The sequence below is a fragment of the Reichenbachiella versicolor genome (assembly GCF_003171675.1).
In the GTDB taxonomy this organism is placed as follows: domain Bacteria; phylum Bacteroidota; class Bacteroidia; order Cytophagales; family Cyclobacteriaceae; genus Reichenbachiella; species Reichenbachiella versicolor.
In genome coordinates this window covers 1-187,655 of record NZ_QFZQ01000010.1, presented here as the reverse complement: position 1 = coordinate 187,655, position 187,655 = coordinate 1, and the positions used below count along the sequence as shown (strand labels likewise).

157 protein-coding genes, 1 tRNA gene, 1 rRNA gene and 2 riboswitches are annotated in these 187,655 nt (G+C 37.2%); of the genes, 94 read left to right on the top strand and 65 right to left on the bottom strand.

Annotated features, from left to right (window positions below; genetic code table 11):
* Window positions 1-483: 483 nt before the first annotated feature.
* Window positions 484-2,475: an LruC domain-containing protein gene (locus DKG80_RS18545; RefSeq protein ID WP_109832867.1), complete on the top strand. Its 1,992-nt coding sequence runs from the start codon at window positions 484-486 to the stop codon at window positions 2,473-2,475.
* Window positions 2,476-2,481: 6 nt separating this feature from the next.
* Here the strand turns inward: DKG80_RS18545 and panD are convergent, their stop codons facing one another.
* Both panD and DKG80_RS18535 read right to left on the bottom strand, forming a co-directional pair.
* Window positions 2,482-2,856, bottom strand: a complete 375-nt coding sequence (gene panD / locus DKG80_RS18540; RefSeq protein WP_109832866.1) for an aspartate 1-decarboxylase — start codon at window positions 2,854-2,856, stop codon at window positions 2,482-2,484.
* 228 nt (window positions 2,857-3,084) lie between these two features.
* Window positions 3,085-3,855: a hypothetical protein gene (locus tag DKG80_RS18535; protein ID WP_109832865.1), complete on the bottom strand. Its 771-nt coding sequence runs from the start codon at window positions 3,853-3,855 to the stop codon at window positions 3,085-3,087.
* Between the two features lie 343 nt (window positions 3,856-4,198).
* Between DKG80_RS18535 and DKG80_RS18530 the strand changes: the two genes are divergently transcribed.
* Window positions 4,199-5,755 (top strand): alpha-L-fucosidase, encoded by a 1,557-nt coding sequence (locus DKG80_RS18530; protein WP_109832864.1) that lies wholly within the window; start codon window positions 4,199-4,201, stop codon window positions 5,753-5,755.
* Between the two features lie 74 nt (window positions 5,756-5,829).
* Here the strand turns inward: DKG80_RS18530 and DKG80_RS18525 are convergent, their stop codons facing one another.
* Window positions 5,830-6,684 carry a fructosamine kinase family protein gene (locus DKG80_RS18525; protein ID WP_109832863.1) on the bottom strand — a complete coding sequence of 285 codons (855 nt, stop codon included), beginning with the start codon at window positions 6,682-6,684 and terminating at the stop codon, window positions 5,830-5,832.
* A complete protein-coding gene (locus DKG80_RS18520; protein WP_109832862.1) occupies window positions 6,681-7,136 on the bottom strand; it encodes a low molecular weight protein-tyrosine-phosphatase in 456 nt (151 codons plus the stop codon). The genes DKG80_RS18525 and DKG80_RS18520 overlap by 4 nt, the downstream gene beginning before the upstream one ends.
* A 107-nt stretch (window positions 7,137-7,243) precedes the next feature.
* Here DKG80_RS18520 and DKG80_RS18515 point away from each other — a divergent pair, with 107 nt between their 5' ends.
* Window positions 7,244-7,441 carry a hypothetical protein gene (locus DKG80_RS18515; protein WP_109832861.1) on the top strand — a complete coding sequence of 66 codons (198 nt, stop codon included), beginning with the start codon at window positions 7,244-7,246 and terminating at the stop codon, window positions 7,439-7,441.
* 159 nt (window positions 7,442-7,600) lie between these two features.
* Here the strand turns inward: DKG80_RS18515 and DKG80_RS18510 are convergent, their stop codons facing one another.
* Window positions 7,601-10,522 carry an FAD-binding and (Fe-S)-binding domain-containing protein gene (locus tag DKG80_RS18510; RefSeq protein ID WP_109832860.1) on the bottom strand — a complete coding sequence of 974 codons (2,922 nt, stop codon included), beginning with the start codon at window positions 10,520-10,522 and terminating at the stop codon, window positions 7,601-7,603.
* Window positions 10,523-10,635: 113 nt separating this feature from the next.
* Here DKG80_RS18510 and DKG80_RS18505 point away from each other — a divergent pair, with 113 nt between their 5' ends.
* The 5 genes from DKG80_RS18505 (at window position 10,636) to DKG80_RS18485 (ending at window position 15,469) form a co-directional block, all read left to right on the top strand.
* Complete coding sequence (locus DKG80_RS18505; RefSeq protein ID WP_109832859.1) at window positions 10,636-11,463, top strand: ion transporter; 828 nt, start codon at window positions 10,636-10,638, stop codon at window positions 11,461-11,463.
* Between the two features lie 374 nt (window positions 11,464-11,837).
* Window positions 11,838-13,481, top strand: coding sequence for a S41 family peptidase (locus tag DKG80_RS18500; RefSeq protein WP_109832879.1), 1,644 nt, complete (start codon window positions 11,838-11,840; stop codon window positions 13,479-13,481).
* Window positions 13,482-13,514: 33 nt separating this feature from the next.
* The gene (locus DKG80_RS18495) at window positions 13,515-14,420 is read left to right on the top strand and encodes a bile acid:sodium symporter family protein (RefSeq protein WP_109832858.1); all 906 of its coding nucleotides are present in this window, start codon (window positions 13,515-13,517) and stop codon (window positions 14,418-14,420) included.
* A gap of 68 nt (window positions 14,421-14,488) precedes the next feature.
* Window positions 14,489-14,707, top strand: a complete 219-nt coding sequence (locus tag DKG80_RS18490) for a hypothetical protein (RefSeq protein ID WP_109832857.1) — start codon at window positions 14,489-14,491, stop codon at window positions 14,705-14,707.
* Window positions 14,708-14,854: 147 nt separating this feature from the next.
* Complete coding sequence (locus DKG80_RS18485) at window positions 14,855-15,469, top strand: LysE family translocator (protein WP_109832856.1); 615 nt, start codon at window positions 14,855-14,857, stop codon at window positions 15,467-15,469.
* Between the two features lie 93 nt (window positions 15,470-15,562).
* Here DKG80_RS18485 and floA read toward each other — a convergent pair whose 3' ends face one another.
* From floA to proS, 3 genes are all read right to left on the bottom strand, one after another.
* Window positions 15,563-16,537 carry a flotillin-like protein FloA gene (floA, locus tag DKG80_RS18480; RefSeq protein WP_109832855.1) on the bottom strand — a complete coding sequence of 325 codons (975 nt, stop codon included), beginning with the start codon at window positions 16,535-16,537 and terminating at the stop codon, window positions 15,563-15,565.
* Window positions 16,538-16,547: 10 nt separating this feature from the next.
* A complete protein-coding gene (locus tag DKG80_RS18475; RefSeq protein WP_162555979.1) occupies window positions 16,548-17,018 on the bottom strand; it encodes an NfeD family protein in 471 nt (156 codons plus the stop codon).
* Window positions 17,019-17,094: 76 nt separating this feature from the next.
* Complete coding sequence (gene proS / locus DKG80_RS18470) at window positions 17,095-18,576, bottom strand: proline--tRNA ligase (RefSeq protein ID WP_109832853.1); 1,482 nt, start codon at window positions 18,574-18,576, stop codon at window positions 17,095-17,097.
* A 100-nt stretch (window positions 18,577-18,676) separates the two neighbouring features.
* Between proS and DKG80_RS18465 the strand changes: the two genes are divergently transcribed.
* Both DKG80_RS18465 and DKG80_RS18460 read left to right on the top strand, forming a co-directional pair.
* Window positions 18,677-20,089, top strand: coding sequence for a hypothetical protein (locus DKG80_RS18465; RefSeq protein ID WP_162555978.1), 1,413 nt, complete (start codon window positions 18,677-18,679; stop codon window positions 20,087-20,089).
* A gap of 104 nt (window positions 20,090-20,193) precedes the next feature.
* Window positions 20,194-21,810: an OmpP1/FadL family transporter gene (locus tag DKG80_RS18460; protein WP_109832851.1), complete on the top strand. Its 1,617-nt coding sequence runs from the start codon at window positions 20,194-20,196 to the stop codon at window positions 21,808-21,810.
* Here the strand turns inward: DKG80_RS18460 and DKG80_RS18455 are convergent.
* The 4 genes from DKG80_RS18455 to DKG80_RS18440 form a co-directional block, all read right to left on the bottom strand.
* Window positions 21,800-22,312 (bottom strand): shikimate kinase, encoded by a 513-nt coding sequence (locus DKG80_RS18455; protein WP_109832850.1) that lies wholly within the window; start codon window positions 22,310-22,312, stop codon window positions 21,800-21,802. The genes DKG80_RS18460 and DKG80_RS18455 overlap by 11 nt on opposite strands.
* A 5-nt stretch (window positions 22,313-22,317) precedes the next feature.
* Window positions 22,318-24,054, bottom strand: a complete 1,737-nt coding sequence (locus DKG80_RS18450) for an ABC transporter ATP-binding protein (protein WP_109832878.1) — start codon at window positions 24,052-24,054, stop codon at window positions 22,318-22,320.
* Window positions 24,055-24,250: 196 nt separating this feature from the next.
* A complete protein-coding gene (gene truA, locus DKG80_RS18445; RefSeq protein WP_109832849.1) occupies window positions 24,251-24,991 on the bottom strand; it encodes a tRNA pseudouridine(38-40) synthase TruA in 741 nt (246 codons plus the stop codon).
* A complete protein-coding gene (locus DKG80_RS18440; RefSeq protein ID WP_185140180.1) occupies window positions 24,988-25,239 on the bottom strand; it encodes a hypothetical protein in 252 nt (83 codons plus the stop codon). The genes truA and DKG80_RS18440 overlap by 4 nt, the downstream gene beginning before the upstream one ends.
* 218 nt (window positions 25,240-25,457) lie before the next feature.
* On the opposite strand from DKG80_RS18440, the gene DKG80_RS18435 reads away from it, so the two are divergent.
* The 6 genes from DKG80_RS18435 to DKG80_RS18410 all read left to right on the top strand — a co-directional run bounded on the left by DKG80_RS18435 (window position 25,458) and on the right by DKG80_RS18410 (window position 33,504).
* Complete coding sequence (locus DKG80_RS18435; RefSeq protein ID WP_109832848.1) at window positions 25,458-26,243, top strand: enoyl-CoA hydratase/isomerase family protein; 786 nt, start codon at window positions 25,458-25,460, stop codon at window positions 26,241-26,243.
* Window positions 26,244-26,269: 26 nt separating this feature from the next.
* On the top strand, window positions 26,270-27,784 hold the full coding sequence (locus DKG80_RS18430; protein ID WP_109832847.1) for a lipopolysaccharide biosynthesis protein: 1,515 nt from the start codon (window positions 26,270-26,272) through the stop codon (window positions 27,782-27,784).
* Between the two features lie 106 nt (window positions 27,785-27,890).
* Complete coding sequence (locus DKG80_RS18425) at window positions 27,891-29,660, top strand: tetratricopeptide repeat protein (RefSeq protein WP_162555977.1); 1,770 nt, start codon at window positions 27,891-27,893, stop codon at window positions 29,658-29,660.
* Entirely contained in the window at window positions 29,653-30,396 is a 744-nt protein-coding gene (locus tag DKG80_RS18420) for a DUF4292 domain-containing protein (protein ID WP_109832845.1), read from the top strand. Before DKG80_RS18425 ends, DKG80_RS18420 begins: the two co-directional genes overlap by 8 nt.
* A 6-nt stretch (window positions 30,397-30,402) precedes the next feature.
* Window positions 30,403-31,596, top strand: coding sequence for a murein hydrolase activator EnvC family protein (locus DKG80_RS18415; RefSeq protein ID WP_109832844.1), 1,194 nt, complete (start codon window positions 30,403-30,405; stop codon window positions 31,594-31,596).
* 120 nt (window positions 31,597-31,716) lie between these two features.
* Entirely contained in the window at window positions 31,717-33,504 is a 1,788-nt protein-coding gene (locus tag DKG80_RS18410; RefSeq protein ID WP_109832843.1) for a MutS-related protein, read from the top strand.
* A 56-nt stretch (window positions 33,505-33,560) separates the two neighbouring features.
* Here the strand turns inward: DKG80_RS18410 and ccsA (DKG80_RS18405) are convergent, their stop codons facing one another.
* The 5 genes from ccsA (DKG80_RS18405) to DKG80_RS18385 are packed head-to-tail and all read right to left on the bottom strand — an operon-like array spanning window position 33,561 to window position 38,162.
* Window positions 33,561-36,089: a cytochrome c biogenesis protein CcsA gene (ccsA, locus tag DKG80_RS18405; protein ID WP_109832842.1), complete on the bottom strand. Its 2,529-nt coding sequence runs from the start codon at window positions 36,087-36,089 to the stop codon at window positions 33,561-33,563.
* Between the two features lie 18 nt (window positions 36,090-36,107).
* On the bottom strand, window positions 36,108-36,521 hold the full coding sequence (locus DKG80_RS18400; RefSeq protein ID WP_109832841.1) for a cytochrome c maturation protein CcmE domain-containing protein: 414 nt from the start codon (window positions 36,519-36,521) through the stop codon (window positions 36,108-36,110).
* Between the two features lie 5 nt (window positions 36,522-36,526).
* On the bottom strand, window positions 36,527-36,775 hold the full coding sequence (locus tag DKG80_RS18395; protein ID WP_109832877.1) for a CcmD family protein: 249 nt from the start codon (window positions 36,773-36,775) through the stop codon (window positions 36,527-36,529).
* A 41-nt stretch (window positions 36,776-36,816) separates the two neighbouring features.
* Complete coding sequence (gene ccsA, locus DKG80_RS18390) at window positions 36,817-37,479, bottom strand: cytochrome c biogenesis protein CcsA (RefSeq protein WP_109832876.1); 663 nt, start codon at window positions 37,477-37,479, stop codon at window positions 36,817-36,819.
* Window positions 37,480-37,490: 11 nt separating this feature from the next.
* Window positions 37,491-38,162, bottom strand: a complete 672-nt coding sequence (locus tag DKG80_RS18385; RefSeq protein WP_109832875.1) for a heme exporter protein CcmB — start codon at window positions 38,160-38,162, stop codon at window positions 37,491-37,493.
* A 107-nt stretch (window positions 38,163-38,269) separates the two neighbouring features.
* On the opposite strand from DKG80_RS18385, the gene DKG80_RS18380 reads away from it, so the two are divergent.
* The 24 genes from DKG80_RS18380 to DKG80_RS18265 all read left to right on the top strand — a co-directional run bounded on the left by DKG80_RS18380 (window position 38,270) and on the right by DKG80_RS18265 (window position 63,684).
* Window positions 38,270-39,289 (top strand): NAD-dependent epimerase/dehydratase family protein, encoded by a 1,020-nt coding sequence (locus DKG80_RS18380; protein ID WP_109832840.1) that lies wholly within the window; start codon window positions 38,270-38,272, stop codon window positions 39,287-39,289.
* A 12-nt stretch (window positions 39,290-39,301) separates the two neighbouring features.
* Window positions 39,302-40,174, top strand: a complete 873-nt coding sequence (gene rfbA / locus DKG80_RS18375) for a glucose-1-phosphate thymidylyltransferase RfbA (protein ID WP_109832839.1) — start codon at window positions 39,302-39,304, stop codon at window positions 40,172-40,174.
* Entirely contained in the window at window positions 40,171-40,734 is a 564-nt protein-coding gene (rfbC, locus tag DKG80_RS18370) for a dTDP-4-dehydrorhamnose 3,5-epimerase (RefSeq protein WP_109832838.1), read from the top strand. The genes rfbA and rfbC overlap by 4 nt, the downstream gene beginning before the upstream one ends.
* Window positions 40,727-41,668, top strand: a complete 942-nt coding sequence (locus DKG80_RS18365; protein ID WP_109832837.1) for a UDP-glucuronic acid decarboxylase family protein — start codon at window positions 40,727-40,729, stop codon at window positions 41,666-41,668. The genes rfbC and DKG80_RS18365 overlap by 8 nt, the downstream gene beginning before the upstream one ends.
* Window positions 41,669-41,671: 3 nt before the next feature.
* Entirely contained in the window at window positions 41,672-42,925 is a 1,254-nt protein-coding gene (locus tag DKG80_RS18360) for a nucleotide sugar dehydrogenase (RefSeq protein WP_109832836.1), read from the top strand.
* Window positions 42,926-43,037: 112 nt separating this feature from the next.
* Entirely contained in the window at window positions 43,038-43,637 is a 600-nt protein-coding gene (gene cysC, locus DKG80_RS18355; RefSeq protein ID WP_109832874.1) for an adenylyl-sulfate kinase, read from the top strand.
* Window positions 43,630-44,535 carry a sulfate adenylyltransferase subunit CysD gene (cysD, locus tag DKG80_RS18350; RefSeq protein WP_109832835.1) on the top strand — a complete coding sequence of 302 codons (906 nt, stop codon included), beginning with the start codon at window positions 43,630-43,632 and terminating at the stop codon, window positions 44,533-44,535. The genes cysC and cysD overlap by 8 nt, the downstream gene beginning before the upstream one ends.
* 25 nt (window positions 44,536-44,560) lie before the next feature.
* Window positions 44,561-45,847 carry a sulfate adenylyltransferase subunit CysN gene (gene cysN / locus DKG80_RS18345; RefSeq protein WP_109832834.1) on the top strand — a complete coding sequence of 429 codons (1,287 nt, stop codon included), beginning with the start codon at window positions 44,561-44,563 and terminating at the stop codon, window positions 45,845-45,847.
* 22 nt (window positions 45,848-45,869) lie between these two features.
* Window positions 45,870-46,676 carry a 3'(2'),5'-bisphosphate nucleotidase CysQ gene (gene cysQ, locus DKG80_RS18340; RefSeq protein ID WP_317048738.1) on the top strand — a complete coding sequence of 269 codons (807 nt, stop codon included), beginning with the start codon at window positions 45,870-45,872 and terminating at the stop codon, window positions 46,674-46,676.
* Between the two features lie 101 nt (window positions 46,677-46,777).
* A complete protein-coding gene (locus tag DKG80_RS18335) occupies window positions 46,778-49,270 on the top strand; it encodes an SLBB domain-containing protein (protein WP_109832832.1) in 2,493 nt (830 codons plus the stop codon).
* Between the two features lie 8 nt (window positions 49,271-49,278).
* Window positions 49,279-50,352, top strand: coding sequence for a Wzz/FepE/Etk N-terminal domain-containing protein (locus tag DKG80_RS18330; RefSeq protein ID WP_109832831.1), 1,074 nt, complete (start codon window positions 49,279-49,281; stop codon window positions 50,350-50,352).
* 101 nt (window positions 50,353-50,453) lie between these two features.
* A complete protein-coding gene (locus tag DKG80_RS18325) occupies window positions 50,454-51,890 on the top strand; it encodes a lipopolysaccharide biosynthesis protein (RefSeq protein WP_162555976.1) in 1,437 nt (478 codons plus the stop codon).
* On the top strand, window positions 51,853-53,010 hold the full coding sequence (locus DKG80_RS18320; protein WP_109832829.1) for a glycosyltransferase family 61 protein: 1,158 nt from the start codon (window positions 51,853-51,855) through the stop codon (window positions 53,008-53,010). Before DKG80_RS18325 ends, DKG80_RS18320 begins: the two co-directional genes overlap by 38 nt.
* On the top strand, window positions 53,007-53,726 hold the full coding sequence (locus DKG80_RS18315) for a class I SAM-dependent methyltransferase (protein WP_109832828.1): 720 nt from the start codon (window positions 53,007-53,009) through the stop codon (window positions 53,724-53,726). Before DKG80_RS18320 ends, DKG80_RS18315 begins: the two co-directional genes overlap by 4 nt.
* A complete protein-coding gene (locus DKG80_RS18310) occupies window positions 53,723-54,526 on the top strand; it encodes a glycosyltransferase family 2 protein (protein ID WP_109832827.1) in 804 nt (267 codons plus the stop codon). The genes DKG80_RS18315 and DKG80_RS18310 overlap by 4 nt, the downstream gene beginning before the upstream one ends.
* 83 nt (window positions 54,527-54,609) lie before the next feature.
* The gene (locus DKG80_RS18305) at window positions 54,610-55,560 is read left to right on the top strand and encodes a glycosyltransferase family 2 protein (protein WP_109832826.1); all 951 of its coding nucleotides are present in this window, start codon (window positions 54,610-54,612) and stop codon (window positions 55,558-55,560) included.
* Window positions 55,557-56,279: a class I SAM-dependent methyltransferase gene (locus DKG80_RS18300; RefSeq protein WP_109832825.1), complete on the top strand. Its 723-nt coding sequence runs from the start codon at window positions 55,557-55,559 to the stop codon at window positions 56,277-56,279. Before DKG80_RS18305 ends, DKG80_RS18300 begins: the two co-directional genes overlap by 4 nt.
* Window positions 56,273-57,076, top strand: coding sequence for a glycosyltransferase family 2 protein (locus tag DKG80_RS18295; protein ID WP_109832824.1), 804 nt, complete (start codon window positions 56,273-56,275; stop codon window positions 57,074-57,076). Before DKG80_RS18300 ends, DKG80_RS18295 begins: the two co-directional genes overlap by 7 nt.
* A gap of 50 nt (window positions 57,077-57,126) precedes the next feature.
* Window positions 57,127-58,323 carry an O-antigen ligase family protein gene (locus DKG80_RS18290; protein WP_162555975.1) on the top strand — a complete coding sequence of 399 codons (1,197 nt, stop codon included), beginning with the start codon at window positions 57,127-57,129 and terminating at the stop codon, window positions 58,321-58,323.
* Window positions 58,301-59,395, top strand: a complete 1,095-nt coding sequence (locus DKG80_RS18285) for a glycosyltransferase family 4 protein (protein ID WP_109832822.1) — start codon at window positions 58,301-58,303, stop codon at window positions 59,393-59,395. The genes DKG80_RS18290 and DKG80_RS18285 overlap by 23 nt, the downstream gene beginning before the upstream one ends.
* Window positions 59,392-60,171, top strand: coding sequence for a glycosyltransferase family 2 protein (locus DKG80_RS18280; RefSeq protein ID WP_109832821.1), 780 nt, complete (start codon window positions 59,392-59,394; stop codon window positions 60,169-60,171). The genes DKG80_RS18285 and DKG80_RS18280 overlap by 4 nt, the downstream gene beginning before the upstream one ends.
* Before the next feature lie 55 nt (window positions 60,172-60,226).
* On the top strand, window positions 60,227-61,339 hold the full coding sequence (gmd, locus tag DKG80_RS18275) for a GDP-mannose 4,6-dehydratase (RefSeq protein WP_109832820.1): 1,113 nt from the start codon (window positions 60,227-60,229) through the stop codon (window positions 61,337-61,339).
* A gap of 1 nt (window position 61,340) precedes the next feature.
* Window positions 61,341-62,270, top strand: coding sequence for a GDP-L-fucose synthase (fcl, locus tag DKG80_RS18270; protein WP_109832819.1), 930 nt, complete (start codon window positions 61,341-61,343; stop codon window positions 62,268-62,270).
* A gap of 34 nt (window positions 62,271-62,304) precedes the next feature.
* Entirely contained in the window at window positions 62,305-63,684 is a 1,380-nt protein-coding gene (locus DKG80_RS18265) for an undecaprenyl-phosphate glucose phosphotransferase (RefSeq protein ID WP_109832818.1), read from the top strand.
* Here DKG80_RS18265 and DKG80_RS18260 read toward each other — a convergent pair whose 3' ends face one another.
* From DKG80_RS18260 to DKG80_RS18245, 4 genes are read right to left on the bottom strand one after another with little or no spacing between them, the layout of a single operon-like run.
* Complete coding sequence (locus DKG80_RS18260; protein ID WP_109832817.1) at window positions 63,685-65,160, bottom strand: DUF6029 family protein; 1,476 nt, start codon at window positions 65,158-65,160, stop codon at window positions 63,685-63,687. It lies immediately after the preceding gene.
* Window positions 65,161-65,166: 6 nt separating this feature from the next.
* Complete coding sequence (locus DKG80_RS18255) at window positions 65,167-65,649, bottom strand: TlpA family protein disulfide reductase (RefSeq protein WP_162555974.1); 483 nt, start codon at window positions 65,647-65,649, stop codon at window positions 65,167-65,169.
* A 1-nt stretch (window position 65,650) separates the two neighbouring features.
* Window positions 65,651-66,169 carry a peroxiredoxin family protein gene (locus DKG80_RS18250; protein ID WP_109832815.1) on the bottom strand — a complete coding sequence of 173 codons (519 nt, stop codon included), beginning with the start codon at window positions 66,167-66,169 and terminating at the stop codon, window positions 65,651-65,653.
* 7 nt (window positions 66,170-66,176) lie between these two features.
* A complete protein-coding gene (locus tag DKG80_RS18245; protein ID WP_162555973.1) occupies window positions 66,177-66,845 on the bottom strand; it encodes a peroxiredoxin family protein in 669 nt (222 codons plus the stop codon).
* Window positions 66,846-66,982: 137 nt separating this feature from the next.
* Between DKG80_RS18245 and DKG80_RS18240 the strand changes: the two genes are divergently transcribed.
* The 4 genes from DKG80_RS18240 (at window position 66,983) to DKG80_RS18225 (ending at window position 71,878) form a co-directional block, all read left to right on the top strand.
* On the top strand, window positions 66,983-68,191 hold the full coding sequence (locus tag DKG80_RS18240; RefSeq protein WP_109832813.1) for a BaiN/RdsA family NAD(P)/FAD-dependent oxidoreductase: 1,209 nt from the start codon (window positions 66,983-66,985) through the stop codon (window positions 68,189-68,191).
* Between the two features lie 262 nt (window positions 68,192-68,453).
* Window positions 68,454-69,476 (top strand): phenylalanine--tRNA ligase subunit alpha, encoded by a 1,023-nt coding sequence (gene pheS, locus DKG80_RS18235; protein WP_109832812.1) that lies wholly within the window; start codon window positions 68,454-68,456, stop codon window positions 69,474-69,476.
* Between the two features lie 103 nt (window positions 69,477-69,579).
* Complete coding sequence (locus tag DKG80_RS18230) at window positions 69,580-71,193, top strand: sensor histidine kinase (RefSeq protein WP_109832811.1); 1,614 nt, start codon at window positions 69,580-69,582, stop codon at window positions 71,191-71,193.
* On the top strand, window positions 71,180-71,878 hold the full coding sequence (locus tag DKG80_RS18225; protein WP_109832810.1) for a response regulator transcription factor: 699 nt from the start codon (window positions 71,180-71,182) through the stop codon (window positions 71,876-71,878). The genes DKG80_RS18230 and DKG80_RS18225 overlap by 14 nt, the downstream gene beginning before the upstream one ends.
* Before the next feature lies 1 nt (window position 71,879).
* Here DKG80_RS18225 and DKG80_RS18220 read toward each other — a convergent pair whose 3' ends face one another.
* The 4 genes from DKG80_RS18220 to DKG80_RS18205 all read right to left on the bottom strand — a co-directional run bounded on the left by DKG80_RS18220 (window position 71,880) and on the right by DKG80_RS18205 (window position 75,981).
* Window positions 71,880-72,575, bottom strand: a complete 696-nt coding sequence (locus DKG80_RS18220) for a 2-phosphosulfolactate phosphatase (protein WP_109832809.1) — start codon at window positions 72,573-72,575, stop codon at window positions 71,880-71,882.
* A gap of 25 nt (window positions 72,576-72,600) precedes the next feature.
* The gene (gene gcvT, locus DKG80_RS18215) at window positions 72,601-73,692 is read right to left on the bottom strand and encodes a glycine cleavage system aminomethyltransferase GcvT (protein ID WP_109832808.1); all 1,092 of its coding nucleotides are present in this window, start codon (window positions 73,690-73,692) and stop codon (window positions 72,601-72,603) included.
* 1 nt (window position 73,693) lies between these two features.
* Window positions 73,694-74,230, bottom strand: a complete 537-nt coding sequence (gene hslV / locus DKG80_RS18210; protein ID WP_109832873.1) for an ATP-dependent protease subunit HslV — start codon at window positions 74,228-74,230, stop codon at window positions 73,694-73,696.
* Between the two features lie 119 nt (window positions 74,231-74,349).
* A complete protein-coding gene (locus tag DKG80_RS18205; RefSeq protein ID WP_109832807.1) occupies window positions 74,350-75,981 on the bottom strand; it encodes a 2-oxo acid dehydrogenase subunit E2 in 1,632 nt (543 codons plus the stop codon).
* 151 nt (window positions 75,982-76,132) lie between these two features.
* Between DKG80_RS18205 and DKG80_RS18200 the strand changes: the two genes are divergently transcribed.
* The 12 genes from DKG80_RS18200 (at window position 76,133) to amaB (ending at window position 89,265) form a co-directional block, all read left to right on the top strand.
* Window positions 76,133-77,101: a YheT family hydrolase gene (locus DKG80_RS18200; protein ID WP_109832806.1), complete on the top strand. Its 969-nt coding sequence runs from the start codon at window positions 76,133-76,135 to the stop codon at window positions 77,099-77,101.
* Window positions 77,098-77,802, top strand: a complete 705-nt coding sequence (locus DKG80_RS18195; protein ID WP_109832805.1) for an SOS response-associated peptidase — start codon at window positions 77,098-77,100, stop codon at window positions 77,800-77,802. Before DKG80_RS18200 ends, DKG80_RS18195 begins: the two co-directional genes overlap by 4 nt.
* A 68-nt stretch (window positions 77,803-77,870) precedes the next feature.
* Window positions 77,871-79,814 (top strand): OmpA family protein, encoded by a 1,944-nt coding sequence (locus tag DKG80_RS18190; protein ID WP_109832804.1) that lies wholly within the window; start codon window positions 77,871-77,873, stop codon window positions 79,812-79,814.
* A gap of 19 nt (window positions 79,815-79,833) precedes the next feature.
* Window positions 79,834-80,844 carry a 3-oxoacyl-ACP synthase III family protein gene (locus tag DKG80_RS18185; RefSeq protein ID WP_109832803.1) on the top strand — a complete coding sequence of 337 codons (1,011 nt, stop codon included), beginning with the start codon at window positions 79,834-79,836 and terminating at the stop codon, window positions 80,842-80,844.
* A 133-nt stretch (window positions 80,845-80,977) separates the two neighbouring features.
* On the top strand, window positions 80,978-82,945 hold the full coding sequence (locus DKG80_RS18180; RefSeq protein ID WP_109832802.1) for an OmpA family protein: 1,968 nt from the start codon (window positions 80,978-80,980) through the stop codon (window positions 82,943-82,945).
* A gap of 249 nt (window positions 82,946-83,194) precedes the next feature.
* Complete coding sequence (nadC, locus tag DKG80_RS18175; RefSeq protein ID WP_109832801.1) at window positions 83,195-84,055, top strand: carboxylating nicotinate-nucleotide diphosphorylase; 861 nt, start codon at window positions 83,195-83,197, stop codon at window positions 84,053-84,055.
* Window position 84,056: 1 nt separating this feature from the next.
* A complete protein-coding gene (locus DKG80_RS18170; protein ID WP_109832800.1) occupies window positions 84,057-84,533 on the top strand; it encodes a YcxB family protein in 477 nt (158 codons plus the stop codon).
* A gap of 79 nt (window positions 84,534-84,612) precedes the next feature.
* Window positions 84,613-85,095: a regulatory protein RecX gene (locus DKG80_RS18165; RefSeq protein WP_109832872.1), complete on the top strand. Its 483-nt coding sequence runs from the start codon at window positions 84,613-84,615 to the stop codon at window positions 85,093-85,095.
* Window positions 85,096-85,161: 66 nt separating this feature from the next.
* On the top strand, window positions 85,162-85,707 hold the full coding sequence (locus tag DKG80_RS18160; protein ID WP_109832799.1) for a hypothetical protein: 546 nt from the start codon (window positions 85,162-85,164) through the stop codon (window positions 85,705-85,707).
* Window positions 85,708-85,881: 174 nt separating this feature from the next.
* On the top strand, window positions 85,882-87,387 hold the full coding sequence (gene atpD / locus DKG80_RS18155; protein WP_109832798.1) for a F0F1 ATP synthase subunit beta: 1,506 nt from the start codon (window positions 85,882-85,884) through the stop codon (window positions 87,385-87,387).
* A gap of 7 nt (window positions 87,388-87,394) precedes the next feature.
* On the top strand, window positions 87,395-87,652 hold the full coding sequence (locus tag DKG80_RS18150) for a FoF1 ATP synthase subunit delta/epsilon (RefSeq protein ID WP_109832797.1): 258 nt from the start codon (window positions 87,395-87,397) through the stop codon (window positions 87,650-87,652).
* Between the two features lie 80 nt (window positions 87,653-87,732).
* Window positions 87,733-89,265, top strand: a complete 1,533-nt coding sequence (amaB, locus tag DKG80_RS18145) for an L-piperidine-6-carboxylate dehydrogenase (protein WP_109832796.1) — start codon at window positions 87,733-87,735, stop codon at window positions 89,263-89,265.
* 43 nt (window positions 89,266-89,308) lie between these two features.
* Here amaB and DKG80_RS18140 read toward each other — a convergent pair whose 3' ends face one another.
* Window positions 89,309-89,839: a hypothetical protein gene (locus tag DKG80_RS18140; RefSeq protein ID WP_109832795.1), complete on the bottom strand. Its 531-nt coding sequence runs from the start codon at window positions 89,837-89,839 to the stop codon at window positions 89,309-89,311.
* Window positions 89,840-90,009: 170 nt separating this feature from the next.
* On the opposite strand from DKG80_RS18140, the gene DKG80_RS18135 reads away from it, so the two are divergent.
* The 4 genes from DKG80_RS18135 (at window position 90,010) to DKG80_RS18120 (ending at window position 92,728) form a co-directional block, all read left to right on the top strand.
* On the top strand, window positions 90,010-91,149 hold the full coding sequence (locus DKG80_RS18135; RefSeq protein WP_109832794.1) for a 5-(carboxyamino)imidazole ribonucleotide synthase: 1,140 nt from the start codon (window positions 90,010-90,012) through the stop codon (window positions 91,147-91,149).
* Window positions 91,146-91,628, top strand: coding sequence for a 5-(carboxyamino)imidazole ribonucleotide mutase (gene purE / locus DKG80_RS18130; RefSeq protein ID WP_109832793.1), 483 nt, complete (start codon window positions 91,146-91,148; stop codon window positions 91,626-91,628). The genes DKG80_RS18135 and purE overlap by 4 nt, the downstream gene beginning before the upstream one ends.
* 404 nt (window positions 91,629-92,032) lie before the next feature.
* Entirely contained in the window at window positions 92,033-92,416 is a 384-nt protein-coding gene (locus tag DKG80_RS18125; protein ID WP_109832792.1) for a DUF4783 domain-containing protein, read from the top strand.
* A gap of 27 nt (window positions 92,417-92,443) precedes the next feature.
* Window positions 92,444-92,728 carry a hypothetical protein gene (locus DKG80_RS18120; protein WP_109832791.1) on the top strand — a complete coding sequence of 95 codons (285 nt, stop codon included), beginning with the start codon at window positions 92,444-92,446 and terminating at the stop codon, window positions 92,726-92,728.
* A 32-nt stretch (window positions 92,729-92,760) separates the two neighbouring features.
* Here DKG80_RS18120 and DKG80_RS18115 read toward each other — a convergent pair whose 3' ends face one another.
* Genes DKG80_RS18115 through DKG80_RS18100 form a run of 4 tightly spaced genes read right to left on the bottom strand, consistent with a single transcriptional unit; the run spans window position 92,761 to window position 96,529 of the window.
* Window positions 92,761-93,750 carry a glycosyltransferase gene (locus DKG80_RS18115; protein ID WP_109832790.1) on the bottom strand — a complete coding sequence of 330 codons (990 nt, stop codon included), beginning with the start codon at window positions 93,748-93,750 and terminating at the stop codon, window positions 92,761-92,763.
* 10 nt (window positions 93,751-93,760) lie between these two features.
* A complete protein-coding gene (locus DKG80_RS18110) occupies window positions 93,761-94,618 on the bottom strand; it encodes a hypothetical protein (RefSeq protein WP_109832789.1) in 858 nt (285 codons plus the stop codon).
* Between the two features lie 14 nt (window positions 94,619-94,632).
* On the bottom strand, window positions 94,633-95,139 hold the full coding sequence (locus DKG80_RS18105; RefSeq protein ID WP_109832788.1) for a hypothetical protein: 507 nt from the start codon (window positions 95,137-95,139) through the stop codon (window positions 94,633-94,635).
* Between the two features lies 1 nt (window position 95,140).
* Complete coding sequence (locus DKG80_RS18100) at window positions 95,141-96,529, bottom strand: deoxyguanosinetriphosphate triphosphohydrolase (protein ID WP_245907037.1); 1,389 nt, start codon at window positions 96,527-96,529, stop codon at window positions 95,141-95,143.
* A 129-nt stretch (window positions 96,530-96,658) separates the two neighbouring features.
* Here DKG80_RS18100 and DKG80_RS18095 point away from each other — a divergent pair, with 129 nt between their 5' ends.
* The 9 genes from DKG80_RS18095 (at window position 96,659) to DKG80_RS18055 (ending at window position 107,157) form a co-directional block, all read left to right on the top strand.
* Window positions 96,659-98,116 carry a YfiR family protein gene (locus tag DKG80_RS18095; protein ID WP_162555972.1) on the top strand — a complete coding sequence of 486 codons (1,458 nt, stop codon included), beginning with the start codon at window positions 96,659-96,661 and terminating at the stop codon, window positions 98,114-98,116.
* Window positions 98,117-98,336: 220 nt separating this feature from the next.
* Window positions 98,337-98,807, top strand: coding sequence for a ribosome maturation factor RimP (locus tag DKG80_RS18090; RefSeq protein WP_162555971.1), 471 nt, complete (start codon window positions 98,337-98,339; stop codon window positions 98,805-98,807).
* 4 nt (window positions 98,808-98,811) lie between these two features.
* On the top strand, window positions 98,812-100,053 hold the full coding sequence (gene nusA / locus DKG80_RS18085; RefSeq protein ID WP_109832785.1) for a transcription termination factor NusA: 1,242 nt from the start codon (window positions 98,812-98,814) through the stop codon (window positions 100,051-100,053).
* Between the two features lie 37 nt (window positions 100,054-100,090).
* Complete coding sequence (gene infB, locus DKG80_RS18080; RefSeq protein WP_109832784.1) at window positions 100,091-103,033, top strand: translation initiation factor IF-2; 2,943 nt, start codon at window positions 100,091-100,093, stop codon at window positions 103,031-103,033.
* Between the two features lie 236 nt (window positions 103,034-103,269).
* Window positions 103,270-103,343 (top strand) — tRNA-Arg (locus DKG80_RS18075).
* 230 nt (window positions 103,344-103,573) lie between these two features.
* Window positions 103,574-104,746: a site-specific integrase gene (locus tag DKG80_RS18070; protein WP_109832783.1), complete on the top strand. Its 1,173-nt coding sequence runs from the start codon at window positions 103,574-103,576 to the stop codon at window positions 104,744-104,746.
* 30 nt (window positions 104,747-104,776) lie between these two features.
* Window positions 104,777-105,760: a hypothetical protein gene (locus tag DKG80_RS18065; RefSeq protein WP_109832782.1), complete on the top strand. Its 984-nt coding sequence runs from the start codon at window positions 104,777-104,779 to the stop codon at window positions 105,758-105,760.
* Window positions 105,761-105,845: 85 nt separating this feature from the next.
* Complete coding sequence (locus DKG80_RS18060) at window positions 105,846-106,157, top strand: hypothetical protein (RefSeq protein ID WP_109832781.1); 312 nt, start codon at window positions 105,846-105,848, stop codon at window positions 106,155-106,157.
* 310 nt (window positions 106,158-106,467) lie between these two features.
* Window positions 106,468-107,157, top strand: coding sequence for a recombinase family protein (locus DKG80_RS18055; RefSeq protein ID WP_185140179.1), 690 nt, complete (start codon window positions 106,468-106,470; stop codon window positions 107,155-107,157).
* Here the strand turns inward: DKG80_RS18055 and DKG80_RS18050 are convergent.
* A complete protein-coding gene (locus tag DKG80_RS18050) occupies window positions 107,124-107,567 on the bottom strand; it encodes a JAB domain-containing protein (protein WP_109832780.1) in 444 nt (147 codons plus the stop codon). The two genes, DKG80_RS18055 and DKG80_RS18050, sit on opposite strands and share 34 nt — an antisense overlap.
* 432 nt (window positions 107,568-107,999) lie before the next feature.
* Here DKG80_RS18050 and DKG80_RS18045 point away from each other — a divergent pair, with 432 nt between their 5' ends.
* The gene (locus DKG80_RS18045; protein WP_109832779.1) at window positions 108,000-109,682 is read left to right on the top strand and encodes a toxin-antitoxin system YwqK family antitoxin; all 1,683 of its coding nucleotides are present in this window, start codon (window positions 108,000-108,002) and stop codon (window positions 109,680-109,682) included.
* 220 nt (window positions 109,683-109,902) lie between these two features.
* Here the strand turns inward: DKG80_RS18045 and DKG80_RS18040 are convergent, their stop codons facing one another.
* Window positions 109,903-111,276 carry a hypothetical protein gene (locus DKG80_RS18040; RefSeq protein ID WP_109832778.1) on the bottom strand — a complete coding sequence of 458 codons (1,374 nt, stop codon included), beginning with the start codon at window positions 111,274-111,276 and terminating at the stop codon, window positions 109,903-109,905.
* 133 nt (window positions 111,277-111,409) lie between these two features.
* Entirely contained in the window at window positions 111,410-113,815 is a 2,406-nt protein-coding gene (locus tag DKG80_RS18035; RefSeq protein WP_109832777.1) for a VapE domain-containing protein, read from the bottom strand.
* A 498-nt stretch (window positions 113,816-114,313) separates the two neighbouring features.
* On the opposite strand from DKG80_RS18035, the gene DKG80_RS18030 reads away from it, so the two are divergent.
* Window positions 114,314-115,513: a hypothetical protein gene (locus DKG80_RS18030; protein WP_109832776.1), complete on the top strand. Its 1,200-nt coding sequence runs from the start codon at window positions 114,314-114,316 to the stop codon at window positions 115,511-115,513.
* Here DKG80_RS18030 and DKG80_RS18025 read toward each other — a convergent pair whose 3' ends face one another.
* Window positions 115,514-115,996, bottom strand: a complete 483-nt coding sequence (locus DKG80_RS18025) for a hypothetical protein (protein WP_109832775.1) — start codon at window positions 115,994-115,996, stop codon at window positions 115,514-115,516.
* A 91-nt stretch (window positions 115,997-116,087) separates the two neighbouring features.
* Between DKG80_RS18025 and DKG80_RS18020 the strand changes: the two genes are divergently transcribed.
* Window positions 116,088-116,846, top strand: coding sequence for a hypothetical protein (locus DKG80_RS18020; protein ID WP_109832774.1), 759 nt, complete (start codon window positions 116,088-116,090; stop codon window positions 116,844-116,846).
* 4 nt (window positions 116,847-116,850) lie between these two features.
* Here DKG80_RS18020 and DKG80_RS18015 read toward each other — a convergent pair whose 3' ends face one another.
* The 6 genes from DKG80_RS18015 to DKG80_RS17990 all read right to left on the bottom strand — a co-directional run bounded on the left by DKG80_RS18015 (window position 116,851) and on the right by DKG80_RS17990 (window position 123,422).
* Entirely contained in the window at window positions 116,851-117,513 is a 663-nt protein-coding gene (locus DKG80_RS18015; RefSeq protein ID WP_109832773.1) for a RipA family octameric membrane protein, read from the bottom strand.
* 16 nt (window positions 117,514-117,529) lie between these two features.
* The gene (locus DKG80_RS18010) at window positions 117,530-119,134 is read right to left on the bottom strand and encodes an N-6 DNA methylase (RefSeq protein ID WP_109832772.1); all 1,605 of its coding nucleotides are present in this window, start codon (window positions 119,132-119,134) and stop codon (window positions 117,530-117,532) included.
* Window positions 119,131-119,742 carry an HNH endonuclease gene (locus DKG80_RS18005; protein WP_109832771.1) on the bottom strand — a complete coding sequence of 204 codons (612 nt, stop codon included), beginning with the start codon at window positions 119,740-119,742 and terminating at the stop codon, window positions 119,131-119,133. The genes DKG80_RS18010 and DKG80_RS18005 overlap by 4 nt, the downstream gene beginning before the upstream one ends.
* Complete coding sequence (locus DKG80_RS18000; protein WP_109832770.1) at window positions 119,739-120,392, bottom strand: hypothetical protein; 654 nt, start codon at window positions 120,390-120,392, stop codon at window positions 119,739-119,741. Before DKG80_RS18000 ends, DKG80_RS18005 begins: the two co-directional genes overlap by 4 nt.
* Window positions 120,393-120,398: 6 nt before the next feature.
* Entirely contained in the window at window positions 120,399-122,723 is a 2,325-nt protein-coding gene (locus tag DKG80_RS17995; protein ID WP_109832769.1) for a sensor histidine kinase, read from the bottom strand.
* Between the two features lie 159 nt (window positions 122,724-122,882).
* On the bottom strand, window positions 122,883-123,422 hold the full coding sequence (locus DKG80_RS17990; protein ID WP_109832768.1) for a hypothetical protein: 540 nt from the start codon (window positions 123,420-123,422) through the stop codon (window positions 122,883-122,885).
* 200 nt (window positions 123,423-123,622) lie between these two features.
* Between DKG80_RS17990 and DKG80_RS17985 the strand changes: the two genes are divergently transcribed.
* Window positions 123,623-124,528: a hypothetical protein gene (locus DKG80_RS17985; RefSeq protein ID WP_109832767.1), complete on the top strand. Its 906-nt coding sequence runs from the start codon at window positions 123,623-123,625 to the stop codon at window positions 124,526-124,528.
* Between the two features lie 244 nt (window positions 124,529-124,772).
* On the opposite strand, the gene DKG80_RS17980 is transcribed toward DKG80_RS17985, so the two are convergent.
* The 3 genes from DKG80_RS17980 to DKG80_RS17970 all read right to left on the bottom strand — a co-directional run bounded on the left by DKG80_RS17980 (window position 124,773) and on the right by DKG80_RS17970 (window position 127,817).
* Window positions 124,773-125,060 carry a DUF1330 domain-containing protein gene (locus DKG80_RS17980; protein WP_109832766.1) on the bottom strand — a complete coding sequence of 96 codons (288 nt, stop codon included), beginning with the start codon at window positions 125,058-125,060 and terminating at the stop codon, window positions 124,773-124,775.
* Window positions 125,061-125,268: 208 nt separating this feature from the next.
* Window positions 125,269-127,041, bottom strand: coding sequence for a DUF7379 domain-containing protein (locus tag DKG80_RS17975; RefSeq protein ID WP_109832765.1), 1,773 nt, complete (start codon window positions 127,039-127,041; stop codon window positions 125,269-125,271).
* A gap of 155 nt (window positions 127,042-127,196) precedes the next feature.
* Complete coding sequence (locus DKG80_RS17970; RefSeq protein WP_109832764.1) at window positions 127,197-127,817, bottom strand: NAD(P)H-dependent oxidoreductase; 621 nt, start codon at window positions 127,815-127,817, stop codon at window positions 127,197-127,199.
* A gap of 81 nt (window positions 127,818-127,898) precedes the next feature.
* Between DKG80_RS17970 and DKG80_RS17965 the strand changes: the two genes are divergently transcribed.
* On the top strand, window positions 127,899-128,798 hold the full coding sequence (locus DKG80_RS17965) for a LysR family transcriptional regulator (protein ID WP_162555970.1): 900 nt from the start codon (window positions 127,899-127,901) through the stop codon (window positions 128,796-128,798).
* On the opposite strand, the gene DKG80_RS17960 is transcribed toward DKG80_RS17965, so the two are convergent.
* From DKG80_RS17960 to DKG80_RS21210, 7 genes are all read right to left on the bottom strand, one after another.
* The gene (locus DKG80_RS17960) at window positions 128,795-129,835 is read right to left on the bottom strand and encodes an ABC transporter ATP-binding protein (protein ID WP_109832762.1); all 1,041 of its coding nucleotides are present in this window, start codon (window positions 129,833-129,835) and stop codon (window positions 128,795-128,797) included. The two genes, DKG80_RS17965 and DKG80_RS17960, sit on opposite strands and share 4 nt — an antisense overlap.
* On the bottom strand, window positions 129,835-130,866 hold the full coding sequence (locus tag DKG80_RS17955) for an iron ABC transporter permease (protein WP_109832761.1): 1,032 nt from the start codon (window positions 130,864-130,866) through the stop codon (window positions 129,835-129,837). Before DKG80_RS17955 ends, DKG80_RS17960 begins: the two co-directional genes overlap by 1 nt.
* Entirely contained in the window at window positions 130,867-132,027 is a 1,161-nt protein-coding gene (locus tag DKG80_RS17950) for an ABC transporter substrate-binding protein (RefSeq protein WP_109832760.1), read from the bottom strand.
* Window positions 132,024-135,953, bottom strand: coding sequence for a cobaltochelatase subunit CobN (locus tag DKG80_RS17945; RefSeq protein WP_109832759.1), 3,930 nt, complete (start codon window positions 135,951-135,953; stop codon window positions 132,024-132,026). Before DKG80_RS17945 ends, DKG80_RS17950 begins: the two co-directional genes overlap by 4 nt.
* A 104-nt stretch (window positions 135,954-136,057) precedes the next feature.
* Window positions 136,058-136,402 carry a DUF2149 domain-containing protein gene (locus tag DKG80_RS17940; RefSeq protein WP_109832758.1) on the bottom strand — a complete coding sequence of 115 codons (345 nt, stop codon included), beginning with the start codon at window positions 136,400-136,402 and terminating at the stop codon, window positions 136,058-136,060.
* Window position 136,403: 1 nt separating this feature from the next.
* The gene (locus DKG80_RS17935; protein ID WP_109832757.1) at window positions 136,404-136,961 is read right to left on the bottom strand and encodes a MotA/TolQ/ExbB proton channel family protein; all 558 of its coding nucleotides are present in this window, start codon (window positions 136,959-136,961) and stop codon (window positions 136,404-136,406) included.
* Window positions 136,962-136,966: 5 nt separating this feature from the next.
* Entirely contained in the window at window positions 136,967-137,569 is a 603-nt protein-coding gene (locus DKG80_RS21210) for a hypothetical protein (RefSeq protein WP_162555969.1), read from the bottom strand.
* Between the two features lie 28 nt (window positions 137,570-137,597).
* Window positions 137,598-137,812: riboswitch (cobalamin riboswitch) on the bottom strand.
* A 67-nt stretch (window positions 137,813-137,879) separates the two neighbouring features.
* Window positions 137,880-138,166, top strand: a riboswitch (cobalamin riboswitch).
* Window positions 138,167-138,262: 96 nt separating this feature from the next.
* Between DKG80_RS21210 and DKG80_RS17930 the strand changes: the two genes are divergently transcribed.
* From DKG80_RS17930 to DKG80_RS17875, 12 genes are all read left to right on the top strand, one after another.
* Complete coding sequence (locus DKG80_RS17930) at window positions 138,263-140,125, top strand: TonB-dependent receptor plug domain-containing protein (RefSeq protein WP_109832756.1); 1,863 nt, start codon at window positions 138,263-138,265, stop codon at window positions 140,123-140,125.
* A gap of 87 nt (window positions 140,126-140,212) precedes the next feature.
* The gene (locus DKG80_RS17925; protein ID WP_109832755.1) at window positions 140,213-140,716 is read left to right on the top strand and encodes a bifunctional adenosylcobinamide kinase/adenosylcobinamide-phosphate guanylyltransferase; all 504 of its coding nucleotides are present in this window, start codon (window positions 140,213-140,215) and stop codon (window positions 140,714-140,716) included.
* On the top strand, window positions 140,716-142,176 hold the full coding sequence (locus tag DKG80_RS17920; RefSeq protein ID WP_221409157.1) for a cobyric acid synthase: 1,461 nt from the start codon (window positions 140,716-140,718) through the stop codon (window positions 142,174-142,176). The genes DKG80_RS17925 and DKG80_RS17920 overlap by 1 nt, the downstream gene beginning before the upstream one ends.
* On the top strand, window positions 142,169-143,176 hold the full coding sequence (locus DKG80_RS17915) for a pyridoxal phosphate-dependent aminotransferase (RefSeq protein WP_109832753.1): 1,008 nt from the start codon (window positions 142,169-142,171) through the stop codon (window positions 143,174-143,176). The genes DKG80_RS17920 and DKG80_RS17915 overlap by 8 nt, the downstream gene beginning before the upstream one ends.
* A complete protein-coding gene (gene cbiB / locus DKG80_RS17910; RefSeq protein ID WP_109832752.1) occupies window positions 143,173-144,102 on the top strand; it encodes an adenosylcobinamide-phosphate synthase CbiB in 930 nt (309 codons plus the stop codon). Before DKG80_RS17915 ends, cbiB begins: the two co-directional genes overlap by 4 nt.
* Window positions 144,099-144,626 carry an AAA family ATPase gene (locus DKG80_RS17905; RefSeq protein WP_162555968.1) on the top strand — a complete coding sequence of 176 codons (528 nt, stop codon included), beginning with the start codon at window positions 144,099-144,101 and terminating at the stop codon, window positions 144,624-144,626. Before cbiB ends, DKG80_RS17905 begins: the two co-directional genes overlap by 4 nt.
* Window positions 144,627-144,652: 26 nt before the next feature.
* The gene (locus DKG80_RS17900; protein ID WP_109832750.1) at window positions 144,653-145,978 is read left to right on the top strand and encodes a cobyrinate a,c-diamide synthase; all 1,326 of its coding nucleotides are present in this window, start codon (window positions 144,653-144,655) and stop codon (window positions 145,976-145,978) included.
* Between the two features lie 6 nt (window positions 145,979-145,984).
* A complete protein-coding gene (locus DKG80_RS17895; RefSeq protein ID WP_109832749.1) occupies window positions 145,985-146,569 on the top strand; it encodes a cob(I)yrinic acid a,c-diamide adenosyltransferase in 585 nt (194 codons plus the stop codon).
* A 315-nt stretch (window positions 146,570-146,884) separates the two neighbouring features.
* Window positions 146,885-147,142 (top strand): hypothetical protein, encoded by a 258-nt coding sequence (locus DKG80_RS17890; RefSeq protein ID WP_109832748.1) that lies wholly within the window; start codon window positions 146,885-146,887, stop codon window positions 147,140-147,142.
* A 444-nt stretch (window positions 147,143-147,586) separates the two neighbouring features.
* On the top strand, window positions 147,587-147,850 hold the full coding sequence (locus DKG80_RS17885; RefSeq protein WP_109832747.1) for an addiction module protein: 264 nt from the start codon (window positions 147,587-147,589) through the stop codon (window positions 147,848-147,850).
* A 2-nt stretch (window positions 147,851-147,852) separates the two neighbouring features.
* On the top strand, window positions 147,853-148,146 hold the full coding sequence (locus DKG80_RS17880) for a hypothetical protein (protein ID WP_109832746.1): 294 nt from the start codon (window positions 147,853-147,855) through the stop codon (window positions 148,144-148,146).
* Window positions 148,147-148,545: 399 nt separating this feature from the next.
* Window positions 148,546-148,836: a hypothetical protein gene (locus DKG80_RS17875; RefSeq protein WP_109832745.1), complete on the top strand. Its 291-nt coding sequence runs from the start codon at window positions 148,546-148,548 to the stop codon at window positions 148,834-148,836.
* Here DKG80_RS17875 and DKG80_RS17870 read toward each other — a convergent pair.
* Genes DKG80_RS17870 through DKG80_RS17860 form a run of 3 tightly spaced genes read right to left on the bottom strand, consistent with a single transcriptional unit; the run spans window position 148,833 to window position 152,584 of the window.
* Complete coding sequence (locus DKG80_RS17870; protein ID WP_109832744.1) at window positions 148,833-149,768, bottom strand: hydrogen peroxide-inducible genes activator; 936 nt, start codon at window positions 149,766-149,768, stop codon at window positions 148,833-148,835. The two genes, DKG80_RS17875 and DKG80_RS17870, sit on opposite strands and share 4 nt — an antisense overlap.
* Window positions 149,769-149,772: 4 nt before the next feature.
* The gene (locus DKG80_RS17865) at window positions 149,773-151,896 is read right to left on the bottom strand and encodes an OmpA family protein (protein ID WP_109832743.1); all 2,124 of its coding nucleotides are present in this window, start codon (window positions 151,894-151,896) and stop codon (window positions 149,773-149,775) included.
* A gap of 4 nt (window positions 151,897-151,900) precedes the next feature.
* Window positions 151,901-152,584 (bottom strand): OmpA family protein, encoded by a 684-nt coding sequence (locus tag DKG80_RS17860; protein WP_109832742.1) that lies wholly within the window; start codon window positions 152,582-152,584, stop codon window positions 151,901-151,903.
* A gap of 163 nt (window positions 152,585-152,747) precedes the next feature.
* On the opposite strand from DKG80_RS17860, the gene DKG80_RS17855 reads away from it, so the two are divergent.
* Window positions 152,748-153,983: a sensor histidine kinase gene (locus DKG80_RS17855; RefSeq protein WP_245907036.1), complete on the top strand. Its 1,236-nt coding sequence runs from the start codon at window positions 152,748-152,750 to the stop codon at window positions 153,981-153,983.
* Between the two features lie 159 nt (window positions 153,984-154,142).
* Here the strand turns inward: DKG80_RS17855 and DKG80_RS17850 are convergent, their stop codons facing one another.
* The 3 genes from DKG80_RS17850 to DKG80_RS17840 are packed head-to-tail and all read right to left on the bottom strand — an operon-like array spanning window position 154,143 to window position 160,968.
* The gene (locus DKG80_RS17850) at window positions 154,143-155,978 is read right to left on the bottom strand and encodes a hypothetical protein (protein WP_109832741.1); all 1,836 of its coding nucleotides are present in this window, start codon (window positions 155,976-155,978) and stop codon (window positions 154,143-154,145) included.
* 8 nt (window positions 155,979-155,986) lie between these two features.
* Window positions 155,987-157,813, bottom strand: coding sequence for a RagB/SusD family nutrient uptake outer membrane protein (locus DKG80_RS17845; protein ID WP_162555966.1), 1,827 nt, complete (start codon window positions 157,811-157,813; stop codon window positions 155,987-155,989).
* Between the two features lie 26 nt (window positions 157,814-157,839).
* Window positions 157,840-160,968: a SusC/RagA family TonB-linked outer membrane protein gene (locus DKG80_RS17840; RefSeq protein ID WP_162555965.1), complete on the bottom strand. Its 3,129-nt coding sequence runs from the start codon at window positions 160,966-160,968 to the stop codon at window positions 157,840-157,842.
* 315 nt (window positions 160,969-161,283) lie between these two features.
* Here DKG80_RS17840 and DKG80_RS17835 point away from each other — a divergent pair, with 315 nt between their 5' ends.
* From DKG80_RS17835 to DKG80_RS17825, 3 genes are all read left to right on the top strand, one after another.
* Window positions 161,284-165,411: a hybrid sensor histidine kinase/response regulator transcription factor gene (locus tag DKG80_RS17835; RefSeq protein WP_109832738.1), complete on the top strand. Its 4,128-nt coding sequence runs from the start codon at window positions 161,284-161,286 to the stop codon at window positions 165,409-165,411.
* Between the two features lie 145 nt (window positions 165,412-165,556).
* Window positions 165,557-167,107, top strand: a complete 1,551-nt coding sequence (locus tag DKG80_RS17830) for a sulfatase family protein (RefSeq protein WP_109832868.1) — start codon at window positions 165,557-165,559, stop codon at window positions 167,105-167,107.
* 478 nt (window positions 167,108-167,585) lie between these two features.
* Window positions 167,586-170,948 carry a VPS10 domain-containing protein gene (locus tag DKG80_RS17825; protein WP_109832737.1) on the top strand — a complete coding sequence of 1,121 codons (3,363 nt, stop codon included), beginning with the start codon at window positions 167,586-167,588 and terminating at the stop codon, window positions 170,946-170,948.
* A 173-nt stretch (window positions 170,949-171,121) separates the two neighbouring features.
* Here the strand turns inward: DKG80_RS17825 and DKG80_RS17820 are convergent, their stop codons facing one another.
* The 8 genes from DKG80_RS17820 to DKG80_RS17785 form a co-directional block, all read right to left on the bottom strand.
* Window positions 171,122-171,853 carry a hypothetical protein gene (locus tag DKG80_RS17820; protein ID WP_109832736.1) on the bottom strand — a complete coding sequence of 244 codons (732 nt, stop codon included), beginning with the start codon at window positions 171,851-171,853 and terminating at the stop codon, window positions 171,122-171,124.
* 910 nt (window positions 171,854-172,763) lie between these two features.
* Window positions 172,764-173,603, bottom strand: coding sequence for an RNA polymerase sigma factor (locus DKG80_RS17815; protein WP_109832735.1), 840 nt, complete (start codon window positions 173,601-173,603; stop codon window positions 172,764-172,766).
* A 50-nt stretch (window positions 173,604-173,653) separates the two neighbouring features.
* Window positions 173,654-174,127, bottom strand: coding sequence for a YybH family protein (locus DKG80_RS17810; RefSeq protein ID WP_109832734.1), 474 nt, complete (start codon window positions 174,125-174,127; stop codon window positions 173,654-173,656).
* Window positions 174,128-174,631: 504 nt separating this feature from the next.
* Complete coding sequence (locus DKG80_RS17805; protein ID WP_109832733.1) at window positions 174,632-175,009, bottom strand: helix-turn-helix domain-containing protein; 378 nt, start codon at window positions 175,007-175,009, stop codon at window positions 174,632-174,634.
* 172 nt (window positions 175,010-175,181) lie between these two features.
* Window positions 175,182-175,907 carry a hypothetical protein gene (locus DKG80_RS17800; protein ID WP_162555963.1) on the bottom strand — a complete coding sequence of 242 codons (726 nt, stop codon included), beginning with the start codon at window positions 175,905-175,907 and terminating at the stop codon, window positions 175,182-175,184.
* Between the two features lie 65 nt (window positions 175,908-175,972).
* Window positions 175,973-176,467: a hypothetical protein gene (locus DKG80_RS17795; protein ID WP_109832731.1), complete on the bottom strand. Its 495-nt coding sequence runs from the start codon at window positions 176,465-176,467 to the stop codon at window positions 175,973-175,975.
* A 145-nt stretch (window positions 176,468-176,612) separates the two neighbouring features.
* Window positions 176,613-177,341, bottom strand: a complete 729-nt coding sequence (locus DKG80_RS17790; RefSeq protein WP_109832730.1) for a DUF6261 family protein — start codon at window positions 177,339-177,341, stop codon at window positions 176,613-176,615.
* Between the two features lie 614 nt (window positions 177,342-177,955).
* Window positions 177,956-179,863 carry a T9SS type A sorting domain-containing protein gene (locus tag DKG80_RS17785; RefSeq protein WP_162555962.1) on the bottom strand — a complete coding sequence of 636 codons (1,908 nt, stop codon included), beginning with the start codon at window positions 179,861-179,863 and terminating at the stop codon, window positions 177,956-177,958.
* Between the two features lie 930 nt (window positions 179,864-180,793).
* On the opposite strand from DKG80_RS17785, the gene nadA reads away from it, so the two are divergent.
* Window positions 180,794-181,759 (top strand): quinolinate synthase NadA, encoded by a 966-nt coding sequence (gene nadA, locus DKG80_RS17780; RefSeq protein WP_109832728.1) that lies wholly within the window; start codon window positions 180,794-180,796, stop codon window positions 181,757-181,759.
* A gap of 148 nt (window positions 181,760-181,907) precedes the next feature.
* Window positions 181,908-183,461, top strand: a complete 1,554-nt coding sequence (gene nadB, locus DKG80_RS17775) for an L-aspartate oxidase (protein WP_109832727.1) — start codon at window positions 181,908-181,910, stop codon at window positions 183,459-183,461.
* Window positions 183,462-183,613: 152 nt separating this feature from the next.
* On the opposite strand, the gene recJ is transcribed toward nadB, so the two are convergent.
* Window positions 183,614-185,329: a single-stranded-DNA-specific exonuclease RecJ gene (gene recJ / locus DKG80_RS17770; protein ID WP_109832726.1), complete on the bottom strand. Its 1,716-nt coding sequence runs from the start codon at window positions 185,327-185,329 to the stop codon at window positions 183,614-183,616.
* Window positions 185,330-185,467: 138 nt separating this feature from the next.
* Between recJ and DKG80_RS17765 the strand changes: the two genes are divergently transcribed.
* Window positions 185,468-186,679: an MFS transporter gene (locus DKG80_RS17765; RefSeq protein ID WP_109832725.1), complete on the top strand. Its 1,212-nt coding sequence runs from the start codon at window positions 185,468-185,470 to the stop codon at window positions 186,677-186,679.
* A 679-nt stretch (window positions 186,680-187,358) separates the two neighbouring features.
* Window positions 187,359-187,655 (top strand): 16S ribosomal RNA (locus DKG80_RS17760); the annotation flags it as partial.

The following is a 187,655-nucleotide window of genomic DNA, read 5'->3' as shown; positions in this document are numbered from 1 at the left end:
ATGCGGGAGAGTAGGTCATCGCCAGATTTTATCAAAGGGGTTAGTGAGAATTCATTAACCCTTTTTTTATACCACTATATTTTTATAATCTCACCAAACCATCTCTGAATATTGATCAGGAAAGATACTGGTTATCGTAACGACCCGTTTTAAGAGAATTAATCAAACCTTATTTATTATAAACCCTTCTCTAAACACTAATGAACAGTATTTATTAAATACACAGAGCTTTACATAACAAATAAAGTAGCGGAAATACTTAGAAGAGTTATTAATAAAATGATTGTAAATAGACGCATAATAACGAAAGGTGTTTAGTTAATAGTCAACCAATCAAATAGTTACCCTCAAAAAGTTGTAAATTTATACTGGATCGTTTCAATACTAAATAACGTAGAAATACTACCTATCATCGAATTATTATTTAAAGTGATAGGATGCATTCTACTTTTGACATGTGTTTAATTAAAAATTTATTATGTAATGAAACGTGCTACCAGCTTTACCTTAATTTTTTTGATTCCTCTTATGATTACGAGTTGTATTGATAAGTTGGATCAAGTGACTCCAGAAAAATTAGAAGATGAATATTCTTTGGACTCTTTAACATCAATCAAATTTCCTGAGGGATATGATTTTGCTACTACAAGGAATGTTAAGTTTAACATTTCGGAAGATTGCAGTAGATGCATCTACAGAATATATTATGACGAATTTGGCAGTTACATATATATGGGTAGCTATGCTGATGGAGATATATCATTAACTCTTCCTTCTAGTTCATCTACTTTACTTATAGAAAAAGATGATGGTTTGTCTCGTGTTAGTAAAGAAGTTAATGTCCAATCTGTAAGTATGATTAGCTTTTCGAATAATAATGGGAGAGCCATAAACGGTATTACTAGTTCAACACAAGATGATGGAGCTTGTATTGACTATCTTCATGCGGTAAATAATAATGGAGATAATTTTACTATAGATCTTACTAATGATGAGTATTCTGATCTTGTTTTACCCAATTTGCAAGGAGGTGGTTCTATAGCCAATGCAATAGATCAAGAAAATGGTTTAATGTATTATAATATTGGTACTACTATGTATGCCTACGATATTAGTAGCTCGACCTTCTCAGTATTGCATCAAGGAAATCCGTTTAATGGAAGTTATCCAAGACTGGAATATAAAGACGGATTTTTCTACATGGGAAATAATGGGAGCAGAATGTATAAAGTTGATGCTGTTACTAATGAGGTTGTTTTAACTTATAATGTCACAGGATTTGTAAATAGTACTTCCGGAGGAGATTTGGCTTTTGATAGCAATGGAGATTTGTATTTAGCATGTTTTTCTGGGTTGTATAAATTTACCTCTATCAACGAAGAGACTGGTGATGCTACAATAACCAGAATTAGTGCTGAAAATTTTCCATTTCAGTTAACATCAATGGCTATAGACCGTCAGGACCGAATATTTGTAGGGACCAATGACTCTAATAGTAGATTGATTCAAATTAGCAAAGAGGATGGTTCTTACTCCATAGTACGAACTTTTGATAGGAAGATTAATGATTTAACTGCGTGGAAATGTGATGCTGATGATTTAGATCAAGCTGATTCTGATGGTGACGGTATTATAAATATTCTTGACGATTTTCCAGATGATCCGGAAGTTGCTTTTGAGACTTATACTCCTTCAGAATTAGGTAATGGAACTATAGCTTTCGAAGATTTATGGCCATATCAAGGCGACTATGATTTTAATGACTTAGTTATTGGGTACAGGTTTGTAATGGTTCAAAATGCCGAAAACCGAGTTGTAAGGATGAGAATGGAATTTAGTTTAAAGGCCATTGGGGCTAGCATTCATAGTGGATTTGGGCTGGGTTTAGATATAGATAAAAACAAGATAGAAAGTGTTCAGGGCTATAGTGATTTTGGTCAGCTTATTAGTAGAGATGCTAAAGGGTTGGAGTCCAATCAGTCAAAAGCAGTATTAGTAGTGTTCAATGATGCTTATGATTATTTTCAAGGTGTGGGAGAAAACTTTATTAATACAAATAAGGCAGAACCGGTATTTGATCCTGTAGATTTTGAGGTGTCAATTGAGTTTACCGAGCCTGTGTCTATTGAAGAGTTGGGTAATGTACCATTTGATCCATTTATATTTTCAAGTTATGACCGAGGTGTAGAGGTGCATTTGGCAAACAAGCCACCTACTGATTTAGCAAATACTAATACGTTAGGGACTGAAGATGATGCTTCGAACCCTTCTACAGGTAAGTATTATGTAAATGAAAATAATTTACCTTGGGGTATCCATGTAATACATACTTTTAGATATCCTATTGAAAAGAAAAGAATCAGCCAAGCTTACAACCGTTTTATAGACTGGGGTATGAGTGAAGGTTCTTTATATAGCGACTGGTATGGGGACAACTCAGGGTATAGAAACATGTCAAACATCTATACCCAATAAACAAGTTTATTGTATCTGATGATTCATTTCCACACTCTCCTCAAGGAATTCTACCAATTGATTATTTTCATTAACTAGAATTACTTGAGGAGAGATGTCTTCATTAGTTAGCTCGTAACCAATAATAATAATTTCTTCACCTTTTTTAATCAGATGAGAGGCAGCGCCATTCATGCAGATTTCGCCAGTTCCTCTATCACCTTCTATTACATATGTCTCAAGTCGTGCTCCAGAGGTATTACTTACGATTTGAACTTTTTCTCCTTTTTTAAGACCGACTAGCTCTATTAAATCTTTGTCAATGGTTATACTACCAACATAATTCAAATTAGCTTCAGTAACGGTAGCTTTATGAATTTTTGACCTCATTATCCATCTCATGATTTTCCTTTTTATCTAGTTGATCGCATATGTTTTCCACGCAAAAATAGCATTAATTATTGAAGAGCTAGATTTCATAAATGACGCATTCATGCAATACTCAGATAGTACGTATGAATTTTGGAGTCGTTGTATTGATCTTAATTTAGATTAATGGGATTGAAGAGAAATATTGCATGACTTGAAGGTCTCGAAAGGAGCACTTAGAGAGTGTAGAATAAGCATGTTTTATTTGTGAAACGTTTTATGCATTACTTTTTCGATATGCTTCCATTCATCACTTGAACAGGCTCCAGCTAAAAACTTATAGAAGTCTAAATATTCTTCCAATACTTCTTTATCAATATCTATAATATGATTGCTGAAATAGGTCAACTCCTTGCGTGAGGCATGATGATTATCTAAACGTGGATCTTCAAAGTATTTTACTTTGTCTAAAGAATCTAAAGATGTCATCACTAGTGATTTAAACTTGAACAATTCAATATTGATTTTATCTTTCTTTGTAGGATTTTCAATAGATTCATTTATTGCTGATTCGATAGTTGTAAAGTACAAATTTCGATTATCCTTTGAGGAATTAGCGGCCTGTTCATTTTCAGACTTAATCTTGTCGAGAGTCTTTGCAGATTCCATAATATCATAAAACTCATCAGACCCCATTTTTTTAGAAAGACTATACCTAGCGTCAATCCAATTATCGTTCTGTTTATGTTCTATTTCCACTATTTGATGTATTAAGCTATCTACGATGATAAATTGAGTATCTCGAGATTTAGAGGCTTTAATAAGATTGTGATACAAATGAGAACCTTCATGTTTGAGATGATGCATCTCTTTAATATGAGCTTTTGTAAGTTCAACGGCTTCTTTTTTCCAATCTTCTTCTACTACATGAGTTTCGATTATTTTAATTGGGTCATCATGTTCGAAAAAACCGTTCTTGTAATGGCCGTCACCAAGTGTGAATGACAGTAAGGCAAAAATTGCAGGAATCATAGATAATTATGTTTTAAAAAATTCAAAGCTAGGTATAATTCATGGACAGATACAACACTGGTCAGATAAGTAATTGGAGAATATTAATTCATTACAATTGACTTATGGGAATTGTACTATTAATAATGTTTTCTTTAAGAAGTTGATATGTCTATCTACTAGCTTACCTATCAAAATTTGACTGTTAAAATCCTTTCTAAACAGGTTGTTTAATAATTACACCCCTGTTAAAATGATAATAAATGAATCCACCCCCTTAGACGTCGCTGAGATATTACCCAAACGGCACATGATTATGAAGAAATTTGTTTCATAGAATTCATCAACATTTACAAAATTAATTATGAAGGTTAGAAACATATTGCTATCCCTTGCAGGAGGAATAGTAGTTTGGAGTTGCTCTCAGAGTGTAGCAGAAAAAGGAGAAGCTAAGGAGGCTAAACCAGTCAAATACGAAGCAAATTGGGAATCATTGGGGAAACATAAAAGGGTTCCAGAATGGTTTGCAGATTCAAAGTATGGTATTTATTTCCATTGGGGCGTCTATAGTGTACCAGCATTCGGATCCGAATGGTATCCTTACAGATTGTATAGAACAAAGCAGTTTCCTCAATATAAAGAGTATCACGAATCTAAATATGGACCAATAGAGGAGTTTCATTATCATGACTTTATTCCTCAATTCACTGCGGAAAATTATGATGCTAAGGATTGGGCAAATTTGTTCGATGCTGCGGGGGCGAAGTTTGCTGGACCAGTTGCACAGCATCATGACGGTTTTGCAATGTGGGATAGTAAGGTTAACCCTTGGAATTCTGCGGCTATGGGGCCCAAAAAAGACATTACTGGAGAATTGTTTTCAGAGCTGAGAAAAAAAGATATCAAAACGATTGCTACTTTTCATCATGCTCGATTGAGACAACGTCACGAGGGTGATCCAGATAGGTATAACACTTATAATAGTCATTATGCTTACCACCCAGATTATATTACTTCTACCGAAGATCCTGAACTGGCTAAGTTCTATGGGAATATGGCTCAAGAAGAATTTGATCAATATTGGTTAGATCAGGTCAATGAAGTGGTAGATAAGTATTCACCAGATATTATCTGGTATGATACATGGCTGAATTTTATTCCTGAAGAGAAAATCCAAGAAATGGCAGCTCATTATTTCAATGCTGCTAAGAAGAAAAATCAGGAAGTTTTGATTGCCTATAAGCAAAACGATATGCCTAAGAATATAGGTTTGTTGGATATTGAGCAAGGTGGTAAAAAAGACATAGCGGATGAACCTTGGATGACTGATATTACCATAAGTTATAAGGGGAGCTGGTGCTATACCGAAGGTCAAGTATATAAAAGTGCTGCTATGGTTCTTAGAAATATGATTGATGTATGGAGTAAGAACGGAGTGGTTCTTTTGAATGTATCTCCAATGGCTGACGGTACCATTAACCAGGAACAAAGAGATGTTTTGACGGATATGGGAGATTGGTTGAAAATATATGGAGAGTCAGTGTATGGAACTAAGCCTTATTATGTCAATGGTTTTGGTACGGCTAGTGCGGCCGATGGACATCATGGAGGACAGTCTGCTAAAGTAAAGTATACTGAGAAAGATGTTAGATTCACTTTTGCTAAGGACGAATCGGCTGTTTACGTGCACATTCTTGGTAAGCCAAAGGCAGGAAAGGTTGTGAAATTGAAGAGAATGGGCAAAGTAGGATATGCTCCTCTAGATCCAGTACAGAAAATAGTCAATCTAGGTGATGGTCAACAGATAGATTGGGTTCAGACGGATTATGGTTTTGAATTGACTATGCCTGAAACTGGTTTAAATGATCTTGCCAATGTTTTCAAGATGGAACTCTTAAAAAATGAAGTAGCGAAGAATTAATGTAGTAGGTTTTCCTACTCAATTGTGTGATAAACAAGAAAAGCTGCCTTTAATAGGTGGCTTTCTTTTTATAATTAGACGAAGTTTTGTAAGATTCTATTTACTTCCATTAAGTAACTCGACCCAAATAAATTGACATGAACTAAAAGAGGGTATAAATTGTATATATCGATCCTTTCTTGAAATTGTGGTCTCAAAGGAAAAGACTCTTGATAAGAAGCATAAAACGTTTTATCGAACCCTCCAAACAATGTTGTAAATGCTAATTCAGCTTCACGATGCCCGAAGAAAACTGCAGGGTCAAATATATAAGGAGAGCTTTCTTTTCCTGACATGATATTTCCAGACCACAGATCACCATGAAGTAAGGCAGGAGGTTCATCAGGGAAATAATTCTGTAGTTTGTTGAATAATATTTCAAACTTTTTTTGAGTAGTCTTATCCAAATATCTTTCAGCTATTTTTATCTGTGGAGTAAGTCTTCTGGTAATAAAGAATTCTATCCAACTACTCTTAGGTTTATTTGATTGAGGTAGTCTGCCGATATGGTTATCAAAAAATAGACCGAAAGATTCATTGGTGTTCTGATGCAAATTGGCTAGTCCATGACCCAGTAACTCCCAGTACCTTTTAGTTTCAATTCCTTTAGGTATATAAGATAAACATAGAAAGTCCGATTCAATACTTTTTCCTCGACCCAGTACCTCAGGAACTGCAAGGCTATTTACTTCTTTTAGGAGCTTTAGACCTAGCTCTTCTTTTTCAAAAAGGTCCTTTGCGTTATGGTTCCATTTTAAAAAGAACCGTTCCCCCTTCCATTCAAACCAACCTGTGTTATTGATACAACCTCCTCCAATTGAATTTAATCTCACATTGTCAGAACTTTCATCTCCGAAAATGTGTCTGATTACCTCCTGAAGAAGATTCATTTTTCTGAGTCTAAATGAGCTATCAAATTGTCAATACTTCTTGACATCATCTGAAAAATTAGATTGAAACCATCTATTCCTCCATAATATGGATCTGGGACATCTAAATCTCCATTGGCTTCTGGGTCAAAATCCCTCATGTAATAGAGGTTTTTGGGTTCATAGTTTACCAATGCTTTCATATTGCTATAGTTACTTCTATCCATAGCTATCACGAAATCAAAATCTTCAAAATCCTCTGCTTGAAACTGTCTAGCTCGGTGAGATATAGGAATTCCGTTCTCTTCGGCTACCTGAATAGATCTATGATCTGGCTGTTTTCCAATATGATAGGCGGCAGTTCCTGCAGAATCACAAGAATAATTTAGTCCTTGAGTTTTGTGAGAGAAAATGGCTTCAGCAAGTGGAGACCTACAAATATTCCCCAAACAGACAAATAGTATTTTTTTCATTAATCTGAGTTTACAATAATTTCATCGAATAGTATGCGGTCGTAATCTTAATACTTCCTAATTTTATCTAATTATATTTCAAACTACCACTTAACTACCACTTAATTATGTCCCATAAGACCAAGTCTGACCTGTCCTTCTTGCTAAAAGTTTTCACTCTTTTTGGATTGCTATTAGTAAGTAAGTACTACCAAACTAATGCAGATACTTCGCAAGAAGCAATTTTAGAAGTATCAGTAGAAAATAAAAGTATTGCAGAAACTTCGAAAGAAGTTAGGCTAGCAGATACCTTTATTGAGCTTTAATCTCCCTTTTTTAAATTTTCTGAAAAAAAGTTGATAACAAGTGGTTACCAAAATAGTGTTATCAGTATAAACCAGTACATAACACAAATTTTATTCATACACCTGTTTAACATTTTATCAGAATGAAAAGCCCCGGCACTTGTCGGGGCTTTTCGTTTTTTAGATTAATGCTTCCCAAAGAACTTCAACAGGGTGCTGTGCGACTTTACCAGTGCCGTCTTTAATTTGGTGACGACAGCTAGTACCCGGCGCTGAAATTATGGTGTCAGATGATGCTTCGCGAACAGCAGGAAGTAGCACTAACTCTCCTACTTTCATAGATACGTCATAGTGATCCTTTTCATAGCCGAAAGATCCTGCCATACCACAACAACCCGATGGGATTAATTCTACTTCGTAGTTGGCTGGAGCAGATAGAGTCTCTTTCAGTGTTTGGATATTTGATAGTGCTTTCTGATGGCAGTGACCGTGAACTTTTAAAGACCTCTTTTCACTAGTGAATTTACTAGCATCGATATTTCCTCTACGAGTTTCTCTCACGAAGAATTCTTCAAAAGTCAAAGAATAATCTGCTAGATGTTGGGCTTTTTCTTTTTTATCTGAATCACAAAGAACTGGGTATTCGTCCCTAAAAGACAAAATGGTCGAGGGTTCTATTCCAATAATAGGAGTCTCAGCACTTACTCTGTCAGCCAGTAGTTCAATATTGTTATTGGCCATTATTTTGGCTTTTTTGACCATTCCCTTAGAAAGTAATGCACGACCAGATTGAACACTTTCAGGAACATCTACCGAGTATCCTAAAGCATCTAGAAGTTTGATAGCCGTGATACCGATTTGAGAGTCAAGATAGTTTGTGAATTCGTCTATGAAGAAAAATACTTTCTTGTCTGAAGATTGATTGCTCAGCTTTGATTTATTCTTCTTGAACCAGCTTTCTAGGGTTTCTCCAGACAATAGAGGCATAGACCTGTCTTTGTGATATCCCATTATTGACTTGGCAATATTGCCCGTCAATTTATTACTAAAGACAAGGTTGTATGCCCATGGTACTTTAGAGGCCATTTTCATATTATCTGCGAACTCTCCAGTCATCCGAGTTCCGAAGGGCATTCCATGAACGTCGTAGTATTGCTGAGAAAACTCAGCCTTCAACTTTGCCATATCTACATTTGAAGGGCATTCAGATTTACATCCCTTACAAGATAGGCACAAGTCCATCACCTTTTTTACAGACTCACTGTCAAATTTGTTAAGCTTTTGTGAATGAGTTAGTGCTTCACGAAGAATGTTGGCGCGTGCTCGTGTAGTATCCTTTTCGCTACGAGTGGCCATGTAGCTAGGACACATTGTCCCTCCACTACCAGCAGATTTTCTACAGTCACCCGATCCATTACATTTTTCAGCGGCTCTTAGGACGCCATTGACTTTGCTCCAGTCGAAATATGTATCAATCTCTGGATCTGGATTCTCAGGAGTATATCTCAAGCACTCATCCATAGGAGGAGTTTCTGTAATTTTGCCTGGATTAAAGATGCCTTTTGGATCCCAACTTTTCTTTACTTCTTTGATCAATTCATAGTTCTTCTCACCGATTTGCTCTTTGATGAATTCTCCTCGAAGTCGTCCATCGCCATGTTCACCGCTAAGAGACCCTTTATATTTTTTGACAAGCTTAGAAATCTCTTCAGCAACAAGCCTAAACTCTTTAAGACCTTTTTCAGTTTTCGTGTCTAATACAGGGCGTAAATGTAGCTCTCCAGATCCTGCATGTGCATAATGTACACAGCTCAAGCCAAGTTTGTCCAGTGTTTCGTTGAACTCTCTAATGTACTCTGGAAGATCTTTCACATCGACAGCTGTGTCTTCTATCACTGGTTGAGCTTTGGCATCGCCTTCAAGATTGGCAAGTAGACCTAACCCAGCTTTTCGCAAAGTCCAAACCTTTTTGATATCAGCCCCTTTAACTACTGGATAGTCATAGCCAAGACTTTCCTTCTTTAATTCTGAGATTAAATCTTCACAGCTCTTGTCAAGTTCTTCCTCTGTCTCTGCGGCAAGCTCTACCACTAATATGGCTCCAGGATCACCATTGACAAAAAATCTATTTTTCTGTTGTTCTATATTTTCCTTGGTACACTGTAGTATGATATCATCCATCAGTTCGCTGGCGTGAGGATTATACTTTAGGCCTACAAGATTGGCAAGAAGTGATTCATTGATGGTTTCACAGTGAATACAGATCAATGCCTTATTCTTAGGAGGAGTAGGAAGAGTGTTTAACTTGATTTCGGTGATGAATAACAATGTACCTTCTGATCCTGCTATGAGTTTACAAAAGTTGAACTCATCCCCCTCAGTTTTGAAAGGTTTATTGATTGCCAAAAGATCTACGGCATATCCAGTATTTCTTCTTGGAATAGAAGGTTTTGGGAATTCTTTAGCAATCTCCTCGCGAACTTCTGTAGGAGAAAGTAAATCGACCAGTTCCCTGTAGATCTGACCTTCTAGATCTTGCTGGTCAAGTTTCTCCTGAAAACTATTGTCATCTAATGTGCCGAAAGTCACTTCACTACCATCAGATAAAAAGCCTGTTACTTCCAGTAAGTGTTCTCTAGCACTTCCATATACTACAGAATTAGAACCACAAGAATTGTTACCAACCATTCCGCCTATCATGGCCCTGTTGGCAGTAGATGTTTCTGGTCCATAGAATTTATCATATGGTTTGAGGTACCTATTCAAGTCATCACGAATTACACCTGGTTGCACGCGAACCCAGTTTTCGTCAGTATTGATGTCTAGTACATTATTGAAGTGTTTAGAGACATCTACTACAATGCCTTGACCTACTACTTGGCCTGCCAATGAAGTACCAGCTGTACGAGGAATGAGTGAAGTTCCATTTTCATTTGCAAAACGAATAAGGGTTTTGATATCGTTTTTAGATTTGGGAAGAGCTACAGCAAGTGGTAACTCTCTATAGGCCGATGCGTCGGTAGCATATAGCGTACGCATGGTCTCATCAAAATAAAACTCTCCCTCTAGCTGGCCAGCTAATTTTTTCAATGCATCGTTCATAGGCCGCAAAATTACGGAATTAGGTATATTTCTATTGAGGTGCGTTCAGACATTTTTGGCACTATGGTTTCAAATAGCGAGTTTAGGCGTTTAGAGTAAAGCATTTTGAAATCATGAATAAAGAAATAGACGGTCTAAAGAAGTGGCAGCAGAAGATACATGAAGTGATATTTGGGTATCACACTTTTGCTGGAAAGCTATTCGACCTGGTGCTTCTAGTTGGGATTTTGGCTAGTGTAGCTATAGTTATGCTAGAAAGCGTCCGAGAGATTGACGCCAATTTTTCGCAAGAGTTTCATTTTTTGGAATGGGTGTTCACGATTCTCTTTACATTAGAATACATAGCGAGGCTTTTGTCTTCCCCTAGACCTTTGAAGTATGCTTTGAGTTTTATGGGAATTGTGGACTTGCTTTCATTGATTCCCACCTATCTAGGAATTTTCATAGACGGTGCTCATGCATTATTAGTGATTCGATCCATCAGATTGATTAGGGTGTTTAGGATACTAAAGCTAACCCACTTCATGGGAGGAGCTCAGCAGTTGGCAGATGCATTATGGGCGAGTAGACATAAGGTGATTGTATTTCTTGGATCTGTCCTGTGCATTGTGGTGATCATAGGAACTTTAATGTTTATGATAGAAGGGCGATCACATGGTTTTTCAAGTATTCCGAAGAGTATCTACTGGGCTATTGTTACAATTACCACAGTGGGTTACGGAGATATTGCACCAGAAACGGTAGTAGGGCAAACGATAGCGTCAGCTTTGATGATTGTGGGTTATGCAATTTTAGCCGTTCCTACAGGGATAGTGACCCATGAGCTCATACATGCGGATAAAAAAAATAATTTGGGTTCATGTCCACGATGCGGACAGAAGAACCTCCCTAAAGAATCCAATTACTGTTTTAACTGTGGTGAAAAATTGAAAGAATTATAATCCAACACCTCAGTGTTTAAGTTCAAGTAGGCTGTGTTTACTATAGAGATGCCTGTGTTTGTCTGAGAGTATGCTGTGTTTGACTTCAACCCCATTATGTTTGGAGTCAAGAGGTCTATGTTTGTTGTAGAGTGCTCTATGTTTAATATCAAGATGTCTTTGTTTGAATTGTAGGGGCTTGTGTTTGTCATAAGATGATCTGTGTTTAGTGTAGAGATGGTTGTGTTTAGGTTTAACAGGTTAATGTTTGAAATTGCGATGTTGGTGAACTGTATCAAAATAAATGGGCGCAATAAACCGCTACAATGTATTTTTGCCATTTACGTTATTAGTTGACCACAACTTTTCTTCCTGATAGCGGTAAAATGAGGTATATGAAAAGAAAACATTTAATCATCTGGGCATTGATCCCGGGCATTTTCGGATTAGTAGCATTTACACAAAGTGATAAGTATTTCGATATCACTCGAAATCTTGACATCTTTTCTTCTCTTTATAAGGAGGTCAATAAATACTATGTCGATGAGGTCAACCCAAATAAAATGATTAAGACTGGTATCGATGCGATGCTAGAAGAGCTTGACCCATATACTGTTTATATTCCTGAGGATGATATTGAAGATTACCGAACCAATGCAACCGGTCAATATGGGGGAATAGGGATTCAATCTAATAAGATCAATGGTCGGCACCTAGTGCTTAACTTGTATAAGGAAAGCCCAGCAATGAAAGCTGGTATGAAGATAGGGGATGAGATTGTTGCAATTGACGAACAGTCTGTGGTTACCTTATCAGATGAAGAGGCAGGTAATCTACTCAAGGGACAGTCAGGTAGTAAAGTGAAAATTCAAGTTCTTCGCCAAGGAAAAGAGAAGTATGATTTTGAAATAGAACGACAGAAGATTAGCATACCTAACATTAGTTATCAAACTATGCTAGGGGACGATATTGGTTATTTCAAACTAAGTGAGTTCACTAGAAGTGCAGGTGATGATGTGATTGGTGCTGTCAATGAATTGAAAGAGAAAGGAGCTAAAAAGTTGATTATTGATTTACGGGGAAATCCTGGAGGGCTTTTGAATCAGGCTGTAAAAATCAGTAATCTTTTCGTACCAGAAGGTTCGCTTATTGTTCAAACCAAAGCAAAGACTAAAGCAAGTAGTTTTTCATATTCTGCCGAGAAAGAACCTATGGACCTAGATATACCAATAGCAGTACTGATCGATGGTAAGAGCGCATCTGCTTCTGAAATCGTTTCAGGAGTGATTCAAGATTATGATCGTGGTGTAATAGTCGGTCAAAATTCCTTTGGTAAAGGGCTAGTGCAAGTGGCTCGTCCATTGACTTTTAATTCTCAATTGAAAGTAACTACTGCTAAGTACTATATTCCTAGTGGAAGATGTATTCAAGAGTTAGACTATGTACATAAGAATGCAGACGGGTCTGCAAGTACTATAGCAGATTCACTGAGAAAGGAGTTTAAAACTCAAAATGGAAGGCCTGTTTTCGAAGGGAAAGGTATTAAGCCAGATGTAAACACGCCACTGTCTCGTAAGTCCTCTTACACCAAAAATCTTTTAGAAAGTGGGTTGCTTTTTGACTATGCGTCAGAGTACTATTATTCTCATCAAAAAATTGACTCTGCTTCTGAGTTTCAATTGAACGATGAGGATTATGCAGACTTTGTGAGTTGGATAGGCGATAAGTCTTGGAAGAATGATACCAGAGTAGAAAAAGCTGTTGACCTTCTCAAAAAGGCTGCCGCTGATGACAAAGCATATAAAGATCTAGTAAAGGAAATAGATCAAATCAATAATGCCATTGAAGAGGTAAAAGGAACAGGTCTGATGTCATTTAAAGAGGAAATCAAATCCGAGTTAGAGAAAGAAATTATAAAGAGATATTATTTCACTTCAGGAGTAATTGAGGCGACATTAAGCCATGACGTGGCAGTAGATTCTGCTATTTATGTACTGAATACACCGAGTAGATACAGAACGATTCTCGGAAACAAGTAATATCCTCTTAATTCACCTGCATGATCCACCTGTATGAATTCTTCATTAGACCAAGTTGTGCTCAATTTCGATAAGGGCTCTCTTCTACTACTCAATTTATGTATTGCCTTTATCATGTTTGGAGTTGCGCTAGAGTTGAAGCTAGCGCATTTTAGATTACTTTTTAGGACTCCAAAGCCAATTTTCGTGGGGCTATTTTCCCAGTTACTATTGCTACCATTAGCAACATTCGGACTGATTCATATTATCAATCCGATACCTAGTATTGCTCTCGGGATGATGCTAGTAGCTTCATGTCCTGGCGGAAATGTTTCTAATTTCTACGTGGCTATGAGCAAGGGAAATGTAGCCCTTTCGGTAAGTTTGACAGCCTTTTCTTCAGTAATGTCTGTATTGTTTACCCCGGTTAGTTTTACACTTTGGTCCAAAGCTTATGCACCCACCGCTGATATGCTGCATTCGATTGATATGGATGTTTGGGATATGGTCATTAAAATTATCTGGGTATTAGTTATCCCGTTGATTGTAGGAATGACTTTTGGAGAGAAACTACCAGAGTTGACTAAGAAAATTTCGAAGCCAATTAAGAAGCTCTCGATCTTAATTTTTACATCATTTGTAGTCTTGGCATTGAAAAAGAACTTTGATCATTTCTTAGCTCATATATCAGCTATTTTATTGTTAGTTTTTTTGCATAATGCGCTCGGGCTTATTTCAGGTTTTGGATTGAGTACTTTAGCCAGATTGTCTAGTCCAGACCGTAGGGCAGTGACGATAGAAACAGGAATTCAAAACGTGAGCGTAGCCTTGGTTATCATATTTGATTTTTTTGATGGACTAGGTGGGATGGCCTTTATAGCGGCATGGTGGGGTGTTTGGCATTTAATAGCAGGAGGTTTTCTATCGTATCTATGGTCTAAGAAAACCATAGTACCATAGTGTGATCTCCTGAAACTAAAGTATTTATTCTCTTGTTAGAGGAATATTAGATAGTTTTACTCGAGCATATGAGAACAGAGTTCATTTGGTACAATCCCGCTGAAAAAGAATATCAATTGGGTGATAAAGACACCTACTTAGACATTCTGAAAAACAGTAATCAATCGCAGAATTTTGTTATTCTAGATAGGTTCAATGATATCAGTGAAGCCTTCAGAGAAAAGCTAGAGGCCAAGTTGAGGTTTCTCAACAATGTACGTCGAACTGACATCATGGAGTTAATCTAACTTCCCTATCATCCATTACTCTATTACCTTCCTTTGATCATTTTTTATAGACTGCAATGGTTTGAAGATCAAAGGTCTACAAATTTCACTATATAGAATTGTACATTCCTGCTTCTGAGGTTGGCTAATTTTTACATCTTTGGCGCCATGGAACTATTTTTCAAAGGTTTTATTTTAGGTTTTTCTGTCGCAGCTCCGATAGGGCCTGTTGGAGTATTATGTATTAACCGCACACTGAATAAAGGCTATGATCACGGAATAGCTACAGGTATGGGAGCTGCATTGGTAGACTTGACTTATGGTTTAATATCAGCGTTTGGATTTGCAATGGTTTCATCAGTTTTATTGGAATATGAGATGGGACTTAAGTTATTTGGCGCATGTATTCTATTATGGTTAGCCATTCAAACGTTGAATAAGAAAGGTGTTGAAGTATCAAAACCAGTAATAGGGAACAAAACACTTCTTATGGATGGTGTTTCGATCTATGTGATGACGATAACAAATCCTACCCCGCTACTAATCTATTTTTCATTATTTGCAGGTATGGGTTTATCCATGGAAGGAACTGATTATCTGACTATTGGCCAATTCGTTTTTGCAGTTTTTCTAGGTTCTTTAATATGGTGGGTGATTTTGACGACCATTTCATATAGTTTTAAAAACCGACTCAATGATCGGGTTCTCAGGATTGTAGATGTGGTTTCAGGGTCTCTTCTCTTAGGATTTGGCCTATGGATGGTTTTTGATCTGATCTGGTGATATACTGAATTTTCATGAATCGGAAAGTCTAATAAAAATAAGGCTGCCTTTTAAATAAAAAGCAGCCTTAATATCTAATGTAATCAGTTCAGATTATTTCTTTTTTCCAGTACTACCTTTAGGTTTAGCAATGGATTCTCTCATTTCAGTATCAGCCTTGATATTATCCATCTTATAGTAGTCCATGATGCCAAGGTTTCCTTCACGGAATGCCTCTGCCATTGCTTTTGGCACTTCAGCTTCAGCTTCGATTACTTTAGCTCTAGCTTCTTGAGCTTTAGCTTTCATTTCTTGTTCAGCCGCTACTGCCATAGCTCTTCTTTCCTCAGCCTTAGCTTCAGCCACCTTTAGGTCGGCTGCAGCTTGGTCAGTTTGAAGATCAGCTCCGATGTTTTTCCCTACATCTACATCAGCAATATCAATAGAAAGGATTTCGAAAGCCGTACCTGCATCAAGACCTCTAGTCAATACAAGTTTAGAAATCTTATCAGGGTTCTCCAGCACCTCTTTGTGAGTATTAGCAGAACCGATAGACGTTACTATACCTTCTCCTACTCTAGCCAGAATCGTGTCTTCACCTGCACCACCGACTAATTGTTGGATATTGGCTCTTACAGTTACTCTTGCTACAGCGATCAACTGAATACCATCAGCAGCTACTGCTGCTACTCTTGGTGTAGTAATCACCTTTGGATTTACTGAAATCTGTACAGCTTCGAATACATCTCTACCCGCTAGGTCAATAGCTGCCGCTTGATTGAAATCAAGTTCTATATTGGCTTTTTCAGCAGAAATTAAGGCTTTGATTACAGAAGGAACATGACCTCCTGCCAGATAATGAGTTTCTAACTCTGAAGTTGTCAATTTAAGCCCCGCTTTAGTAGCAGTAATCAAAGAATTCACTACGATAGAAGGAGGTACCTTTCTGATTCGCATGAATACCAACTCAAACAATCCAACTTTTACACCAGAGAAGATTGCTGTGATCCAGAGGTTAACTGGAACGAAGTACATAAAGACGAAGAAGATAATTATCGCCGCAAATGCATATATAGCGTATATGACCATTTTTCTTAGTTTAAATAATAGGTTCTACAATGATTTTATTTCGTTCGATTTTGATGATTCGAACTGGAGTGTTTTCTTCGAGGTATTGACCAATTGTTGTTACTTCATATTCCTTGTTCCCAAATTCAGCTTTGCCTATTGGCTTAAGAGAGGACTTTGAGATACCTTCATCACTTATTGCTAAACTATCCGTTAAGTCTTCGTTGACTTTAGCTTTTATACTCTGATTATTTGCAAACTTCTTCCATGCGTTTGATTTGAAACTATAAACTATGGAAATAACTGCTATTGCTAAGGAAGCAGTTAAGGTGATGTGTCCAGCCTGTGCTCCGAAGAGTTCATAAACTCTATATATACCATAGCAACTCATCCCAAATCCAAAGAAGCCGACAACAGTAGTGCCCGGGACGAAGATGATCTCAAGAATAATCAGGCCGATACCACCGAGTATGAGAGTTGAAATAAGAATCCAGTCAGTCAATTGTATATTTTTTTGGGTTGACTAATATAGGGATTAGTCAATAAAAAAAGCGAGTATATCTACTCGCCTTTATTTTTTAGTATGCTTTCGCAAAAACTACGCGGCCCTTTGAAGGATTCCTAGAATAGATACAGACTCCATTTTCTTCTTTCTGGTCGATCGGAATACATCTGATCGTCGCTTTTGTTTCTTCTTTTATTTTTTCTTCAGTTTCTGAAGTGCCATCCCAGTGGGCGTATACGAATCCACCTTCTTCACTTGAAATGATCTTCTTGAATTCTTCGTAAGTGTCAACAGTATGAGAATTGTCTGCTCTATACTGAAGTGCTTTTTGGAAGATAGTGTTTTGGATGTTGTCCAAAAGATCTACAATCTGCTGTGCAAAACCATCACCGAGTGTCATCGAGTTTTTCTCCAATAAATCCCTTCTTGCTACTTCTACCGTTCCGTTTTCAAGATCTTTAGGTCCAATAGCAATTCTTACCGGTGTGCCCTTTAATTCGTACTCAGCAAATTTCCACCCAGGTTTATGAGTTGTTCTGTTGTCGAACTTCACAGTAATTCCTTTAGCTCTCAAATCAGCCATGATTTTTTCTGCAACTTCGGAGATCTGAGCGAGTTGTTCGTCGCCTTTAAAAATAGGAACGATCACCACTTGGAAAGGAGCCAGTTTTGGAGGGAGAACTAAACCAAAGTCATCAGAATGAGCCATAATTAATGCTCCCATTAATCTAGTACTCACACCCCATGAAGTACCCCATACTAGATCCATACCGCCTTCCTTAGTAGCAAATTTCACATCGAAAGCTTTGGCAAAGTTTTGTCCTAGAAAATGAGAAGTGCCTGCTTGAAGCGCTTTGCCATCCTGCATCAATGCCTCAATACAATACGTTTCTTCAGCTCCAGCGAATCTTTCGCTCTCCGTCTTAGTTCCCTTCAAGACAGGAACACCTAAATATTTTTCTGCAAAATCAGCATAGACATTCATCATTTGAACTGACTCATCAATCGCCTCTTGTTTAGTGGCATGTGCAGTGTGGCCCTCTTGCCATAAGAATTCTGCAGTTCTTAGGAATAAACGAGTTCTCATTTCCCACCTTACTACATTGGCCCATTGGTTACATAATATTGGAAGGTCTCTGTAGGATTGGATCCAGTTTTTATAAGAGTTCCAAATAATAGTCTCGGAAGTAGGTCTTACAATGAGTTCTTCCTCAAGCTTTGCATCTGGATCTACAACAACTCCATTACCATCAGGGTCGTTTTTCAATCGGTAGTGTGTAACTACAGCACATTCTTTTGCAAAACCTTCTACATGATCAGCTTCTTTACTTAGATATGATTTGGGTATAAATATTGGAAAGTATGCATTTACGTGACCCGTATCTTTGAACATCTGATCAAGAGTTTGTTGCATTTTTTCCCAAATGGCGAAACCATATGGTTTGATTACCATACATCCTCTTACGTCCGAATTCTCAGCCAAATCGGCTCTTTTTACTAACTCATTATACCATAGTGAATAGTCTTCACTTCTTTTTGGTAGCCCTTTACCCATATCTAATTTATGTTTGGTATGCTTATTGCACTTTGCTTTTTAAAGCGTCGCAAATATAGATGTTTTGAAATCAATGTCTCACCAAAACAAGGAGGTTGATATGAATCTAGACTACACACTAAAATCCTTTTTTCTAATTGCTTTAGGAGCTCTTTTGTCCCTAGATGTAATTGCTCAGGAATATGATGATATGTATTATTCATCAAGAGATCGAAAAAAGGAGAAGAAGATTAAATATCAAGTAAAGACGCCATCTTATACTAAAACGTATTACGATGATTCTTACAAACCGTCAGCATTGACAGAGGAGGAGTCGATTTCTAAAGAAGAAACGAATACTGATGCACAATACAGTCCTTCTTATATAAATGAATACATCAACAGAAATCAGTTAGATCAGACTGAAAATATAGTTGAGCAGTCAGAGCAAATTCCACAAAATCAATATTCAGGTACAGTCGCTACTAATACTGTCGATAATTATAATGCCAACTATTCTCAAGATGAGCCAGTAGTAGTAAATAACTATTATGGTAATATCTATGAAGGAAGAGATGAGTTTTATCCAGGGTCGCAGGCCAGTCTAGGAATGGGGTTCAACCCTTATGGTTGGTCATTTGGATTTGGTTATAGTTGGGGTTATGGTGTGTATAATCCGTACTATTGGGACCCTTTTTATAATCCATACTACTGTGCTCCTTACCCGACTTGGGGTTGGAGTTATCCTGTGGTTTATCGTGGTTATTACAGAGGATATAGAAGAGGTTATTATGATGGATACTACGGCTATTCATACAATGGATCTAGTCGATCTGTAAAAGTTTATAATCGAGGATCAAGACATACAAGATCTTCCAGTCCAGCTAGATATCGAGCTTACAACAATTCTGTGAGAGGTCGCTCAAGTAGAGTAGCTAGTACTACAAGAAGTAATGGACGAAGAAGTCCGGATGCACGTATTAGTAGAAATGGGGGTAATAGAGGAAGTTCTAATGCAACTAGAAGGGCTAATTATGAAGTAGTATCCAATGGAAACTCCAATGCTGTAAGGTCTAACGGAAGAACAAGTAATACGTCTAATTCTCCACGTACATATAGGTCTACAGATTCAAGATCGACATCAAATAGTTCAAGAACTTCTTCAAATACTAGATATTCTCGAACTACTTCCAATAATTCTAGAACATATTCGTCCAGCCCTTCTAGATCAACTAATGGTTCATCACGATCAAATACGAGCTATCAATCAAGTAATAGTAGAAGTAATTCTTATAACAATGGTTCTAATCGAAGTTCTAGTAGTAGGTCATCTAGTAGCTATTCATCATCAGGAGGTAGAAGTAGTAGATCCACGAGTAATTATTCTTCAGGTAGCAATAATAGATCTTCTAGTTACTCATCTGGGAGCCGTAGATCATCAAGTAGTTCTTCAAGATCTAGTGGATCGAGTCGTTCTTCGAGTGGCAGATCATCAGGCTCTAGTCGTTCGTCATCAGGAGGGAGAGGACGTTAATCAGATCTAAAATTTGGAAAACGATCTGTCGAAGGAATCAGGTTATAGACCGATACTGTTTGTTTTAATCGCTTTACTATGGCCATTGAAAAGAAAATCAGCGTATGAAAAAGACAATAGCAATTCTCGTTATCACTATACTGAGTCTCAAGGCTCTTTTTGGTCAAATTACAGATACTCCTTTATTTGATAAGGTTGGAGTAGCATATGGGTCATATGGTTACTATGATGTAACCAGAATGCTATCACAAACTTATGCTGCTGGGACGGCTCGTATGCAAGGAATCGGAGGAGCTCAAATATCCTTAGGAGGAGATTTAAGCGCTGCTCACTTCAATCCAGCGGGTTTAGGTTTGTACAATAGATCATCATTTACATTTACTCCTTCGCTGGATTTTCATTCCACTACGGCTGAATATGAAGGGCAGTTTACTGAAGATTACAAAGCGAATTTCAATTTTGCACATCTAGGAGCAGGTTTTCATCATGATGGTTATGGCGCATATAAAGGAGGAACATTTGCTATCACCCTGACTAGGATTAATGATTTTTATAATGACACATTTTATGGAGGGGTAACTGGAGCTGTGTCAGGAAAGTCTACATCAATTATTGACTCCTATCGTGAGCATGCTGTGGGTTTTTATAAGGATGATTTAGTCAATGCAGATAATGACGCTTATAATTCTCTTGGATTGGCTTATGGCCAATATTTAATTAATCCTGAATACGACCGAGAAGGGTTGCAGACAGGAAATTATTGGAATTTTATTGGAGGGGTCCCCGTACATGAGGAGAGGGTTATAACTCGTGGCAAGCAGTATCAATGGGATTTTTCTTATGGAGGAAATTATAATGACAGATTATATTTCGGAGTAGGGATAGGTATTAGCACGATGAATTACCGTGAAGAAAGAATATATGATGAATATGATTTTCAGGAGGAGTTATTTGATAATAGTGGTGAACCTACAGGACAATGGGTTTCGGAAGGAATATTGGATTATTTGAGTACAAGAAGTGTGATAGATATGCAAGGCGTAGGAGGGAATGCGACTTTTGGAGTCATTGCTAGGCCGGTTGATGCTCTTAGAATTGGGTTTAGCGCAAAGACTCCAACCTTTTTTAATATTGAAGAGACTTCTTCCTTGGACTTGATGACTCAGTATTTCAATTATCAATATGTGGATTCTTATTATCCTGAAGATGACGCAGAGTTAGATTATTTTTATGAAGAACTTGAACCAACCCTTACAAATATTAACCTACGTACACCATGGAAATTATCTACAGGGGTGTCAGTATTTCTAGGAAAGTCTGGTTTTTTGTCTGCTGATATTGACTATCTCAACTATAGTAACTCTAAACTAAAGGCTTATGACTTTAATGTCTCGGCTGATAATTCAACAATTAGGAATTTGTACGCGTCGACTTTTAACTATCGAATAGGAGGTGAGTTCAAAGCTGGTCCGATTCAATTAAGAGCGGGTTATGGTGTGATAGGTGACCCATACAAAAATGGAAGTATTGATAGAAGTATTCAGAGGATTTCAGGAGGTTTGGGATTCAGAAACCAAGACTTCTATCTTGATGCCTCAGTGGTTCACTCAAGGTTTGATTCTGAATTAGTTCCTTTTACATTTCCTGATGGCACAGGGCCGTCGGCTACAGTAGAAAATAAAAATACGAATGTATCAGTTACTGTTGGATTTAACTTCTGACAGTGTCTAGGAAGTGAAGAATGTCATCCATGTTCGAGTCGGAGGTGAAATCCGCTTTGCGGTAGTATCTTCTCCTCATTTCATACATGTTGGTGATTTCTTTGCGGAGGGCATCGGCAGGCATTTGATCTACTAGAGGTCTTACATCTTTCTTAGCTCCAACTCGATCAATTACAGTGTCTAATGGAGTGTCTAACCAGATAGTAGCCCCTGCTTTTTTCATTTCTTCCATATTATTAAAGAAACAAGGGGTTCCTCCACCAGTAGCAATTACAGAGGGCTCGCTTAGTTTGATTAACATCATCAACACTTTTTCTTCAGCCTCACGAAAGTAATCTTCACCTATTTCCAAGAAGATTTTATGAATAGACATGCCAAGCATGCGCTCAAGTTGTTCATCAATATCAAAGAATTGTCTGTCTAACTTTTGCGCTAGTTGTTTGCCGAATGTCGACTTACCCGAACCAGGCATTCCTATTAAGAATATCTTAGAAGCGATCATTCAAATTACGTTGTTAAGACCTCTTTATATTGCATTCTGTGAAGCTGCGCATAAAAACTGTCTTTCGCAAGTAATTCGTCATGAGTTCCGACTTCCTTGATCTCTCCTTTGTCCAAAACAATTATTTGATCTGCATGTTGTATAGTGGATAGTCTATGTGCAATTACAATAGAGGTCCTTCCAGTCATCATTTTAGATATTGCTTGTTGGATTAACTCCTCGGTTTCGGTATCAACACTAGAAGTTGCTTCATCTAGTACTATGATTTTAGGATCATAAACCATTGCTCTCACAAATGAAATTAGCTGGCGTTGGCCTACAGAAAGGGTGGAGCCTCTTTCCATTACATTGTAGTCAAATCCACTTGGAAGTTTTTTTATAAAATCCATGGCACCTACAAGCTCAGCAGCTTTCTGCACTTGTGCTCTAGAAATGTCATTGTTGCCCAAGGTGATATTCTTTTCTATGGAATCAGAAAATAAGAATACATCTTGTAATACTACTCCTATATTTTTCCTTAGAGCTGCTAATTCATATTCGGCGACGCTTCGATCGTCGAGTAAAATTTCGCCTTTTTTGATATCATAAAATCTGCTTAGCAGATTGATGACGGACGATTTACCAGCTCCAGTAGCTCCTACTAGGGCAATGGTCTGTCCAGATTTTACTTCAAAATTGATGTTTTTAAGCACATAGTCTTCATCATTGTATGCAAACCAAACATCTTTAAAAGTTACATTACCATCAATATGTTCTGGGGCATATTCCCCATCATTTGGAATATGATCTTTATTATCTAGTAAAGTGATGATACGGTTCGTACTCACTATACCCATTTGAAGTGTGTTAAATTTATCAGCTATCATACGGATAGGACGAAAGAACATCATTATGTACATGATAAATGCTATTATCACTCCAGGCTGATAGGTGGAGTCCATCATTTCTACCGCGCCATACCATACTAATAACCCAATTGCAATTGCTTGTATAACTTCAGCTACAGGAAAGTAGACAGAATAATAGAGGACAGATTTTATATTAGCTTTTTTATGTTCTTCGTTTATCTCCTTGAATTTTCGATATTCAACTTCTTCGCTATTGAAGATTTGAACAATACTCATTCCAGTAATATGTTCTTGCACAAAGCTATTGAGGTTAGCTACTGCCGTACGGACATGGTTAAATGATACTTTTATTTTTTCCTTAAATACATATGTAGCCCATATTAATATCGGAATAGAAGAAAGACTGACCAAGCTAAGTTTCCAGTCAGTGTAAAACATGAAGGACAAAATCACAACAAGTTGAAGTAAGTCACCTATCATCATAGCTATACCTTGACTGAAGACATTGGCTAGTGTTTCGATATCTGAGACATTTCTTGTTACCAATCTTCCTATTGGAGTTTTGTCAAAGAATTTAAGGTTTAACCTCTGGACATAGCTGAACAGATTCGTTCTGATATCCATGATTATTGTTTGTCCTACCCATGCAGATAGATAAGTGTGAGAATACTGAACGAAGCCCTGAATTATCAATATCCCAACTAATACATAGACCATATTTAATAGACCTTGATGATCTCCATTGGCAAGCTCGTTGTCTATGATGTGCTGAATTAGGTACGGTCGAATTGGTACCAGTAGTGCAAGTGAAATAGTCAGAAATATCAGCAAGTACATATACCCTGAATAGGGTTTAGCGAATTGAATTAGTCTTTTTAGGACTTTGAAGTCCATTATCTTCCCACTTACTTTTTCTTTTTCCACACCTCGAATTTAATTAATTGTTTAAGCAGTTGTGTTTTTTGTTATCTCGATATCAGGCGGGGGGTAAAAAGTAGTTTAATCTCATGTTCTAAAAGCTTGGATTTCTTTTATACTAACATTGTTTACCGTGTGACTTAAATACCGATATCCCAAAATCTGTTATTGGTTATAAGTAAATCTCTTCTGGGTATTCTACGGCAGATAAGTAAAGCCCATGAGCTGGTACTGACCTACCTGCTTTTTTTCTGTCTTTAGCTTCTAAAATTTTCTGAAAATCATCTACACTGATTTTTCTTTCACCGGCTAATATCATGGTACCAACCAAAGCTCGAACCATACCTCTCAAAAATCTATTGGCACTTACGTAAAACCTGTACCCTTCGTTATCCTCTTCCCATCTTGCATCAATAATTTTACAGTTGAAAGTATGTACATCCGTATGTACTTTACTGAAACTCTCAAAGTCGGTCCATTTTTTAATGACTGTGCAACAATCATTCATTGCTTTCAGGTCAAGTGATATTCTATAAAAATAGCTTAGTCCATCGGAGAAGGGATCTTTTTGCTTATTCATTTTATAGATATAGGATCTACTAGATGCTTCAAATCTAGCGCTAGCATCTTCTTTGACAGGCTTGCAAGAGTAGATTGCAATTCCTTTTGGTAGAAGACTATTGAGTTTGCCGATTAAATTTTCTGGCAGTTGTTGATCGTGATCAAAGTGTGCAATTTGTTTAGTCGCATGAACACCTGTATCGGTTCTGCCACTACCAATTGTCTCTATTTCTGATCGAAGTATGGTAGATAGAGCCTCATTGAGTACTTGTTGTATCGTGATGGCATTGGGTTGTACTTGCCATCCGTGATAAATTCCTCCATGGTAAGCCAACTCTAAGAAATACCTCATGATGGTTTCTTGAATTTTGGCTTAGCCGCTGTTTTTGGTTTAGCAGTAACTTTAGGTTCATCTATTAGCTGATATTTTCTTCTAATAGGGTTGATAATAAAAAGATTTTGCTGCGTAAAGTTGTTTGGGTGCATTTGCTCAAACTGCTCTTTTAATCCCTCGAACAATGTTTTTTCAGCGGCTTTCATTTGATTAGCGTCGATTTTTTTGCTAGTCAAATAATCTTCGAATGTAGGAGTATCTGCCATGGCAGCAAATATAATCTGTATACTCCATCTAAATTGAATATAGAATTGTTCCTAAAAAGTATTCATTTATATTTTTTTGGGAATAAACTGTTCTAAAAGCTTAGTTGATAAATTAGAGAACAGGACTTTAAGTTGGTTTTTGTTAGAAACTTTAGGCTTTCCAATTTTCGATTTCCACAGAAACTGTTCTACATTTGATTAGTTTCAATCAGATACTAATGAGCGACTATACTACACTTCTGCTTGATAATCATGAGGGAATACTTACGATTACAATAAACAGAGAAAAATCTCTCAATTCTCTTAACCAACAAACTTTACAGGATCTCAAGAATATCCTTCAGGAGATCGATGATGATGAATCTGTTAAAGGTATAATTCTTACTGGAGCAGGAGACAAAGCATTCGTAGCGGGAGCAGATATCAAAGAATTAGCAGAAGTTAATCAAGTAAATGCTCGTGGCTTGGCCGAAAGCGGTCAGGAAGTGTTCGATATTATTGAGCGTTTTTCTAAACCTGTAATTGCAGCAATTAACGGATATACTCTAGGAGGAGGATGCGAGTTAGCAATGGCATGTCACATCAGAGTAGCGACAGTAGCTTCGAAGTTTGGATTACCTGAAGTTAGTTTGGGGCTGATTCCTGGGTATGGGGGAACTCAACGCTTGACGCAATTGGTTGGAAAGGGTAAAGCTATGGAGATGATTCTTACGGGAGATATAGTGACTTCAGATCGAGCTCTTACGTTTGGTCTAGTCAATTATTTAGTGCCAGATCCCGTCGCACTAAGGCAAAAGTGCTTAGATATTATGAATAAAATTATTTCAAAAGCTCCTATGGCTATTTCATTAGCTATTGATTGTATCAATGCTGTACATACGAGTGGAGAAAATGGTTATCAGACTGAGGCTAATTCTTTTGGAAGGTTATGTGGTACTGATGATTTCAAGGAAGGTACTAAAGCTTTTATAGAAAAGAGAACACCAACTTTTACGGGTAAGTAGCTAGGCTCAAAAATTAACATCACTTAATGGCTTTAAAGAAGCTCGCAGGAGATACCGTCTGGTATGGAGGAAGTAGTATACTGACTCGAATGATTTCGTATTTCATGGTACCGCTTTATACTGCGGTATTTCAGATAGGAGAATATGGGATAGTCACCGAGTTCTATGCATATATTGCGTTTTTATATGTTATCTACACCTATGGAATAGAAACTACATATTTTCGGTTCGCGACTAAAGGAGAAGATGAGCATCAAGTATTCAACTTAGGCTTAAGCTCTATTTTAGTTTCAAGTTTGGTGTTTTCTGCTTTGCTCTGCTTTTTGGCTACTCCAATTGTGAACTTTTTAGAGTATAGAGGTCAAGAATCAGCAATTTATTATGTATCAAGTATTATTTTCATAGATGCAATAGTGGCTGTTCCGTACGCAAGGTTGAGACTAAAAGGAAAAGCTAGAAAATTTGCCTTTATAAAGTTGACTCAAGTCTCTACTACCTTGGGGCTGAATGTTTTTTTCCTTTTAATCTGTTATCCTATAGTGAAAGGAGAATTATTTAATCAATTTCAACCTTTCGTAAGTTTTTGGTTTGATGATGTATTTGTAGTCAAGTATGTATTTGTAGCTAACTTAATGGCAAATGCGTTGATATTGATTCTTTTAGGAAATGAGTTTAAGGGATTCAATTTTACTCTGAACATTTCTCAACTAAAACCAATTCTTAGTTATTCATTTCCGCTTTTGTTTATGGGGTTAGCAGGAGTCACTAATGAGATGCTTTCAAGAGCATTATTGAAAAATTGGTTACCGATTGGTTTTTACGCAGGTCTTAATAATCAAGAAGCATTAGGGATTTTTGGAGCGGTATATAAACTGTCTATTTTCATTCAGTTAGGTATTCAGGCATTTCGATATGCTGCTGAGCCATTTTTTTTCTCTAATGCTGCGGATAAGAATTCCCCGCAGCTCTTTGCAAAAGTGATGACTGCATTTGTTCAATTCAATGCCATTGTATTTCTTGGGATTTGTATGAATCTAGACTGGCTTGGTATGGTTATTCTTAGAAATCAAACTTATCAAACAGGACTGCATATCGTACCTTTTTTATTGATGGGATATATTTTTAGCGGAGTTTATTACAACTTGTCTGTTTGGTACAAGGTCTCCGATCAGACTAAGTATGGTGCTATTATTACATCTGTAGGTGCTGTTCTTACAGTTGTTTTGAACTTTCTTTTGATTCCAATGTTGGGCTATCTTGGCAGTGCGATTGTCACATTTTTAGTTTTCTTTAGTATGTCATTGATTAGCTATATACTTGGAAAAAGACACTTTTCGGTACCATATGAAGTAGGTAAAATATTTGAGGTATTGTTTCTTGCTAGTGGGATAGTTTATTTGATGGAAATAATAAGTTGGCCTAATTTCTGGTTAAGTCTAGCAATTCGAAATATGATAGTCCTATGTTTCGTTGTTTATATCTATCTAAGAGAACGAAAAGCTCTTGTTGGACGTAAAGTCTTTGGAGTTACGTTGCCATAATCGATAGAAGGTGTTAATTGTGGGTGATATGTCATTTAATACAGGGAGAAATGGAATTCAATGCCTTCTAATTTCCTTATTTTTGCTTTTAGACCTTTTCAAAAATATGAAGAGAAGTTATATACATAAGTCAGTTCTATTTTCTATTCTGTTGCTCTGTATGATGCTGATAGGAGGAGGATCAGCTTATTCTCAAAAAAAGAAAAAGAAAAAATCAGAAAAAGCTTCAGAAACTGTAGTCTTGTCGGAAGAGCAGGTGACGGAATTAGAACATTACTTCCTAGAAGGGGAGAAGTATTTTATACTAGGAGATCGTCAAAAGGCTTACTCATTCTTTGAAAAAGTTCTTGAATTAGATTCTGACAACGCTGCCGCCAATTACAAACTTGGACAGATCCTTTTAGAAAATCGTGAATTGAACAAAGCCTTACCATTTGCAAATAGATCAGTAGAGCTTTCTCCAAAGAATAAATTTTATTATTTGCAGTTGGCAAATATTCAAACAACGATTGGCCAATTAGAGGCTGCAGAGAAGACTTATTTCAGTCTAGTAGAAAATGTAGAAGGGACAGAAAATCATCTCTTTGAGCTGGCAGCCATTCAACTCTATCAAAAAAAGTATGATGATGCTATTGTTACGTACAATTTAGCAGAGACCAAGTTGGGTACTATGGAAGAGATATACCAACAACGTCAGCAGATATATTTAAAACAAAATAAGCTTGATTTAGCAATAGATGAAGGGAAGCGTCTTGTTGGTCTTTACCCAAATGAAAAAAGCCATGTCTTGAACCTTGGAAGGATAATGATATCTAACGATCGATTAACAGAGGCTAAAGAGTTTTTAGAGGAGTCTGTCAAGGTTAATCCGGATGAAGAAGAACTGTTCATCTTACTTGCGGAGGTTTATCGAAAAAATGGAGACCCTGAAAAAGCATTGCAATCATTGAAAGTACCTTTTGGAAGTTCTTCAGTTGATTTAAATGCTAAAATTAGGACGCTAGCTGGTTACTTGGGGATGCTTCCAAATGAAAAATTAAATGATCCTCTCATGGTTTTGGGAGAAATATTGGTGGGAACACATCCAGACTCTTATCAAGCTTTAGCTATGATCGGCGATCTGCATTACAATGTGCAAGAAAAAGAACAAGCTAGATCTTATTATCTAAAAGCAGTCAAAATAGATGGGTCAAATTTCAATATTTGGCAAAACATTCTTTCCCTTGATATGGACTTAAGAGATTATGATGGTGCTATCGATCATGCTAATCTTGCACTAGAAACATTTCCAAATCAAAGCTCTCTTTATTATTTCAGTGGAACAGCTTATTTGATTAAGAAAGATTACGAGAATGCCATTAAGACTTTCAATACAGGAAAAGCTTATACAGCTCGTGATAATAATATGAAGAGTTTGTTTCATGGTCAGTTAGGTGACGCCTACAACAGCATGGGAGATCATGAAAAATCAGACGCATCTTATGAGGCAGCGTTGAAAGCCAAACCAGATAATGATCATGTGTTGAATAACTATAGTTATTTCCTATCTCTACGTAAAAAAGATCTGGAGAAAGCTAAGTTGATGTCAGGCAAAATTGTGAAAGCGTATCCGGAGAACCCTACCTATTTAGATACTCATGCTTGGGTCTTGTACATGATGGAAGATTACGAAGGCGCAGCCAAATATCTAAAAATGGCTTTGGACTTCGACCCAAGTGCAGTAATTGTTGAACATTATGGTGATGCATTATTTCAGTTAGGCAGGATTGATGAGGCTCTAGTACAATGGAAAAGAGCACGTGAATTATCTTCCGACGATAGTACCAATTTAGAAACTCTAGATAAGAAAATAGCTAGTAGGCAACTTTATGAATAAATATTTCTGGTCTTTGGCCTTGTTGATAATAATGTCATCATGTGCCAAGAAATTATCTCTATTTAATCCCAATCCTGATAAATTCAATTTGAATAATTTAGAGTACGAATATATCGCTACAAAGTCTAAGGTGCGTTTTGAAGATAATGGGAAGAAACAAAAAGCAATTGCAAATATTCGATTGAAGAAAGACAGTATTCTCTGGTTTTCTGTTACGCCGGGCATGGGCATAGAAGCTGCTAGGGGTGTAGTGACTCAAGATGAGTTTATTATTATTGACAGGATACATCGTAGCTATGTAAGACGCCCTATCAGTGAGTTTTCTGATAAAGCTCATTTCGATTTGGATTTAAGTTTATTAGAGTCAATTCTGGTCGGGAATATGATATGGCCGGTTGAAAAGAAAGGCGAAATTTCCAAGGAAGATGACTTTTATATTGTATCAAAAGAGAAAGGAGATCTTCAAATTGAAAATTATATAGGAACTAATAGTATGAAACTGGAGAAAGTACATGCTATGAGTGATACTACGTCGAGTACATTAGACATTTTGTATAAAGACTTTCAGAAGTTTTCGGGACACGTGGTTCCTAGTAAGGTTGATGCCAAAATCAGTTATAAAGTACTTAATAGACAGAAAATGTCTAATATTACAATCGAACATACTAAGGTTGATATCGATCAGGGAACCTTGACTTTCCCATTTAGTATTCCACGAAAGTATAAAGCTAAATAGATAAGTGTGACACGCCTTCTGGTTTCTATTCTTCTTATTTTTTCTTTCTTTTCGCTAGCTGCTCAAAAGAGCAAAAACCAGTTAGAAAAAGAAAAACTGGAGAACCAGAAAAAAATTTCTGAGGCACAGAAGATCCTTAAGGAAACTGAAACTGAAAAAAGAGCAACTCTTGGTCAATTAAAAGCACTCAATCAGCAGATCAAAATCCGAAAAGATCTTATCTCTGCTATCAATGAAGAAATTCAATTAATGGATGGTGAGATCGGAGATTTGACAATAGTGACAGATGCTATGGAATCAGATCTACAAGCTCTCAAAGAAGAGTATGCTGAGATGATCTATGATGCATATAAATCTCAGAACTCATATGATCAATTGACTTTTCTTTTTTCATCAGAGACATTCAATCAGCTTTTTAGAAGGTTGAAATATCTAGAACAATATTCTAATGCTAGAGAGCGTCAAGTAGAACAAATAGAGATGGTTCGTGATGCATTGAACTTGCAAAAAGATGATCTGCTAATTAAGAAAGAGGAACAAGCAAAACTTCTTAGATCTAAGATCAAAGAGAATAAGAGTTTACTCACTTTAAAAAGCAAGCAAAGCCAAGTTGTACAAGAGTTGGGGCAGCGTGAAAAGGAACTCAAGAAGGAGTTAGCAAAAAGACAAGATGCGATCAAGCGGTTGGATAAACTACTCGCTGATATAGTTCGAAAAGAGATTGAAAAATCCAATAATGGCAAGGTCTCAGATGCCATAGTTTTATCGGTTGATGGAGCAAAGCTTTCAGCTTTATTTGAAAGTAGTAAAAACAAAATTACATGGCCAGTAGCGTCTGGCTTTGTTTCAGAGAAATTTGGAAAGCATCCACACCCTGTACTTAAAGGGATAATGGTAGAGAATCAAGGGGTAGATATTCAAACGGAGAAAGGAGCTAACGTAAAATCTGTATTTGAGGGCAAAGTAGCTAGAACGGCTTTTGTTCCTGGAATGAATAGTGTTGTAATCATACAACATGGAGACTACTATACGCTTTATGCTAAGTTGAAAGAAGTAAATGTAAAAAAGGGACAAGTTGTCAAAAAAAACCAAAGTGTCGGTACAGTCTACACTAATAGCGAAGGAATATCAGAGCTTCAGTTCCAAGTTTGGAAAAACATTGAACGACTTGATCCAGAAAAGTGGCTGTTGAATAAATAACTTCTATTATATAAAATTCGTTTGTGAAACCTATCAAAATCTATTGCAAAGCTGTTTAGACTTACTATTGCGTGTAATTATCTTATGGATTCTATATAAAACAAAGCGGGCAAAATTTATATGAGCACCCCATCATTAAAATCTTTCTTCAGAGAAAGAGAAACTCAATACCAATCAAACATAGAAAATCTCAAATCTAGATCAACTAGGATTGGTTGGTTAAGACTTATTTTATTCTTGGCTTACATCGCGTTCTGTATCTATTCGCTTAGTCTTTCAAAATTAGAATGGGTGCTCGGAGTTTCTGTAGTTTTTGCTCCGTTATTTGGATGGTTAGTCAGACTTCACAATAAAGCACGATTCGAAAGAGAACAATGCAAGCACCTCATTGAAATCAATGAAGATGAGATTAAAAGAATTTCGGGAGACCTCAAATCCATTTATGATGGTGGGTATGAAGCAGATTCATCTCACCCGTATGCTGTAGACATGGATGTTTTTGGTCGAAATTCACTATTTCAATTACTCAACCGATCTAGGTTAAAAGGATCCATGAATAAAATGGCTTCTTGGCTTCTTAATCACGAGAGCTCAAAAGAAGTTTTAAGTAGACAATCAGCAGTAAAAGAACTTTCAGAGAGCATTGATTTCCGTCAAGAACTTACGGCATATAGTTATCATCAAAAAGATGATGATTCTAAGGAGTTAACCGATCTTATATATTGGTTAAGGAATAATTTGAATGGGATTGATAAACCTATTTTCAAAGTGGCTAAGTTTTTTTTGCCAATACTTTCAGTTTCTATGATAATAGGTTGGTGGATGATAGGTCTGAGTTATCATTGGCTTTTACTTCCAGTATTTCTAAATACTCTCGTTTTACGCCCTGTATTTTTTCCTTTAATTGAGTTTGCAAAGGAGTTTGACCAAGTGCATCATCGCATTAGGTCATATGCATTGTCTATTGATTTGATCAATTCTCAAAAATTTGAATCAAAGAAATTAATTGAGATTCAAAATGAATTAAAAGACGCAGGTCCAGCTATTACCTCTCTTTCTAAAATTCTACATTTTCTTCAAGGTAGAGCAAACCTTTTTTATCAACCTGTGAATGCATTCTTTGTGTTGGATTTATATGGCTTTCAAGCAGCAGTAAACTGGAAAAAGAATTATGAACTAAGAATGGATGGATGGTTAAAAGCTATCGAAGAATTACATGTGTTATCAGATATTGGATCTTATGCTTTCGCTAATTCCGATAATACATATCCTACAGTTCATGATTCTATGTCTACGATAAAGGCTGTTGGAATAGGGCACCCATTACTGAAGTCACAAGGAAGAGTTTATAATGATTTTGAACATGAACCTTCACAAAAAGTCGGCTTGATTACCGGTTCTAATATGTCTGGAAAGAGTACCTTTTTAAGAACAGTAGGGGTAAACTTGATACTTGCTCAGATGGGAGCTCCAGTTTGTGCAAAGGAGTTTAACTGTCCTTCCATTCAGCTATTCAGTAGTATGCGAACTACGGATAACCTAGAGGAAAGTGTAAGTTCATTTTATGCAGAACTTAAGCGACTACAACAACTGCTCAAGTCACTCAAAAAAGGTGACCTGATCTATTTCATGTTAGATGAAATTCTTAAAGGAACTAACTCAGAAGACAGACACAAAGGTGCCATTTCTTTAATTAATCAGCTGATAGAGACAGATAGTATGGGATTGATTTCGACTCATGACATTGAGCTTAGTGAAATGTCAACAGAAGAAAATAGAGTAATTAACTATAGTTTCAATAGTATAATAGATGGGGATGAAATCATCTTTGACTATAAACTTACTGATGGAGTATGTCAAAGCTTTAATGCCTCAAAACTCATGCAAAATATGGGGATAATTAAATAATTTCGTCTTTTGTTGATAAGTGATTCGATTAAATAGGATAAAAGTAAGGAGTATTGTTACTCTTGCCCCTTTTTCTTCATTTTTACGAACTCTTGATATCTTCTATTTATTGCTATACCAAAGCCAATCATCATTACAATAGTCCCCAACCAAAGAATATTAATGAATGGCTTCTCTACTGCCTCTAGAATGACCCAATCTTTTTGAGTAGTATCTACTCCGATGGTAAAATTATTTGATTCAGGGCTTACATTCACGATGCTTAATTTAATACCTAAGTCTTGAATGGTGAAAGGCATCATACCTGCTTGCATGTCTTTAATAATGTAAAGAGGTTTCGCAGAATAGTTTTTCTCCTCTCCTTGCACAGTGAATGTAGCTTGTATAGCCACGTCTTTTTCTGATAGTTCTACACCATCTACGTCAAAAATTCTTTCAACTTTATCAAGGGTAGAAACATAGTCATTAGCGAAAAACTGTTGTCCTATTTTTACGTCTTGATCCTTTCTTCCTCTCCATTTAGACTCTTCATTTGGATCTGGAAAGGTTCTTACATGAGTATACATATCGAATCCAAAGTTCTTATCAATGTCAGGAGACATGACTGTCATATTCATTTTCTCGTTGATTTGAACAGTGGGGTATAATGTGAATGTATTACCTCCTTCTTTGATATAGTCAATTTTAAAATAGCTAGTTTCAGGGTTGAATAATTCTAGTGTATCACCTTTCTTAAAAATTACCTGATCGTCTTGTTTGATATCTTGAAGTGTATAAACATGAGTTTCGCTGAATTGAAATAGTTCGTTGGAGCTAATGTATCCATTGTAGCCCTGTATTCTCTTCTTAGTACCTCTATACAATAATGTGTAATCTCCCATTTTCACTGGTTCGTTTTGGAAGAGAAGTAAATTTTTTTGGTTGATTTCATCAGGTAAATCATTACTCCAAACCCTGCCGGTATAATTAAGGGAAATTATTTTTGAATAACCAGATGAAAATAAGATTCCAATCAACATCATTGCTATTCCGATATGCGTGATTGCTCCTCCTGACAGATTGATATTAGTTTTCCACCTGTCAATCAGAATTTTTGCATTAGCAATAATCGCATATAATCCTGAAATCAAAACAATGATATATATAGGATTTTGTATCCCCTTAGCTAAGATTATTATGGCTGCAACGACCATTGTAATGATCACAGGTCCAACCAATGCATCTTTGAGTTTCGATTGATCCATTTTATTCCACCAAAAGAACTGCCCAGTTCCCGATAGAATAGCGATCAAAACCCCACCCCAAATTTGAAACTTAGTATAAAACTCTACTTGATCCACAGGAGGTGCCATATTAGATTCAAACCCCAACCCCTCAACAATAGCATTCCAAACAGGTATAGAAGTAGGAATAATGACTTGGAAACCCATTAGACAAAGTACTGTCGCACCCATAAAAATCCAGAATTCACGAGAATAAGTTGAAACCTCTTTTTCATCTGAACCAAGATGCTTCCATGATTTTATGATTAAAACAGTCGTGCCAATCAAGAAGAAAAGTAAATAAACCAAGAGCTGACCAGAAAGTCCTAAATCGGTAAAAGAGTGAACAGAAGAGTCTCCAAGTATCCCACTTCTTGTCAGGAATGTTGAATATACAATCAATAAAAACGCAGACAAAGAAAGAACAATGGATGACTTTAATGCTGTCGTGCTTTTTTTGAAAGCGATCATAGTGTGTATGGCTCCAATCAATATCAACCAAGGTACATACACAGCATTTTCTACAGGATCCCAGTTCCAGTATCCTCCAAAGTTTAGCGTTTCATATGCCCAATACGCTCCCATTAATATTCCTACCCCGAGAGTTACACCTGAGAATAAACTCCAAGGTAATGCAGGGCGGATCCATTCTCTAAACCTTCCAATCCAAAGACCAGCAACACAATACGCGAAAGGAATCAAAGTTGTAGCAAAGCCCAAGAATAGCATGGGAGGATGAATCACCATCCAATAATTTTGTAATAATGGATTCAATCCAGAACCATCTTCTGGGATGAAATCTGGATTAGTGTCAAATATAGGAGCATCCATTACATCTTTTAGAAGCATGAACGGAGAGCTTCCAATTTTAATGCTACCGATTACCACTCCAAGGATCATTGACAGAAGGAAAGCTTGAACCAGAGCGAAAATTGCCATTACGGGGGCTTCCCAAAACTTATTAGTTTTGATTAAAATCAAGCCTAATACTACATTCCAAAATATCCAAAGTAAGAATGATCCTTCTTGACCTTCCCAGAAGGCTGATATTTGATAATAAACGGGTAGTATTGAAGAACTGTGACTATACGCATAATGATATTCAAAGTAGCCTTGGTTAATAATAAAGAACAACGTAATAACAGTTCCTACCGAACCGATAGAATGAGTTATAAAAGCTATTCTTGAAAACGATTGCCATTGTTGCTTTTCAGTTTCTGATTTAGAGGATACAGAAAAAGCATACCCTAAAGCTGAAACAATAGCAGTCACAAACGAGGCAATAACCAAGAAGTGTCCAAACGAACCAATAAATAAATGCATGTTAGATGTTTTTAAAGATCAGGCTTGGCCTACTTCAATTGTCTCTTCCTGATATTTTGAAGGACACTTCATTAAGATCTTAGAGGCTAGAAAAGATTCTCCGTGATAAGCTCCTACTACTACTACTTGTTCAGATCTAAGGAAATCTGTAGGCATCGGTTCATTGAAATATACTCGTTGTGTAATACCTTCATTATCTACTAGTAGAAAAGAGAAAGATAGTTTATCTGAAGAATCTTTAATTCCCATAATATCACCTGCTGGACTTTTTGCTAATGTACCCACGACATGGATTTTCTTATCATTGCCATTCTCAGCCAACTCTTTTGCTTTTCCAAAACCGACATAGGTACTCGCATCTCCTGCTGTTGAAATGATGACCATAATAGCAACTGCGATGACTACTATTCCTAGAATGTGTGATTTCTTCATGATTATTAGTTACCCAACTCCTCTTTTTCGAGTTTGGACATTTTTTGATCTAAACGGTATATGTAAGTTGTAATACCTACAAAAATGATTAATATGACTCCGACTACGACATATATTTTGCCGTTTTGTCGCATGATGTCAGCCATTTCTACCTTGTTGTTTTGGTAGTCGTCTTCGGTGATTTTGTATTTTTCATTCTGAGTGAAGGCTGAAATACTAATCATCATGAATATTATAAGTAAAATTTTTTTCATCATTCTGTTCTTTTGATATCCAACATATGTTGAGTCGAACATCATTTATTCTCTTTTCTTAATTTGTATTCCTCAAAACGAATTTTAATAGAAGCGATCCAAACACCATATAGCGTCCAACCAATTACAGCAGGGTAAAACACCATTCTCAGTTTGCTATCTAAGTCATAAAAATTGAACCCCGGGTTTCCTCCGCTTCCTGGATGAAGTGAGTCAGTCATTCTAGGAAGTATAAATAATAATGGGATCATAGCAAAAAACGCAAAAATGTTATATACACTTGAGATTCTAGCCCGCTGAATTTCGTCTTCAAAAGAGCTTCTTAATACGAAATAGGCTGCATAAATAAGGATAGAAATAGCAGCACCGTTTTGTTTAGGATCTCCACTCCAGTAATCTCCCCATGTATATCTAGCCCAAAGCATTCCAGTTACAATTCCTAAAATCCCGAATAAAATTCCAATGCTTGCATAGGCTTCCGAACGAATGTCATGTTTTAAAGAATTTGATGATAGGTATTTTATAGCATTTACTAGTGATCCTATAAATAATAGAATCATCCCAAACCACATGCATACATGAAAGTATTGATTTCTTATAGTTTCATTGAGGATGTTTAATCTAGGTACGTCCATTAATAACCCTCCAACGAGAGTATAAACTAAAATCGATATGGCTAGAATTTTCCACCAGTGGCTTTTCAATAGATGCATATTCAACTTCTCCAGAGATAAGGAAACAACATCAACGCCAGAGCGCCGATGATTATGTCAATAGCGAACAAAGTTAGGATTTCATCGATACTTTCTCCTCTGTCTAATCCATCAATTGCATTTTTTGTGATTTTAATAATCATCATTACTAAAGGGATTACTACAGGAAATGAAAGAATAGCCATCAACATGCCATTGTTTTGAGTCTTAGAAGCGATTCCAGACATTAGTGTCAATGAAATAGAAAAACCAATGGTTCCTAATAAAACAGAAGTAAGAAAAATCAGTTGATCTTGAACAGGGTTGTCAAGTATAAGGCTGAATATGGAGTACGCAATTAGTGAAAGAAGAACAAGAAAAATTGTGTTGTAGATTATTTTCGATATTATGATGCTTATTGGTTTGACCAAATTGAAATAATAAAGTTGGCGAGAAGAACTCTCTTGAATAAAACTCTTAGAAATAGCACTTACGGCAGAGAATAGCATAATAATCCAAAACAAGGCATTCCATGCAAATGGGTTAAGGCCACCGCGCTGAACGTTGAATGTTAAATAGCATATGAAAATTGTCGAAATAGTGTACAATAGGACACCATTTATGGCATACTTGTGACGCCATTCGAGAATCACCTCTTTACCCAATAAAGTTTTGACTTCTTTTGGAATACTCATATTCATTGGCAAATTTAGAACAAAGCCTTTAATCACATTGCAATAATTATTCTCTTTGAATACTGCTACAATCCAATTAGCATTGCAAAAACCTTTTAGCAAACCTTATGCCTCATCAAATTCAGAATGTCTTAGTCACTGGTGTAGCTGGCTTTATAGGATTCCATCTTTCGCAAAAACTGGCCAAAGAGGGGTTTAACGTCATAGGAATAGATAATGTAAATGATTATTATGATGTTGACCTTAAAGAAGCAAGGCTTAAAATCTTAGGTGATTTAGAAGGTTATTCATTTTATAAGATTGACCTTAATGATGTTCAATTAAAATCGATTTTTGAAAAACATAGTATTGATGCTGTTGTCAATCTTGCAGCTCAGGCTGGAGTAAGACATTCAATTGAGCACCCTGAGGACTATGTACATTCAAATATAGCTGGCTTCGTCCATTTGATAGAAATAGCTAAGAATGCAAAGGTTAAGCATTTTCTTTATGCTTCATCTTCCTCGGTTTATGGAGCTAATAAAGATTTACCTTTCGAACCATCTAACTCTACAGATCATCCTATTTCATTGTATGCTGCATCTAAGCGTTCCAATGAGTTAATGGCACATTCTTACAGCGCGTTGTTTGATTTACCTGTTACAGGGTTGAGGTTTTTTTCAGTCTATGGTCCTTATGGACGTCCTGATATGGCTCTTTTTAAATTCACAAAGGCGATAATTGAGGGGGAGTCAATGGACGTTTATAATTATGGCAAAATGCAAAGATCATTTACGTATGTAGATGACATTTGTGAGAGTATCTTTAGACTAATAACAAAGGTTCCGCAGAAGTCAAAAGACTGGGATGGTCTTGATCGACGCCCAGATAAAAGCTTCGCTCCGTTCCGAATATTTAATATTGGGAATGATGACGTTGTTGACCTTAACTACTATGTAGAACTCATAGAAAAGAAACTTGATAAAAAGGCCACCATAAATTATTTGCCTATGCAGCCAGGAGACGTGGCAGCATCCAAACCTTCATTGGAGGAATTGGTAGAACAAATTGATTATAGACCAACGACTATTATTGAAGAAGGTATAAATAATTTTATTGACTGGTACCTAGAATATTACCAACCATAAAACCAAAAAACAATGAAGGGAATCATCCTTGCTGGTGGGTCTGGAACTAGACTTCATCCTTTAACAATGGCAGTTAGTAAACAAATTCTTCCTGTTTATGACAAGCCAATGATTTATTACCCGCTATCGACACTGATGTTAGCAGGTATACGAGAAATTTTAATCATTTCCACACCTAGAGATTTACCTCTTTTCCAAAGTTTACTTGGAGATGGTAAAGAATTGGGATGCGAGTTCCAATATGCCGTTCAAGAAAAGCCTGAAGGGTTGGCTCAAGCTTTCTTAATTGGGAAGCAGTTTATTGGGAAAGATAAGGTTGCTTTGGTGTTAGGAGATAATATTTTCTATGCTTCTGGTCTTTCTGATAAACTTCAACTAGCAGCAAATGTTGATGGAGGGCTTGTATTTGCTTATCATGTAAATGATCCAGAGAGGTATGGAGTTGTTGAGTTTGATAATGAAAGAAAAGCTGTTTCTATTGAAGAAAAACCAAAGACTCCTAAGTCAAATTATGCTGTTCCTGGTTTATACTTTTATGATAATAATGTTGTCGAAATAAGTGAAAATGTACAGCCAAGTGAAAGAGGGGAGTTAGAAATTACTTCAGTCAATAATGCCTATTTGGAGGAGGGAAAGTTGAGTGTCGAGATTCTTGATAGAGGAACAGCATGGTTAGATACAGGTACGTTTGCATCATTGATGCAAGCGGGACAGTTTGTGCAGGTTATTGAGGAGAGGCAAGGATTAAAAATAGGTTGTATTGAAGAGATCGCATTTAAAATGGGTTTTATCAATTCCGAGCAATTGGAGGAACTAGCTAAACCATTGATAAAAAGTGGTTACGGAGAATATTTGATGGACAGTTTAAAGAGATACGAACAATGAAAGTTAAAGAGTTAGAACTAGTAGGAGCCTACGCAATTCAGCCAAGACTCTTTAAAGATTCAAGAGGGTATTTTTTTGAATGGCTAAATACGGATCGATTTAAATCTGAGCTAGGGGTAGATTTTAAACCAGTACAATTTAATAGTTCAAAATCATCTAAGGGAGTATTGCGAGGTATGCATTTTCAGAATGATCCAAGGTCTCAGAATAAACTTATTGCTGTAACTCAAGGGATCATTCAAGATGTTGTTATTGACTGTCGAGCTGGTTCACCTTCGTTTGGTAAGCACTATTCTGAGGTTTTAACAGAGGGTGATAAAAATCAGCTTTTTATTCCTAGAGGTTTTGCGCACGGTTTTTTAGTGCTTTCTGATAAGGCAGAGATATTTTATGCAATAGATAATTTTTACTACCCAGAATCTGAAGGAGGTGTTATGTATAATGATCCTGAGATTGGAATTAAATGGGAATTAGATGATTCTGAAATAATCCTTTCTGATAAGGATAAATTATATAAACCATTCTTAGACAAAGACTTTAATTTCAAATACAATGACTAAAAAGAGAGTATTAATTACAGGTGGCGCAGGTTTTCTTGGATCTCATTTATGTGATAGATTCTTGGCAGAAAGGTGTCATGTGATCGCAATGGATAATCTCATTACAGGCTCATTAGAAAATATAGAGCACCTCTTTCATAGAGAAGATTTTGAATTTTATCATCATGATGTATCTAAGTTTGTACATGTTTCTGGTGATTTAGATTATATCCTTCATTTTGCTTCTCCTGCCAGTCCGATTGACTATTTAAAAATTCCTATACAGACTCTGAAAGTGGGCTCTTTAGGAACACATAATTTACTTGGGTTAGCTAAGGCTAAAGGTGCGAGAATGTTAATCGCTTCAACATCAGAAGTTTATGGGGATCCGTTGGTTCACCCTCAAACAGAAGAGTATTGGGGTAATGTAAATCCAGTTGGTCCACGTGGAGTATATGATGAAGCAAAAAGATTTCAAGAAGCAATGACAATGGCTTATCATACTTATCACGGCTTGGAAACTAGAATCGTAAGAATTTTCAATACGTTTGGCCCAAGAATGAGACTTGATGATGGAAGAGTGTTGCCAGCATTTATTGGACAAGCTTTGAGAGGAGAAGACTTGACTGCTTTCGGTGACGGTTCTCAGACTCGTTCATTTTGTTATGTAGATGATTTGATTGAAGGTATTTATAGATTGTTAATGAGTGATTGTGTAGATCCAGTTAATATTGGAAATCCTGACGAGATCACTATTAATCAGTTTGCAGAAGAAATTATCAAATTAACAGGTAGTCAATCAAAGATTATTTACAAGCCTCTCCCTAAAGATGACCCTATGCAACGTCAGCCAAATATCACTAAAGCTAAAGAGGTTTTAGGGTGGGAACCTAAATATTCAAGAAATGAAGGTTTGAAGCCGACCCTTGAGTATTTTCAGAATAAAGTCAAGTAATAGATGAAGGATTACAACGTAGCCATTATTGGTTTAGGATACGTAGGGTTACCATTAGCGGTGGCAATAGCAGAGAAGTATTTAGTCACTGGCTTCGATATCAATCAAACTAGGGTGGATGAGTTGAATCAAGGACATGATCGTACAGATGAGGTGTCAGATGAAGGCCTGAAAGCAGCAAAAAACCTAAAAATAACAACTAATCCAGAAGAACTTAAATCTGCTAACTTTTATATTGTTACGGTTCCTACCCCAATAGACGATAATAAAAATCCAGATTTGACTTTGATTAAAAAGGCTTCTGAACTTGTTGGTAAATACATTTCTCAAGGGGATATTGTAGTTTATGAGTCGACTGTTTTTCCAGGTTGTACCGAAGAGATTTGTGTGCCGATTCTAGAGAAACAGTCTCAACTTAAATTTAATAAGGGTTTTTTTTGTGGTTATTCTCCTGAGAGGATTAATCCAGGAGATAAAGATAGAGGGGTCAAGGATATCACTAAAGTGACTAGTGGTAGTACTGATAAAATTGCCTGTGAAATTGATGATTTCTATAACTCGGTGATCAAAGCAGGTACTCATTTGGCATCATCCATAAAAGTTGCAGAAGCAGCTAAGGTTATTGAAAATTCTCAACGAGATTTGAATATTGCATTTGTCAATGAGCTGTCTCTTATTTTTAATAAAATAGGTATTGACACACATGAGGTCTTGGCTGCTGCAGGGACTAAATGGAATTTTCTGCCGTTTAAGCCTGGGTTAGTCGGAGGACATTGTATTGGAGTAGATCCATATTATTTAACGCATAAAGCTGAAAGTCTTGGCTACAAGCCAGAGGTGATTCTTGCGGGTCGTCGTATCAATGACAACATGGGCAAGCATGTAGCACAAGAAGTTGTACGTTTAATGTGTCAAAAGGGAATTGAAGTAGTAAATGCAAAGGCGCTGATTTACGGAATTACTTTTAAGGAAAATTGTCCGGATGTGAGAAACACTAGGGTTGTTGACATTATAACCGAGTTGCGGAAATATAATATCAGTGTAGAGGTATATGACCCATTGGCTGATATGGAAGAAGTAAAGAAAGAATATGACATTGATTTAATAGATGTTCCTTCAGGAAAATATGCAGCAAGAATTCTTGCAGTGGCACATGGTGAGTTTAGAAATGTCAATTGGTCAGAATTATCAAATACAGGAGTTGTTTTTGATGTAAAAGGAACCTTACCGAGAGATATTGTTGATGGAAGTCTGTAACTCTTCAAGCAATTTGTAAAGGAGAAAAAAATAAGCGTAACTTTGCGCCTCTAAAAATGATTTGGTTGATAAGTCTTTTTCATTACTGATCAATTCGGATAGAAAACTAACTATGACTAAGAATATCGTTCCACATCGTCATACAATAACCCGAGCGGATCGAGTAAAAAAGCGTGGATATGAGCCTATATTGGTTTGGCTAGTCGGGTTATCTGGTTCAGGTAAGTCAACTCTTGCTAATGCTCTAGAAGAGAAGTTGTTTAAAGAAGGACTTAATACTTATTTGCTGGATGGAGATAATGTTAGGAGTGGCTTAAATAGAGATTTAGGTTTTTCGGATGAAGATAGAAAAGAAAATATTAGACGAATTACAGAAGTAGCCAAGCTTTTTATGGATTCAGGAACCATAGTTATTTCGGCTTTTATTACTCCTTTTGAGAAGGATAGACAAAGAATAAGGGCTATTGTAGGAACCGAAAACTTTGTTGAAGTATTTGTTAAATGTCCTATTGAGGAGTGTGAGAAGAGAGATGTTAAAGGGCTATATGCTAAGGCTCGCAGAGGAGAAATAAAGAGTTTTACAGGTATCGATTCCCCATTTGAGGAGCCTGTTTCTGCAGATGTAATTGTAGAAAGTCATAAAGTGACTATAGAGAAAGCACTTGAAGCCATATATAAAGTAGTTAAAGAAAAAATAAGTATAAATGAGTAATTACAATCTTACGCATATTAAGGAGCTTGAAGCGGAAGCGATCTATGTCCTAAGAGAGGTTTTTGCGCAGTTTGAAAATCCAGCTATTCTGTTTTCGGGAGGGAAAGATTCAATCTGTGTAGCTCACTTAGCCAGAAAAGCTTTTTTTCCAGCAAAAATTCCTTTTCCATTCGTACATGTAGATACAGGACACAATTTTCCTGAGACTATGAAGTTTAGAAACGAATATGTGGAAGAACTTGGTGTGAAGCTTGTAGTTGGTTCTGTACAGAAATCTATTGATGAAGGAGCTGCTGTAGAAGAAAAAGGTAAGAATGCTTCTAGAAATGCCATTCAGACAGTAACTCTTTTGGATACGATTGAGGAGCATGGATATGACGCATGTATAGGAGGAGCTCGAAGAGATGAGGAAAAGGCAAGAGCTAAAGAGAGGTTTTTCTCTCATAGAGATGAATTTGGTCAGTGGGATCCAAAAAACCAACGACCAGAGCTTTGGAATATCTTCAATGGTAGATGCCATCAGGGAGAAAATTTTAGAGTCTTTCCATTAAGCAACTGGACTGAAATGGATGTTTGGCAGTACATTCTTGCCGAAGACATCCAACTTCCCTCATTGTATTTTGCTCATGAAAGAGAAGTGATTAGAAGAAACGGAACATGGTTACCAGTTTCTGAATTTATTACTATTAGTGAAAAAGAAGAAATAGTGACTAAGAAAATCAGATTTAGAACACTTGGTGATATTACTATCACAGGAGGTGATGAATCTGATGCTGACACACTAGAGAAGATCGTTGATGAAGTCGCTTCTGCACGCCAAACAGAAAGAGGAAACAGAGAAGATGATAAGAGATCCGAAACCTCAATGGAGGACAGAAAGAAGCAGGGATATTTTTAGAATTTGATTTAGGACATATAAGAAGATGAGTAAAGAAATCGAGAAACACGATAATAAGGGCTACTTAAACATGGAGCTTCTTCGATTCACTACCGCTGGAAGTGTGGATGATGGAAAGAGTACTCTTATAGGTAGACTGTTATACGATTCGAAATCAATTTTTGAAGATCAACTAGATCAAGTGGCTAAGTCTAGTGAAAGAAAAGGACTTGAGCATACTGATCTAGCACTTCTAACAGACGGTCTTAAAGATGAAAGAGAGCAAGGAATCACAATTGATGTAGCATATAGATATTTTGCTACACCAAAGAGAAAGTTTATCATAGCGGATACTCCTGGTCATATTCAGTATACTAGAAATATGGTAACAGGAGCTTCAACGGCGAATTGTGCATTACTTTTAGTAGATGCTAGGAAAGGAGTAATTGAGCAGACACAAAGACATTCAATAATTGCTTCGTTACTTCAAATACCTCATGTCATTGTTTGTGTGAATAAAATGGATCTTGTTGATCATGATGAGCAAGTATTTGAAAAAATTAAAAGTGACTATGAGGCGTTTGCATCGAAATTAGATGTAAAGGACGTTAGGTTTATTCCTATCTCTGCTCTGAATGGTGATAATGTAGTAAATAGGAGTGAAAATATGCCTTGGTATGAAGGTTCTACGCTTTTATATACTTTGGAAAATATACATATAGGTAGTGATCATAATCACATTGATTGCAGGTTTCCTGTTCAGACGGTGATTCGTCCTAAGAATGATAAATACCATGATTACCGAGGTTATGCAGGTAGAATTGCTTCTGGTGTATTCAAGCCTGGTGATGAAGTAACAGTGATGCCTTCAGGATTTAATTCAAAAATTAAGTCAATAGATACATATTCGGGTGAGTTAGAAGAAGCATTTGCTCCTATGTCTGTGACTATTCAACTTGAAGATGAAATTGATATTGGAAGAGGTGATATGCTCGTCAGAGCTAACAATAAGCCTGAACCAATTCAAGATGTAGAGGTAATGGTATGTTGGTTGAACGGACAAGGACCTAAGCCAAGAGCTAAATATATGCTTCGCCATACAACTACCGAAGTAAAGGCAATGATTAAGAGTATTCAATATAAGCTAGATATCAATACTCTTCATAGAGATGAGGAAGATAAGGATATAAACGCCAATGATATTTGTAGAATGCAATTGCGAACTACTAAACCTTTATTGGCTGATTCCTATTCTAAGAATAGAATTACAGGTAGTTTGATTCTTGTTGATGAAGGAACCAATGAGACTGTTGCTGCTGGAATGATCATATAGTTGATTTGAAAAAAAACTGAATTTGGATCCCCTGAGTGATATTGAGGGGATTTTGTTTTTTATGGATATTCAAAAATTATTAGAAGTAGCTAAAACCGCGGCTGAAAAGGCCGCTGAAAAGATACTTGAGATTTATAATTCTGAAGACTTTTCAATTGAGATTAAATCTGATCATTCTCCTTTAACAAAGGCAGATAAGGCATCTCATGATACAATTGTAGCAGAACTTAAAAATACCGGGCTTCCTATTTTGAGCGAAGAAGGGGCGCAAATTCCTTTTGAGGAAAGAAAAGACTGGGATTACTTCTGGATGATTGACCCTTTGGATGGTACCAAAGAGTTTATTAAGAAGAACGGAGAATTTACAGTAAATATTGCTCTGATTAAGGATGGTATGCCAATATTGGGGGTGGTTCAAGTTCCGGTTGCAAAAAAGCTATATTGGGCATTAGATGGAGAGGCTTTTGTTCATGAAAAAGCTTCTTTTAGAAAACTCTTAGTGAACAATATATCGATGACTCAAGAGGGCCTAAATGTAGTTGCTTCTAGATTCCATTTAAATGATAAAACTAAATCTTTCCTAGATCAACTAAATAACCCTGAGATAGTAATTATGGGGAGTTCTTTGAAACTTTTAGCTATTGCAGATGGAACAGCAGATTTATATCCTAGGTTTGCTCCAACGATGGAGTGGGATACAGCCGCAGCGCAAGCTATTGTAGAGGCTGCAGGAGGATCGGTATTACAACTTGAATCAAACGAAAAAGTGAGATATAATAAGGAAGATTTACTTAACCCTCACTTTTTAGTTACAGCAGAAATAAGTTGAATCTATTTCCAACTATTTGAACATTATTAGTGTCTATAAAGAGATTGTATTTTTTCAGTAGACCAAATTTTAATCCTTAACTTGCGGCAAAATTTAAATAAATGAAGCAGCTTTTAATGTTATCGTCATTAGTAATGGCGATTTACTCTTTCTCTTCCCAAGCTCAATTTTCTTCGAAACAAATGATGCAAGCTAGTTCAGCAGGCATTGATTTAAATAATATTGCAGATTTGGAAGTAAGCGAGCTTAGTGATGACCAAATAGGTATGCTTGTTCAGAAAATCGAATCTAGTGGTTATTCTGAAGACCAATTGATGGCTTTAGCAAGGACAAGGGGAGCCTCAGAAAACCAAATCAGTGAATTGAAGAGTAGAATTCTAGCTTATAAAAGTGGCGTAAGAGTAAATGATGGCTCTGAAACAGGGGGATTCGAGTCACAAATGTCTAAGCAAGAGAAGGAATTAATGGTTAGGGAATCTCGTGTCAAAGAGGATGTTAACCCTGAATCCCAAAAAGTAGGCGGGTTAAAAGTTTTTGGGATGGACTTTTTTACGCAGACTGACTTAAAGTTTGGATCAGGTGAAGATATTCCTACTCCAGTAGGTTATGTACTTGGTACAGGAGATCTTTTAACGGTTGAAGTTTGGGGTGCTTCTGAGATGACTTACCAATTGGAGATATATACTGATGGGAATGTTAGAGTTCCTAGACTTGGACCTATTCATGTAAGTGGAATAACAATTGAAGATGCCAAGAAAAAAATCATTTCAAGACTTAAGAAAATACACAGTACAATAGGCAAATCTTCGTATGCGGATGTTAGCATAACTCAGATTAAGACTATAAATGTTCATGTCATTGGGAGGGTAAATAAACCTGGGACTTATCCATTAAATTCTTTTGGCACTGTATTTAATGCGCTATATGATGCGGGAGGACCATCTATTGAAGGTTCACTAAGAAAAATAGAAGTATTCAGGGATCGAGAACTTGTGTCAACTTTCGATGCATATGAGTATTTTATTAGAGGTACGGGAGAAAATATAACACTGAGGGATCAAGATGTTATTATTGTCAAGCCCTATCTAAATAGGGTACGTTTTGAAGGAAGAGTTAAGAACGAAGCTTTTTATGAACTAATAAATGGAGAAACTTTTGAAGACCTTTTAGAGTATTCAGGAGGTTTTAGAAAAGATGCTTATCAAGGTTCTATTGGAGTGATGCGTTATGAGGATAATTATATAACAACTAAGACCATAAATGAGTCAAGTTATGGTAGTTTAGAGCTTAAGAATGGCGATGAAATCATGATACCTAAGATTGCAGATGAGTTTAGGAATAGTGTTTCAATAGAAGGGGCAGTATTCAATCCTGGTTTCTTTCAATTGACGGAGGGGATGAAATTATCAGACCTTATAGAGATAGCCGATGGTTTGAGAGGAGAAGCTTTTGTTAAAAGGGGTGTTATTATAAGGGAAGGAGATAATTTGATGAAATCAACTTTATCTTTTTCACCTCAAGAAGTAATTGCGGGTAATAAGGATATGTTGCTTAAGAGTCGTGACATAGTTAAAATAGAATCCATTTATGGGTTAAGAGATTCCTACAAAATCCGAATAGATGGAAGTGTAAGAGCGCCGGGTGAATTCGACTATATGAAAAACATGACAGTAGAGAATTTGATTTTTCTAGCAGGGGGATTCAAAGAATCTGCTGCAAAGTCATTTGTAGAAGTAGCTAGACGAAATTTAGATGATTCCATTAAAGATGAGAACAAATCTGCTGAAATCTATAAATTTGAAATTAGTTCTGATTTGAGTTTATCGGATGAAGATTCGAAATTTGAAATTATGCCTTTTGATCGAGTTTTGGTTAGAGACAATCCATACTATCAGGAGCAAGAGTTAATTAAGGTAGAGGGAGAGGCATTATTTCCTGGCTTATATAGTTTAGAAGAAAAAGACGAGCGTATTTCTTCAATTCTTGAAAGAGCAGGAGGGTTGACTTCATATGCATATGCTAAAGGTGCTACTTTAATTAGGAGAACAGAGTATTTTGAAGGAAAGGATAGTGAAGCCGCTGCAATGAGGCGGAAGGATCTTTCTTTTAGGTTTAAAAAAGAGGGGTTAAATGATAGCGATACATTAGAGCTTTTTAGGCAACAAGAATCAATAGGAATTGAATTAGAAATGATTATTCAGAACCCTGGTTCGAAACATGATCTTATTTTGAGAGAGGGAGATATTCTCAGTATACCTAGAGAATTTCAAACTGTAAGAGCTCGCGGTGAAGTATTATATCCGAGTAATATTCATTTTATAAAAGGTAAGAAAATGAAGCATTATGTTGCTAGTGCAGGTGGTTTTGATCAAAAGGCAAAGAAGTCAAAGTCTTATGTGATTTATGCAAACGGATCTGCTGCACAGACTCATAATTTTCTAGGAGTTAAGTTTTATCCTAAGGTGGAGCCTGGAGCCGAAATTGTTGTTCCTACAAAGCCTGAGAGACAGCCTATGACTCCTCAAGCGTGGTTGACTTTAGGAAGTAGTATAGCAACTATAGCATTGATAGTTAGTCAGATTCTTAACCAATAATTCGAAATATGAAGACTTCAGAGGGTAGAGAAGAGGATGTAGATTTAATTGAACTAGTTCAATATATATGGGTAAACCGTGTAAATTTAATCAAGATTGCGTTAGTATTTTTCGTTTTTGGTTTGGTACTCAGTTTTTGCTTCAAAACTGAATATGAGGCGCTATGTAAATTGCTTCCTGAAAATCAAGAAGGAATTGGAAATAAGTTTAGTGGTTTGTCTGGGCTAGCAGGTTTAGCTGGTATAAGTTTAGATGGTATAGGAGAATCTTCAACTCTTTCACCAGCCATATTTCCAGAGATTATATATAGTGTTCCTTTTTTAGATTTTGTTTACAATACAAACGTGTATTTTGAAAAAGCAGATACTATAGTCTCACCTAAATTCTATTTCAAAGAACTTGATAGACCTTCTGTTCTTGCCCTTATGAAAAATTACACTATTGGATTACCTCATAAATTAATTAGAGGTTACACAAAAAAAGGGCAAGAAAAACAAGTGTCAAAAACAAAAATTTTAAGATATTCCAAGGAGGAGTTTGGTGAGCTTGAAGGGTTCAAGGATAGAATACTTATTGAAGTTGATGAAGAGACTGGAATTATTCAAATTAATCTGGAAATGCCAGATCCTATTGCAGCTGCTGAGTTGTTGGTAGTTATTAAAAATAAGCTTACACAAGAATTAACGAGTTATAAAACCCAAAAAGCGATTCGAGATCATGAATTTATTAGTCAAAGGTATTTTGAAGCAAAACAAAATTTTTCCTACTGGCAAAAAAAATTAGCAGCTTATAGAGATAAGAACAACAGTGTAATGAGCCAATCTGCAACTGTAGAGTTAGAACGACTAGTCAATGATCACAGTATCGCATATGAAGTTTACAGGGGGTTAGCGTCTCAATTGGAACAAAGTAAGATTCACGTGAAGAAAGAGACACCAATATTTACTGTTCTTGAACCGGTAAGAATACCAGAAGATAAAAGCCAGCCCAACAAAAAATTAATCACGGCTTTGTTTACGTTTCTAGGAATACTTGTTGGTGTTGGATGGCTCATTTCTAAGTATGTTTTGTTCGGGAAATAAGCCGAAAAGGTATTATGAGCTAATTCTATTTGCTCAGATAAGTGTAACGAAAGAATTTCAACTAGCTCTTAAGCGTTGGATCTATAAACAGAGTAGAGACATTGGATAAACTGTTCGCTAATTCTTTAAAAATTGCTGTTTCCAGTTCCAGTGTTAAGATAATAGGTCTATTACTTACCCCTATCATTACCAGACTCTACTCACCGGAGCAGTATGGAGATTTTGGATTATTAATGACAATCGTAGCGCTGTTTCAACCATTGACGGGAGGAAAGCTGGAGAACGCAATCATCGTTTCAAAGAACCAAGCGGAAGGTTATACACTCTATAATGCTTCAATTTACTTAAGTCTTCTTTTCGTAGGTTTTTCATTGCTATTAGGGGTTTTGTTGAAAGGATTCGGAATTATTTTTCCTGTTAGCGACTTTAATCTTTTTGTACTGGCGCCTCTGTTGCTTTTTTTTATGGCGTTGTTTAATTCAAACAAGCTTATGCTGAATAACCTTGAGAAGTATAATAAAATGGCAGTATTAAATGTTTCAAGTGGTATTTCCACTTCGTTATTGAGGTTATGTTTTGGCTTAGTCGATTCACTTAAGAATTTTGGTTTGGTATTATCGGAAATTTGGCACAAGGCGCTTTATGTAATAATGTCTCAGCGAGCAATAATGAGAAGCTGTCCGTCATCTGTAAGCTTCTTTAGTCCTAATCTCAACCAAACATGGAATGTTGTTAAAGCATATAAGAGATTTCCATTATATGAAGTTCCCTTGGGACTGGTAGTTTCATTGACTTCTAGGTTTACAGTTTTTTTACTAATAGGTCTCTACAGCAAAACCATATTGGGATATTTTATTTTTTCAGAACAGATGCTCAGGAAATTTGTTGACTTGTTTTCTACCAGTATTGGTGAAGTCTTTTACAAGAAGGCTTCTATTTCTGGCCAAGAGGAGATGAGTCGGTTCACGATAGATTTGTTTACAAAACTTTTGGTCATCGGCTATTTGTTTTTTTCTCCGGTTTTATTTTGGGGCAAAGAGCTATTTAGTTTTGCATTTGGTGATGAATGGGGAAAAGCAGGAATATTTTCTCAGATATTGTCACCGTTTTTGTTTGCTGTTTTTGTGTTTAAGCCGATTCAGAGCATTTATAGATTAGTGGGGCGACAAGATGTGCAGTTGTTTTCTGGCTTTGTGCAAATGATTCTATCCATTATTTCAATTTATATCGGATGGTATTTTTTTGAGAGTGATGAATATTCAATAGTATTTTTTTCAATTACCAATTCTTCCATTATTTACTTTAACATCTATTATGTACTGCGTAAATCAAAAAATGATCTAAAAAAGCTTTTGATGAGCAGAGGTAAGATAGTTTTGTTTCTTTTTACGGCTTCATTGCCATATATCATCGGTATATTTTACGTTACGAATAGTATTCCAATGATTATTGCACAGGAGTGCATATCAGTGGGTATTCTGGGGTTATTGTTTTTTCATTATGACAAGGAGAATTTTAAGCAGCTGGTCAAATTTTAGACTAAAATTTTGGATAGAATACGGTAAGGCGATTTACTATTTTGCAAATCGATTATTGGATGTGTTTTTATATCGGAATTCCTCAAGAATCGTTTTGAATATAGTTCATTCTATTCAAGAGTCATATCATCTGCTTGGGCTAAAAACCAACGTTGCTTCCTTTAAAGTTTTAACAGAGGCTCATCTCGAAGACTATGACCAAGCGTTTATTGACAAGGCAATAAGAAATGATATTGGATACATTCGTAAAAAGGAATTTCCAAGTCGTAATTACTATGAACTTAAGGAGGTAACTTTTTCGGTAAGCAAGGGGTTAATTTGGAATGATAAGGGGCACATTTTTTCGGAAAGTTTTTCTGGTTCGGTTAAGAGGTTGCTGTACAATACTAACCCCCATATAATGTTGTCCTTAAATGCAAAGTTTGTGGAGGGAGACAATCTAATAAGTTTGCCCGTTAAACCATTCTATCATTTTGTCTTTGAGGAACTTCCAGCCATCTTGTTCGCACTTGAAAACTGTAGCTATCTTAAAATAGTTATTGATCAAAAGAGTCAGATACCTGCATTTTACATGGAGTCTTTAAAATATCTTCTTGGAGATAAATTTGAGGATAAAGTGATACTATGTTCAGGTGTAATAAAAACCTCAGATTATACCTTGATTTCGAAGCCAGACACTTCAGGTTACATTTCAAATTCTGAAATAGAGATATTAAACCAGTATTTTGATTTAGAAGACACTGAATCTACTGATGGGCATAAAATCTACATTTCTAGGGAAATGGCCCCATCTCGAAACATGGAAAATGAAGCGAAATTTCAAAAATCCCTTGAGAGGCTTGGTTTTAAAGTATTGCATTTAGAAAAATTAAGCTTTGTAGATCAGGTGAGAGCAGTAAAGCAAGCTTCGGAGGTAATTGCACCACATGGGGCAGGATTGAGCAATTTAGTTTGGGGTAAAAAAGAAAAAAAAGTAATTGAGATATTTCCTAGTCAGTATCAGAACTTATGTTTTGCTAGATTAGCGGCCTTAAAGGGTCATAGCTATAGGTCGTACGCTTGCAATAGACAAGACGGCAAAGAAATGATCCCTATTGATGATATAATTCAATCGTTATGAAATTATCTAAGTTTTTATTCAGTATACTAAGTTCTATTCGAAAGAAATTGACTCCAATTGAATTTCGGCAAATGAAACATTTTGTTCGTAAGGGGTGGATTTTTAGATGGTTTCACGTACGAAAGGCTTTGAAAAAAAGCGGGGAGATTAAGCTGCAAGTCGGAGGTGGAAAACACGTTCTTACCGACTGGATCAACGGAGACCTCATTCATGGAGATATATATCTAGACGCTACAAAAAGGTTACCTTTTCCAGATGGATCAGTAGATTATGTTTTTGCAGAGCAATTCATTGAACACATCGGACATTTGGATGGAAAAAAGTTTCTAAAAGAAGTGTATAGAGTTCTTAAATCAGATGGGGCCATAAGGCTTTCTACTCCAGACTTAGATAGATTGGCCACCATGTATTTGAGACAAAATGAGAAAGTGAAAATTGAGAGTGCCATTGCTCGACATAAGAGGAATCATAATCCAGAAGTTGCTACATCTGCGGAATTTATAAATGATATATTTCGTCTTTGGGGTCATCAATTTATTTATGATGAGGAAACATTGAGTAGAGATATTGAAATGTCAGGCTTTAAAAAATTCAGTAGATACAGTTTTGGGGAGTCTGAAATAGCAGATTTTCAGGGTCTTGAGCGACATGCCGACGAAGAATGGATGAAAGATGGGTTCCAGCTTATTATAGAAGCTGAAAAGGTAGGGGTATGAATGAGCCGTTAGTTAGTGTTAATATTACCACCTATAATCGCTCCGACTTACTGACTAATTGCCTTGAAAGTGTAACAAGTCAATCGTACAAAAACCTTGAAATAAATGTTGTCGACGATTGCTCTTCGGATAGCACTGAAGATACAATGCAAGAATTGCAGCGTAAAGATTCCAGAATTAAATACCATAGGAACAACCAGAACTTGGGCAATGCAGGGTCAAGAAACAGAGCCCTTAAAGAGTCAAGTGGTGAGTACGTTGCCTTTATGGACGATGATGATGAATGGGTAGACGAGCATAAAATAAGGAAGCAGGTAGATTTTTTCCTTTCATATGGTGATCAGTACTCTATTTTGTTTACTGGAGTAAGAATTGTTGGCGACCATGGAATAAGAGAGGTATGTGATTTTGATCTAAATAATATCAAAAAAAAAATTTTAAGAGGTAATGGAATCATTTACAATTCAACAGTGATGATGCCCAAAAAGTGCCTTGATTTAGTGGGAGGATTTTCGGAGAAAGTAAGAAAGGGAGTGGATAGCGAGATGTTTCGAAGATGCATTTTAAAACACAATATGAAGATTTCATATTTGAGAGATGTAACCACGGCCTATAGCGAAGTAGGTGACGATAGAATGACTTTGCTTAATGATAGATCAAAGATTGTGAATACGATTGTTTCTCATTCTTACAATTTGATTAACTATTTCAGATTTTACCTATCATATCCTCAAGCTGCTGCTCATCGAATGAGAATCATTGCTGCAATGGTTTATAGATTAATTTTTCGTCTACGCTAAATTTTCAATAGCACTCTGCAGGTGGTTTGGGATATTTTTTTGCAAGCCAGCAACCAACTTAATGTCCTTAATTAACGATAAAGATGGAACTAGTCACAGTATGTATTACGACTTTCAACAGGGAGTCTTTAATAAGACCAGCAGTAGAAAACATATTGAAGCAAACGTATCAGAACTTTGAATTGATCATTGTTAACGATTGTTCTGTGGATGGTACAAAACAAGAACTTGATGAGATTTCAGACCTGGATGAAAGGATAAGGGTCTTTCATCATGAATTTAATAAAGGGTTGTCTGCTTCAAGAAACACTGCTATTGATAATGCCAATGGCAAGTATTATACTTTTGTCGACGACGATGATGCATGGGATGAGGATTATTTAAAAAAGTTCATGAACTTCGTATCAGACTTTGATGATACCTATTGTTTCTGCTGTGGGACGATCATCGAAGACGACTTAGGTAGAACAATGCATGTTTCCTCGGAGCTAAATGGGACGTTGAAAGAAATTATTGCGAAGGGCTATGCCCCGCCAGTTGCTGGGCAATTTTATCATACCGAGATGCTCAAATCCATAAATGGATACAATGAGCAAGTAAGAAGTGGAGTTGATCACGATTTATGGATTAGATTGGCCAAAAAGGGAATTTATATTAGCTCTCTGAAGGACTGCTTATCTTTACCCAACAATGATCAAAGCCAAGATAGAATCACGACTAATTATCAAAAAAGGCTAAATGGAATAAAATCCTCATTAGAGATTTGGAAGGAAGATTTGGTAATGATGTATTCAGATGAGTTTTTTGAAAGATTTAAGTCTGCATATATGCTCACTGAGAGAATGCGTTTTTTTAGGCAATTTCTGTTTCAGAAGAGGTTTTTTAAGGCACTGACCATTTACTTTGAAGTTTTTAGGAAAACAAAAGTTCGCTCGCAAATTTCGATGTTGATTGTATTTGGGTTGCATCTTGTGAATTGGAAGTTTAAAGGCAAACAAGTTTATGCCGTAAAGAAACCTTCTTTAAAATTATGAAAGACACCGAAAAATGGGTTGAAACCAAGGTTAGATACCGGAGAGGAAAGGCTTTGCCTAACATAGAATATGTTAACCCAGGGTCTGTTATTATGCTTGGCAGACAACTGAGAGATTATGATAGACTGATTAGAAAGTATTCAAATGGGAAGTTGTTGGACTGTGGCTGTGGCACTGTTCCATATTTTCCGATGTACAAGGAGAATGCAGATTCGATAGTTTGTACAGATTGGGAGAGCAGTAAGCATGACAACATTCATATAGATACGTTTGCAGATTTGAATCAGCCTTTGCCATTTGAGTCTTCATCTTTTGATACGGTGATTTTGACAGATGTCTTAGAGCACATTTTTGAGCCAAGGGCTTTGCTAGCAGAGTTAAATAGAATTTTAAATGATCAAGGAGTTGTCATTATCTCCGTTCCATTTTACTACTGGCTACACGAAGAACCACATGATTTTTTTCGCTATACCAAGTTTTCTTTGATCGGGTTAACCGAATCAAGTGGTTTAAAAGTCGAAGAATTGGTAGAGTATGGTGGATTAAATGACATATTTCTTGATTTGATCAATAAGACATTGTTTAGAAGTAAATTTTTAGCCAAGATGCTCATGATGACTTCTAATGCAATCGAATATGTGCCGTTTTATTCCAAGCTACGAGATTTAACCAAGAAAAAGTTTCCGTTAGGGTATTGTTTAGTCGTGCGAAAATGTTGAAAGTATCAGTAATCACCGTAGTCTACAATGGTGCAGACGTAATTGAGAAAACGATTCAAAGTGTCTTAAGCCAATCATTTCAAAATTTAGAGTATATCGTAGTAGATGGTGCGTCTAACGATGGTACACTTGAAGTATTAAGTAAATATTCCGATTCAATATCAAAATTTATCTCTGAAAAAGATAGTGGAATATATAACGCTATGAACAAGGGTATTGTCCTCTCTTCAGGTGATTACCTCCTTTTTCTAAATGCAGGAGATATCTTTTACTCTGATCAAAGCTTGGAAAAACTAATTTCGGTGGCCAATAATCATCAATGGGACTTTATCTATGGCAAGGCTGTATTAGAAGATGAAACAAGTGGAATCGAATTGGAATTTGGAAAAGAGCTTGTTCCACAAGAGCTGAACAAGAAGATGCCTATATGCCATCAAGCAATTCTCTATCATGATACTGCTTTTCAAGAGATAGGTAACTATGATGAGCAATTGAGAATAAAAAGTGATCACGAGTGGTTAGTAAGATATTTTCATCTCAAAAATCAGGACACCAATTATCAGTTTGTAGACGAATTTGTTGTGCGATATGATATGATAGGTTTTTCGGTCATGAATAAAGATGTATCACTGAGAGAGCACTGGGAAATTGCAAAAAAGTACTTCAGTTGGCCCGTAAAAGCTAAGATGGCTTTGACTTATCCATTATATTATTTGAAGTACAAGTTGTTGAAAAGACTTATTGGAGGCAGGTTGCTAAATTCTTACAGGAAACTAAAGTTGAAATTAGGCAAGTGAGAAGCAAGGTCATATCGGATCTGATGGATAAGTTTATTTATCTAATGCTATTGGCGTTTTTATTGGTTGATGCCGCCAATGGTTTTTTTCTTCACAAAGGTGTGACCACAGGTGCTGCGGAAATCTTTAAGCTCCTGTTGTTTTTACTACTATTTCTCAGAGTTATTGAGCTTGGCAAAGTAGAGGCACTTTGCATTTTTGCAGCCATTGTGTTTGCATTTGTGCATAGCATGATGGGCTTTTTTGTAACTTCTAACTTGTCCTACCTCAAGGAAGAAATGGTATTTGCTTCAAAGGTCATTTTTATCCCATTAAGTTATGTGTACTTCAAAAAGTTAGTCGAGCGTGAGGGGGATAATTTTATCGGAAAAGTCAAGACAATTATTAAAACAAATTTTGTTGTCTTAATCATTAATCTGTTGCTCGGTGTTCTAGGCTTCGGCTATGCACAGTACGGCGGAACGATAGGTTCCGTAGGTTTCTTCTTTTCAGGTAATGAAGTTTCTGGCGTTCAGTTAATCCTAAGCGGTTTTATACTCTTCTTTTCCATTAAGAAGAAAAAGACCTATCTACTTGTCTCCTTCTTGGTATTGATATTAGCAATGGTAAAAGCAACCAAAGTGGCTATTTTGGGAACGGTTATTTTGATTTTATACCTCTACTTTTTGCATTCTCGTAAAAAATCTAACAACATATTTATATTTAAGTATGGACTAATACTCTTGGTGGTCAGTCCAATGCTTTTTTTTCTAGTGAAGGTTGGAATTGAACAATCAGGTTTAATTAATAGGTTGATTCATTTCTATAGTAATAAGGATTTACTGACGTTTATAATGTCAGGAAGAAATATATATGCGAAAATAGGTCTCGATTTATACATGAATACTTTCTCATTTTTAGAGATGATGTTTGGGATAGGGATGGGTAGATTGTCAGAAATCTTTAGCGTTCCCTTCTACGGACTCAGAAATACTGTTGAGATAGATTTTTTCGATTTTTTACTTTACTACGGCCTTATCGGAGTTTTAATAAACTTTGGTTTCTGGGCTTACCTGACCATTAAATCTTATGTAGGGTATAGAAAACACGCTGATTACGGGGCGGTGGTTTTTGCTACCAATCTATTGCTTGTTTTTGCCTCGTTTACTGGCGGTCACATTATGTATTCTGGTATGCTAGGGGTGTTTATTGGTCTATCGAATTCTTTAATATCATACAAACAAGATGGAGAAAAAAAAATCGATTAAAGGACTGCTGATTTCAAATATCTACCCAAGCAAAAATTATCCTTATCGAGGCATTTTTGTCAGAAGATTCGTTGAGCAACTCGAAGAACATAATGTAAACTTTGATCAAAAGTGTGTGTTGTCATATACAGATCATAAAATTTTGAAACTGGTTTTCTATTTTAAATTTTATGTCGAAACTATCATCAAGGTAGTCCAGGGTAAGTACGATTTTATATACCTTCATTATATTAATCACTCGCTGATTCCGTTTGTTTTGCTTAAATTTTTCCTTCGGAAGCCTTTGTTTCTTAACGCACATGGAAGTGATGTCTTTCCTGAAAAATGGATAGCAAGCATTCTAATCGAAATTACTAGAGGAGTGTTGAATTCTGCTTCTTTAGTGGTTGTGCCCTCTACCTATTTTAAGCAGGTGATTCAGGAAAAGTACCCAAAGTTTGATTCTAAAAATATCATCGTTTACCCTTCAGGTGGAGTTGATAGATCAAAGTTCTTTCCAAAGGAGAGCGAAAAAAGATCATTGACCCATATTGGCTATGCAGGTAGAATTGACTTTGGAAAGGGCTGGGAAGTTTTACTAAAAGCATTTGCTAACGTACACAATAAAGGGTCTTATAAATTGAGTATTGCCGGTTCTGGCAAACATGATCAAGATTGTATTGCGTTGATCGATGAATTGGGATTGGCTTCCCAAGTCGAATTTATTGGCTCGTTATCACCAGATGAGATGCCATCTTTCTTCCAAAATTTGGATGTATTTGTTTTTCCTACTTATAGATTGTCCGAAAGCTTAGGCTTGGTTGGAATAGAGGCTATGGCTTGTGGGATACCCCTAATAGGTTCCAATATTGGAGGATTGAGAGATTATTTAATTGAAGGAGTAAATGGCTACTTCTGTGAACCTAAAGATGTTGAATCACTCAGGGCATGCATTGAAAAATTTGAAGAGTTGGGACAGGATCAAAAGATAAAATTGGCAGAGAATGCCTTTTTGACAGCTAAGAAGTATGATTCGAATGCTGTTGCAAAAGACATTGCAGTAGTTTTGAAAGACAAAATCATTAAGGCATGAATAACCCAAAGTTTACAATCTTGCTTGCTTCTTACAACAGGTTGGAATTGCTTAAGGCATCATTGAAAAGTTCCTTGTCGCAAGATTTTGAAGACTATGAAGTACTTATCGTTGATGATGGATCAGAGCAGGAAACGGTTAATTACATTAAAGAGCTAGAATCCCATGAACAAAGACTCAGAGCGGTATATCAACGGAATCAAGGAGTGGCGGTTGCTAGGCAAAATGGACTTTTAAGTGCGAATGGTCAGTACATTGTGATTCTGGATTCAGATGATACACTTGATGTTAATACTCTTTTAAGACTAGATTTACACTTATCGAGAGAAAAGTCAGACTTGGTTTATGTAAATAACCGAGAAGTATTTAATCAACGTGTAAGAGTCTCTAACTATCCAAAATATATCTCCAATCAGCAAATGATTAATGCAATTTTTTTAAGACCTAGGGTTCCGTTCAAACATTCGGGAACAACATTTCTTAAATCTAAAGCAATAGAAATTGGTGGTTATGATGTTAATTTGCGAATTAAAATCGATATTGATTTTTTTTTGAAGTTTCTTAACACAGAAAATAAAGTGAGTCTATTGGATGAGACGCTTGTCACATTTTTACTTCATAAACGATCTATAAGTAAAAGTAGGTTTAAAGGTATTCTAGTTTGGTGGAGACTTGTTGATAAGTATGGAGGGAGGAGTAAGATGAATTTGATGTGCTATAAGTTTGTAAGAGCCTTTATTGAAGTCGGGAAATATATTTTTCTGAAATTCAGTTAACGTGTACATTCTATTTGTCCGAATCAGTATTTTGATCGATCATAATTAATAAAAATTGAAAAAAGCATTAATAACAGGTATTACTGGGCAGGATGGAGCGTATCTAGCAGAATTGTTACTCGAGAAAGGCTACGAAGTACACGGTATAAAAAGAAGATCATCCTTATTCAATACTGACAGAATTGACCACCTTTACCAAGATCCACACAAGGATGGGACAAAATTGTTTCTCCATTACGGAGATTTGACAGACTCAATGAATTTAACAAGGCTGATTCAGGAGATTCAACCTGACGAAATATACAACCTTGGAGCAATGTCTCATGTAAGGGTGAGTTTCGATACGCCTGAGTATGTAGCTAATGTTGATGGAATTGGTACTTTGAGGTTGCTGGAGGCAGTTCGTCTTTTAGGTTTGACTGAGAAAACCAGAATTTACCAAGCATCAACGTCTGAACTCTATGGTTTGGTGCAGGAAGTTCCTCAAAAGGAGACCACTCCTTTCTATCCAAGATCTCCTTACGCAGTTGCAAAAATGTATGGATATTGGATTACCGTTAATTATCGTGAGGCGTATGATATGTATGCGTGTAATGGTATTCTGTTTAACCACGAGTCACCATTGAGGGGAGAAACTTTCGTTACTAGAAAAATCACAAGAGCAGTCGCTAAAATGGCCCTGGGTCTTCAAGAGTGTACATACATGGGTAATCTAAATTCTAAGCGTGATTGGGGACATGCAAAAGATTACGTGAAGGGTATGTGGTTAATGCTTCAGCAAGATAAGCCTGAGGACTTTGTTTTAGCTACCGGCGTTACTACTACTATTCGAGATTTTATAAAGATGGCATTTGCCCATGTAGGGGTTGAGCTAGAATTCAAAGGTGAAGGTATTGATGAAGTAGCTACTGTAAAGAGCTCTTCTAATGAAGAATTTGCCTTCAAAATTGGTCAGGAAGTTGTGCGGATTGATCCAAAATATTTTAGGCCTACTGAGGTTGATCTTTTAATAGGAGACCCTAATAAGGCTAATACAAAATTAGGGTGGAAACCAGAATATGATCTAAAGGGGCTTGTTAGAGAAATGATGAATTCAGATCTACAAATTTTTGAAAAGGACAAGTATTTGCTTGATGGTGGTCATAATATCTTAAAACAAGCGGAATAAAATGGATTTAGATTCTAAGATATACGTTGCAGGTCATCGAGGAATGGTAGGTTCTGCGATTGTCAGAAGCCTAAAAAATAAAGGGTTCACTAATATTGTTTTCAAAAGCTCCTCAGAGCTTGATTTGACCAATCAGAAAGCCGTAGATGATTTCTTTGCTGCCGAAAAACCTGATTATGTTTTTATGGCAGCTGCTAAGGTCGGAGGCATTGTTGCTAACAATACTTATAGGGCACAATTTCTATATGATAATTTGATGATTGAATCGAACGTTATTCACGCTTGTTATGTACATGAAGTGAAAAAGATGTTATTCTTGGGTAGTTCGTGTATATATCCTAAGCTGGCGGAGCAGCCAATTCATGAGGATAGTCTTTTGACAGGACCGTTGGAATATACAAATGAGCCATACGCTATCGCTAAAATTGCTGGTATTAAACTTTGTGAAACATATCGAGATCAATATGGCTCCGATTTTATCAGTGCTATGCCAACCAATCTTTATGGGCCTAATGACAATTATGATCTTAAGAATTCACACGTTCTTCCAGCATTGATTAGAAAATTCCATGTTGCTAAAGTTGAAGATAAGCCAGAAGTTGAGGTATGGGGGACTGGAACGGTATTAAGAGAGTTTTTATATGTTGATGATTTAGCTGAAGCTTGTTTCTTTTTGATGAAAAATTACTCTGATAAACAGACTGTGAATGTAGGGTATGGAAAAGACCTAACAATTCGAGAATTAGCAGAAACAGTTAAAGAAGTGATTGAATTTGATGGGCAGTTAAAATTTGATGCCTCTAAGCCAGATGGGACGCCTAGGAAATTAATGAGTAGTGAAAGAATCAACCAACTAGGTTGGAAAGCTAAGATTTCTTTAAAAGAGGGAATCAAGAAAGTTTACGCAGAAGTAGATAAATCTGATTGGTGATAAATAAGTAAATTCGCCAATCGGATTGCTTGACATGCAAAAAAGAAGATTTTCAAAATATTTCCCAGCTATATTTTTGTTTTTAGACCTTGTGTTTTTGAACATTGGGTTTTTTGTGGCTAATTATGTTCGTTTTGAATCCTGGTGGTTTCAAGGGGACAGTTATCCATTTCTATTTGGCTTTTTGAATGTTGCTTGGGTTGCAATCTTCTTTTTTACAAGACTAGGATACGTAGATCGCGAGACAAGTGTAATTGACTATGTTTCACAGATTCTACTTGGATTAACTATCAATCTAGCAGTTGTTTTCACTATGTGGGCTACGACTAGAGCCTATTTTTATTCCAGAGAGCATCTTTTCTATACGTATTTAATTTTCTCATTCTTTGTACTTAGTTGGAGAATTGGATTCATGCATATCCTTCGTTTTTATAGAACGAAAGGATATAATATTCGAAATGTTATCATTGTTGGTTTTGGACCAATAGGTAGAAGTCTTAAGAGACACTTTAGTTCTAATCCAGAGATAGGGTATATATTCAAAGGTTTTTTTGACCATAATCCTAATCAGGAGGCTGTGACAGGATCAATTGATGATGTAGAGTACTATTGTAAGGAAAATGCTGTTGATGTAATTTTTTGCGCCTTGCCAAAACTATTTGATGAGGACGTAAAGAAATTGGTTGATTTTGCTGAAAATCATTTAATTAAGATTAAACTGCTTTCAGATTTTAGTAAAATATCAAATAGACGCCTAGAGATTCAAAGATATGGAAGTATTCCAGTACTGGATGTAAGTTCAATTCCTTTGGATCAAATGTATAATAGGTTCATTAAAAGGACTTTTGATATCATTTTCTCAAGTTTGGTAATGATTTTCTTATTGTCTTGGTTAGTGCCTTTAATTGGTTTAATTATAAAAATCGAATCTTCAGGTCCTGTTTTCTTTGTCCAAAATAGGCATGGAAGATCAAATCAATTTTTTCCATGTTGGAAGTTTCGAAGTATGGTAGTCAACAAGGAGTCAGATTCAAAGCAAGCAACAAAGAATGACGCTAGAGTAACGAAGGTTGGAGCATTTTTGAGGAAAACGAGTTTAGATGAGTTACCACAATTCATAAATGTTTTTTTAGGAGATATGTCTGTTGTTGGACCAAGACCTCATCCTATAAAATTAAATAACGAGTTTTCTCCACAAATTGATCGTTTTATCCAACGTCATGCAGTAAAACCAGGTGTAACAGGATTGGCTCAGGCTAAAGGTTACAGAGGAGAAACAGCTAGGTTTAGTGATATGTATGGTCGGGTCAAACTAGATAGATTCTATGTTAAAAACTGGAGTCTTTGGTTTGATATTAAAATTGTATTTCTAACTGCCTGGTCTATTTTATTTAATAGAGAAAATGCTTACTAATCATAATCTTCTAGTATATCTTAACTCTACTCCTTCAAAATCTAGAATCTCATAACATACACCAGATGTACATGCTGGTCCACCTCGACGAGTTCCTGCAAAGAGTAAGAAAGTGTCTTTAAAGCTAGGCTTCCATTTAACATTAGTTCCTACCCAAAACTTGAAATCTTGACTTTCTTCGATGATATTGGCATCATCACTGTATTCTGTTAAGACAGAAGCAGAGAATTTGGACCCTTTACTGTATCCAAGAGATACTAATGTATTGTTGACTTGAGTTCCAAAACGTTCAAACGTCTGGTATTCCCACTCAATATTTATTGTTGACTTATCTAAAGCATAGTCAATATCAAATCCAATTCCATATCTATCTAGTTCACCATTAAATTCAGAATTAGAATAGTCAATATAGAACTTAGTATCCAATGTTTCTCCGATATAAGTGCCATATTCTAAGAAATATTCAGTGAACACAGGGTTGTCTGCCCCAAGTTGATTAATGGCTGCAGCATGATTAAAGGTGAGCGTACTAGCATTAGGAAAAAAGTATACAGCTTCTAACTGCCAACCTTCCTCGTAAGTGGGAAGAGGTATATGAGTACTCCTGTTTAAAGTTCTATAAGTATGTTGTTTGACTAAAGCTGGGGGTTCGTTAAACGCTTCTGCTTGTCCGAGTATTATATTCTTATAGTCTTTGTATTCACCAGATAAACTTAGAGCTCCTATGTTATAATTTAAATTGAAGTACCATGCATAAGATTCATTATCACCAATAATCCCATTAGCGTGATCAAATGTAAGTTCAGTGTAATAGCTAAGGTTTTGAAGGATTTTGCCTGATAAGTTGGTCATTGAATAGTATTTTTCTCCAGCATCATTGGTTAAGTACATAATGTTATATTCGACTTTATGTGATTTGAGTTGGTAGTCTCCACCTACAACTGCTACTGAGTCAGGTCTTCTGATTTCATAATCTTGTAAAGGAGTGAAAACGTATTGCAGAGGCTGGCCAGCTAAGGCTTTTACAGACCAATTTTCTTGCTGATATTTTACCAACCCACCTACGAAGTCTCTATGAAAATATGATCTGGTTTTATCTCCAAGATCATCTAAAACGGCGCCTGGAACCTGAAAAGCACGCATCATTGTACCTCTACCTAATATTTCATAGAAATTTCCAAGTTTGACATCCCAGTTATCAGATTTATATTGAAGACGAACTTGATTAGGGGCTATGTAATTGCGCTCATCAAATTGAGACCAATATTGTTCCACAGTAAACCCCAATTTAAATTGATTGTAATCATAGTCAATTACCAATCTATCGTAAATAGATACAGAATTTTGTGAATCATCAAATTCGGGATTTTCTCCATATCTAAATTCAGCAATATTTTGACCACTGAGTTGAGCCAATAAGGGAATTGTAGAACCTATTAGATTCAAGATAAGTAGTAATAATGCAAGTTTTTTCAAGGGTACTTATTTAGTAAGTTGTTTTTCAATAGCTGAAATGATTTCTTCTTCATCTCCAGGTACAAAACCCTCATGGATATATTTAATTTTAAAAGTTTCATCCACTATTACCAAGGTTGGGAAAGTTGAGAAGTTATGAGCATTCATGATTTCTGAGTTCATATCTATTAAAATTGGATATTGTATCTGAAGCCCTTTACTAACAGTAGGTACTTTAGCTACTGTTCTTGGTCCATCACTATTTAGTCCTATGACTTGTACTCCTTTTCCTTTATACTGCTTATATATTTTGTTGAGTTGAGGAATTGCTTTTTTACAAGGTCTGCACCAGGTCGTCCAAAAATCGATGACCGTAAGCTTATCTCCTTTTATGTCATGTAAATTGACTCTTTGATTTTCAATGTTTTGAAGAGTGTAGTTTTTAATGGTTTGTGCCTGCACAGTAGCAAAGGCACAAACCACAATTATGGTAGTAAATATTTTTTTCATTTTATAATCCTTCAATAGTCGAAATAACATTGTCTATGTCGTTGTCTGCACTTGATCTTCCTTTGAAAGCAATATTCCCTTCAGCATCTATTACAACTAGTCGATCAAAAGTAGTACCATAGTTTTTAGCCACCTCACTTCCATTTAAGAGTAAATCAAAACTTACTCCTGTAGATGATCTAAAACTAGCCACAGAACTTCGAGTTCCATTCCATGTATCAATCCCAATTATAGCCACGTCAGTATCTTTATATTTTTGAGCAAGTTCAGATTCAATACTTGGAGCAGCAGCTTTACAAAGTGGACATTCATCTCCAAAAAAGAATATAATAACCGGCGAACCATTAAAGTCTGAAAGACTTGATTCTCCTCCATCCACGGATGTCAAAGTGAATGCTGGGGCTGTGGAACCATTAGTACTGGTGTCTGGAAGATTATTGTCTTCCGAATCTTCTGTACAGCTAGTCAAATAAGTTATAGAAAAGGCTGTTAGAATAAGTATAAGAAATAAGTTTTTCATGTGAATGTTATAGCTTGTTGATTGTAGAAATTACGTTGTTAATGTCATTTATTGCGTTTCGAGACCCCTTGAAAACAATGTCTCCCTTTCCATCTACCACAACTAGTCTGTCGTATCTAGATTCAAAGTTGCTTGCTGTTGATGAACCATTGAGTAAGAGGTCGAAGGTCACTTTTGCGCTTTTCTGAAAAGATCCAACTGAATTAGTATTACTACCTCCCCAAGTGTCTATTCCTATTAGTGCAACATTACTACCTGCATATTTTTGATTCAATTGAGATTCAATGTCAGGGCCAGCACTAATACAATTAGGGCAACTATTACCGAAAAAAAAGATAATTAAAGGGTCACCTGAAAAATCAGATAAACTTACTGTTCCTCCATTTACAGATGTAAGACTAAATTCAGGAGCAGCTCCTAAGCTTGATGGGTTATCTGTGTTGTCATCTTCATCAGAATTGTTGTCATCGTTATTATTTGTGCTATCATCATCTGTCATGTCTTCGGATCCTGTATCCGTTCCTTGTTGATCATTTTGATCATTGACATTGTTGGAATCTTGCATTTCAGTTTCCATCATTTCTTCAGAGTCTTCTTCTATACATCCTGAAAGAGAAACAATAAATATGAATAGCGCTGCGATTAGTTGATTGAAATGTTTCATGTCTTTGTTCATATGTTTATTTGCTAAACGGAGGCTAAATGAAAATCGTTCCATTGGCGTTAAAACTCTTAAAATTTAATTCAAATAGTTTATAATCAGCTCTTTGTTAGTTGAGTTTTATTCCAGCTTTTATTCATAGAACTTTGAGCATGAAAGTAGCTATTATAGGAGGAGGGGCCGCGGGTTTTTTTGCGGCCATCCAGGTTGTGGAAAATTACCCTGAAGCCAAAGTGCAAATTCTGGAGAAGAGTAAAAAGACCTTGGCTAAAGTAAAAGTATCTGGAGGCGGAAGATGTAATGTGACAAATGGTGCAAAAACTATTCTGGAACTTGTAAAAGGTTATCCTAGAGGAGCGAATAAACTCAAAAAACTCTTCAGGGAATTTAGTAATGTCGAGGTACAGAAATGGTTTGCAGAAAAAGGGGTATTACTGAAGGAGGAGTCAGATGGTAGAGTATTTCCAATATCTGACAGCTCTCAAACTATTATCGATTGTTTTCGGTCGCAGACAGATGTGTTAGGAGTGAAAATACGCACTAGTGCTGCAGTTAGTCAAATTATTACAGAAAGTAATATGGCAATCACATTAGTAGTAAACGAGGAAGAAGAAAAATACGACAAAGTAATAGTAGCAACTGGAGGATCTCCAAAAGTAGAAGGGCTGAAATGGCTGTATAGTCTAGGTCATAAAATTTCAGATCCAGTTCCATCATTATTTACCTTTAATATTGATGACTGGTCTTTAAGAAAGTTACAAGGTTCGGTTTGTAAGAATGCTCAAGTTTCAGTGCAGGGTACAAAACTTAAAGCTACTGGGCCACTTCTTGTTACCCATTGGGGATTTAGTGGTCCAGCGATATTGAAACTTTCGGCATTTGGGGCAAGAGATTTAGCTATTAAGGATTACCTTTTTAAAATACAAATTAACTGGACTGGAGGCTTGAGTTTTGAGGAGGTTTCTGAAAACTTGAATCAGATAGTAAAAGGTAATCCCAACAAGCAATTGCTTAATTATAAACCTTTCGGTGTGACAGAAAAACTATGGGTGTACATAATCAGTAAGTCTAATTTACCAGTTAAAAAAAAATGGTCTGAATTAGGTAAAAAAGGGATCAATAAACTATTAAACACTTTGACTAATGATGTATATGATGTTAAAGGTAAAACGACATTTAAAGAGGAGTTCGTGACTTGTGGGGGAATCGCATGGGATAGTATTGACGCAAAGACTATGCAGAGTAAAGAAGTATCGGGTCTTTACTTTGCTGGAGAGATACTTGATATAGATGGTATCACAGGAGGTTATAATTTTCAAGCTGCTTGGACTACAGCTTACGTGGCAGCGAGACTCAGGTAATTAAAAACTTTTAAAAAATTGAATTTTTGGCAGGATCTGTAAGTTTTTGGCAGGATTCGTAAGTGAGTCAGGAGCAGATTTGCCCATCTAATTTACTTTTTAATTAACTTTTCCATGCGTTGCTAGGTTCCAGAACAAACCCGTTCTGGAACTCTTTTTTCCTCAGAGGGATAATTTCTAAATTAACTACGTTAGCAAAAGCTTAGTTTTTTATCATTCTCTCGCTGACTCCTTGTAAATTCGCAGTCTAAATCCAGACGCTATGTTTGAAAAAGTAGAAGAATACAAAAAGTTGTTGCAAGATGCCAAAGCATCTACAAGGGATGAGTTGGAGCAATTCAGAATGAAATTTATAAGCAAGAAGAGTGTAGTCTCAGAGTTGTTTAATGATTTTAGAAATGTTCCTAATGAGCAGAAAAAGGCGTTTGGTCAGGCGTTAAATGAATTAAAGAATCAGGCACAAGAGAAGTTCCAAACATTGGTTGACGCACTGGATAGTGCTGGTCCAGATATGAGTGAGGTTGTCGATATGACCTTACCAAATATACCCGGAGAGACAGGTAGTATTCATCCATTGACAATTACTCGTAATAAGATCATTGAGATATTTGAAAGAATGGGATTTAATGTAGCAAGTGGCCCTGAAATAGAAGAGGATTTCTACAATTTCACTGCTTTAAACTTTCCCGAAAACCACCCAGCAAGAGAAATGCAGGATACTTTTTTTATAGAAAAGGGGCCTGATAAGGTTTTGAGGACTCATACGTCAAATGTACAGGCTAGATTAATGGAAGGAAATACACCTCCTTTTCGATCAATTATGCCTGGTCGTGTATATAGAAATGAAGCTATTTCTGCTCGAGCACATTGTTTCTTTCATCAGGTGGAGGGGCTTTATGTAGACAAAAATGTAGGTTTCAAAGATTTGAAAGATACAGTTTATCATTTCGTTCGTGAGCTTTTTGGGGCAGATACTAAAGTAAGATTCAGACCGTCTTATTTTCCATTCACCGAACCAAGTGCTGAAATAGATATAAGCTGCTTCATTTGTGGAGGAAAGGGTTGCAACGTTTGTAAAGGAACAACTTGGGTAGAAATAGGGGGCTGTGGTATGGTTGATCCTAATGTACTCAAGAGCTGTGGTATAGACCCTGAAGAATATACAGGCTTCGCATTTGGTATGGGAATAGAGAGAATAACAATGCTCAAGTATCAAATTAATGATTTGAGGCTCTTCTCAGAAAATGATGTAAGGTTCTTAAAACAGTTCGAAGGAACGTTTTAAAATATAAAGGTCTTATAGAGACCTTTTTTTGTGCTCATTCAGTAGGGTTAAAAAAAGTTAAATTCATGTCTGGTAGGTGTATTCATACGTACTTTTGGAGGTAATGAACAAGTACTCAATTAGACTTCTTATCTTTTTTGTTGGTGTTTCCTTAGTTGGCTTAGTTTCTTTTCAAATTCACTGGGTTGGTAATATAATTCAAGCCAACAACGATGCATTTAAAGGTGATGTACAAGAAGCGCTAAATGCTGTTACGGCTAAGCTTGAAAAACAAGAAGCCCTTGAAGTGACTATCGATAATTTTCATACCGAGTTTATATATAAAAGTCTTTCAAGTAGTGATTCAAATAAAATAGAGCTTGTTGAAAGTACTTTCAAAAAAAAGGTAATTGAAATAAAGGATTATTTGCAGTATGCGGATAGTACTCCTGATTGGTTAAGTTTCTATTTCAACAGTGAGGAAGAAGGGAATTTAAAAGATGTTTCTATTCGTATTAGGGATGACATAAAACCTTCAACTTCTACAAAACTTGAAATAGAACAAAAAGATACTATCATCACTAATCGGAAAGTATATCAAAAGAAACTTGACCAGATAGCCAAAAAGTCTGAGTACGTTCAGCTAGCTATGCACCGATTATTTTCGAAGGAACGAACATTAGAAGAACGGGTTAAGTTTGATGAGTTAGATTCTTTGATTAGAAGCCACTTGGAAGATCGTGGGATAGATATTGACTATCAGTTTGTTGTATTCGATCCCGTTTCTAAGGAGATTATTTATCAAGAACGTGTTAAATCAGTGGAGGAAGTACTCTCCTCTGAAATGAAAGCATACCTTTTTCCAAACGATGTATTGGGAGAAGCTGGGTATGTGTCTATATACTTTCCAGATCAGATTAGCTTTATTGTAGGTAAAATTTGGTGGACTCTATCCTCTTCCGTGCTTTTCATAGCCATTATTCTAGCATGTTTTTGGTATGCAATTCATACAATTTTTAAGCAAAAGAAGCTTTCAGAGATCAAAAATGATTTCATCAATAATATGACTCATGAATTTAAAACTCCTATTTCTACTGTGTCTTTAGCTTGTGAAGCTTTACAAGATAAAGATATTCAAGGGTCAGCAGCTTTAACATTTAAGTATCTTAAGATTATCGATGATGAAAATAATAGACTTGGAAAACAAGTGGAAAAAGTGCTACAGATGGCTGTTATTGATAAAAACGATTTTGAACTAAAACTAGAATCTGTAGATGTTCATGAAGTGATTACCAATGTTCTTGAAAGTATTAGTATTCAGATTACCAGTAAATCTGGAATAGTATCTACAAAATTCAATGCTGTTAAAAAAGTTGTAAGGGCTGATTTAATGCACTTGACAAATATGATTTACAACTTGGTGGATAATGCTAATAAATATTCTACTTACGAACCAAAAATTGAGGTGGAGACTTATGATAGATCTGAACACTTATATATCTCAGTAAAGGATCAAGGAATAGGGATGAGCAAAGAACATCTAGCTAGGGTTTTTGAGAAATTTTATAGAGTGCCTACAGGAAATCGGCACGATGTTAAAGGGTTTGGCTTGGGTCTTGCTTATGTTAAAAGTATGGTAGAGGCTCATGGTGGACATATCGAAGCTAAAAGTGAAATATCAAAAGGAAGTACTTTTATTCTCAAAATTCCGTATCTAAAAGTAGATGACAATGACTAGAATACTAATTGTAGAAGATGATCCTAATCTAGGGCAGATTTTAAATGAATACCTAGAACTCAAAGGCTTTGAAACGAAGCTTTGTACTGATGGTGAAGCAGGTTTTACAGCCTTCAATCAGGAGAAATTCGACTTTTGCATTTTAGATGTCATGATGCCAAAGAAAGATGGGTTTACGCTGGCTCAAGAAATTAGAGAGATCAATACAAATATTCCCATTATTTTTTTGACGGCTAAGTCGATGAAAGAAGATACTATAAAAGGACTTAAAATAGGTGCAGATGACTATTTGACTAAGCCATTTAGTATGGAAGAATTGATCTTGAGGATTCAAGCTATTTTAAAAAGAACTTCGACGAATGGAGCGGATAAGCTAGATACTCAAAAATTTCAATTAGGGCAATTGACATTTCATTACGACAAAAGTTTACTCCAAAAACCTTCTGGAGACGTTAAACTCACTTCTAGAGAAAATGAGTTATTAAAAATCTTATGTGATAATATGAATAGTACTCTAGACAGAAATATAGCATTAAAAGCCATCTGGAAAGATGATAGTTACTTTAATGCACGTAGTATGGATGTTTATATTGCTAAACTTAGAAAATACTTAAAAGAAGAAGAGGCTATTCATATTTTAACAGTACATGGTCAAGGATTTAAGTTGGTAGAGGTAGATAATTAATTTAGCTCATATGTACCGGAATCAACTTATCTCCCTCTAGCTTTGGAACTACTGAAAACTCATCTAAAGTAGCACAAAATTCAATGTCTTTCTCAATACTCAATTTGTTTAATCGCTTAGCGTGTGCGGAGTTTTTGATAGTTTCTTTGAGGCTTAAACGAACAGACTCAAAGTAGTTCATTGCAATGTGCGGAGTATCACATGCCATGTCATGTGTGCCCTTTAGTAAATCCATCAGGGCTCCAGCAAAAAGAGTATCTTCCATATTGGTTTTGCCTTTCCACCCAGCACAATGAATAATTACATCCTGATTTTTCTTAATAATGTAATTAGCTACCGCCTTAATGTTTATAAATGCTCCAATGATAACATCTTCAGCTGTTCTAGATTTAGTTATAGCTAGAGTACCATTAGTAGTAGTCATTACTAAGCACTTATCTTTAACATTATCACACATATAACTAAATGGAGAATTGTCATAAGGGAAACCTTCTACTTTATCACCTCCTCGTTCAGCTGCGCAGATACTATCTCTATTTCCTAAGTGAAGCTTGGCCTCTTCGAGTGTTGCTACAGGTAAAATGTTTTTTGCACCATATGCCAAAGCTGTTACCATAACTGACGTAGCTCTTAATACATCTACGACTACCACTATCTTGCCCTCAAGGTCATACAAATCGATTAATTGGGGCGACATACATACGTCTACTGTTGGTCTCAAATTACTGCTTCAAAAGTGGTAGCTTAGAAACTCTAGCCTTTAAGGCTTTTTTTCTAACCTGTATTAAAATTTCCGTGTCAGGTGATGTTGAATTTATGTCTATATACCCAAGACCTATTCCGATGTTCATACTGGGTGACATTGTACCAGAAGTAACCTCTCCAATAACTTCATTTTGAAGATTTAGGATTTCATATCCACCTCTTGGGATACCTTTTTCTTCCATAATGAAACCTACGAGTTTTTTTGAAACTCCTTCTTCTTTCTGTGTTTTTAGGTTAGTAGAATTTGTAAAGTTCTTGGTGAATTTAGTAATCCAGCCAAGTCCAGCTTCTATCGGGCTAGTTTTATCGTTAATATCATTACCATATAGGCAGAATCCCATTTCTAATCTAAGTGTATCTCTTGCGCCTAGCCCAATGGGTTTAATATCAAACTCACTACCGACTTCAAAAATTTTATTCCAAAGTTTCTCTGCATCAGTATTACTGACATAAAGCTCGAATCCTCCCGCTCCTGTATAACCAGTAGCAGAAATAATAACATTGGACACATTGCCAATTTCTCCAACTACAAAATGGTAATATTTGATAGATGATAGATCAACATTCGTTAATTTCTGCAATACCTCAATTGCTCTAGGGCCTTGAACTGCGAATAATGAAAAATGGTCAGATACATTTCTGATAGTAGCTCCATTCGTGTTGTGTTGATTTACCCACTCCCAATCTTTCTCGATATTGGAGGCATTAACCACCATCATGTATTTTCCTTCTTCAAACCGATATACCAAAAGATCATCTACTATACCCCCACTTTCATTTGGGAAGCAAGAATACTGAGCTTGACCATCTACTAATTTAGAAGCATCGTTTGAAGTGATTTTTTGAATGAGAGAAAGTGCTTCAGGTCCCTCAATGACAAATTCTCCCATATGGGATACATCGAAGACACCAACTCCCTCACGAACACATATATGCTCTTCTTTGTCTGAGGTGTACCTAACAGGCATATTATAGCCAGCAAATGGAATCATCTTACCACCAAGAGATTCATGGAGGTCATTTAGGGCTATTTTTTTGACTTCGCTCATCTTAAACTTTTTCTACTATCAAATTATGGTTGGTATAAATACAAATATCAGCGGCGATATTTAAACTCTCTCTTACCATTTCCTCTGCCGTCATTTGTGTGGCATGTTTCTTCAAAGCTAAAGCTGCAGACTGAGCGTACATACTTCCAGATCCAATCACCGCAATTTCATTATCTGGCTCTAAGACATCACCAGTACCAGAAATAACCAAGATTTCTTCTTTATCAGCCACTATCATCATAGCCTCTAATCTTCGAAGATATCTATCCATTCTCCAATCTTTGGCCAATTCGATAGCTGCTCTTTTCATATTTCCTCCATAAGTGCTCAACTTTTCATCAAACCTTTCCAATAATGTAAAGGCATCAGCAGTCGAACCTGCAAAACCTGTCACAATCTTTCCCTCTTGCAGCTTTCGGATCTTTTTGACATTGTTTTTAGCAACTGTATTCCCAAGAGTAGCTTGACCATCAGCACCTATAGCTACTTCGCCATTATGACGAATGGCACATACGGTAGTAGATTTTATTTTTGGCATTTCTGACATAAGAACTTCGTTTTTTGGATAGTACCAACGAAAAAGAAAAAAGGCTGTTTCAAAAGCAGACACACTTGAAACAGCCTCAATGTATTTTTAAGAGATTCTCAACCTAAAGCTTAGATCAAAATTCTAACTGGATCTTCAATGAATCCTTTCAGAGTTTGAAGGAATGCAGCTCCTACCGCTCCATCAACTGTTCTATGATCACAAGTCAAAGTAACTTTCATGATGTTTCCGGGAACAATCTGACCATCTTTGACCACAGGAGTTTGTTTAATTCCTCCTACAGCCAAAATACATGATTCCGGTGCATTGATAATGGAAGTGAACTGATCAATTCCAAACATACCCAAGTTAGATACTGTAAAGGTGTTTCCTTGCATCTCATCAAGTCCAAGCTTCTTATCTCTTGCCTTACCTGCGAACTCTTTTACCTCTTTAGAGATATCAGAAAGAGACTTAGTATCTGCAAACTTCACAACAGGAACCACTAATCCGTCTTCAATAGCCATTGCTACTCCAACGCTTACATGGTGGTTCATTCTTATTGAATTAGTGTCGCTGACCCAAGATGAATTTACATCTGGATGCTTTCTTAATGCAGCAGCTACGGCTTTTACGACTATGTCGTTGAAAGAGATTTTAACATCAGCTGTTTCATTGATACTCTTACGCGCCTCGATAGTCTTGTCCATGTCTATTTCCATAGTCAAGTAGAAGTGCGGAGCACCGAATTGAGAAGCATTCAAGCTCTTAGTGATAGCCTTTCTCATTTGAGAAGCTGGAATATCTTCAAAGCTTTCAGCCATTGCAGATCCTGCAACTGATCCACCTGTCGCAGGTGCAGCAACTGGAACATATGCTTCAACATCTCTTTTAATAATTCTTCCATGATCACCAGAACCAGGTATTTGTGCGATATTATACCCTTTTTCAGCTGCTAATTTTTTAGCCAAAGGAGAAGCAATTACTCTTCCGTTAGAAGTTTTTGCAGGAGTCGCCGCAGGAACTGGAGAGGGAGTGGCTGCTTTGGGAGCTTCTGTTTGAACTGCCGGAGTCTCAGCAGTTTCAGTAGTAGGTGCAGGTACAGCACTTTTGGCCTCTTCAGCCTTCAATAAAGTCTCGTAATCCGCTCCAGCTTCACCTATAATAGCAATAACACCATCTACTGGCACACCATTCCCAGCTTCTACAGCGGTGTACAATAGAACACCATCTTCGTAAGATTCAAGCTCCATTGTAGCTTTATCAGTCTCTACTTCAGCGAGTATATCGCCGGATGCTACTGAATCACCAACATTTTTCACCCATGCAGCAATTACGCCTTCAGTCATAGTATCACTCATCTTAGGCATTTTGATGACCGTTGCATTGATGCCAGAAGTATCAATAGATTCAGCCGCAGGTACTGCTGCTGGAGCCGGAGTAGACTCTGCTGCCGTAGTTGGTGCTTCTGCAGGTGCAGCTCCTCCACTTTTAATACTTGCAATCAAGTCATCTACATTTTCTCCAGCATCACCGATGATAGCTATTACACCGTCTACTGGAACAGCAGCTTTTTCCTCTACACCTATGTAAAGTAAAGTACCGTCTTCATATGATTCTAATTCCATAGTAGCCTTATCAGTCTCTACTTCAGCTAGTATATCACCAGAACTTACTTGATCTCCTACTTTCTTAAGCCAAGACGCGATTACACCCTCTTCCATGGTGTCGCTCATCTTAGGCATCTTAATTACTTCCGCCATATTAATAAGTGATTAAAAAATCGAGCCGCTAAATTAGTTTTAAAAGCGACTTTTGACAAACTAATCTTTCGGTAAATCTGTTAGTCTGAGACTTATGTTGTCTAATATCATTAGCTTGTCTTTTTAAAGCTTCTGTAACTTCTTTATATAAATGCCCTTAATTAAAGGTTCCTCTTATCGTCGTCCCAGTTTACTTTGTAATGCTCATTTAGAAACAGTAATTCCCTCACTTACCCGAAAATTCAATCTTTTAATAAGAAAGAGCCGAGTAAAAGTCAAAACCCCTGATGATGATTTTTTATTGGTAGATGAATATAATACTAGTTCACGCAAAGCAGTCATTATTTCTCATGGATTAGAGGGAGATAGCGAACGACCATATGTACTTGGAATGGTCAATAGATTTATAAGAGAAGAGTATAATGTTTATGCTTGGAACTTTAGAGGGTGTGGAGGAGAATTAAATAAAGTTGCAAGAATGTATCATAGTGGTGCCACTTATGATTTAGAGACTATTGTAAGTTATGTGTGTGCCAAAAATTATGAAACAGTTTCTGTTATAGGCTTTAGTCTAGGAGGAAATTTAACTTTAAAGTATTTAGGAGAATACAGCTATCCGGAAAATTTAAAATCTGCAGTTGCAATTTCGGTTCCATTAGATCTTGCGGGATGCTCAAATCAAATAGATTCTCCTAAAAATGCTTTTTATGCTAGACGTTTTTTGATTTCACTGACTGAAAAAACCACGAGAAAGCGAGAACAAATGCCACATATATTACCCCACTTAAAAAAAATAAAGTTCAATTCGCTATTTCAATTTGATGATTTAGTTACGGCCCCATTGCATGGTTTTGATGGAGCTGATCATTATTATGCATCTAATAGTTCGATATCATTTATTGATAAGATCAAAATACCTACCCTTGTCATTAACGCTAAAAACGATCCGTTTCTTTCAGATAGCTGCTTAGATCCAAGTTATTTCAAGAGTTCCGAGAATGTTTACTTCGAGATGCCTAAATTTGGAGGTCATGTAGGTTTTTACACTTTTGGACAGGATAATGTATTCTGGTCAGAAGAAAGAGCACTACGTTTCATCACCTTGCAAGACAGACTATGATCGATCGGTACGCCATACACTCCACTTTCCAAGAAATAACTGAGCGATATGGGCTCACAGGAGAAGAGGAATTTATGATTCCGAACTTTAACGCTTCGCCTTCTCAGTCATTGCCTGTAATTACTCACACTAACTCCAAGGAAATTACATTTGTTAACTGGGCAATCATATCTGAAATGGCAAACAATAAGACCGTTTCTCCTAAGTTACTAAGTATTCCAATAGACACTGTTCTCAAAAAGAACTCAATAAAAAATGCACTTGTCAAGAGTAGGTGTATTATTCCTTGTAATGGATTCTTCGCTTGGAAACAGTATGGCAAGAAACGTAAAGTTCCTCACTACTTTAAACATCCCGAGATGCAAATAGTGAGTATGGTTGGGATTTGGGAAGAATACGAGGATATTGATGGTAAAATCAAGAAGACTTTTAAGATCCTGATAAAGCCGAATAGCACTGGAAATGTAGAGTTTGGCAATTTAACTCCAGTACTGATAAAGAAAGATGATGAAAAGAAATTCATAGATGATTATTCTACAATCGATGAACTTGTTGACATCATCATGAAAGAAGATATTCATAAAGAGCTAATCAACTATTCGGTATCTTCTATGATCACTAATCCCAAATACAACCGAAAAGAACTCATCGAACCACACGCTCAAGTAGATCAATTAGGTAACTATACACTATTTGAATGATCGTAGATTCTTAGTAGATTTAGGTACAGCCAGCTCATTAGTTATTGTACAACCAAATCTATTAATTGATGAGACGGCTATTTACACTAGTAATTATTCTAGTAATAGTATCAGTGAGTGCAGATGCTCAGCAGGGTGATCATAAGCCATTCAAAAAAGCTGATAAAATATTTTACAAAGAAAAGCTGAAAGAAGCTTTACTTGAATACCAAAAAATAGGTAAACATCACACATTTTCTGATCGGGCTCTATATCACATGGAGATTTGCTCTCTTCTGACTGATTTTGGATCAAAGCCAATTGACGCCCTATTACAATTCAAGAAGACATCTGGCAAAAAGGATAAATTCTTTTATTACTGGTTAGGCAGAGTTTATTATAATAGGTATGAGTTTATCAAAGCAGAAAAAGCTTGGAAAGCCTTTCAAAAAGTCAGAGTATATAAGAGTAAAGAGATAATAGAAGAAACAAAAATGTTTATTGATAGGGCTCAAACTGCTAATAAATTCTATCAAAAAGTTGGGAGCTATCAAATAAGGAGATTGTCAAAATCCATTAACTCAAAATACTCAGAATACAGCCCCTTATTCTTTGCCCCATCAGAAGAATTAATTTTTGTTTCGGATCGTCCTACTAATGAAAACAAAGATGATCTACATGTGTATAAGTCAAAACAAGATGGATATAAATGGACTTCTGCCGAAAAGTATGACAACTTCGGACATTTCGATAAAGAACATCCTGAAATCGAACATGTTCCTGGAGACGAAGACTTGTTTTTTTTCAAAGGACAGTATAAAGTACACTTATTCTATTCTGAAAATGTTGGCGACAATTGGTCTAAGCCTGTAGAATACAAAGAGAAAACGGGTATTCGGAAATTTGAAGGCCATTTTTATATCAACAAAGCTCATGATTTAATACTATATGCTACTAGAAAAAGATCAGCACCTAATGATCTAGATATTTTCAGAATTGACAAAAAGTCTGATGGAACTTGGACGAAACCCTTACTGTTCTCAGAAAACATCACTTCAACTATGGACGAGGATTACCCTTATCTTACAGAAGATGGCAAAACATTATATTTTAGTTCCAAGGGATTTAATTCAGCAGGAGGGTATGATCTTTTTAAAAGTACATTCGATGCTAAATCAAAGAAATGGTCAAAACCTATCCAACTTCAATATCCCATTAACACAATAGACGACGATATTCAATTTAGGGTAGACACTAATGAAACGGAAGCATATTTCGTATCAGACAGATATGGCTCTGTAGGTGGATTTGACATATATCATTATAACGAAGCTGACATTGTAAAACTTGTAGCTAAAGTGGTAGATGACGATAAGAAGGTTCCTGATAACATCTTAATTTATATACAGGATATGTATGAAAACCCAGTAGTCAAAGGTATTTCGTTAAATGATAAAGGGTTCTTTGAAGTAGCTCTGTTCAATAATCAAACTTATTCTATACAAATAAAACAAAGCGATAATGAGCTTTTAAGCGGAACCTTTGAAGTCCCTGAGAATGGTGATCGTCTTGAAAAATCTTTTGTCATAAAGTCCAAAAGGATGATAACAGAGAAAGATCAATTTGAACAAGAGCTTGTTGATCCCAATTTTGAGGAGCTTGACAAAATTGCTAGTAAATTCAGATTGACTAACAAAGCGGTTATAAGAAACATTTACTTTGATTTTGAAAGGTATAACTTGAAAGAAGGGGATAAGGAAAAATTAAGACCATTACTCCTTACATTACAAGAGAATCCATCTGTAAATATTGAAATTGGAGGTCACACGGATAATATTGGCGACGATAAGATGAATATGATGCTGTCTAAGCAAAGAGCGAATTCAGTAAAGTCCTATTTACTTGAAAATGGGCTAAAAGAAGATAGGATATTTTCAAAAGGGTATGGAGAGAGTAAACCACTGGCATCAAATGATGACGAAAAGGATGGAAGAGAACTAAATCGAAGAATTGAAATTGTAGTTCAAAATTAAGAGTATATAACCTTCAAAAATGAAACAATCGAGAATTACTGGTCTAGGGCACTATGTTCCAGATAGAGTAGTAACCAATCAAGACCTAGAAAAACTTATGGATACCAATGATGCCTGGATTCAAGAGAGGACAGGAATCAAAGAACGTCGTCATGTAAAAGTGGGAGGGAAAGATACTACTTCATCAATGGGATCTGCAGCCGCCAAAATAGCAATAGAAAAGGCTGGTATTACTGCTAATGATATTGACTTCATAGTTTTCGCAACTTTGAGTCCTGATTATTACTTTCCTGGGCCTGGTGTGTTGGTTCAAAAACAACTAGGTATTAAAAAAGAAATCGGAGCATTAGATGTAAGAAACCAATGTTCAGGATTTATTTATAGTCTCTCAGTAGCTGATCAGTTTATTAAAACTGGTATGTATAAAACGATCTTGGTTATAGGGAGTGAGGTGCATAGTGGAGGACTTGACATGACTACAAGAGGAAGAAATGTATCTGTGATTTTCGGAGATGGAGCAGGTGCTGCTGTACTCCAAGCAACAGATGAAAAAGATATAGGAATATTATCGACTCACCTGCATTCAGAGGGGCAGCATGCTGAAGAACTTGCACTTATTGGTCCTAGTACGACTGATTGGGTAGATAAATATATTGAAAGAAATGATCCCGACGAATCATCTCATTTTCCTTATATGAATGGGAATTTTGTTTTCAAAAATGCAGTAATACGTTTTCAACAAGTAATAAATGAAGCACTGGATAAAAATGATTTTAGTGCCAAGGACATAAACCTATTGGTTCCACATCAAGCGAACCTAAGGATAAGCCAATTCATCCAAAAACAGATGATGCTCTCAAGTGATCAAGTTTACAATAATATTCAAAAGTATGGGAATACAACAGCAGCTTCCATACCTATTGCTATGAGTGAAGCATTTGAAGAAGGTAAAATTCAAAAAGGAGACCTAGTTTGTCTAGCTGCATTTGGTAGCGGGTTTACTTGGGCATCGGCACTTATTCAATGGTAACGGTTTGATAAATAAAGAACTATAAATATCAATCAGAGTTCTGTATTCATTTGACTGACCGAAATATCTTATTTAATTTTATATCTTGTTCCATGTATTATTAGGTAGTTAGACTACCAAAATTATTATCCCGATGAAGCAACTTATCCTGTTGACTTGCGCACTTTGTGCAAGTATGATCCTGTGTGCGCAGGACAAAAATCATAAAGTTTTCAAAAAAGCAGACCATTATTTCTATAAAGAACTATTTGAAGAAGCCCTCAAGGAGTACCACAAAGAATCTGAGAAATATGAGCTTACAGAAAGAGCTCTGTACCATATGGAAATTTGTTCATTACTAACAGATTATACTTCTAAGCCTGTAGATCAACTATTAGATCATTCAAAAAAAGGAGGGAAAGATGATAAATTTTATCAATACTGGTTGGGAAGAGTATATTTTAAAAGGTATGAGTTTACCAATGCAATAGATTCTTGGACAAAGTTCAGAAATATCAGGGCTTATAAAAGTCCAGAGATTATTGAAGAAATCGATTTTTTGACAGAATGGGCAAAGCAAGCAAAAGCCTATCATCAAGATGTTGGGAGTTTTCAAATAACAGCATTACCATCTGAAATTAACTCTGAAGCGTCAGACTATAGTCCACTATATATAGATCAACAATCAGAGCTGATGTTCGTGACTGAAAGACATTCGGATGATAAAAAAGAGAAGTTTCATGTTTACACATCGAAGAAGCAAGGGGAGAAATGGTCAAAAGCAGAAGTAGATACTACTTTTTCAGAATTTCATCCAAGACACCCACAAATCGAGCAGCCCCCTGGAGATGATGATATTTTCTACTTTAGCGGTCATTATTTGATTGATTTAATCAACACGCAGGTAGACAATAATGATACTCTGAGAGTAGAGAAAGCTGAAAAGACAAGTATTAGACACTTTGATGGACATTTCTATATCAATAAAGAGCATGATTTGGTGATTTTCGCTAGTAGACGAAGAGATAAACCAAATGATATGGACATATTCAAGATTGAACGAAAGGAAGATGGTAAATGGACCAAACCAATTTTGTTTTCTGAGAATATACTTTCATTCGAAGATGAAGATTATCCATTCTTATCTGATGATGGGAAAAACTTTTACTTCAGTTCTAAGGGGTTTAATGCTGTAGGAGGGTTTGATATTTTTAGAAGTATTCTGAATGAAGAAACTGGAGAATGGAGTAAGCCAATCCAACTAAAATTCCCAATGAATACGATGGATGATGATATCAATTTTAGACAGGTAACTCCTACGAATGGATATTTCGTTTCTAATAGAAATGGAGGTATTGGGGAAATGGACATATACAGCTTTACAAAGGACTATACTACAAGATTGCTGGCAGATGTAAGAGCTGAAGATTCTGACTCATTGATAGCCAATATATTAGTTGATATCAAAAAATCATCAGGAGAAAATGTAAGCTCAAACATCGAGTCTAGTGACAACGGTAAATTCGAAGCTGTATTAATGGCAGAGAATTCTTACGTGGCCTCTTTGCGATATAAAGACAGAGACTTAGGAGTTCAACCTTTTGTTGCCCCAGAAGATCTAGATGGGTCTGGAAAATTTGAAAAGACTTTCCTAGTAGACGCATCCGTCATTGCAGCAATAGATGAGGAAGAAAGGCTAGCTGCTGAAGCAGAAGCAAGAGCATTAGCTAAAGATCCTGAATATGAAGAGGTTGAGAATATTGCCAGTAAATTTAGAAGAACTTATAAGGCTCAACTTGAGAACATTTATTTTGAGTTTAACAATTATAGACTCAAAGATCAGGATAGAGCCAACTTAAAAAGCTTGGTAACTACTCTTAAGGAAAATCCGTCTGTAAATATTGAAATTCAAGGGCATGCAGATGCTATTGGCACTGAAGAGCAGAATATGAAAATCTCTAAATGGAGAGCTAATACAGTTAAAAAGTACCTAGAATATAAAGGTATTGAAGAACATAGAGTCAAGGCTACAGCATATGGAGAATCTAAGCCTTTGGTTCCAAATGAAAAAGAAGAGGAGAGAGCCAAAAACAGAAGGATTGAAATTATTGTATTAGATTAAAGAAAAGAGTTAGTTACTCTTTTCTTTAAGTACCATAAATTATTGTATATAAGATAGGTATGTTTTATCTACTAGCTCTTCTTCTAATGCTAGATCATTAATGAATACCTTTCTAATCATATCTTAATTCTGTAAAAAATGAATGATTGAAAAGGCTTCTTAACTGACTTGCTTTCGATTTATCATTGATATAGGATTAAAGTTTTGGTCAGGTGATCTTAATATCAACCCGTTGTATATTTTTGCGCCGTGAAAACCGAGTATTTGACCGAAGAGACAATTGCCGCATTCATTGATAATGCGCTTAGAGAAGATGTAGGGGACGGAGATCATTCTACTTTATCATCCATTCCACAAGGAGCTCAGAGAAAAGCAAATATGCTTGTGAAAAGTGATGGAATAATTGCTGGTATAGAGCTTGCTAAGTGGATTTTTCATAGACTAGACTCCGGTCTAAAACTTGAGATATTCAATGAAGATGGTGATACTGTGACTATAGGGGATATAGTGATGACAGTATCTGGTAATGCAAGATCCATCTTGACAGCAGAAAGGTTAGTTCTTAACTGCATGCAGAGAATGAGTGGTATTGCAACATACACTCATACAATATCAAAATTAATTAGTCACACCAAAACTAGATTACTCGATACTAGAAAGACAACACCCAACTTTAGAATTTGTGAAAAATGGGCAGTTCAAATAGGAGGAGGACAAAATCATAGATTTGGTCTTTTTGATATGATTATGCTTAAGGATAATCATATAGATTATGCTGGAGGCGTAAAAAAAGCAATTGAATCAACTAAAAAATACTTAGAAGAGACAGGGAAAAATTTAAAAATTGAAGTAGAAACTAGAAATCTTGATGAGGTAAAATTAGCTCTTGAGGCAGGCGGTGTGGAAGTTATTATGCTAGATAATATGCTTCCTTCTGTAATGAAGAAAGCAGTAGAGATAATAGGTGGAAAATGTAAAACAGAAGCTTCTGGGGGAATTACAGAAAAAAATATTGTAGACATCGCCGAAACAGGAGTCAACTATATATCAGTAGGTGCTTTGACACATTCGTATCAAAGCATGGACATAAGTTTGAAAGCAGTAAAATAAAATGGTAGTAAAAACTAGAAAATATCAAATGCCAGTAGGTGAGTATGTAAAACTGGCATTCAACAATTTAATAAAAGAGCAGTGGTGGGTGATGCTGATTTATTTGGCTATTTGTGCTGGGTATTTCGTAGTTCCTAATTTATGGTGGGTAATAGGTGCTTCTATAGCTCTAGTTCTCTACATATTATTTTGGCTGATTCAGTTTTATGGAATATCTCAACTAGAGCAAGGGAAGTTTATGTTCGAAAAATTGAGTTATGAAATTACAAGTCAACAAATTTTGATCAAACTTAATAGTAAGCAAGGGATGCCAATGAAATGGGAACAAATAAAAAGGGCTAAAGTCGGTAGTGACTACTTCTTACTGACAATTAACAAAGCTCAATTGATTCACTTACCTTTTAAAATTTTTAATTCCCAGAATGAAGTTAAATTCTTAGAAACCATCTTAAAAAGGAAGGGTTTCGTATCTGAATAAGCTAATACCCTAAAGAGATTAAAAACACCTCCATTTTTTAGAGGTGTTTTTTTATAGTCTAATTTTCTAAATTAGAATGATGGAAGAGCGGCTCGATAAAAAACGATTAACCCCTAAGCAGGCAAAATTAAAAGCTGCCAACTATTGTGCTTATCAGGAACGGTCTCAGAAAGAAGTAAAAAAAAAACTATATGACCTGGGGCTTTGGAAGGATGAAGTAGATGAAGTCTTGACAGATCTGATTATTGAAGGGTTTATCAATGAGGAAAGGTTTGCTAAATCTTATGTCGGAGGTAAGTTTCGTGTAAAAAAATGGGGGCGAAATCGAATCTTGATGGGGTTAAAAGAACATCACATCTCCAAATATTGTATTAAAAAAGGGATGGAAGAAATCGATGATAGTGAGTATAAATCAACACTCGCTATTCTGATCGAAAAAAAAGCTTTCACAGAAAAAGAAACTAATGTTTTTAAAAGGCGAGAAAAAATATCTCGAAGTATGATTTATAAAGGTTACGAATCCAGTTTAGTTTGGGAATTTGTAAATGATTTAGTTAACTAACGAACCTTGTTAATTTGTCATTGATTCTTGGAATATTCTGAATTATTTTTGACAAAATCCTCCGAAATGGCACTGAGCACTACCAAAGAAAAATACCTCTACTGGGGCATATCCTTTATATCAATCACGGTAATATTATTTGTTATATACTTTAACCTTGGAGGCTTTAATGATGTAAAAGCAGGAAAGTCAAGTGGTAGTAAACATAGTATAGCAGGAAAATGGGTGATTGGTGAAAATGTCAGAAAAAAAGAAAGCGAAGTTTTCTATACTCTTAAACAGCAAGTAGAGCTAGGCGAATTACAAGGTATCTTATGTATGGTCGATTTTAAAAATGATACTCTTCAAGGTAATGAGGTGGCTCATTTTTTTGGAGTGATTTTAGAAAATGAAGTGTCTGCACTTCCTGCAGAGTTTGATATTATTGAATTAAATGCAGAAACTACCTATAAAGCATCCCTTACTATGCATCCTATAGTAATGCCAAATACAGAAACAGTGGAAAAACAGCTTCAAGATATTGCAGCAAGCTATGGTGATAAACTCCGACCTCTTACCATAGAGATGTTCTTCGAGGATAATTCTATTATGGTAGAAATGCTTGCCTATTAATATTACGAAGTGATCATTCTAATGAATTCAATCTTTGTATTTTGTGCACAAAACCATTGCTTTTTATCTAATAGAAAATACAAATGACTGGGGTTGTGGATTCACACCTATTAGTATAGCTTTGCACACTGAAAAATTTTAAGAAGTTTTCAATAGCAGTAAAATATTATACTAATGGCAAACAGCGGTAAAATAACGCAGGTAATCGGCCCGGTAGTAGACGTTAGCTTCGAAGGCGAAGGTTCTACCATACCAAACATCATGGACGCTCTTTATGTAACTAAAGAGAATGGTCAAAAAATCATTTTAGAATGTCAACAGCACCTTGGGGAAGATAGAGTAAGAACTATCGCTATGGAAGGTACTGAAGGTTTGACAAGAGGTTTGGAAGTAACCGATACTGGTGCTCCTATCGCTATGCCAATCGGAGAGGATATCAAAGGAAGACTTTTCAACGTAGTTGGGGAAGCTATTGATGGTATTGATCAACCAGAAGGTAAGAAAAAACTTCCTATACATAGACCAGCTCCTGCTTTTGAAGATCTTTCTACTTCTACTGAAGTACTTTTTACAGGTATCAAAGTAATTGATTTGATTGAGCCATATGCAAAAGGTGGTAAGATCGGATTGTTTGGTGGTGCTGGAGTTGGTAAAACTGTATTGATTCAAGAATTAATTAACAATATCGCTAAAGGACATGGAGGTCTTTCAGTTTTCGCTGGTGTAGGTGAAAGAACTCGTGAAGGTAATGACCTTCTTAGAGAAATGATTGAATCTGGTATTGTTCAATATGGCGATGAATTCTTAGAGTCTATGGAAGAAGGCGGATGGGATTTATCTAAAGTCGATAAAAAGAAATTAGAAGACTCTAAAGCTACTTTCGTTTTCGGTCAGATGAATGAGCCTCCAGGGGCAAGAGCAAGAGTTGCGCTTTCTGGTCTTACAGTAGCTGAATACTTTAGAGACGGTGATGGAGATGGAGAAGGTAAAGATATTCTTTTCTTCGTAGACAATATTTTCAGATTTACACAGGCTGGTTCAGAAGTATCGGCACTTCTAGGACGTATGCCATCTGCAGTAGGTTACCAACCTACACTTGCAACAGAAATGGGTGCAATGCAAGAAAGAATTACATCTACCAAAAAAGGTTCTATTACTTCGGTACAGGCTGTTTATGTACCTGCAGATGACTTGACTGACCCAGCTCCTGCTACTACTTTCGCTCACTTAGATGCTACGACTGTACTTTCAAGAAAAATTGCTGAGCTTGGTATATATCCAGCAGTGGATCCTCTTGATTCTACTTCTAGAATTCTAACTGAAGAAATTGTAGGAGAAGAGCATTACGCATGTGCTCAAAGAGTAATCGAGACTTTGCAGAGATATAAAGAGCTTCAAGATATTATTGCTATTCTGGGTATGGATGAATTGTCGGATGAAGATAAGGAAGTAGTGCACAGAGCTAGAAGAGTTCAAAGATTCTTATCTCAACCATTCCATGTGGCAGAGCAGTTTACTGGTCTTGCAGGTGTATTAGTAGATATTAAAGATACCATCAAAGGATTTACTATGATCATGGATGGTGAATTAGATCATTTGCCAGAAGCCGCTTTCAACCTTGTGGGTAACATAGATGAAGCAATCGCTAAAGGTGAAAAACTATTAGCTGAAGCTAAATAATTAAGCCATGTATCTAGAAGTAATCACACCGGATGAAAGAATTTTCGAAGGGGAAGTAGATCACGCTACATTTCCTGGAAGTGATGGTGCGTTTCAAGTATTGAACGATCACGCTGCTATGATCAGTTCTTTGGGTTATGGTGATTTGAAAATAGTTCAAACTATCGAAAAAAAGACAAAAGAATTCCATTACGGTATCCAAGGAGGCGTAGTAGAAATTGTAAATAATAAAATCTTAGTATTAGCTGAAGGAGTAGATAGCTAATTCAAGATTACTCAAAATATTAAAGGCTGGTTCAATTAATTTTGAGGCAGCCTTTTTCTTTTTAAAAACGTCTAATATATATGAGCATTCCAAATATTACCGGTATATTAAAAGATCTTCAAATCAACCCTGTAAACCAGGGGTGTTCAACAGGGATTCACTGGCTACATGGCAATAAAACAATAACATCTTATTCTCCTGTAGATGGCAAACCTATAGCTGAAGTAAAATTGGCCACAGACGCTAATTATGACTCATGTATTAAAGTTGCTCAAGAAGCGTTCCGTCAATGGCGATTGATACCTGCTCCTAAACGCGGAGAAATCGTCCGCCAAATTGGAAACAGACTTAGGCAACACAAACAAGCTCTTGGTACTCTTGTGTCCTACGAGATGGGAAAATCACTTCAAGAAGGGCTAGGGGAAGTACAAGAGATGATAGACATCTGTGATTTTGCTGTTGGACTATCAAGACAGCTTCATGGTCTGACTATGCACTCGGAAAGACCCAATCATAGGATGTATGAACAATATCATCCTCTTGGGATAGTAGGTATAATTTCTGCGTTTAATTTCCCAGTAGCGGTTTGGTCATGGAATGCTGCTTTAGCTTGGGTCTGTGGCGATGTCTGTGTTTGGAAACCAAGTGAAAAAACTCCTTTGACAGCTATAGCATGTCAGAAAATAGCAGCTGAGGTTTTTCGAAAAAACAATATCGACGAGGGTGTTTGTACACTAGTAATTGGAAACGCTGAAATGGGTAAAAAGATTGCAACAGACTCACGTATTCCATTGGTTTCGGCCACTGGTTCAACACGCATGGGAAAGGCAGTTGGTGAAAAAGTGGGGGCTCGTTTAGGCAAAGCGTTGTTAGAACTTGGAGGCAACAATGCGATTATTATTTCTAACAGTGCTGATTTAGAAGCTAGTTTGATTGGGGCAGTATTTGGGGCTGTAGGCACATGCGGACAGAGATGTACTAGTACAAGACGTCTAATTATTCATAACCAGATCTTTGAAGAAGTAAAAAGAAAACTAGTTAATGCCTACAGACAACTAAAAATTGGCAACCCTCTAGATGAATCAAATCATATTGGGCCTTTAATAGACAAGGTCGCTGTGGAAAATTATATGGAAGCTATAAACAGACTTAATGAATTAGGGGCAAAACCTGTTTTAGAAGGAAAAGTACTTGCTGATTTTAAATCTGGTTGCTACGTGAAGCCAGCTATCTATGAAGTTGAAAACAAGATGGACATTGTTCAAACTGAGACTTTTGCTCCAATACTCTATCTTATCAAATATTCTGATATCAAGGAGGCTATTGAGATCCAAAATGATGTGCCTCAAGGCCTGTCATCGGCTATAATGACTCAAAATATCCGAGAATCAGAATTATTTCTTTCGCACGAAGGGTCTGATTGCGGAATAGCCAATGTAAATATAGGCACTTCTGGAGCTGAGATTGGCGGGGCTTTTGGAGGAGAAAAAGAAACTGGTGGTGGAAGAGAATCAGGTTCAGATGCCTGGAAAGTTTACATGCGCCGTCAGACTAATACGATCAACTACGGTAAAGATTTACCTCTAGCACAAGGGATTAAGTTTGAACTTTAGAGTAAAATAAGAGGCTGACTTTTAATAACAGCCTCCTAATTTTTTAGTTCAAATTGATATTGTAACCAACATTGATCAATACTGGCCACGGGTCATCAACGTCAACGCCAAAGCTTTCCAGAGCATCAATATCATCATTGTATTCCGATGATCTTATTGGAAGTAAAATTCCAAAATCCCAATAATTGCCATTTCCTTTTTTCGATTTGAGCATCATTCCTACTCCAAAAGTAACCCCCGTATACGATTCGGTTTCTGTGCTTCCATCAACAAACTCAACTGCTATTACAGCATTGGTACCATACATTCCTGACAAATAAGCTTGAACTCTTCCCTCTGATGGTAAATATCCCATCAAACCAAAGTTGTATCCTAAACCATCCAAATTGTATCCAAGGCCTAAAAATGCTCCAAGATAGTCTGTTGGATTATAGACAGCTCTACCGCCGAAACCTCCATAGGTAAGTCCTAAACCTAAACCAAGGTGAAACTGTCCTTCATTAGAATAATCTGATTGTGCAAAAGAGGTGTTTAGCGTCAGAGCCATCACCATAAGTAGTACTACTTTTTTCATATTTAGTATAATTAGCGATTGAAAATGGTGGCAAATATGCAATATTCCATATTTTTATGGCTACAATAAAATAAAATTCTTGTCGGAAGAAGGTGTATAATTTTTCTTCCAAAATATGATTGCCTTTAATTAGATACTACTTTTGCGCTCATATTGAAGTACAGTGAAAGATGAGTTTTAATCCAAACATTAAGATCGGTGTATTAGGAGGAGGTCAATTGGGCCGTATGATGATCCAGTCTGCCATGAATTATAATCTGGATATCAAATCAATGGATCCAGATCCTAATGCCCCTTGTAAGAACTTGGTAAGTGAATTTGTAAATGGTGATATAACTGATTTCGAACAAGTAATTGCTTTTGGAGAGGAGTGCGATTTAATTACTGTAGAAATTGAAAACGTTAATGTAGAGGCATTAGAGGTATTAGAGGCTCAAGGGAAAAAGGTATTTCCACAACCAAGTGTACTCAAGATCATTAAGGATAAAGGAGAACAAAAACAGTTCTACTTGGATAATGATATTCCAACTTCAGAATTCGTTTTTATTAATGATAAATCTGATTTAGAAGACTATATAGATTTTTTACCTGCAGTTAATAAATTAAGAACTGAGGGCTATGACGGACGTGGAGTACAAGTAATCAAAAAAGAAGCGGATATAGTAAAAGCTTTCGATGCTAAATCGATATTGGAAAAATTTGTCGACTATGACAAAGAGATTAGTGTAATAGTAGCTCGAAATGAAAAAGGAGAAACTAAAGCGTTCCCTGTAGTAGAGCTTGAATATCATCCTGAAGCAAACTTAGTAGAGTTTCTATTCTCTCCTTCGTCCCTATCCGAAGAGATGAGAACTAAGGCGAAAAACCTTGCTATGGATGTCATAACTAAGTTAGATATGGTTGGATTATTAGCTGTAGAAATGTTCGCAACTAAAGATGGTCAAGTCTTAGTTAATGAAGTTGCTCCAAGAACACATAATAGTGGACATCATACGATCGAAGGAAACATCACTTCCCAATTTGAGCAACATATAAGAGCTATTCTAAATCTGCCTCTTGGGGAAACTGAGATTATTGATCCAGCAGTAATGATTAATTTACTTGGTCACCCAGACCATACTGGTATAGCTACTTACGAAGGTATAGATGAGGCAATGACATTTTCAGGTATGCACATTCATCTATATGGTAAAAAGAATACTAAGCCATTTAGAAAAATGGGACATGCGACTTTAGTGGGGAAAGATTTGAAAGAATTAAAATCTAAGGCTAGAGCCTTTAAAGAGAGTATAAAAATCAAAGCAATATGAGTGCACAAATAGGCATAATCATGGGTAGTAAATCTGATCTCAATATCATGAATCAGGCTGCAGAAGTATTGAAAGAACTGGGTGTTGATTTTGAATTAACTATCGTTTCTGCTCACCGTACACCCCGTAGAATGGTTGAATATGCTGAATCTGCCAAATCTAAAGGCCTAAAAGCAATCATCGCGGGAGCTGGAGGAGCAGCTCACCTTCCAGGAATGGTGGCTTCATTGACAACTCTTCCGGTAATCGGTGTGCCAGTCAAATCAAGTAATTCTATTGATGGATGGGATTCTGTTTTGTCAATTCTTCAGATGCCTGGAGGTGTGCCAGTTGCGACTGTTGCTCTTGATGGAGCGAAGAACGCTGGGATTTTGGCAGCTCAAATTGTTGGAGCATTTGATGATAAAGTGGCTCAGAATTTGGTCGATTTTAAATTAGCAATGCGCAAGAAGGTAGAACAGTCTATAGAAGAGTTATAACAGTAGTATTATAATATTTTTAATTTCCTAAGTCCGAAAAAACTACTAGACATTATACATTTAAATTAAACTTATAGGTAAAGTAGATAGAGTCTACTTTTTATAAGGACGTATTGTATCATTTTGTAAGGTAAGGACTTTCTCAGAAATGAATATGTCTATTCTTTCGGGAACTAAAAATAGGAAACTTTAGCATTGTGTTTGTGAGCAATGATCCTTTTGTAAGGATTGTTTCTCTAATATCTTAGTCTTAATTAGATGTTAGTAGCTATACTTACAAACACTATGCAAGGCAAATAGCAAGTACTGTGTTATTAGGTGTATAAAATCGAATCAACTAGGTTAGTCTTCTTTGAATTTTGATATTAATTAGTTTAATTGTCCATGTCAAAATTCCTAGCATTATGAGAAAAATAATACTTTTTTCCTTTTTTAGTTTTTTCGGTTTTTGCTCTTTTTCGCAAGGCACCACTGATAATGTACAACTTGCTTTTCATTCTGGAAGCGCAAAGGAATTAGTGAAGTATTTTAATAAAATAACCGAGGTCAAGATCAATAACGTGGGTTCAGACTATAGTATAACTCAAGCTGAGCCAGTTTTTCGAGATTTCTTTAAACAAAACCCTCCAACTACTTTCGAGTATATTCACAAAGGACAGTCACCCCAAGGGCTCAAGTATAATATTGCTCAGTATGTAAGCAATAATAAAAGCTATAGAGTAGTTATGCTTTTGAAAAAAAATGGGCAGAACTATTACGTAGATACAATTAATCTTAGCGAAGAATAATTCACGATTTGTCATTAATAAATCTGTTTGGCAAGTTTCGAAAGTATTTTGGCAGGATTCGAAAATTTGAATAGGCCTATTTCGTATCAGATTAATATTATCATAAATATGATTATTTGGTACAACCCCGATCAACAAGAATATAGATGCGGTACGTTAGATGACTTATCGGAAGAGCTTGCTAGAGCTGAAAGCGAAGATGGGTATAATGTCATAAAGTGTTTTGAAACACACGAAGGATACTTAGCATTTGAGGTCTTAAGTCAATTAAACAAATTAAACTCTAGTATCGAAATGAATCTTAATATTTGAGACTCTTGATACTTCTAATATTCCCTTTTTATCTATTCATAGAAGTTTGATTGAAAGGCTGCGAACTCATCTTTCTTCAAAACAAGTCTTCTCCAAACCCCTTGTAAAAATCCTAATCCGTAACTAGATAGTTGTACAGTACTGGTAATTATTGATAACAAACCGATTTTTAGACTTTTGTTTTTGATGCTAGAATCAATGAATATCAAGAAGAAGTAAATGGTGGGTAACCATAGAAACGATTTATCGATTGATACTGAAACAATGAAAATCAAAGTCAATCCTAAAGTAAAAAGGGAAGGGGCAAGGTGTACTAGTTTCAGAGATTCAGGATGTCTTTTGTAAAGATTGATTCTGGCTATGCCTGAATTATAAACTTGCTTATAAAATTGTCTCAGGTTAGTTCTACGTTTATGATAGACAGATGTCTCCTTTATTAAAAAGGTTTTGAATCCATTTTTATTGATTCGTATACTCATGTCAATATCTTCCCCAAATCTCATATCCCCAAAGCCTTGTGTAGCTTCAAAGACTTTTCGAGAATAACCCATATTGAAACTACGTGGATGAAACTTCTCTATCTTTTCACTACCACCTCTAATACCCCCAGTTGTGAAAAATGAGGTCATAGAATAGCTAATGGCTTTTTGTAAATCATTAAAGTCCTTATGAGCCATGTCAGCTCCTCCAAAAGCATCTACTTGCTGTTGATTGATAGCAGATTGTAAAGTTGAAATGTAGTCTGGGGGAACAATACAGTCTGAATCAAAAAAGATAAAGAAATCCCCATTAGAATGTTTCATTCCGAAATTTCTACTTGCTGCAGGTCCAGAATTTTGTTTGAAGAAATAATAGATATTGAGATTAGGATAATTTTCAATCAAAAAATCAGATTTCTTATCAGAACCATCTTCAACAATCACAATTTCGAAGTTTTTAGATGTTTGTTGCTCTAAACTGTCCAGAAGTTCACGGAGTTCATTTGGCCGATTATATACTGGAATAATTATAGAAAATTTCATTTATCATCAGTTAATGAAGGTGCTCCTCAAAAAATAGGAGGCTTTCTTTGAAAAATCTTTGTACTACACCTCTTTGATCTTGTATCAAATCGAATTTGGTAATATGAGATAACGTTAATATTAAACCAGCCCAATCATCTTCATGCCACTGCGCTGAGGTTTCATTTATCTTTATAGGAGCTTCAGTGATATATGGCCATGAAGTAACATAGAAATAAGGTTCGTTGTAATACTTGTCTCCTGGTGACATACCGATAGATATACTTTTTGAGGTCGAGGTATCACCGGTGTTGAGTTTGATAATTGAACCTGCTTGATCAAAATGGTGAGGCCAAACTCTAATTTTTGAGCTTTCGGGATAATCCGCGATTATATCTTTTAGAATGAGGTTAGCGTTGTGATATATAAGCGCAAGCTCATGAAATGCTTTTTGATTAGTAACCTGAAAAGGTTTTCCCTTAGAAGGTGAGTATTCAGGTATCTTGTAGGGTAATTCTAAATTAATTTTCGAAAAGTCAAGACCAAGTTCTTTTAAGTTATGTTCCAGCCAGATCATTACGTCTGTTTGTTTGACATTATGAAGGGCTAAACTTGCCAAAGTTTCTAAGTTATGGCTTACAAGATAAACTTTGAAATCATTTATACTAAATGAAGATCGGAATGTAAGCTTTTCAGTTTCAACCCATCGACCTACCAATCTTTGAAGATTTATATCCCATTCTAGATTAGCTTGACTGTCATCTTCTTTATGGTCTAAGAAACTTCTACCTACTGCTGCTACATTTTGAATTGCTTGGTGACATTGTTCGCGTGCTTCAGATATGTCTTCTAACGCTTCTGGTGTTAGTAATTGCCAATTCAAATTCATGATTTGCTTAATTTTTATAGATAATTTTCTATCCTAAATCTACCTTCCTCAGGTAACGTTTTCCCTTCTACTAGATTCACTTGGTGAATCTCCTCGCAGAAATAAACTCCCTCAGATAATTTTGAAACTGAAAACTTAACGCTTACTTTTCGATTGTTTTCAATTAACGTTTGATAGTCAAATTTTTTAAACTGTTGATACATATTCCTTGTAAGAAATACCGTGACAAGCCCCCCTTTTTCATTTTGAACAAAAATATATGGGCTTTTCAAAAGGTCGTATTTTTCTAGCATCAAGAGATAACTGTTTCCAGCACTGTCTTCATCTATTAGCTGCTGAGTAGTCATTTCTGCACGTCGGGATTTGTAGAATTGATAGACACTGTCGGCCTGACCATAAAAACTACTCAAACGAAGCCAAGGGTAGCTTAAATCTCCACTTAGTCGGAAAGTATCCTTTCTCTCACAAGATAGAAGCAATGTCGCTGTGATTAACACAGCCGGCAATAATATTTTTTTCATCTCATCCAAGATCAATTCCTTTTATAGTTCTATAAGTCTTTAAAGCTGAGCTGTCAGTCATTCCAGAGATATAATCTGTAACCACCAACATATGGTCATAGGCTGATTGGCATTCATTTTCCAACCGATATTGTGTATCAGTTGGTAGTAACCTATATAAACTCTTGCTTCTTCCAGAATATTTATCGTTTTCATAAAACTTGTTGTACACTGCTTCTATGAAAGACTGTAATAATCCATCAATTACTTCAAAACCACTAGCTTCTTTTTCTAGTACCAGATGACTTTGGTAAAGCCTTTTAATTGAGAAATTGCCAATTTCTTCCATGATATCTTTTGAGGCTATCATGTCTGTCAACGCATAATCAAATTCTCCGGCAAGAATTTTCTCTTCATTTTCCATAAATACGTTTGCACATTCTTGGATTAGGCAATTAATAGCAACAGCTCGAAGTACTCCTATTTTTTCTTGATCACTCGGGATTTCTGCCAATTTATCAGGCATATATTGGTCTTTCAGGATTTTGGCTAGAAATGTTCTTACTTCATCAAAATTTACAAGTCCTAATCCAAAACCATCCTCAAGGTCAATAATGTTATAACAGATGTCATCAGCCGCTTCCACTAAGAAAGTTAATGGGTGGCGGCACCAAACATTTGAATGAGTTCCAAATGGAACTAATCCTAATTCTTTAGCTATCAAGCCAAACGATTTTTCATCAGAATCGAAAAAACCATATTTCTTTTGGCTCTTCTTACCCTCGATCCTCTCTCGAAAGTTTGAAGGACAAGGGTATTTTGAAAATGCTGCTAGTGTTGGTAAAGTAAGCTTTAAACCTTGACGATGATTTCTTGTTAAGAGTCGAAATCCTTGAGCATTACCCTCAAAATTTGTTAAGTCAGACCATTCATTTTTGGAAACTAAATCCTTGATTTTTTTTCCGCTAGGATTGAATTTAAAATAATCGGAAATCGCAGTTTCACCGGAGTGGCCGAAAGGAGGGTTGCCTACATCATGAGCTAAAGCGGCTGCGCCTACTATTGATCCTAAATCTTGGGAACTAATATTTTTTAGATCTTTGTGTTTACTCAATATTTCATCTCCAACAATCTTGCCTAAAGACCTGCCTACGCTAGATACTTCAAGACTATGTGTTAGTCTTGTATGAACAAAATCTTGATCAGGAAGGGGAAATACTTGTGTTTTATCTTGAAGGTTTCTGAATGGACGGCTAAAAATAATTCTATCATAGTCTGCCTCAAAAGCACTTCGAGTACCACCAAATGTCGATTTATTGCTGCTTTCACCAAACCTTAAGGGAGAAAGTAATTGATTCCAGTTCATCATTATTAAAGTAACTAACAGGCGAATATCAACATAATCATTCATTTAATGGAAGTCATTTTAAAACTGGATGTTAGGAAAAAACACACAGTATTATTTTCTACATCAAGTCAATGACTATATTTACCGTAATACCTTTTTTAATCTAACTAAGTCAGATTTAGAAAAATTCCTTTGATACGTAGTAAGTTTTTACTTCTTGTTTTTGCCCTAATAGGTTTTAATAGCCGATTAACTTTTGCTAGTGCAGACTATCAGGGAGTTAAGGCCGTATTGATTTACCAACTTTCAAAGCATATTATCTGGCCTGAAGATAAAGTGCATAAAGAAGTTAAAATTGGTTTTTATGGAAAGAATCAAGAGACTTTTCAAGAATTTTCAAGTTTAAAAAATCTTAAAATACAGCAGAAACCCGTCGTTGCCGTTAAAGTTAAATCCCTCAGTAATATCGATGATCTACAGGTTTTGGTATTAGATAAAAGTACTTCGGTGGATTTATTCAATGAAGCTGGTATTATCGAAAATAAGAAAATCTTATTAGTTTCAGAAGAGAGCCCGGACCTAAAAAATATCATGCTTAATATTGTCTATGACGAAGAAAGAAAGGCACTTAGCTATCAAATAAACAAGGCCAATATTTTACTTGAGGGATTAGAGGTTGATCCTGAGCTTTTGTTGTTAAGAGGGACTGAAGTGGATGTACGTCAGTTATATAGAGATATGAAGGCAGAGTTAAAAGAGGAACAGAAAGCTGTTGAATATCAAAGTCAATTACTTATTAAAGCCACGAAAGAACTTGTTGCGAGAGAAAAGGATATTATAGATTTAAAAAATTATTCTGAGGAGCTTAATTCCGATATTGGAAAAAAAGGGATAGAACTGGATGAGCTTCTTTTTGAGATTGAGTCTAAAGAAGAGAAAATTGAGTTGCAGCAACAAGAGTTTGAAAAGAAGCTGAAAATATTTGGAGTCTTAGAGAGTCAGTTGAAAACCCAAGAACAGCTGATATCTGCCAGAACTTCTGAGCTTGATAGTCTTGAAAGAGCTAGTTATGCGCAGCAGAGACTACTCAATGAACAATTATTAACTCTAAACTCTAAAAATACTCTAATTGATGCTCAGAGAAGAGCTATTTATCTAACCGCGGGTTTAGTAATGGTAGTTCTGATATCTCTAATTTTTGCCTATAGGGCATATATTACTAAAGGAGCCATTGCAGACAAGCTCAAGTCAGCTAATGAAAAATTGGAAGTTCAACATCTAGATAACCTCAAGCTCAACGAAGATCTGAGGAGGTTAAATGAAATGCTTGAAATTAAAGTAGCTGAACGTACTAGGGGATTAAAAGATAAGAATGAGCAATTGACAGAATACGCTTTTGTGAATTCGCATTTGTTGAGAGCACCACTTTCTAGAATTTTAGGCCTATGTCAGCTACTAGAAGCCAGTTCTTCTGCTGAAGAACATGATATGATTAGTGCAATGAAGAACTCTGCTGATGAACTTGACTCAATTGTGAGAAGAATCAATATATTGTTGGATCAAGAAGGAGGGTTTGACAGATCTAAAATCGAAGAACTTATTAAGAAGCGTATCATTGATACTGAAGTTCAAAAAGGAACAATGAGTTGATGTTTTTCATTTGTGAAAATCGGTAACGATTAGTAAGCCTTAATATAGAAACCTTATCAAAATATTATAATATAAACTATAAGATCGTCAAAATGAGCTTGGTTCAAGCTTTTAACAAAGCTTAATCATTTGTTTTCGTCAATATTTAGGCTACTTTTGCATCGAAATAACGATTTCGGGATGAGGGGACACTAGTCCCCTCTTTTTATGCAGAATATTTGTGAAAGGGAGTATAGACCAAATAATCAAAGACTATGTTCTTGATCTTATTAGTGATCAAGAAGACTTATTTTTAGTGGATGTTATTAAGAAGGGAAAGCAATCAGGAGGTAAAGTGATTGTTTTACTTGATGGTGACAATGGTCTCCCTATCGAAAAATGTGTGGAAATCAGTAGAGCGATATCAAGGTGCATTGACGAAGAAGTAGAGTTGGATGAACCTATGACTTATGAGGTGTCTTCTCCAGGTCTTGATCACCCACTTAAGCTTGTCAGACAGTATCATAAGAATATTGGGAAATCTATTAAAGTTACTTTTAAAGATCAGCAAGAATATACTGGTGAGCTCTTGAAAGTGGACGATAAATCCATCTTGATAGAAATTCCAGGTACAAAGAAGAAGCAACCAGAGCAGATGCAAATCAGCTTTGAAGAAATTTTAAAAACTGTTGTAGTAGTTTCATTTAAATAAAAAAATGGATAGTTCGGTATTAATAGAATCCTTTTCGGAATTTGCGAAAAGCAAGAACGTCGACAGGCCGACAATGATCAGAATACTGGAAGATGTATTCAAGACCATGATTCGACGCAAGTTTGAATATGATGATAATTTTGATATTATCATTAATGTCGATAAAGGCGACCTTGAAATATGGAGATTTAGAGAGATTGTTGATGACAATTCCGAGGATATCTGGGATCATGACAAAATCAGTCTTTCTGATGCTAGAAATATCGAACCTGATTTCGAGATTGGTGAAGAAGTAGCAGAAGAGGTAAAATTGATTGACTTCGGTAGACGAATGGTGATGACTGCTCGTCAAACTTTGATCCAGAAAGTAAAGGATTTAGAAAAAGACATTCTATTCCAAAAATACAAGGATCTAGTCGGAGAAATAATTAATGGTGAAGTATATCAAGTACTGGGTAGAGAAATTTTGCTTATAGACGGTGAGGGTAATGAATTGACAGTGCCAAAGTCAGAACAGATTAACAAGGATAGATTCAGAAAGGGTGAATCAGTAAGAGCTATTGTTGATAGGGTTGAGATTATAAATGGAAACCCAAGAATCATTCTTTCTAGAACTTCTCCTACATTTTTAGAAAGACTATTCGAAAGTGAAGTTCCTGAAGTATATGATGGACTAATAACTATCAAAAAAGTAGTTCGTGAGCCTGGTGAAAGAGCTAAAGTGGCAGTAGAGTCTTACGATGACAGGATCGATCCTGTAGGAGCATGTGTAGGTATGAAAGGTTCTCGTATCCATAGTATTGTACGAGAGCTTCAGAACGAAAATATTGACGTAATTAATTTTACCGATAACATGGAGTTGTATATCGCAAGAGCACTTAGCCCTGCGAAAATTACAAGCATGAAAATAGAAGAAGAAAGCAAAAGGGTGTCTGTATACCTCAAACCTGATCAAGTATCATTAGCCATTGGTAAAGGTGGTCAGAACATCAAACTTGCTAGTAAGCTAGTGGATATGGAAATTGATGTATTCAGAGAGCTAGAGGGAGTAGAGGATGAAGATGTGGCATTGACTGAGTTTACAGATGAGATCGAAGAATGGATCATTGAAGAACTTAGAAGAATAGGCTTGGATACCGCAAAGAGTGTATTGAATTTGACCGTTGAGGAGCTTCTTAGAAGAACAGATCTTGAAGAAGAAACTATCGACGATGTAGTTGGTATACTCAAGAAAGAATTTGAATAATTAGGCTAATAAAAAACAACAGGATTAATCATAGAGTATGGCAGGACCAATGATCAGGCTTAATCAAGCCGCTCGAAAGCTTAATGTAGGTATAGATACCGTCATTGAGTTTTTGGGAGAAAAGGGATTCGATATAGAGCGAAGCCCTAATACAAAAATTACATCAGAGCAATTTGATATGTTGGCTAAGGAGTATGCTGATTCCGCTCATGAGAAGGAAGAAGCGTCAGGGTTAGTCATAGGATCTAAATCGGGAGATAATGTAGTCATTAAGGCTGAACCTGATCCAGAGCCTAAAGAAGAACCAAAAAAGGAAGAAGAGATTCGAGTAATTGAGACTGCTCCATCTGCCCCCGTTGAAGTACCAAAACCAGTTGTAGAGAAGCCTTCAGAACCTGTTGCCGAAGAGCCTGTCAAAACTGAGGAACCTGCGGAAGCTCCTAAGCTTCAAGGTATCAAGGTAGTTGGTAAAATAGATCTTGAGCCAAAGAAAAAGAAAGCTGAGCCTAAGAAGGAAGAAGAGAAACCTGCTACTCCTACTCCTGAATCAAAAGCTAAGCCTGTTGAGGAGAAGAAAGAAGAGCCTAAAGAGGAACAACCTAAGGTAGAGATAAAGCCTGAAGTAGTTGAAACGAAGAAGGAAGAAAAGCCTCCAGTAGTAGAGAAGCCTGCTGAACCGGCAAAGGAGGTTGAGGTCGTTAAAACTGTAGCCCCAGCTCCGAAGGTTGAAGAACCTAAGAAAGAGGAACCTAAAAAGGAGGAACCAAAACCTGAAGAGAATAAGACGATAGAAGCTAAAGCTGATTCTTTGAGAGGACTTAAAGTTTTGGGTAAAATTGAATTACCTAAAACACCTAGCAAGTCAGATAAAAATAAACCAGTTGCTTCTTCAGATAAGGATAAGAAACGTCCACGTAAGAGAATTAGTTCGAATAGATCTGGTGATAACCAAGGTGGAGGTCAAAACCGAGGCGGAGGAAACCAAAACCGAGGCGGAGGAAACCAAAGAGGTGGACAACGAGGCGGTAAAGGTAGATTCCAAGACAAGAAAGTTGTCAAAGAAGAGCTTACTGACAAACAAATTCAGGATAAGATCAAAGCAACACTTGCTAAACTAAGCGGTGGAAGCGGTGGAAACACTGGAGGAAATAGATCTAAATACAGAAAAGACAAAAGAAATGCAGCTGCAGATGCTCAGGCAGAGCAAATGGAGCAAGAACAAAAAGAGTCTAAAACATTAAAGGTGACCGAGTTCGTTTCTGCTAACGACTTGGCAAGTTTGATGGATGTTTCTGTTAACGAAGTTATCTCTATGTGTATGTCTTTGGGAATGTTCGTTTCGATTAACCAAAGGCTTGATGCAGAATCTATAACTATAATCGCTGATGAATTCGGTTTTAAAGTTGATTTCACTACTGAAGATGAGGAATTAGATATTCAGGAGGAGGAAGATTCTGAAGATTCGTTAGAAGAACGAGCTCCGATTGTAACCATCATGGGACATGTTGACCACGGTAAGACTTCTTTATTGGATTACATTCGAGATGCTTCGGTAACAGAGGGTGAAGCAGGAGGTATTACACAGCACATTGGTGCTTATGATGTTATGACTAAGTCTGGACATAAAGTGGCCTTCTTAGATACACCTGGTCACGAAGCCTTTACTGCGATGAGAGCGAGAGGTGCGAAAATTACAGATATTGTAATTATCGTAGTGGCTGCAGATGATGATGTGATGCCTCAGACTAAAGAGGCTATTAACCATGCTCAAGTTGCTGGTGTGCCGATCATCATTGCTATTAACAAAGTAGATAAGCCAAACGCTAATCCAGATAAAATTAGAGAGGCCCTTTCTGCCAATAATATTTTAGTTGAAGATTGGGGTGGTAAGTATCAGTGTCAAGAGATATCTGCCAAGACTGGTCAAGGGGTTGACGATCTATTAGAAAAAGTGTTATTAGAGGCTGAAGTCCTAGAACTTCAGGCTAATTCTGATAAAAAGGCTGTTGGTTCTGTAATCGAGGCGACGCTTGATAAAGGTAGAGGTTATGTAACTACTATCATGGTACAAGCAGGTACTTTGAAGGTTGGTGATGTATTATTAGCAGGATCTTATTTTGGTAAGGTGAAAGCTATGTTTGACCATACCGGTAAGAAACTAAAAGAGGCAGGGCCTTCCACCCCAGTACAGATGCTTGGTTTGGACGGCGCACCGCAGGCTGGAGATAAATTCAACGTGATGGATTCTGATCGTGAAGCTCGTGAAATTGCTAACAAGCGTGAGCAAATCGAGAGAGAACAAAGTATCAGAACTAAGAAGCATATTACGCTTGATGAAATTGGTAGACGTTTGGCTATAGGATCCTTTAAAGAGCTTAACGTAATCGTTAAAGGTGACGTGGATGGATCTGTAGAAGCACTTTCTGATTCTTTATTGAAACTTTCTACTGATGAGGTTCAAGTTAACATTATTCACAAAGGTGTGGGGCAAATCTCTGAATCTGATGTGTTATTAGCTTCTGCTTCTGATGCGATTATCATTGGTTTCCAAGTGAGACCTTCAGGACAAGCAAAAACGATCGCTGAAAAAGATGAGATAGAAATCAGGCTATACTCTATCATCTATGATGCAATTAATGAAGTAAAAGATGCCATGGAAGGACTTCTTGCTCCTACAATGGAAGAAGTGATCACAGGTAATATTGAAGTAAGAGAAGTCTTTAAGATATCTAAAGTAGGTACTGTAGCAGGATGTTATGTAACTGATGGATATGTGAAGCGTGCTAACAATATTAGATTGATTAGAGATGGTATCGTATCGTATGAAGGTGAGATCGGGCAATTGAAGAGATTCAAAGATGACGTCAATGAAGTAAAAAATGGATACGAATGTGGTATCAGCATTAAGAACTTCAACGATATCAAAGTTGGTGATGTCATTGAGGGATATGAGCAAAGAGAAGTTAAAAGAACTCTATAAGAAATATGGAAGCGATTCATATTGTCGCTACCATATTCCTTTATTTCAGTCTTTTCAATTTAATAGTTGGACTTGCTTTTAAACCATGGGTGGTACTTTGGTTTTTAGATAAACAGTATAGATTGAAGGTGATTCAAATATTTGGTAGTTCATCAATAGTATTTTGGATCATAAAAATTATAACTGCGTAAATCAGGTTCTTGTCTAGGATCTTATATATTTGCGCTCCCAAAGATGGCCTCGTAGCATAACTGAATAGTGCACCTGATTACGGCTCAGGAGGTTGCAGGTTTGAATCCTGCCGAGGTCACGAAACTAAGGTCAAATTCTAACGAATTTGGCCTTTTTTTATGCTCTAGACTATCTAAATCGTCGATTCCTGTGATTTTAAGCATGTCACCTGAAATCACATAAAGTCATATTCCGCCATATTTTTTGTACCATTTTTGTACCCGCCGTTGTACCCGTTTTATTGCGATTCTATTGCAGACATAAGTGCTGGTAGTAATAATTGAATCCAGAGTATAAAAAAACGGAATTATGATAAAGTACACATTGGTTCACAATCGAAAGAACATAATTGGCAAAGACGGTAAGGCACTCGTTCAAATAAAGTGCTATTCACCCAATACAAAAAGGAATAAGTTTCTGAGTACAGACACTAGGTTAGAGCCTAATCAATGGGATTCACAAAAGTGTAGAGTCACACCTTACTTTGCTCAATACATTTCACTTAATAGAATTTTAGACGATAAGATCAAAAAGCTTCAAGATTACGAAATATCGATACTTGAAAGAGGTAAAGAGTGCTCTCTTGAGATGATAGAACAATACCACCTCAACGGAAAGGTAAATATGACTTTCAATGAATTTGTGGAAGATGAGATTAGCAATTGTACTTTGAGGTCTGGTACTATTCGACAACACAGAGGATTTCAAAAGAAACTAGACGAGTTTAATTCTAAACTTCTTTTCAGTCAAATTGACTTTGATCTATGCTGCCGATTTGAAAAGTGTCTTAGAGATGAAGACCTCCATGTGAATACAGTTGCCAATCATTTTAAGATGTTCAAACGTTTCGTCAATCTGGCAATTGACAAAGAGTATATGGAGATCAACAAGAATCCATTTATCCGTTTTAAAGCAAAAACAGTACCTCCTAAAAAGACATTTCTAACTCATGATGAAGTCAAACGAATTGAAAAGTTAGAATTGAATGAAAACTCCGAACTTGATCGAGCAAGGGACTTTTACTTATTTGGAGTCTATACTGCACTCCGCTTTTCTGACATTAAATCGCTGCGAAAGGATAACATCATGAAAACCGATGACGGTCAATGGCAACTATATATCCAAATGCAGAAAACAACTGAACCGTTATCCATTCCTCTTCATTTATTATTTGAAGGGAAACCAAAGGACATTATTGACAAGCACGAACAATTAAACCCAACCTCTGAAAAGTGCTTTAATTGCTACTCTAATGAATACCAAAACAGGCTTTTGAAAATCATTGCTCAAATGGCAAAGATTGATAAGCGATTATCATTTCATTCCAGCCGACATTCATTTGCTACTAACCTTCTCAATTACGGAATCCCAATTGAGATCGTACAAGCTCTCATGGGGCACAAAAAGATTCAACAAACTCAAGAATATGCAAAGCTTTTGAATGTGTCGGTAAATAGAGAACTTAGTAAGGTATGGTCATAGACTAATCTGTAGTCTTTAAAAACTACCTTAATGGAACCAAAAATAAATTACTCGTTTCGAAGTGGATTTGATCCTCGAAAGCTAGACCTTTCCAAAAAGCCACATGGAGAACCATTTTATATAACCGTCGACTATAACGGCGAAAAGCATAAGGTGCCATCCTTGATTAATAATAGTAGAGCTAAGTCAAACGAGGAGTTACAAGAGCTAGTAGAAAGAGACGGTTCTAAGGAGGTAGACATGATTAAGCATATTATCGAGATAGAAACTCATAATCATACACAACCTCTTCCAAATGCTCTATTATCTAAGATTATTAGAGATTACCGGTACACTTTGATAGATGCCCTTGCATTGTACGGGATCAGTTTGATTAGATATCCTTGGAAGTATTTTAAGGAGATCAAGCTTGAAGGTGAATCAACTGATTTGTTTTACCAAATGGAGAATCTATTTGGATTCAATGACTTTCTTCCACTCTCTAAGCCTCAAAAATGGAAAGAGAAGAAAAGACCTTCAATGAACCAATCTGAGGAAGATCTTTTGAAAGAGAATATAATCTCCAAATATGAATTCGAGCAAAGAGAGTTGAAAAGAGAAAAGATGCTCGATAATCCATATCTCTTTTTAAAGTCAATCTATGGAGTTTTTGAAGCACTACCTGATGTTGATCCTGAGTCTGAACTGGCGAATCAAATTGACAGTGTGTTTCAAGCAAATAGATTCATTGATATTGTAACTGAATACCTAAGCAAATCAAATTTGACAAGGATTGACAACACTGTTTACAATTGGTTCTTTGGAGGCACAAGGATTGAATTTGCCAAATACTTCGACACCCAAGTTGAAAATGATATGTCTACGGAGATGCAATTCCTAATATTACAAGCAGCATTCATCCCTAATGACTTCCGACACAATTCGAAACTTGCCCAACATATTCATCATAGGTTAGACAAAGATGGTCGATCACTATACGACAAAGGCATGGTTTCTCTGAGCCAGCTTATTTGAAGTTATACACATTTTGAAAGTCTTCAATTCTTGGTCAAACCAATTCTTTTGTTCTCAAATAAGTTCAATTTAAAATCATAAAACGATGGAAGACAGATTTGAAAACAAGATAGCCGAACATGTAAGATTGGTAATTAGAGAAGAATTAATTCCTGTCATGGCCGAGCTCATGAAACTTGAAGTTTTTCATGACATGCTGGATGACTCCATTTCTTCAAAAGTTAAACGCCTTGACTTGGTGACTCTAGAAGAAGCCGCTCATATACTGGATTGCAGCATATCAACCGTACTGAGGAATGAAAAGAAAGGGTTCTATACACGTGTCAATCAAGTTCCATTTTCCAAAATTATGTACAAGAGACTCGATATTAAAGGCTTCATGGGGTTCGACAACTAAACCAGTTTTAAGATTGATATAGACATATGATTTAAAACGGGTGCACACGTTTTCTTTCATTTTTTGAAATCAACTGTCCAAAGCCTAAATGATATCACTTGACATTCAAAATCACTGAATCCATATTTCCGACTGATGGGTAGTTGTCTACTAGATTTTGCCCTTAGTACATAAACCGTTTAATAGATTTGGTGTGAGACAGCCACTTTTGGCTCTTTTTTCATTTTAAGAACCGTGGTTGTTAAAATGAAAAATGTAGACACGATCCCATTTCGATTGGTTTGATTTGATAGAACATAAAATCGCCAATATGAAATACGTCACTTATTTTAGAGTATCGACCGCACATCAGGGTAGCTCTGGTCTTGGGATTGAAGCCCAAAAAAGCATGGTTAGTCACTATGTTAAACCATCTGACACGATAGTTGCAGAATACATAGAAATAGAGAGTGGTAAGAAGAATAACCGCCCTAAGCTCAAAGAGGCAATTGAGACTTCAAAAATCAACGATGCCACATTACTAATTGCTAAGTTGGATCGACTGTCAAGAAACGCAGCCTTCATATTTCAATTGAGAGATTCTGAGGTTGACTTTAGAGCTGTTGATATGCCAGATGCTAATTCATTGACTGTAGGTATCATGGCGGTACTTGCTCAACACGAAAGAGAATTGATATCTGAGCGGACACGAAGAGCTATGCAAATCAAAAAGTTGAGAGGCGATCGCTTGGGCAATCCCCAAAACTTAACAAATAAGACTATTCAAAGAGGATTAGAAGTAAGACAACGCAACGCTGCAACACACCCCGCAAATGTCCAGGCAATGGAAATGACCTATGCTCTAAGGAAAACTGGATTAACGTTTCAAACAATTACTGACAAACTGAATCAGATGGGAATGAGGACTCGATATGGTAAGCTGTTTGTAGCTTCAACTGTCGCTAGATTGTACAAGACTAAATTGGCTCAAATGATACCTTCTTCTGATGAAGATCTATAACCTTCTGTGGTAACAATCAAATGATCAATAACCTTGATATCTAGGAACTGTCCTATTTGTTTAGCCTTCTTTGTAATAGCCATATCCTGTGTACTGAATTGCAAATTACCTGAAGGGTGGTTATGCGCCATAATCATTGAACAGGCATTAGCTTTCATAGCTGCATAGAATACATGCTTTAGTTCAATGACTGTTCCTGCCACTCCGCCGATCGAATCAACATATATACCCAATACTCTATTGGCTCGATTGAGTAACATAACCTTGAATTGCTCTTTAAACTCAATCTGATTCCTATCCCAAGTTTCGAGGAAGACCTTGTAGGCATCTTGTGGGCATATCACTTTGGCACGTTCTGAAGGTTTTACTTTAGAAGAGTATATGAGTTTGATTTCTGCAACATTATCCATGTGTTTAAATAAACCATTGACTAAGAATATGTCAATAGAAACATGAATTATAAATCTTAATTAAATGCTCTTCTTTGTTTAATTATATAATTGACATCAAATCAACTTAGGATTCACAATCAATTCATTTGTAAATAGTTAATTTAGCTGAGTAACTAAACGTACAATAGATAAGAGAAAAGAAGTCACTTAAATAGACATATAAAGAATTGCGTTGCTAACGTTTCTGACTAGCTAAAATCGCCAAAAATTTAGAGGAAGAAACAGTTCGTACACGCCCTGATATAGGGTGTGATACTGTATGCTGTATTATTTCCTCAAGGTGTTTGGCGATACCTAGCTAGTTGATAGTATTGGCAGAGGTTCACGCCCTTCTTTTTTATCATAGATTCTGACCTGCCTTTCGGACCTCGAGGTATAAAAACAAAGACAATGAGGTTCAAATATCAATTACTGATCATGATAATCATGATCACTTTTCAAACAACAGCTCAAAATAGAAAGGTTGAAACCTACTACGATCTGTACAAAACCAAAATCCACGAATTCTACACCACGTTAGATACACCACCCTATCGAAAACATGGTTTGTATAAAGAGTTCGATACTCAAGGAAATTTGATTCGATACAAGGAATTTAATGATGGTAAACAAGACGGTGTTGTTCGAATCTACTATTTCATGCCCGATTATTCCCAAAAGGATTGTTACGGTAAACTTACTGCGGAGTCCTATTGGAAGGATGGAAAGCGACATGGCTGGGACAAAGCATGGTCATGTGATAGAGGTAGATTGATTCCCACTCAAGAAATCTACTACGAGTACGGTGAACAAGTCAAAGCCAAATTGTATCATCGAAATGGAGAACTCAAATCTGAAAATCAACGAACGGGTTTGAACAAAGAATGGGATGATAAAGGAAACCTAATTGCTGAGTATCAATTAGTCGATGGAGTTGAAGAAGGTTTAAAAACATTATATCATTCTAACGGTCAAATCAAGATGAAAGGAATCATGAAGGATGGTAAACACTCTGGTGATTGGAAAGCATATCATCCAAATGGTGAAATGATGAGTGAGTTTACAGTCAATCCTAATATTCCCTATTTCAAAAACATCATGAAATACACCGATAGAGGAGTTCTAAAGGAGTCGACAATTTACGACGGCAATTTGCATGCAGTTACTCTTTACGACTCTCTAACTGGCATCAAAACCTCTCTAGAACATCGGAAATATTCATCTGACAACAGCTATAGAAGACAAGGCGAATTATCAACATTCTACAACAATGGACAAGTCAGATATATTCTTGAATTCAATGGTATTGGACAAGTTGTAAAATCAACATCCTATGATAAATCAGGTGAAGACTTAGGCGGTATTGAAAAGGATAGTGATGGCATTCCTATTGGACAATGGGTTGTTTTCAAAAACATGAAAACAAACACAATTACCTATGCTCCTGATTCTGCCAATATGTATTTCCAAATAGATCATAATACCCAAGGTTATATTGAGTCTGTCAAAGGATATTCACTGGAAGGACAACTTGTATCCAAAGGTATGTTTTATGAGAAGAGTGAGATGAACTATTTAGAACATGGAAATTGGAAATACTATCACCCATCAACTGGAAAAGTAGCCCAAGAAGGAAAGTTTAATTATGGTAAGCCAACTGGCGAATGGATGTCCTATAGCGAATCGGGAGACTTAACGGGAATGACTACGTATTCAAATGGAAGGGTAACAAAGAAAGAAACTGGAGCTGAATTAGAGGCTCGACAAATGAAAGAGTTCAAATCCAACCTTGTCAAAAAGTACTATCACTACTCTACGAAAAATAACAATCCTATTGTAAAGCACTACTTGTACAACTCTTCTAATACTGCAAATGCCCCCATTGTCGAAAAGGCATCTGAACTTATGGATTACTATTTATCCGATGCAAAAGACTGCCTAGACATAGACTGTTTAAAGTCGATAGAAACGAAGGTGATCAAAGTAGAAGACGTACTGAAAAAGTATCAATCTAACGATCCTGGGAAACTGGCAAAGAAGCTCAAATCTGCAAGCACTACCGAAAAGATTGAAGCTTTACTTCTTTATAATTAACTCATTAACAAAGTGTTAAGAATTTCATTAAACCATTTTGTCATGTTGGTCGATTGGTTACAATTGTCTCATAATCAATTTGTTCACAATCAAATTTTATGAAATCATGGAAAACAAAAAAGAGGTAAAATCAACAATCAATGTTAGTTCAAACGGAATGGTTGACCTATTGCTCAACATCTTGGAGAACCCAAAGTCAAGTAAAGAAGATAAGTCGCTTTCACGAACTGAACTGAAACGAATGATCTCTGTTAGTATGCCTGCCTGAGTCGGTAGCTGTCAATTTTGAGAAAGTAGAAGAGCTCTTATGAGCTCTTTTTTTTTGTTTGTCCTCAATTTCAATTCTTGGCTTTGTACCTAGCACTCTCTCACAAACTAACATAGCAATATGATAAAACCTATCTGCTTGAGACTGTTTTATTATCCAAGCATCGTGAACGGTAAGTATTCTATCTATCCCGCTATCAATAGCTTCTTTGACAACATGTTCTAATACAACTTTGCTTTCCATTCTTTGCAATACAATAGCCATAATTGAATACATCTTGATATCTGACAAATCGACTAATCTGACTGATTTTATCTCATCGATGATATCAGTAAAGCCTTTATATTCCTTATCAAAATACTCTTTCACGTTTTGATTTTCTACCTGAGTTGCTCCAAAAAGCAACTGGTAAGTTAGCTTTTTTGCTTCTTTCCTTTCAATACCAAGATGCTTTGCCAAACCGATATATACATCTCTATCTTGACTAAAAAGAACCTCATTTCTGAACATCTGAAATCCGCTTGATGTAATTAATTTCTCAATCAAGGGTTTCAACTTCTCAGAATCTTTTTTAGACAATACGCATTCTACCCATTCAACACTAATGTTGGCAAGCATGTATAATTGAGACGTTTTAAGATCAAACTCGATTAATTTCTCATCGATATCACTATATCTGATTTCGGGTCTTAATTCTGATTTGATATTTGTAATACATGAAAATATCCTATTACCAAATGTATCCATAGACGGTCCAAGTTTGTGATGGTGTCTCGCAATTCTCGGTAATGATTGAGAGTCAATTTTTGAAAGAGACTTTTTCAATATTTCTGAAACCGAATGAGACAACCTTATTGTTGAACGCCTTCCAATGATGATCTCTTTAAGCATCCTTTGTTTTGCCTTTAGCACTCTTTTTGACTTCAATCTATATTCGATATGGCTAGAGGAATAAAACACATCTAGCATCATCTCTGGTATCTTGTATTTCTTTGTATATCCTGATCTGTTAACGGTATCAGTTTGAATTCCTGTGGAATAAGAATCGTTGATTTTTAATAATCCCATTTTCATCAATACCTCAATCGTCTTTCTGTATTTCGAACGCCCGAAAATTATTTTAAGCATACTTGAGTGGACTTGATGATGGTCAGTCAATCGACTTTCGGTAAAGGGTTTCTCGTACTTATTTGACTCATGAATGTTACGATACATCAATAGGCTATAGAATAGTAAGACTCTTTCTACATCAACATCTACTTCATTTGATATCTTTTTTATTCTCTCTTCAGTCAGGTATGGTGGCAATAGCAAAAGATCACTCATTCTTCGATAAATATTTTGTTTTAATTATTGTATCGAGAATGAATGATCTGTTTAAAGAATCTTACCAGATATTGATTGTTCTTTTTTTTACTCTTTGTTTTTTAATTAATTGAATAGTATTTAATGGATTTGACTAATCATTACTTGGATTGTCTTTTGAACTGGATTGATCCTTACTAGTCGATTGATCCTTATTCTTACTATTTGGTTTTTGAGACTCTCTATGTTTTTGTTCTTCATTTTGTATTAAACGCTCAAGCTTTTTTGTTTCCATATCCTCTTCTCTCTTTTTGGCTTTTTGTAATTCTTTATTTTCCATTTCGAGATTACTGTCTGGCATTGAGTTCATCAAGTCAGTAATTGAGTTCATATCCTCTGGTTTACTCTGCTTTGAAGAGTCAATTGGTTTCGTTTCTGAATCTGGAAACCCTTCTGCATTGAAATTAACCGCATATAACCTTTTAGTCTTTCCATTGACAGTCCTACTTGTTTGCTTAAACCTCATACTTTTTAATATCATACCGACTTGCTGTGAGTACCTGACTGGTATCAATTCTCTCATTCTACCATTCTCTTGCACTGTAGTTTCATTGATACTTTCAATGATTTCTGTACATGTCATATTTGGAGTATTACCTATTCTGCAAAACTTTGATATGTATTCAACATACGGATTCGTTGCTTCAAATTTCAAATTATGCTTATCTAGCTTCTCCCGTTCTGTTTTTGTCAAATGACCACGTTCACCATTCTTATACAATTGATATACTTCCGCAAACACCAACCTCATATCGACATTATGCTTGTAATTGATACTCTTGGCATTAATCGGGAAAAACCTTCTATTCCCTGTTTGATCCTTCAAAATCTCATCTGTATTAGATGTTCCAATGACACTTGCTTTTCGAACATGATTTGAAACTTCTCTAGCGTATGGTTTACGATGACTAATTTTATCCATACTTAGCATTTCTTTAAAGGCTTCGTTAGATGCCTTCTTTGTCAATACTGAACTGAGTTCATCCATTAGAATTAAGATATATTGACCAAGCATCAATTCATCATCCTTTACCCCAGGAGTTAAATTCTTAGTAGCAAAATACTCTTGCCAATCTGTTGGCAATAATCTCTTTGACCATTGTGTTTTACCTAAGCCTTGACTCCCGATTAACACTAATACATTTTCGTTGGCTTGCTTATCCTCAATTAACGATGAAATCAGCCCAATTAACCACCTTCTGATCATGATGTATAATATCTCTTTATCCTTGGTGCTAGCAGGTTCAATCGTTTCAACTAATTTCGATATATGCTGTTCTCCATTAACCTCTTCAAGTCTCTCTAGATAGTCTTTAACGGGATCGAATCGATTAGACATAGCAATGGTCGTGAGCAAATCATCACAATCTGCTTTTCGATATGTACGATGCAGAACATTTATATAGATCTCGCATAAATCATTATCCTCAATTCTTCTCCAATCCTTTGATCCATATCTAATCTCACGGCAGTTGTTAAAAGAGTTGAGTCTAATTTGAATGTCTGCTAATGCTAGTTTGCTCTTTGCTCTCTTTACCTCTAAAGAGTTCTTGTGTTCCTTATCCAGTGTTGGGTATTTGTAGCCTAGCCTTTGTGCATATTGTATGATTGTTCCGATCCCTATTCCATTAGGATATTCTTCCATTCCTTTATCAAATTGCTCATCGACTTCTTTGGCATTGTACGATCGGTCTCTTTTTGAGAAATCATGAAACAAGCTTCGACCTAGCTCTTCTCCGAACTCTGATTTAAGTCCATATCCAACATTTCTCCATTTTAAATAATCTTCGGTGATGGATAGTTTGTTGTCGTTCAAATAACCTAATACACCTTTTGTAATTACGTATTCAACACTATCGCTACTTAACATTTCTTGCTCGTGGAAATGTGTATGTGACGATGGTTTTGCTTGAAGCATGGTTTTAGCATCAAACTCTAATGGCGACACATCTAAATTCAAATAGAGATTTGAATCATAACCCAGAAAACAAGACCTAGTGATATCCTTTCCAGACTCATCTATATTTATTCCCGACCTCCGGTACCTTCTAGAGACAGTTTCAAAAGCGAGTTTATGAAATTGAAAAGGGTCGATGCTCTCATCATATTTGACAACGTGAACTACTTTTAGCCCCAAACCGCTTGGCGAGACAAAGCTCAATGCCACATGATTCATATTTTTCACATCTTCTTTTAGTAGCTCAGCCTCCTCTATTGATTCAAGATCGTCAATATCAATCACCAACATTGAGCTATATTCTATCAATGTGATAGACTTGCGTTTAGCAAATTTCCCTGCAAAACTCACCATTGGTAATTTCTTCTTTAGAGCTGTGATCTGATCGCCTTTTTTGCCATTGTTTTTCTCAATAGCCTGTCTGATTTTATTCGTTTTCTTCTCTAGTTCAGTAGATTGAATAATAGTTGCGACCTCTTCCAATGTGACCGACTTATTTGGTTCGTCTGCATATGCGTCTTGATAGTATGAGATATATGACATCGTTTTATTGTTTGATTTGATGCCAAATTATCTGATCTCCTATGTCATTCTTATTGAGAATCTATTGCTTGACCTTTGGTGAATGAACATGCCAGACTTTGACATTCTCACCCCTTCTTTTTTCAATGTTGTTTTGATTTTTTCTTATTCAAACCTCCCTACAACGATTACAGCTCCCCTTACCTTAACTGTAATTGAAAACTGCCTCTGCCAACTATACAACTGCTTCCATTACACCATTACACTCACCACATCATAAACTGTATCGAAATCAAAAAATGCTTGACGATGAAATAAAAAAATGCGATTCTCAAATTCCATGAAATCGGTGTAATGGCTGAAATTTCTAATAAAAAATCGTAATGTACCTGTCAAATTAAATCACATTCATTCATCAAGGATCATGATTCAAATTGCTGATTTCAAATAGTTCATAACCGCCCTAATTATGCCAAAAGGCTACACGGTGTGGTCTTATGAACTAAAATTATTCGAATCATGAATGAAAAATTTAGACGCTATGATCAACGGTTTGAAATTGAATTTAAAACGCCTGCTCCAATTATTACGGTAAGTGCCCCAACGCAAACTGAAAGAGCATTACTCATCGAAAGGTACATTTATGAACATCTTGAAAGAATTCATAGAAAAAAACAAAAGGCTATAACTGGTCAACGGACTTTGAATCTTCTGATTGACACACCAATTGATTTTCATATTCTCAAAAGGGACGATAAAATATCTGAGGACATGAAATACACCTTACCTGCGGGTTATTATGGATATGGATTACTTCACAAACACCTTCTCCAGAGAGTTAAGAACTATGTAGTGGATAATGGTTTTCATTACCAATTGATCTTTGGTGATTATAATTCTGAGATACTGGATCAACCTATCATAACCGAGAATTGTGCAAGGTTTATTAGTAAAACGGGGGATGAAGACCTAATTGGTAGCGAGTTTGAAGAAATGATGATGGATAACTTGGTTTCACTTCAAAGTCTATTAACTAAGAATGTTTCTATGATACTTTATACACATACCAAGTTTCATTCTTGGAAAGAAGTTATTGGTGGTGATTATTTAATCTCCAATTACATTAAAGGCTCAATTAAAAGATCCATTTGGGAAATTTGTCATGAGTTGATTCCAATGTTCGTTGGTTACAATGACCCTGTTGATCATTACGAAATACTGATTGGGGAGGTTAATAATGAAGATGTAATGAGAAATAGTTTCTCTGTAGGTTATATTTATGAATCACCTTATCCCTTTCATGAAGGCTATATCAATTCTGAGAACAATGAAACCGAAGTTGAGTTAAAATACAACATTGGAAGAGTTCTACTCGATATGAGTAAAATAATGGGGAATGAGTATCTACTTCAAATTTTCGTTACCCAACATGACAATATGAAGTTCGTATCCAGTTATTGCTTTTATGTAGATGAACATAATCCCGACTTAATCATTGATCATATCTTTCATCGGAAAGAATTGAACTTACTGAAACATGACTTTTTGTTTATCGCTCCTATTGATCTTATTGAAACGGGATTCCTAATGGAAAACTCTCAAGCCTCATTTATGAAGAATCCTCAAGGTCTAATAAGGCTTAGTGAGAAGACTAAACCTTTTGACCCCGTGTTTGATCCTCCAATCGATTTTTTAAAACAGTTTGAAACTGGTAATTAATCATGACGGTTTGGTCTCATTATTTTTGAGACCAAACTTTAAATTCATTTCTCTGCGTACATCATTTAGGTCGTCAAACGTACTGATCCAGCTGTGATAGTTTTTAATGATTTCTTGCAACTGACTTTCTTGACCCTCTTCCTCATAGAATATGGTAGTAGCGATTCCGTTACCATCAAATCGTGCTGGCTTTTTTTCGGAATCTCCGCTAGTCTTCTTTTGGTAGATGCCTTTCCCATTGCTGCTAACCCAAAGGTCTGATCGATAGCTAAATTCTATATCTTCTGATCCGATCAAACAATTGTGTGGAATTTCACCTAACAATGTGATCTTGGACTTAACGTCTGTATAAATTAGAACTCTACCTTCATCTTTGGTCATAAGCGATAACCTGTTGCCACTTCCTAAGAATAGCCTATTCTCTCCCAATCTTTTGAGCACATGTACTACAATTTCTTTTTGCCTTTCTAGATCAAGTCCCATACTGAATAAGGTTTATTGGTGCACAAGCTAATAATCGAGTAAGAATCTGTTTAAACGACCTCAATAAATAGTTTAAATAAACTCGAATTTAATGACTAAAAGAATCGATGATCTAATTCCTGACCACTACATCATAACTAATAGTATGGGTCAATACTTCATTCCTTCCCGAATTTTTGAAGGGCTTTGGTTACTTGCTAAATCAAAAGGGTGGAAACCATCAAAGAATAAAACTCCAGAGAATTTCTCAATATATGGCTCCACTGATGGTAATATCCATTTAGCTCTAGCAACACGTTTTAGCTATTCAAAAGAGAATCTAAAAGACTTTGCTGAGATTATTGATAATTACCATTCTGAATTGTCTTTAACTTCTGAGAGGTCATTATATGACCCTTCTGATTTCAACTCTTTCGAAAATACTGAGGGTAAGACTCTACCTATGTCAACCGAACTCATTAGTTCTATTATCAATGAAGTTCTTGACAAAAGGATTAAATTCATTTCTAATAAACTTGCGTCATTAGGTTCTCAATTGACTAGTGCCTATTCGGAAATTGAAAATAAGTCCTTTATAGTACTAGATAAAGGTAGATATCGTAAAAGTGCTGTTACTTTCAAAAACGGACTTCATCGTCCAATGAAATTTCAAACGGGATTGATCGAGTCCAATGAAGACCTAGAATGGTTTAATTCTATTCTTGAAGCTGGAAATGCAACTATTGACTTAGTTCAAATGTATTTGAGATTCAAAGTACCGAATGACCTTAATCTTACTGAACCTACTAACGAATCACTTGACGTAATTGATTACAATGGTGGACGTGCTTATGTGTTTCCTATTCTGTAACTCCCTATTGCTTAAGTTTTAAATCATCCAGTGGATCTGTATTACTTGCTAAAAACCAACATGTTTTCCGTTTCGATGTAATCTTTTCTGATCCGATTTTCATCAAAGGAGTAATAGCGCTAAGGACTATCACCAAAATTGAAGAATCAATACAATGATTAACCTCATTTGGCAGCTTAAGTAACCTTCCGCTTAAAGAAACGTCCAACTTATCTAATAGCAGACACCCCCACGCAACACAAATTATAAATGCAAACATAATTGCAATCTTAGAAGTACTGTAATTGGCTCCGCTTATCGGAGACCAATACTTGTTTTGAACATTTTTATTGGCAAATACTGAATATATCCGATTGCCCTTCTTTAGACGTAGAATACGTTTCTCATAATTGTTGACTAGCAAAATGAAGTTAATATTCCAATAGTAATATCCCTTACTAGACCAATAAAGCAATAGGCCTGCCAAAAAACCAACAAGCAATATAGGAGTCGTATCGATTTCTATTTTTGAAGTCAAGACTTGTAAGTAACCAATAAAAAGTGCGCCATTGGCTACGTAGAAGTAAGTTAGCCATTTGTTGAAATTATCGTAATGAAAATTTCTAGCATTAATCAGAAGGCTATACTGATCTCTCAATTCATCTAACTCCTTCGATTTCTTTCCCATTTTTTCACCACCTAATTCAATTGACTATCCTCATCCTTCTATTTTGTAACTTCTTCCTTATCCCTTGTAATTTTTCAATTTCCTCTGAGCTTAACTTCAATACTCTATTTAATATCAAGTAATCATACTCATTAAGAACCTCCTCAATTGATACTTTTTTCTCAAACCTTTTTCTAAACTCATCAAACTCATTCTCCTTAATATCGACGTAGGGAATAGGGAGGTTTTTAAACTCAATTGGAGTTAACTCTAATACTCCTCCCCCGTAGTACCGTCCATCAAGTTCAGCGTTAAGAAGGGTAAAGGAATTATAAAATGAATAGACCAGACTATTAATTGAGTAATCATCCTTCATTTGAACTTGATAGGCAGAATCTGTCACTAAAACCTCCGCATCATTCTTTAAAAACTTAGGATATTCATAGCATCGCTTAAAAAACATGCCTTCTGGAGGGATTCCTATGTTTGGAATTTCATACCATTTATTTCGTTTTTGACATTTATATCTTTGATGAATCAATTCATTTTCACCTTTGTCAAGATAGGATCTGATCCTTTTATCACCATCAATAATTTCATTTTTTAAGCATAGCACTTGAGAAGGTTTTCCCATGCGCTCTATTTTTCTAAAGTCTTCGATATCAAAAACCACACTACCATTGACAAATATGGATTTTTGAATAATTGGTTTTAAAAACTTCTCTAAGCCGTAATCGTTGCCTGTCGCTTCATCTACAATAAAATAGTTATTTGCCGCAGTCACTATTCCAGGTTTCGAGACACAATAATCATTTGTTGTGAGGCACTTAGATTTAAGTTGATTAATAAATTCAATCTCATCGCCATCAAGAATGTGATGCGTCCATTTGGTATTATACTTTGTTATTGACCTATTCTTTTTTAAATCTAATTTTTCTTTGATGAGTTCTTCCTGATTACGAACATGGCAATAAAATTGTCCGTTTTCAATTGCTTTTTTATAACAAATAATTACCACCGTATCCTGTCCTATTGCATCGAACATCAATTCATCAAACGTAAATATTTCTGTTCGTTCAAAATTTGAAACTAGGTACTGTCTAATTGATTCAGAAAATTTTACCTGAAGTAATTCAGACGGCAAAACGAAGGCTAAAACCCCCTCGTTACTTAACATTGAAGAGCATTTAAGAAGGAAAGCAGACCATAAGTTTTTAAATGATGTCTCTTTAAGGTTGCATTCTGAGTGTACCTTTTTAGCCTTAACAATTTGTTCTGCGTTAAGAAAATTCTTTTTCACATAAGGTGGGTTACCTATTATAAAATCAAATTCCTTTGTCTCCTTATGGTAGTTAAGAAAATCATCATTAATAGCTTCCCATTTATCAACACCTGAATCTTGAATTAGCTCTATGACTTTTAACAACTCATCTTGAATTAATTCAACACAAGTGAGCTTTAAGTTTTTATTGTAAACTTTAGAAGAATTAAGTATCGACTCGATAAACATGCCGTCTCCTACACTTGGCTCTAGAATAGAATACTCTTTCCTACTACTCATACTTCTTGCCACATGATTAACCATGAAATCCGCAAGAAAACTGGGAGTATAAAATGAGCCTATTTTCTTTTTGTTACTCACTTCTTTCTAATCTCTATCAATCTATATGGCGCAATATTTGACCTGACATTTAAGTGTTGATACATCTCAATTAATAGCATTGAGACCTTCCTTGACAACGTTAAATCCTCAGTTTTATTAATAAGCGAAGTGGTTTCCGCTATTAACTCCTCCGCTCGGATTTTTAAAACTTGTTCTCTTCTTTCATAAACTAATTGTGGTCGATTAAGGTATAACCTATTTACAACATACCTTGACGCCACATGTTTCCCAACTAAAGTAAAGTCATTTTGATCAAGCTCGAATAAATCTGTATAGTTATGATCACTAGGGTCTGGATAGCAAATTTCATCTAAATTAATCGGATTATTAGGCCAATCATCGGATTTAAAGCGGTTGCAAACTGGACATGCATGATACAAATTTGTAATATCATTCTCTAGCTTTTTAAATTTTGACTTGGGTCTAAAGTGTTCAATGTGATAGTGATCAATCCCTCCCCAAGGATTTTCATGAATTGAACAATAGACGCACCTATTCTGACAATCATCGGACACCTGTTGTTTCCAATCCGTATAAACTCCATCTTTTTGGACTCTACTTTTTTTATCAATTTGAACCCAATTCATGAATCTTCTAATTTTGATTTAAGAAGCTGATTTAATTTTTCTAGCTCGCTAATTTGTTCTTCATACTTTTTAAGCCAAGCATTCCTATCATCAAACCCTGAAAATGGCAATTCTAACTTTGCCTGTAGAGCCTGTAGTTCTTTCATAGAATTTGGGTTCGAAATACCAGCTGAAACCTCCCTAGCAAGACGATTGTATTCACTGAAGGCATCCGAGTTTTCCTTCATGTAATTCTTCGCTGCCCTCCAAAACTTAGGTATGTACTTCTCTGAATCACTATAAAATTCATTCCGGCCAATTATATCGTCATACTCACTATACTTACTAGTTAAATCCTCATCTGTATGTATTACAGTAAGTGCAAATATTGGAAAATCCTTTAGCTGTTTTCTGAGAATTGAAATTAATTGACTTCCCTTGTATTCTACAGGTCCAACATCATCATTAGATTGATCATTCAATTTCTCATCCAAGATAAGAACGACAACATTTTTATCCTGAATAAAAGAGAAATACTCTTGAACCTCGCGAAATGGAGTTGCTGTAATCACTTCCAGTTCACTTCCCAATTCAAGTAGCCCAATCTCAATATTGTTCTGAACCGTAGTACTTTGATCTGGGTTATCATCAATTATTGCTATTGCAGCCATACGTTATTATTTTTTAGGTAACCACACTTTAAATATTGCTCCCTTTAAGCTGACATCTTTCGAAAAACTCAGGTTACCACCAAGCTCTTCAATTATTGATTTAACAATTGTTAATCCAAGCCCTGTCCCTACACTCTTGCTCTCATTTGCTCCAATCGTTTTTGTAGAAAACAATGGGTCAAAAATTCTCTTCTCAAACTCTTTGGCAATTCCTGGACCTGTATCACTTACCGAGAAAAAGTACCCCTTTACTCCTTCTCTCTCTTCTAAGTCGACATTTACGACAACCTTCCTTTCTCCACCTTTGAGTAGAGATGCTGTGTATGCATTCGTCAATAGATTTACCAAAATCGTCTCAATATCCATTTGGTAAGTACTACTGTATAAATTCTCCCCATTAAGTGTTAGATTGATAGCCGAAGCATCGAAAGCAGGCTTCAACTCTTTAACCACACTTTGTATTGTTTTATAAATCTGAATATTCCTCTTTGTCCTCTTCTCTTTCTGAACACGTGTTAGCGCATATGCACCCCAAGCCGCAACCTTTTTTGAATACCTGAGTGACTTATCCAATTCAGTTATTGCCTTTTCAATCCTAGGCGGAGTGATCTTTAATAGTTTTTGGGCGGTATTAGTTGACCCCTGAAACTGGGTTATAGACCCTTCTGTCTCATGACCGAAGACTGCAGATGAAATTCCAATAGTAGCCAACCCATTTAGAGTTCTTTGCCAATTGAGTAAGTCAGTTATTGTTATTTCTACTTCTTTTGAAACTTCGTCAACTGTCTTAATTGAATCCTCAAGAGGCTTTAAAAAGAGTGATGGCTTAACACTCTCCGCTTCAGCCTTAATTTCCGATTGAATATTAGACAACTCCTTCTTAACATGAGTCAATCGCTCTTTAATTCGTTCAGATTCTTGTTGAGCTGGTACACGCTTCTTTTCTCTCTTCTTCTTTTCAACACTAGGATATATTTTGCCGTAATGAGTTTCTAATAACCTTTTTGTCGCTTGAACAAACTCCTTCATATCATAAAACCCCTCTGACTCAACTAAGCCCTCTCTTGCTGCACTGTCTGTCAACAGTTCATTATTATCTCTAGTAATGAATACAGCTCCTACCAACTGATTTGGAGAGACAGCAAATTCATCGCCTCTTCCTGCTCCTGCAGGGTTTCGAGCCTTTTGTTCACCAATTCCCAACCAATCATAACCAAGTTGAGATTTAGGAAATCCATATGGTTTTACGGCAATCTTGTCTCGGTAAATTTTTACTCCCGCATTATTATCTAGAAACTCTCTAAGATCCTTTAATCTAAAATCTGTTCCCACTACCGAAGAGGATTCCCTTAGGAAAAACATTAATCTTACTTCTATTGGACCACACTTAAGCGTTTCAGCCTCTTCACTTACCTTCGTCTTAGCATAAAACTGTTGCAGAGGAATGGTATCAACTACCTCATTATTGGAATGCCTATCTTTTATAGAATAGTATACCTCGTCCGTCCCGTCAAACACAGCTGAAACATCAATTTCAGCTGTTTTATAATACTTAGACACAACGGGCTCAGAAAACTCTGGTGCAATATTATTCTTTAGATCTATCTTGAAATCAGACTGTTGATTAAAGGGAGGGGTAAGTGCTGAGAGTTCGTTATATAATCCTTCAATATTAGAACTTGTCCAATCCTGTCGTAATCCAGTTATTCGAATTTCTGTTCCTGTTCCAACCTTATTCCTTTTGTCCTTCGGAACATTAATTGATTTTGGTTTTGTAATCTGTACATCAATATCTGAAACCTCTTTCCCTTCAACGTCAAATTCATCCCAATCCACCTTTAAGCCAACAATTCCGCCCGATTCTGATTTTGTAATTAACTCAATTTTTGAACCAAGTCGATCTGTTGAAATTCTCCCAATTCCTTTCTCACCAGTTTTCCTTCTCCCTAGCTTGCTAACCTTTGATTTCCTTTTTCCTGAAAAACCAATTCTCAACCAATTATTGAGAAGTTCGTCTTTAGTCATTCCGAATCCATTATCCGCAACTCTTATTAAATCATTATTTTGACCGCATAGTATCTCAACTTCAATTTTATATGCATCTGCATCATAGCTATTTTTTACTAATTCGATAAGTGCTGTTGTATGATCCTTAATACTATCTCTCCCCAAATGAATAACTGTTTTTGCGTCTATGAAAAAACGCTGGTAGTCTTCATCAAACTTTGATAGCTCATTAGCTAATTTCATAACACTTCTGAAATCTGTCTTTTCTGCTCCAAGTGCGTTAGCTAATTCAGTTTTTATATCATCTATCTTCTTTTTAGACATAAACGAATTATAAATAGATTAAAATAGGAATGTGTAAGAATCCAATCCCCCGCCAATTTCCACTATGAAAGAGTTCGGAAATAAGTTTCGAATTTAAACAAACCATAGGACTAATATATTGACTCAAATCAAAGCTCAATCATAAACCTGCTGAAACAGTTAATGATATCTTTTCCTCCATTTAACAACCCTGCGATATAGTTCTATAAGGTTGATGGTAAAACCAAACATACCTGGTTTTGCTTCGAATAAATCATGAGTTTGAGAATTAGACTTTCTCTCAAAGCTAAACTTTGCGTATTCAGCGCATTCCGAATAATGTCCGGACTCTTCAACCATACTTTTAGAGGGAGTCTTAAAGTACTTATCATAACTCACAGCCTTTGCCGCAAGACCTAAGGTATCAACTGTAATTTGAGAATTCTCAAACAAACTAACTTCTGGACACATATTCGATAATCTGAAGCTTGACTCACCCCCTACAAAGGATGGAGATTCTCCAATACACTTTATGTAATTTTCATCAAGTCCTTCTTCGTCAATCATTGCACTTAAGAACTTACTATAGTTTATATACTGTACCATTGATGAATCCTCATAATAAAGTGTCATTGCTCTTCTTTCACATTTAGAAATCAAAGGACACCTTGGTGAACTCCCGTTCTCTTTGCTTAATTGTAAATATTCATTTTTATCCATTTGGTTATTTAATTGTTACAATTCTATTCACGCAACTAGCACTTCTCACTGGCTATCATATCAAGATAAAATGACTTCTCTTTACTACTCCATCCGTCTATGTACAAAATCAATCTTTATCAAGGTGCAAAATTTCTTCATCACAAATTCGTAACTTTTATTCATAGTAATCATTGTTCAACAATCTAATCATTTACATCATGACTGATTTTAAACTACTTACCCTAATTATCGGGTGGCTCACTAATTCTGCATCTACTGTTGGTTCTTTTTTGCTAGGTATAAAGGACAAAACTGACTTGAAAAACCGCATGAAAAGTCCTTTTTTCAAGCCTGCTATTGTGTTAATACTATTTGGATCAATGGCTACAGCTATTGTTCCGTTGTATCAACCGAACAAAAAGGTTGTTTCGCATGCCGATACGGAAAGAGAACTAACATCGAAAAACAAAACTCCTAGAGACTCAACGGTCGATACCTCTGTACAAAGCGACGAGGATTGGGCTAGTGGAGTGGATACCGAAATTCAACTGAGGAGATACTCTGAACAAGAAAGAAAAGCCAAAGAGAATGAAGAACGATTAAGGGTTCGAAAACCAATCAATCAAGCAATTAACTCCTTTGTAAGCAGTATCGAAAATGGCTTGAATATTTATGAAGGTTCTTTGAAAGATTCTCTTGATTTCGATTTCTCAAAGGTCAATCCACTAAAAGAAGAATCTTTTGGAATTATTAGAAGCACTGAAAACACCTACTTGATAACCTTCGAACATGGTTCTAAATGCAAAAGAACAGGGAGAGGTGAAATAACATTTCATGCCTTAACTAATGATAAGTTTGATAACCATATGGAGAGAATTGTTAGACTCGATTCATTATCTCCTGGATTAGGTTACAGTACTTTTATGGCGAGTATAATTCTAGATCGCGATATAGGATTGGTTATTGAACCAAATCGAGATCAAATTACTGTCATTGAATATTTCGATCGCAGAAACAATAGAATATTTGACCGCAAATACGATTTAGGTACCAATAGCCACTCTACTATAGATCACCTAGCTAAAAAGCTGATTGAGGAAATATTGTACTTGGAACAAGCATAGCCCTCTATTTGCTACATCGTTCATGTTTAGTCAAAGGTCAAAATGTTTTTGTACTACTTTTGTACCCGAAATTCTAGAGAAGGTTTAACCTATTAGAAATCAATGACTTTTAAAGGCTGTACTGAATCCTGCCGAGGTCACGTTTTTTCTAAAAAGCCAGACTTTCATGTCTGGCTTTTCTTTTTTAGTCAGAATCTAACAGGTTAATATAAGGGTTAAAGATCTATTACTATGACTAAGAATATTATGTTCCTTCTACAATAAGAACGTTTGTATGTGCACCTTTTCTTCTTAGTTCTGATGCACTCCTGTACTCATCTGAATTCCACCAGTTATTAGCAGTTTCATAATCTGGGAATTCAATTACTACAAGCCTTTGGGGATTCCAGTCTCCTTCTACTGAATTGGTTTGTCCTCCACGTACGATTATTTTTCCATTGTATTCTTTAATAATCTTGGGAGCTAAGTTTTTATATTCTTGCAATTTTTCTTTGTCAAAAACTGTCAAGTCCAATATTACATATGCAGACATTTCACTATTGTTTGTTAATTGTTATCTTGTGGGTTAAGATGAGTATGTTTATTTCCTAGTATAGAAAGAAGATACTTATTGCCACTTAGGTAACATACAAAGAATATTGGTTTTCAAAAAACTCGCTTAATACTCTAACAGCCGTCAAAAAACTTAGACACTTCTAAGTGTCCAAATCACCAATCAAGTATGACCGTAATTGGTGGGATCAATTTGCAGTGATTAGTGCTTGCGTATCGATGATTTTGTGATTATTTGCTGATGCGGGTCTGTATAATGAATAGTCATCTTGCATGTATTTTCCATGGGTGCTGTGAATCTTCACGATTTCCTTGTTGCTTTCTTGTACTTTAGGTGTGAGTACTTGTTGGTCACAGCCAATAACGAAGTCATGTTTTATGCCTAGTATGCCTTTAATGATTAAATCCATTCCTGATTTGGTGAGGACACTGATCCAACCGTGATCTTTTGATATAAGAAATCGAACCCAATCTGATGCTACTACTGTATAGCGCAGGTCAGGGTTATTTACTTCTCGGTTGAGTAATTCATTAATTAGTTCACTGTTTGGCTCCATCATTTTTAGTCCTTTGAAATTTTCTTTTGAAAAATCTACGACTTCTGATAGAATGGTTGTGATCAACTTGGCAGCTGATCCGAATGTCAGTTGTTTCAATATAGAAAACAAGAGTCCTACGGGTGTTTTACCTGCGTCTAGATACTGAGTCGCTCCGGATGAGAAAGAAAGTACTTTGTTGACGGGTAATTTATCTTTTACTATTGGGTCGGTTACAAGTGCCCATGCGGTGAAACCTCCTCTGCTTGAGGTGACAATATCTATGGGGTTGCCTTTAAAAGTGACATCTCCTAAAAATTCTATCATTTTATCTACATCATCGTTGGCGTCTGCTGATAGTGTGGGGTATTCGAATGATAAGATTTGCTGGTATTGTCCTGAGCGAATGAGTTGTTGAAGGTGAGAGGGCTGATCGTCTTTTTTTCTTTGCCAGATATCATGGAAGGATCCGATGGTATTGGATATAGCGCCGTGAATGAGAAGTAGTGTTTTATGGGAACCATTGATATCATCGGGTGATTCTATTTTCTCAAATCTACCTCCAAGATTATAACTCCCTTTTTCATGTGTGTAAATCCATTGATCGTGTTGTGGATCGTCTATGAACTTTAGCAATCGGTATTTGTCTTCTCCGACACTGTCATAGATGATGTCGTTGATGGCTGTACTGGATTGATGCTTGGTTAGTCTCTTGGATACTATACCTAGCAGTTGCTTGAGTTTTTTGGTTTTATCTTTTTTTACAAAAGTGATAATCTTAATGGTGAAGCTTAGGTTATTTGATTCGGCTTTGTTGAGTTCTATAGCATCTTGAGCTTCGTCATGTGAGGTGGTACAATGAAAGGGAACTTCTATGGCGTAGTGTCTGCGATCTTTATTGCGTGAATGATTCTCTACGGAGTCACAGAGTATGTGTCTAGCAAAGGCATTTGTTCCATCTGTATCATTTTGGTTTTTTACCATTAGGTATACTAAGGCTCCTTCTTTGTCTTTTAAAAAGAGTGTGAGTCTAAGCTTTGGGATTTCATTGGTTGGTATCTTGTTGGGTAATTCAAAGTCAACGTGGTCTAGGTTGATAAATCTTTCTTTTATTTTTTTCTTTCCTGATATGTCACTAATGACTTTTATATCCTGAATTTCTCTTTGGGTGAGCTTGTCGTATTGTCCTTCTTTGAAGTTACCGACTCCGGAAAAAGTGATGTGTCCTTTGAGTCGAAAAGGGCTATTGTCTTGCCATCCTAGGGTGGCCCAGATTGGCATTTTGGCACCGGTTACATTTCTTTTTAGCTTATTGTTTATTCTGCTCCTGACTATCTTGGAGTTGTGTAAGTCTCTTTTTCCTAGTGCTAGATATTTTCCTTCGAAGTCGAAGTATTCGTCTTTTGACCAATCAAATTTCTCCATGGCTGAGTTGTTAAGGTGTTTAGTTGATGAATTATTTTCAATTAACTAAATGTATGGCCAATTGGGAATATTTATCTCTGAATTTTGAGGGAAAATTAGAGCAGTTGTGATAGAAACTGCTCTTTTTTGTTTGTTTGGTTAATGTAGTGCCGGGTTTATTCTAGAAACCACTTGTCAATTAAACTGCTTATTTCTGTTTTGGCGTTTGTTAGTATTGTGTCTAGCTGTTCTCTTTTTTGATCTACCCCAAAGGCTGAAATCTGCTCTAGGGGAATACCGATAAAATCGAAGTTTTGCTGAATAGTAGATGAGGCATACTCTCGAATGTTACCAGAATCATGGTAGTCAAACCCACTGACCATAATTGACAGCGCTCTTTTACTTTCACAGAGTCCTTTGAATCCAGTGTGAGGATTAAAGGAAAATGTCTTTTCACTTACTATAATAGCATCAATCCAAGCTTTGACTGTTGCTGGCATGGAGAAATTATAAATAGGAAAGGCTAAAACTATATTATCAGCATCCAGAACATCTTCCACAAGGCTGTGGTGGTTGGACAATAATGTGAGTTCTTCTTTGGAAAAATCTCTTTTCCCATTGTTCCATTCCATCACTAGGTTCAAGTTTTTTTCTAGTAGTAAATCTGGAGGGGTAACGACTAGGTCTAGGTGTTTAATACTCGTTTTTTCCTTGGCTAAGGAAATGAATTCTTCTAATAGGATTTTGGTATAAGACCCTTTACGAGGGGTATAGCTTATTACTAATGTTCGTGTCATAAGATTAAAATTTTCGACTAATATATGGGGCTATTGGTGATAATTTTAATTATTTATGTTTGTGGATTAATAACTAAAGTTATGATTAATCTAGAATGGTTGAGAACGTTTGGTTCTATATATGAGCATAATAATATTACTGAGGCGTCTAGGCAGTTGAATATGACTCAGCCTGGTGTTAGTAAACATTTATTGGCTCTTGAAAATCATATTGGAAAAAAATTATTTGATAGGACTACTCGGAAGTTGACTCCTACTGAATATGGTAAGTTTTTGTATTCGCAAATCAGTAATCCTCTGGAGCAACTTCAAAAGGTGGAGCGATATTCTGGTAAAAGGGTAAAAAAGACACGTTCGGCGATTTCGATTGGTTGTACTTCTGATTTTTTTAGTAGTGATCTAATTGATAAGATATATTCTTTAGACATGTATGTTGCTACTGCTTTTGGAACTGAAAAAGAACTGATTGAGGGGCTTGAAACGGAAAATTTTCAGCTGCTAATTGGGACTAAAAGGTATAGTGTTTATGATCATTTGTTTACTAAGATCAGAAGTGAAGAATTGATTCTAATTGGCTCATCGTCTATTTCAATCCCGTCTGGACTGGAAAACGATATTGATCAGCTCATCGGTTGGCTACAGAAGCAGACTTGGTTTGTATATGATAATGATCAATCGGATCTTAAAAAATTTTATAAGGCTGTCTTCGATAGAATTCCTAAAGTAGTGCCGAGGTATATTTTACCGTCTTATCAGCATATAGTAGAGAGTATAAAGCATAACGATGGGGTAAGTATCGTTCCTAAACGGTCCTGCGAAAATGAAATTGGTCGGGGCCTTGTCAATGAGCTATTTAAAGCTAGTCGACCAGTGGAAAGAAATTTGTACTATTCGTGTAAGTCTAAGAATAGTAACCTAAGCGAGATCAATCAGTTCATGGATAAAATAAATAGTAATCGTTTAGAAGATTCGGAAGTCTAGTTGATAGATGAGTCTTCGGAATTTACTATTCGTAACTCACTTAGTAAATGCCCAATGCTGTCACAGGTAATGGTTTGATCTTTAATAGCTAGCTGCCAAGTACCATCAATTATGCAAATTTTTGTTTCGCATACAGGTTGATGGAGTACTTTGTATCCTTCTCGTTCTAGTGCTCTTTGTGTCCAAGTGCTCTCGATTCCTGTTCCGATGAGGGATATTTCACCTTTGGTGTGGTGATCTACTTTGAAGGCGCCTGTGAGTCGATCGAAATGAAAGGCGTTGCTTTTGAAGACTTGCTCAAACATACCGTTTAATACTAGGTCTTCTGGCGTGCCGTGTTTCATTTGGTCGTCTCTATTCATGAGCCAAATGGTGTCTGCTGTTTGTAGTGCAAGGTCTAATTCATGTGTGGAGAGTAGGATTGCCTTGTTAGTTTCTTTTGCGAGGCGTTTTAGGATATTCATGATTTCTACTCGATTGGGCAAGTCAAGGTGTGCGGTAGGTTCGTCTAGCATGATGAGTGGGGTGTCTTGTGCTAGTGCTTTGGCGATCAATACTCGTTGTTTTTCTCCATCACTTAGTTCGTTGAAGAATCTGTCTTTGTATTCACTGAGATGTACACTGGAAAGTGCTTTGTCTATGATAGCATAGTCTTTGGCTTTTAGCTCGGCAAAATAGTTGGTGTATGGATAGCGACCTATGGATAGGATGTCCATGACTTTTAAGGAGCCGGCATCAATCTTGTCGGTGAGTACAAGGCTGATGAGTCGTGCGTATTGATGTGGTTTTATTTGCTTGACATCTGTGTCGGATATGAATGTTTCCCCACTGAGTGGGGGCTGTAGGCCTGCTATGGTTCGCATGAGTGTAGATTTTCCGCAGCCATTGGGACCAATGAGGCATACTACTTCTCCGTTGTGAATTTTTATATCCAGTTCTTTTTCGAGTTCCAAGAGTCCTTTTTTGGATCTGTAGCCAATGGTGAGTCCGCTGGTGCGAAGAATTGGGATGGTCAAATGAGTGGTGTTATTTCCCATTAGAAAGCTCCTTTCATTTTTTTGTTTTTCAATAGGATAGTTAAAATCACTGGGGCTCCAAATAGCGCTGTGATAGAGTTCACGGGTAGGGTGGTTTGTGATCCGGGAAGTTGAGAGACGATGTCACAGGCTAGCATGATGATGATGCCACACATCATGGTGCCGGGGATCAGTATTTTGTGATTGGAGGTACGGAAGAGTAGTCTCGCCAAATGGGGTACTGCGACTCCTATAAATGCTATGGGGCCTGTGAAGGCGGTAATGGTTCCTGCCATGATACTGGTGACCATGATTAGTTTCAGTCTGGTTCGTGCTACATTGATTCCTACTCCTGTGGCGTAATTCTCTCCGAGTAGCAGGGCATTCATTTGTTTGGAGAAGAGTAAAGAGGCTAGGAGTGCTATGAGTACGATGGGACCCATAACTTGGAGCTGAGACCATGCGACTCCTGATAAGCTTCCAAATGTCCAAACTAGGAAGTTCTGAATGAGTTCGGGGTCGCTGAAGAACTGTAGGATGTTGACCACTGCTCCTGTGATAAATCCAAACATGATGCCTATGATGAGTATGGTCACACTATCAGATACTCTAGAGGATGCTATTAGGACGCAAGATAGGACTAGGAATGATCCTCCGATGGCAAACATGACTAGTCCCCAGCTTCCCATCTTTTCCTGTAAGTTCAATACTGTGCCAAACATGGCGGTAGAGGATAGTACGAACACGGCTACGCCTAAACTGGCTCCATGACTGATCCCTAATACTGAAGGGCCTGCTAGTGGGTTTCTGAATAGGGTTTGCATCTGTAATCCTGCTACGGAGATACCTGCTCCTGTCAATACGGCTGTGAATGCTTTGGGTAATCTGAAGTTGAGGATGATATATTCCCAAGATTTTTTGGAGGGTGTTCCTTGTAGGATGTTTATTAGCTCTGAGACGGAAATTTTCACACTACCTAGGCTGAGGTCTAGTAAAAACAATCCGATTACAAGTGTAATTCCTACTGATACGATCAACCAAGAGTTCTTCATTTATTGTAGTTTTTTGTAGTAATAGAGGTTGTGGTCGGGGAGTAGTTCGGGATGGAATATCTTGACAAGGTCTTTGAGTATGATGTCTGGTCTGGTCATCCCACTTTCCCAATAGTCATTTCCTCCGTTTTGGCTCATCCGTTTGTTGAAGGTGTATACATTTCCTTCTTTGAATGGTTTGAAAAGTAGGTAGCGTTCGTCCTGTATTTTCAAGTCATTGAGTGATTGTGCTCTTGGACCGATCCAGTAGTCTGCATCCATTAAGTTATCTAGAACGACTTCAAAGCTAAGTGGTAGACTCCCTGTTGATTTTTCGTTTTTGAAGTGAAAATCTCCACCTGCATCTAGGATGAGTTTGGCCATATAACTATCGGCTCCTGGCATGTACCATGTGCCTTTGAAATTGTTTCCGGTTAGGATTGAAGGTTTATTTTCGACATTTTCAGCTATTTTTATGGCTTTCAAATACTCTTTTTCGATGCTATTGAAAATGGAGTCTGCTTCTTGATCTTTGTTGAAAAATGCTGCGACGTATTTGATCCATTCGGCACGGGCTAGCATGTTTGTTTCCATCCATTCGACATTGTAGGACAGGGGTACTCCTGCTTCGATTAGCCTTTCGTCTTCATTTCGTACATTGTCATATCCAGTCTTCATGACTAGATCAGGGTCGAGGTCTAGTACTACTTCCAAGTTTGTTCCTTTGATAGAGCCAATCTTGGCAATTTCTCCATTTTGAATTCGATCATAGATGTATGAGCTATAGACATATTGATCTGTGGCGACACCTTTGATTTTATCCCACTGGTCAATTAGTCCTAACATCCCTACATGAGGGCTAGAGGTGGTAATGACTTCTTCTATTGGGACTGATAGGATGAAGTCTGCCCAGTCTACATTGTCAGGTTTTTTAGTGCCTTTGCTGTACAAAACATAGGACATCAATGTATCCTGTTCTTCCCAAGGGTTTTCTACAATTAAGGTTTTGTATTGGTCATTGATATTGATGGTAAAGCGCTTGGCATATTTGATGTCGGGGGTGAATAGATTGACTTTTTCACTGCTGTCAGAGTTCTTTGACTCAGATACCTTTTGGTTTGGTTTGCTACAGCTGGATACTATCAGTAGTAGCGCTATCGAAGATATGAAGTACTTGGTCATGATTTACTTTTTCCTTCTTTGCGTTTTTTGTTGATGAAATATAGTGAATATGCTAATAGGGAGGCTATTGCTATCCATTTCCAAATATTGGTATTCACGTCATTGTAGTTTTTATTTTGAGTGTTTACTTCTTCAATTTTATAACCTGTGACATTTTTTTTCGGTGTGTATTCTCTGGAATTATCTGCTTCGGAGGCTATCTGATTGGCATTCGGAAGTCCATCTGTGTTCAGTCGTTTTCTGATTTCTTGTAATTCCTTTTTATAGCTTTCTACTTTAGCTGTTGATAGGCCTTTGACTTCTTCGAATTCTTTATCAAGGAAATTGGCTAAAGCTGGATTGTTACAAACATTCAAATTGCATGAAAGCCCGACTTTGTCTACTGTGTTTAAAAATTCGGATAGTAGTTTTTGTTTCGTTTCATCATTGGGCTTCCAGTATTCTTTTCTGATGGCTTCGTACATTCGTGAAATCATCACTTGGTAAGCGAATAGGTTTCCTCCTTTTTCGAATCGGTTGGCGATGTCTAGGTCGTACTTGTCATTGACATACACATCGTAAAAGTTATTCCATTTGCTTTGATCTACTGCATCGGGAACTGTCACCTGCCATCCCCAGAGGTTGCTACTGACTTGACGGATGAATCGACCTCCTGAATAGCCTTCGTCCATCATGGTGTTGATCCACGTAGGGTTCAGGTAGCGTGTCTGTAATTCTTTGCTCAAGAAGTACTTTAGTTTTTCATGTTTCATTTGTCCCTGATTGGTGAGGTTAGAAACAATGACTTCGGGAGACTGTCCGTCAATAGCTCTGACGGCTAAGGCTGTTCCTCCTAGGTATTGAAAGAAATCGTCGTTGTCTAAGCTGGCGTATAAATGAGAAGTACGACTATGGAGTACAGCTTTCGTCCCAGAAAGACTTTGTTCGAATAGTGCAATGAGCAATGAATCATTGGCGGGTTGATTTCCCCAAAATGTATTGCTATATGGGAAGTGCATTCTATTCATGAAGACTTTGGCTACTTCTTTGTCATCTTCCCAACTTCCAGATGCATCGACTACGGTATTCGTTCCGGTTCCATAAGAACCTTCTGGGGTTGAGAATATCCTCACTTCCGATAATCTGGAAGCTATTTTTTTGTCAGCTCCACTGGCGATTAGACGTTCATAGTTGCGTTGGGTATTTCTGCGTACATAGTTTTCTACTTCCTCTTGCTTGGAGGCTAGTTTTACAGCCTTATCTAGTAGAAGGATCAGTTGGGGGAAAATATCGCGGTAAAGTCCTGAAGGAATTAATACTACGTCGACGCGTGGACGTTTCATTACACTGCGAGGAATTACTGTAAGATCAGATACTTTTCCATAGCCATCATAGACAGGTTTTATTCCCAAAAGACTGAGAATTTGGGCTTCCATGATTCCCTCATTCCTTATGCATTCCGTGGACCAGAGGTTAAATGTGATTTTATCAGGAAACTCGCCTTTGTGTTCTTCTAAGTATTCTTTGATCAAATCATTGGCTAGTCTTTCGCCTTCTTTGTAGACCTCTGTAGATGGGATATAATCGGCGTCAAAAGCGTAGAAGTTTTTACCTGTGGGCAATGATTTTGGATTTCTCAATGGATCATTTCCTGTAGCTGCTGTGATGTATTTGGCACTTAAGGCATCACTAAGTGCGTCTAGTTCTGCTTTGCCACTGGCTTGAATACGCTGACGGATATCATTTGCATAGGCGTTTCTTTTGGCACCTTTGAGGTCTTTCTTTTGGGAAATGATGGCCTGAACGTTTTTCTCTACATACTCGGCTTTTGGAAGTTGTCCAAATGTATGAAGCCCAAGAGGAGAGTGTTGTTCTCGAATTTCTTCTATGTAATGTTCCAGATAATGCAGTTCTTCATCATCTCTTATCGAATCCATTCCAAGGTCGTCGAGTATGCCGTTTTGCTTCGCCAGCTTGTAGATCTCATTGAATTTAGCTTGCGCCAATGCTGTGCTTTTTGACTCTGCTATTTCATGTTCTGAGATAAGTTGTTCAAGGGTTCTTAGCTCGGGATTGATGTCGATTCTATCAAATGGAGGAGTCATGTGGTCTATGATAATAGCTCCTGATCTTCGTTTAGCTTGTAGTCCTTCGCCTACATCGTCTACGATATATGGATAGACATTGACCATGTCACCAATCAATGCTTCTGAGGCATCATCTTTATTGAGTCCAGTTTCTTTACCTGGAAGCCATTCTAATGTACTGTGTGTACCGAGGTGAACTACTGCGTCTGCATCAAATCCATGCTGTAAGTAAAGGTAGAATGCTACATACTGATGATGTGGAGGTGTCGAAACATCATGATGCATTATATCTAAGTCGTGTGACCATCCTCTTACTGGCTGTGGTGTGAGTAGAATGTTACCATATTTGACAGAAGGAATGACGAAATACTCTTTGCCATTTTTATCAGTCCACATCATTATTTTGTTGTCTTGAGGTTTGCCCCATTGGTCTTCTATTTCTTTTTGGAGAAGGCTAGAAAGAGTGGCATACCATCTCAGGTATTGTTCCATTGGGATCAAAGTAGCGTTTCCTTTTTCTACTAATTTTTCAATTTCTCTGGGAGCCCAGTCACCGATGTTGAGTCCGTATTTCGATACTTTATCAAAAATGCCGTCCTCGGTTAATGGTTCATTGCCTACATTGTACCCATCGCTTTTTAGTCGGCTGAGGATAGAGTGAAGGCTTTTTGGCACTACATTCAAGTAACTTGCACCAAGTAGTTCTTTCCCCGGAGGGTGACTGTAGTAGATCAGAGCAATTTGCTTTTCGGCATTGGGTTTACTTTTTAATACATGTACTTTTTTGACTTTCTTCACTAAGCGTTTTGCTTGGAAGACTATGGCATTTTTGGTTTTTCTTCCCGTCTCTTGGTCTAAAACTTCTTTGCTACTAGACACTATGGGTTGGATCATTCCCATCTGTTCGGGGATACTCAGGTTATTGGTGCGCTTGTAAATGCGGATACCTTGATCGTTGTTCATCCATTCTTGTGCCGTTTGATTGACCTGTATCAGGTTGATGACAGGAACACCTAGCGCCTCGAACGTTTTTCGGTTTGCTTCAGGGTTGGCGCCCAACCATGCTGATTGTGCTAGTATGACTTCAGGGATTAGTTTTTTGTTATTATCATAAAACATACTTCCAATGTCTTCTTTTGGAGGAAATCCATAGTAGCACAGTACATTGAAGCCATTGTCCTCAAATTGATTAGCGTATTCACGAATGTGGAGTAATTGTTCAGAGAGGAAGTCACTTCTGCGGATATTGATGGCTATCCAAGGGTTTCCTTTCATGTGTTGATCATAATTCTTCCTGTAGGATTCAAAATCTGAGAACACCTTTTTACTATCAATGTTGCAAAGGGTGAATTCTGGCATTTTGATGGGGGATTGAGTGGGTACGTTTAGTCCAAGAGATCGCTGACACTGATCCAAAACCATAGCTACTAGATTGTCCAATCCAGACTGTTCATAAAACTCAAGGCTTTTACTATCCGAAACAATTCCTTTGTTTTCTCCTAGTACAGAAGTTTCTTCCGACCCTATTGCAAATACTTTTGTTCCTGATTTGGTCAGCTGATTTAGTAAGGAAAGTGCTCCCGTGACCTTAGCAGGATAGATGATATCAATGAAGATAAGTTGATTGTCTTTCAGTGATTCGTATGTTATTTCATCAAGGTCTGAATAATAGATACATTTTACCGAAGCGCTGATCTTATGTTTTAGAAGTCTATTGATGACTTCTTTGGAAGTGGCTTCTCCCAATAAGTAATAACTATCTGATAGTATTAAAGAGACCTTGGTTTCTGGTTTTTGGGCAACTATCGTTTGATGACTGAATAAGAAGCTCAGGAGAATAGTAAATACGATTTTATTCATTGGGGTTTATATGGAATCCATAAGATAGTTACACAAAATAGTACGTTTGAACAGCTCAGCAATAGGTTATGATCGGTCTCTCAAACGAACTTTATATAACAGATTTACTTTTCAGGGATGTAAATTATTCGACCGTCTTCTAGTTCATAGGCTGTCCCTAGTTTTACACCTTTTCCTGACTCTGAAGTTTCGGTTACTTTTTCGATTTTTACTTCTTTTCCTTTTTTGGTGATGATTTGTATTTCACCATTCGAAGTGGTCTTAGTGATGACTAATTCAGAATCAGGGTTAAACAAATCAAGTGTTTTGTATGCCATAAATAGTGCAAAAAACAAGGCTACAATGAATACTACACTTACGTCGAATAGATTAGCCATACTGCTTACTGGATCTTCTTCAGTCTCTGATTCTTCTGAAAAATAGGATCGCCTTTTGTTTAGTAAACTCATCTTATTCGTTGATTGACTTTTCCTTTTGTATTAGATGCTGTTCGCAAAGAGTTTCGCATTCAAGGAGGTCTTTTTTCATCCATTCTGATTGTTTGTGGTTAAGTAGAAATGCAGATAATCCTGATGCCATGCCCACTACAGTAGTTGTGAAAGCAGTTACCATATTGGCAGACATGATCATTAAGTCTCCTTGAGAAAGTGATGATAGTGCAGTTCCCATCGGAATTAAAGTCCCCATCAGACCTAATGCAGGTCCAGCTTTTACCACTAGTCGATTTGGACTTAAGGAGCTTAAATAGGAGTGACGCCAATTGCGAAGCAAACCAATCAAATCAAATTCTAGCTCTTTGATGGAAGATGCTGGGGTCTTCATATATTCCTCGAATTCCGCTTTGAATGAATCAATTTGCTTGAATTGTTTACTACGTCTACGCTTCAATTCATTTAAAAACTTTCCAATCGCTAAACACTGCTGAGCGAGTACAAACAATACTCCGATGAGAACGGGGTAGTAAAGCAAATTGGCAATCGCGAGCAATAAAGATTCTAAAATATTCATTCCAATCAGAGATTTGTTTTTTCATTCCAAACATAACCACCTATGATCAAGACAAGCAGGCCAGAAAATAGCAATAGACTTTCTTGATTAAAGATGGAATCAAAAGGTATGGTGGCGATAGGTTTTAGGTTTTGTTGTATACTAATCACCGTAGGTTCAAACACAAAGAATAGAGTGATGATCCAGCCTACATGTGAGAAGTACTCTGCTGTGCTTTTGAGCCAAGAGCTCCATTGGATTGAGACTATGATTATTACTCCTAGAATAATGGAAAGACTCAGAGATATGGCTAGGTTAGGTAATGAAGAGGATAAAATATGTCCACAAATCATTAGGATCAATGCTTGAATGACTATTGATTTCCATTCTCCATTCTTAAGGTCCAAGACGTCTTGAAAGTAGCTTATTACCAATAAGGCCAACAACAGTAGTTGATAAGGAAGGTTAAGGTCTTGAGGTAAAAAGTGTTGAACGGAAACAGAAATTGGTAAACAGGTCATAATCAACCATAAATTCTTGCGCTGCTTCGTGGATTTTTCTAATGAAATACCTCCACAAAGGCTCAAGAAGGATACTTGTATGCCAATAAGTACTAATTCAATTTCCATATCTAATCCGCTTTTAATCCCGAAAGCATCTTTTCGTCTTTGATTGGCAGGTATCCTGGCTTAATTCAGTTCTGAGGCCTTCCCATCTTCAATATTCTAGATAGTGACCAGAGTATTCAGAACATTTTCCTGAATTTACAGTTGCGGGTACAGCTCCGGAATTTCTCGAAAGATCACCGGATTCCCATATTAAGGCTTCTCCTCGAGATGGAAGAGAAGTCCACCAATTCTTCGCGAATCTAGTGTTTATTTGATTGACAAGGGCTATAAATATTTCATATCGAATAATGTATGTGAAACTAAGGAAACCTACATTTGCGCCCAATTCGGTTTTTGACCTTTATCAAAAGGAAAAAATTAAAAGGGAACCTTGTGAGAAACAAGGGCTGACCCCGCAACTGTAAGTTCAATCGCAGAGCGATAGCTATTTGTGAAAAATTCACTTGCTATTTAGCCATTGCGAAAATCAATGCCTTGAAGGCTTGCCTAAAGGTGATTTATTATGCTTGAACCCTATCAATTTTCCACTGTCCTTCGGGATGGGAAGGAAGTTCAAGTTGAACAAGCCAGGAGACCTGCCGAATGTTTAATTGAATTAGAGGCTTCGGGTGAAAGTTGATAAATCATTCTCGGTACGGAGGTTACCGCTGGATATGCCCATGAAGCACATTTATGCATGTTTAAAAAACAATAATGAACATTATCAAAAAAATTCATTTAGGTATGGTATGCCTTTTCATGGCTTGGAATACACAAGCACAGGATTATTTGAAGGTTATCCAGTTGGGGGATATCGTCGTAACTGGCTCTAAAATAGAGACACCAGTTGAAAAATCAGGTAAGACTATTTTCAAGTTGGACAGAGAACAAATCGAAGCTAATAGAGGGAAGGATATTTCCGATCTTCTCAACGAAATACCCGGAGTTCATATCGTGGGTAATTTGGGTGCTCCAGGAAATAATATTTCTTATAAACTAAGAGGTGCATCATCTAATAGCCAAACTCTCATATTGATAGATGGGGTTCCATTTAATGACCCAGCTTCCATTGCTCAAGAATTTGATCTTCGATTGTTAGACTTGGATCAGATAGAGTCTATTGAAGTATTGAAAGGAGGGCTTAGTTCACTATATGGAACTGGAGCTGCAGCTGGTGTTATCAATATTACCCTCAAAAAGGCTGCTAAAGAAAGACTGGCAGGATCTGCGAATGTAGAATATGGAAGCTTTAATACTTTTTCTTCAAATGCTAGTATATCAGGCACTGAGAATAAATTCAACTATTTGATCAGTGGAGGCTATAAGTCATCAGATGGGTTTTCAGCTGCTTTGGATACTTTAGGTTCTCAAAATTTCGATGATGATGGGATAGAGAGTATCAACTTTCTTGGAAAGTTTGGGTTTGAGGTTACAGATCAATTCTCATTGGGACTACTTGCTAGCCTTGATGATATTGACTATGATTTTGATGGAGGAGCATTTACTGACGGCAACAGTACGGCAGAAAATCAAATGCTAAAATTCGCATTCTTACCGACGTATAAATGGGATAATGGTAAGGCAAAAGCAAATATTACTTACCAAAAAAACGAACGCGTTTCTAGAAGCGATGGAAGAGATCCAAGTAATTTTAATGGTACAAATTTCCAGGCAGATGTCATTCTGGATCAGAAATTAACAAGTGACTTGAAATTGATAGGAGGTGTCAATTACCAAAGCCCGACGTTCGAGCAAGAAGATGTTGAAGATTTCAATTTTAATATTCTCGATCCATATGCCTCACTTGTATTCGACAAAGCTAATCTGAACGTTCAGTTGGGAGGAAGGTTAAATAATCATAGTGAATATGGCTCTAACTTTGTTTGGAATATAAACCCAAGTTATTTGATTGACTTAAGATCAAGTAAACTAAAAGTTTTAGGCTCTTATTCCACAGCATTTATTGCACCTACATTGTCTCAATTGTTTCATGAGTCTTGGGGAAACAATCAATTGGATGCGCAAGAGTCAGAATCAATAGAGGGTGGTTTTGAGGTATTGACTATTGGACAGTTTCAGTTTGGGGCAGTATACTTTTACAGAAAAGATGAAAACCTTATTGATTATGTTTCCACGTTTGATGCCGAGGGTAATTGGACCGGTGGAGGGTATGATAACCTTGAAGATTTTACAGAAGTTGGAGGAGCTGAGTTAAGTGCTGCCTATTCATTTAGTCCTAGAATAAAAATGTCTGGACACTATACTTACACTAGATCGCTTACCGATGAGGTGATACTCCGTAGGGTTCCTGAGAATAAATTTGGGTTTAGTTTATCTACTATTCCAGTTGAAAAATTATTAGTGAAGCTTACTCACTTGCATGTAGGAGAGACTCCAGAAAGATCGTCTGTATTGCTAGAATCGTATGATCTGTTTGACGCATTTGTATCTTACAATTACAACGGACTGACAATTTCAGCCGGGGTTAATAATATTTTCGATGCGGAGTATACGGCATGGTATGGTTACACTAGCATATCAAGAAACTATAACATCGGGTTGAGGTTTAATTTCTAGATACTAATAGAAGGCTTTTTCAATGAATCATATCCTATCACTATGGATGTTTTGTTATTGGAAAAGTCTTCTAATTAAGTTTGTATCATGATCTATTACATATCTGGAGGAGCGCGATCTGGCAAAAGTAGCTATGCGATGGAGCTGGCTAAGTCACTAAGTGAAAAGCCGGTTTATTTAGCTACGGCTCGCAAATGGGATGATGATTTTGAAGAGCGAATTCAACGGCATAAAGATGAACGTGGAGAAGATTGGCAGTCTTTGGAAAAAGAGACAAACCTCCATGATTTAGATCTCAGTCAGAAGGTAGTTGTGATAGACTGTATTACACTGTGGCTTACCAACTATTGGGTAGACTCAGCGTACGACATTGATGCATGCTTAAAGTCCTTCAAAGAAGATTTTGATCAGCTCGTTACGCAAAAGGCAACCTTTATTTTTATATCTAATGAAATAGGTATGGGGCTTCACCCAATAGAAGAAGGAACCAGAAAGTTTGTGGACTTACAGGGATGGGCTAACCAACATGTAGCTAAAAATGCGGATCAAGCGATTTTTATGGTTTCGGGATTACCTATGAAAGTGAAGTGATGAAAAATCTAAGACCAATCATGCTGGTAGGTACGGGATCTGACGTAGGCAAAAGCTGGATGACAGCAGGAATATGTCGTTGGTTGAAAAATCATGACTACTCTCCTGCTCCTTTCAAAGCTCAGAATATGTCTCTCAATAGTTTCTCCACGCCTGATGGATTGGAACTGGGTAGGGCTCAAGCGGTACAAGCTGAGGCTAGTAAGATAGCCCCAATGGTAGAAATGAATCCTATTTTACTAAAGCCTTCCTCTCAGAATCGGTCACAAGTAGTAGTGTATGGTAAGCCAATTGGTGATCAAACTGCCAAGGAATATTTCTCAAATAACAAACTTCAACTTTTCGAAGAAGCCAAAAGGGCATTTCATATACTAGAGGATAGCTATCAACCTGTGGTAATGGAGGGGGCTGGTAGTATCAGTGAGCTTAATTTAAAGAAAAGGGATATTGTCAATATGAGAATGGCTCGAGCTGCCAATGCTTGTGTCTATCTAATCGCAGATATAGATAGAGGAGGCATATTTGGGAGTGTTTATGGTACGATTGAGCTTTTGGAAGAGTGGGAAAGAAAGCTGATCAAAGGGATTATTATCAATAAGTTCCGAGGAGATATTTCTCTTTTCGAAGAAGGGCGAGAGATGTTAGAGAACTTGACGGGAGTTCCTGTTTTGGGTGTCATGCCGTATGCCAGTGATATTGTACTGGAGGAGGAGGATTCAGTAGCACTTAATGGAAGAGCGATGGTTTCAATGAAGGATAAGCTTAATGTAGCTATTATTCATCTTCATTATATGTCTAATTATACAGACTTTCAATCCTTGGAGCAAGAGCCATTGATCAATGCGTATTTTACAAGAGATCATGAGGAAGTCAGAAGGGCAGATGTAATCATTCTTCCTGGAACAAAGAATACTATCGAAGATCTGCTGGAATTGCGACGAGAGGGTATAGCAGAAGTTATTCATGAGATGTATGACAAAGTCCCAATCATTGGAATCTGTGGAGGCTACCAGATGATGGGGAAATCGATCGCAGATCCTTACCAAGTGGAATCTGACAAGGGTATTGTAGATGGGTTAGGTATATTCGATATAAAAACTGTGCTGACTAAAGATAAGACCACAGTTCAGCAAAGTTTCACCTTCAAAAGCGATGACCAAGAGTGTGTCGGCTATGAAATTCACATGGGAGAAACTACTGTACCTAATGGAAAACACTTAAATATAGTAGGTGGGAAGCCAGAAGGGTATTTTGATGGAAAACAAAGTTGGGGTACATACTTACATGGTATTTTAGATAATCAAATTGTAGTGAATGAGTTACTTCGGTTGAAGTTTAAAGAAGCGAATGCCTTGAATTATCTTGAATTTAAGGAAGTACAATATGAAAAGTTAGCTGACTGGATTGACGAGCATTTGGACATGGGAAGTATCATCGAAAATAGTCGAAAGGATGATTAATGGTCATGGAGATGATAAGCATTTGTTTGAGGTTGAAATTGAGCATAATTTCAGTTCAAACGTCTTCTATGAAGGTTGTCCACCAGACTTAATCAAATCACTAGTCGCTCATTCAAATATTATTGAGAATTACCCCTCTCCTGATGCAGGCGAATTAGCTAGAGCGGCGGCTAAGAGGTTCAAGTTATCTGATGATCAATTCCTTTTTACCAATGGAGCCACCGAGGCGTTTTATTTGATCGCTCATGTGTTTTCGGATAAGAAGGTTGCTATCGCAGCACCGACATTTGCTGAGTACGAAGATGCCTGTAAGATTCATGAGCTTAACTATGAGTTGGTCTCAAGAAATGATTTTTCTCCGTCAGATTTTGAGCTAGTTTTCATTTGTAACCCCAACAATCCCGACGGTAGTCTGATACTGAAACAAGATCTAAAATCACTTATTGAAAATCATCCTAAAACGATCTTTGTGATAGATGAGGCGTATATTGAATTTACTACCCAAACCAAGTCTATACTATCTTCAATTAATGAATTGAACAACTTAATAGTCGTTCGATCATTGACTAAAACTTTCACTATTCCAGGAATTAGGTTAGGGTACATTGCCGCTCAATCTTCAGTTATCCAACTCCTTCTCACTAAGAAAATACCTTGGAGTGTCAATGCTATGGCTATTCAATCTGGATTAGAAATATTCGATAACTATGACAAGTGGCAATTTGATGCGGCTGTATTAATGGAAGAAACTAAGTTGTTTTCAAGTCAAGTTGCTGATATAAAATGGCTGGATGTAAAGCCTAGCCAAACTAGCTATTTCCTTGTAGAACTTCTAGAAGGAAAAGCCAATGAACTGAAGAAGTACTTAGCTCTTGAGCATCAAATACTGATCAGAGATGCTACTAATTTCAATAGGCTAGAAGGAGAGTATATACGACTAGCTACTCAAAGTCCAGCGTCTAATCAAGCACTTATCAAAGCCCTGATAAATTGGAGATGAATCAAGTTTATATTCTGTTCATCGCCTTTGTTTTCGATGCGATACTTGGAGATCCACGATGGCTTCCTCATCTTATTGTTTTATTTGGGAATAGTATCTCCTCAGGAGAGAAAGTGCTGAATAAGGGTGAAAAGAGGTTCATTAAAGGGATGGTACTAACGCTGGCTCTGGTGATTTCCTCTTTTATCATTCCATATTATTTATTGGCACAACTCAGAGGGATCAATTATTGGATCTCGGATATTGTATCGATAGTGTTATTATTCTATTGTTTAGCCAATCGAACATTGATCAATGAAGGAAGAGCAGTATTTAAAACGCTTAAAGGAGAGGGTGTGGAAGCCGGTAGAAAAAGACTATCATGGATAGTGGGTAGAGATACTTCTAACCTAAACGAACAACAAATCCGAACAGCCACTTTGGAGACTATGTCGGAGAATTTAAGTGATGGAGTGATTGCGCCACTTTTTTATTACTTCGTTTTAGGTATACCAGGAGCGGTGGCTTATAAGATGATTAATACATTGGATTCAATGATCGGGTACAAATCCGAGCGATACGTAGACTTTGGGAAGTTTGCCGCAAAGCTTGATGATATAGCCAATTATCTTCCTTCAAGGTTGACAAGCTTTCTTATGCTAATTGTAGCTCGAAAAACCAATGGACTTCCTTTTGTTATCAGAGAAGGAAAGAAACATGCTAGTCCCAATGCGGGTTATCCTGAGGCTGCGCTTGCTTATATATTGAATTGTCAGTTCGGAGGACCAAATGTTTATCATGGAAAAGTCATAGAAAAACCATACATCGGAAACAATCCGCGATTGTTGGTAGATGCAGATTTAAAGACTGCGGAATATGTCAATTGGTTCAGTACTATTTTGAGTTGTGTACTCTTTGGTATTGTATTTTATATGTTACAATCTTGAAATACATTAAAAAACATATCATTACTGGTGCTCCAGGGACGGGAAAGTCGACTTTAACCAGTGAGTTGGAAAAGGAATTTCCATGTATGCATGAGGTTTCAAGAAAAGTGATCATCAAAGAGCAAGAGAGTGGAGGTGATGGGATGCCGTGGCAAAACCTTGGACGGTTCGCACAGTTGGTTTTTGACACTTTTATACAGGAGCTAGTATTAAATCATAAAGCCGTTTTCACAGATCGATTTATTTTGGATTTGATAGCCTACTTTGATTTAGAAGGAAAACCAATACCCTCTTATTTGGCACAGTATCCGTACCAAGACCAGTTCAGTGATAAAGTCTTTTTTGCTCCTACATGGGAAGAGATTTTCCATAAAGACGACCAGAGACAGCAAGAATATGCCTACTGTCTTGAACTCGAAAAAGTCCTATTAACCACCTACAAAGAGAAAGGGTTTGACATTGTCCATTTACCTAATTCGCCTGTATCAGACAGGGTCAGCTTCATAAAAAAACACCTCGTCTAAGAACAAACAGTAACTGCTCAAACCTAATGGAGAAATTAAACGAACAAATAAAAAGTCAATTTATCATAGCCGCTCCCAGTAGCAATGCTGGTAAAACCACTGTTACATTAGGTTTACTTCGACTTTTTAAGGAAAAGGGTATTTCTGTGCAGCCGTTCAAAGTAGGCCCAGATTTTATTGATCCCAAATTCCATTATCAAGCCTGTGGCAAAACGGGACTCAATCTTGATATGTTCATGATGAGTGACGAACATATCAAGGAGCAGTTTTATTATCATAGTCAAGACAATCAGGTGAGTTGTATTGAAGGAGTGATGGGGCTTTTTGACGGAGCTAGAAAGGCTAAGGGAAGTGCTGCGGATCTAGCGATAAAACTCGATATTCCAGTCATACTTGTCATAGATGCAAAATCCGTCGCTTATTCAGTAGCACCACTTATCAAAGGTTTTAAAGAGTTTGATGATCGATTGAACTTGCTCGGTGTTATTTTCAATAGAGTAGGGTCTGAACATCACTATTCCTTTTTGAAAGATGCTTGTGAAGACGTAGGCGTACGCTCTTTTGGATATGTGAAAAGGCTGGAAGACTTGGAAATCCCCTCACGCCATCTGGGTCTCAATATTGACAATATCAATCAATTCGATAGGTCTATTTCGGCATTGGCAGATGAAATGGAAACCACCATTGATTACAATTCACTCTTACAGTTAACACAAATTTCCCAATGGGAAGTGGGAATTACACAATCATCATCTGAAAGCCTCAAAATATCGATCGCCCAAGATGCAGCTTTCAATTTTATCTACCCTCAGCATATTGAAAAACTAAAAGAAATAGGAGAGGTTACCTTTTTTAGTCCATTGAGGGATGAGGAATTACCAGAGTCAGACTTCGTTTATTTTCCAGGAGGCTATCCAGAATGTCATCTTCAGGAGCTTTCAAAAAATCAGTCAATGTTGGCTAGTATTAGAAACTATTGCAACATTGGAGGTTTAGGCTTAGCCGAATGTGGAGGGTTGATGTACTTGGGGAAAAGCATAACCAATGAAAAAGGAGATGTTTTTGAAATGACTAATGTCTTTGATTTCGAAACCTCTATGGCTGAGTCCAAACTACATTTGGGCTATCGTCATATAGATATTCAAGATCTTCAACTCAAAGGACACGAATTTCACTATTCAACTATCCTACCCAACGAAACCTCTAAAATGGAATCTGTAATAAAAAACGCAAGAGAAAAGGAGGTGAACACTGCGGTGTATAGAAGGAACAATTTCATCGCTTCTTATATTCACTTTTATTTAGGAGAGAAGGATACATTTAGAAACTTAATCAATAAGCTAAGAGCATAAAGAATTATGAAAATATATACTCGAAAAGGAGACAAAGGAACAACGGGCGTTTTTGGTGGAAAACGCGAACCGAAGAATGGACCAAGAATGGAATGTCTAGGAACACTAGATGAAGTGAATAGTACAATAGGTCTATTGCGTTTCAAGTTAGGAAATGATCACGATTGGCAAAGTAATCTACATCGAATTCAAAAGGACTTGATGGATATGATGTCTCATTTGGCTCGCCCATCATCTTCTACCAAGGAGAATAAGAACCCAAAGCCTGTAGATGGTGCGGAGTTTTGTGAACAATGGATAGATGAACTGGAAGATGGGTTAAGTAGTCCTTCAGATTATTTTTTACTTCCAGGAGGAAATGAGGTTTCGGCTCTTTGTCATGTATGTCGAACTCAGATGAGACGAGGAGAACGTACTTTAATTAGTTTGGCTGATGAAGATCCAGATTGCGTAGAAGAATATGTCTCTTCCTACATCAACCGTCTTTCGGATCTTTTCTTCACACTAGCACGTGCCGAAATGGACAAGCATGGCGTAGCTGAGGAGAAGTGGAATTTGTTTTTGTACAAAAGGAAGAAGACGAGTAAGTAATAAGGATAAGCAGTTTTATCAACCTTTTACTATGCTAACAACATTTTTCAAAATGTAGAAAATATTGATTGAGTATTTAATGACATTACAGCGACAGGCTATCAAGGAGAGTTCTCTGAGGAAGATGTTGGAGGGGCAATGGGTGCAGGACCAATTAAATAAGGTACAAGTCGAATACTTTTCGGGGGTTAAAATAGATTATTAGAAAAATTGAATTTATCAGGGGTAATCTTTTTTTATTCCGTTTTTGGAATAACTATAACGGTTTCTTTAATAAATAGGAAGAAGAATTTATTCATTCAGGAGATCCTATACATGCATAAGTTCTTGAATGAAGAGAATCTAAAAGAATTTACTTTGGAAAAGGAATTTAAAGTAAATAGGATATATGATAATTATTCTATTCCTAAGTTCAGACAAAAGTTGATGAGTAACACATGCTATTCTGAAACTATATATAAGTACTCTAGATTTAACAGAGTTATGAAAATGTTGGCATATGGACTTTCTGTTACAGGTATAATAAGTATGCTCATATCTATGTTTAATGGAAACTTTATATCTTTTGAATAATTGTTTTTTTGCTTTCCCTAATACTGGTTCAATTTCGTTGTTTAAGACAAGTATAGCCCCCAGCTGGTACGAGTAAAAAAAGTATCAGCTAGTTCGAGTTTGCAACTCGGACTTTACGTCAAGCATGGTGTACGGTGTGTGATGCCTCAATCAAAAAAGAGGTACAATCCATAAAAAAGCCCCTCAGGATGCTCGGAATCTACTACATGGGTGATTAGATCCTCAACAGACTTACGAAACGGTGGATTATCCTGATCTTTAAGGGTGTTTAAACCCTAAGTTTCGCTTAAGAAGATATCCAACTGTAGTATTCAGCGTATCAGCTAGTTTTTTTAACTACATCTACAGTTGGCTTTACTTCATCACGTTCGTACTTACCGATAATCGAATGATTAGTGCTGAGCAGTTTAGCTACTTCTCCGTTGAGATAAAACAGAAACAAAAATGAAAACGTTATTTTTGTATAAACACTTAGAAATGGGAATACCACAGCGAATAGAGCAAATCGAAAAATATCTACATACACAGGCAGATGAGCGCTTTATCAATCTGGTTTTTGGTATGATCAAGGCAGAGACCGAGAAAGAAGCATATGAGCTACCAGAAGCCCACAAGCGTATTTTAGATCAGCGTTTAGAGACGCACGAGAAGAATCCATCTGCAGGTAGAGGTTGGGAAGAAGTAAAAGCTTCCCTTTTAGGAAAGTAAGTATGGATTACGAGTTGATTATCAAGCCAGAGGCTGAGCTTGATATTGCAGATACCATGCGTTGGTATGACGAAAAGCAAGAAGGACTAGGATTGCGTTTTATTGGCGATTTAGATCAAAAGATTGCAAAAGTTCAGGCAAACCCACTTCACTATCAAATTAGATATAAGTCAATGAGGATGGCATTCTTAGATCTTTTTCAAGATGCGTTACATTTTATCGTAGAAGGAAAGGTTGTATATGTTCATGCGGTATTAGGAATAGCTAGAGACTCTCAGCTATGGGATAAGCTATAGCCCTCCCCGCTGGCGCTAGTTGAAAATAAGTAATGGCTAGTTCGAGTTTGCAACTCGGACTTTACATCAAGCACGGTGTACGGTAAAGAAATGAAATTCATTACATTCGATCCATAAAAAGCCCCTCAGGACGCTCGGAATCCACTACATGCGTGATTCGAGCTTCCGCAGACTTGCGGGACGGTGGTTTATCCATGAACCTGCATTATGTAACCTTTCAGAACGTCGGTTCATACGTGAAACGGCTTTCTGCAAGTCTACGGAAAGCCGTTTTATCTATGAAACACCTTTCGGGAGTTTCCCGAGAGCTACTTCATCCATGAACCAACGTTCTGTTATCTTATACTGAATAGACCTCTCATCAACCAAGGATTACATGTGACCAACCAGCCGTTACAATTGATCAACCAAGGATTACATGTGATTAACCAGCCGTTACAATTGATCAACCAAGGATTACATGCGATCAACCAGCCGTTACAATTGATCAACCAAGGATTACATGCGATCAACCAGACGTTACAATTGATCAACCAAGGATTACATGTGACCAACCAGACGTTACAACTGATCAACCAAGGGTTACATGTGACCAACCAGACGTTACAACTGATCAACCAAGGATTACATGTGATTAACCAGCCGTTACAATTGATCAACCAAGGATTACATGTGACCAACCAACCTTAAAACTTCACTACATTGGTATTTTTTCTGCTAGTCATGATTGGAGGAAGCGTAGATAAAATTTCTTCCTTCAAAGCTTGAATAAGCTTATGCTTGGCAAAACTCTTTTTGAAGACAATACCAACTTCGCGTGTTGGTTTAGGGTCTTTGAACGAACGAAGTTTGACTTTCTCATCTTTCGCTAGGTCCAAAGTAAATAGCTCTGGAAGCAACGTATATCCGCCGCGCTTGTCAACAATTCTTTTTAATGCCTCTAATGAACCACTTTCATAGAGTACTCGGTTATTGAAGCGCTCAGATTTTTTAGCCTTACAGATGTTTAGGGTTTGTTTTCGGAAGCAGTGCCCTTCATTAAGTATCCATAGACCGTCCGTACCTAGCGAACCAGCATCAATATCCTGTAAGTTATATAGCGAATGGTGATGAGATGTGTAAGCAAAGAACTCTTCATAGAACAAAGGAATTTCCTTGAGGCTATTGTCGTTAAGTGGGGTCACCATTATACCAATATCTAACTGATCTTTTTCCAATTGATCGATCAATCCATCTGTCATCAATTCAGATATTTGAAGGTTGATATCTGGGTACTTTTCTACAAAAGACGAAACAAATAAAGGTACGATATATGGAGCGAGAGTCGGGATTACACCAATGTGGATATTTCCTTTGATCTCGTTTTTCTCCAGTTCTATGATTTCATTGACTTTTTTGGATTCAGCAATGATTGTTCTCGCTTGTTCTAAAATCTTTTCTCCGATAGGAGTAGGTTCAATAGGGTGCTTGGACCTATCGAAAATTTGTACTCCAAGGATATCTTCGAGTTTTTGGATTTGCATACTCAGGGTGGGCTGTGTCACAAAACACTTTTCTGCAGCGATGGCAAAGTGTCTATAATTATCCAGTGCAATAATGTACTCGAGTTGAACTAAGGTCATGTGTTTATTTCTCTAAAATTTTGAACTCTACTCTTCTATTTATACTTCGGTTAGTTTTAGATGAATTAGGATATTTTGGTCTTGTTTCGCCATATCCGATGGCTACTAGTCGGTTTTGGTCAATACCTTGATCGATGAAATATTGCCTCACAGCATTAGCACGTCGGTCGGACAATCGTCTATTGTAATCATCGTCACCCACAGAGTCGGTATGACCAGATATTTTAATATTCTCTATTTGCTGAGTAGTTAACAAACCAAGTATTCTTTCTAGTTCAGCATATGATGAAGTTTTTAGATTGGCTTCATCGAAATCAAAGAAAATATTATTCAAGACCACTTCTGCTCCTTCTTGAATTTTTTGAAGGTGTAGATCAAGAGTCATAGTAGAAGATTCTTCTAAGTTATTAAGATCTACATGCTCACCTTTTGCCACATAGCCATCTTTTTTTGCTGTGAAAGCATATCTGGCTCCTGACCTTACTAAGAACTTAAATTCTCCAAATTCGTCGGTAGCTGTTTCTCCGATTAGCGCACCGTCGGGAAGCCTCTCTACCACTACTATTCCTATGACAGCAGCATTATTTTGATCCAGTATTTTTCCATTTACAGTCATGAAGTAAGAGTTGTCTTCTTCGGTATCCCCGTCAGTTACTAGTGCGAATTGGTCGAGTTCGTCTAGATCTGTGCTATCTTTTGGTTCTAAGAATAATTCGTCTATTCTGAACCGATAGACATCAGTATTTTCATTTGACACACCTTTAGTAAAATAGGCATGGTCGCCTGAGGAAGGAATATTGAAATAAGTATCATCTCCTTTTCCATTAATTCCCTTACCCATATTTTCTGGTTCTGACCAATTAGTCCAAGTGTCATCTAGCCTTTTGGATACATATATATCAGCTCCTCCATAGCTTCTAAACCCTTTGGAGGAGAAATAAAGTGTCTTATTGTCCCCATCGAGAAAAGGAGCATAATCAGTATCCACTGAATTAATGACGCTGCCTAAACTCAGTGGTTCACTCCATATATTAGTCTTTTTGTTTTCGAATGAAACATATAAGTCCCTGTCTCCATTTGAGTCATCTCGTTCCTGAGACAAGATGATAACAGAGGCATCTTGGCTCATATAAAAATCAGCCTGGTCAGAGTAGTTATAAGCATTGTCTATCTTCACTGGTACAGGATATTCCCATTTTCCATTGGGTTTTAATTTGGTTATAGAAATCCCTTCTAGCATTTGCCCTCTTTTACCATATTGATTACCAAGTAGCAAAGTGAGCTCTCCATTGACTTCAGTCGCAGAGCAGATGTAGTTTGGTCCCCAAGTATTCAATGGTTTTCCTATGTTTTTAGCAGGTAGCCATTCGCCAGTTTTAGGATCAAGTTTAGAATACCAGATGTCTTCAACATCGTCTACACCACCTATGTTGTCAGGATGGCCACGGCGACTGAAGAATAGTGTTTTACCATCAGGGGATAGGACAGGGCTTTGTTCATTGTAAGTACTATTGACACTGTTTGAAAGCTTTTCGGTCACCAAGTTCTCGTTGACATTTGGAGCTAGTTTGATCAAAACACTGATTGGAATATTAGAATCTGAAATTCCAATAGCATCAATTCCATTATATCCCGGTACCACTCCACAAGCTAGATCGATTCTGACGTAAGCGATTTTATATGAAGTCCTTTCAAAAAATAGATTTAGTAATCTACTATCCAAAGGTATAGGTCGGGCATTCAGTTCAAAAAGTAAATGCTCATTATCCAAAGAGTCATAGGCAAAGACTTTTGATACCGCACCGGGGTTTTCGGTTTCTGCAATAGCGATTTGTTGTGCATGGATGGGTTTGTCGAATTTGACTACTATATGTTCCTCTTTTTTGTCACTAGCAGGACGCCAAGCATTTGGACTTGCACCGCCTCTAGGATATATATTAGGAGCGTGTAGAGCTTGAGTGGCAGCGTATTGTAGAGCTGTCTGTTCAGAACTAACATGCATGACTTCAGATGCCCATTGTACGGATTCTTGTGCTGATGTAGAGGAAACGAATCCCAGTATGAAAAAAAACCAAAGAGCTTGGAGGTTTTTTACATTTTTACGTTCGGTAGATTTTTCATTATTCATATCACTATTCTTTGAGCACTCTTACCTCTACACGTCTATTAAGCGCTCTTGCTTCTGGAGTACGATCTCTTGTAAGTGGCTGAGCACCACCAAATGCTTTTGTTTTGATTTTCGATTTTTTCACTCCTTTTTCAACTAAATACTTTTTAGTAGCTAGAATTCGGTCTTCTGAGAGAATCAGATTGGCGCTCGAATTTCCTTGAAAATCTGTGTGGCCTTCCAATTGAATCACGCGATTTGGATGTTCTGCTAACCAGCGTGCTAACTCATTTAGTTCACTATGAGATACCTCAGATATCTCTGATTTACCTCTTTCAAATATTAAGTCTTTTAAAACATATACATCAAGCTTAGACGAGGCCTTCAGTTTAAAGTTCTTTTCGAAAACACCGATTCCAGTATCCTTGATTTCTATTTCTTCTGAGATACTCTCATACCCTTCCGCCTTGACACTTATACTATACTTCTGACCATCAATCATCATGACTTCATAAAATCCATTCGCTGGGTTAGAATTGACAGTGCCTATGTCATCAAAATATGGGAGTTTTTCATAGATAATATTAGCAGTGATTGGTTGAGAAAGTGCAGAGTCAGTTACGTGGCCATTTACGCGAATAAGGGATCCATCTTGAGCTAGAGAGCTAAATACACTGAACAGGAATAATGTAAATGTCCAAGTTTTCAAAAAGTGATAATTAATATTAGGGACTAATTTGGAGCTGGTTTAATGCAATTTAGGCATTTAAGATAATCTACACAGGGATACGTGATTTGAAACCGTATTAACGAATAGAATCTCTTATTTTACTGAATTAATATTTCGATCAATCACTCATGAGTAAATTAGCATGATGCTTGAAGTTTCCAACGTTCAGTCCAAATCGGATAAATCATCTGCCGAAATCTATCGATCTAGAACAAGACAAAAATGGGTCTTACTAGCTGTATCTGTTACGATCAGTATAGTATCTATTTATTTTACTGAGGAGCTGGTTCAAACTATTAGGGAAAGAGAAAAAAAGTCAATAGCGCTATATGCTAAGACACTAGAGTATATCGCTAATCAACCAGATAATGGTCAGCTGAATTTTATATTCGATGATATTATAGTGGCTAATAATTCTATCCCTGTGATTATCACGGACGAATTGGGTAAACCACTGCATTATAGAAATATACCGTCTGCTGACAGAGCCAAGACTCAAAAGCAAAAGGACAGACTACTACTCCTAGAATTGGAAAAAATGGAAGAGGAGCATGAGCCTCTTTTAATAACACTCAAATCAGGAAATGATATTTCAGGCTATCAGTTTATTTATTATCGGAATTCGTTCTTATTGACGCAGTTAAAGATTTATCCAATCGTTCAGCTTGCAGTCATCGGTATATTCGCTTTCATATCCGTGATGGTGTTTAACTATTCTAAGATTGCTGAGCAAAACCGTGTTTGGGTAGGGTTGGCTAAGGAGACCGCTCATCAGCTAGGTACACCACTTTCGTCTTTGTTGGCATGGATAGAATATTTACGTGGGGACAGTGGGTTGAAGAACAAGGAGATCGTAGATGATCTCAAAAAGGATGTAGATCGTCTACAGATGATTACTGAGCGATTCTCTAATATCGGTTCTGAACCGATTATGGAACAGGCAAATCTTCCAGAGGTGATAGATGAGGCTACAGATTACTTGAGAAAACGAATTTCCAAAAAGGTAGAAATCAATGTTAAGTCTATTCCAAACAGAGACATCCCTGCTAATCTCAACAAAGCATTGTTTGAGTGGGTTATAGAGAATCTTTGTAAAAACGCTGTTGATGCTATGAGTGGGGCTGGTAAAATTGATATTACGATCAAGCAAGCTAGAGAAGGCCATGCAATCATAGATGTAGCGGATAATGGAAAGGGGCTAAGTAAATCACAGGCGAGTAAGATTTTTCAACCAGGTTTCACTACCAAAAAAAGAGGATGGGGGCTAGGTCTTACGCTTGTTAAGCGAATAATTGAAAACTATCACAAAGGCAAGATTTGGGTGAAGTACTCAGAGGTGAATAAAGGGACTACGTTTAGGATTTCCTTGAGGACTTAGTGAAGTGCGCAGGTTTGTTTTGGGAAATGTTTAGCTTAAATAGCAAAAGACCGCCTTTAAATACTAAAGACGGCCTTTAACAATTGTGAATATAAAACTAAAACGGAGCTACTCCGAAATTAATTCTGATCATTCTCGAGGTGGAAACCCTCAAGATATTTAGGGGGCAGTTGGTATTTCGAATACTCTGATATTGTCAATTTCAAGGGTGAAAGCGGATGTGTTTTTAACCCCGTTCATTTGAATTTCTAATCCAACTACGTCACCTGCTACTTCGCTAAACCCGTCGGCAGGGAAATCAATACTCCAACTTTGGAAATCTGAGCTAGATGCAGGGCTAGCATTATTCATCTTATTGCTATTTGCGTTTTGAGATGCATTAGAGCTATTCAGCCATCTCAATCTTACTAAACTCAGGTCACCATCATTCCCTGTATACCTATAGTCGTATGTAATTCTGTAAGACTTAGTCTTGTCAAGGGTATATGGAAATTCTGAAATGTTAGATTTAAATCTAGTTTGAGAGTTAGAAGCTCCAGTTGCTGGAAGAGAAATATTAAGACTTCCACTGGAAACAGAGGCTACAGGATCACCAGTCAAGTTATTTGTAAAAGTAAAGAATGCCCCTGAAGGGTTAGGCCATCCAGCTCCGTCTGATTTAAACTCCCAATCCCAACCTGCCTGAGCAAGTACATTTGGATCGTACAATGACACTTTGAGGTCACTCCAAGCTTCCATAGTTCTTGCTGAGTTTGAACTAACAATGTTTCCACTTCCATCATATGATATTTTCACCACCTCAGTTGCAAAATCAAAATCATAATTGAATGTCAAATTCAACAGAGTAGGTAGTCCGTCATCATCATTTGCGAGTGATACAGCAGTAGGGTTGAAAGATGCTCCTCCAGTTATACTAAGGGTGAAGTTGCCTGTGACATCACCCGCTATTTCAGACATGGCTACGACGGTAGACAGTGTGATAGTACTAACAGTTCCGTCGTACTCAGATTCTTCAGTGGCCTTATTTATAGAGAAAGGAGCTATAGATGGTTTTACAACTACTTTTACAGGGACGTAAAGCGAATCTTGAGCGGCTCTACGCTGTTTTTCATGGTTGACATCAGTTTCATTGTCAGCATTTCTCTTTACTACATATTGCAATAGGTACGTTCCTTCTTTATTGAAGTCTACAGGTATTTCACCATTTTGATCTTTAGCTGGATCTGGGTGATATGCTTTTTTCTGAACGTTTTCTAATGCAGTACCTAGTTGGTCTAAATCATCTGACCAATCATAGACTCTAACTATGGCATTGTCAGGGCGGTCATAGACAGTTCTATCCTTAAATAGAAGTGATTCCCCTTCGAATATCTCTTGAGTAATTAGAGAGTCATATTCATTTTCTAGATAGTTGTCATAGACAAGCGTCCCATCTTTATATAACTCAAACTGTGCGGCTACAGAATCATAGACATCAATTAGCCATTCACGTTCAATAAACCATGCATTGAGACTGTCCGACCAAACTGTACCTACATCAGTACGTCCTCGAAATACAACAGAATCTTTGAAAGAATTGAACAATCTTACTTTAGAGATTCTTCTCTCAACCCCTGCTATCTCTTGGATTTCAGGATTTGCCCGTGAAAAGAATACATTAATTGTAGTTGCATTCGATGTTGTATCCTCACGTTCCACTATGTACTTTTCGAGAATGGTGCGATCATTTTTTACTTCAGATATTTCAGCGTTGCTGATCGATCCTTCCAAAAAGAATACGCCACTGTCTACTTCCCATCTCATTTCTATTGGGTTTTGTGAGACGTTCATAAACCCAGCAGTACCACCTACTTGATCTATTTGAAAGCTCTCAGAAGCATTGTGAGATGTCATCCAACCAACATCTTGAAAGTTTTCAGGTTCCAGAGAAGTTTCTTCACAAGCTCCTAGTGCGAATAATGCACATATCGATAGTATTAATCTTATCTTTTTCATAGGACTATTTATTTAACGGCTGTATTACTGGAGGTTTCTGATGCAGGAATAGGAAGTGTTCTATGTAACTCTTCTCTGTAATTGGTAACAGCAAGTTTGAAATCATCTATATATCTAGTACGAGTACCCGTATTAGCATAGCTAAGACCTTTTTCCAGAAGCTTATTGTTGTTCTTATCCTTGCCGTCAGACCAGTCTGTATATACAAAGTCTATTTTGTTGTATATCTCTTTTCCTAAGTCTTCATCTGGTCTCAATGCCTCAAATCTTTCAGGTAGAATTTCGAATTGAGGTAGTCTGTCCCACCTCGCTAAATCTCTCTGTCTTATCGCATGCCCTTCTATACTAAGCTCTAAAGGTCTTTCTACCCACATTAAATGTTGCATCAGAGAAGAAGCAGTGAAAATTGAATCAGATCCAGCATCATTTTGAATCAATTGTTCACCACCTCCGAGACCAGGAGAGATCAATTGTACTCCAGCTCTTTTTCTAACTAGGTTTACATACCTGATTGCTTCAGATAATTCAGTGTCAGAAGTACCAGCTTGAATTAGACACTCAGCATACATGAGAAATACATCTGCTAATCGTATGACCCTGAAGTTGACATTTGATTTTGATACGAATTGTGCGACATCTCTTTCATCTTCAACTGTTGCAGAATTTGAAAGTACTCTGTAATAGCTTTCTTCTTTAAACTGTTCTCCTGCCATAGCAGGTCGCCCGCCATAATAGGTATTAGAAAAATCATCAGGAATAGCGATAGTCGCAGAAGCTCTCATACTATACTTTCGAACGACATCAGTACCAGCATAATCTTGAATGGTATTTCTAGGATCTGATGAATCAACCATATCTGTCATGAAGGTATGAATGAGCCAATTGTGAGGATAAATCACTCTAAACCCTCCATTGCCTCCAGCAGCCATCATCCGGTTATAGTTATTGGTAGTGTTTTGTTCACTTCCACCAGTCAATTCAGGACGAGTCTCGAAATAGTTAATTTCTAGAATTGACTCTGAATTAAATTCCGTAGCTTCCAAGAAATTTTCTTCAGGCGTGTCTGTAAGGGTGTAATTATAATCGTCAATTACGTTTTTAAAATACTCAGCAGCTTCTTCATATTCTGCGTCATATAAATACACCTTTCCTAGTAAAGCTTCTGCAGCACCAGCCGTAACTCTACCTTGTTCTTCGTCAGTTAAATCTGCAGCGAGCGGTAGAAGTTGAATTGCAGCCTTGAGGTCTTCAATTACAAAAGCTTTAACGGAGTCCTTACTAACAATAGCTCTATTTAGATCTTCCGTGCTTTCAGCATAAGAGTCTACCAATACTACATTTCCTTCATTGAAAGAATTGTATGCATAGAAATGGAATAAGCCTCTGAAAAATCTCGCTTCTCCAAGTGCAATATCTGCTCTGACTTGGTTAGGAGTAGAGAAAGCATCTTCTTCGTTGAGTCTATTCACAGCATCAATCACTTGATTCGCTCTGAAAAGCCCTTCGTAAATCCACCTCCATTTATCAGCAATTTTGGAGCTAGCATTGTTAAATACTTGATTGTGAAAATCTACGCTTGAAGCAATGCTTGGAGCAGGTCTTCCAAAGCCTGGATAGCTTAAATCAGCTCGTGCAGATTCGCCGTCAACAAGCATAATTTGCTCCTGCCTAAATGCATTATAGATAGTAGCTGTTCCTTGTTCTACATCCTCAATTGTCTGCCAAAATGCAGAAACAGTCAATTGATTGGGGTTTGTTTGTTCTAGGAACTCCTCACACCCCATGATCGATAGTGTCATCATTGACGCTATGATCAAAGTATTAAATCTTATCATGTTTTTCATTTGATTGAACGTCATTATTAAAATTGAATTTGGATACCACCAGAATAAACTGCGCTAATTGGGTATGTAGCTTTGTCAATACCTCTGGATCCGAGTGAACTTCCTCCGACATTTTCGTCATATCCAGCTACCTCAGGATCAAATCCAGAGTAGTTAGTAAAAGTCAAAGCATTCGTTGCATTTACATAGACCCTAATTTTTTTGATTCTAATCGATTCAGTGATTCTTTTGGGAATAGTATACCCTAGAGTAGCGTTTCTAAGTCGTACATAGCTACCATCTTCTAGCCATATGTCATTGAGACCTCTATAGCTATTAGTTCCACCACCATACCATGTTGGGATTGTGGCATCTTGATTTTGGTGAGTCCACATGTATAATAAATCTTTGCCTCTTCCTTCATCCATGGCGATAGCTCGGTAACCATTGATAAGGTCAGCTCCATAAGACCCTACCCATGACATACTAAAGTCAATACCTTTCCAACTCATACTTACTTGAACACCACCTTCTAAGTCAGGCATCCAACTACCAGCTATATACCTATCTTCATCATTGATGACACCATCATCATTTCTATCAACTCTTATTAAGTCTCCTATTCTAGCGTCTGATTGAACTTTTTGATATTCAGCTAATTCCTCCTCAGTTTTAACAATCCCTCTAGTCTCATACATGTAAAATGAGCCAGCTTGTTCACCAACTTTTAAAACAGAGATAAGATCTTGGTCATTTCCTCCGGCGATTCTACTACCAGATATAAACTGTAAATCAGCATCTGAGCCAAGGGACGTGACTTCATTTTCTGCAAATGTTACGTTTGCTCCAATACTCCAAGAGAATTCTCCATTGTGACGATAATTAGCCGCTATTTCGAGCCCTCTATTGATCATGTTTCCGACATTGCTTACATAAGTCTGGTTCACTCCAACCCCGCCACTTACAGGAATTAGGACAGGGAATAGCATATCTTTTTTGTCTTTGACATATGCATCAGCGGTAAGACTTATTTGATTGTTGAGCATATACATGTCAAAACCAACATTCTTTTCAACAGTCGTTTCCCAGTGTATAGATGGATCTCTGAACTCGTTCTGTGTTGATCCATTTACAGTTTGGATCACATCTGTTCTACCAAAAATCGCGTTTCTATCTGTTGTGACAGTTGGGTCATATTGGTAATTAGCAATTGCTTGATTACCTACAGTACCCCAGCCAGCTCTTATTTTGAAAGTATTGATTACAGTAGATATTGGATCCCAAAATTCTTCGTCAGATACATTCCATCCTGCAGATACTCCAGGGAAGAATGCTGAGTTGTTATCAGGGTGGAATTTCGACGAGTAGTCATGTCTCAAAGTGGCTGAGAAAAGATACTTGTTTTTATAGGAGTATTGAGCTCTTCCCAATACACCCAATAGCGTGGCTACAAACCCATTTATCGAACTAGCATTCGGGTCTGAAAAGGCTCCATTAAGTACTGTGATATTATTATTCCCAAGATCAAACCTTTCACCTCTAAAACCTTCACTTGTGAATTTTTCAACAGAGTAGTTTACAAGAGCATTGACTTTATGATTTTTATTGAAGGTTTTGTTGTATCTAATACTGTTCTCAAAAGAAGTTCTAGTTCTTCTTCTGTGTTCATTTCTTACACGTGATCTACTATTGGTTGGCTTTGAGTTTCCAGAATTATCAAATATGGCGAACCTAGGGTTTATTACTTTTCTTAAGTCGTCCTCAAATGAGACTGATATTCGAGAATCAAAAGAAAATCCAGAGCCAATATTATAGTTGACATTTCCGTTTCCTGAGAATTGGTGCTTTCTGGATAAGTTTTGTTCTTGTAATCGTTGAACAATACCTCCTAAATTGGCAAATAAACTGTTTTGATCCGAATCTGCTTGAATTTCAAAGGCATTCGGATCTACAGGGTTACTGATAGGTCTGTATTTTAGACCTTGCTGTATCATGGTAGGAGAGGCGAATCTTCTATCTTCCAACCTAGCAGATAAAATACCCACTACAGTCCATTTTTTGTCTTTGTATCTAAAATTGGACCTACCAGTATATCTCTCATAATTCGAATTGATGAGAGTACCGTCTTGACTGAAATAGGAGCTGTTCATATTGAAAGTAACCTTTTTTGATCCTCCAGATAAGTTGACAGAATAATTTTGTTGAGCAGCTAAATCTTGATAGTAAGTATCTTCCAATAGATCAGTATCATTGGTGAAGCCGTTGTAGTTATTCTCAATTTGGTTGAACCCTCCTTCCCAATGATTGTTTGGATCCAACATGTACTGTTGTTGTTTTTCAACATATATCTGCTCAGCAGCATCTAATAATTCTACAGTAGAAATAATTCGTTGCACACCGTAGGAAGCATCCAGATTTACCTTGAGATCACCTTCTTCACCTTGTTTAGTAGTGACTAAAATGACCCCAGCAGCAGCTCTTGTACCATATATAGCCGTAGAAGCGGCATCTTTTAGGATATTAATTGATTCAATTTCATTTGGTGATAGAGCTGGGACGAAACCATCTTCTTGTGGTACGCCATCTACGACCCAAAGAGGAGTGTTCCCACCAGTAATTGATGTTACACCTCTAATAAGAATGTTAGCAGTAGCACCGGGAGCACCAGAAGAAGCCTGTACGTTCACACCGGCTATTTGACCTTGGAGAGCCGTACCGATATCAGGAGTAGCAGTTTTAAGAATTTCTTCCGTTTCCACACTAGCGACAGCGCCAGTTACTTCTTTTTTCGTTTGTTCACCATATCCAATTTTTACAATCTCTTCAAGCATCTCAGTTTCTATTTGTAGAGCTACATCGATAGTAGACTGGTTCCCTACATCGATGACTTGAGTGCCATAGCCTATAAACTGGAATTGAAGTTGTGTAGCTCCATCTGGAATCTTGATGGAGTAGTTGCCGTCAATATCGGTAACAGTACCTGTTGAAGTACCGACTACCAAGATCGTAACACCGGGAAGATCAGAATTATCTTCCGCGTCTTTTACTTTACCTTTCACCTGCTGAGCAATAGCAGACTGTGCTCCGAAAGCAAACAGTACCAATAGTACTGCTAATACCTTTAATTCTCTCGGTATTATTGCACAGAGTTTTAGTTTCTCAATCATATACATCATTTAGTTTTAGTGGAATACACCATTATCATCCACAATAGTATTTATCACTATTACCAAGCGAGTCGAATAATTCTTAGAGAAACCGTGGTGTGCAGACTAAAAAAGAGGTAGGATTATCGAAGAAAACAGGAGTGAATTGTGTGAATATTAAGGGTTTTGAGCTATTGTGTTCTGTATCCAAAATGGATTTTAGGTCGATTTGACCCGATTATTGAAAGAATTAATCTGCTTCTAGCAAGTCCATCTCTGTTATTTTTGATTTTCCTGTGTTTCTCATGGAAATTGTAGTAGATAACCGAAGAGAAGATGATGAGAAGACTTATTTACTGTTTGCTATTTCTAACACATCTAACCTCAGCACAAAACTTAAGCGAATATGATAATTTCATAGCGTATACCACACGAGATGGCTTGTCACAAAACGATGTCAAAAGTATAGTTCAAGATCATGATGGGTATATCTGGGTAGGAACCAATCATGGACTCAATAGATTTGACGGTTTCACATTCAAGCAATATATCAATGACCCCAAAGACTCTACTTCTATAGGAGGTGATCTCATTATGGATTTGGTAGTGACATCATCAGGGGTACTTTGGGTAGCAAGTAGTGACAAGGTTTTATCAAAGTACGACAGGTTTACAGATTCGTTCGTCAACTATAATCATGAAACCGTAGCTCCATTAACTATTATCAACAAAGGTGTCAAGTGTATGTTGATAGATAAGGAAAACAATGTCTGGGCAGGAGGAATGGACGGGATTGATAAGTTGATCTTCAATAGTGCAGGGGAGCTTTTGGATATTATCAACTATCCTATAAATGACTTTAATGGCTCAGCGGTCATGACCATTTATCAAGATAAGTATGACGGTATTTGGGTTGGCTCCAAGAAAGGACTTTTCAGATTTATAGGAGATTCTAGATCAAAAGGGCAGTTTATGAAGATCGTAGATGAAAACTTGGGAGTAGTCGAGGATATAGATGATTACCAGAACGGTCTGTTGATTTCTGCTAAAGGGGTTCACTTTGTGACACATAAGAGCTTGAATTCAGGAAATCCTGTTTTTACGATGGTTTCTCCCATGTATAGCAGAGAAACAATAATAAGTCAAGACGGACGAGTATGGGGAGCCAATAGAAATAATGGGTTGAGTGTTCAAAAAATTGACGTAACCAAAAAACAAAAACCTTTCAAGTTTAAAACCAAACCATCAAATCCCAAGTCCATCAACAGCGAATCCCCATTTTCTCTCTATGAGGATAGAAGTGGATTAATCTGGATTGGATCCAAAGGTGGTGGGCTAAGTAAGTATAATCCCAAAACCACGTTCAAACATTTTAAGAAGACCTCAAACGAAAGAGCAATTACTTCAAATGTCATTAGGTCTGTATTTGAAGACAGCCAAAATAATCTGTGGATGGGGTCAGAGTCCAAAGGGGCAAATGTGCTACCTGCAAGAGCAGGGAAGAAATATCATAATGGATGGTACAACATAAACCAGATAGATATTTTTAAAAAAACTCATTTTCTGACATCTATCAATGAGGCGATTTTAGGAAACAAAAAGTACATCGTTTTAGGAGGAGGATATAAGGTCAATCTGAACCTAATCAGAATAGATGGAAGAAAACCTGAGCAGTACGAACAGCGATATATAAAACAGCCAGAGCTTGCTGTTTTTTGCATAGAGGCATCTAAAAATCAGATTTGGGCAGGCACATATTCAGGGGGACTTTATAGATATCTATTTAATGACGATGGTAAACCTGTCAGCATTACCAATTTCAATATTGAGCAACATGAGAGCTCAGGTTTACTTTCTAATATTATTAGAAGCCTGAAGTTTGACCAAGATATGAATTTATGGATAGGTACTGATAAAGGCCTCAATAAAATACCAAAAGAAGATTTGAAAACGAATCTTCCAAGATTCATTCAGTATACCAATGATCCTAAGGACCCATATTCAATCTCAAAGGATTATATACTACCTATATATGTGACTAGTAATAATGACGTTTGGGTAGGCACTTTAGGAGGAGGCTTGAATAGGGTGTTTAAGGGAGAGAATGTAGACGAGGATAAATTTGTTAGGTACGGAATGGAAGATGGGCTTCCAAGTGAAGTGATAAAGGCTATACTTGAAGATGATGACGGAAATCTTTGGATCTCTAGTAATAACGGAATCTCAAAATTCGACCCAGAAAATCTTTATGTGACCAATTATGGATTGAGTGAAGGATTGCAAGATTTGGAATTTGGTGAAATGGCAGCTTGGCGTAGACGAAGTGGAGAAATGATCTTCGGAGGAGTAAACGGGTTCAATGCTTTCTTCCCAGAAAAGGTAAGAACAGATACAGTACCTCCCTCTGTATCTTTTGACAATTTGTTGATAGACAATCATCCTATCAAAGTCGGTGAAAAGCTCAATGGCAAAGTCATATTAGTAAAACAGCTCAATCATGTAGATCAAATCGAATTAGAGCATCATCAAAATAGCTTTTCTCTTGAAATGGCAGCATTACACTTTGTAGCACCAAAACAAAATACCTATAAGTATAAACTTGAAGGTTTTGATAAGGAATGGATTACTACTAATGTCAAGAATCGAACGATCAGATATACGAATCTTCCTCATGGAGAGTATAAGCTCATGGTCAAGGCAGGAAATAGCGATGGAGTATGGAGCGAAGCCAAAACAATTAAGTTTATTATACAAACTCCACCTTGGTTGACAATATGGGCATATATTTTCTATGTCGTTTTGTTCATAGTGATCTTTTATGTCTCTAGGAGGTTTACATTGATCACCATATCAAGTAAGAACGAATTGGTTTTACAGAAGAAAAATGAGGAGGTTCATCAGATGAAACTCAAGTTCTTTACCAATATCTCACATGAATTTAGAACTCCTTTGACATTGATTTTGGGATACTCTGAGAAGTTGGATAATAGTAGTGACGAGATTTCCGATGAAGAGAAAAAGAAGTATTATCAAAATATCCTTCGCAACTCAAAATCACTTCTCAATCTAATTAATCAGTTATTAGGTTTTAGAAAAGCAGAGCAAGGAATGATGAAGCTCCGCGTGTCTATGGGCAGTATCACAAGTTACATAGAACAGCTCTCAGGAAATTTTCAGAATCTGGCTAATCAAAAAGATATTGATTTAAAAGTAACCTATTCTCAATCTATTGAGATGTGGTTTGATAGAGAAGTGATTGAGCGAGTGATATTCAATCTACTATCCAATGCCTTCAAGTTCACAGCAGATGGAGGCAAAATCGATGTGATCATAGATAAGAAAAAGACAGAACTATATATAGTCGTAGCTGACAATGGTGATGGGATACCAGAAGAGCAAAGGGATAAAATATTCGAAAGATTCAATACGCTGGATCATACAGGTAAATCAGGTTCTGGTATTGGTCTGTCCTTCGTTCAGAGTTTAGTAAGTCTTCACAAGGGGACCATTGAATTGGAAGGAAAACGAAAAGAAGGAACCGCCTTTATCATCACACTACCAATAGAAAAAAGTGCCTATCAAGCCGAACAAGTTTTAGAGGTAGAAGATCTTAAGGAAGATAACTCCAATGTAGATTGGCTTATTCCCGAAGAACATGTCAGTATTCATGATTCAGAAGAAGATAGGGAGAAAGATCACTCCGTACTAGTGGTAGAAGACAACGAAGAAATTCGGCAATTTATCAAAGATAGTTTTAGTCAGAATTATAATATCTACGAAGCGGCAGATGGCTCAGAAGGGCTTAAAATATGTCAAGAAGAGACCATAGACATAGTGATCACAGATGTGATGATGGACGGCATGAATGGAATTGAATTTTGTAAGAAGCTAAAAGCTGATGATAGAATCAGTCACATTCCTGTGATTATACTGACGGCGAAAGATACCGAAGATGATAAACTCACCGGTTATCACGTAGGAGCTGAAGCATATGTTACTAAACCATTTAGAGTAGAAGAACTAGAAGCACGACTAAAGGCAATTTTGCATACTAGGGTCAAAATCATAGAAAAGTACCGAAGCAAAGTCGATATGGAACCAGCAGAAATAGGATTGACCAATTCTGATCAAAAGTTCCTCGATCGACTGATGAAAAATATCGAAGCTAATATTTCTAATTCAGAGTTTGCTATAGAAGAACTCGCCATGGAATGCGGACTGTCTCAGCACCATCTCAATAAAAAAATGAAAGCACTAGTAGGTAGTACTGCCAAAGCTTTTGTGAGAAAAATGAGGCTCAAGCGTGCTGCCCAACTCTTTACTCGAAAAGACATCACGTCGGTCACCCAAGTCATGAACGAAGTAGGATTTAACGACCCAAAGTATTTCAGACTCTGCTTTAAAGAAGAATTTGGTATTCCTCCTAAGGAGTATCAAATGCAGCAGCAAAATCGAAAAGAATAGGTTATTCTGATAGTCTACATATGTCCATGACATTTCAGATTATTCATTGCAAATTTGAGCTGCCGCCATGTATGACTGTTACTATTACTAATTGACTCAGGCGAATTGGCGGGACGTCATGAGTCGATATAAGCTAAATGATGAGATGAAAACACTTTTTCAACTATTAATACTTGCTTTGGTAATCGCTTCATGTACGAAGCCTACCAAAGAAGAAGGAAGCACAGATTCCAAAGTTCCTAACAAACCCAATATAGTGGTAATCTATACAGACGATCTTGGTTATGGAGATGTAGGAGCATACGGCGCTAAGGATATTCCTACTCCAAATATGGATAAGCTAGCCAATGAAGGTGTAAGATTCACCAACGGATACGCTTCTTCTGCAACTTGCACACCCAGTAGATATGCACTATTGACCGGTAGATACCCATGGAGAAGAGGAGCCAAGATTCTACCAGGGACGGCACCATTGATCATTGATACGGCACAAATGACACTTCCAAAAATGCTAGCAGCTCAAGGATATGCAACGGGACTTGTAGGCAAGTGGCACTTAGGATTAGGATCTGGGTTTGTAAATTGGAATGAAAGAGTATCTCCTGGGCCTAACGAAGTAGGATTTCAGAGTGCATACTACATGGCAGCTACACAAGACCGAGTACCTACCGTTTATTTGAAAGATGGATTGGTAGAAAATCTAGACCCAAATGATCCTATCGAAGTTGACTATGCCAAGAACTACGAAGGACAGCCTACAGGCAAGGATAACCCTGAGCTACTAAGAATGACATGGCACCACGGACACAATAGCTCTATCGTTAACGGTATTCCAAGAATTGGCTACATGAAAGGTGGAGAATCTGCCAAGTGGGTAGATGAAGATATGGCTGACAACTTCTTAGCAAGAGCTCAGCAATACGTCAGAGATCACAAGGAAGAACCATTTTTCCTATACTATGCAATGCAGCAACCCCACGTGCCTAGAACGCCCCACCCTAGATTTGTAGGTGCTACAGACCTTGGGCCAAGAGGAGACGTCATCGTGGAAGCAGATTGGTGTGTTGGTGAATTCGTGAAGACACTAGAAGAAGAAGGAATATTAGAAAACACCATTATCATCTTCTCCAGTGACAATGGACCAGTATTGAACGATGGCTACAATGACGAGGCAGATACTAGAATCGGAAATCATGATCCCAAAGGCGGACTAAGAGGCGGTAAGTATAGCTTATTCGAAGCAGGAACAAGAGTACCATTTTGGGTGTACTGGAAAGGCACCATACAGCCAAAAGTATCTGATGCATTGATCTGTCAGATGGACGTTTTTGCCTCTATCGCTAAGCTGGTAGGAAGCGAAGACAAGACTCAAGACAGTGAAGAATTGCTAGATGTAATACTAGGGAAGTCTGAGGAAGGAAGAGAGAACCTAATAATCGAAGCGACTTCTCGAACCGCATTGAGAACAGGAGACTACATCTTCATCCCTGCATATGAAGGACCAGCTGTAAACACCGAAGTCAATATCGAATTGGGAAATAGCGAGACGGCTATGCTGTACAATTTGAAAGAAGATCTAGGTCAGCAAAATAATCTAGCAGAATCAAACCCAGAGTTGCTTGCTCAGCTTAGTGCAAAATATGAAGAACTGAGAGGTACTGAAAACCGAAAAGTAGAAGCGCTAGAATTGAAATAAAAGAACTGATAATTATATAAAGAGGCTCTCTTAAATATTTGAAAAAATATCATAGAGAGCTTTTTTTTATTCCTGCTAAACAGCCAATCTATATAGTGGATTTAACCTAAGAAAAGCACTTCCATCACCAATAAGAAGAAAAGCTTCCCTACATCACACCAGCAGGATTCATTTTTCTTAATTCCTCAACTTTCAATTTGGGATATTGAATTACCGTTATATGAGGGTTGTGTTGTAAATAAGGGTTTGTACGGAATAATATTCTGTTTTATCCCTTTTTTACAGTAAAAAAATCATCCTTTTTAGTCACCAGATATGGCAATTTTAAACCTGCGATGATAAGACGCTAATCTGGGTCTCTTTCTTTTGATAGGTCCATAGGATGAGTGCAGCCCTCCTATGTGATTCTTGTATTGGACGAATTGCCTAGTTATAGTCTTAGCATCTTTAATTGATTATTTACTATAAACCAATTGTCATGATAAGACTAATACTAGCTATGCTCATGCTGCCGACTATGGTGTGGGCAGATGAAACTATTTTTACCTCAGGTTTCGAGTCCAATTTTTCAAACGAATGGAGAAGCACCTTGGCTCAAGGTGGTGCCCTTCTAGAACGTTCTAATGCTCATTCCTCCTGGGGCGACTATTCCGCTCGAATTAAGCTCACCTCATCAAATCAAAAAGTGAATTTTAACACGCCTAAAACCATAGACTGGGAAGCAGGTAAGAAATACACTATTTCATTCAAATGGTATTCCCCTGATCCAAGTGACAATACCGCATCTATGATCAAGCTTTTCGATAATGGAGGTAACCAAATAGGGATTTCCAATATCGATTGGAATCAAACAGGCTGGGCCAAATACTCCTTTGAATTTACCCCAACAGTCAATGCCAACAACGGCTACATACTCTTTACCTTCCGGCCAAACTCTGCAAATAAGGGTGAATACTATATAGACGGCATCAAAGTCCTCAAGGAAACTGGAAGTGCTGCTGTGACAGATCCAACATTCAATGCCACACAGTTCTTTTCTGATCTGAAAACAAAGAATATAGCCTCAAAACAAAGTGTAAAATGGACTCAGTTCGGTCCAGGAATGAGTGGCAACAATAAGTGTGCATTTTGGCATCCAACAGACCCGAATGTATTGTTTATCGCACCAAACATGCACAATACCTATCGCTCGACTAACAAGGGTAAGACTTACCACTCTGTGATGAATGATGACGCACCAGGATTCAATACAGGACTAAGAGGACCCGTAGAGTTTGCCTATGTCGATTTCTCTAGACAAGACGAAAAGTATGGATTTGCTACAGTAGAGAAGAATTTTGGATTGTATCAGACGACTAACAAGGGCAAGTCTTGGAGACTAATGACCGAACTCAATTCTACGTTTGGAGGAGCATATCTAGCATGTGTCACCCCGCGTCCTGATGATGATAAAGTCTGGTATGTAGGAGCAGGTAGAATGAGAGACTTCGCACATGTAGAGTTTCCAAAATCCGATCCACACGGTATATGGGTAGATGAAAACAGCCAAGGAAAAATATGGGTAAGCAATGACAGAGGAGTCAGCTGGACCCTAAGTGCTACAGGGCTTCACCCAAAAGCAGAAGTAGAAACAATAATAGTCGACCCAGTCAAACCTTGGATTGTTTACGTGTCTACCAACTATGGTTTCTATAAGAGTACGAATAAAGGAGCTAACTGGACAAAATTCAGTAGTGGTTTGGATCATGATGTCATCAAGTCAATGACCATGCATCATGACGAAGAAACTGGACAAGTGACACTCTATGTGCTGAACAACATCACATGGAAAGCAGACGGAAATACAGTCACAGATCATAAAGGGGGAGTATTCAAAAGTACCGATAGAGGAGCGACATGGGAGAATATTACAGGAGATCTAGCGCTAGATATGACACAGTTCCGATCAAACCATGCGGTCAAGAAAAGCTATTACAACACGGTAGCTTTCTATTTTGGTATTACTGTAGAAGAGGCTAAATCTAGATTTTCCGAATTACCCACTAAAATCACCCAGCGTTTCAATGAAATCACCGTTGATCCTAACGATCCCGACAATTTGTACATGAATAACATGTACTCTAATAGCTCTACGAACAACTTCTTGCCAGGTCAAATCTGGAGAACTAAAAATGGAGGAGATCATTGGTTTGTCACCTTTAGAAATGGAATTAATTGGAACAAAGGTGATGATGTACGGTACTGGAGGGATAGAGGCAATCCAGTGGGGACCAATATAACTTTGAGATATTTACATCAGTGGGTAGATAGAGATGCCTATGATCGCAAGTCCTGTAATTTTACTCGATTCAATGCTGATGGTTCCGTCCTTCATACCCAGATGGCTAAAATATCTCTGATGTCATATGACGGAGGAGACACATGGGTCGATATCGATGACAGAGCAACAGGAACCGCAAACAGCTGGGTGGGAGCAGGAAATAGTAACCTGCCAGGCCATGGGTTTTATCAGCATCCAGATATACCCAACAAAGTTTTTTGTGCAGCTGGTGAAAACTCACTTTGGGTGACAAATGATGAAGGTGAAAACGTCAGGGCAGGTGCACAAGGAGCGACAGCCTTCAAGTTCAGTGAACATGAGCAGTCACTAAGCTCCTACGCCATTCACCCCAGCAACACCAACGTCCATTTTGCATTATTCTTTAGACAGCATGGTGGAGGTGAATTTTTCAAATCAACGAATGGTGGCACTACATGGAACAAACATGGTGTAGCCATCGAAAAACCTTGGCCTGCCAGTGGTGGTGGAGATCAGTCAATTCATCAGATGAACTTGACAATAGACTACAATAACCCCAAATACATGTACTTCAATGTACCCAAGAAGTCTAAAAATGTTCAACTCGTAGGAAATAGCGTAGGAAGTCATGGAGTGCATCGAACTACAGACGGCGGAGAAACTTGGGAAGAAATCAACTCAGGACTTCCTACCTCTAGAGACGTGACTGCCATAGCCATGCACCCCACCAATCCAAAAGTACTATATGCGGCAGTACAAGGTGGAAACGGTGGATTGTACAAAACCACCAATAGAGGTAATTCTTGGACGGAAGTAGCCTCTACAGCTAGCATAAGTGGTGATTTCGGTATCAATGATATCCACTTCGCAAAAGATGGAAAAGTCTATATTTCGTCAGGCTACAAAGGAGCTGATGCCGATGAAGGAGGTCTGTGGATGAGCTCAGATGAACTCGTATCATGGACTCAAATATTTGACTTCCCTTGGACATATAGAGTGGAAACAGCTTTGACAGACCCTAAAACTATTTTGCTCAGTACCTTGTCCAATACAACTATAGGCGAAAGAAATGCAGGAACCTATTTGTCCAAAGATTCAGGTACTTCTTGGATCAAGATCAATACAGGAAATGGTCAGTCTGATAGAATCAATGACATCGCTATAGATAACAGTAATCCCAATAAATTCTATGCTTCCACCTATGGAAGTGGTTGGTATGCCGGAGAATATATTCCTAGCAGTGGGGCGGCATCAGGAGCTAGAGAAGTGACAGAAGAACAATCTTCCGAGAATACCATCATAGAGGAAATAGTCGAAGAACCACAGATTTTAGTATATCCAAATCCAGCTAAAGGATATATCAATATAGCAGGCTTGGAAAAGGGTACAGTCAGTATTTACACTTTTCTAGGTGATCTAGTAAAGCAATCATCATTTGACTCCGAGCAATCAATTTCAACAGCAGGGTTAGAAGCAGGGCTATACTTAGTTAAAGTCTCTGGAGGCAAATCATCCGTTCAGATCAAGCTGGTGATTGAGTAGTAGTAATCTCTTAGATAATAAAAGAGGTTGTCTTAAAAGTAACAGAATAATCATACAGAGTGTAGCGAACATTTCATAAGGACTAAAGACCTTTTGCCCTCACTCAAGATGACTAACTTTTGACTTCTTAGACAACCTCATTTTACTGATTACTGTAGGCCTTACAGATTGGTTTAGTAAATATAGAATTGAATCCTCAATGCTTCCATTCGTCTGCTTTGGCCAGTAGTGCCTGATACAGCACCGTTAAAACTCCAATTAGACTCCCATCCTATTCCTTGTAGGTGAGACTTGTAATAGACAAAACCAGCACCATCATTTATCCAGATTCTAGTAGCTTCCATTCGTCTACTTTCGCCAGTAGTACCAGTGATGCTACCATTACATTTAGTAGACTGCCACCCAGTTCCTTGCAAGTGGGATTCATAGCATAGGTCTACTCCCTGCAAGATAAGATAGTAAGCTTCCAGCCTTCTACTTTGTCCAGTAGTTCCAAACTCATAATAAGAAGGCAATTCATTTACTGAAATATCCGAACCATATCCCCATCCAGTGCCCTGTAGGTGATATCCATAGTTGAAAGCAGGGTTGGCTGTAGTTCTAGCATTACTTGTAGGTTTTTCAGGTTTTGAAACACTGTAATTAGGAATCAATGCACCTGATTCATCATAAGTCAATAAGAAGTTTTCTGCATCTTCATTTCTTCCCAATGATACCAAATGCTCATAGACAGGCATTCTTAATTCCGCCTCTATTTTGGCAGCTGTATTTCCAGTTTCGTCTTTTAGAAAGAAATGGTTAGTCTCCTCTGGAGAAGCTACTTCCTGTAAAGTCTCTTCACTACAAGACACGATGAAAAACATAGCTAATGCTATAAGAGATAATAAACTTTGTGATCTTTTCATTTTTTTAGATTGTTAAGTTGATTGTAAGACCTACAACTAATCAGTATTCTAGGATTCTTACTTCTAAGTTACTTTACTCGCGATGAAAAACCATCGATTCGTTAAGTCTGAATTGCGGGGAATTTGCCGTCTCAAAGAGCATACGGCTCTATCTTCTAAATAGACGTATTTTAGGTCTTCATGACCCAAATTTCTTAATACATAAATAACGGTTTATTGACTTTCAAACTCAACTAGCACTAGAAAAAAGCAATCATGTTGAGCATAGCGAAATATCTAATCCCGTCTTAGAAGCCCCTTCGCTTTGGCTGTGATAGTTTGATGTTAATACTATTTTGCTAGACGTCACCCTGAAAAACATTTCTACAAGTGTAAGAATTGGTTATTCAGGGTCTCAAAGCTAGCTACGATCAGTATCCGTCAGATCCCTGATAGCTTTTCTCTACTATCGTGAGAAAAACTTCTGGGATGACGTTTATCGTTTTAGGCTGAGTCAGTTTTCTTTCTAAATAGGATGGAAGCAATTCAAGTCCATTATTAAAAAACACTGAAAAGTAAAATCACCTTCATCACGAGCGCAGCGCGGCGACCTCATTGGGTAGGGTAGCGCTTTATTCTTACAGATTATTTCGTCGTCCCTTCTAGCATGACGGTGTTTTTTTGACATAATACTTTTCGAATCGTCGTCACGAATAGCGTGAAGTGATATGTTCAGGTCATGCAGCAGTTCAGTGAAAAGATTGCCACATGGCTTCTTGATTCTCTATCGAAACGCAGTTCGCGACGCTGTTTTTGTCTTAAATTGTCATCCTACCGTATCAACTTCTGAATAGCATCAGGTTTACAATTTTGAGAGAGCCTTCTGACTTTATTGGGCTTTGAGCCCAGTAGTAGAAATAAGCTTTACTAACTACAAGTTGAAAGTTTCCCTAACAGATGTTGAGTCTAACAATCTTTTGATAGTTGCGCTAGTCTCAGGGCTATCAAGAAACGGGTTATTTTGAAAGAGGGCCTTATATTCTTGATTGATACTGTGGTGTAGCGCATCTATTTTATTGCTAAGTTGTTCTCTGATACTTGAAATTTTATCTTTCTGAAACTGAAGAGTATTTGGATCAACATAACCAGCTTTGATGAATCCGGATGTCTTTCTGGCACACCGGCATGGATTGCTTTTATTAATCAATCCGCATTTCCCATCCATAAATGTATACAACTGTTTTTTCGCTCTGTGCAACTTCACACGGAAGTTTTCTCGGCTTATTTCCATTACCTCTGCACCTGCTATATCAGCAAATTCAAAAATTTCACCCATCAGGAATATCAGACGCTGTTCCCTGTCAAGACATAGTAGCATACCATTCATACAGCTGATTTTAGCTTCTCGTAATACAAGTTTCTCCTCCGCCTCAGATGTGCCAGAGAATTGTTCATCAGGAGTACTGTCTAGTGCTTTTCCGAAAGCTTCAAAGTTCAAGGTACTCTGTTCATACTTTCCTCTTTTCATATTCAGAAAATGATTCTTGATGATTCGGTAGAGCCACGTTTTGAATTGACTTTTTTCATTGAACGTACCCAAGTTCGATATCATTTTAATCAAAACTTCTTGAGTGATGTCCTGAGCTTCATCTTTATCTCCGACAAAAATGATGGCAGTATTGTACACCCAGTTTTGATATTTTTTTATCAAGCTATCCAAGGCATCTCTATCACCCGAAACAGCTTTTTTAATTAATATTTGTTCTTCCATGTTTAAATAAATTTAGCTCCTTGCACGTCTTTGTGCAAAGAGCAATTTTGTTACTTATCCAGTAGTATTTGTCCATGAGGATTGTCAATTACCATTAACCAATCTCCATTATCTTGTTTCCTTAGTACTGCAACTGATAGTCCTGATTTCTTCATCACTTCTCCGTCAGGCATTTTAGCACTCATATCCCATGGAGCTATGTGAATAGCAATATTGTTTGTAACTACTACCTGATGCCCATTATTGTACTCAAACTTAGGCTTGGCCGCGGCCCATTCTTGGAACATTTTTCTCATCGTATCTGTATCAGATACTGGCTTATCTGGATCAAACAATACTGAGGCATGGGGTTCATAAAACTGCATTACTGCGTCGATATTCCCTTTCTCAAAGTTCGATGTCATTTTTTCAACCGTAGCTAGTACTTTTTCTTCTTCTTGTGTCATTTGATTTTTGTTTTGTGAATAAGCATAATCCACCCCTATCAGAAGGAGTAATGAAAATGCAGTCGATTTGAAAGTCATAATTATTTATTTTATGACTTAGACACAGAGTCGAACGAGCTGTTACAGAAAAATCTAAAATAGTTCTCCAAAGGGTAATAAAAGAACCTTGAAAGTATGTTCAATGTTTTCAAGTTCAAATATGGGTAACTCTGGTTGGAAGCAATCAATTGGGTATTAATTCGTATTCTCGATAAGAGAATCAATTTCTTCGACACATTGAGTATCTTCAAGGGGGGGTAGTAAGCGACAATGAGTCAGGGAGTTCAAAACAATGGGCTATCTTCCTTGCGATTAAATGAAAATTCGTGTTCGCAATATATTGGATATTGCCATCTGCCTAATGCAAAGAGACTATTCATACGAGTAGGACTTGATCTTATGGATGACAATGAAGGCCTCTTCAGGTCATGGTAGAAGTTTTGTTATCCTTGTTCAGATAGTTTGTTGACTGTATAATTAGCCTCTTTTTGTGCCTAAATTTAAATTCTACGTACAAGACACTGATTGAGAAAGGTAGATAGATTATTTCCCCTGCAGCTTTTCCTCTAGGATTGCCAGTTTGCCTTTCAGCATTTGAATCTCTTTATCTTTTTCTTTTAAGATATCGGTATCTGATCCATAGTAATAATGGTGGTGAGTTTGGTTACCGAAAAATGCGCCTATTGATTGGTTCTCATTATCCGTATTAGAGATATTAATAGTCTCAGGCAAAAACTCTTGAATAGGTACATCCAACTTATTCGCTATTTCTATGACTTTGTCAATTTCAAGAGATGATTGATTGGTTTCGACTCTAGAGTAAGTAGAAGATGGAATATCTACCAAGTGAGAAAATTCAGACTGAGACATGTTTTTTTCTTTGCGAATTTCTAGCAGTTTATCGCCTACTCTCATTTTCATAGTATTGTGATTATTTGGACTGTAATTAACGAAAAATTAGTGCTAGCCCAAAATTGGGCAGAGGATTTGATGGCCTTACTTAGTTGAAAGAGTTAATTGTAAAAGTTGCATTAAAATGCGTGTTATGGATAATAAATTGGGTCACATTATAAGTTGACCTTGTTCGCTGATGTTAATCAGAAGTAGATTTGAAAATAAAGTGAGAATGGACGTAGCTTTCGAGCTTTGTTTTAAATATCAAAATAGCTTCTTTAGACTTCATTAATGGGTTGGTATTTATATTATTGACCTCTTCTGATATTATCGTTTTCATATTAAAATCTATATCAGTATTGTAGGTATTGTATAGTCCCCCCAATTTCTTTTTTGTTGTTAATCTAAACCAAGGAAAGGCGCTGTACTCTTTTAATAGTCTAATAATGAATTCTTTCTCTGGATTGGTATAATCTTTTGTTTTACCCAAGTATCTATCGATTATTGATTGAGAAAGAATCTTGAGGCTTGTTTTGCTCTTATTGATGTTTGTGTTGAAGACTATTGATGCTAATAAATGTTTCGAAAGAGAATCCTCTACCGTACTTTCATTCTCTACATCTACAATAGGCTCAATAGTTATTATGGAGGAAGTATAGTTTAAAGCATTAAAAACTACACTGTGTTTAGATTCTATTAATGTTATTTTGACTAGTTCGTCTGATTGCAGTTTAATGAAACAGTTCAAAACAGTTTCCATAGCCAACTTTTCCCAATCAATATTCTTAACGAATGTAATAGAATCAAATTTTAGATTCGGGTATTTTACAATTGCAGTTAGTCCAGGATAGGTTAAAGTCTCTTTCTTCATACCAAAATCTACAAGTGTTTCTGATATGATGGCGCTTGAATATAACTCTTTCATCAAAGAGTGAAGTTTATTAGAAGTAGTAGGCATTTAGATAATATTAGTTTTTTTATTAATAATTCTTATTTGATAAAAAATTTCAAAAGCCATGAGAACAAATGAATGTTGTCACTTGCATCTGATATTTTTTCAAGGGTTTCATCAATTTGCTCATTACTTCCTGATTCTAAAGAGCCAAAAAAGAGTATTGTATCTATCAATTCTTTATCCCAACTTTTTTTCTTTAAGATTATATTATCTGCTCCATTTTTTCGGAACAATTTGATGGTTGAAAAGTGAACAGAATATGTGTATTGATCTTTTCTCAAAGAAGTGTGTATTTCATTTGGTTCTTTATAGAGGTTTATTTGATTTTTATCAATTTCAATTCTTTTAAACGAACCTTTGTAAGTGAAGTATGCACTAAATGATAATATGGCAAACACTATTGAGAGCAATAAATTCAAAAATGGAGAATCGATCAATAATGATGAAGTAATAAGGGTAAAGACATTAAGGTATATAGCGATTATCTTTCCGCGGCTTATATTGTTTCCTTTTAGATTGTATGATTTCATTTGATTAGAATTAATCAGATAGAGGTTAAACAGTAGGAGTTTCTTAAGACGGCTAATTACAAACAAATTCTTTTATAATCATAATTTAGATTATTTACTGTGTAAAAAAAGCACCCCAACTGAGGTGCTTTTCATATCCAAGACTTTACCCTTCCACTTCCGTTTCAGAGTTACTCTTTTGGCGTTTTTCCAGAAGCTGGTTGTAGCTATCGATGATACCGTTCACCTCGGAGATCGCAGAGCTGAAAGGCTCCGCACCCTTGTTGACCGTATTGTAAGCCCCCAACATGTCACGAAGCGCATAGTACTCCATCACGATTTTGTTTCTGGTTTCCTTCACCGTTTCAGGAGACTGATTGACCATAGTCTTGTTTCGAGCCAAGTACAGATTACTGAAAGCAATATTAGAATCCTCTAACTCCGCCAACCAATCGTCAAGCTTCAGCGCAGTGATCGCCTCCGACATTTCAGTCTTAGACTTGATATCAGCGATCAAACTAGTAAGCGACCCCGTTTGCTCCTGATAGTTTTGGCGAGCGATCCCAGATCCATATAGGTTAAACTGTCGAGCAAGGTTCTCCGCATGGCTCTTAATTGTCTCATCATAGTGATACTGATGTGCAGTAATTACAGTGAGAAGGCCATTGGTAGCAGCATCTCGACGCTCATCAGTAGCCTCCATGTCCTTGGTCAAGGCATAACCCCTCTCAGGCATCATGAGTTGGATGAGTAGAGTAGAGCTTCTCTTCAGCGCATCATATTCAGCTTTTATATTCAAAGCCTCAGGGTCGTGCTGACCCAATATAGCTAGGCAATCGCTGATGAACTGTGAAAACTCGATGTTGCGTAAATGATTCATGTGAATCGTATTCATACTTAAATGGTTTTGATAATTATTAAAAGTCTTGATTTTGAAGTATTCGCAGTTTCGCGACGACCTCGTGCAGCCTGCAGGAAGCTTTCGCGGCTTCGCGATGTGACGCTGCACACTGCCTGAAGCTTTCGCGAGTTCGCGACAAGCTGCTGCAGATTGATTGATGTTTTCGCGAATCCGCGACGTATTGCTGCGAGTTGCAGGAGAGTTTCGCGAGTTCGCGACGAGGTCCTGCAGGTTGCAGGAAGCTTTCGCGAAAAGGCGATATTGTCACTCTAGTCTGTAGTAGGTAATTGAAAATAAGCGACTTGGAAACCGAATGCTGAGGCACTGGAGTTAGGTGAATTAGACGTGTATTGTCCTGACGGACATGGGGGCAAAATCTCATAGAGTCGTGCTGATTGATCACTTAGATAGTAATCCCCCTCAAATGCTGGCGCAAATTAAACAAATTGTTTGGTCACGCAAAACTGTTTATTATCACCTCTTTATCTCTGAAGTCATAGGATGGCACTAAGGTTTTGTCAATCTCAGTAGAGAATGGTGTAAACAAAATATTCTTACCATTCTCGTCTCAAGAATGGTAAGAATATCTTTCGTTCTATCAATAGCTATTATTGGATGATCAACTGTTCGACTTTAGAATAACCCTCAGTCGTAAAATGAACGACATAAATGCCTCGTCTCAGCATCGACAAATCAATAGAGGAAGCAGAAGAACCAGCCAAGATATCAGTACGATACACCAGCAAACCATTCGTATCATATACAGATAAGTTCCCATCCTCAATCGTCTCCGCCCACTTCAGCTGAACCATTCCTGACGCAGGATTAGGATATACAGTCAAGCCAATGAGCTCATCCGCAGACTCCAACTCCTCCAAGGATCTATTCCCACTGACCGAAGTGATCTTGAACTGTTGCCATACACCAGCACTACCGTGTAGGCAAAACATGCTGTTTCGTACGAACTTATTATTGTTTCCTTTCAGTCCATAGACATTATTACCAAAATCCTGAAGCGTGAACCGGTTAGCAGCACCCTTGTTAGCATCTTTGCTAGTCATTGCCTTAGCCCCACCCTCAGCGTCTATATAGCCAGCATTGACAGCCTTGAAAGAAACCGTACCATCCGCATTGTTTTCCATCACGAATCGTTCAGTAGCACCAGCCGTCGACTTATTGCAGTACAGCCTATTAGGATTCGCCGCACTTACGAACATCTTGCTCCCTTGATTTTGCAAAGTCACGATGGTCGATGGAGATCCAGCACCTACCACTTTGAACGTAGAAGTCTTAGCGTCTAGATTGGTACTACTACCGATAGCCCTGATTACAATTATGAGCTGATACCCATTGGCTACAGCCCAAGCACTAGGCTGGGAAATAGTCAACTTCACAGTCCCTGATCCAGCATTGACCGTTTTCTTAGCATTCTTAAGCCATTGACCCGACGGACCACGCACCACCGCCAAGACGTTATTTTGAGAAGCAGAAGTATAAGCCACCTTCACATCAAAAGACTGTCCAGAGACCACAGAAGAAGGTTTACTAGAGAAACTAACCGAATTAGTGGTAGTAGGATCAGGAACATAAAACTGTCCACCCTGCTGAAACTGCTTGATGACAAATCCACCACCAGACCCTCCATTAGCAGGCCCTACATTTCTATTTTCCGCCCAGTACTCCGTGATTCTAGAGCTGAAGTTGTTGGTAAGTAATACCTTCTTCTGCTGAAAAGGAGACACGAACGCATTTCGCTGCGCCACAGACGCATTACGAACACCTGTTTTGAGATAGTGAACCATCCCAAGATCACTTATATCAAGACCCTTTACCCCAGTAGACTTTCCATTATTAGGATTATTGAGGTTGCCACCACCCCAGCCACCTTGGCCATGATCAGTCCTAGGAATCTCCCAAATAGGAATACCCAGATCACTGATTTTAGCAAGGTTAGCATACAGACCACGTCTCAGAGGAGTACCATTCGTGTCCTTCAATACAGCAGGATCACCAGGTTTTCTATTCGCATTGAAATAGTTGAAACCATCCACCTCATTATAGTTACTATGAGACACGATCACTATATTATTATAATTATAAGAAGACGCAGGCAACTTAGTCAGCCATGCCAGTACCTGTCTAGAATACCCACCCATAGCGATAGCGATTTTGCCCGCCTTACTAGCATCAGCCAGCACCTTAGCATTTTTTACCAGACCATTGATAGATACCTTGTTAGGAGTGAACCCCGGCGTATCACTGATGAAAGTCACATTATTCTTGATTTTCGGATTTCGATTCAGCTCATTAGCCGTCACCTGATTATCCTTATCCCCACCATTCCAGTCATTTTGCATGAAGATCCTACCCGTGAAAGGTTTGGAAGGAGCCTGTACCAGTGTGATCATCCCATTAGGATTGCTCACAGATACCTGCTGAGCGAGAGATGGGAACAACAACATGACAGCCAACGCTGTAGTTATCGCTCTAGTCAAAAACGTAATTCGATTTTTCATAATATTTATATAGTTAATAATTGGAATTGCAAATGCAGTAGAGAAGGCCATACACATACCCCCCTCACAACCCGTACACCTATAGAGAGTCTATCCCATAGGTGCACAAGTCACCTTCACCATATTCAATACAGAATCAATAAAGAATCAAACCTCCAGACCAAAGCCCAACCTAACCCAATCTAACCCAACCTAACCCAACCTAACCTTAGGATGAATACCCGGGCAGTAAGTCCAGAGAAACCTCTCACTTCATTCAAGAGGCCGTATTGAAAAAGTAGAAAGTGAAAAAAACTCACACCAGTGCTACCTGAGCACATTAGTTTATTCAAAGAGGATAGCTGTAGTGTCTATCAATCAGAAAACACCATCGGTCGTTTGAAGAGGGAATCTGAACCAAGGAGATTAAAAGGGAGTAAAAATTTCATAGCTAATATGGTTTAGTCGGTGATCATGAATAGTCTGAGGAGAAATATATCTCCTTGTATTGCACTACCCTTAATTTATTATAATATTCTGTCATTGTAGAATTTACAGCGTCAATATTTTAGGTGTAGAGTTAAAATGGCTAATAAATTTTGTTGGTGTGACAATGAGAAAAAGAAGAGCCTGTTTAGCCCATCCAGAATAACCGCCAGCATCAAGGCAAAAGCTTGATATAAGAATGAAAAAATGATGTTTCGCAAGGTGGTTCAATAAAATCATGAATCGAACCCCAGATGAATAGAATTCTAATGAAATAAAAGAACAAGAGAAACGCATTAGGCTTGAGTCCGCCTAGTTTTAGAGGATAATACTTCCTCACAAAAGCGTATAACTGACAGCAAATAGCGAAAAACGAAATCGATTTTGTCATGAACCACCTATCCGATAATTTTGCAGTCACGTAATAACAGACAGCAGCAAAACTCTGTTAGACAAACAAACATCATGGGAGAAACAACTCAAGTCGGTAAACCAAGAACTAGAGCCGAGTATATGGAGGAAATCCTTCGCCTCAAAAAAGAAAAAAATGCAGTCCTATTGGCGCACTACTATCAGGAAGCAGACATTCAAGATCTAGCCGACTATGTAGGAGATAGCTTAGGCCTATCTCGCAAAGCAGCCGAGACAGACGCGGACATCATCGTATTTGCAGGAGTACACTTCATGGCTGAAACAGCCAAAATCATCAACCCAGACAAGAAGGTAATACTTCCGGATGAAAATGCAGGATGCTCACTAGCAGACTCTGCACCACCCAAAGAATTCAAAGAGTTCGTAGAGGCACACCCAGACCACCTAGTAGTCACATATATCAACTGCTCCGCAGAGATCAAGGCCATGAGTGACATCATCTGTACCTCTTCCAATGCAGTAGATATCATCAACTCACTCCCAAAAGATCAAAAAATCATCTGTGCGCCAGACAGAAACTTAGGAGAATACCTCAACATCCAGACAGGCCGAGACATGGTGCTATGGGATGGAGCATGTATGGTTCACGAAGCATTCGCAATGGACAAGATCCTAGATCTACACAAAGAAAATCCAAACGCCAAGTTCATCGCACACCCTGAGTCTCCTCAGAATATATTGAGAATATCAGCTTTCGTAGGATCTACAGAGAAACTGCTCAACTTCGTACAGGAAGACGACAACGAAGAGTTTATTGTAGCCACAGAAGCAGGAATCTTACACGAGATGCAAAAGCGTGTACCAAATAAGAAACTGATCCCCGCACCCGCCAAAGAAGACAACACTTGTTCATGCAGCGAATGTCATTACATGAAAATGAATACACTCGAGAAACTCTACAACTGTCTTCTGAATGAAACACCAGAGATAGACGTCCCAGAAGATATCCGTAAGAAAGCCCTAGTACCGCTAGAGAGAATGTTGGAGCTGTCTAAATAGTGGTAGCTCTGCAGGTATTGCCTTTGACTTCGTTTATATCAAGGTAAGATGAATGGTCTATGAGGCTATAAGGTGAATATGTGAGTCAAACTTGTAAAAAAGGGTTAGATTATTTTCATGATACTAACCACAAAACCAAAGTCTGATAATGCCAAAATACGATTTCCTAGTAGTAGGTTCTGGAATAGCAGGACTTACCTATGCCCTGAAAATAGCACAAAAGTATCCAGAGCGAAATCTCGCCATCGTGACTAAGTCCTACGAGAGTGAGACTAATACCAAGTATGCACAAGGAGGCGTCGCAGTAGTCATGAATCAAGTCACAGACTCATACGAGCAGCACATACAAGATACATTGCGCGCAGGAGACGGCTTATGCGATAAGGATGTCGTCGAGATGGTAGTCAAAGAAGCACCAGAGCGATTTGAAGAACTGATAGACTGGGGAGCAGAATTCGACAAAGGAGAAGAAGGAGCCTATTCACTAGGAAAAGAAGGTGGTCATTCCCAAAACCGAATCATCCATCACAAGGATGTCACTGGATTAGAGATCCAAACCACGATGCTGGATCAGATATATGCCTGCAATAATATAGACGTACTCAGTCATCATTTCGCAGTCGATTTGATCACAGAGCACCATCTAGGTACAGCGGGAGACAGCAAAGAGCGCACATGCTTCGGAGCATACGTCCTCAATGAAAAGACATCCAAAATCGAAACCTATGCTGCCAACGTCACAGTACTAGCCTCAGGAGGAATTGGTCATGTCTATCAAAATACCACCAACCCTAAAATCGCCACAGGAGACGGCATAGCCATGGCATATCGCGCCAAAGCCCGAATCAAACACATGGAGTTTGTTCAGTTTCACCCAACCGCTCTCTATGAAGTCAAGCCCACACAGACATTTTTGATATCAGAAGCAGTTCGTGGAGACGGAGCCATTCTACGTGACATTAGAGGAAAGAAGTTCATGCACAAGTATGACGAGCGAGGTGAGCTAGCATCCAGAGACATCGTATCACGAGCAATAGATACTGAGCTCAAGAAAAGCGGTAATGATCACGTTTATCTAGATTGCCGTCATATGGACTACAGCAAGTTCAAAAGTCATTTCCCAAACATTCTCGCCAAGTGTAAAAAAATAGGAGTTGATATCCGAAAAGACATGATCCCCGTAGTACCAGCCGCACACTATTTATGCGGAGGTATCACAGTCAACCAAAACGGGTTATCGACAGTAGGAAATCTGTTTGCAATAGGAGAGAGTTCCTGCACAGGTTTGCACGGAGCCAATCGACTAGCATCAAACTCGCTCCTTGAAGCATTGATATTCGCACACAGAAGCTTCGTAGAATCTTCCAAACTCATCGAAAAAGAAGAAGAGCTACCTCAGATTCCAGATTGGAATGAAGAAGGAACGACTCAACCAAAAGAACTTATCCTCATTACACACAGTAGACGCGAAGTTCAAAACATCATGAACGACTACGTAGGGATAGTCCGATCCACCGAGCGACTCAACAGAGCAAAACGACGTCTCAAGCTTATCTATGAAGAAACAGAAGAGATGTATCAGCGAACCAAAGTTTCTCCACAACTAATGGAACTCCGAAACTTAATCACAATAGCATACCTCATCATCCAACAGTCACTAGCTAGAGACGAAAATCGAGGAGGTTTCTTCAAAGAAGATTAAATATATAGGGGCTTCCTTCTATCTCGTCCGTCATCTCGGAAGGTTTTCTAGCGATAGCAAAGAAAAACTATCCGTGATCTCAATGCTCCTACATACCGCTATGGTGAGATATCTGATAATTACACCACTTATCGGTGTTGGTAATTCTAAAATCAATCCTGAATAGCCTCAGTCTTATGTAACTTAATATCCTTCAGCATCAACTGAAGCGAAACCTCTCCTCTAAAGTGATTTTCCTCCAGTGTAAAAGCAATATCAAACCCATCACCAAGCTTCTTCTCAAAATGCCCCATCCCAAATCCAATAGCATCAAATGCGTTGTCAGTCCCAAATTGTGAAACAAACAGTTTAAGATGTTTCTCCTTCAATACTCGAGGAGGAGACTTCAAAGTCACATTTTTAGCAACGAAGACAGGCTGCATATTTTGAGGCCCAAAAGGCCCCATTTGCTTAAGGATATTGTTGAATCTAGAATCGATATATTCAAAATCAATTTCAGTATCCACCTCTATCTTACAAACCTTATGTTCCTCTTCGATGAGTTCACCCACAGAAGCTTCAAAAGCCCTTTTAAAATCACCCAACTTTTCTTTTTTCATCGTAAGTCCAGCAGCATACTTATGCCCTCCAAACTGCTCCAAATGTTCAGAGCAGGCATCAATAGCCCTATAGATATCAAACCCATCCACAGATCTAGCAGACCCAGTCACCTTTCCATTTGATTCAGTAAGAATAATAGTAGGCTTGAAATAATGCTCAATACACCTAGAAGCCACGATTCCGATCACCCCCTTGTGCCAATCCTTCTTAAACAACACCGTAGAGTGATTGTTCACCTGCCCCTCCTTTTTGATCAACCCCAGCGCCTCCAACGTAATAGACTCATCGAACGACTTACGTTCATTATTTTCAAGATTTAGCTTTTCAGCAAACACATAAGCATCCTCCTTAGTCGGCTGAGTCAATAAATCCAAAGCAGTTTTAGCATGGTTGATTCTACCAGCAGCATTGATACGAGGACCAATACCAAAAACTACATCCGATATACTAAGAGGTCTTTGCAGTCCAGCCTTCTCAATCATAGCCCCGAGACCAGGAGTAGCATCCGAATTCAGCTTTTTCATACCAAAATAAGCCAGCGTTCGATTTTCGCCAGTAATAGGAACAATATCCGAAGCAATACTCAAAGCCACCAAATCAAGAGACTGATATAGTTTTTCTATCTCTATTCCATTTTGAATGCACAATCCTTGAAGAAGCTTGAACCCAATACCACAACCAGAGAGCTCATCATATGGATAATTACAATCATCCTGTTTCGGATCAAGGATAGCTAAAGCATCAGGTAGAATATCCCCAGGTAAATGGTGATCACAGATAATTACGTCTATACTATTTTGTGTTGCATGACCAATAGTATCACAAGCCCTAATCCCACAATCAAGAGTAATCAGTAAATCAATATCGTGATCGATAGCCCATTGGATACCCTTTTGAGAGACACCATACCCCTCAGTATACCGATCCGGAATATACGTGAAAATGTTAGTAGAAAACTCTTTTAGGAAATTATACATCAATGCCACAGAGGTTGTACCATCCACATCATAATCTCCATAAATCAACACCCTTTCACTATTGAAAAGAGCATCATTAAGTCGTTCAATCGCAGTATCCATCCCCTTCATATCAAAAGGATCATGAAGACCATCAAGAGAAGGCCTGAAAAAACGCTTAGCAGAATCGAAGTCAATAATATCTCTCTGAACAAGAAGCTTACCTAGAATAGGATGAACCCCAAGAGAGTTTACCAGTGCATTAACATCCTCTTTAGGAGGCTCAGGTTTGAATACCCATTGTTTGATCATAGCGCAAAACTATATCTATGTTCTTCTCCTTTCACAGCACCAATAGAAAGTATTCACCATTTTATTCAACACAATACGTTTTCTCCGAAGGTTATAAATGCTTAGCGTATTTTACAGATTCAATCTTTATTAAATACCATGAAGAATAAATACCTACAAAACCTTCTGATTTTGATACTATGTGGAGAAGCAGTTTTCTTTCTTCCTTTTGTTCTAGTAAGGATTTTTAGACCAACCATTTTGGAAGCATTTTCTCTCTCAAACACAGAATTAGGGTACGCTTTCTCGCTGTATGGTATATCCGCCATGGTATCCTACTTTATAGGAGGCTTCATAGCAGACAGATTTTCAGCCAAAAACTTAATCGCGCTTTCCCTAGTATCAACAGCTTTATTAGGCTTTTGGATGTCAACAATACCTACATATGAGCAAATACTAATCATATATTGTAGTTGGGGAGTTACAACTATTTTGCTCTTTTGGGCACCACTGATGAAAGCCACCCGATACTTAGGGGGAGATAAAGATCAAGGAAAAACATTTGGAGGGTTAGACGCAGGTCGTGGAATTATGGCCGCAATATTAGGTACATCCATTCTCTTTTTATTCAGTGAAGATCAGACACCTAGAAGCGAACAAGTAGCAGCAAGAATGTACATACTTAGCTCAATTGTTCTATTAGTAATAGCCCTTATGGTTTATCTATATTTAAGATTACCAAATTCAAATGAGAAAGTTGAACAAAGATTCTTAGGTGCTTCAGTAGTCTTAAAGATGAGATCTCTTTGGCATCAGATGATTTTTGTACTGACAGCCTACGTCGCGTATAAATGTACCGATGATATTTCATTGTATGCCTTTGACGTACTTCAGTTTGACGAATACGAAGCAGGGAAAGTAGGAGTTATGATGATATGGCTTAGACCGATTGCAGCAATATCCATTGGCTTTATTGCTGATTATCTTGGCGTTCGGAAGACAAGTCTTTGGACATTCGTATTTGTTCTTATTGGTAGCTTTTTGTTTTATGTACTTGATTTCAGCAAAATATTACCACTATTCTATTTGAACCTTTTACTAGTAGGGATAGGAGTATATGCGATGCGGGGATTGTATTACGCAATAATGAATGAAGGAAACATCCCTCATCAATATTCCGGTACAGCTATAGGCTTCGTTTCACTTGTTGGTTATACCCCAGACATATTTATGGGGCCTGTTATGGGATATTTATTAGATACCTATTCAGGAATCACCGGGCATCAGTATTTGTTTGGGTATAGTTTATTGGTATTGGTGTTAGGCTTTATGAATTTGTATTTGTTTGGGTTTGGTAGGGTTAGAGATTGAGTGTTTTTACTTGTAAAAGATCAAGTTGTGGAGGGGGTGTATAATTTTTTTTTAAGTTGTAAGATATTGATAGGTAGATACATGAGATTTGGTTGTGGAATTTGGTGAAATAAACTTTAGGGATGAGTTTGGAGATTAGGAAAAAGGGTGTTTATCTTTGCGTCCCGTTTGAGAGGAAGGGGCTTTCGAAAGAGAGAGATTGACATGCTGAAGGGTTAGTTAGACCGGGAGAAAGAGGCCAGTTAGAAGCGGCTCAAAAAGATCTTGGGGAGTTAAGGAGTTGTTTAAAAAACTTCTGAAAAAAACTTCACTAACTAGTTTGGAAGTTAGAGAAAAACTTACTTATCTTTGCATCCGCTTTCACAGAGAGGGTTGAAAAAGAGAGAAGAAAAGCTTCTCAAAATGTTGAAACGGAAGGTTTTAGCAACGATTGACAAGTTTGGATTACGACTCACTAGAGTACTGAGTAGAATACGATAGGAGTTACCAGATGGCGTCAAAGAAGTTCTTTGAGGAAATGAAGACAAGACAACAAACCGCTTAAATGGATCAAGTCAATTAGATGAGTAAAATCATTTAAGGATTCACTTTGAGTTAAGGCTAGGATATCAAAACACATTGCCCGTATGGGTGCTACCACTAACGCTTCGCGGTGTTGGTGACGATAGCAAGAATTATTACAATGGAGAGTTTGATCCTGGCTCAGGATGAACGCTAGCGGCAGGCCTAATACATGCAAGTCGAGGGGCAGCACGAGTACTTGTACTTGGTGGCGACCGGCGCACGGGTGCGTTACGCGTATGCAACCTACCCATAACAGGGGGATAGCCCAGAGAAATTTGGATTAATACCCCATGGTACTATAAAGTAGCATTATTTAATAGTTAAAGATTTATCGGTTATGGATGGGCATGCGTGTCATTAGCTAGATGGTAAGGTAACGGCTTACCATGGCAACGATGACTAGGGGGCCTGA

Excerpts from the sequence above, each read along its gene's own strand:
- DKG80_RS18545 (WP_109832867.1), top strand. The coding sequence starts at position 484 with ATGAAACGTGCTACCAGCTTTACCTTAATTTTTTTGATTCCTCTTATG.
- panD (WP_109832866.1), bottom strand. The coding sequence starts at position 2,856 with ATGAGATGGATAATGAGGTCAAAAATTCATAAAGCTACCGTTACTGAA.
- DKG80_RS18535 (WP_109832865.1), bottom strand. The coding sequence starts at position 3,855 with ATGATTCCTGCAATTTTTGCCTTACTGTCATTCACACTTGGTGACGGC.
- DKG80_RS18530 (WP_109832864.1), top strand. The coding sequence starts at position 4,199 with ATGAAGGTTAGAAACATATTGCTATCCCTTGCAGGAGGAATAGTAGTT.
- DKG80_RS18525 (WP_109832863.1), bottom strand. The coding sequence starts at position 6,684 with ATGAATCTTCTTCAGGAGGTAATCAGACACATTTTCGGAGATGAAAGT.
- DKG80_RS18520 (WP_109832862.1), bottom strand. The coding sequence starts at position 7,136 with ATGAAAAAAATACTATTTGTCTGTTTGGGGAATATTTGTAGGTCTCCA.
- DKG80_RS18515 (WP_109832861.1), top strand. The coding sequence starts at position 7,244 with ATGTCCCATAAGACCAAGTCTGACCTGTCCTTCTTGCTAAAAGTTTTC.
- DKG80_RS18510 (WP_109832860.1), bottom strand. The coding sequence starts at position 10,522 with ATGAACGATGCATTGAAAAAATTAGCTGGCCAGCTAGAGGGAGAGTTT.
- DKG80_RS18505 (WP_109832859.1), top strand. The coding sequence starts at position 10,636 with ATGAATAAAGAAATAGACGGTCTAAAGAAGTGGCAGCAGAAGATACAT.
- DKG80_RS18500 (WP_109832879.1), top strand. The coding sequence starts at position 11,838 with ATGAAAAGAAAACATTTAATCATCTGGGCATTGATCCCGGGCATTTTC.
- DKG80_RS18495 (WP_109832858.1), top strand. The coding sequence starts at position 13,515 with ATGAATTCTTCATTAGACCAAGTTGTGCTCAATTTCGATAAGGGCTCT.
- DKG80_RS18490 (WP_109832857.1), top strand. The coding sequence starts at position 14,489 with ATGAGAACAGAGTTCATTTGGTACAATCCCGCTGAAAAAGAATATCAA.
- DKG80_RS18485 (WP_109832856.1), top strand. The coding sequence starts at position 14,855 with ATGGAACTATTTTTCAAAGGTTTTATTTTAGGTTTTTCTGTCGCAGCT.
- floA (WP_109832855.1), bottom strand. The coding sequence starts at position 16,537 with ATGGTCATATACGCTATATATGCATTTGCGGCGATAATTATCTTCTTC.
- proS (WP_109832853.1), bottom strand. The coding sequence starts at position 18,576 with ATGGGTAAAGGGCTACCAAAAAGAAGTGAAGACTATTCACTATGGTAT.
- DKG80_RS18465 (WP_162555978.1), top strand. The coding sequence starts at position 18,677 with ATGAATCTAGACTACACACTAAAATCCTTTTTTCTAATTGCTTTAGGA.
- DKG80_RS18460 (WP_109832851.1), top strand. The coding sequence starts at position 20,194 with ATGAAAAAGACAATAGCAATTCTCGTTATCACTATACTGAGTCTCAAG.
- DKG80_RS18455 (WP_109832850.1), bottom strand. The coding sequence starts at position 22,312 with ATGATCGCTTCTAAGATATTCTTAATAGGAATGCCTGGTTCGGGTAAG.
- DKG80_RS18450 (WP_109832878.1), bottom strand. The coding sequence starts at position 24,054 with ATGGACTTCAAAGTCCTAAAAAGACTAATTCAATTCGCTAAACCCTAT.
- truA (WP_109832849.1), bottom strand. The coding sequence starts at position 24,991 with ATGAGGTATTTCTTAGAGTTGGCTTACCATGGAGGAATTTATCACGGA.
- DKG80_RS18440 (WP_185140180.1), bottom strand. The coding sequence starts at position 25,239 with ATGGCAGATACTCCTACATTCGAAGATTATTTGACTAGCAAAAAAATC.
- DKG80_RS18435 (WP_109832848.1), top strand. The coding sequence starts at position 25,458 with ATGAGCGACTATACTACACTTCTGCTTGATAATCATGAGGGAATACTT.
- DKG80_RS18430 (WP_109832847.1), top strand. The coding sequence starts at position 26,270 with ATGGCTTTAAAGAAGCTCGCAGGAGATACCGTCTGGTATGGAGGAAGT.
- DKG80_RS18425 (WP_162555977.1), top strand. The coding sequence starts at position 27,891 with ATGAAGAGAAGTTATATACATAAGTCAGTTCTATTTTCTATTCTGTTG.
- DKG80_RS18420 (WP_109832845.1), top strand. The coding sequence starts at position 29,653 with ATGAATAAATATTTCTGGTCTTTGGCCTTGTTGATAATAATGTCATCA.
- DKG80_RS18410 (WP_109832843.1), top strand. The coding sequence starts at position 31,717 with ATGAGCACCCCATCATTAAAATCTTTCTTCAGAGAAAGAGAAACTCAA.
- ccsA (WP_109832842.1), bottom strand. The coding sequence starts at position 36,089 with ATGCATTTATTTATTGGTTCGTTTGGACACTTCTTGGTTATTGCCTCG.
- DKG80_RS18400 (WP_109832841.1), bottom strand. The coding sequence starts at position 36,521 with ATGAAGAAATCACACATTCTAGGAATAGTAGTCATCGCAGTTGCTATT.
- DKG80_RS18395 (WP_109832877.1), bottom strand. The coding sequence starts at position 36,775 with ATGAAAAAAATTTTACTTATAATATTCATGATGATTAGTATTTCAGCC.
- DKG80_RS18385 (WP_109832875.1), bottom strand. The coding sequence starts at position 38,162 with ATGAGTATTCCAAAAGAAGTCAAAACTTTATTGGGTAAAGAGGTGATT.
- DKG80_RS18380 (WP_109832840.1), top strand. The coding sequence starts at position 38,270 with ATGCCTCATCAAATTCAGAATGTCTTAGTCACTGGTGTAGCTGGCTTT.
- rfbA (WP_109832839.1), top strand. The coding sequence starts at position 39,302 with ATGAAGGGAATCATCCTTGCTGGTGGGTCTGGAACTAGACTTCATCCT.
- rfbC (WP_109832838.1), top strand. The coding sequence starts at position 40,171 with ATGAAAGTTAAAGAGTTAGAACTAGTAGGAGCCTACGCAATTCAGCCA.
- DKG80_RS18365 (WP_109832837.1), top strand. The coding sequence starts at position 40,727 with ATGACTAAAAAGAGAGTATTAATTACAGGTGGCGCAGGTTTTCTTGGA.
- DKG80_RS18360 (WP_109832836.1), top strand. The coding sequence starts at position 41,672 with ATGAAGGATTACAACGTAGCCATTATTGGTTTAGGATACGTAGGGTTA.
- cysC (WP_109832874.1), top strand. The coding sequence starts at position 43,038 with ATGACTAAGAATATCGTTCCACATCGTCATACAATAACCCGAGCGGAT.
- cysD (WP_109832835.1), top strand. The coding sequence starts at position 43,630 with ATGAGTAATTACAATCTTACGCATATTAAGGAGCTTGAAGCGGAAGCG.
- cysN (WP_109832834.1), top strand. The coding sequence starts at position 44,561 with ATGAGTAAAGAAATCGAGAAACACGATAATAAGGGCTACTTAAACATG.
- DKG80_RS18335 (WP_109832832.1), top strand. The coding sequence starts at position 46,778 with ATGAAGCAGCTTTTAATGTTATCGTCATTAGTAATGGCGATTTACTCT.
- DKG80_RS18330 (WP_109832831.1), top strand. The coding sequence starts at position 49,279 with ATGAAGACTTCAGAGGGTAGAGAAGAGGATGTAGATTTAATTGAACTA.
- DKG80_RS18320 (WP_109832829.1), top strand. The coding sequence starts at position 51,853 with ATGACAAGGAGAATTTTAAGCAGCTGGTCAAATTTTAGACTAAAATTT.
- DKG80_RS18315 (WP_109832828.1), top strand. The coding sequence starts at position 53,007 with ATGAAATTATCTAAGTTTTTATTCAGTATACTAAGTTCTATTCGAAAG.
- DKG80_RS18310 (WP_109832827.1), top strand. The coding sequence starts at position 53,723 with ATGAATGAGCCGTTAGTTAGTGTTAATATTACCACCTATAATCGCTCC.
- DKG80_RS18305 (WP_109832826.1), top strand. The coding sequence starts at position 54,610 with ATGGAACTAGTCACAGTATGTATTACGACTTTCAACAGGGAGTCTTTA.
- DKG80_RS18300 (WP_109832825.1), top strand. The coding sequence starts at position 55,557 with ATGAAAGACACCGAAAAATGGGTTGAAACCAAGGTTAGATACCGGAGA.
- DKG80_RS18295 (WP_109832824.1), top strand. The coding sequence starts at position 56,273 with ATGTTGAAAGTATCAGTAATCACCGTAGTCTACAATGGTGCAGACGTA.
- DKG80_RS18285 (WP_109832822.1), top strand. The coding sequence starts at position 58,301 with ATGGAGAAAAAAAAATCGATTAAAGGACTGCTGATTTCAAATATCTAC.
- DKG80_RS18280 (WP_109832821.1), top strand. The coding sequence starts at position 59,392 with ATGAATAACCCAAAGTTTACAATCTTGCTTGCTTCTTACAACAGGTTG.
- fcl (WP_109832819.1), top strand. The coding sequence starts at position 61,341 with ATGGATTTAGATTCTAAGATATACGTTGCAGGTCATCGAGGAATGGTA.
- DKG80_RS18265 (WP_109832818.1), top strand. The coding sequence starts at position 62,305 with ATGCAAAAAAGAAGATTTTCAAAATATTTCCCAGCTATATTTTTGTTT.
- DKG80_RS18255 (WP_162555974.1), bottom strand. The coding sequence starts at position 65,649 with ATGAAAAAAATATTTACTACCATAATTGTGGTTTGTGCCTTTGCTACT.
- DKG80_RS18250 (WP_109832815.1), bottom strand. The coding sequence starts at position 66,169 with ATGAAAAACTTATTTCTTATACTTATTCTAACAGCCTTTTCTATAACT.
- DKG80_RS18245 (WP_162555973.1), bottom strand. The coding sequence starts at position 66,845 with ATGAACAAAGACATGAAACATTTCAATCAACTAATCGCAGCGCTATTC.
- DKG80_RS18240 (WP_109832813.1), top strand. The coding sequence starts at position 66,983 with ATGAAAGTAGCTATTATAGGAGGAGGGGCCGCGGGTTTTTTTGCGGCC.
- pheS (WP_109832812.1), top strand. The coding sequence starts at position 68,454 with ATGTTTGAAAAAGTAGAAGAATACAAAAAGTTGTTGCAAGATGCCAAA.
- DKG80_RS18230 (WP_109832811.1), top strand. The coding sequence starts at position 69,580 with ATGAACAAGTACTCAATTAGACTTCTTATCTTTTTTGTTGGTGTTTCC.
- DKG80_RS18225 (WP_109832810.1), top strand. The coding sequence starts at position 71,180 with ATGACAATGACTAGAATACTAATTGTAGAAGATGATCCTAATCTAGGG.
- DKG80_RS18220 (WP_109832809.1), bottom strand. The coding sequence starts at position 72,575 with ATGTCGCCCCAATTAATCGATTTGTATGACCTTGAGGGCAAGATAGTG.
- gcvT (WP_109832808.1), bottom strand. The coding sequence starts at position 73,692 with ATGAGCGAAGTCAAAAAAATAGCCCTAAATGACCTCCATGAATCTCTT.
- hslV (WP_109832873.1), bottom strand. The coding sequence starts at position 74,230 with ATGCCAAAAATAAAATCTACTACCGTATGTGCCATTCGTCATAATGGC.
- DKG80_RS18205 (WP_109832807.1), bottom strand. The coding sequence starts at position 75,981 with ATGGCGGAAGTAATTAAGATGCCTAAGATGAGCGACACCATGGAAGAG.
- DKG80_RS18200 (WP_109832806.1), top strand. The coding sequence starts at position 76,133 with ATGCCCTTAATTAAAGGTTCCTCTTATCGTCGTCCCAGTTTACTTTGT.
- DKG80_RS18195 (WP_109832805.1), top strand. The coding sequence starts at position 77,098 with ATGATCGATCGGTACGCCATACACTCCACTTTCCAAGAAATAACTGAG.
- DKG80_RS18190 (WP_109832804.1), top strand. The coding sequence starts at position 77,871 with ATGAGACGGCTATTTACACTAGTAATTATTCTAGTAATAGTATCAGTG.
- DKG80_RS18185 (WP_109832803.1), top strand. The coding sequence starts at position 79,834 with ATGAAACAATCGAGAATTACTGGTCTAGGGCACTATGTTCCAGATAGA.
- DKG80_RS18180 (WP_109832802.1), top strand. The coding sequence starts at position 80,978 with ATGAAGCAACTTATCCTGTTGACTTGCGCACTTTGTGCAAGTATGATC.
- DKG80_RS18170 (WP_109832800.1), top strand. The coding sequence starts at position 84,057 with ATGGTAGTAAAAACTAGAAAATATCAAATGCCAGTAGGTGAGTATGTA.
- DKG80_RS18165 (WP_109832872.1), top strand. The coding sequence starts at position 84,613 with ATGGAAGAGCGGCTCGATAAAAAACGATTAACCCCTAAGCAGGCAAAA.
- DKG80_RS18160 (WP_109832799.1), top strand. The coding sequence starts at position 85,162 with ATGGCACTGAGCACTACCAAAGAAAAATACCTCTACTGGGGCATATCC.
- atpD (WP_109832798.1), top strand. The coding sequence starts at position 85,882 with ATGGCAAACAGCGGTAAAATAACGCAGGTAATCGGCCCGGTAGTAGAC.
- DKG80_RS18150 (WP_109832797.1), top strand. The coding sequence starts at position 87,395 with ATGTATCTAGAAGTAATCACACCGGATGAAAGAATTTTCGAAGGGGAA.
- amaB (WP_109832796.1), top strand. The coding sequence starts at position 87,733 with ATGAGCATTCCAAATATTACCGGTATATTAAAAGATCTTCAAATCAAC.
- DKG80_RS18140 (WP_109832795.1), bottom strand. The coding sequence starts at position 89,839 with ATGAAAAAAGTAGTACTACTTATGGTGATGGCTCTGACGCTAAACACC.
- DKG80_RS18135 (WP_109832794.1), top strand. The coding sequence starts at position 90,010 with ATGAGTTTTAATCCAAACATTAAGATCGGTGTATTAGGAGGAGGTCAA.
- purE (WP_109832793.1), top strand. The coding sequence starts at position 91,146 with ATGAGTGCACAAATAGGCATAATCATGGGTAGTAAATCTGATCTCAAT.
- DKG80_RS18125 (WP_109832792.1), top strand. The coding sequence starts at position 92,033 with ATGAGAAAAATAATACTTTTTTCCTTTTTTAGTTTTTTCGGTTTTTGC.
- DKG80_RS18115 (WP_109832790.1), bottom strand. The coding sequence starts at position 93,750 with ATGAAATTTTCTATAATTATTCCAGTATATAATCGGCCAAATGAACTC.
- DKG80_RS18110 (WP_109832789.1), bottom strand. The coding sequence starts at position 94,618 with ATGAATTTGAATTGGCAATTACTAACACCAGAAGCGTTAGAAGACATA.
- DKG80_RS18105 (WP_109832788.1), bottom strand. The coding sequence starts at position 95,139 with ATGAAAAAAATATTATTGCCGGCTGTGTTAATCACAGCGACATTGCTT.
- DKG80_RS18100 (WP_245907037.1), bottom strand. The coding sequence starts at position 96,529 with ATGAATGATTATGTTGATATTCGCCTGTTAGTTACTTTAATAATGATG.
- nusA (WP_109832785.1), top strand. The coding sequence starts at position 98,812 with ATGGATAGTTCGGTATTAATAGAATCCTTTTCGGAATTTGCGAAAAGC.
- infB (WP_109832784.1), top strand. The coding sequence starts at position 100,091 with ATGGCAGGACCAATGATCAGGCTTAATCAAGCCGCTCGAAAGCTTAAT.
- DKG80_RS18070 (WP_109832783.1), top strand. The coding sequence starts at position 103,574 with ATGATAAAGTACACATTGGTTCACAATCGAAAGAACATAATTGGCAAA.
- DKG80_RS18065 (WP_109832782.1), top strand. The coding sequence starts at position 104,777 with ATGGAACCAAAAATAAATTACTCGTTTCGAAGTGGATTTGATCCTCGA.
- DKG80_RS18060 (WP_109832781.1), top strand. The coding sequence starts at position 105,846 with ATGGAAGACAGATTTGAAAACAAGATAGCCGAACATGTAAGATTGGTA.
- DKG80_RS18055 (WP_185140179.1), top strand. The coding sequence starts at position 106,468 with ATGAAATACGTCACTTATTTTAGAGTATCGACCGCACATCAGGGTAGC.
- DKG80_RS18050 (WP_109832780.1), bottom strand. The coding sequence starts at position 107,567 with ATGGATAATGTTGCAGAAATCAAACTCATATACTCTTCTAAAGTAAAA.
- DKG80_RS18045 (WP_109832779.1), top strand. The coding sequence starts at position 108,000 with ATGAGGTTCAAATATCAATTACTGATCATGATAATCATGATCACTTTT.
- DKG80_RS18040 (WP_109832778.1), bottom strand. The coding sequence starts at position 111,276 with ATGAGTGATCTTTTGCTATTGCCACCATACCTGACTGAAGAGAGAATA.
- DKG80_RS18035 (WP_109832777.1), bottom strand. The coding sequence starts at position 113,815 with ATGTCATATATCTCATACTATCAAGACGCATATGCAGACGAACCAAAT.
- DKG80_RS18030 (WP_109832776.1), top strand. The coding sequence starts at position 114,314 with ATGAATGAAAAATTTAGACGCTATGATCAACGGTTTGAAATTGAATTT.
- DKG80_RS18025 (WP_109832775.1), bottom strand. The coding sequence starts at position 115,996 with ATGGGACTTGATCTAGAAAGGCAAAAAGAAATTGTAGTACATGTGCTC.
- DKG80_RS18020 (WP_109832774.1), top strand. The coding sequence starts at position 116,088 with ATGACTAAAAGAATCGATGATCTAATTCCTGACCACTACATCATAACT.
- DKG80_RS18015 (WP_109832773.1), bottom strand. The coding sequence starts at position 117,513 with ATGGGAAAGAAATCGAAGGAGTTAGATGAATTGAGAGATCAGTATAGC.
- DKG80_RS18005 (WP_109832771.1), bottom strand. The coding sequence starts at position 119,742 with ATGAATTGGGTTCAAATTGATAAAAAAAGTAGAGTCCAAAAAGATGGA.
- DKG80_RS18000 (WP_109832770.1), bottom strand. The coding sequence starts at position 120,392 with ATGGCTGCAATAGCAATAATTGATGATAACCCAGATCAAAGTACTACG.
- DKG80_RS17995 (WP_109832769.1), bottom strand. The coding sequence starts at position 122,723 with ATGTCTAAAAAGAAGATAGATGATATAAAAACTGAATTAGCTAACGCA.
- DKG80_RS17990 (WP_109832768.1), bottom strand. The coding sequence starts at position 123,422 with ATGGATAAAAATGAATATTTACAATTAAGCAAAGAGAACGGGAGTTCA.
- DKG80_RS17985 (WP_109832767.1), top strand. The coding sequence starts at position 123,623 with ATGACTGATTTTAAACTACTTACCCTAATTATCGGGTGGCTCACTAAT.
- DKG80_RS17980 (WP_109832766.1), bottom strand. The coding sequence starts at position 125,060 with ATGTCTGCATATGTAATATTGGACTTGACAGTTTTTGACAAAGAAAAA.
- DKG80_RS17975 (WP_109832765.1), bottom strand. The coding sequence starts at position 127,041 with ATGGAGAAATTTGATTGGTCAAAAGACGAATACTTCGACTTCGAAGGA.
- DKG80_RS17970 (WP_109832764.1), bottom strand. The coding sequence starts at position 127,817 with ATGACACGAACATTAGTAATAAGCTATACCCCTCGTAAAGGGTCTTAT.
- DKG80_RS17965 (WP_162555970.1), top strand. The coding sequence starts at position 127,899 with ATGATTAATCTAGAATGGTTGAGAACGTTTGGTTCTATATATGAGCAT.
- DKG80_RS17960 (WP_109832762.1), bottom strand. The coding sequence starts at position 129,835 with ATGGGAAATAACACCACTCATTTGACCATCCCAATTCTTCGCACCAGC.
- DKG80_RS17955 (WP_109832761.1), bottom strand. The coding sequence starts at position 130,866 with ATGAAGAACTCTTGGTTGATCGTATCAGTAGGAATTACACTTGTAATC.
- DKG80_RS17950 (WP_109832760.1), bottom strand. The coding sequence starts at position 132,027 with ATGACCAAGTACTTCATATCTTCGATAGCGCTACTACTGATAGTATCC.
- DKG80_RS17945 (WP_109832759.1), bottom strand. The coding sequence starts at position 135,953 with ATGAATAAAATCGTATTTACTATTCTCCTGAGCTTCTTATTCAGTCAT.
- DKG80_RS17940 (WP_109832758.1), bottom strand. The coding sequence starts at position 136,402 with ATGAGTTTACTAAACAAAAGGCGATCCTATTTTTCAGAAGAATCAGAG.
- DKG80_RS17935 (WP_109832757.1), bottom strand. The coding sequence starts at position 136,961 with ATGAATATTTTAGAATCTTTATTGCTCGCGATTGCCAATTTGCTTTAC.
- DKG80_RS21210 (WP_162555969.1), bottom strand. The coding sequence starts at position 137,569 with ATGGAAATTGAATTAGTACTTATTGGCATACAAGTATCCTTCTTGAGC.
- DKG80_RS17930 (WP_109832756.1), top strand. The coding sequence starts at position 138,263 with ATGAACATTATCAAAAAAATTCATTTAGGTATGGTATGCCTTTTCATG.
- DKG80_RS17925 (WP_109832755.1), top strand. The coding sequence starts at position 140,213 with ATGATCTATTACATATCTGGAGGAGCGCGATCTGGCAAAAGTAGCTAT.
- DKG80_RS17920 (WP_221409157.1), top strand. The coding sequence starts at position 140,716 with ATGAAAAATCTAAGACCAATCATGCTGGTAGGTACGGGATCTGACGTA.
- DKG80_RS17915 (WP_109832753.1), top strand. The coding sequence starts at position 142,169 with ATGATTAATGGTCATGGAGATGATAAGCATTTGTTTGAGGTTGAAATT.
- cbiB (WP_109832752.1), top strand. The coding sequence starts at position 143,173 with ATGAATCAAGTTTATATTCTGTTCATCGCCTTTGTTTTCGATGCGATA.
- DKG80_RS17900 (WP_109832750.1), top strand. The coding sequence starts at position 144,653 with ATGGAGAAATTAAACGAACAAATAAAAAGTCAATTTATCATAGCCGCT.
- DKG80_RS17895 (WP_109832749.1), top strand. The coding sequence starts at position 145,985 with ATGAAAATATATACTCGAAAAGGAGACAAAGGAACAACGGGCGTTTTT.
- DKG80_RS17890 (WP_109832748.1), top strand. The coding sequence starts at position 146,885 with ATGCATAAGTTCTTGAATGAAGAGAATCTAAAAGAATTTACTTTGGAA.
- DKG80_RS17885 (WP_109832747.1), top strand. The coding sequence starts at position 147,587 with ATGAAAACGTTATTTTTGTATAAACACTTAGAAATGGGAATACCACAG.
- DKG80_RS17880 (WP_109832746.1), top strand. The coding sequence starts at position 147,853 with ATGGATTACGAGTTGATTATCAAGCCAGAGGCTGAGCTTGATATTGCA.
- DKG80_RS17870 (WP_109832744.1), bottom strand. The coding sequence starts at position 149,768 with ATGACCTTAGTTCAACTCGAGTACATTATTGCACTGGATAATTATAGA.
- DKG80_RS17865 (WP_109832743.1), bottom strand. The coding sequence starts at position 151,896 with ATGAATAATGAAAAATCTACCGAACGTAAAAATGTAAAAAACCTCCAA.
- DKG80_RS17855 (WP_245907036.1), top strand. The coding sequence starts at position 152,748 with ATGATGCTTGAAGTTTCCAACGTTCAGTCCAAATCGGATAAATCATCT.
- DKG80_RS17850 (WP_109832741.1), bottom strand. The coding sequence starts at position 155,978 with ATGAAAAAGATAAGATTAATACTATCGATATGTGCATTATTCGCACTA.
- DKG80_RS17845 (WP_162555966.1), bottom strand. The coding sequence starts at position 157,813 with ATGATAAGATTTAATACTTTGATCATAGCGTCAATGATGACACTATCG.
- DKG80_RS17840 (WP_162555965.1), bottom strand. The coding sequence starts at position 160,968 with ATGATTGAGAAACTAAAACTCTGTGCAATAATACCGAGAGAATTAAAG.
- DKG80_RS17835 (WP_109832738.1), top strand. The coding sequence starts at position 161,284 with ATGATGAGAAGACTTATTTACTGTTTGCTATTTCTAACACATCTAACC.
- DKG80_RS17830 (WP_109832868.1), top strand. The coding sequence starts at position 165,557 with ATGAAAACACTTTTTCAACTATTAATACTTGCTTTGGTAATCGCTTCA.
- DKG80_RS17825 (WP_109832737.1), top strand. The coding sequence starts at position 167,586 with ATGATAAGACTAATACTAGCTATGCTCATGCTGCCGACTATGGTGTGG.
- DKG80_RS17820 (WP_109832736.1), bottom strand. The coding sequence starts at position 171,853 with ATGAAAAGATCACAAAGTTTATTATCTCTTATAGCATTAGCTATGTTT.
- DKG80_RS17815 (WP_109832735.1), bottom strand. The coding sequence starts at position 173,603 with ATGGAAGAACAAATATTAATTAAAAAAGCTGTTTCGGGTGATAGAGAT.
- DKG80_RS17810 (WP_109832734.1), bottom strand. The coding sequence starts at position 174,127 with ATGACTTTCAAATCGACTGCATTTTCATTACTCCTTCTGATAGGGGTG.
- DKG80_RS17805 (WP_109832733.1), bottom strand. The coding sequence starts at position 175,009 with ATGAAAATGAGAGTAGGCGATAAACTGCTAGAAATTCGCAAAGAAAAA.
- DKG80_RS17800 (WP_162555963.1), bottom strand. The coding sequence starts at position 175,907 with ATGAAAGAGTTATATTCAAGCGCCATCATATCAGAAACACTTGTAGAT.
- DKG80_RS17795 (WP_109832731.1), bottom strand. The coding sequence starts at position 176,467 with ATGAAATCATACAATCTAAAAGGAAACAATATAAGCCGCGGAAAGATA.
- DKG80_RS17790 (WP_109832730.1), bottom strand. The coding sequence starts at position 177,341 with ATGAATACGATTCACATGAATCATTTACGCAACATCGAGTTTTCACAG.
- DKG80_RS17785 (WP_162555962.1), bottom strand. The coding sequence starts at position 179,863 with ATGAAAAATCGAATTACGTTTTTGACTAGAGCGATAACTACAGCGTTG.
- nadA (WP_109832728.1), top strand. The coding sequence starts at position 180,794 with ATGGGAGAAACAACTCAAGTCGGTAAACCAAGAACTAGAGCCGAGTAT.
- nadB (WP_109832727.1), top strand. The coding sequence starts at position 181,908 with ATGCCAAAATACGATTTCCTAGTAGTAGGTTCTGGAATAGCAGGACTT.
- recJ (WP_109832726.1), bottom strand. The coding sequence starts at position 185,329 with ATGATCAAACAATGGGTATTCAAACCTGAGCCTCCTAAAGAGGATGTT.
- DKG80_RS17765 (WP_109832725.1), top strand. The coding sequence starts at position 185,468 with ATGAAGAATAAATACCTACAAAACCTTCTGATTTTGATACTATGTGGA.